The 230,686-nt window shown below is 58.3% G+C and carries 188 protein-coding genes, 4 tRNA genes, 1 other RNA gene, 3 pseudogenes and 1 CRISPR repeat array (1 of these 197 only partly in view); of the genes and pseudogenes, 139 read left to right on the forward strand and 57 right to left on the reverse strand.

Translation table 11 applies throughout. From position 1 onward, the window contains the following. The 3 genes in view from CLOEV_RS06245 to CLOEV_RS06255 are tightly spaced (at most 47 nt apart) and all read left to right on the forward strand, a layout consistent with a single transcriptional unit that may run on beyond the window. Positions 1-1,298 carry the 3' portion of a chemotaxis protein CheA gene (locus tag CLOEV_RS06245; RefSeq protein WP_008711313.1) on the forward strand. It extends 691 nt beyond the left edge of the window, so the window shows 1,298 of its 1,989 coding nt (coding positions 692-1,989); its start codon lies off the left edge, out of view; it ends in the stop codon at positions 1,296-1,298. Continuing rightward, positions 1,298-1,765, forward strand: a complete 468-nt coding sequence (locus tag CLOEV_RS15900; protein WP_008711316.1) for a chemotaxis protein CheW — start codon at positions 1,298-1,300, stop codon at positions 1,763-1,765. The genes CLOEV_RS06245 and CLOEV_RS15900 overlap by 1 nt, the downstream gene beginning before the upstream one ends. A gap of 47 nt (positions 1,766-1,812) precedes the next feature. Beyond that, the gene (locus tag CLOEV_RS06255; protein WP_008711318.1) at positions 1,813-4,896 is read left to right on the forward strand and encodes a diguanylate cyclase domain-containing protein; all 3,084 of its coding nucleotides are present in this window, start codon (positions 1,813-1,815) and stop codon (positions 4,894-4,896) included. Positions 4,897-4,973: 77 nt separating this feature from the next. On the opposite strand, the gene CLOEV_RS06260 is transcribed toward CLOEV_RS06255, so the two are convergent. After that, positions 4,974-5,441 (reverse strand): hypothetical protein, encoded by a 468-nt coding sequence (locus CLOEV_RS06260; RefSeq protein WP_008711321.1) that lies wholly within the window; start codon positions 5,439-5,441, stop codon positions 4,974-4,976. Between the two features lie 114 nt (positions 5,442-5,555). Here CLOEV_RS06260 and miaB point away from each other — a divergent pair, with 114 nt between their 5' ends. The 13 genes from miaB (at position 5,556) to CLOEV_RS15905 (ending at position 22,306) form a co-directional block, all read left to right on the forward strand. Continuing rightward, a complete protein-coding gene (miaB, locus tag CLOEV_RS06265) occupies positions 5,556-6,869 on the forward strand; it encodes a tRNA (N6-isopentenyl adenosine(37)-C2)-methylthiotransferase MiaB (RefSeq protein WP_034442592.1) in 1,314 nt (437 codons plus the stop codon). Between the two features lie 4 nt (positions 6,870-6,873). Next, positions 6,874-7,566: a ComEA family DNA-binding protein gene (locus CLOEV_RS06270; RefSeq protein WP_008711324.1), complete on the forward strand. Its 693-nt coding sequence runs from the start codon at positions 6,874-6,876 to the stop codon at positions 7,564-7,566. Then, positions 7,556-9,034, forward strand: coding sequence for a ComEC/Rec2 family competence protein (locus tag CLOEV_RS06275; RefSeq protein ID WP_008711325.1), 1,479 nt, complete (start codon positions 7,556-7,558; stop codon positions 9,032-9,034). The genes CLOEV_RS06270 and CLOEV_RS06275 overlap by 11 nt, the downstream gene beginning before the upstream one ends. Before the next feature lie 43 nt (positions 9,035-9,077). Next, positions 9,078-9,848, forward strand: coding sequence for a type III pantothenate kinase (locus CLOEV_RS06280; RefSeq protein ID WP_008711327.1), 771 nt, complete (start codon positions 9,078-9,080; stop codon positions 9,846-9,848). After that, positions 9,838-10,884 (forward strand): tRNA dihydrouridine synthase, encoded by a 1,047-nt coding sequence (locus CLOEV_RS06285; RefSeq protein ID WP_008711328.1) that lies wholly within the window; start codon positions 9,838-9,840, stop codon positions 10,882-10,884. The genes CLOEV_RS06280 and CLOEV_RS06285 overlap by 11 nt, the downstream gene beginning before the upstream one ends. 105 nt (positions 10,885-10,989) lie before the next feature. Next, on the forward strand, positions 10,990-12,465 hold the full coding sequence (lysS, locus tag CLOEV_RS06290; RefSeq protein ID WP_050805963.1) for a lysine--tRNA ligase: 1,476 nt from the start codon (positions 10,990-10,992) through the stop codon (positions 12,463-12,465). A 64-nt stretch (positions 12,466-12,529) separates the two neighbouring features. Beyond that, entirely contained in the window at positions 12,530-14,563 is a 2,034-nt protein-coding gene (gene ligA / locus CLOEV_RS06295; RefSeq protein ID WP_008711333.1) for an NAD-dependent DNA ligase LigA, read from the forward strand. Between the two features lie 70 nt (positions 14,564-14,633). Next, complete coding sequence (locus tag CLOEV_RS06300) at positions 14,634-14,960, forward strand: Asp-tRNA(Asn)/Glu-tRNA(Gln) amidotransferase subunit GatC (RefSeq protein WP_008711334.1); 327 nt, start codon at positions 14,634-14,636, stop codon at positions 14,958-14,960. Then, positions 14,961-16,439 (forward strand): Asp-tRNA(Asn)/Glu-tRNA(Gln) amidotransferase subunit GatA, encoded by a 1,479-nt coding sequence (gatA, locus tag CLOEV_RS06305; RefSeq protein ID WP_008711335.1) that lies wholly within the window; start codon positions 14,961-14,963, stop codon positions 16,437-16,439. A gap of 1 nt (position 16,440) precedes the next feature. Continuing rightward, the gene (gatB, locus tag CLOEV_RS06310) at positions 16,441-17,898 is read left to right on the forward strand and encodes an Asp-tRNA(Asn)/Glu-tRNA(Gln) amidotransferase subunit GatB (RefSeq protein ID WP_008711336.1); all 1,458 of its coding nucleotides are present in this window, start codon (positions 16,441-16,443) and stop codon (positions 17,896-17,898) included. A 338-nt stretch (positions 17,899-18,236) separates the two neighbouring features. Beyond that, on the forward strand, positions 18,237-20,324 hold the full coding sequence (fusA, locus tag CLOEV_RS06315; protein WP_008711337.1) for an elongation factor G: 2,088 nt from the start codon (positions 18,237-18,239) through the stop codon (positions 20,322-20,324). A 72-nt stretch (positions 20,325-20,396) separates the two neighbouring features. Further along, positions 20,397-21,563 (forward strand): MFS transporter, encoded by a 1,167-nt coding sequence (locus CLOEV_RS06320; RefSeq protein WP_008711338.1) that lies wholly within the window; start codon positions 20,397-20,399, stop codon positions 21,561-21,563. A gap of 35 nt (positions 21,564-21,598) precedes the next feature. Beyond that, entirely contained in the window at positions 21,599-22,306 is a 708-nt protein-coding gene (locus CLOEV_RS15905; protein ID WP_008711339.1) for a B3/B4 domain-containing protein, read from the forward strand. A 127-nt stretch (positions 22,307-22,433) separates the two neighbouring features. Here the strand turns inward: CLOEV_RS15905 and htpG are convergent, their stop codons facing one another. Continuing rightward, a complete protein-coding gene (gene htpG / locus CLOEV_RS06330; RefSeq protein WP_008711340.1) occupies positions 22,434-24,308 on the reverse strand; it encodes a molecular chaperone HtpG in 1,875 nt (624 codons plus the stop codon). Positions 24,309-24,400: 92 nt separating this feature from the next. Beyond that, positions 24,401-27,025: an ATP-dependent chaperone ClpB gene (clpB, locus tag CLOEV_RS06335; RefSeq protein ID WP_034442598.1), complete on the reverse strand. Its 2,625-nt coding sequence runs from the start codon at positions 27,023-27,025 to the stop codon at positions 24,401-24,403. Positions 27,026-27,363: 338 nt separating this feature from the next. Here clpB and CLOEV_RS06340 point away from each other — a divergent pair, with 338 nt between their 5' ends. The 9 genes from CLOEV_RS06340 (at position 27,364) to rlmB (ending at position 40,542) form a co-directional block, all read left to right on the forward strand. Next, a complete protein-coding gene (locus tag CLOEV_RS06340) occupies positions 27,364-27,567 on the forward strand; it encodes a cold-shock protein (protein WP_034442600.1) in 204 nt (67 codons plus the stop codon). 283 nt (positions 27,568-27,850) lie between these two features. Then, positions 27,851-30,403: a Lon protease family protein gene (locus CLOEV_RS06345; protein ID WP_008711344.1), complete on the forward strand. Its 2,553-nt coding sequence runs from the start codon at positions 27,851-27,853 to the stop codon at positions 30,401-30,403. Next, the gene (locus CLOEV_RS06350) at positions 30,400-31,098 is read left to right on the forward strand and encodes an endonuclease III domain-containing protein (RefSeq protein WP_147564215.1); all 699 of its coding nucleotides are present in this window, start codon (positions 30,400-30,402) and stop codon (positions 31,096-31,098) included. The genes CLOEV_RS06345 and CLOEV_RS06350 overlap by 4 nt, the downstream gene beginning before the upstream one ends. Next, positions 31,088-32,119, forward strand: coding sequence for a tRNA lysidine(34) synthetase TilS (gene tilS, locus CLOEV_RS15910; protein ID WP_051484928.1), 1,032 nt, complete (start codon positions 31,088-31,090; stop codon positions 32,117-32,119). The genes CLOEV_RS06350 and tilS overlap by 11 nt, the downstream gene beginning before the upstream one ends. A 68-nt stretch (positions 32,120-32,187) precedes the next feature. Next, a complete protein-coding gene (hpt, locus tag CLOEV_RS06360; RefSeq protein ID WP_008711350.1) occupies positions 32,188-32,724 on the forward strand; it encodes a hypoxanthine phosphoribosyltransferase in 537 nt (178 codons plus the stop codon). 88 nt (positions 32,725-32,812) lie between these two features. Next, the gene (ftsH, locus tag CLOEV_RS06365) at positions 32,813-34,798 is read left to right on the forward strand and encodes an ATP-dependent zinc metalloprotease FtsH (protein ID WP_008711352.1); all 1,986 of its coding nucleotides are present in this window, start codon (positions 32,813-32,815) and stop codon (positions 34,796-34,798) included. Between the two features lie 132 nt (positions 34,799-34,930). Further along, positions 34,931-36,988, forward strand: a complete 2,058-nt coding sequence (gene uvrB / locus CLOEV_RS06370) for an excinuclease ABC subunit UvrB (RefSeq protein ID WP_034442604.1) — start codon at positions 34,931-34,933, stop codon at positions 36,986-36,988. Continuing rightward, positions 36,912-39,737 (forward strand): excinuclease ABC subunit UvrA, encoded by a 2,826-nt coding sequence (gene uvrA, locus CLOEV_RS06375; RefSeq protein ID WP_034442606.1) that lies wholly within the window; start codon positions 36,912-36,914, stop codon positions 39,735-39,737. The genes uvrB and uvrA overlap by 77 nt, the downstream gene beginning before the upstream one ends. Beyond that, positions 39,730-40,542: a 23S rRNA (guanosine(2251)-2'-O)-methyltransferase RlmB gene (gene rlmB / locus CLOEV_RS06380; RefSeq protein WP_034442609.1), complete on the forward strand. Its 813-nt coding sequence runs from the start codon at positions 39,730-39,732 to the stop codon at positions 40,540-40,542. Before uvrA ends, rlmB begins: the two co-directional genes overlap by 8 nt. A gap of 63 nt (positions 40,543-40,605) precedes the next feature. On the opposite strand, the gene CLOEV_RS06385 is transcribed toward rlmB, so the two are convergent. After that, positions 40,606-41,307 carry a Crp/Fnr family transcriptional regulator gene (locus CLOEV_RS06385; RefSeq protein WP_198006165.1) on the reverse strand — a complete coding sequence of 234 codons (702 nt, stop codon included), beginning with the start codon at positions 41,305-41,307 and terminating at the stop codon, positions 40,606-40,608. Positions 41,308-41,473: 166 nt separating this feature from the next. On the opposite strand from CLOEV_RS06385, the gene CLOEV_RS06390 reads away from it, so the two are divergent. From CLOEV_RS06390 to CLOEV_RS06495, 22 genes are all read left to right on the forward strand, one after another. Then, positions 41,474-42,355, forward strand: a complete 882-nt coding sequence (locus CLOEV_RS06390) for an FAD binding domain-containing protein (RefSeq protein ID WP_008711363.1) — start codon at positions 41,474-41,476, stop codon at positions 42,353-42,355. Positions 42,356-42,373: 18 nt separating this feature from the next. Further along, positions 42,374-42,856 carry a (2Fe-2S)-binding protein gene (locus tag CLOEV_RS06395; RefSeq protein ID WP_008711365.1) on the forward strand — a complete coding sequence of 161 codons (483 nt, stop codon included), beginning with the start codon at positions 42,374-42,376 and terminating at the stop codon, positions 42,854-42,856. Then, entirely contained in the window at positions 42,856-45,294 is a 2,439-nt protein-coding gene (locus CLOEV_RS06400) for a xanthine dehydrogenase family protein molybdopterin-binding subunit (RefSeq protein ID WP_008711368.1), read from the forward strand. Before CLOEV_RS06395 ends, CLOEV_RS06400 begins: the two co-directional genes overlap by 1 nt. Positions 45,295-45,332: 38 nt before the next feature. Next, positions 45,333-46,946 (forward strand): vWA domain-containing protein, encoded by a 1,614-nt coding sequence (locus tag CLOEV_RS06405; protein ID WP_051484929.1) that lies wholly within the window; start codon positions 45,333-45,335, stop codon positions 46,944-46,946. After that, entirely contained in the window at positions 46,936-48,903 is a 1,968-nt protein-coding gene (locus CLOEV_RS06410; RefSeq protein ID WP_034442613.1) for a leucine-rich repeat domain-containing protein, read from the forward strand. The genes CLOEV_RS06405 and CLOEV_RS06410 overlap by 11 nt, the downstream gene beginning before the upstream one ends. Positions 48,904-48,928: 25 nt before the next feature. Further along, the gene (locus CLOEV_RS06415) at positions 48,929-50,446 is read left to right on the forward strand and encodes an AAA family ATPase (protein WP_008711375.1); all 1,518 of its coding nucleotides are present in this window, start codon (positions 48,929-48,931) and stop codon (positions 50,444-50,446) included. Between the two features lie 10 nt (positions 50,447-50,456). After that, positions 50,457-50,930, forward strand: coding sequence for a hypothetical protein (locus CLOEV_RS06420; protein WP_008711377.1), 474 nt, complete (start codon positions 50,457-50,459; stop codon positions 50,928-50,930). Continuing rightward, positions 50,917-52,029: a trigger factor family protein gene (locus CLOEV_RS06425; protein ID WP_034442616.1), complete on the forward strand. Its 1,113-nt coding sequence runs from the start codon at positions 50,917-50,919 to the stop codon at positions 52,027-52,029. Before CLOEV_RS06420 ends, CLOEV_RS06425 begins: the two co-directional genes overlap by 14 nt. Next, on the forward strand, positions 52,029-53,411 hold the full coding sequence (locus CLOEV_RS06430; RefSeq protein WP_008711380.1) for an MATE family efflux transporter: 1,383 nt from the start codon (positions 52,029-52,031) through the stop codon (positions 53,409-53,411). The genes CLOEV_RS06425 and CLOEV_RS06430 overlap by 1 nt, the downstream gene beginning before the upstream one ends. 425 nt (positions 53,412-53,836) lie before the next feature. Continuing rightward, a complete protein-coding gene (locus CLOEV_RS06435) occupies positions 53,837-54,244 on the forward strand; it encodes a hypothetical protein (protein ID WP_008711382.1) in 408 nt (135 codons plus the stop codon). 128 nt (positions 54,245-54,372) lie between these two features. Next, positions 54,373-55,575, forward strand: coding sequence for a methionine adenosyltransferase (gene metK / locus CLOEV_RS06440; protein WP_008711384.1), 1,203 nt, complete (start codon positions 54,373-54,375; stop codon positions 55,573-55,575). Positions 55,576-55,636: 61 nt separating this feature from the next. After that, positions 55,637-56,338 carry a ComF family protein gene (locus CLOEV_RS15915; protein WP_008711386.1) on the forward strand — a complete coding sequence of 234 codons (702 nt, stop codon included), beginning with the start codon at positions 55,637-55,639 and terminating at the stop codon, positions 56,336-56,338. Between the two features lie 80 nt (positions 56,339-56,418). Next, positions 56,419-57,381, forward strand: a complete 963-nt coding sequence (gene pfkA, locus CLOEV_RS06450) for a 6-phosphofructokinase (protein ID WP_008711388.1) — start codon at positions 56,419-56,421, stop codon at positions 57,379-57,381. Positions 57,382-57,444: 63 nt separating this feature from the next. Next, entirely contained in the window at positions 57,445-58,332 is an 888-nt protein-coding gene (locus CLOEV_RS06455; protein ID WP_008711390.1) for a DUF4392 domain-containing protein, read from the forward strand. A 107-nt stretch (positions 58,333-58,439) separates the two neighbouring features. Further along, positions 58,440-58,895, forward strand: a complete 456-nt coding sequence (locus CLOEV_RS06460) for a hypothetical protein (RefSeq protein WP_008711392.1) — start codon at positions 58,440-58,442, stop codon at positions 58,893-58,895. A gap of 621 nt (positions 58,896-59,516) precedes the next feature. Next, positions 59,517-60,905, forward strand: coding sequence for a transcription termination factor Rho (rho, locus tag CLOEV_RS06465; RefSeq protein ID WP_425393615.1), 1,389 nt, complete (start codon positions 59,517-59,519; stop codon positions 60,903-60,905). Between the two features lie 45 nt (positions 60,906-60,950). Continuing rightward, on the forward strand, positions 60,951-62,363 hold the full coding sequence (locus CLOEV_RS06470) for a LysM peptidoglycan-binding domain-containing M23 family metallopeptidase (RefSeq protein WP_008711395.1): 1,413 nt from the start codon (positions 60,951-60,953) through the stop codon (positions 62,361-62,363). A gap of 45 nt (positions 62,364-62,408) precedes the next feature. Then, a complete protein-coding gene (locus CLOEV_RS06475; RefSeq protein ID WP_008711397.1) occupies positions 62,409-64,028 on the forward strand; it encodes a CTP synthase in 1,620 nt (539 codons plus the stop codon). Between the two features lie 2 nt (positions 64,029-64,030). Next, on the forward strand, positions 64,031-65,185 hold the full coding sequence (locus CLOEV_RS06480) for a hypothetical protein (protein WP_008711400.1): 1,155 nt from the start codon (positions 64,031-64,033) through the stop codon (positions 65,183-65,185). A 14-nt stretch (positions 65,186-65,199) separates the two neighbouring features. Continuing rightward, complete coding sequence (gene lptC / locus CLOEV_RS06485; RefSeq protein ID WP_008711402.1) at positions 65,200-65,745, forward strand: LPS export ABC transporter periplasmic protein LptC; 546 nt, start codon at positions 65,200-65,202, stop codon at positions 65,743-65,745. Continuing rightward, positions 65,745-67,466 (forward strand): LPS-assembly protein LptD, encoded by a 1,722-nt coding sequence (locus tag CLOEV_RS06490; protein WP_156938373.1) that lies wholly within the window; start codon positions 65,745-65,747, stop codon positions 67,464-67,466. Before lptC ends, CLOEV_RS06490 begins: the two co-directional genes overlap by 1 nt. 28 nt (positions 67,467-67,494) lie before the next feature. After that, positions 67,495-68,439: a D-alanine--D-alanine ligase gene (locus CLOEV_RS06495; protein ID WP_008711406.1), complete on the forward strand. Its 945-nt coding sequence runs from the start codon at positions 67,495-67,497 to the stop codon at positions 68,437-68,439. Between the two features lie 79 nt (positions 68,440-68,518). Here CLOEV_RS06495 and greA read toward each other — a convergent pair whose 3' ends face one another. After that, the gene (greA, locus tag CLOEV_RS06500; protein WP_008711408.1) at positions 68,519-69,007 is read right to left on the reverse strand and encodes a transcription elongation factor GreA; all 489 of its coding nucleotides are present in this window, start codon (positions 69,005-69,007) and stop codon (positions 68,519-68,521) included. 427 nt (positions 69,008-69,434) lie between these two features. Here greA and thrC point away from each other — a divergent pair, with 427 nt between their 5' ends. From thrC to CLOEV_RS06590, 17 genes are all read left to right on the forward strand, one after another. Then, the gene (thrC, locus tag CLOEV_RS06505; RefSeq protein ID WP_008711410.1) at positions 69,435-70,475 is read left to right on the forward strand and encodes a threonine synthase; all 1,041 of its coding nucleotides are present in this window, start codon (positions 69,435-69,437) and stop codon (positions 70,473-70,475) included. Continuing rightward, entirely contained in the window at positions 70,472-71,506 is a 1,035-nt protein-coding gene (gene thrB / locus CLOEV_RS06510) for a homoserine kinase (RefSeq protein ID WP_008711412.1), read from the forward strand. Before thrC ends, thrB begins: the two co-directional genes overlap by 4 nt. Then, a complete protein-coding gene (locus CLOEV_RS06515) occupies positions 71,507-72,739 on the forward strand; it encodes an aspartate kinase (RefSeq protein WP_051484930.1) in 1,233 nt (410 codons plus the stop codon). Further along, positions 72,739-73,743, forward strand: a complete 1,005-nt coding sequence (locus tag CLOEV_RS06520; RefSeq protein ID WP_008711415.1) for an aspartate-semialdehyde dehydrogenase — start codon at positions 72,739-72,741, stop codon at positions 73,741-73,743. Before CLOEV_RS06515 ends, CLOEV_RS06520 begins: the two co-directional genes overlap by 1 nt. A gap of 275 nt (positions 73,744-74,018) precedes the next feature. Then, positions 74,019-75,371 carry a type III-A CRISPR-associated CARF protein Csm6 gene (gene csm6, locus CLOEV_RS06525; protein ID WP_169732203.1) on the forward strand — a complete coding sequence of 451 codons (1,353 nt, stop codon included), beginning with the start codon at positions 74,019-74,021 and terminating at the stop codon, positions 75,369-75,371. Positions 75,372-75,416: 45 nt separating this feature from the next. Beyond that, a complete protein-coding gene (cas10, locus tag CLOEV_RS06530) occupies positions 75,417-77,807 on the forward strand; it encodes a type III-A CRISPR-associated protein Cas10/Csm1 (RefSeq protein WP_008711417.1) in 2,391 nt (796 codons plus the stop codon). Between the two features lie 4 nt (positions 77,808-77,811). Continuing rightward, positions 77,812-78,306 (forward strand): type III-A CRISPR-associated protein Csm2, encoded by a 495-nt coding sequence (csm2, locus tag CLOEV_RS06535; RefSeq protein WP_008711418.1) that lies wholly within the window; start codon positions 77,812-77,814, stop codon positions 78,304-78,306. A 13-nt stretch (positions 78,307-78,319) separates the two neighbouring features. Continuing rightward, complete coding sequence (csm3, locus tag CLOEV_RS06540; protein WP_008711419.1) at positions 78,320-78,994, forward strand: type III-A CRISPR-associated RAMP protein Csm3; 675 nt, start codon at positions 78,320-78,322, stop codon at positions 78,992-78,994. Then, positions 78,975-79,961 (forward strand): type III-A CRISPR-associated RAMP protein Csm4, encoded by a 987-nt coding sequence (gene csm4 / locus CLOEV_RS06545; protein WP_034442625.1) that lies wholly within the window; start codon positions 78,975-78,977, stop codon positions 79,959-79,961. Before csm3 ends, csm4 begins: the two co-directional genes overlap by 20 nt. Next, on the forward strand, positions 79,958-81,046 hold the full coding sequence (csm5, locus tag CLOEV_RS06550; protein ID WP_034442628.1) for a type III-A CRISPR-associated RAMP protein Csm5: 1,089 nt from the start codon (positions 79,958-79,960) through the stop codon (positions 81,044-81,046). The genes csm4 and csm5 overlap by 4 nt, the downstream gene beginning before the upstream one ends. A 1-nt stretch (position 81,047) precedes the next feature. After that, positions 81,048-81,803, forward strand: coding sequence for a CRISPR system precrRNA processing endoribonuclease RAMP protein Cas6 (cas6, locus tag CLOEV_RS06555; protein WP_008711427.1), 756 nt, complete (start codon positions 81,048-81,050; stop codon positions 81,801-81,803). Positions 81,804-81,967: 164 nt separating this feature from the next. Then, a CRISPR array of direct repeats spans positions 81,968-84,811; the repeat unit is 32 nt; unit sequence ATTTCAACTCACCCCCGCGAGGGGACGAAAAC. 79 nt (positions 84,812-84,890) lie between these two features. After that, positions 84,891-85,418: a hypothetical protein gene (locus CLOEV_RS06560; RefSeq protein ID WP_034442632.1), complete on the forward strand. Its 528-nt coding sequence runs from the start codon at positions 84,891-84,893 to the stop codon at positions 85,416-85,418. Positions 85,419-86,210: 792 nt separating this feature from the next. After that, positions 86,211-86,993, forward strand: a complete 783-nt coding sequence (locus CLOEV_RS06570; RefSeq protein ID WP_051484931.1) for a Nif3-like dinuclear metal center hexameric protein — start codon at positions 86,211-86,213, stop codon at positions 86,991-86,993. Between the two features lie 33 nt (positions 86,994-87,026). Further along, positions 87,027-88,022, forward strand: coding sequence for a tryptophan--tRNA ligase (gene trpS / locus CLOEV_RS06575; protein ID WP_008711440.1), 996 nt, complete (start codon positions 87,027-87,029; stop codon positions 88,020-88,022). A 10-nt stretch (positions 88,023-88,032) separates the two neighbouring features. Then, entirely contained in the window at positions 88,033-88,821 is a 789-nt protein-coding gene (locus CLOEV_RS06580; RefSeq protein ID WP_051484932.1) for a segregation and condensation protein A, read from the forward strand. Further along, positions 88,799-89,434, forward strand: coding sequence for an SMC-Scp complex subunit ScpB (gene scpB / locus CLOEV_RS06585; protein ID WP_372493880.1), 636 nt, complete (start codon positions 88,799-88,801; stop codon positions 89,432-89,434). Before CLOEV_RS06580 ends, scpB begins: the two co-directional genes overlap by 23 nt. Next, positions 89,427-90,158, forward strand: a complete 732-nt coding sequence (locus CLOEV_RS06590; protein ID WP_034442638.1) for a pseudouridine synthase — start codon at positions 89,427-89,429, stop codon at positions 90,156-90,158. Before scpB ends, CLOEV_RS06590 begins: the two co-directional genes overlap by 8 nt. Before the next feature lie 102 nt (positions 90,159-90,260). On the opposite strand, the gene CLOEV_RS06595 is transcribed toward CLOEV_RS06590, so the two are convergent. Beyond that, the gene (locus CLOEV_RS06595; protein WP_051484933.1) at positions 90,261-90,938 is read right to left on the reverse strand and encodes a tRNA 2-thiocytidine biosynthesis TtcA family protein; all 678 of its coding nucleotides are present in this window, start codon (positions 90,936-90,938) and stop codon (positions 90,261-90,263) included. Positions 90,939-91,107: 169 nt separating this feature from the next. Between CLOEV_RS06595 and CLOEV_RS06600 the strand changes: the two genes are divergently transcribed. From CLOEV_RS06600 to CLOEV_RS06630, 7 genes are all read left to right on the forward strand, one after another. Beyond that, a complete protein-coding gene (locus CLOEV_RS06600) occupies positions 91,108-91,794 on the forward strand; it encodes a response regulator transcription factor (protein ID WP_008711449.1) in 687 nt (228 codons plus the stop codon). 47 nt (positions 91,795-91,841) lie between these two features. Further along, positions 91,842-92,915: a lysylphosphatidylglycerol synthase transmembrane domain-containing protein gene (locus CLOEV_RS06605; RefSeq protein ID WP_008711451.1), complete on the forward strand. Its 1,074-nt coding sequence runs from the start codon at positions 91,842-91,844 to the stop codon at positions 92,913-92,915. After that, the gene (locus CLOEV_RS06610; protein ID WP_008711452.1) at positions 92,902-93,486 is read left to right on the forward strand and encodes a methyltransferase family protein; all 585 of its coding nucleotides are present in this window, start codon (positions 92,902-92,904) and stop codon (positions 93,484-93,486) included. Before CLOEV_RS06605 ends, CLOEV_RS06610 begins: the two co-directional genes overlap by 14 nt. Positions 93,487-93,698: 212 nt before the next feature. Then, positions 93,699-93,773, forward strand: a tRNA-Val gene (locus CLOEV_RS06615). Between the two features lie 15 nt (positions 93,774-93,788). Then, positions 93,789-93,866: transfer RNA gene (locus CLOEV_RS06620), tRNA-Asp, on the forward strand. A gap of 25 nt (positions 93,867-93,891) precedes the next feature. Beyond that, positions 93,892-93,967 (forward strand) — tRNA-Phe (locus CLOEV_RS06625). 26 nt (positions 93,968-93,993) lie between these two features. Beyond that, positions 93,994-94,068, forward strand: a tRNA-Gly gene (locus CLOEV_RS06630). Positions 94,069-94,203: 135 nt separating this feature from the next. Here CLOEV_RS06630 and CLOEV_RS06635 read toward each other — a convergent pair. Beyond that, complete coding sequence (locus tag CLOEV_RS06635; protein WP_051484934.1) at positions 94,204-96,081, reverse strand: YgiQ family radical SAM protein; 1,878 nt, start codon at positions 96,079-96,081, stop codon at positions 94,204-94,206. Between the two features lie 93 nt (positions 96,082-96,174). Here CLOEV_RS06635 and CLOEV_RS06640 point away from each other — a divergent pair, with 93 nt between their 5' ends. From CLOEV_RS06640 to trpB, 3 genes are all read left to right on the forward strand, one after another. Then, entirely contained in the window at positions 96,175-96,879 is a 705-nt protein-coding gene (locus CLOEV_RS06640; RefSeq protein WP_034442644.1) for a M48 family metallopeptidase, read from the forward strand. 10 nt (positions 96,880-96,889) lie between these two features. Beyond that, positions 96,890-97,747: an MBL fold metallo-hydrolase gene (locus CLOEV_RS06645; RefSeq protein WP_050805899.1), complete on the forward strand. Its 858-nt coding sequence runs from the start codon at positions 96,890-96,892 to the stop codon at positions 97,745-97,747. Between the two features lie 301 nt (positions 97,748-98,048). Then, positions 98,049-99,248 carry a tryptophan synthase subunit beta gene (gene trpB, locus CLOEV_RS06650; RefSeq protein WP_008711460.1) on the forward strand — a complete coding sequence of 400 codons (1,200 nt, stop codon included), beginning with the start codon at positions 98,049-98,051 and terminating at the stop codon, positions 99,246-99,248. 90 nt (positions 99,249-99,338) lie between these two features. Here trpB and CLOEV_RS06655 read toward each other — a convergent pair whose 3' ends face one another. Further along, positions 99,339-99,899, reverse strand: a complete 561-nt coding sequence (locus CLOEV_RS06655; RefSeq protein WP_008711461.1) for an HdeD family acid-resistance protein — start codon at positions 99,897-99,899, stop codon at positions 99,339-99,341. A 164-nt stretch (positions 99,900-100,063) separates the two neighbouring features. On the opposite strand from CLOEV_RS06655, the gene CLOEV_RS06660 reads away from it, so the two are divergent. The 3 genes from CLOEV_RS06660 to CLOEV_RS06670 are packed head-to-tail and all read left to right on the forward strand — an operon-like array spanning position 100,064 to position 101,773. Then, a complete protein-coding gene (locus CLOEV_RS06660; protein ID WP_034442646.1) occupies positions 100,064-100,528 on the forward strand; it encodes a 2-thiouracil desulfurase family protein in 465 nt (154 codons plus the stop codon). Then, positions 100,516-101,136: a HutD/Ves family protein gene (locus CLOEV_RS15920; protein ID WP_051484935.1), complete on the forward strand. Its 621-nt coding sequence runs from the start codon at positions 100,516-100,518 to the stop codon at positions 101,134-101,136. Before CLOEV_RS06660 ends, CLOEV_RS15920 begins: the two co-directional genes overlap by 13 nt. A 1-nt stretch (position 101,137) precedes the next feature. Continuing rightward, a complete protein-coding gene (locus CLOEV_RS06670) occupies positions 101,138-101,773 on the forward strand; it encodes a hypothetical protein (protein WP_034442649.1) in 636 nt (211 codons plus the stop codon). Between the two features lie 10 nt (positions 101,774-101,783). On the opposite strand, the gene CLOEV_RS06675 is transcribed toward CLOEV_RS06670, so the two are convergent. Next, positions 101,784-102,755, reverse strand: coding sequence for a formimidoylglutamase (locus tag CLOEV_RS06675; RefSeq protein WP_034442652.1), 972 nt, complete (start codon positions 102,753-102,755; stop codon positions 101,784-101,786). A 174-nt stretch (positions 102,756-102,929) separates the two neighbouring features. Between CLOEV_RS06675 and CLOEV_RS06680 the strand changes: the two genes are divergently transcribed. From CLOEV_RS06680 to CLOEV_RS06695, 3 genes are all read left to right on the forward strand, one after another. Continuing rightward, positions 102,930-103,193 (forward strand): glutaredoxin family protein, encoded by a 264-nt coding sequence (locus tag CLOEV_RS06680; protein WP_034442655.1) that lies wholly within the window; start codon positions 102,930-102,932, stop codon positions 103,191-103,193. Positions 103,194-103,205: 12 nt separating this feature from the next. Further along, entirely contained in the window at positions 103,206-104,132 is a 927-nt protein-coding gene (gene cysK, locus CLOEV_RS06685; RefSeq protein WP_008711473.1) for a cysteine synthase A, read from the forward strand. A 307-nt stretch (positions 104,133-104,439) separates the two neighbouring features. After that, positions 104,440-105,018: a class I SAM-dependent methyltransferase gene (locus CLOEV_RS06695; RefSeq protein WP_008711475.1), complete on the forward strand. Its 579-nt coding sequence runs from the start codon at positions 104,440-104,442 to the stop codon at positions 105,016-105,018. Positions 105,019-105,121: 103 nt separating this feature from the next. Here CLOEV_RS06695 and purE read toward each other — a convergent pair whose 3' ends face one another. The 11 genes from purE to purS are packed head-to-tail and all read right to left on the reverse strand — an operon-like array spanning position 105,122 to position 116,692. After that, positions 105,122-105,634 (reverse strand): 5-(carboxyamino)imidazole ribonucleotide mutase, encoded by a 513-nt coding sequence (gene purE / locus CLOEV_RS06700; RefSeq protein WP_008711476.1) that lies wholly within the window; start codon positions 105,632-105,634, stop codon positions 105,122-105,124. Between the two features lies 1 nt (position 105,635). Next, a complete protein-coding gene (gene purD / locus CLOEV_RS06705) occupies positions 105,636-106,913 on the reverse strand; it encodes a phosphoribosylamine--glycine ligase (protein WP_034442664.1) in 1,278 nt (425 codons plus the stop codon). An 11-nt stretch (positions 106,914-106,924) separates the two neighbouring features. Continuing rightward, positions 106,925-108,460, reverse strand: a complete 1,536-nt coding sequence (gene purH / locus CLOEV_RS06710) for a bifunctional phosphoribosylaminoimidazolecarboxamide formyltransferase/IMP cyclohydrolase (protein WP_008711480.1) — start codon at positions 108,458-108,460, stop codon at positions 106,925-106,927. After that, on the reverse strand, positions 108,441-109,064 hold the full coding sequence (purN, locus tag CLOEV_RS06715) for a phosphoribosylglycinamide formyltransferase (protein ID WP_008711482.1): 624 nt from the start codon (positions 109,062-109,064) through the stop codon (positions 108,441-108,443). Before purN ends, purH begins: the two co-directional genes overlap by 20 nt. Further along, positions 109,046-110,059, reverse strand: a complete 1,014-nt coding sequence (gene purM / locus CLOEV_RS06720) for a phosphoribosylformylglycinamidine cyclo-ligase (protein ID WP_034442667.1) — start codon at positions 110,057-110,059, stop codon at positions 109,046-109,048. Before purM ends, purN begins: the two co-directional genes overlap by 19 nt. Before the next feature lie 13 nt (positions 110,060-110,072). Beyond that, complete coding sequence (gene purF / locus CLOEV_RS06725) at positions 110,073-111,422, reverse strand: amidophosphoribosyltransferase (RefSeq protein ID WP_008711485.1); 1,350 nt, start codon at positions 111,420-111,422, stop codon at positions 110,073-110,075. Between the two features lie 6 nt (positions 111,423-111,428). Beyond that, positions 111,429-112,142, reverse strand: a complete 714-nt coding sequence (gene purC, locus CLOEV_RS06730; RefSeq protein WP_008711488.1) for a phosphoribosylaminoimidazolesuccinocarboxamide synthase — start codon at positions 112,140-112,142, stop codon at positions 111,429-111,431. 55 nt (positions 112,143-112,197) lie between these two features. After that, positions 112,198-113,571 (reverse strand): amidophosphoribosyltransferase, encoded by a 1,374-nt coding sequence (gene purF, locus CLOEV_RS06735; protein WP_008711490.1) that lies wholly within the window; start codon positions 113,569-113,571, stop codon positions 112,198-112,200. 3 nt (positions 113,572-113,574) lie between these two features. Beyond that, positions 113,575-115,725 carry a phosphoribosylformylglycinamidine synthase subunit PurL gene (purL, locus tag CLOEV_RS06740; RefSeq protein WP_034442670.1) on the reverse strand — a complete coding sequence of 717 codons (2,151 nt, stop codon included), beginning with the start codon at positions 115,723-115,725 and terminating at the stop codon, positions 113,575-113,577. Continuing rightward, entirely contained in the window at positions 115,725-116,438 is a 714-nt protein-coding gene (purQ, locus tag CLOEV_RS06745) for a phosphoribosylformylglycinamidine synthase subunit PurQ (protein WP_034442672.1), read from the reverse strand. The genes purL and purQ overlap by 1 nt, the downstream gene beginning before the upstream one ends. Before the next feature lie 2 nt (positions 116,439-116,440). After that, positions 116,441-116,692 carry a phosphoribosylformylglycinamidine synthase subunit PurS gene (purS, locus tag CLOEV_RS06750; protein WP_008711496.1) on the reverse strand — a complete coding sequence of 84 codons (252 nt, stop codon included), beginning with the start codon at positions 116,690-116,692 and terminating at the stop codon, positions 116,441-116,443. Positions 116,693-116,902: 210 nt separating this feature from the next. Here purS and CLOEV_RS06755 point away from each other — a divergent pair, with 210 nt between their 5' ends. The 5 genes from CLOEV_RS06755 (at position 116,903) to CLOEV_RS06775 (ending at position 121,723) form a co-directional block, all read left to right on the forward strand. Then, entirely contained in the window at positions 116,903-118,168 is a 1,266-nt protein-coding gene (locus CLOEV_RS06755; protein WP_008711499.1) for an ABC transporter substrate-binding protein, read from the forward strand. Positions 118,169-118,241: 73 nt separating this feature from the next. Beyond that, positions 118,242-119,102 carry a branched-chain amino acid ABC transporter permease gene (locus tag CLOEV_RS06760; protein ID WP_034442675.1) on the forward strand — a complete coding sequence of 287 codons (861 nt, stop codon included), beginning with the start codon at positions 118,242-118,244 and terminating at the stop codon, positions 119,100-119,102. A gap of 5 nt (positions 119,103-119,107) precedes the next feature. Then, positions 119,108-120,106: a branched-chain amino acid ABC transporter permease gene (locus tag CLOEV_RS06765; protein ID WP_008711503.1), complete on the forward strand. Its 999-nt coding sequence runs from the start codon at positions 119,108-119,110 to the stop codon at positions 120,104-120,106. Then, the gene (locus tag CLOEV_RS06770; protein ID WP_034442678.1) at positions 120,106-121,026 is read left to right on the forward strand and encodes an ABC transporter ATP-binding protein; all 921 of its coding nucleotides are present in this window, start codon (positions 120,106-120,108) and stop codon (positions 121,024-121,026) included. Before CLOEV_RS06765 ends, CLOEV_RS06770 begins: the two co-directional genes overlap by 1 nt. Continuing rightward, complete coding sequence (locus tag CLOEV_RS06775) at positions 121,010-121,723, forward strand: ABC transporter ATP-binding protein (protein WP_008711507.1); 714 nt, start codon at positions 121,010-121,012, stop codon at positions 121,721-121,723. Before CLOEV_RS06770 ends, CLOEV_RS06775 begins: the two co-directional genes overlap by 17 nt. A 116-nt stretch (positions 121,724-121,839) precedes the next feature. Here CLOEV_RS06775 and CLOEV_RS06780 read toward each other — a convergent pair whose 3' ends face one another. Beyond that, entirely contained in the window at positions 121,840-122,367 is a 528-nt protein-coding gene (locus tag CLOEV_RS06780) for an FmdE family protein (RefSeq protein ID WP_034442681.1), read from the reverse strand. Between the two features lie 282 nt (positions 122,368-122,649). Here CLOEV_RS06780 and lysA point away from each other — a divergent pair, with 282 nt between their 5' ends. After that, positions 122,650-123,873, forward strand: coding sequence for a diaminopimelate decarboxylase (lysA, locus tag CLOEV_RS06785; protein ID WP_034442685.1), 1,224 nt, complete (start codon positions 122,650-122,652; stop codon positions 123,871-123,873). 169 nt (positions 123,874-124,042) lie between these two features. On the opposite strand, the gene CLOEV_RS06790 is transcribed toward lysA, so the two are convergent. Further along, complete coding sequence (locus tag CLOEV_RS06790) at positions 124,043-125,146, reverse strand: beta-alanine-activating enzyme beta-propeller domain-containing protein (protein WP_051484936.1); 1,104 nt, start codon at positions 125,144-125,146, stop codon at positions 124,043-124,045. Between the two features lie 138 nt (positions 125,147-125,284). Further along, positions 125,285-126,328, reverse strand: a complete 1,044-nt coding sequence (gene hydE, locus CLOEV_RS06795; protein WP_008711519.1) for a [FeFe] hydrogenase H-cluster radical SAM maturase HydE — start codon at positions 126,326-126,328, stop codon at positions 125,285-125,287. A 140-nt stretch (positions 126,329-126,468) separates the two neighbouring features. Between hydE and CLOEV_RS06800 the strand changes: the two genes are divergently transcribed. The 13 genes from CLOEV_RS06800 to CLOEV_RS06860 all read left to right on the forward strand — a co-directional run bounded on the left by CLOEV_RS06800 (position 126,469) and on the right by CLOEV_RS06860 (position 144,727). After that, the gene (locus CLOEV_RS06800; protein WP_051484937.1) at positions 126,469-127,764 is read left to right on the forward strand and encodes an HD domain-containing phosphohydrolase; all 1,296 of its coding nucleotides are present in this window, start codon (positions 126,469-126,471) and stop codon (positions 127,762-127,764) included. Positions 127,765-127,954: 190 nt separating this feature from the next. Then, positions 127,955-130,828 (forward strand): PD-(D/E)XK nuclease family protein, encoded by a 2,874-nt coding sequence (locus CLOEV_RS06805; protein ID WP_034442686.1) that lies wholly within the window; start codon positions 127,955-127,957, stop codon positions 130,826-130,828. Continuing rightward, on the forward strand, positions 130,821-134,390 hold the full coding sequence (locus CLOEV_RS06810) for a UvrD-helicase domain-containing protein (protein ID WP_034442688.1): 3,570 nt from the start codon (positions 130,821-130,823) through the stop codon (positions 134,388-134,390). Before CLOEV_RS06805 ends, CLOEV_RS06810 begins: the two co-directional genes overlap by 8 nt. A gap of 427 nt (positions 134,391-134,817) precedes the next feature. Continuing rightward, positions 134,818-135,153 carry a hypothetical protein gene (locus CLOEV_RS06815; protein ID WP_008711530.1) on the forward strand — a complete coding sequence of 112 codons (336 nt, stop codon included), beginning with the start codon at positions 134,818-134,820 and terminating at the stop codon, positions 135,151-135,153. Continuing rightward, entirely contained in the window at positions 135,131-137,146 is a 2,016-nt protein-coding gene (locus CLOEV_RS06820; RefSeq protein WP_034442691.1) for a V-type ATP synthase subunit I, read from the forward strand. Before CLOEV_RS06815 ends, CLOEV_RS06820 begins: the two co-directional genes overlap by 23 nt. 44 nt (positions 137,147-137,190) lie before the next feature. Continuing rightward, entirely contained in the window at positions 137,191-137,691 is a 501-nt protein-coding gene (locus CLOEV_RS06825; RefSeq protein WP_008711534.1) for a V-type ATP synthase subunit K, read from the forward strand. 18 nt (positions 137,692-137,709) lie between these two features. After that, complete coding sequence (locus CLOEV_RS06830) at positions 137,710-138,294, forward strand: V-type ATP synthase subunit E (RefSeq protein ID WP_008711535.1); 585 nt, start codon at positions 137,710-137,712, stop codon at positions 138,292-138,294. Between the two features lie 16 nt (positions 138,295-138,310). After that, positions 138,311-139,327 (forward strand): V-type ATPase subunit, encoded by a 1,017-nt coding sequence (locus tag CLOEV_RS06835; protein WP_034442694.1) that lies wholly within the window; start codon positions 138,311-138,313, stop codon positions 139,325-139,327. Next, positions 139,314-139,655 (forward strand): V-type ATP synthase subunit F, encoded by a 342-nt coding sequence (locus CLOEV_RS06840; RefSeq protein WP_008711539.1) that lies wholly within the window; start codon positions 139,314-139,316, stop codon positions 139,653-139,655. Before CLOEV_RS06835 ends, CLOEV_RS06840 begins: the two co-directional genes overlap by 14 nt. Positions 139,656-139,678: 23 nt before the next feature. Then, positions 139,679-141,478: a V-type ATP synthase subunit A gene (locus tag CLOEV_RS06845; RefSeq protein WP_034442697.1), complete on the forward strand. Its 1,800-nt coding sequence runs from the start codon at positions 139,679-139,681 to the stop codon at positions 141,476-141,478. After that, entirely contained in the window at positions 141,465-142,883 is a 1,419-nt protein-coding gene (locus CLOEV_RS06850) for a V-type ATP synthase subunit B (protein WP_008711544.1), read from the forward strand. Before CLOEV_RS06845 ends, CLOEV_RS06850 begins: the two co-directional genes overlap by 14 nt. A 16-nt stretch (positions 142,884-142,899) precedes the next feature. After that, positions 142,900-143,526: a V-type ATP synthase subunit D gene (locus tag CLOEV_RS06855; RefSeq protein WP_008711546.1), complete on the forward strand. Its 627-nt coding sequence runs from the start codon at positions 142,900-142,902 to the stop codon at positions 143,524-143,526. A gap of 106 nt (positions 143,527-143,632) precedes the next feature. Further along, positions 143,633-144,727, forward strand: coding sequence for an aldo/keto reductase (locus CLOEV_RS06860; protein ID WP_034442700.1), 1,095 nt, complete (start codon positions 143,633-143,635; stop codon positions 144,725-144,727). A 90-nt stretch (positions 144,728-144,817) separates the two neighbouring features. On the opposite strand, the gene CLOEV_RS06865 is transcribed toward CLOEV_RS06860, so the two are convergent. Then, on the reverse strand, positions 144,818-145,621 hold the full coding sequence (locus CLOEV_RS06865; protein WP_051484939.1) for an ATP-binding protein: 804 nt from the start codon (positions 145,619-145,621) through the stop codon (positions 144,818-144,820). Positions 145,622-145,706: 85 nt separating this feature from the next. On the opposite strand from CLOEV_RS06865, the gene rnpB reads away from it, so the two are divergent. The 25 genes and pseudogenes from rnpB (at position 145,707) to CLOEV_RS15925 (ending at position 172,693) form a co-directional block, all read left to right on the forward strand. Further along, an RNA gene (gene rnpB, locus CLOEV_RS16320) (RNase P RNA component class A) lies at positions 145,707-146,059 on the forward strand. Positions 146,060-146,355: 296 nt separating this feature from the next. Beyond that, positions 146,356-146,781, forward strand: coding sequence for a division/cell wall cluster transcriptional repressor MraZ (mraZ, locus tag CLOEV_RS06870; RefSeq protein ID WP_008711551.1), 426 nt, complete (start codon positions 146,356-146,358; stop codon positions 146,779-146,781). After that, the gene (rsmH, locus tag CLOEV_RS06875; protein WP_008711553.1) at positions 146,778-147,716 is read left to right on the forward strand and encodes a 16S rRNA (cytosine(1402)-N(4))-methyltransferase RsmH; all 939 of its coding nucleotides are present in this window, start codon (positions 146,778-146,780) and stop codon (positions 147,714-147,716) included. The genes mraZ and rsmH overlap by 4 nt, the downstream gene beginning before the upstream one ends. Beyond that, a complete protein-coding gene (locus tag CLOEV_RS06880; RefSeq protein WP_008711555.1) occupies positions 147,716-148,114 on the forward strand; it encodes a hypothetical protein in 399 nt (132 codons plus the stop codon). The genes rsmH and CLOEV_RS06880 overlap by 1 nt, the downstream gene beginning before the upstream one ends. Then, positions 148,101-149,792, forward strand: coding sequence for a peptidoglycan D,D-transpeptidase FtsI family protein (locus CLOEV_RS06885; protein ID WP_034442704.1), 1,692 nt, complete (start codon positions 148,101-148,103; stop codon positions 149,790-149,792). Before CLOEV_RS06880 ends, CLOEV_RS06885 begins: the two co-directional genes overlap by 14 nt. A 62-nt stretch (positions 149,793-149,854) precedes the next feature. Further along, entirely contained in the window at positions 149,855-151,357 is a 1,503-nt protein-coding gene (locus tag CLOEV_RS06890) for a UDP-N-acetylmuramoyl-L-alanyl-D-glutamate--2,6-diaminopimelate ligase (protein ID WP_034442707.1), read from the forward strand. Positions 151,358-151,420: 63 nt separating this feature from the next. Then, positions 151,421-152,929 carry a UDP-N-acetylmuramoyl-L-alanyl-D-glutamate--2,6-diaminopimelate ligase gene (locus tag CLOEV_RS06895; RefSeq protein WP_051484940.1) on the forward strand — a complete coding sequence of 503 codons (1,509 nt, stop codon included), beginning with the start codon at positions 151,421-151,423 and terminating at the stop codon, positions 152,927-152,929. Next, entirely contained in the window at positions 152,926-154,320 is a 1,395-nt protein-coding gene (locus CLOEV_RS06900; protein ID WP_084482215.1) for a UDP-N-acetylmuramoyl-tripeptide--D-alanyl-D-alanine ligase, read from the forward strand. Before CLOEV_RS06895 ends, CLOEV_RS06900 begins: the two co-directional genes overlap by 4 nt. A 1-nt stretch (position 154,321) precedes the next feature. Further along, a complete protein-coding gene (gene mraY, locus CLOEV_RS06905; protein ID WP_008711562.1) occupies positions 154,322-155,290 on the forward strand; it encodes a phospho-N-acetylmuramoyl-pentapeptide-transferase in 969 nt (322 codons plus the stop codon). 46 nt (positions 155,291-155,336) lie between these two features. Next, positions 155,337-156,719 carry a UDP-N-acetylmuramoyl-L-alanine--D-glutamate ligase gene (gene murD, locus CLOEV_RS06910; protein WP_245591115.1) on the forward strand — a complete coding sequence of 461 codons (1,383 nt, stop codon included), beginning with the start codon at positions 155,337-155,339 and terminating at the stop codon, positions 156,717-156,719. A gap of 4 nt (positions 156,720-156,723) precedes the next feature. Continuing rightward, a complete protein-coding gene (locus CLOEV_RS06915; protein WP_034442713.1) occupies positions 156,724-157,869 on the forward strand; it encodes an FtsW/RodA/SpoVE family cell cycle protein in 1,146 nt (381 codons plus the stop codon). Continuing rightward, the gene (locus CLOEV_RS06920) at positions 157,856-159,004 is read left to right on the forward strand and encodes a UDP-N-acetylglucosamine--N-acetylmuramyl-(pentapeptide) pyrophosphoryl-undecaprenol N-acetylglucosamine transferase (protein WP_008711565.1); all 1,149 of its coding nucleotides are present in this window, start codon (positions 157,856-157,858) and stop codon (positions 159,002-159,004) included. Before CLOEV_RS06915 ends, CLOEV_RS06920 begins: the two co-directional genes overlap by 14 nt. A gap of 34 nt (positions 159,005-159,038) precedes the next feature. Then, entirely contained in the window at positions 159,039-160,460 is a 1,422-nt protein-coding gene (gene murC / locus CLOEV_RS06925) for a UDP-N-acetylmuramate--L-alanine ligase (protein WP_034442716.1), read from the forward strand. After that, positions 160,461-161,342 (forward strand): UDP-N-acetylmuramate dehydrogenase, encoded by an 882-nt coding sequence (gene murB, locus CLOEV_RS06930; RefSeq protein WP_008711570.1) that lies wholly within the window; start codon positions 160,461-160,463, stop codon positions 161,340-161,342. Positions 161,343-161,385: 43 nt separating this feature from the next. Then, a complete protein-coding gene (locus tag CLOEV_RS06935; protein WP_034442719.1) occupies positions 161,386-162,201 on the forward strand; it encodes a hypothetical protein in 816 nt (271 codons plus the stop codon). A 106-nt stretch (positions 162,202-162,307) separates the two neighbouring features. Continuing rightward, a complete protein-coding gene (gene ftsA / locus CLOEV_RS06940) occupies positions 162,308-163,651 on the forward strand; it encodes a cell division protein FtsA (RefSeq protein WP_008711575.1) in 1,344 nt (447 codons plus the stop codon). Between the two features lie 24 nt (positions 163,652-163,675). Next, positions 163,676-165,007, forward strand: a complete 1,332-nt coding sequence (gene ftsZ, locus CLOEV_RS06945; protein ID WP_008711577.1) for a cell division protein FtsZ — start codon at positions 163,676-163,678, stop codon at positions 165,005-165,007. Between the two features lie 113 nt (positions 165,008-165,120). Continuing rightward, positions 165,121-166,542 (forward strand): B12-binding domain-containing radical SAM protein, encoded by a 1,422-nt coding sequence (locus CLOEV_RS06950; RefSeq protein ID WP_051484941.1) that lies wholly within the window; start codon positions 165,121-165,123, stop codon positions 166,540-166,542. A gap of 19 nt (positions 166,543-166,561) precedes the next feature. Next, positions 166,562-167,236, forward strand: coding sequence for an SPOR domain-containing protein (locus CLOEV_RS06955; protein WP_034442728.1), 675 nt, complete (start codon positions 166,562-166,564; stop codon positions 167,234-167,236). A gap of 21 nt (positions 167,237-167,257) precedes the next feature. Further along, a complete protein-coding gene (locus tag CLOEV_RS06960; RefSeq protein ID WP_008711583.1) occupies positions 167,258-168,496 on the forward strand; it encodes a molybdopterin molybdotransferase MoeA in 1,239 nt (412 codons plus the stop codon). Beyond that, positions 168,487-169,416: pseudogene (locus CLOEV_RS17520) on the forward strand (molybdopterin molybdotransferase MoeA); the annotation flags it as partial. The gene CLOEV_RS06960 and the pseudogene CLOEV_RS17520, both read left to right, overlap by 10 nt. 390 nt (positions 169,417-169,806) lie before the next feature. After that, a pseudogene (locus tag CLOEV_RS17525) lies at positions 169,807-170,403 on the forward strand (substrate-binding domain-containing protein); the annotation flags it as partial. Next, positions 170,391-171,374 carry a GTP 3',8-cyclase MoaA gene (gene moaA, locus CLOEV_RS06970; RefSeq protein WP_008711586.1) on the forward strand — a complete coding sequence of 328 codons (984 nt, stop codon included), beginning with the start codon at positions 170,391-170,393 and terminating at the stop codon, positions 171,372-171,374. The pseudogene CLOEV_RS17525 and the gene moaA, both read left to right, overlap by 13 nt. A 3-nt stretch (positions 171,375-171,377) precedes the next feature. Continuing rightward, positions 171,378-171,872 carry a cyclic pyranopterin monophosphate synthase MoaC gene (gene moaC, locus CLOEV_RS06975; RefSeq protein WP_034442734.1) on the forward strand — a complete coding sequence of 165 codons (495 nt, stop codon included), beginning with the start codon at positions 171,378-171,380 and terminating at the stop codon, positions 171,870-171,872. Next, a complete protein-coding gene (locus CLOEV_RS15925; RefSeq protein WP_051484942.1) occupies positions 171,869-172,693 on the forward strand; it encodes a MogA/MoaB family molybdenum cofactor biosynthesis protein in 825 nt (274 codons plus the stop codon). The genes moaC and CLOEV_RS15925 overlap by 4 nt, the downstream gene beginning before the upstream one ends. A 145-nt stretch (positions 172,694-172,838) precedes the next feature. Here CLOEV_RS15925 and CLOEV_RS06985 read toward each other — a convergent pair whose 3' ends face one another. The 4 genes from CLOEV_RS06985 to CLOEV_RS07000 form a co-directional block, all read right to left on the reverse strand. After that, the gene (locus CLOEV_RS06985; RefSeq protein WP_034442736.1) at positions 172,839-173,462 is read right to left on the reverse strand and encodes a DUF47 domain-containing protein; all 624 of its coding nucleotides are present in this window, start codon (positions 173,460-173,462) and stop codon (positions 172,839-172,841) included. Positions 173,463-173,544: 82 nt separating this feature from the next. Next, complete coding sequence (locus CLOEV_RS06990) at positions 173,545-174,597, reverse strand: inorganic phosphate transporter (RefSeq protein ID WP_034445526.1); 1,053 nt, start codon at positions 174,595-174,597, stop codon at positions 173,545-173,547. 278 nt (positions 174,598-174,875) lie between these two features. Continuing rightward, positions 174,876-175,634 (reverse strand): acyl-CoA dehydratase activase, encoded by a 759-nt coding sequence (locus CLOEV_RS06995; RefSeq protein ID WP_034442739.1) that lies wholly within the window; start codon positions 175,632-175,634, stop codon positions 174,876-174,878. A gap of 1 nt (position 175,635) precedes the next feature. Beyond that, entirely contained in the window at positions 175,636-176,790 is a 1,155-nt protein-coding gene (locus CLOEV_RS07000; RefSeq protein ID WP_034442743.1) for a double-cubane-cluster-containing anaerobic reductase, read from the reverse strand. Between the two features lie 396 nt (positions 176,791-177,186). Between CLOEV_RS07000 and rapZ the strand changes: the two genes are divergently transcribed. The 7 genes from rapZ (at position 177,187) to tpiA (ending at position 185,391) form a co-directional block, all read left to right on the forward strand. Next, positions 177,187-178,080 (forward strand): RNase adapter RapZ, encoded by an 894-nt coding sequence (rapZ, locus tag CLOEV_RS07005; protein ID WP_147564221.1) that lies wholly within the window; start codon positions 177,187-177,189, stop codon positions 178,078-178,080. Next, on the forward strand, positions 178,077-179,195 hold the full coding sequence (locus tag CLOEV_RS07010; protein ID WP_034442748.1) for a gluconeogenesis factor YvcK family protein: 1,119 nt from the start codon (positions 178,077-178,079) through the stop codon (positions 179,193-179,195). The genes rapZ and CLOEV_RS07010 overlap by 4 nt, the downstream gene beginning before the upstream one ends. Positions 179,196-179,206: 11 nt before the next feature. Continuing rightward, entirely contained in the window at positions 179,207-180,118 is a 912-nt protein-coding gene (gene whiA, locus CLOEV_RS07015) for a DNA-binding protein WhiA (RefSeq protein WP_008711603.1), read from the forward strand. After that, a complete protein-coding gene (locus CLOEV_RS07020; RefSeq protein WP_034442752.1) occupies positions 180,093-182,072 on the forward strand; it encodes an amylo-alpha-1,6-glucosidase in 1,980 nt (659 codons plus the stop codon). Before whiA ends, CLOEV_RS07020 begins: the two co-directional genes overlap by 26 nt. A gap of 156 nt (positions 182,073-182,228) precedes the next feature. Then, positions 182,229-183,248: a type I glyceraldehyde-3-phosphate dehydrogenase gene (gene gap / locus CLOEV_RS07025; RefSeq protein ID WP_008711607.1), complete on the forward strand. Its 1,020-nt coding sequence runs from the start codon at positions 182,229-182,231 to the stop codon at positions 183,246-183,248. A 3-nt stretch (positions 183,249-183,251) separates the two neighbouring features. Beyond that, complete coding sequence (locus CLOEV_RS07030; protein ID WP_034442755.1) at positions 183,252-184,442, forward strand: phosphoglycerate kinase; 1,191 nt, start codon at positions 183,252-183,254, stop codon at positions 184,440-184,442. A 163-nt stretch (positions 184,443-184,605) separates the two neighbouring features. Further along, complete coding sequence (gene tpiA / locus CLOEV_RS07035; protein WP_008711611.1) at positions 184,606-185,391, forward strand: triose-phosphate isomerase; 786 nt, start codon at positions 184,606-184,608, stop codon at positions 185,389-185,391. A gap of 296 nt (positions 185,392-185,687) precedes the next feature. On the opposite strand, the gene CLOEV_RS07040 is transcribed toward tpiA, so the two are convergent. From CLOEV_RS07040 to xseB, 22 genes and pseudogenes are all read right to left on the reverse strand, one after another. Then, positions 185,688-186,059 carry an HIT family protein gene (locus CLOEV_RS07040; RefSeq protein ID WP_034442758.1) on the reverse strand — a complete coding sequence of 124 codons (372 nt, stop codon included), beginning with the start codon at positions 186,057-186,059 and terminating at the stop codon, positions 185,688-185,690. A 5-nt stretch (positions 186,060-186,064) separates the two neighbouring features. Beyond that, positions 186,065-186,430, reverse strand: a complete 366-nt coding sequence (rsfS, locus tag CLOEV_RS07045) for a ribosome silencing factor (protein WP_051484943.1) — start codon at positions 186,428-186,430, stop codon at positions 186,065-186,067. 21 nt (positions 186,431-186,451) lie between these two features. Next, positions 186,452-187,879 carry an LCP family protein gene (locus CLOEV_RS07050; protein ID WP_051484944.1) on the reverse strand — a complete coding sequence of 476 codons (1,428 nt, stop codon included), beginning with the start codon at positions 187,877-187,879 and terminating at the stop codon, positions 186,452-186,454. 15 nt (positions 187,880-187,894) lie between these two features. Then, positions 187,895-188,506 (reverse strand): nicotinate-nucleotide adenylyltransferase, encoded by a 612-nt coding sequence (gene nadD, locus CLOEV_RS07055; RefSeq protein WP_008711619.1) that lies wholly within the window; start codon positions 188,504-188,506, stop codon positions 187,895-187,897. A gap of 17 nt (positions 188,507-188,523) precedes the next feature. Continuing rightward, positions 188,524-189,978: a GTPase ObgE gene (obgE, locus tag CLOEV_RS07060; protein ID WP_034442764.1), complete on the reverse strand. Its 1,455-nt coding sequence runs from the start codon at positions 189,976-189,978 to the stop codon at positions 188,524-188,526. Positions 189,979-190,101: 123 nt separating this feature from the next. Next, positions 190,102-190,359 (reverse strand): 50S ribosomal protein L27, encoded by a 258-nt coding sequence (gene rpmA / locus CLOEV_RS07065; RefSeq protein WP_008711622.1) that lies wholly within the window; start codon positions 190,357-190,359, stop codon positions 190,102-190,104. Between the two features lie 25 nt (positions 190,360-190,384). Next, positions 190,385-190,696: a 50S ribosomal protein L21 gene (rplU, locus tag CLOEV_RS07070; RefSeq protein WP_008711623.1), complete on the reverse strand. Its 312-nt coding sequence runs from the start codon at positions 190,694-190,696 to the stop codon at positions 190,385-190,387. A gap of 128 nt (positions 190,697-190,824) precedes the next feature. Beyond that, positions 190,825-192,276 carry a sensor domain-containing diguanylate cyclase gene (locus tag CLOEV_RS15930; protein WP_051484945.1) on the reverse strand — a complete coding sequence of 484 codons (1,452 nt, stop codon included), beginning with the start codon at positions 192,274-192,276 and terminating at the stop codon, positions 190,825-190,827. Positions 192,277-192,293: 17 nt separating this feature from the next. Continuing rightward, the gene (locus tag CLOEV_RS07080; protein ID WP_034442768.1) at positions 192,294-195,095 is read right to left on the reverse strand and encodes an ATP-binding protein; all 2,802 of its coding nucleotides are present in this window, start codon (positions 195,093-195,095) and stop codon (positions 192,294-192,296) included. Next, the gene (locus CLOEV_RS15935) at positions 195,092-199,795 is read right to left on the reverse strand and encodes a PAS domain-containing protein (protein WP_342667591.1); all 4,704 of its coding nucleotides are present in this window, start codon (positions 199,793-199,795) and stop codon (positions 195,092-195,094) included. The genes CLOEV_RS07080 and CLOEV_RS15935 overlap by 4 nt, the downstream gene beginning before the upstream one ends. Continuing rightward, a pseudogene (locus tag CLOEV_RS07085) lies at positions 199,781-201,415 on the reverse strand (putative bifunctional diguanylate cyclase/phosphodiesterase); the annotation flags it as partial. The pseudogene CLOEV_RS07085 and the gene CLOEV_RS15935, both read right to left, overlap by 15 nt. A gap of 2 nt (positions 201,416-201,417) precedes the next feature. Beyond that, positions 201,418-201,780: an Hpt domain-containing protein gene (locus CLOEV_RS07090; RefSeq protein ID WP_051484948.1), complete on the reverse strand. Its 363-nt coding sequence runs from the start codon at positions 201,778-201,780 to the stop codon at positions 201,418-201,420. Further along, positions 201,767-205,000 carry a response regulator gene (locus tag CLOEV_RS15940; protein ID WP_051484949.1) on the reverse strand — a complete coding sequence of 1,078 codons (3,234 nt, stop codon included), beginning with the start codon at positions 204,998-205,000 and terminating at the stop codon, positions 201,767-201,769. The genes CLOEV_RS07090 and CLOEV_RS15940 overlap by 14 nt, the downstream gene beginning before the upstream one ends. 661 nt (positions 205,001-205,661) lie before the next feature. Continuing rightward, complete coding sequence (locus tag CLOEV_RS07100) at positions 205,662-205,928, reverse strand: hypothetical protein (RefSeq protein WP_156938376.1); 267 nt, start codon at positions 205,926-205,928, stop codon at positions 205,662-205,664. Positions 205,929-205,932: 4 nt separating this feature from the next. Continuing rightward, complete coding sequence (locus CLOEV_RS07105) at positions 205,933-206,769, reverse strand: ImmA/IrrE family metallo-endopeptidase (protein WP_034442774.1); 837 nt, start codon at positions 206,767-206,769, stop codon at positions 205,933-205,935. Next, complete coding sequence (locus CLOEV_RS07110; protein WP_008711635.1) at positions 206,762-207,106, reverse strand: helix-turn-helix domain-containing protein; 345 nt, start codon at positions 207,104-207,106, stop codon at positions 206,762-206,764. The genes CLOEV_RS07105 and CLOEV_RS07110 overlap by 8 nt, the downstream gene beginning before the upstream one ends. A 375-nt stretch (positions 207,107-207,481) precedes the next feature. Then, the gene (locus tag CLOEV_RS07115) at positions 207,482-209,134 is read right to left on the reverse strand and encodes an AAA family ATPase (RefSeq protein WP_008711638.1); all 1,653 of its coding nucleotides are present in this window, start codon (positions 209,132-209,134) and stop codon (positions 207,482-207,484) included. A 2-nt stretch (positions 209,135-209,136) separates the two neighbouring features. Continuing rightward, positions 209,137-210,024, reverse strand: coding sequence for an NAD(+)/NADH kinase (locus CLOEV_RS07120; protein WP_034442777.1), 888 nt, complete (start codon positions 210,022-210,024; stop codon positions 209,137-209,139). Positions 210,025-210,035: 11 nt separating this feature from the next. Continuing rightward, positions 210,036-210,860 (reverse strand): TlyA family RNA methyltransferase, encoded by an 825-nt coding sequence (locus CLOEV_RS07125; RefSeq protein ID WP_034442780.1) that lies wholly within the window; start codon positions 210,858-210,860, stop codon positions 210,036-210,038. Continuing rightward, a complete protein-coding gene (gene dxs / locus CLOEV_RS07130) occupies positions 210,857-212,725 on the reverse strand; it encodes a 1-deoxy-D-xylulose-5-phosphate synthase (protein WP_034442783.1) in 1,869 nt (622 codons plus the stop codon). The genes CLOEV_RS07125 and dxs overlap by 4 nt, the downstream gene beginning before the upstream one ends. 84 nt (positions 212,726-212,809) lie before the next feature. Then, complete coding sequence (locus CLOEV_RS07135; protein WP_034442786.1) at positions 212,810-213,715, reverse strand: polyprenyl synthetase family protein; 906 nt, start codon at positions 213,713-213,715, stop codon at positions 212,810-212,812. Next, a complete protein-coding gene (gene xseB, locus CLOEV_RS07140) occupies positions 213,708-213,938 on the reverse strand; it encodes an exodeoxyribonuclease VII small subunit (protein WP_008711649.1) in 231 nt (76 codons plus the stop codon). Before xseB ends, CLOEV_RS07135 begins: the two co-directional genes overlap by 8 nt. A 109-nt stretch (positions 213,939-214,047) precedes the next feature. Here xseB and rpmB point away from each other — a divergent pair, with 109 nt between their 5' ends. Then, positions 214,048-214,242 carry a 50S ribosomal protein L28 gene (gene rpmB / locus CLOEV_RS07145; RefSeq protein ID WP_008711651.1) on the forward strand — a complete coding sequence of 65 codons (195 nt, stop codon included), beginning with the start codon at positions 214,048-214,050 and terminating at the stop codon, positions 214,240-214,242. Positions 214,243-214,272: 30 nt separating this feature from the next. Here rpmB and CLOEV_RS07150 read toward each other — a convergent pair whose 3' ends face one another. The 4 genes from CLOEV_RS07150 to mltG are packed head-to-tail and all read right to left on the reverse strand — an operon-like array spanning position 214,273 to position 219,225. After that, positions 214,273-216,609 carry a DNA translocase FtsK gene (locus CLOEV_RS07150; RefSeq protein WP_051484950.1) on the reverse strand — a complete coding sequence of 779 codons (2,337 nt, stop codon included), beginning with the start codon at positions 216,607-216,609 and terminating at the stop codon, positions 214,273-214,275. Next, positions 216,606-217,970 (reverse strand): TldD/PmbA family protein, encoded by a 1,365-nt coding sequence (locus CLOEV_RS07155; protein WP_008711654.1) that lies wholly within the window; start codon positions 217,968-217,970, stop codon positions 216,606-216,608. Before CLOEV_RS07155 ends, CLOEV_RS07150 begins: the two co-directional genes overlap by 4 nt. Continuing rightward, positions 217,967-218,218 carry a DUF4911 domain-containing protein gene (locus tag CLOEV_RS07160; RefSeq protein ID WP_008711655.1) on the reverse strand — a complete coding sequence of 84 codons (252 nt, stop codon included), beginning with the start codon at positions 218,216-218,218 and terminating at the stop codon, positions 217,967-217,969. The genes CLOEV_RS07155 and CLOEV_RS07160 overlap by 4 nt, the downstream gene beginning before the upstream one ends. Further along, positions 218,215-219,225: an endolytic transglycosylase MltG gene (gene mltG, locus CLOEV_RS15945; protein ID WP_051484951.1), complete on the reverse strand. Its 1,011-nt coding sequence runs from the start codon at positions 219,223-219,225 to the stop codon at positions 218,215-218,217. Before mltG ends, CLOEV_RS07160 begins: the two co-directional genes overlap by 4 nt. Positions 219,226-219,606: 381 nt before the next feature. Here mltG and CLOEV_RS07170 point away from each other — a divergent pair, with 381 nt between their 5' ends. From CLOEV_RS07170 to rbr, 7 genes are all read left to right on the forward strand, one after another. Further along, complete coding sequence (locus tag CLOEV_RS07170; RefSeq protein WP_051484952.1) at positions 219,607-220,749, forward strand: pyridoxal-phosphate-dependent aminotransferase family protein; 1,143 nt, start codon at positions 219,607-219,609, stop codon at positions 220,747-220,749. Between the two features lie 18 nt (positions 220,750-220,767). Further along, positions 220,768-222,414, forward strand: coding sequence for a phosphoglycerate dehydrogenase (gene serA, locus CLOEV_RS07175; protein WP_034442788.1), 1,647 nt, complete (start codon positions 220,768-220,770; stop codon positions 222,412-222,414). 4 nt (positions 222,415-222,418) lie between these two features. Then, a complete protein-coding gene (locus CLOEV_RS07180; protein WP_034442790.1) occupies positions 222,419-223,063 on the forward strand; it encodes a histidine phosphatase family protein in 645 nt (214 codons plus the stop codon). Between the two features lie 49 nt (positions 223,064-223,112). Then, the gene (locus CLOEV_RS07185) at positions 223,113-224,273 is read left to right on the forward strand and encodes an ADP-ribosylglycohydrolase family protein (RefSeq protein WP_084482221.1); all 1,161 of its coding nucleotides are present in this window, start codon (positions 223,113-223,115) and stop codon (positions 224,271-224,273) included. A gap of 58 nt (positions 224,274-224,331) precedes the next feature. After that, positions 224,332-225,204, forward strand: coding sequence for an SPL family radical SAM protein (locus tag CLOEV_RS07190; protein WP_034442792.1), 873 nt, complete (start codon positions 224,332-224,334; stop codon positions 225,202-225,204). Positions 225,205-225,438: 234 nt separating this feature from the next. Beyond that, on the forward strand, positions 225,439-225,858 hold the full coding sequence (locus tag CLOEV_RS07195; RefSeq protein ID WP_008711666.1) for a rhodanese-like domain-containing protein: 420 nt from the start codon (positions 225,439-225,441) through the stop codon (positions 225,856-225,858). Between the two features lie 176 nt (positions 225,859-226,034). Further along, a complete protein-coding gene (gene rbr / locus CLOEV_RS07200; RefSeq protein WP_008711668.1) occupies positions 226,035-226,568 on the forward strand; it encodes a rubrerythrin in 534 nt (177 codons plus the stop codon). A gap of 107 nt (positions 226,569-226,675) precedes the next feature. On the opposite strand, the gene CLOEV_RS07205 is transcribed toward rbr, so the two are convergent. The 3 genes from CLOEV_RS07205 to CLOEV_RS07215 form a co-directional block, all read right to left on the reverse strand. Further along, positions 226,676-227,611 (reverse strand): nucleoside phosphorylase-I family protein, encoded by a 936-nt coding sequence (locus tag CLOEV_RS07205; RefSeq protein WP_169732204.1) that lies wholly within the window; start codon positions 227,609-227,611, stop codon positions 226,676-226,678. Between the two features lie 253 nt (positions 227,612-227,864). Next, positions 227,865-228,494: a cyclodeaminase/cyclohydrolase family protein gene (locus CLOEV_RS07210; RefSeq protein ID WP_008711672.1), complete on the reverse strand. Its 630-nt coding sequence runs from the start codon at positions 228,492-228,494 to the stop codon at positions 227,865-227,867. 87 nt (positions 228,495-228,581) lie between these two features. Next, positions 228,582-230,600 (reverse strand): urocanate hydratase, encoded by a 2,019-nt coding sequence (locus CLOEV_RS07215; protein ID WP_034442798.1) that lies wholly within the window; start codon positions 230,598-230,600, stop codon positions 228,582-228,584. Between the last annotated feature and the right edge of the window lie 86 nt (positions 230,601-230,686).

Here is a 230,686-nt window from a genome sequence, read left to right on the forward strand (position 1 = left end):
AGAGGGCGGAGGCATGCCCCTGCGAAAAAGAGGCGGAGGCCGCCGTCAGCGCGCCGCGGCGGGAAAGGGAGCGGCCGCGTGCGGAAAACTCCGCCGTCAGCGGCAAGCCGGCCGCGAATGTGATCAACGTTTACCTCTCTAAGCTGGACAAGCTTCAGGATATCATGGGCGAACTCGTCATCGCGGAATCGATCGCCGAAAGCGCCCTGTTCTCCTGCGACGGCGTTTCCGACCAGGCCGCCGCCGCGATGTCGCGGCTGAAAAAACTTACCGACGCCATGCGTTCCGTGATCATGTCGATCCGCATGACCTCCATCTCCGACCTGTTCCATAAGATGCGCCGCGTCGCCCGCGATACGGCGCGGAAACTCGGCAAAGAGGTAGAATTCCTCGCCGAGGGAAGCGACATCGTTGCCGACAAGGGGATTCTTGACGTTTTGAGCGACGTCCTCTCACATGTCGTGCGCAACGCGATAACGCACGGCATAGAGGGCGCGGACGAGCGCCTCGCGCAGGGAAAACCGGCCGCCGGCAGGGTCACGATGACCGCTCGCAGCACCGGAAACGGAATCATCATCACCATTTCCGACGACGGGCGCGGCGTCTCCCTGAAGCGCGTGCTCGAAGCGGCGCGGGAAAAGGGAGTCGCGGTGAAGGAGGGCGTCAGCTATACCAGCGGCGAGATACTGCAGCTGCTGATGACTGCGGGCGTGACGACCAGCGAGTTCGTGGACGAATATTCCGGGCGCGGCGTCGGGCTTGACGCGCTCAACGCCGCCGTAAAAAAGATGCGCGGCACGGTGTCGATGGAGAGCGAAGAGGGCCGCGGCACAAGCTTCATCATCAGCATTCCGCAGACTCTGGCCATTATGGACTGCATAAAACTCGAGGCGACCAGGACCCTTTACATGCTGCCGGTCCCTGACGTCTACAAGATCGTGGTGCCGGAGAGAAAAAACCTTCTCGAATTGCCGGGCGGCGCGCAGAAGCTGCTCTTTCAGGGACATACGATACCGCTGCTGCGCCTCGACGGCGTCTTTGGCCTGGAAAAGAGCGGAAAAGAATTTGAGCGGGGAATAATCGTCGTCATCGAAGGCGAACACAGCGCCGCGGCGATCTACGCTGATAAACTGATGGGGCAGCAGAGGGCCGTCATAAAGCCGGTACCGGGCTTCCTGCAGTATTTTGGCGTCGAAAAGATCGGCATCTCGGGCTGCACCATACTGGGCGACGGCGGCATCAGCCTCGTTATCGACGCGGACGCGATGCTGGCCAAAGGCGAGGAGGCGCTGCTGTAATGAATGAACATTACGGAAATGAAGTCCTGATATTCTCCATAGATTCAAAGCGCTACGCTTTGGAGCTGAGGTATGTCGTCGAGACCGTCCAATCGCTGCCGGTGACGCGCGTGCCGCGGCTTCCCTCATTTATCCGCGGCATCGCCAATCTGCGCGGAAATATCATACCGGTCGTCAGGCTGGATCTGTTTTTCGACGGCGGCGGCGCGGAAAATGAGCGCGGGGAATATAAATGCCTGATCGTGCTGCGCTGCGAGGGACACCTCTTCTCGATCCTGGCGGACGACGTGCTCTGCATCGGCGACATGGGGAAAAACCTCCTTGACGACGGGATCGATCACGCGAACAGCAGCGGCTTCGAGAAATATGTCCGGGCCGAACTGACTGACGGCGACGGCGTCGTGACCGTGCTTGACGGGGAGAGGTTATTTCACGGCATGACGCGGGAAAGTGCGGGACTGCCGTAAACGCGGCCGCGTATGTTTTTGAGTAAAATTTTGAAAGGGTATCATGGATGAAAATATATAAAGGCACCGCCGCAGTCACCGCCGTCGCTATAGCGCTGATGGCGGCAGCCATCGCCAGCGTGCTGTGGTATCAGCATGATATCGTCAGGCGCGCGGAGCGGGACGCGTACCGCACGCTGCAGGGTTCCGCCGCGGAGCAGGCCCTTCTCTTCAAGACGCTGATCGACGGACAGTTCCAGATACTGAGCGTGATCGCGCAAAGCGTTTCGCCGGCGGACGATAAGAACAGCGGGCGTCTCACCGCGGACATGGAGAGGCTCGCCGGGGGGACCGGTTTTAAGCGTTTGGTGGCGATCGGCGCGGACGGCCGGGCCTGCACCAGCGACGGGCACCGGCTGGACGCCTCGTGGAGCGTCTCTCTGAAGAGCTGCCTGCGGGGAGAGCATTCGCTGGTAAAAGTCGAATCCGGCACCATCGACAATATCCCGATCTTCGTCTTCAGCGTCCCGCTGAAAGATAAAGGACGCAATGTGGGCGCGCTGCTCGGCGTATACGACGAAAGCAATTTTATAGATACGATCATTTCAAAGGCCTACGGTGAGGCGGCTTATTCTTTCATATGCGACAGCGCCGGAAAGATCATCGTCCGCAGCAGGCACGGGGCCTTTATCGGGCAAAGCCGCAGCATCTTCACTACTCTGGACAAGACAGACCTTGCCGGCACGGAGAAGATCAGGACGGTCGAGGACGACCTGAAAAACAGCCGCGCGGGCGGCCTCGCCTATGAATTTAGCGGCAGCAGGCGCTACGCCGTCTATCAGCCGCTGCACATCAACGGCTGGACTATCTTCAACGTCGTCCCGGAAGCGGCCGCCAGAGGGGCCATCGCGAACATCAGCTCGCAGGGCGTTTTTCTGGTCGTCGTGATCACGCTTATCGCCATTGCCTTTGCCGCCATCGTAGTCGTCATTGAACGGCGCGGCTACAGCCAGCTGCTGAAGAAGAACGCGCAGCTTACCGAGAGCGAAGAACGCTTCCGCGTCGTCATGGAAAACACTACCCTCTCCGTATGGGACTACGACCTTAAGACCAAAGAGATCATCCAGACGGGGCAGTCGATCGCCCTTCACGGCTTTGCCGCGGTCGTGCCCGGCGTTCCCGAGAGCCTTATCGAAAGCGGCTTTGTCCACCCTGACAGCGCCGCGGCTTTCCTCGCGCTGTATGACCGCCTTTTCAGAGGCGAAAAAAACCCTGAGGGCGTCTTTCTCGTCCGGAATGCGGCGAGGGACGGCTGGTGGTATGAGCATATACAGTACAGGACGCTCTTTGACCAGAAAGGACGGCCATACCGCGCCATCGGCATGAGCATGGACGTTACGGAAAAGCGGGAGCTTGAGCGCAGCTACCAGTTGGAGCTGCAATATCAGCAGTCGCTGGCGGACGACGTTTACCTCATGGCGGTCTTTGACGTCAGCGCCGAAAAACAGGAAAGGCTGGAGTGCAAAGACGCTATGGAATGTGAACGGCTCGCCTCGAAGCCGTTGTGCGACTTCTTTGCCGCGGAATCCAGGCGCGTGGTATCCAACCGTAAGGCCCAGGAGTTTTTTGATTCCCTCGATTACGAAAATCTTAAATTAAAGGCCGTCGCCGCTGAAAATGATTTTGAACGCGAATATCCGCGGCGGCTGCCCGACGGCAGGATCATCTGGGTAAGGTCCACGCTGCACCTTTTGGTCGATCCCGCCACGAATCATCTGATGTTATTCATCTATATGAAGGATATCGACGAACAGAGGCAGAAGGAAGAAACGCTGCTGCGCGCTGCGGAGACCGACACGCTGACGGGGCTCCTGAATCACGCGGCGACGATGAAGCATATTACCGAATCCCTTGAGAATGAGAGCCGCGACGCGATACAGGCGTTGTTCGCCATCGACCTTGACCGTTTTAAGCAGATCAACGACACCATCGGCCACCAGGCGGGAGACGAGGCGCTGCACGCCGCCGGCCGCACCATCAGAAAAACCTTCCGCGCGGGAGACGTATGCGGGCGCACCGGCGGCGATGAATTCCTGGCGCTCATGAAAAACGTCCCCTCGCTCGAGGTCGTGCGCCGGAAAGCCGAAGAGCTGCAGTTGGCGCTGCAGATACATTGTTCGGGAGGGCAGGCCGCGGTCTCTTTATCCGGCAGCACCGGCGTGGCCATCCGCCGCCCGGGCGAGAGCGTGGTATCCCTCTATGCGCGCGCCGATAAGGCTCTTTATAAGGCAAAGGCGCAGGGGCGCAACGGTTACTATATCGACGCCGAAGGCGCCGACATCAAACCGGAGAAGAGCGGCGGCCGCGCGGCTGGCGCTGACAGTTATTATTCGATACAGCTGCAGACGCTGCTGCAGTATATGGAGGGCGGGGTGCTGATCGTCGAGATAGGGGAAAGGATGCGCGCCCTCTATATCAGCCCGAGTTTCTATTCCGCTTCGGGGCTGAAGCCGGAGGACACGACTGACGGAGGGCGGGAGCTGCTGTCGATGATTCATCCCGATGATCGGGACGAATTTGAGCGCCGCCTCCGCCATGGCGCTCAGACGTATGAACATGTCGATTTTTCCTACCGCATCACCGACGCGAGGGGGACTCCCGCGTGGCGGCGTCTGCGCGCGCAGCGTATAGATTATGCGGGAAGCCCCTTCCCGGTGATGCTCATTGTGACGACCGATATCACGGAGATCAAAAAGACGGCGGCGCTCTTTGACGCCGTAATGAGATCGTCGCCGGATGGCATCGGCGTGTTCGAGCTTACGCCGGTTTTGAAGCCGGTGCTCGCCAACGCCGCCTTACTGCGGTTGGCGGGGCTCACGCGGGAGGAGTTTTTTGAAAAATCAGGGGACGAACTCCTTGAGATCGCGGCCCCGGAAGACCGCGCGCGCCTGCTGTCGGAGCTGGACGCGGCGCTGAAAAGCGGCAGGCTCGCGAAAGCGGCGTTCCATGCCGCCGCGGAGGGAGAGGACGGCCCGCGCCGAGTCAGTGCCAGCGGCGTGCGCATAGACGGCGTGGGAGAGAGCCCGCTCCTGCTCGTGATGTTCGCCGAAGCGAGCGGCGGGGAGAAAGGGCCGGAGCCTACGACGAAATAGGAAAGAGCGGTCCCAGCCCGCCAAAATCGCCCGGAGCCGCGGCCCCGGGCGATGAAATGTCTTCTATCGCATCCGCGCTACTTCATGTTTTTTATAAGCGTCTCCGCGGCCTCTGTGAGCGCCTCTTTTGTCGCCACCTGTGATTCGAGCGTCAGCACGCCCTCTTTGCCTACCTTGACGATCAGGCTGTAGCCGACGACAGGCCGGTATTCGAGCATCGCCTTATGCCCCGCGACGGTCACTTTTTCCGAAGTCTCGCCGCCCCATATCTCTCCGTTATTGCCGGAGATCTCGTTTACGTCCCAGTCTTTGGCTCCCGCACCGTCGACCCAGATCGCACGCAGGGGGGCTCCGCCGCCGGTCCGGTAGGTCCGTTCCAGCCATGTTCCTTTAAATCCCGAGAGCGCGCCGAGCTCCGTCGTGCGCAGCCTGCCGTTTTCCCACCCCGGTATCTCCGGCAGCTTTGAAGCTTCCGCCGCGAACGCCGCGGCCGCCGACAGAATTAAGAGTGACGCCATTGCAAATAAGATGGATTTTTTTAACAAAATCCGCACCTCCGTTTGAGATATCTCTGTTATTATTAAGTATATCGTTTAATGGAAAGTTTAGCGATAATGACATATAATTCCAGAGTAAAAACGCTTGAAGGGGATAGGTATTTGCATAAATTTTCGATCAGGGTATTTGGCTGCCAGATGAATTCATATGACGGAGACCGCCTTCGCACCGCGCTGCTGCACCAAAAATGGGAGGAGGTCCCCGACGGCGAGGCCGACGTCGTCATCCTCGTCACCTGCAGCATCCGTGAAAAGGCGGAGCAAAAGGTCGCCAGCGAGATCGGGCGTTATGACGCCGTTTATAAGAGAAAGAAAAGCCCGGCGGTGGCGCTCGTCGGCTGTATGGCTCAAAGGATCGGGCGCGAGATGGCGAAGAAGTTTTCCTGTGTGCGCCTTGTGTCGGGGCCGCGCCACCTGGGGCTTGTGCCGCAGGCGGTGACTGAGATCTCTTCCGGCACGCAGCCGAGGTTCTTCATGGACGACGACCCCAGGGCGCTGCTGGACCTTGAAGTGGCGCCGACGGCGCGTACCAATCCGTTTAAGGCCTATGTTACGATCACCTACGGTTGCGACCGTTTTTGTTCGTACTGCATCGTTCCCTATGTGAGGGGGCGGCTTCAGTCGCGCGCCGCGGATGATATCCTGAAGGAGACGCGGACGCTTATAGATGGCGGCGTAAAAGAGATAACGCTTCTCGGACAGAATGTCGACGCCTACGGCAAGGACCTGAACGACGGCTACGGCTTCGCCTCCCTGCTGCGGGACGCCGCGAATCAGCCCGGGTTGACGCGTCTGCGTTTCGCCACTTCGCATCCCAAAGATTTTGACGGGGATATCCTGGAGGTGATGCGGGAGCGCCCCGACATCTGCCGCGCGATCAACCTTCCCGTACAGTCCGGCAGCGACCGGATACTGCGTGAAATGAACAGGGGCTATACCTCCGGACAGTACCTTGCGCTTGTCGATAAGATCCGCGGGGCCCTGCCTGACGTAAGCCTGACGACGGATCTGATCGTCGGTTTTCCCGGAGAGACGGACGAGGATTTCCGCGCCTCCTACGATCTGCTCAGGGAGGTCAAATTTGACATCGTCCACACCGCGGCCTATTCGCCACGCGAAGGTACGAGGGCGGCGATGATGGACGGCCAGATAGACAACCGCGTCAAGGCGGCGCGGCTCAACGAGATAAACGCGCTGCAGTCGCAGATAGCCCGCACCGCCAATGAGGAATATGTCGGCGCGGAATTTGAGATCCTGGCAGACGGCCTCGCGCCGCGCGGCGAGGGGAAGATCCAGGGAAGAACGATGACCGATAAGGTAGTGATCATCCCCGGCTGCGAAGAGGACTTCGGCAAGATCATTCCCGTCAGGATTACCCGCGCCAGCCACTGGTCTCTCGAAGGAGAGAGGATCTAAGGCGATGGGCCCGCGCGGTTCGGGAAAGCTTCTCGCGATAGCCGGGGTCCTCTGTTTCATCCTCGCGTTCGTCCTCCTGGGGACTTTTAAGGGAGAGTTCGGCAAGGATACGGCCGGCAAACCTTCGGTGATGCCGGTGATGGAGGATACTATCGACGTGACTCCGGCCCCTTCGGCGGAGCGCGGCGAGCCGCGGCAGGTAAAGGCCGTTTCCGGCGGGGAAGAGGTCTCCGCCAAATGGATAGTCTATGTCACGGGCGCGGTGAAGAAGCCGGGCGTATATGAGGTGACGCCGGGAGCGCGCGTCTACGAAGCGCTGAACGCCGCCGGAGGTTTTGCCGCGAATGCCGATCAGGAGGCCGTCAATCTTGCGGCGAAGCTTGAGGACGGCGCGCAGATAAAGTTCCTGCGTAAGGGCGAACGGGCGGACCCGGAACGGAGCGCGTCGCCGCCGCCCGCCGGTTCCGCGCAGAGCGGCGTTTCCTCCTCACGGCAGTCGGAAAAGATAAACATCAACAGCGCCTCGCAGGCGGAGCTTGAGTCGATAAACGGCGTCGGCCCCAAAACCGCGCAGGCGATAATCGAGTACCGCCGCCAGAATGGCAGTTTTGCCCGTGTCGAGGATATCATGAACGTTAAGGGCATCGGCCCTAAAAAATTTGAGTCGATGAAGGGACGGATCACGGTTGGCGGCTGAAGAGCCGTTGAAGGTCGAAACCAATGCCGTTGACCGCGCCGCCGCCATAGAGGGGCCGCTCTCTGAGGCCCCTGCCTTTTTAATCCTCTTTTCCGTTTGCGCCTCGATTTTTCTTGGTACCTTTGTTCCGCCGCCGGTCGCGCTCGCGGTATCCCTGCTGCTTGCGGCGGCGCTTGTCTTTGCCTGCACTAAGAGGCCGGCGGAGGGCTGGCTTGCAGTCTTTGCCATCGTTTTTATCCTCGCGGCCCTTTTTTCGCTCTATTCCCTCTATGTCATAAATAGAAAAACCGCTTTGCCCGACACGGTCGAGACGAGCGGGCGGGTCTTGTATTCCCGGCGCTGGGGACACGGCAAGGCGCTGCTTATCGCGACGCCGTACGGAAAACTTGCGGGATATGTGCCGCAAAAAGACGCGCCGGCGGAGGGAAGCGGTGTGGCGCTGCGGGGGGCGCTTTTTGACTTTAAGCGGGCGGAGAGGCGGGGAGGCTTCGACGAGACGCTCTATTGGCGCTCCCGCGGCGCGGTGAAGAAGATCGTCTTTTTTGAAATAGGGGAGACGAGTCCCCCCGCCGGCCTCGCAAAATGGCGCGCGAAGCTCGAAGCGCTGATATATGAAAGGCTCAGGCCGCTCTCGGCCTCGTACATGGCGGCCTTTACCGTAGGCAGGAGAGATTCTCCGATAGAGGCGCTGCACAAAAGAGCCGGCACTTCGCATCTTCTCGCCGTCTCCGGCCTGCACGTATGGATGATCGCCGGGATCTTCATTCTGCTGCTGCGCGGAAACCTGACGCGCTTCTTCGTTATATCGCTCTTCGTATGGGGATACCTGCTCCTCTCCGGCCTGCCGGTCGGGGGCGTGAGGGCGGCCGTCATGATCGAACTGCTGCTTGCGGCGCTGGTGATCGGGCGTCCGCCCGCCGCCTTTAATAATGTCAGCGTGGCGGCCGTGCTTCTGCTGCTGGCTAATCCCTGGTATTTTTTTGACCTTGGCTGGCGTCTCTCCGTCGTTTGCGCCCTCTTCATCTCCGCCGTTTCTTCTCTGGAAATGGGCCCCGGCCGCGCGGTGTCTTTGCCGGTCCTCCTCTGGTTCGTGACGGCGCCGCTGGTGACGCGGGCCTTCGGCGAGGCGCCTCTTGCCGGTCTCGCGCTGAATATTATAGCGGTACCGGCCTTCGGCGTCATATTTCCGCTGGTGCTCCTGCTCTCGCTGCCGCCGCTCCTCGGGCTGCCCTTTTCCTGGGTCGCCGCGGAATCATCCGAGGCGATACTCTCCTTTTTTCAGAGAGCTCTTGAGTGGGGAACCGATCTCTTGCCGGGTGCCGTGGGGTGGGGCGTTCCGCAGTTTGCCCTTTCGGTGGCGCTTTTTGCCGCCTGCGCCGCTCTTCGCTGCGGCGCGGGGCTGAAAAGGGCCTCGATCATATCGGTTATTTTTGTACTTTTCCTATTCTATTGCCCTTCGATGTTGTAAAATATAAAAATTGACCGTATAACAGGCTGGGAGGAATGAGGATATGCTCCTCGTGTTCGACATTGGAAACACAAATACAGTTATGGGTATCTACAAAGGTGAAGAACTCATCAATAAGTGGCGTCTCACATCAAAGAAGCAGACCTCGGACGAGGTCGGTTTTATGGTCCTCGGGCTGCTGGCGGCCTCCGGGATATCCAAAGGCGATATCGACGGCGCGATATTCGGCAGCGTCGTTCCCTCCCTTGACGAGATGTTCCGCGAGGGAGTGCGCAAATACCTCGGCCTGGAATGTATAAGGGTCTCCACTAAACTTGACACCGGCCTCGAAATAAAGATGAAAAACCCGACCGGGCTCGGCGCCGACCGCTTGCTCAACGCCGTTGCCGGCATCGAAAAGTACGGAAAGCCGCTTATCGTCGTCGACCTCGGAACGACGATCACCCTTGACGTCGTCTCCCGCGAGGGGGCCTATCTCGGCGGCGTCATCGCGCCCGGAATGGAGATCGGCATGGAATCGCTCTTTTCACGGGCGGCGAAGCTGCCGCAGATAGAACTTGTCGCCCCGGAAAACTATATCGGCGGCAACACCGTCGAGGCGATACAGTCCGGCATTATTTACGGCACCGCCGGTATGGTCGACAGGATGATAAAGGGCATCTTCAAGGAGCTTGGCGGCCCCTGCCGCGTCGTCGTCACCGGCGGGCACGCGCCGATCATCGCGAAATACTCAAACCGCGTGGATACCGTGGACCAGTGGCTGACGCTTGACGGGCTGCGCATACTGTACGAGAGGAACCGCCTTGGAAAATAGCGAAGGCCGCCTTTTCTGCCCGCGGATACCGGGCTGGCCGCGCCGCGTCGGCGGCGTGGAGGCGGAAAACCCTCTCTGGCTCGCGCCGCTCGCGGGCATTACTTTCGGCTCTTTTCGCCGTTTTCACCGCGCCCTGGGAGCCGGGCTCGTCCATACGGAGATGGTGAGCGCGCTTGGGCTGAAATACAACGGGCGCAAGACGAAAGAGCTGCTTCACGGCAGCGCGGACGAAAGTCCGTGCGTGCTGCAGATCTTCGGCTCTAACGCGGATGATATACTTCGCGGCGCGGAGATCGCGCTTGAGATAAGGAGTTTTGAGGCGCTGGAGGTCAACATGGCCTGCCCGATGCCGAAGGTCACCAAGAAGGGCGGCGGTTCAAGGCTGATGGAGAACCCCAAAGAGGCGACGGCGATAATGCGCCGCCTCAAGCAGCTGAGTCTGCCCGTGTGGGCGAAGGTGCGCATAATGCCGAAGAACGCGGAAGAACCGACTTCGGATTTCTGTGAGAGGCTTTTTGACGGCGGCGCCGACTTTGTCTTCGTGCACGGGCGCACCCCCGCGCAGAGGTATGAGGGCGCGGCCTCGCGGGATTCCGTGGAGGAGGTCGCGCGTCTTTACCCGGGCAGGATCGGCGGAAGCGGCGATTGTTACCGCCCGGAGGATTTTATCGATTATATGGACAGAGGCTGCGCCGCGGTGCTGGCCGCGCGCGGGGTGCTGCGCGACGCCTTTCTGATCCCCAGGAGCCTTAAAGCGATGGGAGGGACGGTGCCGGAAGAGTTCTGCGATCCCGCTCCCGAGGCGCAGACAAAGATCCTTCTCGAACTCGGCGGCAGCATCTATAATACCGAAGGCGGGCCGCTTGCGCTGACGATAGCGCGGAGGATGCTCGGCGCCCTTTTCAAGGGGTTTGCGGGGGCCTCGCAGCTGCGGCGCGCGGGAGCGACGGCCAAAAGCTGGCCGGAGATGGAAGAACTGCTGAAAAATTGGCGGAACGCCGGCCCGGAAGAGCCGGGACTGAAGAGTGACGTGTAAGCGCCGCGGCGGCGCTTTTCCGATAAATTTAAAAATACCATACAGGAAGTGATCCAATTGGCAGAGGAACTTAAGAACAACCCCAAAGAACAGCAGAATACCACCATGCCCGAAGAGGAGATTTTTCGCCAGCGCAAGGACAAGCTTATGCGCCTGCGCGCCGAAGAGGGGTACGACCCCTTCCAGCAGGACCATTACGAGGTAAAGCAGACCCTCGGCTATGTGAGGGAGCATTACGAACACCTCAAGCCCGAGGAGTGGTCTGAGGACGAGATACAGACGGCGGGGCGCATCATCGTGCTGCGCCGCCACGGCAAGACGGCCTTCGCGACCTTTGAGGACGAGCGCGACCGCCTTCAGCTCTGCTTCCAGTTTGACGTGCTCGGCGAAAAAGACTACACATTTTTCAAGAAGTGGGTCGACGCGGGAGACTTCATCGGCCTTGTCGGCGTGCCCTTCCGTACCCAGCGCGGCGAACTGACGCTCTCGGTCAAGAAGTTCACGCTGCTCTCAAAGGCGCTGCGTCCGATGCCGGAGAAGTATCACGGACTGAAGGATATGGAGGTCCGCTACCGCCAGCGCTACGCCGACCTCATCGCCAACCCCGAGGTGCGCGAGACCTTCCGCAAACGCACGAAGATAATCCAGACCTTCCGCCGGGTGCTTGACGCGCACGGTACGCTTGAGGTGCAGACGCCGATCCTCTCGACGATCGCCGGCGGCGCGAACGCCCGCCCCTTCGTCACGCACCACAACACGCTCGACATCGACATGTACATGCGCATCGCCACGGAGCTTCATCTGAAGCGCCTCGTCGTCGGTATGCTCGGACGCGTTTACGAGATCGGCCAGCAGTTCCGCAACGAGGGCATGGACCAGCGCCACAATCCTGAATTCACCTCGATGGAGGTCTACTGGCCCTACGGAAATTACGTCGATATGATGAACCTCGCGGAAGAGCTGATCGTCGCCTGCGCTGACGAGCTTGGCGGCCGCGTGATCAACTACCAGGGAACGGAGATCGACCTCAACCCGCCCTTCCGCCGCGCGACGATGGCGGAACTCGTCAACGAACATGTCGGCATCGACTTCATGAACATCACCGACGAAGAGGCGCGCCGTCAGGCCGCGCTGCGCGGGCTGGAGATAACACCCTCCTACACGCGTTTCGACATCCTGCCGATTTTCTTTGAGGAATATGTCGAGGAAAACCTCATCCAGCCGACATTCGTCATCGGCCACCCGACCGTCATCTCGCCGCTCTCGAAGCGCAACAAAGAGAACCCCGATGTGACTGACCGCTTCGAACTTTTCATCTACGGATGGGAATTCGCCAACGCCTTCAGCGAGCTCAACGATCCTCTCGACCAGCGCGAGCGCTTCACGGATCAGGCCCGTAAAAAGGATGAGGGCGACGAGGAATCGCACCCATTCGACGAAGACTTTATCAACGCGCTGGAATACGGCCTGCCGCCGACGGGCGGCATGGGCGTGGGGATCGACCGTACCGTCATGCTGCTCACGGACTCCAAGAGCATCCGCGACGTCATCCTCTTCCCCACGATGAAGCCCAAGGATTAGAACGCCGGCGTTAGTTTTATTAAGAAAGAATTTAAACGGTAAGAACAAAAGAGGAAAAGACGGAATGAGCGATTTCGAAAATCTGAAAAAGAGAGCGGAGGAGCTGCGCGGCGAGCTTGAACGCCACGCGCGGCTCTATTACGAGCAGGACGCGCCGGAGATTTCGGATTTTCAGTATGACGGGCTCATGCGCGAACTGCAGGACATAGAAAAAGAACATCCCGAGCTGATAACGCCGGATTCCCCGACGCACAGGGTCGGCGGCGCGCCGCGCGAGGGATTTGTGAAGGTCGCCCATGCCGTCCCGATGATGAGCCTCGACAACGCCCTTGACCGCGCGGAGCTCGCCTCCTTTTACGCAAAACTCTGCGAGGCGCTCGGCGACGAAAAGGCCGAAGTCGTATGCGAGCCGAAGATCGACGGTCTCGCCGTCTCGCTCGTCTACGAGGACGGCCTCTTCGTCAGCGGTTCCACGCGAGGCGACGGGCAGATAGGCGAAGAGGTCACGGCGAACCTCCGCACGATCAGGAGCCTCCCGCTGAGGCTCGCGAAGCCTTTGCCGGGGCGTTTTGAGGTGCGCGGGGAGGTCTGCATCGACAAAAAGGGCTTCGCCGCCTTAAACGCCGCGCGCGAGGAAAAGGGCGAGAGCCTCTTCGCGAACCCGCGCAACGCGGCGGCCGGCAGCCTCCGCACGCTTGACCCGCGGGAGACGGCGCGGCGGAACCTGAAAATCTATCTCTACCAGATCATCGAACCGGAGAAATTCGGCATCTCGACACAGCGGCAGATGCTCGACGAGATCGCCGCGCTGGGGCTGCCGATGCAGGGCTCGGACCTGCTCTGTTCCTCGATGGCGGAGATATCTTCGTACCTTGACTTGTGGGAGACGAAACGCTTCGAGCACCCGATCGATACCGACGGAGTCGTCGTCAAGCTCAACAACATCGCGCTGCGCGCGGTGCTTGGCGTCACCGCGAAAGCCCCGAAATGGGCGATCGCCTTCAAGTTCCCGCCCGAAGAAAAGCTGACGCAGGTGCGCGAGATCGAGGTCGGCGTCGGGCGCACCGGCGTCCTCACGCCGACCGCGATATTCGACCCCGTGCATCTGGCGGGCACCGTGGTGCGCCGCGCTAACCTTCACAACCAGGATGAAATAGACGCGATGGACCTCCGCGTGCTGGACTATGTCTGGGTCCGCAAGGCCGGCGAGATCATCCCCGAGGTGGTGCGCGTCGAGCATGACAGACGCCCCGAGGGGACCCTGCCCTTCAAGATCCCCGACGAATGCCCCGTCTGCGGCTCGCACGCCGTGCGGCTGCCGGGCGAGTCGGCCGTCAAATGCACGAACAGCGCCTGCCCCGCGCAGGTGAAGGAGCGCATAATATACTTCGCCTCGCGTTCGGCGATGGATATTTCCGGCCTCGGAGAGAAGATAGTCGATCAGCTTGTGGAAAACGGCCTCATCCGCGATTACGCCGACATTTATGACCTTAAGGCGGAGCGGCTCGCCGCTCTGGACCGTCTCGGCGAGAAATCGGCGCAGAACCTTGTCGCCGCGATAGAAAAATCAAAGAGCCGTCCGCTCGGCGCGGTGATAAACGCGCTCGGCATCGGCAGCATCGGCGAAAAAACGGCGAACGACCTTGCCGAACGCTACCGTTCGCTGAGAAAACTTGAAAAGACGGCGCGCGAAAGCGAGCCGGAGCTTGAACTCACCGACGGCATCGGCCCGGTGATCGCCCAGTCCCTCCACGCCTGGTTTACCGAGCCGCATAACGAGCTGCTGCTCGCGCGCCTCGAGGCGGCGGGAATACGCTTTGAATCAAACGAACCGGCACGCGACCGAACGGCGTTGCCGTGGAACGGCCTTAAATTCGTGCTCACGGGCGAGCTGTCGCGGATGACGCGGGCCGAGGCCGGCGAAAAGATTAAGGCGCTCGGCGGCGCGACCGTCGAAAGCGTCAGTAAAAAGACGAGCTACGTGATCGTCGGCGAGTCGCCGGGAAGCAAATACCTCAAGGCCCAGGCGCTCGGCGTGCCGATCCTTGACGAAACGGCCTTTTTGGAGAAACTTGAAGAGGCGGAGCGGGCGATCTGAATCTTATAGAGCCGGCGCTCATGACCGGCGGCACAGATAAAAAATCCTCACTACATCAGGAGGTAACGATATGATAAAAAAGATGGAAATGGATAAGGAACGGCTGAGCGAGGTGCTGACCCTCTCGCGCATCGGCCTTCCCGAAGAACAGTATCAGGAGGTCCTTGACCGCGTCAACGACATCCTCCGCCTCTGCGACAAGATGCAGGAGCTGGCTCACGAGGACGCGGCTCCCTTTGAGTGGGACGTCAGGAAGGCCCCGGCGCGCCGCGCCGACGAGCCCGTGCGCTGGACGGGGCGCGACGTTTTTCTCGAAGAGGCCCCCGTGCGCGACGGGGACTTCTTCCGCGTGCCGCGCATCATCGCGCTTGAAGACGATGCGGAGGGGGAGGAATAAATGATGGAATTTCACAAACTTTCCGCGCGTGAGATAGCCGCCGGCGTCAGAGAAAAAAAATTCACCGCCGAAGAGGTTGCGCGCGGCGTCATCGAACGGATCAAAAAATACGATAAAAAGTACAATTCGATAGTCACGCTCTGCGAGGAACGGGCTGTCGCCGAGGCGAAAAAGATCGACGGGATGGTCGCGCGCGGGGAAGATCCCGGCGCGCTCGCCGGCGTTCCCTTCGCCGTCAAAGACAACTTCTGCACAGACGGCATCGAAACCACCTGCTGCAGCAAAATGCTCAAAGGCTGGGTGCCGCACTACGACGCCGCCGCCGTCAAAAATATGAAAGAGGCGGGAGCCGTGCTGATCGGCAAGGCCAACATGGACGAGTTCGCGATGGGCAGCACCACCGAGAGCTCCATCTTCGGCCCGACACTCAACCCGCGCGACGTCACGCGCGTGCCCGGCGGCAGCTCCGGCGGCAGCGCGGCGGCGGTCGCGGCGGGATTCGTCCCCGTGGCCCTCGGCAGCGATACCGGCGGTTCCGTGCGCCAGCCCGCCGCCTTCTGCGGCGTGCAGGGAATGAAGCCCTCCTACGGGCAGATCAGCCGCTTCGGCATCGTCGCCTACGCCTCCTCGCTCGATCAGGTCGGCCCGCTGACGAGAAACATCGGCGACATGGCCCTTCTTATGGATGTGCTCGCGAAAGAGGACCCCAACGACACCACCTGCGACGCCTATGAGCGCCCCTCCTTCACGGAAGCAGTCGCCAGCGCCTCGCTCGCCGGTAAAAAGGTAGCAGTGCTGACGGGCTTCGACAAAGATAGTATGGACAGGCCGCTTGTTGAAGCCATTGACCGTGCCGTCGCGATATGCCGCGAGGCGGGGGCTGAAATAACCGAGGCGAAACTGCCCATAACGATGGAACACACCGTCGCCTGCTACTACATGGTGGCGCTCGGCGACGCGAGCTCCAAGCTCGCCTGCTACGACGGCATGCGCTACGGCCACCACGCCGACGGCAAAAACCTCTCCGAAATGTATAAAAAGAGCCGCATGGAGGGCTTCGGAGAAGAGGTGCGCAAGCGCATCCTCGTCGGCACCTGCATACTTACCCGCGGTTACTACGAAAACTATTTCGTGCCCGCGACGAAGGTGCGCCAGCTCATTTCCAACGAATTCAAGGAGCTTTTCAAAGAGGCCGACCTCCTCATCTGCCCGATCTCCCCTGCCCTCGCCTACAAGCGCGGCCTGGGGGAAGAAGATCCCGTAAGGATGTACCTGGGCGACGTCTTTACGACCATCGCCAACCTTGCCGGACTGCCGAGCGTCAGCCTTAACCTCGGGTTCACGCCGGAGGGACTCCCGACCAACGTCCAGCTGCTTGCACCGCGTTTTGGAGACGCGGAACTTCTATCCTACGCCTCCGTCATCGAAAACAGGGCCGGCGCTCCGGCGGCGGCCGAGATCACGGAAGGGGAGTGCTAAAATGAAAAGACAGGTCGTTATCGGACTTGAAATACACCTCCAGTTAAAGACGAAGACGAAACTCTTCTGCGGCTGTTCTTCGGACTATATCGGCGCGACGCCTAACACCAACGTCTGCCCCATCTGCCTCGCGGTGCCGGGCACTCTGCCGGTCATCAACGACCACGCCGTGGACCTCGCCGTAAAAATGGGGCTGGGGCTTCACTGCGACATTCAGGATAACACGCGCTTCCACCGGAAACACTACTTTTACGCGGACCTGCCGAAGGCCTATCAGATAACGCAGTACGAGCACGCCATCGCCCAGGGCGGATACCTTGACGTCATCGTGGACGGCAAACCGAAGCGGGTGCATCTTGACCATCTGCACCTTGAAGAGGACGCCGGCAAGCTCGTGCATCCGACCGCGGACGGCCGCCTTTCGGGCGCGGCCTACTCGTTCGTCGACTACAACCGCGGCGGCATGCCGCTCTCCGAGATCGTCTCCATGCCGGACATGAACTCGCCGGCGGAGGCCATCGCCTACGTGACGCAGATACGCCAGCTCGCGCGCTACCTTGGCGCCTCAGACGGCGAAATGGAATCCGGCTCGCTGCGCGTCGACGTCAACGTCTCGCTCTCGAACCCAGACGGCTCGCTCGGCACTCGCGTCGAACTGAAAAACATCAACTCGCTCAAATCGATCGAACGCGCTCTCGAATATGAGATCGCGCGCCAGAACCGCGTCCTCGACGAAGGCGGCAGCCTCGCGCAGGAGACGCGCCTCTGGGACGACGCGGCGGGAGTCACCCGCTCCATGCGCAGCAAAGAGGGCGCGCGCGACTACCGTTACTACGTCGAAATGGACCTCGCACCGATCGACGCGAAGCCCGAATACGTCGAAAAGATCCGCGCCAGCCTGCCCGAGATGCCGTGGGACAAGCGCGACCGCTTCGTAAAGCAGTACGGCCTTTCGCTCGAAGAGAGCCAGCAGATCACCGAACAGCGTGAAATGGCCGACTACTATGAAGAGATGGTCGCCGCCGGCGCCCCGGCCATTAAAGCGGCGAACTGGGCGCGCATGGAGGTGCAGCGCCTGCTGCGCGAAGATGCTATCGACATTGCCGCCTTCCCCGTCACGGCGAAGGATCTCGGCACGCTGATCGCGAAGGTGGAGAAAAAAGAGCTCTCCAACACGCAGGCCAAAGATGTCCTCGCCGCGATGTACGGCGAAAAACTCAGCCTCGAGGCCGCGATGAAAAAATGCGGCGCGGCGGGCGGCCGCCTCACGGGCGACGCGCTCAAAGCCGTGATCGAAAAAGTATTCGCCGCCGAACCCGGGGCCGTCGAAACGATCAAGAGCGGAGCAGACAAAAAGGGAGCCAAGACAAAATTCCTCCAGGGACTCGTAATGCGCGAAACGCGCGGCAGCGCCGACCCGGCGGAAGTGGCGAAGACGCTCGCGGAGATGCTGAAATAACGCGCCAGCCAATCGTTGATGCGCTCCCCCGAAATAGATGAAAGAAAGCGGGCTGATAATTTCTGCATCGCTTTCCATATACGCGGGAAAAATAAAAAAAGCCGACGCGAATCCTATGTGGAAATACAGGTTCGATCGTTCTCTGGGATAGGGATGTTGTTACTGTAAAGTCGATTTTTCAGAAGCGGAATCTTTCGCAGGCGTAATGGCCGGGAGCCGTCCTTTTAAGGGGCTTCCGGTCGTTTTTTCTTGACGTAACCTAACATTACAAGTATCATCAGTAGGTCAAATGCGATAACCTTATATGGAGCTTCAACAGCAAAGAAGGAGTGAAAGTAATGGGGACACGTAAACCGGAAGACATTCGCAGTATCGCACTCATTTCACACGGAGGCGCGGGAAAGACCACACTGAACGAGGCATTCCTCTTCGATGCAGGATTGATTTCGCGCATGGGCAGGGTTGAGGACAAGAACACAGTTTCCGACTTTGACTCGGAGGAACAGAAACGCGGCATTTCTATCAGTACGTCTCTTTCCACGATTCCGTATAAGAATAAGACCTTATATATACTGGATACACCGGGCTTTGCCGACTTCGTAGGCGAGCAGCGCTGCGCGATGCGCGTGGCGGACGGCGCCCTGGTCCTTGTGAACGCCACAGCCGGCGTTGAAGTGCAGACACAGAGCGTATGGGACTTCGCTGAGACATTTGAGACCCCCGCAATATTTTTCGTCAGCAAACTTGACCGTGAAAATACCGACTTTGACAATGTCGTGGCAGATATACAGGAAAATATTTCCGACCGCGCGGTGCCTCTTTACCTGCCGATCGGCAGCCAGCTTAATTTCAAGGGCGTGGTGAACGTCCTTACAGGCAAGTCATATATGTATAATGGCGACGGAAGCAAGGATTATACGGAGGGCGAGGTCCCCGCCGATATGGCCGACGCCGTGGCCGCCGCGCGCGAGACGCTCATCGAGCGCGCCGTCGAGGCCGACGACGAACTGATGATGCGCTACCTCGACGGCGAGGAGCTTTCCACAGATGAACTTCTCGGAGTCCTGCGCAAGGCCGTCTGCGCCCGCTCGGTGTTCCCGATCATTCCCGGCTCGGGTACGGCCAATATAGCGGTGCCGCAGTTGATGGATATGATCGTGGAGTATATGCCGTCGCCGAAGGATATGCTGAACCGCGCGGCGCTCAAGGGCGAAGAGGTCGTCAACATTCCGCCCGACGAGAACGGCAAGTTCCTGGCTTTCGTCTTCAAGGTCATGGTCGACCCCTACGTCGGCAAGCTTTCATTCGTGAAGGTCTTCTCCGGCAAGCTGACCGCCGACCAGAGCCTCTATAACGTCACCGAGGACCAGGAGGAGAGGATCAGCTCCTTCCGCTTCATGAAGGGCAAGGAGAGCACGGAGGGCAAAGAGATCATCCTCGGAGATATCGTCGCCATCCCCAAACTTGAGAGCACGATCGCCGGCGATACGCTCGGCGTCAAGGGAGAGGTGCTCCAGTTCCGTCCGATAAAGTTCCCGAAGCCCGTCTACAGCGTGGCGGTCATGCCGAAGAGCCGCGCCGACGAGGACAAGCTCGGCAACGCGATCACGAAGACGCTCAAAGAGGACCGTACGCTTTCATTCGTCAAAAACCCGGAGACGAACGACGCGGTGCTCTCCGGCATGGGAGACATGCACCTCGACATAATGCTCTCCAAGATCAAGGAGCGCTATAAGGTTGACCTGGAGACACGCACGCCGAAGGTCCCCTACCGCGAAACGATAAAGAAAAAGGCCAGCGCCCAGGGCAAGCATAAGAAGCAGTCCGGCGGCCGCGGGCAGTACGGCGACGTCTGGTTCGAACTCGCGCCGCTCGATAAGAACGCCGGCATCGAGTTCATCGACAGGGTCGTCGGCGGCGTCGTGCCGAAGAACTACATCCCGGCGGCGGAGAAGGGCCTCCGCGAGGCGGCGGCGCGCGGATTCCTCGCGGGATTCCCCGCGACGGACTTCTCATGCGCGATCTTCGACGGCTCATACCATGATGTGGACTCTTCGGAAATGGCCTTCAAGATCGCGGCCTCCATCGCCTTCAAGAAATGCATGGAGCAGGCGAACCCGATCCTCATGGAGCCGGTGATGAACGTCGAAGTCACCGTCCCAGAGGACTGCCTCGGAGACGTCATGGGCGACTTCAACAGCCGCCGCGGACGCATCATGGGCATCGACAGCGAGGGCAAACTCCAGATAGTCAAGGCCCAGTGCCCGCTTTCCGAGATGTTCCGCTACGCGATAATCCTCCGCTCCATGACCTCGGGACGCGGCACCTTCTCGATGGAGTACAGCCATTACGAAGAGGTCCCCGGCGATATCGCGAAGAAGGTCATCGAACAGGCGGCCCAGGAGCGCAAAGACGAAGAAGAGTAGTTTTCTAGCAGAAAACAAGTCGAGGCGCCCCCTTCGCGGAGGGCGCCTTTTTTAAAGGCAGGAGGAAGTTCGATGAAGGACAGCCGCCAGATAATCCTGATATTCCTGGCATACTACGGCATCACCTGTGTCTCCAATATTTATTTTCTCTTCGGTCCGTTTTACGAAAAAATGGGGGCTTCCCCGCAGGCCGTAGGGCTTTTTCTCAGTATCTTTTACCTGGTGATGCTGCTCTGCCGTCCGCTCGGCAGCATCGTGATGGAAAAATTCGACATCAGGCGCTCGCTGATCGGCAGTTCGCTTCTCTGCGTCGCGATGACGGCCGGGATCGCCCTTTCGCTTGACCGCCCGCTGCTGCTGCTGTTTTTCCGAGCGATGACGGGAGTGTGCGTCAGCGTCTTCGTCGTATCCACCGTTGCGGCGCAGTCGATATTGCTTGACGAAAAGTCGCGCGGCATCGGCTTCGCCCTCTTTACGACCGGTTCGATGCTGCCGCTGGCGACTGTTGTTCCCCTGAGCGAATGGCTTTTGCTGCATGGCTGCCGCGACCTGTATATATGGTCCCCGGCGCTTGCCTCTCTGGCCTGCGCCGCCGTGAGCTGCCTTGTGAAGGATCTCAGCTATTCCGGCGGCCATGAGAAGAGGTGGGGCAGCTATGGAGACCTCTTCAAGGCAAGGGGCGTCAAGGTGCTGCTCTTTACCGCCGCCGCGATGGGGCTCGCCGACGCGATGACCATCTCGATGGCCTCTTTGGCGAATGCCCGCGCCGTTCCCGTCTCCTATTTCATGGTCGCCAACGCCTTTGCCGCGGTACTCATCCGCACGGCGGCCTTCCGCCTTATCTCCGGCGTCCCGCGCGTAAGGCTGGCCGCGCCCGCGGCGGCTCTGATGGGCTCCGCACTGCTGGGGCTCTCTTTCAGTTCCACTTCGTCTATGTTTATCTTTTTTGGACTGCTCTTCGGCATCGGCATCGGGATCGGCTTCCCGACCGACCTCGCTCTTGTCGGAGATATGCTGCCCGCCGCCTATCATCCCAAGGCTACGGGGCTGGTTCTGCTTGTCATCGACTCCGGGTGGATGATAAGCCCGCTGGTATACGGCTGTTTTTCCCCCTATCTGGGGGTGAGCAATACATTCCGCGTCATCGGCCTGGCGGTCTTCGCGGCGGCCTCCATGCTTTACCTCCGGTATTGGCTGCCGCTGACGCAGGGTAAGCTGAAAATCGACGGAGATTGTTGACGGGCACGTTGCTGCCGGAAAGGAGAATGGTGTCGGTGGATTTTTTTGTAGAAGCGGATGTTTTTGAGTATTTTCCCGGAATGAGGCTGGTCGTGGCGGCAGCCGAGGGGATGTCGCTCCCTGCCGGCACGGAGCCGGTGGCGGCCTTTCTCCGGGATAGCTGGCGCATTGCCGCCGAGGCTTCGACGGCCTATGGAAATCCGCAGTCGCACCCGAATATCAAGCCGTGGGGCGAGCGGATGAAAATGGCCGGAGCGCCGAGAAAAAATTTCCCCAGCTCGATCGAAGCTCTGGTCCGGCGTGCCGGAAAAAGTGAACGGCCATTCGCCATCCACCCCTTTGTAGATTTTTACAACGCGGTCTCCCTTCGTTATTTGGTCCCCGCCGGCGGCTTTGACATTGACGTTCTGCGCGACGGGCTCGCGCTACGTTTTTCGCGGCACGGCGATTCCTTTACGGCGCTTGACGAAGAGGACAGCGTCGATATTCCGCCCGGCGAGGTGAGCTATGCCGACGGCGATATAGTCGTCACCAGACATTTTGTCTGGAAGCAGTCGCGCCACGCCATTATCGCGCCGGAGAGTAAAAATATTTTCTTTATTTCGGAGATACTGGGGGAATTGCCGCCGGAGACCGCCGGCATCGTACATGAGGCTCTCGTTGAGGGGCTGAGGAACTTTTTTAACGCCAAGGTGCGCAGCGACATCCTGGATGCCGGCCGCCGGTCGATTCGGATAAAATAGGGCAGGCTAAGAAAAATCCCCCTCGTCCTTATCGGCGAGGGGGATATCTTTATCGGTTTTCCGTATCGATGTTTCTGTCCTTATGCGTTTGCCTGCCCCTTTGAGCGGCCGGTTTTTCCCCGGTTGTTTATCTCTCCAGCAGTTTGCTGACCAGGTTCGTAAACTTCTGGCCGTCCGCCACGGGCTCGCCGTCGGCGATCGAGGCGAGGCCCATAAGGAGGTTCGACCAGTCTTCGGCGTTGAAGTCCGGTTTCTCGGATTCGTCCGCTATCTTCTTGATCAGCGCGTTGTCGGGGTTTATCTCCATCACGCGCTTTTCCTCCGGCACCTCCTGTCCCATCGAGCGGAAGAGGTTTCTCATCTGCGGCGATATTTCCTCGCCCTTCTGGACGAAGCAGACAGGTGAATCGACGAGGCGGTCTGAAACCTTTACGTCCTCGACGAGCGAGCCGAGAGCCTCTTTGAGCTTTTTGACAAGGCCGACCTTCTCGATCTCTGAATCTTTCTTCTCTTCCTTCCCGCCCTCGGGCAGCATAAGGTCCTCGGCGGCGGCGGAGATGAAGTCATACTTGTCGAACTTGCGGGCGTGGTTCACCCATATCTCGTCCACGGGGTCGCCCAGAAGCAGCACTTTGATGCCCTTTTTCCTGAACGCTTCGAGTTTCGGCGAGTTCTTGAGGTTCTTGAGCGACGAGCCGGCAAGGTAATATATTTTGTCCTGTCCAGCCGGCATGTTGACAAGGTAGTCCTCGATCGTCGTCTTGTCGCCCTCCGAGAGGTCGAAGAGGCATAGCTTCATGATCTCCTCCCTGTGGCGGAGGTCGGAGATGATGCCCTCTTTAAGGACGACGCCGAAGGTCTGCCAGAATTTATTGTAGCTGTCGGGCTGCTCCTTCTGCATCTTGCGCAGCGTGTCCAGGATCTTCTTTACGAGGCTGCTTTTGATCTGCGCCGTCTGGCGGTCCTGCTGGAGCATCTCGCGCGAGACGTTGAGCGAGAGGTCCTCTGAATCGACGACGCCTTTGATGAAGCGCATGTACTCGGGGATGAGGTCCTTGCAATCGTTCATGATGAAGACGCGGCGGATGTAGAGCTGCACGCCGTGCTTGCCGTCCTGATAGAAGAGGTCCATCGGGGGACGCGACGGTATGAACAGCAGTGCGCGGAATTCGCTCGTGCCCTCGGCCTTGTAGTAGATGTGCTCGAGCGGATTTTCCCAGTCGTGCGAGATGTGGCGGTAGAAGTCGTTGAACTCCTCGTCGCTGATCTCTTTCTGCGGGCGCGTCCAGAGGGCCTTCATGGAGTTGACGGGCTCCTCCTTCTCGTCATCCTTTTTCTCCTTTTCCGTGTCGTTCAGGTAGATCGGATAGGTCACGAAGTCGGAATATTCCTTGATGATGCCGCGCAGCGTCCACTCCGAAAGGTAGTCCTTTGCGATATCGTGCTCGTCGTCTTTTTTCTCCTCTTTTTTCATGTGGAGCGTGATCGCGCTTCCCTGCGTCGTCCGGCTGCCCCTGTCTATCGTGTAGGTCCCGTCGCCGGTGGATTCCCACTTCCAGCTCTCGGAGCCGCCGGCCTTGAGCGTTTCCACCGTAACCTTGTCGGCGGCGATAAAACTTGAGTAGAAGCCCACTCCAAACTGCCCGATCAGGTCGCTGTTGATACCGTTTTTCGCTTCCTGCATCGCGCGTATGAATTCGCCGGTGCCGCTGCGCGCGATCGTGCCGAGGTATGAGACGAGCTCGTCGCGGTCCATGCCGATGCCGTTGTCGGAGAAGGTGAGCGTCCCCGCCTTTTTATCTATCGTGATGTCGATGCGCCCGTTCTTCGCGTATTCCGCGAGCTCGGTACGGCTCAAGCTCTCTATGCGCAGCTTGTCGATCGCGTCAGAGGCGTTCGATATCAGCTCGCGCACGAAGATGTCGGGGTTTGAGTAGACGGAGTTGATCATCAGCTCCAGAACCTGTTTTGCCTCGCTTTGAAATTCCATTTTTTCAGCCATAAAATTTCCTCCCTGTAGGTAATTCGTCAATATTATAAATAAAAACCGGGTTTTTTACACCCGGTCCGTTTTTTTTTCGATTCCGGTCTTTTTTAATCTGCCTTGCGGTTTTCGAACTCCATATCGAGCGCTCCGTCCCTGGCCACTACGCGGATCGTGCCTCCGTCGCCGATGTCGCCCGCGATGATGGCCCGCGCGATGCGCGTTTCCAGCGCTTTCTGGACGTAGCGTTTGAGCGGGCGCGCCCCGTAGACGGGGTCGTAGCCGTTCCTGGCGCAGACGTCGAGGGCTTCGTCGGTGAGCTCGAGGTCGATGTTGCGGTCGTGCAGCCTCAATTCGAGCTGCCTGAGGATGAGGCGCACTATCTGCCGGATGTCCTTCAGCGTCAGCGGTTTGAAGCAGATCATTTCGTCGACGCGGTTAAGGAACTCGGGGCGGAATTTTGTGCGCATGAGCCCCATCACCTCTTCGACCGCGCCCTCGGAGAGGGCCCCCTCGCCGTCCATGCCGTCGATCAGTACCTGGGCGCCGATATTGCTCGTCATTATGATGACGCAGTTTTTAAAGTTTACCGTGCGCCCGTGGCTGTCCGTCACACGCCCGTCGTCCAGTATCTGCAGCATGATGTTGAATACGTCAGGGTGAGCTTTTTCTATCTCGTCGAACAGCACGACCGAGTAGGGATGGCGGCGCACGGCTTCGGTGAGCTGCCCGCCCTCCTCATAGCCGACATATCCCGGAGGCGCTCCCACGAGGCGCGATACGGAGTGCTTCTCCATATATTCTGACATATCGATGCGCACGATGTTGTCCTCGGAATCAAAGAGCGATTCGGCGAGGGCCCTCGCGAGCTCCGTTTTGCCGACGCCGGTGGGGCCGAGGAAGATGAAGGAGCCTATCGGGCGTTTCGGGTCCTTTATGCCGGAACGCGCGCGCAGTACGGCGTCCGCCACGAGGCTGACGGCCTCGTCCTGCCCGACGACGCGTTCGTGCAGCACCGCGTCGAGGTGGAGCAGCTTCTCGCGCTCGCCCTCCATGAGCCGGGTGACGGGGATGCCGGTCCATTTCGCCACGATCTCGGCGATCTCCTCCTCCGTGACCTCTTCACGCAGCAGCTTCGTTCCGCCTTTTTCGATCCCGCTGAGGTTTTCTTCCTCTATCTTCAGGTCGCCCTCCAACTTATTGAGCGTCCCGTAGCGAAGCTGGGCGGCGAGGTTGAGGTCGTAGCTGCGCTCCGCCTCGTCTATCTGATGGCGCACCTTTTCGATCTCTTCGCGCATCGAGCGTATCTTGACGATATTTTCTTTTTCGACCTCGTACTGGGCCCGCAGTGTGTTGGCGTGCTCTTTCACGTCGGCGAGCTCCTTTTGCAGGGCTTCGAGGCGGTCCTTGCTGGCCTTGTCTTTTTCGAGCTTCAGCGCCGCCTCCTCGATCTCCAACTGCATCACGCGGCGGTTGACGGAGTCGAGGTCAGTCGGCAGGGAATCTATATCGGTGCGTATCATCGCGCAGGCCTCGTCGATAAGGTCGATGGCCTTGTCGGGGAGGAAGCGGTCGGAGATGTAACGGTTGGAGAGCGTCGCCGCCGCGACAAGCGCGCTGTCCTGTATCCTCACGCCGTGATGCACCTGGAAGCGCTCTTTGAGGCCGCGCAGGATCGAGATCGTGTCCTCGACGCTGGGCGGGTCCACCAGGACGGGCTGGAAGCGCCTTTCAAGAGCGGCGTCCTTTTCGATATACTGGCGGTATTCCTCGAGCGTCGTCGCGCCGATGCAATGCAGTTCGCCGCGTGCGAGCAGCGGTTTGAGCATGTTGCCGGCGTCGAGCGCGCCGTCCGTTTTTCCCGCGCCGACGATGGTGTGGAGCTCGTCGATGAAGAGAATGATGCGCCCCTCGCTCTTCTTGACCTCGTCGAGGACGGCCTTCAGACGTTCCTCAAATTCGCCGCGGAACTTAGCCCCCGCGATGAGAGAACCCATGTCAAGCGCGAAGATGATCCGGTCTTTGAGGTTCTCCGGTACGTCGCCGCGCATGATGCGGATCGCGAGCCCCTCGGCGATCGCCGTCTTGCCGACGCCCGGTTCGCCGATGAGGACGGGGTTGTTCTTCGTCTTGCGGCTGAGGATGCGGATGGTGCGGCGGATCTCTTCGTCGCGTCCGATGACGGGGTCAAGCTTGTTCTCGCGCGCGGCCTTCACAAGGTCGCGCCCGTATTTCTCAAGGGCGTCGTAGGTGTCCTCCGGATTGTCGCTGGTGACGCGCTGGTTGCCGCGGACCTCGGATAGGGTCTTGAGGAATTTGTCGGGAGTTATTCCGAAGGTATCAAAGATCCTGCCGAGCGGGCTTCCCTTGGTCTCGTAAAGTATCGCGAGGAAGAGATGCTCGACGGAGATATATTCGTCCTTCAGGCTGTCGGCCTCATCTTCGGCTCTGACGAGGATCTTTGAAAGCCGCTGCGAGACATATATCTTGCCCGTCTCCTGCCCGGCGCCAGAGACGCGCGGCTTCTTGCTTAGCTCGTTTTCGACGGCGTTGGCCAGGCTCTCCACCGGAACGTTCATCTTATCGAAAAGGCGGGGGATCAGGCCGTTTTCCTGCCTCAGCAGGGCCAGCGCCAGGTTCTCGGCGTCCACCTCCTGATGTCCGTGGCGCACCGCGATATTTTGGGCTTCGTAGAAAGCCTCCTGTGATTTCTGTGTGAGTTTGTTCATATCCATATCTATATCCACTCCCGAAAACATATTTTAACCAATCCTGATGTTACTGAAATATTATAATACATCAATTAACATCAAACAATAGTTTTGACAGTGTTTTTATGAGAAAAACTCTAAGCATTTTCCACAAAAGAATAACATGGCTGAAGTCTGATCACATTTATTAAATATTATTATTTTTATGATTCGCCGGTTCTGGAATATTACTTCGTTTCATGAAAAATAGCTAAATAAGCTGAAAATTGAGTAAATGACCTTGACAATCGGTGCATTAAAGTATAAGGTATGGAAGTCGGCACAAGCTGATGTATAAATATTTCCTGTTGGGAGGCAACACCTTGAAAAGCAACGGCACAGTAAAATGGTTTAACGCAACGAAGGGTTATGGATTCATCACAACTGACGAAGGCAACGATGTATTTGTCCACTTCAGCGCTATCCAGGGCGACGGTTTCAAAACACTTGACGAGGGTCAGAAAGTGAGCTTCGAGATTACCCAGGGCAGCAAGGGCCCCCAGGCTTCCGACGTAGAGAAAATCTAACTTCAGCAGTATTTCTTTATATTATATCAATATTTTATAAAAGAAATCGAGATCGCAAAGGAGGACAGCATTTGTTGTTCTCCTTTATTTTGTCCGTGCGTCCGCGCGGGATGGCGATAATTTTTGCCGTTAAGGCATAATATTAAAATTTCCCTTTGACTAATATTAACATTTGTTATAGATTAGGCATGTTGCGGTGCCTGTGCCGTGCGTTCCGACCCGCGGCCGGACGAGGTCAGGCATTTTTTTAAACTTAAATTTGAAAACGATCAGGAGGAGCTTAATGTCTCTCATAAAGGATAAACAACTTTCCGCCGATAAACTTCGCCGCGCGGCCGACCTCGCGGCCCTCGGCTTTAAAACTACAAAGGGACTGGATAAGCTCGCCGGGCTGATCGGCCAGGAACGCGCCGTGCGCTCCGTCGGCTTCGGCCTCTCTGTGCAGAGCAAGGGATATAACATATTTATGGTCGGCGAGCCGGGGTGCGGGCGCACCTCCTACGCGCTGGAGGAGCTGAGGCGCGCCGCCTCGGACATGCCGGCTCCGGACGACTGGGTCTATGTCTATAACTTCGACGATCCGAGCCTGCCGCTGGCGATCAGCTTGCCGGCCGGCAAGGGGCGCGAGCTTGCGAAGGACGCCGAGGACGCGATAGAGGACCTCAAAACGGCGCTTTCAAAGGCTTTTGACAATAATGAATTCGAGGACAACAAGGCGCAGCTCGTGAAGTCGTTCCAGGACGAGGTCAACACCATCATGGAGGAGCTGCGGAAGTGGGCCGAATCGAAGGATTTCGCCATCAAGCGCACGCCTCAGGGTTTCGTCAATCTGCCGCTGATAATGGCGCCGCCGCTGCCCCAGCATGACGAGGGGCAGGACGAGGCCGACGACAAGGACAATAAGACGGAAGAGGGCGAAAAACAGCTCGTTCGCCGCGAGATGCAGCAGGATGAGTTTGAAAAGCTTTCGGACGAGGAGCAGGAGGTCCTGCAGAAAGTTTCCGAGGAGATATCCCAGAAGACGCTGGAGAAGCTGCGCCTCATCCGCGAGCGCGAGAAGGAGCTCAAGGAAAAGATAAAGGAGCTTGAGAGCCAGATCTGCCGCGTGGCGATCACGCCGATCCTCGCGGAGCTGCGCGGCAAGCATATGCCGAACGAGAAGCTTGCGAAATGGCTCGACGCGCTGACGGAGGACCTCATCGCGAACTTCAGCGTTTTCCTCGCCGCCGTCCGCGACGACGCGGCGGAGGTCGATTTTTCCCGTTACGAGGTGAACGCCTTCGTCTCCAACAACCCGAACGACGGCGCGCCCGTCATCTGCGAAACAAACCCGATCTACTACAACCTTGTCGGCAAGGTCGATTATGAGAACCGGCAGGGCAATCTCTATACCGATTTCCGCCGCATAACCCCCGGCGCGATGCACCGCGCGAACGGCGGCTTCCTGCTGCTCGACGCCGACGAGCTTCTGCGCCAGTTCATGTCGTGGGACGTGCTGAAACGCGTCCTGCGCTACCGCGAACTCTCGATCGAAAACCTTGGCGAACAGCTCGGCTACATCCCGGTCTCCTCGCTGCGTCCGGAGCCGATACCGATAGAGATGAAGGTCGTGATCGTAGGTACTCCCTACCTTTATTACCTGCTCAACATATATGACCCCGAGTTTCAGAAGGTATTCAAGATCAAGGCCGAGTTTGACTCAGAAATGCCGCGGACCGGCGAAAGCGAATATCAGATCGCCCAATTTGTCGCGGGCTTCGTTGCGCGGGAGGGCAAGCTCAATTTCACCGTGACCGCCGTCGGCGAGGTGATCGAATGGGCCTCGCGCCTCGCGGAGGACCGGAACAAGCTTTCGACGCAGCTCAATAAGATCGCCGACGTGCTTGTCGAGTCGACCGCCTACGCGAAGGCGGAGGGCAAGAAGCTTGTCGGCGTCGACCATGTCCGCAGGGCTCTTGAAGAAAAGATCCACCGCGCCGATATGTGGGAGGACAAGGTGCTGGAGGAGTACCGCAAGGGCGTCATCCGCATCGACACGGAGGGCTCCGTCGTCGGGCAGATAAACGGCCTCACGGTCTCGCAGCTGATCGACCACTCCTTCGGCTCGCCGGTGCGCATTACCGCCAACGTCTTTATGGGCGCCGAGGGCGTCGTCAACATCGAGCGCGAGGTGAGCATGACGGGCCCGATCCACAACAAGGGGCTGATGATACTCACAAGCTACCTCGGGCGGATGTACGCGCGGGACTTCCCGCTTTCGGTCAGCGCCCGCATCGCCTTTGAGCAGACCTACGGCGGCATCGAGGGCGACAGCGCCTCGTCGACCGAGCTCTACTGCCTGATGTCGGCGATCGCCGGCATCCCGCTCGAACAGGGGATCGCCGTCACCGGCTCCGTCGACCAGATGGGCTTCATACAGCCGATCGGCGGCGTCAATGAGAAGATAGAGGGCTTCTTCCGCTACTGCAAGGCCAACGGTTTCACGGGGAAACAGGGCGTCATCATTCCCGTGCAGAACGAACAGCATCTGATGCTGAACCATGAGGTGACGGAAGCTGTCAGGAAGAACAAGTTCCACATCTGGAGCGTTTCGACTATAGACGAGGGGATCGAGATCCTTACGGGCGTCCCCGCGGGAACGAAGGACGAAAAGGGCGGCTATCCGAAGAACAGCGTCCACGGACGCGTGCAGGCGGCCCTCGAAGGCTGGATCGAGCGTTCCTTCCGCTACAAGAAGGTAATGACGGACCGCGTAGACCCGCCGAAGAAGCGGAGCCGCAGGAAGACGGCCCCAGCCATGAACGAAGAGCCCACCGTGGTGAAAGAGGCGGAATGATGGCCGAGCTGCACCATGTGCGGGAGATCCTCGACGGACTGGAGGCGCTCTACGGGAACGAAGCGCGCCCCGCTGGCGACTTCTGGTATGAGGAGCCGCTTGACGACCTCATACTGACGATACTGTCGCAGAATACCAACGATAAACTGCGCGACAAGGCCTTCGCGAAGATGAAAGCCGCCTATTCCTCGTGGGAGGAGGTGGCTCATGCCGACCTGGAGGAGCTCAAAGAGGTGCTGCGCATCGCGGGGATGAGCAGCACGAAGCCGCCGCGCATCCAGCAGATACTGGCCGCGGTCAAAGAAAAATTTGGCGGCTACACTTTGAAGGAGCTTCGGGGCTGGAAGCAGCCGGAGGTGCGCGAATACCTCACCTCTCTGCCGGGAGTGGGCCCCAAGACCTCGGCGATCGTGGAATGTTTCGACCTGGGAATGCCCGGCTTCCCCGTAGATACGCATATCACGCGGCTCAGCAAGCGTTTTGGCTGGGCCGACGAAAAGAGTCCTCCCGACAAGATACAGGCAAGGCTGGAGGCGGCGCTGCCGCCGGAACGCTTTCGCGGCGGCCACCTGAACTTCCTTGACCACGGGCGGAGCATATGCAGCGCCCGCAAGCCAGACTGCGCCCGCTGCGCTCTGGCGAAATGGTGCGGCTACGGAAAGAGGGCGGCGGAAGAGGCCGCCGATGGATTATAGGAAGAAGTTTCTCGCCGCGGCGTCCCGCCAGGGATGGCTCAACGCTCATGGCATCGTCTGCGCCCTCTCGGGCGGCGGCGATTCCGTCGCCGCTCTCTGGCTGCTGAAGAGTTTTTTTAACGGCCGCGTCGTGGCGGCTCACCTCGACCACTGCACGAGGGAGGGCGGTTCGCATGACGACGCCGCCTTTGTGCGCGAGTTATGCGCGGAGTGGCGGATAGAGTGCGCCGTCAAGGTGGTTGACGTCCATCACTGCCGCGAGACGGGCGAATCGTTCGAGATGGCGGGGCGGCGCGCGCGTTACGAACATTTTTATGAGACGGCCGCGCGTTTCGGGCTGCCCTATATCGCGGTCGGACACAATTCCGACGACGTGGTCGAGACCCAGCTGATGAATCTCGCGCGCGGCAGCGGCCTCGCCGGACTGCGCGGCATTCCCGAGGTGCGCGGCGATATCGTGCGTCCGGTGATCGATTTCAGCCGCGAAGAACTCCGTAATATACTGAGAGAAAACGGCGTCCCCTGGCGCGACGATTTTACAAACGACGAGTCGGACTACCGGCGCAACAAGGTCCGGAACATACTTATACCATGGATAAAAGAAAACCTGAACCCGGGGTTTGAGAACGTGATGCTCGGCCTTGCGAAACAGGTCGGCGCCGAGGTCGAGGCCCGTGAGCGGACGGCGCGCCGCGAAATAGCGAAGATCGCCCTCCGCCTGCCGCCGGCGCTGGCCGCCTGGCGGACCGACGGGCTCGGCGAGCTGCCTGAACTTACTCTCGCCGAGATGCTCCGCCTGCAGGGGGCCGAGCTCTCGCTGCCGGCGCTCTCCCGCGCGCGCACGAACGGGCTTGTCGGCCTGGTGCGCCGCGGCGGCTGCTGGCGCTTCCAGTGGGCGCGCGACGTGGAGGTCTGCTATTCTGCGCGCGGCATCGGCTGGCTTCATCGGGCCGATATAAAGGCGGGGAAAAATTTTAGCAAAAATACCTGCGAAAATAGGCTTCCATGGTGGGCGAGATAATACGAAATATGATATTATTCTTAATTGTTTGCAAGCTGCAATTATCGCCCTAAAGGGAGTGCTTTAATTTGGAATACAGAATAGGCAGAATAATGCTTTCGGAAGAGGAGCTTCATAGCAAAGTAAGGGAGCTGGGGGCAAGGATACGCGAGGATTACCGCGGGAAAAAGGTGGTTTTCGTCTGTGTGCTCAAGGGGGCTGTGATATTCTTCTCCGACCTTGTCCGCGAGATAGGGCCGGACGTCGACGCCCAGCTTGACTTTCTCGCCATCTCCTCCTACGGCGCCTCTACCAGAAGCAGCGGCGTCGTGAAGATCCAAAAAGATCTGAGCACGGATATACACGGCAAACATGTGATAATAGTTGAGGATATACTCGACACGGGACTCTCGCTTTCGTATATGAGCAAGCTCCTGCGCGAGCGCGCTCCCGAGTCGCTTGAAATATGCGTACTGCTTGACAAGGCCGAGCGCCGCACGCAGCACGTCGATGTTAAATATACCGGTTTCACGATACCTGACGAGTTTGTCATAGGCTACGGCCTGGACTACGCGGGGCAGTTCCGCCATCTCCCCGCCGTGCATATCGCCGAGCCTCTTGATTGACGGTATTTGAACGGTCTTTGCCTGGGCCGGCGGCGGACGGTTTTATATTTGAAAAGAAGTGAAGCATAGAAAGCGAGGATAAGGGATATTGAAGAAAATTTCTAAAAACGTGGGGATGTATATAGTCCTCATCGTACTGGTGGTCAGCCTGGTCAATGTGTTCCTGGGCCCTGACAGCGCTACTAAAAAGACGACGCAGAGCGAAGTGATGCCCTACAGCACATTCCTCAGCGAGGTGAACAGCGGCAACGTCACCAAGGTCAGGATCGATCATGAACAGCTGACCGGCACGCTGAAATCGGGCAAGCAATTTACTACGTATATACTCGACGCGGCGACGCTCCCCTCGACGGTAGCGGAAAAGGGCGTCGAAGTGGAGATCGTTCCGCCGCCGAAGAACTCGTGGCTCACGGCTCTTCTGACGTCGCTCCTGCCGACGCTGCTTCTGATCGGCGTCTGGATATACTTCATCTACAACATGCAGGGCGGCGGCAGCAAGGTGATGGGCTTTGCGAAGAGCAAGGCCAAACTATTCCTTGACAATCGCCCGAAGGTGACCTTCGGCGACGTCGCGGGATGCGACGAATCGAAGGAGGAGCTTGAAGAGGTCGTGCAGTTCCTCAAAGACCCAGCGAGGTTCACGAAGCTCGGCGCGAAGGTGCCGCGGGGCGTGCTTCTGCTCGGCGCTCCGGGGACGGGCAAGACACTCCTCTCCCGCGCGGTGGCGGGCGAGGCCGACGTGCCCTTTTTCAGCATCAGCGGCTCCGACTTTGTGGAGATGTTTGTCGGCGTCGGCGCGGCGCGCGTGCGCGACCTCTTTGAACAGGCCCGCAAATACCAGCCCTGCATAATATTCATCGACGAGATAGACGCCGTAGGACGCCATCGCGGCGCGGGGCTCGGCGGCGGACACGACGAACGTGAACAGACATTGAACCAGCTGCTTGTGGAGATGGACGGTTTTGAGGCCGGTTCGGGGATAATCCTCATCGCCGCGACCAACAGGCCCGACATCCTGGACCCGGCGCTGCTGCGCCCGGGACGCTTCGACCGCCAGGTGGTCGTCGACCGTCCCGACGTCAACGGACGCCGCGACATCCTCAAGGTACACCTGCGTGACATGAAGATAGAACATGACGTCGACCTCGACGTCATCGCGCGCCGCACTCCCGGCTTTGTCGGCGCCGACCTGGCCAACCTCGTCAACGAAGCGGCGCTGCTTGCCGCGCGCAGAGACAAGGAGATGCTTGGGATGCCCGAATTTGAAGAGGCGATCGACCGCGTTATGGCCGGGCCGGAGCGCAAAAGCCGCATAATCAGCAAGAAGGAGCGCGAGATAATCGCCTACCACGAGGCGGGACACGCCCTTGTCGCGGCTAAAATAAAGGGTTCCGACCCCGTGCATAAGATTTCGATCATCCCGCGCGGCCACATGGCGCTCGGCTACACTCTGCAGCTCCCCGAGGAGGACAGGTTCCTCATCTCCCGCCAGGAGCTCGCGGACAAGATCTGCGTGCTGCTCGGAGGCCGCGTGGCCGAAGCCATCTGCTTCGGAGACGTGACCACGGGAGCTTCCAACGATCTTGAGCGGGCGACGCAGATCGCGCGCCAGATGGTGACGCAGTTCGGCATGAGCGACAAGCTGGGCCTCGTGACGCTCGGACGCAAGCAGCACGAGGTATTCCTCGGCCATGACATCGTTGACGACCGCAATTACAGCGAAGAGGTCGCCCATACGATAGACCTTGAGATACGTGCGATAGTCGACGGCAGCATGAACAAGGCGCGGGAGATCCTCACCGAGAACCGCGAGCGGCTGGAGGAGATAACGAGGCTGCTGCTTGAGAAGGAGATACTCGAAGGCGACGAGCTTGACGAGCTTCTCGGCTATCCGAAGAAGGAACACAACGGCGATAACGCCGCGAAGGATAAACCGGAAGAGGACAAGGATCAAAAAGAGGACAAGAAGAAAGACGACGACGGCCCGGACGCCGAGGCGGTCATTCATCAGGTACCGGATATAGAAGAGGCCGATTCGGGAAACTTCAACACTCCGATGGACGAAGAGAAATAAGATCACCGGTCGAGCCGCCCATCGGGCGGCTCGTTTTTCTCGTGTCTCCGCCGATGGCGCCGCGGGCGGGTCTGTGTTAGAATATAACGGTTTTAAATAAAATACCTGATATGAGAACAAGAAAGGTCGAAGATGGAAGAGGATAAATTCAAACTGGTCGCGCCGTTCGGACTGTCGGGAGACCAGCCGCAGGCGGTGGAGAAGCTTGTACGCGGTTTCCGCGAAAAGGACGGGACGCGCCAGACGCTCTTGGGAGTTACGGGCAGCGGCAAGACCTTCACGATGGCGAACGTCATCGCCGAGCTCAACCGCCCGACGCTCGTCATGGCGCACAACAAGACACTCGCGGCGCAGCTTTACAGCGAGTTCAAGGAATTTTTTCCCGAAAACTCAGTAAACTATTTCGTCAGTTACTATGATTACTACCAGCCGGAGGCCTATATCCCCGCCTCCGACGTCTATATAGAAAAGGATTCCTCCGTCAACGAGCGTATCGAAAAACTGCGCCTCGCGACGACTAAGTCGTTGCTTGAGCGGCGCGACGTCATCGTCGTCGCGAGCGTCTCCTGCATCTACGGACTCGGAAAGAGGAAGAACTACGAGGACGCGATCTTCCGCTTCGCGCAGGGGGAGCGCTGGGAACGCCGCGCCTTCATGCTGCGCCTCATCGAGAACTACTACGAACGCAACGACGCCTCGCTCGTCCCTGGGACCTTCCGAAGCAGGGGAGAGACGATGGAGATATATCCCGCCTACAGCGACACCGCGCTGCGCGTCTCCTTCTTTGACGACGAGATAGAGCGGATCGACGAGATCGATCCCGTTTCGGGCAAGAGCCTGCTGCGGAAGGAGAAGGTCGGAATCTTCCCTTCGCAGCACTACGTTACGAGCACCGACGCCATCCAGAAGGCGGCCGGAGTGATCGAGCGGGAGATGGAGGAGTGCTGCGCGCGCTTTACGAGCGAGGGCAAGTATCTTGAGGCCGAACGGCTCAGGATGCGCACCAAATACGATCTTGAGATGCTGCTCGAGGTCGGTTACTGCTCCGGCATCGAGAACTATTCGCGCTATCTCGACGGACGCGAAGAGGGCGACCCGCCCGGGACGCTGCTCGACTTTTTCCCGCAGGACGCGCTCTTCTTTATCGACGAATCGCACATGACGCTGCCGCAGGTGCGCGGCATGTACAACGGCGACCGCGCGCGCAAGGAGGTCCTTGTGGAGCACGGTTTCCGCCTGCCCTCCTGCCTCGACAACCGGCCCCTGCGCTGGGACGAGTATGAGCCGGTGCTGAAAAACGCCCTCTTCATATCGGCGACGCCGGGAGATTACGAGTTCGCGCATTCGGACCACGTCGTCGAACAGCTCATCCGCCCGACCGGCATCCCCGACCCCGAGGTCGAGGTGCATAAGGCGACGGGGCAGGTCGACGACCTGCTCGCGGAGATCCGCCCGATCGTGGAGCGCGGCGAGCGCGTGCTCGTCTCGACGCTGACGAAGCGTTCCGCCGAGGACTTGGCCGAATATATGGCCGAACTCGGCATCAAGGTGCGCTATATACATTCCGAGCTTGACACCTTTGAGAGAGCGGAGCTGCTGCGCGACCTGCGTCTGGGCGTCTTCGCCGTCCTCGTCGGCGTCAACCTGCTGCGCGAGGGCATAGACCTGCCCGAAGTCTCGCTGGTGGCGATACTCGACGCCGACCGCGAGGGCTACCTGCGCGCGCACCGCTCGCTGGTGCAGATGATCGGGCGCGCCGCTCGCAACAGCGCGGGAAAAGTGATATTATATGCCGATAGGATAACAGACAGTATGGATTTGGCGATGAAGGAGACAACACGCCGCCGCGAGGCGCAGACGGCCTTCAACGAGGAGCACCACATCGAGCCGAAGACGATCGTCAAATCCGTGAAGAACCTGCTGCCTGACGAGCTGCTGAGCGATGGCGGGACGAGTTACGCCGGCATGCGCGCCGCCTCTCCCAACGAAGAGGCCAGGGAGCAGAACATCCACGAGCTTGAAAAAAAGATGTGGGAGGCCGTCGAGAAGCTCGATTTTGAGACGGCGGCCCAGTTAAGGGACGATATACAGAGACTGAAAGGCGGCAATCCGATTGGAACAGCAAATAAGAATTACCGGGGCAAGGCAGCACAACCTCAAAAACATAAACGCAGATATCCCAAAAAATAAATTGGTCGTGGTCACGGGTCCCTCGGGCTCCGGCAAGTCGTCGCTCGCCTTCGACACGGTCTACGCCGAGGGGCAGCGGCGCTATGTGGAGTCTCTCTCCTCCTACGCGCGGCAGTTCCTTGGAATGTCGGACAAACCCGACGTGGACGACATCTCCGGGCTCTCTCCCGCGATATCGATCGAGCAGAAGGGCTCCAACCACAACCCGCGCTCGACGGTGGGGACGGTCACGGAAATATACGACTATCTGCGCCTGCTCTACGGGCGCGCCGGCACGCCGCACTGTCCGAAGTGCGGCCGCGAGGTGCACCGCTACAGCGTCGACGAGATAATCGACCTCATCTACAAAGAGTACGACGGCAAGCCTCTGGAGATATATTCGCCGGTGGTAAAGGCGAAAAAGGGCGAGTATAAAAACCTGCTGCTCAAGCTGCACCAGCAGGGGTACATGCGCGCGCGCATCGACGGCACCCTCTATTGGCTCGAGGAGGCGGTGGAGCTTGACAAGAAGAGACGCCATACCATCGAATGCCTGATCGACCGTATGCGCGTTAAAGAAGAGAACCGCTCTCGCCTCAGCGAGGCGATAGAGATGGCGCTCAAGCTCTCGGACGGCTTCATCATGCTCGCCTCGGAGGGGACGGCTGATATGGAGCTGACGGAGAAATATATCTGCCCCGAATGCCAGATCAGTCTGCCCGATATCGAACCGCGCCTCTTTTCCTTCAACGCCCCCTTCGGAGCCTGCCCGGACTGCGGCGGCCTCGGCTTCCATTCGCACTTCTCTCCGGAACTCGCGGTCAATCCCGAGCTGCCGCTCGGCGAAGGCGGCTTCATCCCCTGGAAGAGCATGAAGTATATGGTGCACAAGGCGGAAAAACTTGCCGAGAAAAAGGGCTGGGATATAGGAAAGCCGTTTAAAGAACTGCCAGAAACAGTCCAACAGGAGCTGTTGTACGGCTCCGACGAGGTCCTGGAGCTGACCTTTACCGATAAAAAAAACGGCGACTGGGAATACAACGGAAAATATATCGGCCTCATACCGTGGATAGAGAAGCGCTATAACGAGACAGAGTCGGAAAATTATAAGGACGAACTTGGGCGCTGCCTTGTGGAGGACGTCTGTCTCACCTGCAAGGGGCGAAGGCTGAAACCGGAGGCGCGCGCCGTCACCCTCGGCGGCCGCAACATCGGCGAGCTGACGGAGATGCCGATCGACGAGCTGATCGCGGTGCTCGACGGGCTCAAACTCGGCGAGCGCGAGCAGAAGATCGTCGGCATCGCGCTGACCGAGGTGCGCAAGCGGCTCTCCTTCCTCAACGACGTCGGCGCGGGATACCTGAGCCTTTCGCGCCGCGCCGACACCCTCTCCGGCGGAGAGAGCCAGCGCATAAGGCTCGCTTCGCAGATCGGTTCGCAGCTGACGGGGGTGCTCTACGTGCTCGACGAGCCGACGATCGGCCTTCATCCGCGCGACACGAACCGGCTGCTCGATACGCTGAGGGCTATCCGCGACATCGGCAACACCGTGCTCGTCGTAGAACACGACCGCGACACGATGGCCGCCGCCGACCACATCCTCGAACTCGGACCCGGCGCGGGCGAGCACGGCGGCGAGCTGATTGCGGGCGGCAGCGCCGAAGAGGTGATGCGCGGCGATTCCAGCACGGCGCTCTACCTGCGCGGCGAGGCAGACGGCACCTGGCGTCCGCAGTCCGAACGCCGCAGGCCCTCGGGGATGATAAAGGTGCGCGGCGCGAGGGAGAACAACCTCAAAAAACTCAACATAGACATCCCGCTCAACGTCTTCGCCGCGCTCTCCGGCGTTTCGGGGTCGGGCAAGAGCACATTTCTTTATGAGGTGCTCTATAAGGGGCTGCGCGGAAAGTTTGACAAAGACTACCGCGAGCGTCCCGGCAAATTCGATTCGATCGGCGGCTACGAGTCGCTGCGCAACATCGTGCTCGTCGGCCAGAGCCCGATCGGACGCACGCCGCGCTCCAATCCCGCGACATACACGGGGGTATTCACCCCGATACGCGAATTTTACGCCGGGCTGCAGGAATCCAAGCTGCGCGGCTATCAGCCCGGGCGCTTCAGCTTCAACGTCAAGGGCGGCCGCTGCGAGGCCTGCAACGGCGACGGCGTGATAAAGGTCTCGATGCTCTTCCTCCCCGACGTCTACGTGAAGTGCGACGTCTGCAAGGGACAGCGCTACAACCGCGAGACGCTCGAGGTGCGCTACAAGGGGCTTTCGATCGCCGACGTCCTTGAACTGACCGTCGACGAGGCGATCGAACATTTTGCCGGCATTCCGCGCATCGCGAACAAATTAAAGGTGATACAGGAGGCCGGGCTCGGCTATATCAGGCTCGGGCAGCCCGCGCCGACGCTCTCCGGCGGCGAGGCCCAGCGCGTGAAACTCGCGACGGAGCTTAGCAAAAAATTCCGCGGCAACACCCTCTACCTGCTCGACGAGCCGACGACGGGGCTTCACTACACGGACGTCAGGAAGCTGCTCAAGCTGCTCCACAAGCTTGTCGATCAGGGAAATTCAGTCCTCGTGATCGAGCACAACCTCGACGTTCTCGCCTCCTCCGACTATATAATGGACCTGGGGCCAGAGGGGGGGCGCGGCGGCGGCAGCCTGATCGCCAAAGGCACGCCGGAAGAGGTGGCGCGCGCAAAGGGGCCGACCTCAAAATATCTGGCGCAGTTTTTTAAGGAGATGAAGCGGGACCATGACTAACGACAGAAGAGAACGCGAGAGGCGCGGCGGCGCGGATAGGAGAAACGAGCGCGCGCCGTCTGAGGATATCTGCTGGGGGCGCAATCCCGTGATCGCGCTGCTCGAGGGGGACCCGGAGCGTTGTATGAAGGTGCTTGTCTCCAAAGGCGCGCAGCCCCATATAAAAGCTAAAATCACGGAGCTATGCCGCGCGAACGGCATAATATTCCAGAATGTCGAGGGCGCGGCGCTCGACCGGCTGACGAACGGCGAGAACCACCAGGGCGTCGCGGCCTACACCGCGCAGATGAAGCTCTGGGAGGCGGAAGATCTGCTGGCCTCGCTGCCGGCGGCGCCAGCGCCCGTGCTGCTGCTGCTCTGCGACCACCTGCAGGACCCGCACAACCTCGGCGCGGTGATCAGAAGCGCGGAGGCCGCGGGCGCGGCGGCGGTGATGATACCGAAACGCGGCGGCTGCCTGCCGACGGGGACCGTCGTCAAGACGAGCGCCGGCGCGGCGCTGCGGCTGCCCGTCGTCAAAGTCGGAAATATTTCGCAGACGATAAAACTGCTTCAGGAGGCGGACTTCTGGGTGACGGGACTCGCGATGGAGGGGCGTGAAACGCTCTTCAAAGAGGACCTGCCGCCGCGCAGCGTCATCGTCGTCGGCGCGGAGGGCGAAGGTCTCGGCACGGCGGTGACCAAGGCCTGCGACGATATCCGTTTCATCCCGATGCTGGGGGCGACGGGTTCGCTCAACGCCTCCGTCGCCGCGAGCCTCGCGATGTTCGAGTGGTCGCGGTCGCGGCGGCCGTCGGCGCAATAAAAAAACAGGAGTTTTAAAGATGTGCCGCCGCGGCTATGAAAGACAGTCCGCGGCGGCGGTTTTTTATTTCATCAGTTCCATGTGCTTTTGCAGGGCTTCGGCGCTTCTGACGCAGAGGTAGCAGTTTATCTGTTCGAGCAGGGATATGTCGCGCAGCTCTTTGAATTTCTTCGAGACCGTCACGCGGTTCATGCCGAGCATGTCGGCGATCGTCTGTTGGCTGAGCTTCTCGGCGATGAGGATCTTCCCGTCGTAGCCGGTGCCGTAATGCTCCATAAAGATCTGCAGCAGGCGGCATATCTTCCATTCCGCGGATTTTTGCTGCCCGCAGCGTATTTGCCCCATCGCGGAGAGAAATTTCCCCGCCATCGATTTGCAAATGTCCATCACGATATCGATATCATGTTTGAAGGCGTGCTTCAGCGCGCATTTATGAATGCGCACGAGCGTCGAGGGCACCATCGTCTTGAAGAGGACGGGACTCGGCTTGTCGACCAGCATACATTCCTCGAGAAAGACGGAATTCGGCTCCATGAAGCTGTAGATGCGCTGTTCGCCGCCAAAGGTCAGCTCGTAGCAGATGACGCGCCCCTCCTTCACGAGGTAGCAGTATTCCGGCACCTCGTCCACCCTGTTGAGTTCGTAATCCCTGCCGACCCGGATCACCTCGCCGAGCTCCTCGAGCCGCGCGATCCCCTGCGGCAGATAGTATAGATGGCGTATCTGGTCGTCGCACGTCCGGTCGATCTTCTTGTCATCCTCCACCGTCATCCCCGCCTTTCCGCGTAACCAAGATAACATTGTCTTTTTAACTACACAAGTAGCCAAGGCTACTTACTCCTCCTTTTTCAAACGTCTAAGATAAAAAACGAAGAGCCCATGGGAGAGCTTTGGAAAAATCGCCATACGATCATAAAAGGGAGGAACAAGAATGACTTTGCCGAATTTTAACTATATCGCCGCCAAAAGTCTCGTGGAGGCCTCGGAGCTCGCGGCCGCCCAGGCCGGCAGATGCGTGCTGATGGCTGGCGGGACTGACGTGATCCTGCTGCTCAAGGAGAACGTTTTGAAGGGCGTGGAGAGCGTCATTGACCTGAAAAACATCCCGGGGATAGACGGGCTGGAGTTTATCGAGGGCGAGGGACTGCGCGTCGGCGCGCTCACGAAGCTCTACGCGATCCAGAACTCGCCGCTGGTGCGCGAAAAGATGCCGGCCGTCGCCGACGCCGCGCACTATGTCGCCTCAAGCCAGATACGCCGCAAGGGGACGATGGCCGGCAACATCTGCAACGCCTCGCCCTCGGCCGATACCGCGCCGATATTGGTGGCGATGAACGCGACAGTCGCAGCCTACGGCAAAAACGGCGGGCGCGAGATACCGGCCGGGGAGTTTTTCACCGGCGTAAAGCGGACCTGCCTCGACAAGGCTGCGGGGGAGATCGTTACGGAGATAAAGATACCTGAGCTCAAGCCGCAGGAGGGCTCGGCCTACTTCAAGCACTCCGTGCGCAAGGCGATGGATCTCGCGATCATCGGAGTCGCCGCCTGGGTGCGGATGGAGGGCTCACGGGTCGCCGACTGCCGCATCGCCATGGGCGGCGTCGGCGTGACGCCGCTGCGCGCGAAAGAGGCGGAGCGGATGCTGATCGGCGGCGAGGCGGGCGACGACCTGTTCGAGAGGGCCGGAGCCGCCGCCTCGCAGGAATGCCGTCCGATCTCCGACGTGCGCGCCTCGGCGGAATACAGGGTGGATATGGTGCGCGTCTACACGAAGCGCGCCCTTAAAAAGGCGCTCGAGACGCTGAAGGCTTAAGAGGGGAGGCCCGCGAAGATGAAAAGGATCATAAAATTCAAGCTCAACGGCGAGGATATCGAAGAGCTGGTACAGGACAACATTACGATGGTCGATTTTCTGCGCCAGCAGATGCACATGACGGGGACGAAACGCGGCTGCGAAGAGGGCGAATGCGGCGCCTGCACCATCCTGCTGGACGGCGCGGCGGTCGACTCCTGCCTGATGCTCGCCGTCGAGGCGGCGGGGCGCGAGGTCGTCACCATCGAGGGCGTCATGAAGGACGGCGTCCTCCACCCGCTGCAGAGGGAGTTCATGGACAAGTGGGCCCTGCAGTGCGGCTTCTGCACGCCGGGCATGATCATGTCCGCCCTCTCGCTGCTGCATGAAAACCCACACCCGATGGAGCACGAGATCCGCGACGCGATCGCCGGCAACCTTTGCCGCTGTACGGGCTATACGAAGATCGTCGAGGCGATCGACTCCGCGGCGAAGATACTCGAAAGGCAGGCGAATGCATAATGGCGATAAAGTCAAAGGAATATTACGCCGAGATCGAAAGCGTCTATAAAAAGCCCGAGGACTACGAGCTGGCGGGCAAGGGCAACGCCTACGTGCGCATCGACGCCGAGGCGAAGGTGACGGGGCGCGCCGTCTACACCGACGACGTCGACCTGCCCGGCATGTATTACTGCAAACTCGTCCACAGCCCCTACGCGCACGCGCTCATCAAAAGCATCGACTTTACCGAGGCGCTCCGGCTGCCGGGTGTCAAGGGCGTGCTCACGGGACGCGACTTTCCCGAAGGGCACAACCTCGGCAACCCCGAAGCCTTCAAGGAGCTGGCCGACAAGGAGCCGCTCTGCCGTAAAAAGGTGCGCATGATCGGCGACGAGGTCGCCGCCGTCTGCGCCGTAACTGAGGATATCGCCGCGGAGGCCGCCGCGCTCGTTAAGGTCGAATACGAGCCGCTGCCGGTCGTCCTCGACCCCTTCGACTCGATGCAGCCGGAGGCGGAGCCGATCCACTATCCGGGCACTAACAATCTTTCGATCTTCACGACGATGAGGGCGGGCGAACCGGACAAAGCCTTCGCCGAGGCCTATTACACCGACCGGCATTACTATAAGACGCAGGAGATGGTCCACGCCGCCATCGAGCCGCACGGCGCGGCGGCGAAATACGAGAACGGCGAGTGGACCGTCTGGACGACGACGCAGGGGGCCTATGTGAGCCGTTTCTGGATCGCCTGGGGGCTCGGCGTGCCCGAGAGCCAGGTGCGCGTCATCAAGCCGATGGTCGGCGGCGGCTTCGGCGGCAAGCTCGACGTATTCGCGCACGAGCTCTGCCCCTGCAAATTCGCGCAGATGACGGGCCATCCCGTGAAATGCGTGCTCAAGCGCGACGAAGTCTTCACCTGCACGCGCACGCGCCATCCGATATCCTTTGAGATCGAAAGCGCCTTCACCAAGGAGGGCAAGATGCTCGCCAAACGCTGCAAGCACATTCTCGACGGCGGCGCCTACGGCGGCTCGGGCATCGCGGCGAACACACTCTCGCTTATCTGCGCCACCTTCCCCTATAAGGTGGAAAACATCGACATGACGGCGAGACGCCCTTACACGAACCATCCCGCCTCGGGCGCGATGCGCGGCTACTCCGCCTGTCAGGTGCACTTCGCCCACGAGATACATATGGACGAGGTGGCCAACGCGCTCGGCATCGACCCGCTCGAATTGCGCCGCAAGAATGAGATCACTCCCTACTATACGGGGCCGACGGGGCTGGAGTTCACCTCCTGCAAGTTCGACGAGTGCCTTGTGGCCTGCGCAGACGCCATCGGCTGGGCCGAGAGGGACAAATATCCCATCGGCAGCGGCGAGGCTGTCGGCCTCTCCGGCTCTGGCTTTATGTCGGGAACGGGCTTCCCCGTCCTCGTCACGCCGCATTACTGCTCGGCATCGACGATCGTGCGCCTCAACCGCGAGGGCTACGCCGTCGTCTTCTGCGGCGCGAACGACATCGGACAGGGCTGCGACACCGTAATGACGATGATCGTCGCCGAAGAGCTCGGCCTGCGCATGGACGAGGTCAAGCTCGTGCAGTCCGACACCACGACGACGCCGTGGGACGCCGGCTCCTTCGGCTCACGCGTCACCTTCCTCGGCGGCAACGCCTGCCGCCGCGCCGTCGGCGACGCGAAACTCAAACTGCTCTCGCACTGGGCCGAGGAGTGGGGCTGCAAGCCCTCGGACATCAAGATGAAGGACCACCGAGTCTTCATCGAGGGCGACGCGGAGAAGAACATCTCCTACAACGAGGCCTGCTTCGGCTACGAGGAGAGGAACTTTGGCCGCTGCGTCGCCGGCGTCGGTTCCTTCGCGCACGAGGGCGACAAGGATATCTATGTGAAAAACGTCGGCAACTACGCGCCGGCCTATTCCTTCTCCGCCTCGGCGGCGAAGGTCAAGGTCGATATGGAGACCGGCGGCGTCGAGCTCGAGGACTTCGTCTTCGGCCATGACTGCGGGCGCGCGCTGAACATCCGCGCCGTCGAGGGGCAGATAGAAGGTTCGGTCCTGCTCGGTCTAGGCTTCAGCTGTTTTGAGGAGTGCGTCTACAGCAAAGAGGGAAAACATCTGAACCCGAGCTTCCGCGACTACCGTTTCCCGACGGCGCTCGACATGCCGCCGATCAAGACGATCATCTGCAGCGAGGCCGACCCCGAGGGGCCGATGGGCGCGAAGGAGGCGGGCGAAGGCAGCACCGCGCCGGTCGGTTCGGCCATCGGCAACGCCGTCAACTACGCGACCGGGCTCACGCTGCGCGAGCTGCCGATCACGCCGGAGCGCATCTGGCGCGCGCTGAAGGAGCGCGAGCGCACGGGAAAGACGGCTTTCGGCGCGGAGGATCTGCGCGATAAGTTTAACAACATGCCGCCGCTCCCCGAGCGTAAATAGGCCGGCGCGGCCCTGTTCCGGGAGAAGCGTGAAGAGTGATGGACGACAAAGAGTGGGAGGTCAGCGCCGCTCAGATAAAAAAGGCGCACGGCTATTCGGCGCCCGAGAGCCAGCTCCGCCTTGCCGAGACGGCGCGCGAGGCGGGGGAGCTGGCGCGTGAGATACTGCGCCTCTCCCGCGACACGTTGCTCATCAACCTGCGCTTCCTGGAATCGGCGCTCATAAGGTTTGTGCCGGAGAACGACACCGTCACCGCCGAAATGGCCACGGACGGACGCTTTCTCTATTACAATTCCGCGCACGTCTGCCGCCGCTTCCTGAAGGGGCGGCAGACGCCGGCGCGGGATTATCTGCATATCGTGCTGCACTGTCTCTTCCGCCATCTTTTCGTCGGCGCGAAGGTCAATCCCGACCTCTGGGATCTCGCATGCGACATCGCGGTGGAGAACGTCATCTGCGGCCTCGGCCTCCGGTCCCTTTATTGTGAAAGAGAGGAACGCCAGGCGCGGCTGCTCCGCAAGCTGCGCGGCGAGCTGCCGCACCTTTCGGCGGAGCGGATTTATCGCTGGCTGCGGGAGCAGAGCTTTCCCATTATCGAATGCGAGCGGCTGCGCGCCGACTTCTATGCCGACGATCACAAGATATGGCACAAACCGCCGGAGCTGACAGGCGGTTCGGGAAAAGGCGATACGCGCGACAGCGCCGAACCGCAGGCCGGCGAAGAGCGGGAGATCAGCGGGCTTGACGACCAGGGGGACGAGGCCGCCGCGCCGCCTGAACCCGGCGAAGAGGGGGAGCCGGCGGGGGCCGGCGGCGTGGCTGCGGACGAAAACCGCGCCGGGGAAAGCGGCGACAGCGCCGCCGGCTTGGGAGATGACGAGAAGAGCCGCGAGCCGGCGCTGACGCCCAAGGAGACGGAAGAGATGTGGCGGGAGGTATCGCGGCGCATCGAAGTCGACCTCGAGACCTTTTCCGGCAGCTGGGGTGAAAACGCTGGCGGCATCACGCAGGCCCTCTCGGAGATAAACCGCGAGAAGTGCGACTACGCGGCCTTTCTGCGCCGTTTCGCGGCGCTCGGAGAGAATATTGAGGTCAACGACGAGGAGTTCGACTATATCTTTTATACCTACGGGCTCTCGTTATATAAAAGAATGCCGCTCATTGAGGCGCTCGAGTATAAGGAGGTGCGGCGCGTGCGTGAATTCGTCGTCGCGCTCGACACCTCGGAATCGGTCGCGGGCGCTCTCGTGCAGAAGTTCGTTGAGAAGACGTGGAACATCCTCAAGCAGACGGAAAACTTTTTCACGCGGGTCAACGTGCACATCATCCAGTGCGGCGCGCGCGTCGAAGAGGACGCGAAGATCACGAGCCAGGAGGAGTTCGACGCCTATATGCGCCGCATGTCGCTCAGGGGTTTCGGCGGCACGGACTTCCGTCCGCTCTTTGAATATGTGGACGGACTTATAAAGAGAAATGAATTTACCAACTTTAAGGGGCTGATCTACTTCACCGACGGCTACGGCGATTTTCCCGCCATGCCGCCGGAGTACGAGACGGCCTTCGTCTTTATCGACCAGGGGCGCAAAGCTCCCGCGGTCCCCGTCTGGGCGATACGGCTGCTGCTCTCCGAGGACGAGATAGATGAACTGTGAACGGAAATCATCGGCGATGAAAAACGGCGATTTTGAGATAAAAGACGGCGTACTGGTAAGGTATCACGGCGAAGAGCGCTTCGTCGGGCTGCCGCCCGGGCTCTTGGCCGTCGGCGAGGGGGCTTTCCGCGACTGCCGCTCGCTCGAGGAGGTCTATATCCCCGATGGCGTGGCGGAGATAGGGCGCGAAGCCTTTCAATGGTGCGCGAACCTGAAGCGCGTGGCGGCCCCGGCGAGCGTGACGGAGGTGGGGCGCGGCGCCTTCGCCGGCACGCCCTACTATAAATTTTACTGCGAAAACGAGACGGAGTGGCGCGAGGACTTCCTCTTCATCGGCAGATGCCTCGTCAAGGCACGCCGCAACCTGCGCCGCGCCGCGATCCCCGAAGGGACGGCGGCGATCGCGGCGGACGCCTTCGCTGAGCGCGTGCTGCTTAACGAGCTCTCGATCCCGCGAAGCGTCTCCCGTATCGGCTGGCGCGCCTTCGCCGACTGTACGGGGCTCACGCGCGCGCACATCCCCGACGGCGTCAGGCTGCTGGGCTGGCACTGCTTCAAGGGCTGCTCGCGCTTGCTGGAGGCCTCCTTTGAAGAGGGGACGGAAGAGATAGAGAACGGCATCTTCTCCGGCTGCCGCAGCCTGCGGCGCGTCGAATTCCCCGCGAGCCTCAAGAGACTTGGCGGCTGGGCCTTCTTCGGCTGCGGCAATCTTGAGGAGGTCTGCTTCAAGGGAGAGCTGGCGGCGGTCGGCGAGCGCGCCTTTTCCGGCTGCGCGGGCCTGCGCCGCGCGGAGCTGCCTGAGAGCGTCGAAGTCATCGGCGTCGACGCCTTCTATGACTGTACGAACGTAGAACTGCGGCTGCCGCGCGGGCTGCGGCGGCTGGAACGCCGCGCCTTCGCGGGCGCGCGCAGCCTCGCGGAGCCCGCGCTGCCGCCGTCGCTCGAATACCTCGGCGAAGGCGTCTTCAGCGGCTGCGGGAGCATAGAAAAAGTGACGGTCCCCGCGAAGGTGAAAAAAATTCCCGGCCACGCGTTCGGCGGCTGCGAAAAGCTGGCGAAACTCACGCTGGAAGAGGGCGTCGCGGAGGTCGGCCCATACGCCTTTGCCGGCTGCCGCGCTCTGCGTGGGCTCGCAGTGCCCGAGGGCGTGACGGAGATAGGAGAAGGGGCTTTCGCAAACTGCCGGGCCTTAGAAAAGATAAAACTGCCTAAATCCCTGTCACGGCTGGGCGAGAAGGCCTTCGCCTCCTGTCCCTCCCTGCGCGAAGCGGAGATGCCGGAGGAAATCGCGGAGATCGGCGGCGGCCTCTTTGACGGCTGCCGCGCCCTCGCGGACGAAGAGGGCTTTGTGATCATCGACGGCGTCTGTTACGGCTGTCAGAGAACGGCCTTTGAGCTCGTCCTTCCCGCCGGCGTCCGCGCCGTGGCGAGCGGAGCTTTCAGGGACGGCGCGGGATACCGGGGCGTCACGCTGCCGGAGAGCGTCGAACGTGCGGGCGTCCGCGCCTTCGCCGGCTGCGCGGAGCTGCGCCGTCTCGTCCTCCCGGAAAAGGTGAAGGCGTTGGGACCGGAGCCCTTTGCGGGGTGTTCTTCGCTGCTCGTCGTGGAGGCTCCGGGGATCGCGCCGCGCGGCTTTGACGAAGAACGGGCGCGCCTTGCGGCGGCGCTCGGCTTCTGCGGCGCGGAGGAGAGGTATCGCGGCGGCGTTGCGCGCTCCTATTCCGTCTACGCGGAGGAGGAAAAAGAAAACCTCCTCAATGCCGCCATCGACAACGGCCTCGCGGATGCCGCCGCCTATTTCACGCGCCGCGCGCTGCTTTCGGCGGCGGAGTTCCGCGCGGCGCTGGAGCGCGCACAGCGGAAAAAAGAGGCGGAGATCGTGGCGCTGCTGCTCGCGTACGGCAACGACAAACTGCGCGGAGAAGACATCTTCGCCAAATATTCTTTAGACGATTGACAGTATTTGTCAGGGAGGGATCTTTTTGAACATAGCGGAGGCCAAAGAGCAGATAAAGGACGCGATGACCGCCTACTTTACAAAGGACGAATTCGGCGCTTACCGCATCCCGGTGGAAAAACAGCGCCCCATATTCATGATCGGGCCGCCCGGCGTCGGCAAGACCGCCGTCATGGAGCAGGTAGCCGCGGAGCTCGGCGTTGGCCTCGTCTCCTATTCCATGACCCACCATACGCGCCAGAGCGCGCTGGGCTTGCCCTACATCACGACGCGGGAGTTCGGCGGCGAAAAGTACCAGGTCTCCGAATATACGATGAGCGAGATAATCGGCTCCGTCTACCGCCTGATGGAGGAGACGGGGGTGAGGGAGGGCATCCTTTTCCTCGACGAGATCAACTGCGTCTCCGAAACGCTCGCCCCCTGTATGCTCCAGTTCCTTCAATATAAGGTATTCGGCCAGCACCGCGTCCCCGCGGGCTGGATCGTCGTCACCGCCGGCAACCCGCCGGAATACAACAAATCGGTGCGCGATTTCGACATCGTCACCTGGGACCGCCTGAAACGCATCGACGTCGAGCCCGATTACGAGGTCTGGAAGGCCTACGCGGAGAAAAAGGGCGTCCACCCCGCCGTCACCACCTACCTCGCGGCGCGCCGGAAGGATTTTTACAAGGTCGAAAGCGCGGCGGACGGCAAACGCTTCGTCACCGCGCGCGGCTGGGACGACCTCTCGGAGATGATGCGCCTCTGTGAGGAAAACGGCCTTGCCGTCAATGAAAAACTCATCGGCCAGTATCTGCAGGAGCCGAAGATCGCGAAGGACTTTGCCATCTATTACGACCTCTTCAATAAATACCGCGGCGACTATCAGGTAGGAGCGATCCTCGCCGGCGCGGCGGATGAGGCGGTGCTCTTTCGCGCGCGTCAGGCTCGGCTCGACGAGCGGCTGTCGCTGATCGGACTGCTCTTCGACGCGCTGACGGCGGAGCTGCGCGGCGTCTGTGACAGCGAGGATGCGCTTGATTCGCTGACCGCCGAACTGAAAAAACTGTGCGGGCTGCTGGCGGAGGAAGAGGGCGCGCCGGCTGATACGCTTGACAGGCAGATCGCCGGACTGCGCGCGGAGCTTGAAAAGGGCCGCCGCGCCTCTTCGCTGCCGGCGGCGAAACAGCGGACGCTGCTGCGCGTCATCGCCGCGCTGGAGGAATACCGCGCTTCGGTCATCAAAAGCGGCGCGGCGGACGGCAGGGCGGCCTTCGCCCTCGTCAGTGAGAGCTTCGCGAAATCCGTCGCGCGGCTCAAAGAAAGCGCGTCGGCGGCGGGCGCGGCGCTTGACAACGTATTTGACTTTTGCGGGAAAGCCTTCGGCGAGGGGGACGAGATGCTGATCTTCGTCACCGAGCTGACGGCGGGCTACTACAGCGCGCGCTTCATCGGCCACTACGGCTGTGAGAAATATTATCTGCATAACAGAGAACTCCGTTTTCAGGAGCGGGACCGGGAGCTGCGCGACCGCGCCGGCAAACTGGACTGGACGATATAGGAGGTCAATAATGAACGACGACAATCGGAGACTGGCGGAAAAATTCCTGCCGCTGATAGAGGAGGAGCGCCGGGCCTTTATCAGGGCGGAGCATGGACGGCTGCTGCGGCTCATCGGGGCGGAGTATTGGCGGCCGCGCGGAGAGAAGGCATACTTTTTCCATCGCGGCGCGGAGGAGGAGGCCCTTCCCGCCGACCCATACGAACTGAGCCTTGGCGAACTCGCGATGCTTCCCGGCCTTGAAAAGCGTGTGGAGCGGCTGGGGACCTACAGTTACCTCGCTTTCTTTCAGATGTTCCCCCGTGACAGGGAGCGCCTAGCCTTTCTCTCCGGCCTCTGGCTCAGGCTGACCAAGGGGCTCGGCTGCACGGAGGCGGAGGCGGAGAGACTCACCGGCGGACACGACGGTTATCTGGCGTGGAAACGCGGCGATACGGTGAGGGTGATCGTGCCGGAGGGCTGGGGCGCCCATGCGTGTAATTGATAAAAAAACGGACGGAGAAACGCTTGCCGTCACGCTGCTGATAGAGCCGGAAGAATTCGCCGAGGCGCTGCGCGAGGCCTATCTCGACGACAGTGAGCGCTATGTCGTTCCCGGCTATGCTCCCGGCCTCGCGCCCCGCGCGGCGATCGAAGCCGTGTACGGACCGGAGGCCCTGTTCGACGAAGCGATCGCCGCCGCCCTCCCGGCGGCCTACGGAAAATTTCTTGCGGAAGAAAAGCCGCGTACCGTGGGCAAGCCCGAAGCGTCGGATATAACCCTCCTCGCGGGCGGCGGCCTGCGCTTTCGGGTAAGGGCCGACCTCTGCCCGCGGGTACGCCTCGGAGCCTATAAGGGGCTGCGGATAACTCTTCCGGAGGGCGCGGACGAGGAAAATTTCAGGATGGCGGCGCTAAGGGCGGCCTGCAAAGAGATGGAGGGACGTCCCTCGGAGGCGATGGTCGAGGAGAGACTCGACGCGACGGCGGCGCGGGAACAGCTCAACGTCTCCCGTGACGCCGTCTATCACCTGCTTGCCGATTCTGCCTGGCTCCTGCGCGAGACATACCTCGCGGCGGGGCTTTCGCGCCCTCCGGCGCAGGTGCGCGCCGAGGCGCTTGACGTGATGCTTGAGGCCGCCTCGGGCGGCAACGCCGACCCCTCTTGGGAATTTATCGCGCGGCGGCTGCGCGGGCTTGCCGCGCGCTACCGTGCGCTGCCCGATGATTTTGACGAGACTCTCGCGGGGTTATTCAAACGCCGCGCCGCCGTCAAAGAGGGAATGACGCCGGAAGAGCTTGCGGCGGATGCCTTCGGCGCCTACCTTGGCTCCATCGGCCTCGACGAGAAGAGGTGGCGCGCTGAGCGCCGCGCCGAGGCGGAGGAGTCGGCGCGCTGCGACCTGCTGCTTGAGGCCGTGGCGGAGGCGGAGGGGATCACGGCCTCCGGGGACGAACTGCTGGCGCTGACCGCGGAGATCGCCGCGCGCTGCGGCATGGAGACTGCGGAGGCCGCGGCGCGTATCGACGCTGAACCGCTGCGCCGCAAGATAGCGCGCGACAAAGCCTGTCGCCTCATTGTCGCGAGCGCCGTGCGGGCGTGATGAAGCCCGGAGCGGAGGATCTGGAGCGCGGAGACCTGCACCGGCTGCTGCGCGGTTACTGCGTCCCCGCGCTTGCCGCGGGCCTCGTCACATCTTTCTATAATATCGTTGACCAGATCTTCATCGGGCGCGCCCTCGGAGTCGTGGGGAACGCCGCCGCCGGCGTGGTCTTTCCCGCCGTCACCGTCATCACCGCGCTCTCGCTGATGTGCGGCGTCGGCGCCGCCGCCGTCATGAGCCTCTCCCTTGGGCGCGGGGATGTGGAGGGCGCGCGCCGCGGCGCCGGCTGCGGCTTCGTCCTCATGGCGCTCTGCGGCGGGGCCGCCTCGCTCGCGATGCTTTGCCTGACGGCGCCGCTGCTTCGCCTCTTCGGCTGCACGGAGACGGTACTGCCGTACGCCGCGCCCTACGCGCGGATAACGGCCCTCGCCTTCGTCTGCGCGATGACCGGCGCCGCGGGGCCTTTTCTCCTGCGCGCCGACGGCAGCCCCAAATACGCCCTCTGCTGCACGGCGGCGGGGGCGCTGCTCAACGTCGCGCTCGACGCGCTCTTCATCAGCGCCTGCGGGTGGGGGATAGCTGGCGCGGCCTGGGCCACGGCGCTGGCACAGAGCGTCAGCGCCGCCATGGTGCTTGCCTACCTGCCGCGCTTTAAGACCATGCGGCTGAGGGCGGCGGACTTTATCCCCGACCTCCGGCTCTGCGCGCGCATCGCCGCGCTTGGCGCGGGGCCGATGTGCAACTTCCTCACGCAGGCCGTCGTACAGATATTTTTAAACGCCGCGCTGAGAAAATACGGCGCGGCCTCAGCCTGCGGCAGCGAAGCCGCGCTGGCCGCGGCCGGCGTCGCCAACAAGGCCAACACGCTGGCCGCCGCCGTCGTTACGGGCCTCACGAACGGCATGCAGCCAATCGTCGGCTACAACTTCGGGCGCGGAAATTACACGCGCGTGAGGGAGGCCGGCCTCCTCGTCGTTAAAACGGTGATCGCCGTATCCTTCTGTATCTTCCTCTGCTATCAGTTGATCCCGCGGCAGATCGCCGCGCTCTTCGGCGCGGGGACGGAGGCCTACTTCGACTTCGCCGCCCGTTTTTTTCGCATCTTCCTGATGATGACCTTCCTCAACGGCCTGCAAAGCTCCGTCGGCGGCTTCTTCTCCGCGCAGGGGAAGCCTCTTTTCAGCATCCTCATCTCCGTCGCGCGCCAGATCATATTCCTGCCGCCCCTTTTGCTGCTCCTGCCGGCGCGCTTCGGCCTTGACGGCGTCCTCTGGTCCGGCCCCATAGCCGACCTTGCGACTGCCGCGATCGCCATCTTTCTTATGGCGCGCCGCTGCCGTCTGCTGGAGGAAATGCGGCGAGCGGGAGAATTGCGCCGGTAAAGGCAGGATAAATATAGCGAACGGGGCTCCGGTCGGTACAAATACCGACATGAACGGGGCCGGTTGACTGAACTCAAACGTTAAATCAGAAATAAATGTTAAATAACTCCTTTTAGTGATTATCGCAGTTTGATAATTACTGATTTATGACTTTTGGCGGACGACCGCCACTTAAAAATGTGAAAAAACTCAAAATGGCAGTCGACTGCCATCAGAATGGCGGAATCCCGACGTATGCAAAACCGGGAAAAAATGCTAACGTAATGGCGTTCAGCCACCTCAAAAAGAATTTCCGGCGCTGGTTCACGATAGAAAAATGAAATCACGAAAGGGCAGCGGATGAATAGTACCCATTTGTTCATCAGCCGCGTGCGCCGGGCCGGAGGCGCGCGCCGTGAAAAACTTTTTGAAGGGAGCTGCTGCAAATGAGAGAAGGGCCAAAGGCAAGAGTCCTCACAGAGGGCTGGCGAAACATAAGTATCGGAAAAGGGGGGGGGGCGCACAATAGCGGAAGGGCAAGTTTTTTTGAGAAACGAAACCCTGGCGATTCCTCCAAACGCCAGCAAATCATCCGTATAACGGCCCCGATAGACCTCTCGGCGCATCTGTGGGAGCCGATAGGCAATGGTATCGACAGCAGCCTAACTTTTTGTGGAATCTTCGACGGAGGCGGCTTTCCGATAACCGGAATGAAGGTCGTCAGCAGCGCGCAATACGCGGGGTTTTTCGGCGTTGTAGGCGCCAGTGGCATTGGCCCCACCCTGCTCAGCATCAACCTCAGCGGAAACGTCAGCAACTCCAACAGTGGTGACACTTCACGGCGCCGCCTCTGACCTGGTGGCTGTAGGACGGCGGCACGGGGCCGCGGGAACGCCTGCCGAAGCCCCGCGCCTATTATGCAAAAAATAAAATTGATGTTACAATAGCGCGAGTGACATAAATATTATGGAGGTGTTTGAACATGAGCAAAGAAAGGTTTCTTATTTCGTCGGAATCGGTGACGGAGGGACACCCGGACAAACTCGCGGATCAAATATCCGACGCGGTGCTTGACGCTATTCTCGAAGCCGACCCGATGGGACGCGTGGCCTGCGAAACGCTGGTCTCCACGGGGCTGATAGTGGTCGCGGGAGAGATAAGCACGACCTGCTACGTAGATATTCCGAAGATCGCGCGCAAGACGGTCAAGGATGTGGGCTATACGCGCGCGAAGTACGGCTTCGACGGCGATACCTGCTCCGTGCTGACGACGATAGACGAACAGTCTCCCGATATCGCGCTCGGCGTGGATAAAGCGAAGGAGGCCAAGGAGCTCTCCGACGACGAGATAGACGCCATCGGCGCGGGCGACCAGGGATTGATGGTCGGTTACGCCTGCAATGAGACGGAGGAGCTTATGCCTCTGCCGATCTCGCTCGCGCAGAAGCTGACGCGCCGCCTGTCGGAGGTCCGCAAGAATAAGACGCTGCCCTACCTGCGTCCGGACGGCAAAAGCCAGGTGTCGGTCGAGTACGCGGACGGTAAGCCGCTGCGCGTAGATACGGTGGTCATCAGCACGCAGCACCATCCCGCGATCGACCAGAAGCAGATAGAGGCCGATATTATCGAGCACGTCATCAAGCCGGTCATTCCCGCGGCTCTCATCACAGCGAAGCCGCGCATTCTCGTGAATCCGACGGGGCGTTTCGTGATGGGCGGCCCTCAGGCCGATACCGGACTCACGGGACGCAAGATAATCGTCGACACTTACGGCGGCGCGGTGCCGCACGGCGGCGGAGCTTTTTCCGGCAAGGACCCGACGAAGGTCGACCGCTCGGGGGCCTATATGGCGCGCTACGCGGCGAAGAACGTCGTCGCGGCCGGGCTCGCCGACGCCTGCCAGGTGCAGGTAGCCTACGCGATCGGCGTCGCCAAGCCGGTATCGATCATGGTCGAGACCTTCGGCACCGGCAGGATAAAGGACGGGGAGATCACGAAGCTGCTGCGCGAGAATTTTGATTTCCGCCCCGCGGCGATAATCCGCGACCTCGACCTGCGCAAGCCGCAGTACAGACGCCTTGCCGCCTATGGGCACATGGGGCGCGTCGATCTTAACCCGATGCCGGCCTGGGAGCGCACCGATAAGGCCGAGACTTTGAAACGGGCTGCGGAGCGTTTCGCGTAAGTATCAGGATGGATAGGATCCGGGCGGCTTCATGCCGCCCGTTTTTTGATTTTTGAACGTCATGCGGCGGTTTTTTTCTTATCTTTCGCACATAGTCTTTCCCCAGCATTGTCCGGTCTGCGGCCGGCTGTCGGCAGCCTACTGTCCCGGCTGTCTGCGCGGGGCGGCGGAAAAACCGCTTCCTCCTTTCTGCGCCGACTGCGGCGGGGCGTACGGCGCGGACTGCTGTTATGAGAGCGTGCCCTGTTACGCGGCGGCTCTGCACGACGGCGACGCGCGCCGGTTCATACTTGCCTTAAAGTACAGGAATATGAGGCCGCTCGGAGAGGCGATCGGGAGGGAGATGGCGCGCCTGATACCCAGGCAGGAGGCGGAGCTGCTTGTCCCCCTGCCGCTTCATTCCGGCAGCCGCCGCGCTTTCAATCAGACGGAGCTGATGGCGCGCGGGATCTCTTCGCGCTGGGAGATCCCGGTCGGCGAAGGGCTACTCAAATGGCGTGTCAGCAGCGGAGCGCAGACGGAAAAACGGGGGAAGGCGCGACGGGCGCTGACCTTTGATTCATTCGAGGGCTCGCCGGCGCTGGCGGGCAGGAGCGTCGTTCTTGTGGACGACGTTTACACCACGGGCGGCACCGTGCGGGCGGCGAAGTTTGCTCTGCAGAGGGCCGGAGCCATTGTAAAGGCGGTGCTCGTATGGACGCGGCGGGTCTCCGCGCCGGAGCGCCCGGGAGCCTGGCCGGAGGATGGGGAATATTGGTTATAGGCAAAGTTTGTTATAATAGAACGCGCATAAAAATAAAAGATGAGAAATATGCCGGGACGGCATGATAAGGGGGACGAAAGATGCTTCGCAGAATCGGGGTTTTGACGAGCGGCGGCGACGCGCCGGGGATGAACGCTTCCATACGCGCCGTCACGCGCACGGCTTTATATCATGGTTTGCAGGTGGTCGGCATACGCCGCGGATACGAGGGGCTGCTGGAGGGAGACTTTGTCCCTCTGACGCGCAGTTCCGTCGGCGGGATACTGCTCCACGGCGGGACGATGCTCCGTACCGCGCGCTGTCCCGCCTTTATGAGGCCGGAGGGGATAAACGCCGGCGTATCGAAATTGAGGGAAAGCGATATCGACGCGCTGGTGGTGATCGGCGGCGACGGTTCTTTCCGCGGGGCGAAGGAGCTTCACGACCGCGGCATTCACGTAGTCGGCGTTCCCGGCACGATCGACAACGACATGGCGGGCACGGACTGCACGATCGGCTTTGATACGGCCTGCAATACCGCGCTTGAGTGCATCAGCAAGCTGCGCGATACGGCCTCGAGCCACGACCGGATGTTCATCGTCGAGGTGATGGGCCGCCACGCCGGTTTTCTCGCGCTTGAAACGGGCGTCGCCTGCGGCGCGGAGTTTGTGCTGATACCGGAACTTCCGGTCGACCTGGAGGCGATAGCGAACAAGATCCACTACGCGAAGCAGCGCGGCAAGACGCATTCGCTGATCGTCCTCGCCGAAGGGGTGATGTCCGCTTCAGAACTCGCCGAAAAATTGAAGGGGCATTGCGATTATGACCCGAGGATCGTAGTCCTCGGCCACTTGCAGCGCGGCGGCGCGCCCTCCTGCTTCGACACCGTCCTCGCCTCGCGCCTGGGGGCGGCGGCTGTGGAGGCGCTGCTTGACGGCAAACGCGGCATGATGGTGGGGAGGACGAAGGGCGAGATCGTGACCGTGCCGCTGGAAACGGCGTGGACGCAGCGCCATCCGCTTGACGCGGATATGCTGCGGCTGGTGGAGACGCTGAGCATTTAGATATCTGTCCGGATCTGTTTGCCGGCAGATATCCGTACCCGTTATCGACAAGGAGGAGATATCGTGACCGCTGAAAAGAGCCTACCGGAGGCCTATGCCAGAAAGTTGATCTCGATCGTTTCGCGAGATAGGGGCGGACGGGGCGTTTCCAAGCTCAGCCGTCCCGACGATTGGCAGGCGGCGGCCGCGGCGTTTGCTCCGTTGAGGAAGGTCGCCGTCGTCTCCGGGTTTTATATTCCCGGGGCCGGAGCCCCAGAGACGGACGGCCCCGGCGGCGCGGTGATGCTGGCGCGCGCTTTTTTGCGCGAGGGGCGCGGATCGGAGGTATGGACCGACGAGCTGTGTCTCGATGTGATGAAGGGGGCCGCCGCCGCCGCCGGATATCCCGAACGGCTGGTGAAGGTCGCGCCGGAGCGGCTCGACGACGATCCGCCCGAAGGCGTTATCTTTACGGAACGTCTAGGCCGCGCGGAGGACGGGGGCTATTACAACTTCCGCAAGGCGGATATCACAAAGTGGACGCCGCCCCTGGACGAGCTGGCCATCGCCGCCGGAGAACGCGGGATACCGACGCTCGGCATCGGCGACGGAGGCAATGAGGTCGGTATGGGAAACTTTTATGAGGAGCTGAAAAAACTGCTCCCCGCCTATGCCTCCTGCCTTTGTACGGTGCGGACGGACTACGCGCTCGCCGTGGACGTCAGTAACTGGGGGGCCTACGCGATGACCGCGGCGCTTTCCTTTATGTGGGGAAGCTGGCGCGGGCCGGAGGCCGGAGAGGAGCTGGCGATGCTTGAGGCCATGAAGGAGCTGGGCGCGGTCGACGGCATCAGCCGTCTGCCCGATATCACCGTCGACGGTTTTGATATAATATTGCAGGATAGGATAATATCCTCGCTCAATGAGCTCTGGCGCCTTTACAGTTTTGACCGGGGCCCGAGCTCTTCGTAGGATGCGCTATATAATATTTTCAAATTTTCGTGGGCTTTACGTAGAAAAGTATATATATTTTCCGGCAAACTCATGATAGAATAATAAGTTAGAGACTGGTGGAACATATGGATCAGAATTACCAAAAGCGTTCCGGTAAGGGACCGTTGATACTGCTGGGCGTTGCGGTCATAGTGCTGGTAGTGTTGGTTGCAGCAAGTCTCAAGACGGGTCTCTTGGGAAGTTCTTTCCGCATAGATAAGGCCGTTGTCTGTGTGGAGCTTGACCGCGACAGGCTTCCCCATAAAGTGATGAACACCATTCAATACGGAACACGTCAGGTCTGCTTGTGGTTCCAATATTCTTCCGCACCGGAAGGAAACCATCTGGAAGTTTCATGGTATTACGGAAAAGACATCGTCTTGTCCGAGCCTCTGAAATTGATGACCAAGGACGGTGTCAGGGCGTTCTATCTGCTGCGGGAAGAGGGTACGCCGCTTCCCGTCGGAAAGTACCGCGTAACAATCTCATCACCCACAAAACGGCTGAGCGAACTGGAATTTGAGATCATACGAAAGAATTGATATTTTATTCTTCATATTAAAACGGAGGCTAATGATTTGCCAAGGAAAAAGACAGAACCCACAGAGGAACCGAAGGCTGCTGTGAGCCGGCGCGCCGCCTCAAAGAAGAGCGAAGCCGCGGAAACGGCCGAGAGCGCCGAGGAGACGAAGGAGAGCGCCGTAGCGGCTCCCGAGGAGGCGGAAAAGGCCGTCCGTAAAAAAAGGACTTACGTCAGAAGGAAGAGCGCCGAAGAGACGACCGAGACCGAGGCCCCGGAACAGCCTGCCGCCGACGCCACCAAGGGACGCCGCGGCAGGAAGAAGGCCGTAGAAGAGGCCTCCGGAACGTTGTTCCCCGAAGAGGATAGGATTGCCGCCGCTGAAGAGGAAAAAAAGACGGTAAGAAGGTCTCGCCGCCCATCCGTGAAGGAGGAGCCCCCCGTCAAAGAGGCGGCCGCCGATGATTCCGCGCCGGCGACGCAGGCGGAAGCTCTCCCCGTGGAAACGCCCGCCGCTCCCGAGGCCGCTGCGGAAGCCGATGAGATCACACCTGAAGCGGCTCTGCTTGCTCAGGCCTCCGACGGCGCCGCCGCCGCCGAAGAAGGCGGCAAAGGTAAAGAAGAAAAAGACGAAGAGCTTGCAATAGCAAAAGAGATAGAGGCCGCCGCGGAGACGCAGGACGGCGCGGAGGCGGAAGCAGAAAACGCCCCGGAGGACAACAGAAACCTTCCCGTAGTCGATTCTCAGAAAAATGACAGAGGACAGATACGACATCAGCATCCGAAGCTCGGCTTTAATCAGCTGGCCGGCCAGACGCTCGCCGAACTGCGCAAGATAGCGAAGGAGATCGGCGTGAGCTCGATAACGACACGCCGCAAGGATGACCTGATAAACGATATATTGAAGACGCAGGCGGAGGCGCTCGGTTATCGTTTCAACGGCGGCACGCTCGAGTGTATGAGCGAGGGATACGGTTTCCTGCGTCCGTCGGGACTCCTCCCGAGCAGCAACGATATATATGTCTCCGCTTCACAGATAAGGCGTTTCGGCCTGCGCAACGGCGACGTCGTGTGGGGCATCATCCGTCCTCCGAAGGATCAGGAGCATTACGAAGCCCTGCTCCGCGTGGAGAACGTCAACTTCACCGACCCCGAGGCGGCGCGACGCCGTCCGCATTTTGAGGCGCTGACGCCGATATTCCCGACAGAAAAACTTGAACTTGAGACTGACCGCAAGCAGATAGCGACGCGCATCGTCGACATATTCGCGCCGATCGGCAAGGGGCAGCGCGCTCTGATCGTATCTCCGCCGAAGGCCGGAAAGACGACGCTCCTCAAGAACCTCGCGCACTCCATAACCACAAACCACCCGGAGGTCATCCTCATGGTGCTGCTCATAGACGAGCGCCCAGAAGAGGTGACCGATATGGCGCGCTCCGTCGACGGGGAGATCATCGCCTCCACCTTCGACAGACCGGCGGAGGAGCACCTTCGTGTCGCGGGGCTTGCCCTCGAAAAGGCAAAACGGCTGGTCGAGGTTTCCAAGGACGTCGTGCTGCTGCTCGATTCGATAACAAGGCTTGCGCGCGCCTCGAACCTCATCGTTCCCCCCTCCGGACGCACGCTCTCCGGCGGTATGGACCCCGCCGCGCTTTACTTCCCGAAGAAATTCTTCGGCGCCGCGCGAAATATTGAAAACGGCGGCAGCCTGACGATAATCGGCACTTCGCTCGTGGAGACGGGGAGCCGCATGGACGACGTGATATATGAGGAATTTAAGGGGACGGGCAACATGGAGGTCCATCTTTCGAGAAAGATATCCGAACAGCGTATCTTCCCGGCTCTCGACATCACGCGTTCAGGGACGCGCAAAGAGGAACTGATGGTGCCGGAGGCCGATCTGCAGCGCATCTGGGGCCTTCGCAGGAAGATCGCCAACATGGACGAGGCCGAAGTCTTAAATCTCATCCTCGACAAGCTGAGAAATACGCCCACGAATCGCGATTTTCTTGCTACAATAAAGGCTGGTTAAAAACGGACTTTTTATAGTTAAAGAGAATTGCTGAGAGGTGGCGCTATGAAGGCCGGAGATGGTATGCATAAAACAAATCAACGGAAGACCGTTTGCCTCATCATCTTTTTGATGGCCGCGGTAGGAGGCGCCGTCGTCTTCGCCGCTAAGGCGGCAGAGCATACAGGCATGTACTGGATCGGACTTGACAGTGAATTTGTAACGGAACGCCCCGAAGACAACCGGGGCTTCTTTACTGTGGACGTCTCTGATTTTCTGAACAGCGCGGGGACCGCGCCGGCGGACGCCGCCGCGGCGGAGGGTACCGAGGTAGTGCCGCTGGCGATCGGGCCGCTGCCCAGCATCCCCACACTTACCGAAGAGGAGCTTAAACTTTATGGGATACTCTCGAAGAACGACGGACGCATATCCAGCTCCGATCAGAGCGTTCTGGACGAGGACATACACTGGACGGAGGTCGTGCTTGAGCCCGGGGATACCGTTGAGTCGATAGCCGGAGAATTCGGCGTCAGCGAAGAGGATATCCGCCAGGCCAACGGCCTCCGGAAAAATGAGAAGGCCAATCCCTCCGAAGTGCTCTATGTGCCGGACAGCCACAACGACGTCGTCGCCACGCTCCTTTTTGTCAGAAAGCTTCAAAAAGAAGAGCTGCTCCTCGCGAAGAAGGGCAAACTGCTGGAGATCTCGGAGTATGTGGTGAAAGAGGGCGACACTCTCTGGGGGATATCCGATAAATTCAACCTTGACGTCGACACTCTGGTGGGGTCCAACCAAAAGATCCTCGGCGGCAACATAAATCACCTTAAGCTGGGGATGAAGCTGCGCATACCGAACCAGGACGGCGTATTCGTAAAGGTGGCGAAGAAAGACACTCTCGCCAAGCTTGCCGATAAGTATGGCTCGACGAAGGAATCGGTCCTGCTCGCCAACGCGATGAAGAGCGATTCTTTGGTTGCCGGCAGCGAGATATTCCTGCCCGGCGGCAAGCTGGTGGCAGTTACCGAGGTACGCATAGCGACCAATAAAAACGGACGCGTCCGCACCGCGACGGTAAAAATATCAAGCGGCGCGGTCAGGGGCTTCCGCTGGCCGGTCCTCGGCCAGATATCAAGCCCGTTCGGATGGCGCAAGAGCCCCTTCGGAAGGCGCAGGGTCTTTCATTCGGGCCTTGACATACGCGCTCCGCGCGGTACGGTTATCAAAGCCGCCTCTTCCGGCGTGGTCGTCCACTCCGGCTGGATGGGCGGCTACGGCAAGACGATCGCCATCTCACATTCAAAGGGGCTGACGACGCTCTACGGCCATTGCAGCAAGCTTATAGCGGCAAAAGGCACTAAAGTATCTCAGGGACAGACGATCGCCCTCGTGGGCAGCACGGGACGTTCAACGGGAAACCACCTGCATTTTGAGGTGCGCGTAAACGGCTCGCCTCAGAATCCGTTAAGGCATCTCAGATAAAGATCGACAAATTTAGAAATGCGAAAAAGGGGCGTTCTTAATTCAATGACTAAGTACATTTTTGTCACCGGAGGGGTAGTTTCTTCACTTGGAAAGGGAATCACCGCCGCGTCGCTCGGCGTATTGCTGAAACGCCGCGGCTACAGGGTGAGCATCATAAAGATGGACCCATATATCAACGTTGACGCGGGAGCCATGAGCCCATTCCAGCATGGAGAGGTATTTGTCACCTGCGACGGGGCGGAGACGGATCTGGACCTGGGGCACTACGAGCGCTTCATCGACGAGGCGATCATGGGCGAGAACAGCTGCACTACCGGCAAAGTCTATTCCTCCGTCATCCAGCGCGAACGGGCTGGCGGCTACAACGGCGCTACCGTGCAGGTCATTCCGCACATCACGAACGAGATCCAGGACAGGATAGAACATGTCGGCGCCACTAAAGACGTCGTCATCGCCGAGATAGGCGGCACGGTCGGAGACATAGAGGGGCTTCCCTATCTGGAGGCGATACGCCAGTTTGCTGGGCGCGTCGGCCGTGAAAATATCCTCTACTGTCACGTAACGCTCGTTCCCTATATCGCCGCCTCCGGCGAACTGAAGACCAAACCTACGCAGCACAGCGTCAACGAGCTGCGCCGCATCGGCATACAGCCCGACGTCATCGTCTGCCGTTCGCAGTATCCGGTGGGACCGGATCTCAGAGAGAAGATCGGTCTTTTTTGCAGCGTCCCCGCCGGCGCGGTATTCGAGGCGATTGATTCGGACTCGATCTACCGGATCCCGATAGTGCTCCACTCACAGAAGTTTGACAATCTCGTACTCAAAAAACTCGGAATGCCGACGCATAAGGCTCCGGATATGAAAGATTGGAAGGAATTCCTGCATCGCTACGACACCCGTAAGGGCGAGCTCGTCGTCGCGCTGGTAGGGAAGTACACGGAGACTAAAGACGCCTATCTCAGCGTCAACGAAGCGGTCTCGCACGCTGGTATCGTCAACGGCGTAAAGGTCAGGATGTTCCCCGTCGAATCAGGAGATCTCGAGAACGGCAATGTCGAGGAGATTTTGGGCGGCGCCGATGCGATACTCGTCCCCGGCGGCTTTGGCCAGCGCGGGGTCGAGGGCATGATCGCCGCGGCTAAATACGCCCGCGAAAAGGGTATTCCCTATTTCGGGCTCTGCCTCGGCATGCAGGTCGCCGTGATCGAATTCGCGCGCAACGTGCTTGGACTCAAGAGGGCGAACAGCCTGGAGATGGACGAGAAGACGCCCGATCCCGTCATCTACCTGATGGAAGAGCAGAAAAACGTCAAGGACATCGGCGGCACTTCCAGGCTCGGAGCGTATCCCTGCAATATCAGCGCCGGCTCAAAAGCCGAAAGGATATACGGCGCCAATAAGATCGAGGAGCGCCACCGTCACCGCTTTGAGTTCAACAACAAGTACATCAAAGAGTTTGAGGCCGCCGGAATGAAGGTCGCCGGGATCTGCCCGGCCGGCGGACAGGTGGAGATAATGGAGAACGTCAACCATCCCTGGATGATCGGGGTACAGTTCCACCCGGAGTTCCTTTCGCGTCCCGTCAAGCCGCATCCGCTCTTTAAAGATTTCATCGCGGCGGCGCTTGAGAGGCAGAAAAAACTTAAAAAGGAGGCAAAATAAAGATGAAAAAACGCATACTGGCCATATCACTGACCGTAAGCCTTATTCTGTCCGCCGCGGCGGCGTTCGCGGCGACGAGTACGACCCCGGTAACGGCACCCGCCGCCAACACCGCGCCGGCTAATACAGCCGCGTCCACCGCGCCGTCCGCCGTCCCGGCGGCGGCCCCGGAGCCGGCCGCACAGGTCCCGGCTACCGTATCGACCGGCACGCAAAATACGATAATCAAGCCGATGAATACGGCGCCCGCCTTTCAGATGCTTGAGAGGATAGAGACTATAGTATACGGGAGGCCCCGTGACGGCGGCCTTATGAACAGGCTCAACGACGTGGAAAAGTCGGTATTCGGCAGAGAGCTTCCGGGAAGCCTGACCGAGCGCCAGACGGCCCTGATCGATTTTCTTGAAAAAGGCACCGGCACCCAGCCCTCGCTGCTCTTCAAGCTTTCCGTCGCCGAATGGGGGATCGAGCAGCAGATACATCCGACCTGGTCGCTCTCGAAGCGTGTCGATTCTATGGAGGGCATCCTTGAAGGGGCTATCCAGTCCGGCCCGCTGGTCTCCCGCGTGGAGCGCCTGCTGACGAAACTGCTCCCAGACGGCATCACCGCAGTGCGCTTCGACCTGCCGAAGGAGACCATCGTAAAAGCCGAGCTGCTTGATACCCTTACGGTGCGGAATGTCAAAGTCGACGATATTATAATCCTCGGCCTCAACGAGCAGATCGTTGTTGGAGACGTGCTCGTCGCGCCGAAGGGCAGCCGCGTATTCGGCCATATAACGAAGGTCAAGCCGCCGCGCAGCTTCGGACGCTCTTCCGAGATAGAGATGCGGATAGACAGCGTCGAAGTGCTGGGACCCTCCGTCGTCCCCGTCAATCTCGGAGAGGCGGCCAAGAAGGCGATGGAGGTGGACAGCGGCATTATCGGAGCCGCGGGAGCCAGCTTTGGGGGCGCGCTGCTGCTTGGCCCTGTAGGCCTGGCGGGCGGCTTCCTCATTCGCGGCAATGACAAGCAGCTCAAGGCTGGTACGGCCTTCTATGTCCAGACGGTGGATAGCGCCTCCATCTCCGGCTATAAGATACCGCAGCAGATAACGCCGATCACACAGACGGAGGATTCCGCGCCGCAGGGGACTCAATCCGCGCCTTTGAATTAGAGAAAGGCCAGATTGTGTTTAAAGGGAAAATATCCGGAAAGAAACTTATCGTCCTGACGGTGATCCTCGTGATCGCCGTCGGGGCATTTTATCTTTGGCGCGACCTCAACCTCAGCGCCATGAACAAGATACCGATCCCCGATCTGGTCGTCGAAAATATTGAGATAGAACGGATGATCAACGGTAAAAAGTGGAAATTGATCTCTCCGCGCGTGGAACACAAAGACGGCATCGTCTACGGAGATTCTATGGATGTGACGATCACCGACCCGGCCGGCAGGGTGACGCACATATACGCCGACAAGGGAACATTTACCCGCGAGAACAACGATGTATCGCTTACAAGCGCCGACGGCGTCATGAAAGAAAACGCCAAGGAATATAATCTCAAATCGGGCAATGTAAAATACGAGGCGGCGGCGGAGAAGTGGAACTTCGACGACGGAGTCGCGCTCAGCGACGGCCGCATGCTGATAGAGGGCAAAAAGGGATACTATGACACAAAGAGCGGCGAATGCCGGCTTACAGACGGAGGGACTATAACATGGAGCGATCGCTGATGAAAGGCGGAAGGGGATTGCTGGCGGTCCTTTTCTGCGCGATGATATTTTTTGCGCAGGCCGCGCCATCCCGCGCGGAAGACAAAGGCGAGCCCGCTCCGATGGCGGCTCCCGCGGAAGAGGATGCAGGGACGGCAAAACAGCCGCCGAACGAGGTATTCCTTGATGCCGATGAGGTCAGTTATGACGAACATACCGGCGTTGCCGTGGCCGAAGGCAATGTGAAGGTACGCAATAAGCAGGTGCGCCTTTTCGCCCCCTACGCCGAATATAACGCCGATACGAATATAGTGGACGCTTACTCCGACCACCGTGAAAACGTCGTTATTTTCTCCGGCGGCGATAAATTTACCGGTAAGCATCTTAAATATAATATGGAGACGCGCCGCGGCGTACTGACGCAGGTCTCCGGCAAATCGGAAGCGATGTACATGCAGGGCGGCACCGTGAGGCTTATGCCCATAGAAGAGGCCGTTAAGCTCGGCATAGTGCGTGCGCCGAAGAAAAAGAAGAAGCAGAGCGGCTCTGAAGACGTCGCCGAATGGCTCGGCGTCACCTCTACGACCTGCGACTTCACCAACCCTCACTACCGGCTCGTCTCGAAAAAAGTGGTCGTCTATCCCGGCAAGAAAACAGTCATCAAAAAACCGAAATTTTACATCGGCAAGACTCTGATAATGGCCTACCCGTTCGATTACATCGCCAACAGCAAGAAAAACCGGGACGCTCTGATGCCGATCATCCGTTACAGTTCGAACAAGGGGATGGGGTTTGGAATAAAAGGCCCCATCGACATGGGCGATCTGGGCGAACTTGACGTCGCGGGTCTTTACTGGAGCAAGGGGATCTGGGAGGCCCGATTCAACTATAACTATGAAATAATGGACTCCCTATCTCTCTTTGCGACCGTGAAACACCTTTACAACGAAGATACGGACGATACTATGTGGCGTCCGGCCTGGGGGCTGTTATATGAGAAAAACGGCTGGCTCGCCAGGCTCTGGTGGGCTGAGCGCGACCTCGTCGGCAACGAGATAGAGCCCGACGTCTCCGTCGACTACGACGTCTGGCGCAAACCGGAATTTTACCTGCACACGCCATGGTTCAGCGACGGCGTTTCCGGCGGCCAGTTTCGCCTCTTTGGCATTTTGGGAAAATACAGCGACAACTTCTCCAAAGACGGCGAGTGGACGGAACGTCTTGCCTACGGAGCGGAATATCGCGGACAGCCGAAATGGTCCCTGTGGATATTCAAACCATTTTATGGCGCTAGATACACGCGCTATGATTATTATGACAAGGACAGGACCCAGGACGTGACCAACGCCTGGTTCGGCTTCAGCTACAAGATCGGCGATATCAGTTTTTCAAGCTCATACTACCGGCGCTGGGCCGACGGCGGCAGCCCTATGAGTTGGGATTACTACTCTGACAGCGAATCATTCAGCCAGAGCGTATCCATCCCGCTGCCGATAGGCGCTTCGTGGGAAAAGTGGTATCTGGCGGTCAGCGGCAACTATGACCTTCAGGCCGATAAGATATCATCCATGCGTTACGCGCTCACCTACGATAAACACTGCATGACCTGGCAGGTATGGTACCGTGACAACAAGTCGGACAACGAGACCCAGTTCGGACTGACATTCTATATCAACGCCTATCCGGAATACAAGCTTGAGTTTGGCTCCGACAGCAACGAAAGCGTAAAAGAAGATTTCTAAATTTTACAGTGAGAGGAACACCACGATCATGAAAGTTGTTATATTATGCGGCGGAGTAAGCCCGGAGCGCGAGGTCTCGCTGAATTCAGGGGCCGCGGTCGCGAAGGCTATGGCCGATTTCGGCTACGAGGCAGAGCTGTGCGATATCACCTCCATAAGCGAGTTTGTCAAAAACTGGCCGGGTTATAAGGCGGACGGCGTCTTTATCGCCCTCCACGGAGGCTGGGGCGAAGACGGCAGGATACAGGCCGTCCTTGAAGCCTTTGGGATCCCCTACACCGGTTCGGGCCCCGAAGCCTGTATGCTCTCGATGGATAAGGCCGCCGCGAAGCTTCTCTTCGCCAACGCCGGAGTGCCGGTGCCGCGCGGTTTTATCGCCACAAGAGATGACGACAAGAGAAAACTTGCCGGGGAATACATCCAAAACCACGGGAAGATAATCGTGAAGCCCAACGGCGGCGGAAGCACAGTCGGCGTTACCATCGTCTCTGAGATCGCTGAATACGGCGCGGCGCTGGAGCTTGCCTGGCAGTCGGAGGCAAAGGCGCTCGTCGAAGAGTTCATTGACGGTGAAGAGGTCACTGTGCCCGTGATGGAGACCGCGGACGGAAAGGCGCTGGCGCTGCCGGCGATACATATAAAACCGAAGAGCGGTTTTTATGACTATAAAAATAAGTATACCTCCGGCTGTACCGAGTATATCTGCCCTTCCGACCTTTCTGAGGAGATAAATTCACGGCTGGCCGATGCCGCAGTCATCGCCTACAGGGCGCTGGGCTGCCGCTCCTACAGCCGCGTCGACTTCCGCGTCACGCCGGAGGGCGCGCTTTATGCGCTGGAGGTCAACACCGCCCCCGGAATGACCGCGACGAGCCTTGTGCCGAAGTCGGCGAAGAGCAGCGGGTTTTCTTTTGGAGAGTTTTTAGACGAGGTGGTCAGATTCTCATTCGCGATCGACAGGGAAGAGAGATAGCCGGACTAATATTTTCCTAAACGACAAAAGAGCCCGCGTGATATTCCGCGCGGGCTCTTTTTCTTCTGAGTATGCTCCGCTACTTGAGCTGGATCTTGACGACCTTGAGATGGCGGATGCCGCGCGGGGTCCTCACCATGACCTCGTCGTCAGCGTGCTTGCCCATTACCGCCTTGCCTACCGGGCTGGCCGCAGAGATGCGGTTATCTTTGATGTCGGCCTCTTCCGTGCCGACCAGCGTATAGACGAATGACTTTTTAAGGTCAAGGTCCTCGAACGTTACCGTCGTGCCGAGGCTGACGACGCTGGTGTCGATATCCTCTGTCTCCACTATCTGGGCCTTGCTCAGCTGATATTCGAGCTGCAACACGCGGTTCTCAAGCTTTTCCTGCTCTTCTTTTGCCGCGTGGTATTCCGCGTTTTCACTGAGGTCTCCGAAAGCGCGCGCCTCTTCGAGCTTAGCGGCTATCTCCGCACGTCCGTCGCCGCGTAGGGAAACAAGTTCCGCCTTCAGCTTCTCATAGCCGTCCCGAGTCATTATCACTTTATCGTCTGCCGCTTTGGCCATTGATATCCCACCTAACAAGAAGTCTCTCTAAATTCTTGTGAATTCTAACAGAAAGAGAGAAAAATATCAAACATAAAATTTAGCTTGACAATTTCGGTGGGGAGTAGTATAAATTCCACCAACGAACTTAATAATCACGATGCGATGACGGGGATAGTAAAGTTCACAACCTTCACAGAGAGAAGATCGAATTGCTGAAAGATCTTTGTCGGAATGGATTTGAAGACCACCCCTGAGCGGATGCCGAAGCGGAGACAGTGCCGATAAGGCGTCAGGGTGCGCCCTGTACAGCGCGGATGAGGGCCGTCCTTGTGCGGCTGAATGGAGTGGAACCGCGACGCTGTTTGTTATGCCGCCTCCTGTACCGCCGGTACGGGGGCGGCAATTTTTATATTTGCGCGAAGTGCATAAAAGGAGGAAATTTATTATGGGAGTAATCGAAAGATATTCGGAACTGTTGCCGGTAACGGAAAAGACGCCGAAGCTGACGCTGGGCGAAGGCTCGACGCCGCTCGTCCATCTCGACAATATAAGCGAGATGCTTGGCATTGAGCTTTGGGCAAAACTTGAGGGCTGCAATCCCTCCGGCTCGTTTAAAGACAGGGGCATGGTCATGGCCGTAGCGAAGGCGCTGGAGAGCGGCGCCAAGGCTCTCGTATGCGCCTCCACGGGTAACACCTCCGCCTCCGCCGCGGCCTACGCCGCCGCCGCCAACGTGCCCTGCTTCGTCCTGCTGCCGGCGGGAAAGGTGGCGCTGGGAAAGCTGGCCCAGGCTCTTATGTACGGAGCTACGGTCATTGCCGTCAACGGCAACTTTGACCGCGCGCTCGAAATGGCGCGCGAAGCCGCTGAAAAAGAGGGATATGCGATCGTCAACTCTGTCAACCCCTATCGTCTCTGGGGACAGAGGAGCGGCGCCTGGGAGATCTGCGAAGCGCTTGGCAAGGCTCCCGACTGGCACGCGATACCCGTCGGCAACGCCGGCAACATCAGCGCCTACTGGGCCGGTTATAAACAGTATCAGGAACTTGGAAAGATAGACAAGCTGCCGCGCATGATGGGCTTCCAGGCGGCGGGCGCCGCGCCGCTCGTGACGGGCGAACCCTGCCCCAATCCGGAGACGGTGGCGACGGCGATCCGCATCGGAAACCCGGTGAGCGCCCACCTCGCTAAAGAGGCGGTAGCCATGTCAAGCGGAGAATTTAACTCCGTTACTGACGAAGAGATACTGGCAGCTCAGCTGCTGCTCTCTTCAAAGGGCGGTATCTTTGCCGAGCCCGCCTCCTGCGCCCCGCTGGCCGGACTTATAAAGTTCAAGAAAGAGGGGCGCCTGCCGCGGGGGATCACCGCGGTCATGATCTTGACCGGGAACGGTTTGAAGGACCCCGACACCGCGATGTCCCAGGTCGGACGTCCGCTGGAGATCGGCGACAGCCTTGAAGAGCTCCTGGCGGTGATGAAAAAATGAACCCGCTGATAACACTGCGGGTGCCCGCCACCAGCGCGAACCTCGGCTCCGGCTTCGACGCGATCGGGATGGCGGTCTCCCTCTACAACATATTCAAGGTCATGGAACTTCGCCCCGAAGGCGAATACGAGGTAGAGGCGCACGGCGAAGGCTGCCGTGAACTCTCCTCGCCAAAGGCGAACCTCGTCATCGTAGCCTATGAGGAGACCTGCAAACGCTGGAATGTGAAAGGGCCGGGATTCTCCCTCTGGTGCCACAACATAATCCCGCTCTGCCGCGGCCTCGGCAGCTCCGCCGGCGCCGTCGTCGCCGGAGTCCTCATAGCCAAATATCTCACCGGCTATGAGGCCGGCGAGGACGAACTGCTGCGCGCGATGACCGTCATCGAGGGCCATCCTGACAACGTCGCTCCCTGCTACCTCGGCGGCATGGTCGTGAGCTGCTGGGACGGGCAGGACCTTCGCTACGTCAACCTGCCGGCGCTGCCGCCAGAGGTGCTCTGCGTCGTCGCCGTACCCGACGAGAGGGTCAAGACCTCCGACGCGCGCAAGGCGCTTCCCAAAGAGGTCCCCTTCGGGGACGCCGTTTTCAACGTAGGGCGCGCGGCGCTGCTCACCGCCGCCTGGGCCACCGGCAAATGGGATTACCTCAAATGGGGAATGGACGACAAGCTCCATCAGCCCTACCGCAGCAAGCTTTTCTCCGGCGGCGAAGTCATCTTCTCGCGCGTGGAGGCGCTGCCGGAGTGCCTCAGCGTCGCGATCAGCGGTTCGGGGCCCAGCGTCATCGCGCTCGTCAAGGGAACGACCCACCGTGTCGCGGAGGCGATGTGCCGCACATTCACCGAACATGGGGTGCGCTCGCAGTTCTTCGTTCTCGACGGAAGTGCCCAGGGCGCGCGCGTCGACATAAGCATGGAGCTTAAGGAAGCGCTGGAAGCGGTAAATTCACCGGCAGGCCCGTCCTCGGAAATTTCCGCCGCTCGCGCAGGCGAACAGGGGACTGCGAACAAAGCCGGGGGGTGCAGATAAATGGAATGGGAAAAATTGCCGCTTACGGTCCTTAAATTCGGCGGCTCCTCGGTCGCCGATTCCGAGAGGATGAAGCATGTGGCGCAGATAGTCAAAAAGATACGCGACAAGGGCTTCCGCGTCGCCGTCGTCGTCTCCGCGATGGGCAACATGACGGACGAGCTGCTCGCACTCGCGAGCGACGTCGCCACGGAGAAGGACGGACGCGAGATGGACCAGCTGCTCGCCACAGGAGAGCAGCAGAGCGTGGCGCTGCTTTCGCTTGCGATAAAGCAGTACGGCATCCCGGCGCAGTCCTTCACGGCGCTGCAGGCCGGCATAAAGGCCGCGGGTTTCCCGATGGAGGGCCGTATCTACAGAATAGAGCCTGATGCCGTGGAAAGGGCGCTTAACGAAGGCACCGTAGCCGTCATCACCGGATTTCAGGCGATAACGGACAACGGCGACGTCATCACACTCGGACGCGGCGGCTCCGACCTTTCGGCGGTCGCGCTGGCGGCGGCGCTGGGGGCCGACTCATGTCAGCTACTTAAGGACGTAACGGGGATAATGACCGGCGACCCGCGCGTCGTGAAAAAACCTAAAAAGCTGGCGCAACTCGGCTTTGACGAGTGCATGGAGATGGCGGTGCAGGGCGCGAAAGTGCTGCAGGCGCGCAGCGTCGAAATGGCGGCGCGCTACGAAATGCCGCTTTACGTCGGTTCAAGCTTTGTGGAAGAGGAGGGTACTTGGGTAATGAGCAATCCGGTAACAGAGGGACTTATAATAAAAGCGGTCATACAGGACATGAAGGTGGCGAAGGTGGTGCTTCTCGGAGTGCCTGACATCCCCGGCATCGCGGCGCGCCTCTTTGCGAACCTTGCGGAGAAGGGCGTCGGCGCGGAGATGATAATTCAAAACAACATGCGCGGCGGCGTCAACGACATTGGCTTCCTCGTTAAAAAGACGAGTTTGGAGGTGGCGAGCCAGGTCTGCCGCGAACTTTGCCGCGAGATCGACGCGCAGGGCGTCTCCTTCGATACGGAGATCGCACGCGTCTCCATTGTCGGCGCCGGCATCGCGAACCACCCGGAGATACCTTCAAAAATGTTCAACATTCTCGCCGAGGCGGGCATCAACATCGAGATGATCGCCTCCACGGCGCTGTCCATCACCTGCGTCGTCGGCTCGGCGCGCGCGGACGACGCCGTGCGCGAACTCCACGATCATTTTATCGACGAGGTGGCATTCTAATGGGCGCCAAGAGAGTGGCGGTGCTCGGAGCTACCGGGCTGGTCGGACGCGAGATGCTTTACACGCTGGAACAGAGAAAATTCCCCGTTTCAGAACTCATCCCGCTTGCCTCTCCGCGCTCCGCGGGCAAAAAGGTGGTATTCAACGGCGAAGAGATAGAGGTGCGGGCCGTTAACGAAGATTCCTTCAAGGGAGTCGACATCGCCCTCTTCTCGGCGGGCGGCAAGACCTCAAAACAGTGGGCGCCGGTCGCCGCGGCGAGCGGCGCGGTCGTCATCGACAACAGCTCCGCCTGGCGCATGGACCCGGAGGTGCCGCTCATCGTGCCGGAGATCAACGCCGGCGACGTCTCGATGGCGAAGAACAAGGGGATCATCGCGAACCCGAACTGCTCGACGATACAGGCCGTCGTCGTTCTCTATCCTCTTCACAAGGCAGCCGGACTGAAATACATAAACATCAGCACCTATCAGTCGGTCGCCGGTACCGGCAAGGCGGCGATCGAGTCGCTGCGCGACGGCGCGAAGGCGGCGATCAAGGGCGAAGAATACGGCGACGACGTCTATCCGCACAACATCGCCTTCAACCTCCTGCCTCACATCGGCCCCTTCGACGAAGAGGGCATATCTGAAGAGGAATGGAAGATGGTCAACGAATCGCGCAAGATCATGCACATCCCCGGCCTTCGCGTCAGCGGCATCACCGTGCGCGTACCGATCTTCCGCTGCCACGGCGAAAGCGTGACGGCGCAGTTTGAACGCCCGCTCAGCCCCGCCGAAGCGCGCGAAATACTGAAAAACGCCCCCGGCGTCGTCGTGCGCGACGACCCGAAAAACGCCGAATACCCGATGCCCATAGAGACGGCCGGCAAAGACGATGTCTGTGTCGGCCGCATACGCCGCGACACCGGCCTCGACAACGCGCTCGCGATGTGGGTCGTAGGCGACAACCTCAGAAAAGGCGCGGCGCTCAACGCGGTGCAGATCGCGGAGAAGCTGCTTTAGCGCAGGACAACAGAAACCGGAATAAGTATTACGAACGGGCGGGAAGCCGCGGATAAAGTTTGCGGATTCCCGCTCGATTACTGATGCAGGGCGGGATGTATGCTTCCTCCTGTTTGTTGAAGTTCTGTTTATACGTTTTTTCTCGCCTATCCCTTTGCCTTTTTAACCGTATAGTTTCGTCAAGGTAATTCATTTTTTCTGCTATAATCATGTGGGAAAACAAAAACAACTTAATACATTTTACACTTCAGCCTTATAAAAAGGACGGGACGCAGATGCAAAAGGACAAGTCAGTTCTCTTCTCACCCATAGGCTCGACAGACCCCATCTCCAACTGCCGCGACGGAGGAATGCTCCACATTGCCAGAATATACAAACCCTCCAAAGTTATACTTTATTTTTCAGATGAAATGTTGGCTTTTGAAAAAACTGATCACCGTTACACACGCGCGCTCTCTCTGCTTGGCGAAAAACTTTCTCATGGATTCGATGTTGAGGTACAAAAATGTGCCGATATTACAGAGGTACATAAGTTTGACCTTTTTTATGAAGAATTTGAAAAACGCCTGAAAAAAATAAGTGATGAGAACCCGGAAAGCGAGATACTTGTCAACATATCCTCCGGGACGCCGGCGATGAAGAGCGCACTGCAGTTTATAGCGGCGCTTGGCTCTGTAGAAAGACTCACGGCAATACAGGTAGCCACTCCTGAAAAAAAATGCAACAAACACAGAGCACCCGCAGTCAACTATGATCTTGAGACCGAATGGGCCTGCGACGAGGATAATGAAACAGAAACTTTTGAAGACCGCTCGGAAGTATCCGGCAGTCTGAATCTGGCCGCGCGGATAAAGAGGGAAACGCTTATCAAACATGTCGAGGCCTACGACTACCACGCCGCGCTTTCAATCGCCGTCGGACTGGGAGATAAAATCCCGCCTCTCGCCCTGAAACTCCTCGATGCCGCTGCGGCCAGAGCACAGCTTAATCTGAATAGAATCCAGATTTCCTTGAAGGAGACGGGGGTGAAAATCATCCCCGTAGAGAGTTCCGACCTTCGCAACATCGCCGAATACCTGCTTTGGCTCGACGTCAAACTGAAACGCGGCGAACTGGCCGATTTCATCCGCGGCCTCACGCCGTTGATCGCGGATCTGTTTGAATATTACATATCAAAGGTCTTGAAAATCGATATAAGAAAATATTGTGACAGCAGCGGCGAATACAGCCTAAAACTGAAACGTTACAAATTAGAGCGCACTTCAGAGGGAATGAAGATCCTCGAAATGCTTGATGCGCAGTTTAACTGCTATAAAGACGACTATCTGTCATCGAAGAACATGCTCTGCATTTTAAAAGCCTTCTGTGCCGATAAAATGGCGGCGGAACTCTTTGAAAACATCAGGAATGTGGAATCTGCCGTCAGGAATATCGCCGCTCATGAGATCATCGCGATCACGCCGGAATTAATAGAGAAAAAAACCAGAGAAAATGGCTGTGCCTCCGCTCCGGCAGGGATCCTGAACATGCTCTTCAAGGCGGCGGAGCTTTATGGTATTCCGCAGGGAAAAATAAAAAATTCATACGGCGAGATGAACGAGCTTATAAAAGAGGCTCTAAAGGGATAGCAATTCTAAATAGATAGAAGATAACAAGAAACGGAAGGTGATCAAGTGACCAGTCGAAAAGAAACGGTGGCTGTAGGCGGTCTGCTCCATGACATCGGCAAAGTCATCTATCGTGCTGAGATAGAAAGCGGCAGCCACAGCGCCATCGGTTACAAATGGCTGAAGAATATCGCCGCATTCTCAGAGGCTTCCGAGATATTGGACTGTCTGCGATATCATCACGGAACGGCGATAAGAGGGGCCAAACTCCAGTCTTCCTCGCCGGCCTACATCGTATATATCGCTGACAATATCGCGGCCGGAGCCGACCGTCGCGAAGAGATTCCCGAGGAAGGCGAAGCTCACGAGCGTGCGCCGTTTATACGCACAATGCCCCTTGCCTCGGTATTCAATCTGCTGAACGGAGGCTCACGCAATTTGGCCTGCTGCCCGCGGAACCTATCACCGACGGCAAATTATCCGCGGGAAGATGCCGGTCAGCTTACGACCGCGCTCTATCAGCAAAAAACGAGAGAGTTGAAACATGAGCTGGAGAGCATAGAGTTCAATGGCTCATATATTAACTCACTGCTCTGTCAGCTTGAAAGCACCTTATCCTTCATCCCATCAAGCACCTCGACAAAAGAGGTCGCCGACATCTCGCTCTTTGACCACGCCAAAATAACCGCGGCCGCGGCGGCCTCCATATGCGCCTACCTTGAAGACGCCGGCAGGACGAACTACAAAATGGAGCTTCTGGACAAAGAAAAAGAATTCATGAAAGAGGAGGCTTTTCTCTTCTTCTCCTGCGACTTTTCGGGCATTCAAAAATTCATTTATCGAGTGGCCTCCAAAGAGGCGCTGAAATCACTGCGCAGCAGATCCTTCGTACTTGAGATGCTGATGGAATACCTCATGGACGAGATACTTGAGGAGTGCGGCCTGTCGCGCGCGAATCTGATATACACGGGAGGCGGCCACAGCTACATGCTGCTCCCCAACACGCGGCAGTCCCGTACCGCGCTGGAAAAATTTGAGAAAAATACAAACCTATGGCTCCGGCGGCAGTTCGGCGACACGCTCTACCTTGCCTGCGGCTGGCTTCCCGTATCCGCGAACAGTCTTAAAAACACGCCGGCGGAAAAATCACCCTACACCGGCATCTACCGGTCGCTAAGCCGCCTGATCTCCGAGAAAAAGCTTCGCCGGTACGGCGCGGAAGAGCTTCGCGAACTCAACAAGGCGGGGAGTGAGAGCGGAGCGCGCGAGTGCAAAATCTGCGGCACTGCTGCGAAGCTGCGGCCCGATGAGGAACTTTGCGAATGGTGTTCAACATTTGCCGGGATCTCTTCCGAGATACTAAAAAAGGAGATATTCGCCGTAGTTTTGGAAGATGACCAAGAGGGAGAAAAATATTTAAACGTTCCTAACATTTATACTGAAAAGCCAAGACACATACAATTTAAAAACCATGACGAAGCGCTGACAAAGATAAAGAATGGGGAGGCCGTTCGCGTCTACAGCAAAAACAGCCCGCACTCCGGCTACAACTACAGCACCAACCTTTATATGGGTGACTACGTCTACGATAAAGATCTCGAAAATCTGGCGGAAGAGGCAAACGGCGTAAAACGGATCGCCATCCTCCGCGCAGACGTGGACAACCTTGGCAGGACCTTCACTTCCGGCTTTGAACGCACCGGCAAGACGCTGAGCGCGGAAGAGCGTGAGCGTTACAAAACGCTTTCTCGCACGGCGGCGCTCTCAAGACAGCTCTCCATGTTCTTCAAGTATCATTTAAACACATTGCTGAGCGGCAAGGACGGAGAACTCGCCCCCTTCCTGCTTTCGGGCGCCGGCGCCGCTAAAAAAGCGCTTATCGTCTATTCCGGAGGAGACGACATCTTCATGGTGGGGGCATGGGACGATATACTGGAAAGCGCTGTCGACATACGCAATGCATTTAAGAAATTCACCGGCGGCGCTCTCACCATATCGGCTGGCATCGCGATATACCCTTACAAATATCCCATCTATAGAGGCGCGCATCTGGCGGCGGAGCTGGAAGAAAAATCGAAGCGGGTTCCGGGAAAAGATTCCCTTACGCTCTTCACCGCGGATGAGGGCTACACATATAAGTGGGATGACTTCTCATCGAGAGTGGTCCCTAAACTACGGCTGCTGGGCAAGTTTTTGGACGGGGAGGACTCGGAACGGGGCAAGGCCTTCCTATATAAACTTCTTCAACTGCTGCGGCGGGCAGATAAAAAAATAAATATCGCGCGCTGCGCCTACCTGCTGACGCGTCTTGAGCCAAAAGAAGAGGGCGCAAAAAAGAGGGCCTACGGTGAATTCGCGAAACAAACATACCTGTGGATAACAGACGGTAAGGACAGAGGCGAACTCATAACCGCCATCCAAATATATGTATATCTGACAAGAAAGAGGGGCGCGTAATAAGATGGTTGGACCAGGGGGAAACAGGAACAATTACCAACGGCAAGATACAAGGGCAGCATATAACAACAGACAGCCGCAGAGCGCGCAGCCGCAGCCGCAGCCGGTGCCCGCGGAAAAGCTGCCGGCAGAGTATGTCGACCAAGCGGAGGCCGTAATGCTCTCCCTGCGCACGACAGACAAGCATGGCAACCTTAAATTTAATATAACGGCCAGCAAAATCAGAAAGATACTGACGCTGGTGACAGATATCCTGAATGAAGAGAGGTTTAACAAAAACGCGGAGCTGAATCAGGCAAACATACAAAGGCTGAGTATGGCTCGTGTCCGTATCGCTTACGACGCGGGGCGCGACAATGGTGTAAAAGAGTTTGCGGAAAAGGCAAAACTGCTGAACTACATCAAGGGTATCGGCAAAAGCAGGGCGGAATTTATCCGTTTTGCGGAATATATGGAAGCACTGGTAGCGTGGCACCGGTATCTGGGCGGGGAAAACTAGAGGAGGCAGAGCAATGAGAGGCAAAATAAAAATAACCACCACACTGAGAGTACTGACGGGAATGCACATCGGAGGAAGCGATGCCTTCTCGCCGATAGGAGCTGTTGACAAGCCCGTAATCGACGACCCGCGCACAGGAAGGCCGATAATTCCCGGAAGCAGCCTCAAAGGAAAGCTGCGTTCGCTGCTTGCCGCACACTTGCAGGGTGACAAAAGGGCCGCCGAACCAAACCAGGACTGCGAAGCGATAAAGAGACTCTTCGGCGCCAGCGAACCGATAATGAGATCAAGGCTTCAGTTCTCGGACGCCTTCGTTTCCAACGCGGAGGAACTCGAAGCCGTCGGCCTGCGCGAGGTGAAATTTGAAAACGCGCTTGACCGGATCTCATGCCAGGCAAACCCGCGTCAGATAGAACGCGTGATAAGCGGCGCGGAGTTTTTAGCCGTCATCACCTACAACATCCCCGAGAATGAAGAAGAGATAAAAGAGGACATGGCAAACCTAGCGGCGGCCATGCGCCTGCTTCAGATGGACTATCTAGGCGGCCACGGCAGCCGCGGCAGCGGGCGCGTCAGCTTTAAAAACATCAGGCTGACACAGTCTGGCGGCAGCCTTAAAGAGGAGGATGTGCGGCTTCTGAATGAGACCTTCAGGGAAATAGAGGAATATGAACTACTATCTATATAAAATTTCCTTTATAACGCCGCTTCACTGCGGAAGCGGGGAGAGCGCGAAATCACTTGAAAGTTCGCGCGCCTCGATTTGCGCCGACACGCTCTTCTCCGCCCTCTGCTGTGAAGCCGCGGCGGACGGCGGCGCGCAGGCCGTTTCCGACCTTTGCGAAGGGGCGAAAAGAGGTGACGTCCTATTCAGCGACCTCTTTCCATATCACGGAGACGATATCTACATTCCCAAGCCGGCCCTGCTGCCGAAGACCTTTGGCGAGGCGCTTGAGGCAGACCGAAAAAAAGCGATGAAAAGTCTGGAATACATCCCGCTGCTGCGGCTGGAAGAATATATAGACTCAATGGAGGGGCGGTCCCTTTTTGAGCCGGAGGGAATATTCAAAAACTTTGCGGAAACCGAAATTGTTGAAAAAGTATCCCTGAAAGGTCTGGAAAAGAGCAATCCATACTTTGTGACGACCTCTGTCTTCAACAGAGGATGCGGCCTCCACGGCCTCATCGCCTGCGGGGACGAAAAAAAATTGAAGACCGTAAAACGTCTGCTGAGGCTCCTCGGCATGGGAGGGATAGGCGGAAAAGTCAGCGCGGGGTACGGCAAATTTAAAATAGCCGACGAATATGACCTTACGTATGAGGAAGATGCCTACGACGAACAGACGAAGAGGCTGTGGCGTATGCTGACGACGGAAAAGGCTCAGGCATATCTCAGCCTTACCACCTCGCTTCCGTCGGACGAAGAGCTTGGGGAGGCTATGGAAGGTTCCCTGACCACGCTGCGGCGGCGCGGTGGATTTGTCGCCTCCGAAAGCTATGGCGCGTCGCGCAAAAAAGACACGCAGTACTTCTTGGGCGCCGGTTCGCTCTTCCGAAAAAAATATACCGGAACGCTCTATAATGTCGCGCGCGGCGGCGCGCACCCCGTTTACAGATATTCAAAGCCGATATTTCTGGGGGTGGACTACCAGTGAACCAGCTCAAAAACTACAGGATAAAAATAACCGTAGCCACACCAGTCTTCATCGGGTCGGGGCTGAGCTACCAAAAAAATGAATACTTTTATGACAGAGATACACGGAAGATCCACATCATAAACCCAGAAATCCTGATGCGGTGGATCGTTGAAAAAGGGCGAATACAGAATTTTGAAAGCTTCTCGCTCTCCGGCGCGTCCCTTTCAAAATTCTTTGAAGATCTTCGCGTCCGTCCCGAAAGCATCCCCGGGCTTATCGAATACAGCGCCGACGCCGGCGCCGCCGTCGAACAGGGGAGGCTGATCGAGATCAAAGCCTTTATAAAAGACACCGCCAACCGCCCGTACATTCCCGGCAGCTCCCTGAAGGGCGCGCTGCGCACCGTCATCCTGACAAAGATGCTGCGGGACGCCGGACGGGAAGAATTCCTGGATAATGAAAGAATAGCGAAGAAAAATCCCGCCGCTCAAATAGAAATAAAGCATCTCCACACGCTTGACAGAGCGGGGGAAAAGGCAAACGCTCTCAACAGCGTGATGTCGGCCCTCTCCATCTCCGACAGCGCGCCGCTTGCCCAGCCCTCGCTCACGCTGTGCCGGAAGATCGACGTATCCAAAGGCGGATATGAGGGGCGGCTGAACATTGCCCGCGAGTGCCTGTGTCCGGGGACGGAAGCCGAGTTCATCCTCACACTCAAGCCGGAGAGCGGAAAAATAGACGCCGGATATATCAAAAAGGCGGTTGAAGAATTCGGCGGATACTATAGCCGGACATACGCCGATAAATTCAGCCTTCCGCAGGGGGCTGTAAAAGAAGATTTCAGCAACTGCATCCTTCTCGGCGGAGGCTGCGGCTATTTCGGGAAAAACATCCTCTATCCCGGCAGGGATTATGAAAGCGCTCTGCGGCTTGCCGCCGCGCTGATGGCCAAAAAATACGCAAAACACAAACACGAAGGGGATGTGGAAACCGGCGTATCTCCGCATACCTTGAAATACACGGAATATATAGAGCCGAACGGACGCGGCTCCGTCAAATGTCAGATGGGGATATGCCGTGTGGACATAGAGGAGCGCGCCTGAAATGATAAAAGAATATACTCTGAGGCTGAAGCGGCGCGGCGGGGAGGCGCCGCTTGAATATGCGGACGCCTACCCCCTCTACGCGGCGCTGCTGGAGCTGGCGGGAACACGGACCGCTCAGAACCTTCATGAGGAGGGACGCCCCTCCCTTTCGCAATACCTTATGCCCATGGAGGGCGGCGCCGGCGCTCTCTGGAGAATCACGCTGTGGAAAAAAGAAGAACAGGAAGAGATCGCCCCGCTGCTCACGAAAAACCGGGAATTTACCCTCAGATCGAAAAAAACAACGTTGACAGTGGAAGAAAAAAGCGTGATAGAAATAAGCAGCCTCTCCGAGCTGCTTGAGATCCCCGGCGCGAACCGTGACGCATCGAGGTTCTTCCTCCGTTTTCTCTCTCCCGCGTCCTACCGCAGCGGCGGCGAATACCAGATATTTCCGTCGGTGAGACATATTGTGCGCAGCGCCGCGCAGACATGGAATGATGTCTTTCCTGAAAATTCAATGGACGACGAAGAGGCGATGTCCATGCTGGAGGCCGGCGTAAAAATAACGGGCTATAATCTTAAAAGCGTTTACTATGCCTTGAAGGGAAACAAAATACCGGCTTTTTGCGGAACGGCCACGCTGAACGCGCGCCTTTCCGCGCCGATGCTGCAATTGCTGCGGGCGCTTCTCTCTCTGGGGACATTATGCGGCACGGGGATAAAGACGACGCTTGGGATGGGCGGCATGAAAGCGACAGAATCTCCGCGATGATATGAGGTAAAAGCTCTAAAGGAGACGGACTGTTCGCGATGCTGATCATTCCTGTAAAAAAATAGATTTTCATGAAAAATACCGACCGTGTTTTGTATTAAAAATTGAAGTTCGCGGAAAACGATGGAAAAAATATTGCTGAAGCTGTATATTTTACCGGTACCATTTCAACTCACCCCCGCGAGGGGACGAAAACATCCCGATTTTACAGACGGTCGGCGATGCCGCGAATTTCAACTCACCCCCGCGAGGGGACGAAAACCTATCTGAACTGCTCCCGGTATTTTCCCCTGCCGATTTCAACTCACCCCCGCGAGGGGACGAAAACTTTATGCTCTCGAAAGGGGGAGAAAAAGCAATGATTTCAACTCACCCCCGCGAGGGGACGAAAACACCTCCCTAATCGCGCCTTCACAGCCGTAGCCGAATTTCAACTCACCCCCGCGAGGGGACGAAAACTGTTTCGCGGCTTCTTCTGTATTGCCGTCATTCTCATTTCAACTCACCCCCGCGAGGGGACGAAAACAGGCATCGAGAATACGAAGCGGTAGCGCTTCGGATTTCAACTCACCCCCGCGAGGGGACGAAAACCCTCAAGGATTTGCCTTATATAGCGGTCAGGATTATTTCAACTCACCCCCGCGAGGGGACGAAAACCAGTCAGGCCCGTAAAATCATTATGGAGTACTGCATTTCAACTCACCCCCGCGAGGGGACGAAAACATGTAGCCAAAGTAACAGCCGAGTTCTTCTTCTGATTTCAACTCACCCCCGCGAGGGGACGAAAACCCCTTTCCAAAATCAAAAGTATTGCCTATCCAATTTCAACTCACCCCCGCGAGGGGACGAAAACTTTATCCACACCCTATATATATAGTAGAGTATGGATTTCAACTCACCCCCGCGAGGGGACGAAAACGCGGTCGCGCAGGGATACAACGATTTCAAGGAATTTCAACTCACCCCCGCGAGGGGACGAAAACGCTCTCATTCTTGCGGCAGTAGACGCGGTACTTCATTTCAACTCACCCCCGCGAGGGGACGAAAACGCGCCCCATCGCTGATAAGGCAAATGGTGCGCCGATTTCAACTCACCCCCGCGAGGGGACGAAAACACCCAAAACGGAAAGAGAGCTTAATTAAGTTGATTTCAACTCACCCCCGCGAGGGGACGAAAACCATTTTTCTTAATTTCCGTTACCATATCATTTCATTTCAACTCACCCCCGCGAGGGGACGAAAACATCGGTGTAACAACTTTCTTCATCTCTGCCATTATTTCAACTCACCCCCGCGAGGGGACGAAAACCTCTGGCTCGGGCACCACTATCATCGCCGCCCAATTTCAACTCACCCCCGCGAGGGGACGAAAACATCGTCAACATGACCGAAACTACCACACTTCGAATTTCAACTCACCCCCGCGAGGGGACGAAAACTTTGGCCACTTACAAATTTCGTCAGGTCCGTAATTTCAACTCACCCCCGCGAGGGGACGAAAACAATAACGCCGCGCAAAAAGATAGCGTAGCTCCTAATTTCAACTCACCCCCGCGAGGGGACGAAAACCTCATCGCCAGTTTCTGCGCTACGCGGTCGTAGATTTCAACTCACCCCCGCGAGGGGACGAAAACGCGGTACGCGTGACGGTCAGCTCAAGCATCTATATTTCAACTCACCCCCGCGAGGGGACGAAAACGGCGTCACGCCGTCGGCCGCAAAACCATCCATATTTCAACTCACCCCCGCGAGGGGACGAAAACAAAACTCCCACACTTCGAGCAGTAGTCCATTTCGATTTCAACTCACCCCCGCGAGGGGACGAAAACGCAAGCGGGTAAATACCATGTACTATGAGGCCATTTCAACTCACCCCCGCGAGGGGACGAAAACACAACGCCGAATCTCTTGATCGAAGGCGTGCTTCATTTCAACTCACCCCCGCGAGGGGACGAAAACATCATTGTTACGATTTTAACCCCGATTAGTTGATTTCAACTCACCCCCGCGAGGGGACGAAAACGAAAGGAGGTGAGGCGATGTGATAGATAAAGAAGATTTCAACTCACCCCCGCGAGGGGACGAAAACTAAACATCGCAAACATCACGAGCATGTAATTAATTTCAACTCACCCCCGCGAGGGGACGAAAACTTTCAAACTTAATACGGCGGCCATTTACTTTTACAATTTCAACTCACCCCCGCGAGGGGACGAAAACTGTAAGGTGAGATAATCAATTCTAACTTAATCATTTCAACTCACCCCCGCGAGGGGACGAAAACCTATCCTATTTCTACAGTGGATACACGGCAAGATTTCAACTCACCCCCGCGAGGGGACGAAAACGCCTATAGGCGGCATGGTATAAGCCCCTTAGTTAGATTTCAACTCACCCCCGCGAGGGGACGAAAACGTGAAAAGCTGTTATCTCAGCTTGGATACGTTGAATTTCAACTCACCCCCGCGAGGGGACGAAAACTCAACGTCGCGTGCGCCATCCCCAAAAACATCAAATTTCAACTCACCCCCGCGAGGGGACGAAAACCAAGCTTGGGCAGGAAGAAACGGATATGAAATCGTAATTTCAACTCACCCCCGCGAGGGGACGAAAACACTCCAACCAGAGCGGCGGCGCTGAATACAATTATTTCAACTCACCCCCGCGAGGGGACGAAAACGTCTGTGCAGTTTTTATCAACATCTAGCAGCTCGATTTCAACTCACCCCCGCGAGGGGACGAAAACATCGATGTGCGACAGGGGAGAGCTACCATACAATTTCAACTCACCCCCGCGAGGGGACGAAAACAAACGGTATTGATCGATACCTTAGTTTTATCGCATTTCAACTCACCCCCGCGAGGGGGCGAAAACGTCGGTAGTTTTTTCGGGATCGGGCCCCTCTGCAATTTCAACTCACCCCCGCGAGGGGACGAAAACATCTCCGCGTCCGTTTCTCCGCTGATGAACAGATGATTTCAACTCACCCCCGCGAGGGGACGCAGGCGTGTCGTATGGCGTATTGAAGTGATTGGATAGTTGTTTCAATACGCCTCGCCCGCGACACCGGCGTCGAAGATCCCTACATGAAAGAGGCCTCCGACTTCCTCGACCGCCTCAAAGCCAGGACCCCGGGACTCTCCGCCGATCTGCCGACCCAATACTCATGGCTCACGGGAGAGGCCAGGACCTTCGGAGACTACAGCCTTGTCAACTTCGTACCTTACAAAGAGAGCACAGACGACCAGATACACGCCGAACTCCTCTCCTACGGCGCGAAACTCGGAGGGCCGTCCAGGACCCAAAACGGCGTCCGTCTATCCGACGAACAATACAGCCGCCTCTGCGAACTCCACGGCACGTTGAAAATCGGAGGCCTCACGCTCATGCAGGCCCTCGAACGCGAGGCCTGCTCCGCAACATACCAGAAAGTGCCCGAAGGCGACGCACGCATGAAAGAACTCAACTCCGTCATCGGCAAATACCGCATAGAAGCCAGAAACCGGCTCAAACGCGAATTTCCAGAACTTGCGCCTAAATCTGCCTGGCGGTATAATCAGTCAAATACAGCCGAGACAGACCTGCAAAAACTGATACGTTACGGGCAGTCGTAAAGAAAGGTAAGTGATGTCGATGTCAAAAGTGATAATAGCGTGCGGACCTGGTGGATGCAAAATGTATGAAGCCCCAGAAGGATACACTCTCGAAGAGGCACAAAGACAAGGCATCCTTCGCGAAGTCAAAGAGCATAAGCCCAAAAGAAAACATATCAAACAATACTGGCAGAACAAAGAAGAACATATAGACTAGCCAGTCTTGACATTCCATAACCAACCAAACGCCCTCCCCTGACAAACCCAGTCACGGAGGGTGTTTTTCATTATGGTGCATTATAAGAAGAAGAAACAATTATAACTGACTAAAAGAGGTGATAACAATCTCCATAATAACAAAAACCATCTACACAGCGGACGCCGCAGCCCCTGTCTTTATCGTCTCTTTTCGTATACCTTTCGAGATTTCACACCAACATCTTTTCTGCCGGAGCGCCATGATAAACGCACCAGCAAATTGACAGAGTATAAATTTATGCTTGTAAGCGATTGCGAGAGAATGGTAAATTGCGATTTAGCGCTCTGCCCTTCCGTCGCTCCGGCCTCCGAGCTGGAGCCGAGTGGCGTTGGTTTTTGTTTTACAATCGATGTTGGAACAAACCTGAAGCCACTGGATGCCGGGGCAAGCCCGGCATGACAAGATAAACCCCAATTTGTCGTTCTCTCATAATCACTTATAAAAGCCAATTTATCCTCTGTGACCTGTCGATGCGTCCGCCAGGCGCATATGTCTTTGACGTTCCCACGCCGCTGTTATACAATTATCTGATGTAATAGAGCGGGGGTGCGGAGATGAAGCTTTCTGAGGTTATTTCAAGGATAGAAAAAAGAATACCGAAGAGCTGGGCGGAGCCGTGGGATAATCCCGGCCTTGCCGCGGGCGCTCCTGGTGCGGAGGTATCGCGGATCGCCCTCTCGCTTGACGCGACGCCGGAGACGGTCGCCGCCGCGGCTTCGCTTAGCTGCGGGTTGCTCGTTACTCACCATCCGCTGATCTTTCACCCGCTGAAGTCTGTGGTGAACGATGACTATGTGGGGCGCACGCTCTTTTCCGCGATCCGGCAGGAGGTCGCGGTATACGCGGCGCATACCAACTGGGACTCGTCGCCGGAGGGCGTGAATTTTGAGCTGGCTTCGTTGCTGGGGGTGGAGAAGGCCAAACCGCTGGTCCCCGCGGACAGCGGCGCGTGGGGGATGGGGGCGGCGGGGGAGCTTCCCTCTGCCGTCAGGCTTGCCGAACTTTCGGATCTGCTGCATGAGCGATGGCGTCTCTCTAATTTTACCATCTACGGCGGCGATCGGATGATAAGGAGCGTCGCGCTCGGCGGCGGGGCCTGTCAGGAATTCTGGCGCGAGGCACTGGCGTCTGGCGCGGATTGTTTCATTACCGCAGACCTATCCTATCACTACCGGCAGGAGGCGCTCGACGCCGGGCTCGCGCTCGTGAGCGCCGACCACGGCGAGATGGAGCGGGCTTCGCTGCCGGCATTGAGAGCTGTGATCGAGGCCGAGACGGGCCTTCCCGTCACGCTTATCGAAGAAAAAACCGCGCCTTTTGAACATGGGCGCATATAATTTACAAATGTAATTGAAAGGATGTTTTGTGTGATGGATGAGAGAAAGAGGATTTTCAGCGGTATGAGGCCCACGGGGCGCCTCCATTACGGCCACATGGCGGGAGCGCTCATCAACTGGGTGAAGCTGCAGAATGAATATAATTGCTTCTGGGGCATCGTCGACTGGCACGCGATGATGTCGGATTACGCGGACCCGAGCAAGGTGAAGGAGAATTGCTACGAGATATTGCTCGACTGGCTCGCGGTTGGCGTCGATCCCGAGAAGTCCTCGATCTTCATCCAGTCGCACGTTAAGCAGCACGCGGAGATCCACCTCGCTCTTTCGATGATCACGCCGCTCGGCTGGCTCCAGCGCTGCCCGACTTATAAAGAGCAGATACTCAATCTGCAGAATAAGGACCTTTCGACCTATGCCTTCCTCGGTTATCCCGTGCTGATGGCGGGGGACATCCTGCTCTATAAATCATGGGGGGTGCCGGTAGGCGAGGACCAGAGCGCGCATCTTGAGCTGACGCGCGAGGTGGCGCGCCGCTTCAACGGCTTCTACGGCGAGGTCTTCCCGGAACCGGAGACGCTGCTGACGCCAGCCGCGAAGATGCCGGGGACAGACGGCCGCAAGATGAGCAAATCTTACGGAAATTCGCTGCAGATCGCCGAGGATATGGAGACGATCTGGGGCAAGGTGCGCACGATGATGACCGACCCGGCGCGCGAACGCCGGACGGATAAGGGAACGCCCGAAAAGTGTCCCGTTTGGGATGTACACAAGTTCTTCAATAAGGACGCGCAGGAGCTTGCCGAGATACACGAGGGCTGTCTGAACGCCGGCATCGGCTGTGTCGACTGTAAGAAGAAGCTGATGGCGCATCTCACGGAGATGATGGACCCCATCCAGAAGCGCCGCGCGGAGCTTGCGAAGCGCCCCGACGATCTCAAGCAGATACTTGAGACGGGCGCGGCGCGCGCGCGCAAGGTCGCGGAGGGCACGATGGAAAACGTCTATTCGGCGATGAACCTCATACATTAGGGAAGTCTTGGTGGAAGAGGAAAAGACTGTAGAAAACAGCGGAGAAAATAAGGCGGCTGGATTTGAGGTCCGACTGGGCAGCTTTTCCGGACCGCTTGATTTGCTCTGCCATTTGGTGGAATCCCGCGAGATGGACGCGCTGAAGCTGAATCTCACGGAGCTTGTCACGCAGTACATAAACTTTCTCGTGCAGGCGAAGGGGGCTACCCTCAACGAAATGGCTGAGTTTTTCTCCTTCGCGAGCCGCTTGCTGCTGCGCAAGGTGCATTCACTGTTTCCGGGGCAGGAGCCGGAGGAGCCCGACGACTCCCTCGCCGGTGATTATATCGAGACGGAGGAAGAACTCGAAGCGATCATCAGGAGGTATCGCCCTTTTCGCGCCGCGGCGCGCCGGCTGGCCGCCGCTAAGGAACGGCGCGAGCGATGTTTCCTGCGCGTGACGGACGAAGAGGACAATTATTATTACGATATCGGTGATCTTGAGACGCTCGCCGCGAAGTGGTGGGAGATACTGGCCCTCTATGAGGAGCGGACGCGCGCCGCGGAATACGAGGAGGACACGGTGCTTTGGGACGAGATCCCCGACGCGGTCCCCGAGGAGCGGCAGATCGAGGAGCGCATGGACGAACTGCTCCGCATCGTACGCGGGCGGCGGCTCTCTCTGAGAGAGCTGCTCTCCGACAGGAACCCGAAGACGCTGATCGTCACCCTGCTGGCGCTGCTTGAAATGTCGCGCCTCGGTATGGTGCATATCATACAGACGGAGACACTTGGAGGTGTTGAGATTGCCGCAGATTGAAGAAAATGAAAATATGGGGCTTCTCGAACGGCAGATAGAGGCGCTGCTTTTTGTTTCGCCGCAGCCGGTCTCATCGGTGACGATGGCCGACCATCTGGGGGTCTCGCCCGAACGCGTGGATCGCGCCGTTGCCGCGATAAAGAGCCTCTATGCGAAGGGCAGAGGGCTGACGCTGCTGAACCTGGCCGGCGGCTGGCAGATGGCGACGGCCCCCGACCTTGCCGACACTGTGGAGAGCTTTTCCGCCTACCTTTCGATGCAGCGTATCAGGCTGTCGCGCGCGGCTCTTGAGACGCTCTCCGTGATCGCCTACAATCAGCCGATCACGATGGCGGAGATCGAGGAGATCCGTTCCGTGCGATGCGACCGTGTCGTCGAAACGCTGCTGAAAAACGGCCTTATCGACAGGCCTCGCCGCGAGAACAGGAGAAAATCATTGCGGCGCTACCGTACCACCAACAAATTTCTTGAAATATTCGGGCTCTCCAGCATCAGCGCGCTGCCGACGCTGGAAGAGCTGCGCGAGGAGTGCGAAGCGGACGAGGAGCTTTCCGCCATTGGCGACGGAGAGGCTTCGTGCGGGGAAGGGGAGAGTGAGCTGGGCGATGAGTGAGGAAAACGTCCGCCTTAACAGATATCTGGCTATGTGCGGCGCGGGAGCGCGCCGTAAGGTCGAAGAATATATAACCGCGGGACGGGTAAAGATAAACGGCGAGACCGTATGCGAGCCGGGCCGTCAGGTGGTCCCGGGCGACAGCGTGGAGCTCGACGGCCGTGCCGTCGCACCCGTGGAACAGCGCTATCTTATCTTTCATAAGCCGAAGGGCGTTCTCTGCGCCGTCGAAGATTCGCGCGAACGTACGGTGATCGACATTTTGCCGCCGGAGCTGGACCGTTTCCGTCTCTTCCCCGTAGGGAGGCTCGACCGCGACAGCGAGGGGCTCATCATCCTTACTAACGACGGGATATTCTCCCAGGAACTGATCCACCCGAGGAACGGCTTTACGAAGACCTACGAGGTCGAGCTGCGCAAGCCGCTGGACGAGGAGCGCCTCATACGCTGGAGCGGGGGCGTGCGGGCGGAGGAACATTTTCTCAAACCGATATCCGTGCGCCGCATGGGGCGTACGCCGCTTCAATGCTGGTTCGAGGTGGTGTTGGGCGAGGGTGTCAAACGCGAAATACGCCTGATGGCGAGAGCGCTCGATAACGACGTCCGCCGCCTCTTCCGCAGGAAGATAGGCAAGCTCACATTAAAGGATCTTCCGTCCGGGGAATTCCTCTCCGTGGAGCGTGACGCCCTCTGGGACTATATCAAAAACGGCAGGACCGTATAACTGGAGCGGGGATAATAGTATCAACGCTCCCTGCTTTTATATTGCGGCGTCCCTAAGAGGGCGGCACCTGACCGCCGGTCGCTCCTGGCAGATACTTCGCGCCTATTCATTCAGCATTCCCTCAGGCCAGCTTTCATTTTCCCTGAGGTGTCTCAGCGCGTGCGCGATGTTGCTCTTGAGCTCGGGGATCTCCTTTTCGAGCGAGGCGACTATCTCCTTCGTGCTTTTGCGCTTCGACTTGTCGCCGTAGGGACAGCAGGAGCTTATCACCGGCAGCGCGAGCCGTTCCGCCTCTAATCTTATCCGGCGCTCCTCAACGTAGACAAAAGGGCGGATGACGCGTATCCCTGTGCGGCTCATGTAAAGGTGGGGGTGGAAGCATTTGAAGCGCCCGCCGTAAAAGAGGTTCATCAAGACCGTCTCCGCCGCGTCGTCCTTATGATGGCCGAGGGCGATCACGCCGCAGCCAAGCTCCTTCGAGCTGTTGGCGAGGATGCCGCGCCTCATGTTCGCGCAGAGGCTGCAGGGGGAGCGTTCGTCGCGTTCCTTCATGATCTGGTACGTCGGATGTTTTATGATCGTCAGCGGAATGCCGAGCGTCTCCAGATATTCAGCCAGAAGCTCCGGCTCCATCGCGCCGTTGGATTGGTCTATGAGGCAGGCCCGCAGCGAAAAGCGCACTGGGCTGCGTTTTTTCAGCGCCGCCAGCGCCAGCGCCAGCAAAAGGCTGTCTTTTCCGCCCGAAAGTCCGATCAGTATGCTGTCATTGGGGCGTATCATGCTATAATCCCTTATGGCTTCTCCTGTGAAGCGCGATATTTTTTTTGATAAGGGATAAAGTTCCTCAAAGTTCTGTTTCAGAAAAAATGCCTCCTTTAGGCTGGTGTAACTGATATAATTTTATAATCCTATCACAGAATGTCTCATAATGAGCGGAAGGGATGGCGGCATGAAAAAAAATAGGATAATTCTCGCGGATACAAACTCACTATTTACAGACGCGCTTCGCTTTGTGCTTGCGCAGGAAGCTGATTTTGAGATAGAGACGCGAAACGAGACCGATGCCGACGCCATCCGCGGAATCCTTGCCGCCAGGCCGGATGTGATGGTCATACACCAACTGCGGCCGGACTCAGGCGTGGTCCAGATACTGCGCGAAGTTAAGCGCCGCCTGAAAGACATGCACATCCTCTTTATTGTAAGGGAGACCACCGCCGAGCTTTTCTCGCTTGCTAGCGAGAGCTCCAGCGTGGGCATCATGTCTGAAAGCACCGACCTGCGGGAATTCATGAACGCCCTTAGCGCCGTCTCCCGCGGCGAGCGTTATATCAGCAAGTACATCCTTTCCGCGGTCGGCGCGCAGGACGAGGACGAATTTTACGACGACCCGCTGAACGAGATAACGCCGCGCGAGCGCGAGGTGCTCTACTGGCTGTCCCACGGCCTGACAAACAAGGAAATAGCGCAGCGGATGATACTTTCGGAAAAGACCGTGAAAAACCACGTCAGCCATCTGCTGAAAAAACTCGACCTGACCGATCGTACGAAGGCGGCCGCGCTCGCCTGGAAAGAAGGGCTTCCGCAGATAGCCGAGGAATTTTTCTCGCTTCCCGCCGTACAGCCTATGTTAAAATAGTCTGCATATGATAAGATAAACGCCGTGTTTACCGGGGAGGGCAGATTTTGACCGTCCAAAAAAGCTTTACCATATTTGTAGCGATAGTCATACTATCTATAATTGGAGTATTGTTATGGAGTATAGACGCCTCGACATTCGTGATGCTGAAAAACGCGGACCCCGGGCTTCTGTTCTGCGCCGCTGGCCTCGTCATACTTGGCTGGATACTTGACGCGTTCAAATTCATGACGCTTTCCCGCGCCGCCGGCGAAAAACTTTCCTTCAGATCCACACTTGCCGTCGTCTGGATAAATTACTTCGGCTGCGCCATCACCCCGATGCAGAGCGGCGGTGGCCCCTTTCAGATATATCTGCTCTATAAAGACGGCGTATCTATCGGGAAATCGGTGGCGATCACGCTTGTGCGCACGCTGCAGATACTTTTTTTGCTTGCCCTCGTGGTGCCCTTCTCCCTTCTCGCTGATCCTGAGATCATCAAAAAATATGTCTATATGCGCTGGTATGTCTGTTACGTCGTGATATTCATCATACTCTGCGCCTTCCTGCTCATAGTCAGCGTCATCCGTCCGCAATGGATGAAACATTGGGTCAACGCCGTCCTCGTATGGATAAAGCGCATGGGGATATTGAAGTCGAGATATCTGCTGAACGCGGTACGTTGGGTAAGCCGGGAAATCGACGCCTACAACACGAATATCAAGCTCTTCTCATCTACAGGCAAATGGTGGCTTCTGCTCTCCGCGGTTCTCGCCATCATCCATCTGATAGTCTACATGTCGATAATGCCCTGCCTTATCAAGGCGGCGGGGTTCAACGTAAATTACATACAATGCCTGCTCGCCGAATCCCTGCTCCTCTTTATGCTCTACTTCGTGCCCACTCCCGGCGCGAGCGGGGCGGCCGAGGGCGGGGCCGTTGCCGTCTTCGGACTGTTCGTACCGTGGAGCGTGGCGGGCGTCATGGCCGTAACCTGGAGGCTGCTCTCGGAATACACAGGCATCGCGCTCGGGACATTTATCGTCGTCCGTATGCTGGGCTGGTGCGGGGCGAATAAGGTCATGATCGCTGAACAAGAAGCTATAAAAAAAACAAAGGAGTCGGAGAATGAAGGTAAATAAGAAGATAAGCTCGCTTGCGTTTAAGGGAAGGGGCCTTTTCTGGGGACTATTTGCCGCAGGTATACTCATTTTCCCCGGAGAATTTGACGTTTCCAGATTCATGGTGGGGCTGCTGCTCGTACTGGCGGGACAGATGCTGCGCTTCTGGGCCGCCGGCTTTATTCCCAAATACCGCACCGAGGTGATAGGCGCCCCGGTGTTGATCACCTGGGGGCCCTACAGTTGGGTCAGGAATCCGCTCTATGCGGGGAACGCTCTGATGGGTCTCGGATGGTCCCTCATGGTCAGCTGGGGCTGGGTCGGAGCCTTTGTGATCGCCTTTTTGCTGCTTTATTCGCTGATCGTGATACCGGCGGAAGAAGATTTTCTTGCGGAGAAGTTTGGCGCCGAATACGCCGACTACAAAAGAGTCGTTCCTGCGCTGTTCCCGTGGCCCAGAAGGGGCTTCCCCCCGGCGTCCGCCAATGAAAAGCCGTTTGACGCGAAAAGGGCGCGTGAAGAGGAGATATATTCGATACGCGTCAATATTGTGGTCACACTGGTGATAGTCGCGAGGCTCTTTTTTCTGTAGATCCGCGGCAGGAAGACTGACATGCCGGGAACGCTGATTTTCTCCCGCCTTTAATGGCGCGAACATCATAAATACCTGGCGGCGGCGGGGGTCCGGCTTTACCGCGAGCCGCAGCGCCCTTAAAAAAAGTGCCTCATACCGGTTGACATCTCGGGAAAAATCCGTATAATATTCAACGTTGTCGCTGATGCGGTACGACACCGGGAAATGTTGGGCGGGTAGCTCAGCGGGAGAGCATCTGCCTTACACGCAGAGGGTCGTAGGTTCGAAACCTATCCCGCCCACCATAGGACAACAAGAGTGGAGCTGTAGCTCAATTCGGTTAGAGCGCCGGCCTGTCACGCCGGAGGTCGCGGGTTCAAGTCCCGTCAGCTCCGCCACTTTAAAAAGTTTCGCCTTCGGGATGGCGGGATAGCTCAGTAGGTAGAGCAACGGACTGAAAATCCGTGTGTCCCCAGTTCAATTCTGGGTCCCGCCACCACTAAAAATTGAATAGTTCGTAACAATGCGGAAGTAGCTCAGGGGTAGAGCACAACCTTGCCAAGGTTGGGGTCGCGGGTCCGAATCCCGTCTTCCGCTCCATTTTTTTATAGTCATCCCCTAAGTGAAAATATAACTTTTCTTGCCCTGTGATAGAGCCGCCATACGTCGTTGCATTGTTCCGAGTCGTATATTTTTACCGCACGGCTTTGTTTAGGCGGCTCTCGCCGCCTAAAGTCAATATACCAGCGCCTTCGGGCCGCGGCCGATCAGGTCCTTTCTTCCCGCCTTTATCAGCGCTTTGCGCACGTACTCCCTGTTTTCCGGCATCCAATACTGCAGGAGCGCGCGCTGCATCTTGCGCTCCTCATGGTCCTTCGGTACATAGACTGGCTGCATCGTGAGCGGATCGATGGCCGTATGATATATGCAGGTCGAGAGCGAGCCGGGGGTCGGCGTGAAATCCTGCACCTGCTCGGGGCGCAGGCCGCTGTCGCGGATAAATTCCGCCAGCTCGACCGCCTCCTTCAGCGTCGAACCGGGGTGCGCGGACATGAAGTAGGGGACGAGAAATTGTTTCATTCCAAGTTTGGCGTTCATCTCCGCGTACCTCTTCAGGAATTCTTCCGTCACAGCGCGCGGCGGTTTGCGCATATACCGGAGCACGCCCTCGCTTACATGTTCGGGGGCGATCTTAAGCTGGCCGCTGATGTGATAACGGCAGAGCTCCTCGAGAAAATCCCCCTTTTTGTCCGCGAGGATGTAGTCGTAGCGAAGGCCGGAGCGGATGAACACCTTTTTTATCCGCGGCAGCGCGCGCACCTTGCGCAGCAGCGTGATGTAATCCTCGTGGCCGGCGCGCAGTTTCTTGCAGGGCTGCGGATAGAGGCAGGATTTTCCTTTGCAGGAGCCGCGTTTGACGGACTCCTGACAGGAGGGGACGGTGAAATTAGCCGTAGGGCCGCCGATATCATGGATGTAGCCTTTGAAATCGGGCATCTTCGTCAGCAGCCCGGCCTCTTTTATGATGGACTCGTCGCTCCTTCTCTGGATGATGCGCCCCTGATGGGAGGATATCGCGCAGAAGCCGCATTCGCCGAAGCAGCCGCGGTGGCTCGTGATGCTGAACTTTACCTCGTCAAAGGCCGGCACGCCGCCCGCAGCGTCATAGTCCGGGTGCCAGGCGCGCGTATAGGGCAGCGCGTATATCCTGTCCATCTCGGGCGTCGTAAGCGGCCTTGCCGGCCTGTTTTGGACGACATGCCAGGCGCCCTGGTCCTGAATGAGCCGCTTGCCGCGTATGCCGTCGTTTTCGTCATAGAAGAGCTTGAAAGAGGCGGCGAACTTTGTCTTGTCGGCGCTCACCTCGGCGAACGGGTCCAGTGTCACCGCGTCGTTGGCCGCCGCCGGGTCGTGTGTCTTCCAGCAGGTTCCGGCGACGTCACTTATCGAGGAGATCTCTTCTCCCTCCGCCAGTCTGCGCGCGATCTCCAGCGAGGCGAGCTCGCCCATGCCAAAGACGAGAAGGTCGGCGCGGCTGTCCGTCAGTATGGAACGCCTGACGCTGTCGCTCCAGTAGTCATAGTGCGCGAAGCGGCGCAGGCTGGCCTCGATGCCGCCGATAACCAGGGGGATGTCGCCCCAAAGCTCGCGGACCCTATTTGCGTAGACGATCGTGGCCCTGTCCGGTCTGCGTCCAGCCGCCCCTCCGGGGGTGTAATCGTCGCGGCGGCGTTTTTTGCCGGAGGCGGTGTAGTGGTTGAGCATCGAGTCGAGGTTGCCCGCCGAAAGCATCACGCAGAGGCGCGGGCGGCCTAGCTTCGCGAACTCCTCCGTGCCGCGCCAGTCCGGCTGGGAGACGACGCCGACACGAAAGCCGTGCGCCTCGAGCCAGCGCGCGATTATCGCATGGCCGAAGCTCGGGTGGTCCACATAGGCGTCGCCCGTGACGATGAGGATGTCGAGCTCTTCCCAGCCGCGCGATGCCATGTCGGCCAAGCTCACGGGGAGGAATGCCTTTCTCGGCGGGGAGGAGGGCGCTTTCTGCGGCTGCTTCGTGCGAATTTTATTTTTATTTTCAGGATGGCGTATTGCGCCGGTCTTTTCAGCGGGCATCTCTTTTAATCTCCATTTTTTTCATTTTTGCGCATAAAAATAAAGGGGCGCAATGCCTTATAATTTTACCATCATTGATATATTATATGTCTCATGATAAATGATTATATCGCCGTAGATGGGATAAGATATGAGTTAAGGAGAAACGCGAGGAGGAAGCGGGTCGCGATCGGGGTAGACGGTGATAGTAATTTTTTCATCGCCGCGCCGGTATACACCCCGCGGAAAGAGCTTGAACGCATATTGCGGGAAAATGCCGCCTCGTTTATAGATAAGGTCGCGAAGACAAGGTCATGTCTGCCGGCGGCTGAGCGGAGGTATGAGGAAGGCGGCCTGTTTTATTTTCGCGGCCGGCAATATCCGTTGAGAATTGACCGCGGCCTTGCCGCCGGCAGCCTGAGCTTTGAGGCGGGAGAATTTTTGTCCGCCCCGTTCGACGACGACGACGAAGCGATTCGCCGCCGCTTTGAGCTCTGGTACTTTCACAGGCTGCGGGAGTTGATACAGGCGGAGTTTCCCGCGTGGTGCAAGCGTATCGGCGTCGGCCCTAAGAGGGTGGCGCTGAAAAACGTAAAAACTCTGTGGGGCAGCTGCTCAAGCTCGCAGAGCATCACCTTCAGCGTCCGTCTCGCCCTGGTACCGCCGGCGCTGATGGAATATGTGATGGTACATGAGCTATGCCACATGCTTGAGATGAACCATTCCGCAAAATTTTGGACCTTGGTCGGACGCTTCTGCGGCGACTATGAGGCAAGGCGGGCCGAGTTGAAGCGGGATGGAGGCAAATACAAATGGTGAGGCGCTTGGTTTGGCAGAGACAGACGGATTTTCCTATCCTGAAAATTTCATAAAATATATCGGCACAAGCGGAGGGCGCTTTTCCATGATAAAGCAGGCGCGCAGCACGGGCGGGCTCTGGTTCCGCTACGGCGGCCTCCAGGGAGTGATCGACCCCGGCCCGGGGAGCCTGGCGCACATCTGCGCCGCCGTCCCGCCGCTTGCCGCCGACGCGATAGACCTTGTGATGCTGACGCACAAGCATTTGGATCACAGCACCGACGTTAACGTGCTCATTGAATGTATGACGCACGGCGGGTTTGACGACAGGGGGCTCCTTGTCGCGCCCGGGGACGCGCTTGCCGGCGAGGACCCGGTCGTCCTGAAGTATTCGCAGAAGCGGGTCTCCCGCGTCGCGATTCCGGACGACGGCAAACGAATAGAGCTGGGCCGCGGCGTGACGGCGGAGGCGGTGGCGCATATCCACCACGGCGTCGAATGCTTCGGCTACATATTTCGCCGCGCGGGCCTGAACGACTGGGGGCTCATCAGCGACAGCAGGCTGATGCCCTGCTTTGCCGAAAGGTACGCCGGATGCCGCTTTCTCTCGCTGAATGCCACCTTTCCCAACGCTAAAAGCCGCCTCGACCACATGTCGATCGAAGAGGCGCGCTCCCTGCTCGCGGTGCTGCATCCGCGAATCGCGGCCCTGACGCACCTTGGCGCGATGCTGACCTCTCCTGAGGGAGGACATTTCCTGACGGAGCTCGATACGGAGGAGACGCACGCCGTCGCGGCTACCGACGGTATGGTCGTTGACCTCGATTCCTTGGAGATATACAGGAAGATGGACGAAGCGCCGGCCGCCGCAGTCTATGAGGCATGCTGAATCCGCCAGCGTTTTTGCGGTTCACGCTTGCGTCTCTGATATTTCTGTGATAATATCGCCCGGAGACAGTTTAAGGAGAAGATTCATGAACGTTTGCCGTTTTTACAACGCAAAATCAAATATAAACGGATGGTGGCGCGGTTTTTGATCGCTCCACGGTTTCTTCGCGCAAGTTCGGGAGACCTGGAGAAAAGACCGGGTCTCTTTTGTTTTTTAGAAAAGAAACGAAAGAGGAGAAAAGGACCTCTTTCGTTTTTTTATAGAGAGGAATCAGACAAGACAAGATCAGGAGGAGTTTATTATGAGAGACGAGATAAGAGCGGGATTTCCCGACGGGGCGATGTATGGCGGGTTTGGAGGGTCGTACATTCCCGAGAATCTGGAACCGGTCATGGATGAGATCGCGCGCGAGTATGAAAAATGCCGCGCGGACGCCTCTTTCAAAGAGGAGTATCTGCGCCTGCTGAAGGAATATGTCGGACGGCCGTCGGCGCTTACGGAGTGCCTCAATCTTTCAAAAGAGGCGCGCGGCGTGCGCATTTTCCTCAAACGCGAAGACCTCAACCACACGGGTGCGCATAAAATAAACAACTGCATCGGGCAGGCGCTGCTGGCCAGACGCATGGGGAAAAAGAAGCTCATCGCGGAGACGGGAGCGGGGATGCACGGCGTCGCCACGGCGACCGTAGCCGCGCTGATGGGCATGGAATGCGACATATACATGGGAGCTGTGGACATCGGCCGCCAGGCGCCGAACGTGCTGCGCATGAGGGCGCTGGGCGCGAATGTGGTTTCGGTGGAAGAGGGGCAGAGGACGCTCAAAGAGGCGGTCGACGCCGCTTTGGCCGCGCTCTGCGCCGACACGTCGCTCTTTTACCTCATCGGTTCGGCGGTCGGGCCGCATCCATACCCGACGATGGTACAGGATTTTCAGCGTATAATCGGCGACGAGGCGCGCGCGCAGATACTCGAGCGCGAAGGGCGTCTGCCGAACGCCGTCGTCGCCTGCGTAGGTGGCGGAAGCAACGCGATCGGCGCCTTCACGGCCTTCATCGCGGACACGGAGGTCCGCCTCATTGGAGTGGAACCGGCGGGGCGCGGCCTCACATACGGCAATCATGCGGCGACGCTTACGATGGGAGCGCCCGGCGTCCTGCACGGATTCAGAAGCTATCTGCTCACCGACGGGGCGGGAAATCCCGCGGAAGTCTATTCGATCGCGGCGGGGCTGGATTACCCTTCGGTCGGCCCGGCGCACGCAGACCTCAAAGCCAGCGGGCGCGGGGAATACATCTGTGCCGGGGACAAAGAGGCGCTGGACGCCTTCAAATTGCTCTGCCGCACGGAGGGTATAATCCCGGCGCTTGAAAGCTCGCACGCCCTTGCCGGCGCGCTGGCCGCAGCCAAAGAGATGAATCCCGGCGACATTGTGATAGTGAACCTTTCAGGCCGCGGGGACAAGGACATGGAGACGATCGCGAAGCTCGGCATCATCGGGTAAGGTAAGGCAGGGACAAACATTAAGGCCGTACGCGAAGTACGGCCTTAACTGAAAAACGTTCGGTCGAATATCGTGAAGAGGTCGTTCCTGTCACATTTTCTTGGACATATCGGAGCAGCCGCGTCCCAGCAGGATGAGCCCCATGCCGCTGAAGATGAGGTCTATCCCGAGGATTATTCCGATCACCGCCGCGCCGGTGAAGAAGTTCTTCCACATCATGAAGGCCAGCACCACGCCGAGCACGCCCGACAGCAGTATCCACAGCGAACCGCCGATGGCTTTTACCCGGAAGTATTCGATTATCTTTGTGATCCCGTCGACAAGGAAGTAGGCGGCGAGCAGGATGCTGAGCGTCATTACTCCCGCGAGCGGGTGCGCGAGGAAAACGATGCCCGCGGCGATGGATATTACCGCCATGAAGGCCTGCTGCCAGGGGCTGTCTCCCGAGCGGATCGCCGAATAGGCGCCGAAGGCGTTGCCGAAGCCTATCGCGAGCAGAAAGAAGCCAAGCAGCGTCTCTATCGCGAAGGAGGCCAGCATCGGCATCGACAGTGAGAGGAAGCCTATTACGAGCATAATGCCGCCGACCCAGTAGAATCTCTTCTTACTCTTTGCGAGGTCGTCCTTTGAGAAATTTCCCGTAAATAACATTATCTACATCCTCCCTATTCATATAGCGGACTTTTACGGTTTAAAACCGATCTCATATTGCGCTTTACAGTATAACATAATGGCTGAAAGGGCAACGTAAAAGCGCTGAAAAGAAAGTTTTGTGATATTCTTAGGAAAATATGCTGAGAAAGCGTGGATGAGAAATGGGAGTCGATTGCGAGCGAATACTTGTCAGCGCCTGTCTGTTGGGGATGAATTGCCGTTACTGCGGCGGAGGTTGTGAGGACGAGCGCGCCGCGGAGCTTCTGGCGCAGTATTGCCTGCTGCCCGTCTGCCCCGAACAGCTCGGCGGACTGCCGACTCCGCGCGAGCCTGACGAGATATTGAACGGCCGCGTGATAGGCAGGAGCGGCCAGGACAACACGGAGGCCTTTGAACTCGGCGCGAGAGAGGCGCTGCGGGCGGCTAAACTTTTCAACTGCCGTTTCGCGCTTCTCAAGGAGCGCAGCCCCTCCTGCGGTTCAAATGTGATATATGACGGCAGCTTTACCGGCAGGCGGATCGCAGGCGCCGGAGTCACGGCGCGCCTGCTCGCCGCGGAGGGAATAAAGGTTTTCAGCGAGGAACATATAGACGAATTGAAGGAGGCGCTAAAATGCCGCGCGTAGATATCAATGTGGTGCGCAAGGATGAACTCGAACATAAAAGGTGGAGCGGAGGCGTTACGACGCAGCTCGCGATATGGCCGGAGGATGCGGACTATGCCGCGAGAAAATTTGACTGGCGCATAAGTTCGGCGGTCGTCGAGGATGAAGAATCCACCTTTACGCCGCTTCCGGGGATACACCGGCACCTGATGCTGCTGGAGGGCGGCATCGAGCTCGCCCATGAAGGGGTCGGAAGCCGGCTGATGATACCGCTCGCTGATGTCGCCGAATTTGAAGGCGGATGGGAGACGAGATCTTCCGGCAGATGCGTTGACTTTAACCTCATGACAGCCAAAGATTATGAGGGCAAAATGGAACCAGTAGCCGCAAATAAAAAAATAAAACTGCCCATGCCCCCGGCGTCACGCTGCTGGTACGGATTTTATTCCATCGCTGACGGCGTTGCGGCGGATATTGAGAAGGATGGCCGTTTCGCAAGGGTGACGCTGGATAGAGGGGATTTTCTTCTCATATCGTATCTGCCGGCGCCCGGCGATGAGCTGTCCGTCACGCTCGGCTCACAGGCGGAGATCCCGGCCGTGAGCGCCGCAGTCTGGCGGAAGAGCTGATTTGCTGCCGCCCGAGACGGTTGGCTGCAGGATAGAGGCGCTCCAATTCGCGCCGGAATCACGCTGGGAGGAGGCTCTTGCCGTCAGGGCGGACGGCGATCCTGAATCGACGAAGGCGTGGCTGGCTCGCTTTTGCGACAGGCGGCTCGGCGTGGAGCTGTTTTTCAAACAGCCGCATACCGGCGGCCTGCGGGCCTTTATCGGCGTGCGGCTGGATTTTTCGGAAGATGCCGGCGCCGCCGCCGTCGAGATCTCTGAAATGTTCGTTTCCCGGCGTTTATGCACGGTCGGAGATTTTTTGTCCTTTACGGAACGCAGGCTGGGCTTGCCGCTCTTCGCCGGCTCTCCCTCTTTTATGGAGCTCGGCCTCGTCAACCTTTGGAAATCTTTCGGGGCCGTGACCTTCTGGCGCGCGGGCGGAGCGGCTCCCTTTGAAAAATTTAAGGACGCGCTTTCCGCCGAGCCGCGTTATCTTCAAAAACTGCCCGCGCCGCCGGCGATAGAGACGGCATATTCCGAGCCTGTTCCTCACTGGCTCGGAATATATGTCGGCTCCACACTTGCGGACGGGAGCTGTATCTTGGATATGGACGCCGCGGCCCGCTGTTTGAAGGCGGATGGGAGCCATCCGGCGTGACGTACCGCCTTTACCTCTCGCAGAGCCCCCGGAAGAAGGAGAACAGCGCCGAGGCGGCGAGCGCCGCGGTGCGGTGGTCTTCGTCGAGGATCGGCGAGACCTCCATTATATCGAGATACTTTACTTTTATGCTGCGTCCCGCGAGGTAGGCTATCTTGTCCAGCTCCGGGGCCTTGAGCCCGCTCGGATTGCTGGCGGAGGCTCCCGGCGCCTCCGTGCTGCGGACGGCGTCGATGTCCAGAGAGACGGCGATCGACCGGCTGTTTTTTCCGGCGGCGTTGAGCGCCTGCAGGAAGAATTCCATCACCCTCTCCGAGACTTCGCGCAGCGTGATGACGTGTCCGCCCTGTTCGAGCACCCAGTTATAATAATAGGGAGAATTGTACTGTTCCTGAATGCCGAATTCGACGAAAGCCTCTCCGCGAAGTGCTTTGTCCGGCAGCTGCGTCAGCGCGCGATAGAAAGAGGTCCCGCTGTTGATGCCGTTTTCGTCGCTGCGCACGTCTAGGTGAGCGTCGACGTTTATCAGCCCCATGCCGTCATGTCCGATATTGGCTCCTTTCACCAACCCCGCGACCCCGGGATAGGTGAGGTCATGGCCGCCGCCGAGGACTATCGGCAGTCCGCCGCGGGCCGTTATTTCGGCGACCGCCTCGGTCTCCGCCTGATGGACCTCTTCAAGTGTGAGGTCCTTTGTCCTTATGTTGCCGACGTCGGCGATCCGCAGACGGTGAAAATCCGCGCTGAATCCGGGCGTCAGCCGATAGAGCCGGCGTCTGATATCGTCGGGGCCGTCCGCGGCTCCCGCGCGTCCCTTGTTAGCCGTTATCCCGCGGTCCTCGGGGACGCCGATGATCGCGACGGTCCCCTCTTCCACTTCCTTGACGTTTATGCGCGACACCAGTTCGCCGAGCCTGCGGTCCTTGGGGTCGTTCCGGCTGTAAAAAAGATCTCTGGCCGCCGGATCTATTTTGTATCTCATAGCGTTTTCCTCCTCAAATGGGTGGTGCAATCATTAGATTTTATCCCCGGCGGCTTAGGAACACAAGGCGCGGCATAATAATAACGTCAAAAGGCGGCTCTGGTATACTCTCGCCAGGCGGCGTAAAAGTTATATAATATTAGCCAATATGAAAAACCAAGGATGGTGGCAGCTATGAAAGAACTGAAGATGTTTATGTTTGAGGGATGCCCGCACTGCAAACGGGCCAAGGAGATGATATCGGAGCTGCTTGCCGGGCATCCGGAGTATAAAGATGTTCCGTTCGTGATGATCGACGAGAAGAAGGAGCCCGCCGTCGCGGATAAGTACGATTATTATTATGTCCCGACCTTCTTTGCCGGCGACGAGAAGATAGCAGAGGGCGTTCCCACCAAAGAGGGTGTGGAAAAGGCTTTCCGCGCGGCCTATAACGGATAGGCGGCCGGACCGTTGAAGAACGTTGACGATCTGGAAATAATGGAGCTGGTGGGCGGTACTCCGCTCTATCGGCTCAAAGGGGACAGCGGCGGCGCCGAGGTCTGGGTAAAGCTCGAAGGGGCGAATCCCGGCGGCTCGATAAAGGACCGCGCCGCGTGGGGGATGCTAAAAGATGCTCAGCGCCGGGGACTGCTCACGGAAAAGACGGTGATCGTTGAGCCGACCAGCGGGAACACTGGCATCGGTCTCGCGATGCTGGGGCGCGCGCTGGGCCTCCCCGTGATCCTGACGATGCCCGAATCGATGTCCAAAGAACGCCGTGCGGTGCTTGCCGCCTTTGGCGCGCGGCTGGTGCTTACACCGGCCTCCGCGGGAATGGCCGGCGCGGTGGACGAGGCGAAGCGGATATTGAGCGAGGATAAAAACGCGCTGCTGCTTGACCAGTTTTCGAATCCGGGCAATCCGCGCGCTCATGAAGAGACTACGGGGCCGGAGATATTGGCTCAGCTGCCGGAGGGCAAAAGGCTCGCGGCCTTTGTCGCCTCCTTCGGTACGGGGGCCACTGTGACGGGCGTCGGGCGCGCTTTGCGCAAGGATTTTCCCGATGTGAGGATCGTCGCCGTCGAGCCGGCCTCCAGCCCGCTGATCACGAAGGGGAAGGCGGGGCCGCATAAGATACAGGGCATCGGCGCGAACTTCGTTCCCGCCAATCTCGCCGTATCGGAGATAGACGAGTTTATGACGGTCACCGACGGCGACGCTCTGGAGACCGCACGCAGGCTGGCCGCCGAGGAGGGGTTGTTCAGCGGCATCTCCACCGGGGCGAACGTCTGGGCGGCGCTGAAGATCGCGAAAGAGCTGCCGCGTGACAGCCTCGTCGTTACCGTCCAGCCTGACCGCGGCGATAAATACCTGAGCGTTTTTTCCGAGGGCGCTTAGCGGCTTGCCGCCGGCGTGTTTTGAAAAGCGCCGTTTATTGATATGTAAACGCGGCGTGCCCGCGTTCCCCTGAACGCCGCGGCCGCATTTGGCACCGGCCGTCTTAGAGAGAGTTTTTTCGGGACGGCCGGTTGCTGTTGCCGGGCAATCGGCGCGGGATATTTTTTTCTTGGACGTATTTTCTTTTCTTTTTCGTAATATATGTATGGCAGATCCATAAAATTCTGTATAATAGTCAATCAGGAGCTGTACAAAACAACTCGTTGCTGATATTTTATTAGTGTAAATAAAGTCGCGGAGGAATTCTATGCCTTTGGTACAGGTCGATAAAAACTTGAAGGAAAAGATGCTTTTCATAAAAAAATTTGTCTCAGAACCGCGTATTATCGGCAGCATAACCCCGAGCTCGCCGCAGCTTGTCGCCTCTATGCTCTGTAATGTGGACTGGGAGCGCGTGGGCGCGATCGCGGAGTTCGGCGCCGGTACCGGCGTGGTGACGAAGGCGATAATAAAGAATAAACGGCCGCAGAGCAGGCTCTTTGTATTTGAGATAGAGAGCGACCTCCGGCAAAAGCTGAGCCGCGACACGGGGCTTGACATCTATGACGATGCCGCTAAGCTGCCGCGTGTGCTCGAGGATGAGAGGTTAAAGAAGGTGGACCTGATAGTTTCCGGCCTGCCCTACGCTGTTTTGCCGCAATGCGTCACCGCCTCCGTGCTTGACGGGATATCACGGACGCTGGACGACGACGGGATGTTCGTCGCCTTCCAGTATTCCCTTCACATGAAGGGAGCATTCGAGCGGATCTTCAAAGAAGTAAGGACGAGGTTTGTGATGATGAACATTCCCCCCGCTTTTGTCTATGAGTGCCGGGGGCTGAAATAGGGGATATCGCGGTTTTATTCTAAAATCTGACCGCTTCCGCAGGGAGTTTACGCCGACAAGGGCCTCGCGTATGTGCGGGCCCTTGTCGATTTGTTATTATGAGTTAATAGGCCTCCGCCGGAGCCGCTGGCAGGTTTTCGAGCTTTTTGCGGCTTTCGCGCACCTTGCGTGCCTCTTTCGCGGCGTAGGCTTCGAGCTTTGCCGTCAGTTCGTCGTCGCTCGCGGCGACGATGCGCGCCGCCAGCAGGCAGGCGTTTTTCGCGCCGTTGAGTCCCACTGAGGCCGCGGGAACGCCGGGAGGCATCTGCGTGATCGAGAGCAGCGCGTCGAGGCCGTCAAGAGCGCCGCCCTTGACGGGAACGCCGATCACGGGCAGAGTGGTGGCGGCTGCGACAACGCCGGGCAGTGCCGCCGAGAGGCCGGCGACGGCGATGATCGCCCTTATGCCGCGCCTGCGCGCGCCCTTTGCGTAGTTTTCAACGTCCGCCGGCGTGCGGTGCGCCGAGGCGATCGCAACTTCAAATTCTATGCCGAGCTCCTCAAGGATGGGCGTCCCCTTTTCCACGACGGGAATGTCGGAGGCGGAGCCCATGATTATACCGATTTTTGCCGTCATCTTATTTCCCCCTCTTCAGCGATTTGTCGCCGATGTCGTTTCTGTAGTGGGCCTTTGCGAAATGTATCTTTTTTACCCGCCCGTAGGCGCGTTCACGCGCCGTTGGCAGGTCGTCCGCGAGGCCGACTACGGTGAGGACGCGGCCGCCGTTGGTGACGAGTTCGCCCTTATCGTTGAGTTTCGTGCCGGCGTGGTAGACGAAGGTGTTTTCTATCTCTTCGTCCGCGCCGCTGATCGTACAGCCTTTCTCGAAGGCGTCGGGATATCCGCCGGAGGCCATGACGACCCCCAGCGCGACGCATTTGGCGCCGGGCCATTCCGTATCCGCCAGCTCGCCCTTGGCGCAGGCAAGGATGACTTCGCCGAAGTCGCCGCCGAAGGCGGGCAGCACGACCTGCGTCTCCGGGTCTCCGAGGCGCACGTTATATTCGAGGACTGACAGCGAACCGTCCGGCTTTATCATGATGCCGGCGTAGATGACGCCGCAGAAGGGGATATCTTCGGCTTTGAGCCCGTCGACCGTCGGGGTGAGGACCTCGTCGGTGACCTTCTTCATGAAGGCCTCGTCTACCCACGGAACGGGCGAGTAGGCTCCCATGCCGCCTGTGTTGTTGCCCTTGTCGCCGTCGAGCGCCCGCTTGTGGTCCTGGCTGGAGGGGAGGATGCGCACCGTCTTGCCGTCTGTGAGGGCGAGCACGGTCATCTCCATTCCCTGGACGTAGTCTTCGACGACTATCAGGTTGCCCGCACTGCCGAGTTTCTGCTCCTCAAGCATCATGCGGCAGGTGGCGACGGCCTCATCGTAACTTTCGGGGAGAAAGGCCCCTTTGCCGGCCGCGAGGCCGTCCGCCTTGACTACGAACGGCGCGCTGCGCTTCGCAAGGGCGGCCTTGCATTCGTCGAGGTCGGTGCAGAGGTCGAAGTCGGAGGTTGGAATGCCGTGCCTTTTCATGAACTGCTTGGAGAAAGCTTTGCTGCCCTCAAGGCGGGCGCCTGAAGCTCCCGGCCCCATGACGAGGATGCCCGCCGCGCGCAGCGCGTCCGCCGTGCCGGCCACGAGAGGTGCTTCCGGTCCGATGAAGACGAGTTCAATGCCGAGTTCGCGGCAGAGCCCGACCATGGCCTGCGGATCGCAGGGATCTCCGGCGTGGCAGCGCGCGAGCTTCGCGATTCCAGGGTTGCCGGGGCAGCAGTGCAGTCCGCCCGTTATCTTTGATTGGGAAAATGCATGGACGACCGCGTGTTCTCTGCCGCCGCCGCCTAATACCATTACCTTCATTTTGGGAGCCCCTAATGCCTGAAGGTGCGGCTTCCGCCGGCAAAGAGGCTCAGTCCGAGCTCTTCCGCTTTCTTGAAGACCTCGTTGTCGCGTATCGAGCCGCCGGGTTCGATGACTGCGACGACTCCGGCCTTATGGGCCAGCTCGACGGAATCGGCGAAGGGGAAGAAAGCGTCCGAGGCCATGACCGAGCCTTTCGCCTTGTCTCCCGCTAGCTTGATCGCGTACTCCGCGGCGTCGACGCGGTTCGTGAAGCCGCCGCCGATGCCGACCGCGGCGCCGTCCTTGACAAGCACGATGGCGTTGCTCTTGGTGATCGCGGCTGTCTTCCAGGCAAAGATGATGTCGTCCCAGAGGTCCGGCCGCGGCGTGCCGTGCCATTCTCCCTCGGCCTCCAGCGGCAGGGCCGGTAGCCTGTCCTCCTGAACGAGGAAGCCGCAGCGGTTGCCGATTATCTGGAGCTTAGGCGCGTAGCCGGGGAGTATTTTGAGGACGCGGAGGTTGGGCTTTTTTTCTTTCAGATATTCGACGGCGCCATCCTCAAAATCGGGGGCGGCGAGTATCTCGAAGAAGGTCTCGGAGACAGTCTTGGCGGTTTCAAGGTCGACCTTGCGCGTCATGCCGATGATGCCGCCGAAGGCCGAAACGGGGTCGCAGGCAAGCGCTTTTTTGAAGGCCTCTATCGGCGTGTCCGCGCAGGCGGTGCCGCAGGGCGTCGTATGTTTGACTATCGTGCAGGCGCAGCTGTCCTGAAAGACGGAGCAGCCGCGAAGCAGCGTGTCGAGATCCAGCAGGTTGTTATATGAGAGCTCTTTGCCCGAAAGCTGCTCGAAGGGACGCTCTTCAAGCGGCGGCATAAAGAGCGCCGCCTGCTGGTGCGGGTTTTCCCCGTAACGAAGCTTCTGCTCCATGCGCAGCGGCAGCACCTTGTCGCCCTCGACGCCGTCGGCGACGCCAAGTTCGCGGCAGAGGCCGCGATAGATTATGGAATCGTATGACGCCGTGCTGCGGAAGGCTTTGAGTGCCAGCTCCTGCTTAAATTCGAGAGTAAATTCCTGCTTCTTTTCAAGTTCGTCGATGACGCGCGCGTAGTCGCCGATCTCGGTGACTACCGCGACGTGGTAATAGTTTTTCGCGGCGGCGCGAATGAGCGATACTCCGCCGATGTCTATCTTCTCTATTAGCTGGTCGAGCTCCGCGCCGCTCTTCGCCGTCTCCTCAAATGGATATAGCGTGCAGACGACGACGTCGATGAGCGGGATGTTGAACTTCTCCCGGTCCTCGTTGTCCTGTGCGAGTCCGCGTCTGGCAAGGATGCCGCCCATTATTGTCGGGTGCAGGGTTTTGACCCTGCCTCCGAGGATCGCTGGAAGTCCCGTAAGGTCCACGACTTCGGTGACTTTGACTCCGCCCTCTTCGAGGTGCTTGGCGGTGCCGGAGCTTGATACGATTTCATAACCGTGGGCGGCGAGCCCCTTCGCGAGTTCAAGTATGCCCGTCTTGTCCCAGACGGAGATGAGCGCCTTTCTAGTTTCCATCTTTTCCATCCTGTTCTCCCTCCAATTGATCGATATCCACCGGATTCTTTTCCAGAAATTCCTTTAGAGCGCGTTTATAAAGCTGATGTTCCGCCGCGTGTATCTTGGCCTCAAGGCTTTCAAGCGTATCCTCGGGGGTGCGCCGGACCCTCTCCTGTGCCAGGATCGGCCCGTGGTCGACCTCTTCGTCGACGATGTGGACGGTGACTCCCGTCTCCGGCACGCCGGCGTTCCAGGCGTCGAGTATCCCGTGCGCGCCGGGAAAGGCCGGAAGCAGCGCCGGGTGGATGTTTATGATCCGCCCCTTGAAGCGGCGGACGAATTCCGGCGAGAGTATGCGCATAAAGCCGGCGAGCACGATCCAGTCGCTGGCTGTCTCATCGACGGCCTTCGCGATGGCCTCTTCGGCCGCCGTTTTGCCGTCGCGCCGGTAAAAAAAGACCCGTGTGGGCGCTCCCAGCGCGGCAGCCGTCGAAAGCCCCTTGGCCTCCAGCCGGTCGCTGCCGACGAAGGAGACCTGCGCGGGCAGCTCGCCGGTAATGGAGGCCTTTAAAATGGCCTCCATGTTCGTTCCCGTTCCCGATATGAGTATCGCTATTCGCGGGAGGTACATTTGATGACCTCGCCGATGACGGCCGGCTTTTCGCCTAACGGGGCCAGCGCCGCCTCGAGAGTTTTAAGGTCTTCGGCCGCGATGACGAATACGTAGCCGATGCCGAGGTTGAATACCCGCCGCATCTCTTCTTCGTCGATGCCCGCGCTCTGGATCAGGCCGAATATCGCGGGCCGCTCCCATGATTTGAAGTCCACCGCGATGTCGAGGTGCTTGGGGATTATGCGGATGACGTTGCCGTACATCCCGCCGCCCGTGACGTGGGCCATGCCGCGGACGATACCCGTTTTGACGGCCGCGAGCGCCGCCTTTACGTAAAGCCTGGTCGGGCGCATCGCCGCCGCGGCGACGTTTTCTTTCCAGCCGGCGGGGACGCTGTCGAGGGGGATGTCGAGGCCGTCCTTGCCGAGCGCGCTGCGTACGAGGCTGTAGCCGTTGCTGTGGACCCCGGAACTGGGCAGGCCGACGAGGAGGTCTCCTTCGTGAATATCGCCGCCGTCTATGATCTTATCCTCGTCTACGATGCCGACCGAGAAGCCGGCTAGGTCGAAGCCGTCTGTTCCGTAGACGCCGGGCATTTCGGCGGTCTCGCCGCCGAGCAGGGCGCAGAGGCTTTCGCCGCAGGCGTCGATGACTCCTTCGACTATCTCTCCCAGTATCTTTTCGTCAAGTTTACCGCAGGCCGCGTAATCGAGGAAGAATAGAGGGCGCGCGCCGACCGTAACAAGATCGTTGACATTCATCGCCACCAGGTCCTGTCCGAGCCCCTTATAGAGGCCCGTGGCCTTGGCCAGTTCGAGCTTGGTCCCCACGCCGTCGCAGCAGGCCGCAAGGCATTGCCCCCCGCCTATCCGGTAGAGGCCGGCGAAACCGCCGACGCCGCCGACGCAGTTTTTATCCTTGGGGTGTCTGGCAAGCAACCCCTTTATAGTTTCGACCCAGGCGTCTCCGCCGCTTATGCTGACTCCGGATTTTTCATAACTTAGCTTACTCATCGGCTCTTTTCTCCTATCCTTCAAGATATTTGCCGGTGAAGCAGGCGGTGCAAAGCTTATCCTCCGGCAACCCTATCGCCGCGACGAGGTCCTCTTCCGTCAGGTAGTCGAGCGAATCGGCCCCAACCTTTTTGCAGAGTTCGTCGAGCGTCATGCGCACCGCGGCTAGAGTCTCCTCTTTACGCGTGTCGATGCCGTAACGGCAGGGATGGAGCACAGGCGGCGAGGCTATGCGGAGGTGTACCTCCGCCGCGCCGCAGTTGCGTATCATCGAGACGATGCGTTCGGCGGTGGTGCCGCGCACGATCGAGTCATCGACGATGACGGCCTTTTTATCTTTGAATATCCCGGCGATGGGATTCAGCTTGATTTTCACGCCGAGTTCGCGTACCTTCTGTGTCGGCTGGATGAAGGTGCGGCCGACATAACGGTTGCGGACGACCCCCATCTCAAAGGGTGTGCCTGCCGCCTGCGCGTAGCCTATCGCCGATATCGTGCCGCTGTCGGGCATACCCGCCGCGAGATCCGCCTCTCCGCAGGGCGACTTGCGGGCCAGGCGGCGCCCCATCTCTTTTCTCGCCTCGTAGACCGAACGGCCGTCGATGATGCTGTCCGGGCGTGCGGTGTAGACATATTCAAAGGCACAGTGCATGCAGCGTCCGCACCTCTCCTGGCGGACGCGGAGGCTCTTGACGCCCTTCGCGCCGATGACGACGATCTCTCCGGGCTCGACGTCGCGCAGCAGCTTCGCGCCGACGATGTCGAGCGCGCATGATTCGGAGGCGGCGTAATAAGTGCCGCCGCGCTCTCCGATCACGAGAGGCTTGAAGCCGTAGGGGTCGCGGGCGGCGACGAGCGAGTCCTCAAGCAGCACCGCGATGGCGTAGGAGCCCTCGAGTTTCTTGAGAGCATCTACTAGCGCGTCGATCGGCTGCATATGTGATTTCTGGGCCATCATATGGAGGATGGCCTCGGAGTTGGTCGAGGATTGGAATATCGCGCCGCGCTGTTCAAGCTGGCGCGTCAGCTCCGCGAGGTTCGTCACCAGCCCGTCATGGGCGATAGCCACGGGGCCTCGCGCGTAGTTCGCGCATATCGGCAGCACGTTCTGCAGCTGCGAACTTTCGAGCGGCACGTAACGCACGTGGCCGATCGCGCAGTTCGCGCTCTCGCCGGCCAGGCGCTGCTGGTCTATAGCGTTGTGGAGAAGTCCCATCCCGCGCAAAGAGGCTACATGCCCATCCTCGGCCCAGGCGATGCCCGCGGATTCCTGCCCGCGGTGCTGAAGCGCGTAAAGGCCCAGGTAGACCTCTTCGAGGACGGGCTTATTGGTGGTGCTGTAAGCGCCAAAAATTCCGCTCATGGCGTCTTATGCGGATATTCTCTTCCAGATTTCCTCGTATGCTCCGAGAACGTCGCCGAGGTCCTTGCGGAAGCGGTCCTTGTCGAGGTGGTCGCCTGTGGAGCTGTCCCAGAAGCGGCAGGTGTCCGGCGATATCTCGTCGGCGAGGATGAGGCTGCCCTGCATGTCCTTGCCGAATTCAAGCTTGAAGTCGACGAGCACGACGCCCTTCTTCGCGAAGTAATCCTTAAGGATCGCGTTGACGCGCAGCGAGATATCCTTGATCTTGTCGAGCTCTTCCTTCGTGGCCCAGCCGAAGAGCAGCGCGTGATCCTCGATGATGAAGGGATCTCCGAGCGCGTCGTCCTTGTAGCACATCTCAAAAAGCGGGCGGGGAAGGACCTTGCCCTCTTCGACGCCGAGGCGCTTGCAGAGCGAGCCGGTGGTGATGTTGCGCACGATGACCTCAAGCGGCACGATCTTGACGCGTTTGACGATCTGGTTCGTTTCGTCTATCTGTTCGACGAAATGCGACTCCACGCCGTTATCGGCGAGGACTTTGAAGAGTTTTGACGATATCTTGTTGTTGAGCACGCCCTTGCCGCTCATCGTCGCCTTTTTGAGGCCGTTGAAGGCCGTGAAGCTGTCCTTGTATTCGACGATCACATAGTTCGGGTCCTCTGTGGTGTAAAGCCTCTTTGCCTTGCCTTCGTAGATGAAATCTTTCTTTGTCAGGTTCATTTTCGATGCGCCTCCGCATATTTTAATTTTTATCGGGCAGTTTTTTATTCTGTTTTTAGACTTCCAGTAATGTTTGGTCGTCTTCTTCCTCTAAATAGTTCCCGTCGAAGCAGGCGGTGCAGAGCTCTGTGCGCGGCAGTCCGATCGCCTCGCAGAGGGCTTCGCAGCTGATGTACCGCAGCGTGTCCGCGCCGATTTTTTCGCATAGCTCCGGGATATCCATCTGCGCGGCGACAAGCTCCTCGGAGCTCGGGGTGTCGATGCCGTAGTAACAGGGATAGCAGACCGGCGGCGAGGCGATGCGCATATGCACCTTCTCGGCGCCGCTCTCGCGTATCATCGAGACGATGCGTCCGGCGGTCGTGCCGCGGACCAGCGAATCGTCGACGATGACCGCCTCCTTGCCGTCGAATATCCCCGGCTGGGGATTGAGTTTGATCTTTACGCCGGCGTCGCGCACGCGCTGGGTCGGCTGGATGAAGGTGCGGCCGACGTAGCGGTTGCGGACGACGCCTGATTCAAAATCGACTCCCGCCGCTTCCGCGAGGCCGAGCGCCGCCAGCGTACCGCTGTCAGGCATCCCAGCGACGACCGCGTTTGCCGGGCAGCCGCCGCATTCAGCCAGGCAGGCGCCGAGCTTTTTTCTCGCGCCGTAAACAGAGCGGCCGTCTATCACGCTGTCCGGCCGCGCGAAGTAGACATATTCAAAGGCGCAGCGGTGGTGGCGCTGCGCCTGCTTGGGCAGTTTGCGCGAGATGATGCCGCGTCTGTCGATGACAAGTATCTCGCCCGGTTCCACGTCACGGATGAGCTCGGCGCCGATGATGTCCAGCGCGCATGATTCCGAGGCCACAAAGTAGGTGTCGTCACGGCGTCCAAGCACCAGAGGTCTGAACCCCCAGGGGTCGCGCGCCGCGATCAGGCAGTCGTTGAGCAGTACGGTAAGGCTGTAGGCTCCCTTTATCTTCGCCAGCGCCGTCTCCAGCGCCTCAAGCTGCACCGTTCCCGGCTGGTGGGCCATCAGCTGTATGATGGTCTCCGTGTCGCATGAGGTCTGAAATATCGCCCCGCGGTTCGCGAGGTAGCTTGAGAGCGCCACGGCGTTTGTAAGGTTGCCGTTATGCGCGATCGCGATCGGTCCCTGCGCATAGTTCGCGCCGAGCGGCTGGCTGTTTTCGGGGCGGGTGCCTCCGGCGGTGGCGTAGCGCACGTGGCCGATGGCCGTGTGCGTCCCGATCTTCGCGAGTTCGCTCTGGGAAAGGGCCTCATGGACGAGGCCCAGTCCCTTCTTTATGTGTACGGAACCGCCGTCGATCCAGGCTACGCCCGCCGACAGCTGCCCCCTGTGCTGGAGGGCGCAAAGTCCGAGGTATATATCCTCAAGTACGGCCGTGCCGCTCTGACTGTACGCTCCGAATACTCCGCACATATATTATTTTTCCTCCGTGAAGGCCTTTTCAAGCTCTTCAATGGGCAGAGAGAAGATGCCCTGCCAGTCGAATCTGTCTCCTCCGGCCTCTCCCGCTTTGACGCAGGGGAAGCCGCTCCAGGCATCCTCGAAGGCGGCCGCCTTTTCCGGTGATACCGAGTAGACGGCGCGCGCGCCGCCCTCGGAGAACAGGAGCGCCTCGACGTTGCCGCGCGGGGCGAGCTCTATCTTCATCCCGACCCCGGAGGCGATCGCCTCGTTCGCGAGTGCCGCCGCCAGGCCGCCGCCGGCGACGACGCGTCCGGAACGGGCGAGCTGCCGCTGCGCGGTCTTTATCGCGCCGTCACGGAATGCTTTTTCCGCTTCGGGGGCGGGGTCTACCGTTTTGCCGAGCGGCCTGCCGTCTTTAGCCTGCTGGTAGCGCGTCGCGCCGAGCGATCCCTCGGGGCCGCCTACCAGATAGATGAAGTCTCTCTCTTTTGTGCGTCCGGCGCGGATGGTCTTGTCGCGGTCGGTCACGAGTCCCGCCGTAACGACGAGCGGCGTCGGGTAAATACGGTCTGTCGCCGTCTCGTTGTAGAGGCTGACGTTGCCGGATACCACCGGGCAGTCAAGGGCGCGGCAGGTGTCGGCAAGCCCGCGCAGGCATTCTTTCAGTTCGTAAAATTTTTCGGGCATCTCAGGCGAGGCGAAGTTGAGGCAGTTCGTCATGCCGAGGGCGTCGGCCCCCGTGAGCCAGAGGCCGCGCAGCGAGAGCGCCATCGCCTCGGAGGCTCCCGTGTAGGGATCTGTCCAGCATTTATAGGGTTCGGCCTCCATCGTGAGGACGCAGGCGCGTCGCGTATCGGGGACTTCTACGATCGCCGCCGGTTCGCCGGGGCCGGCGATCGTATGGAGCTGCACCATAGAGTCGTACTGCTCCCAGATCGCGTTCTTGCGGCGGCCGTTGGGGCAGGAGAGCATCTCAAGAAGGTCTTTTGCCGGATCGGCGCTTTTGAGCGCTGAAAGTTCGATAGCCTGACGCGCTGGTAAGTCTTTAGGTTCTTCGGCGGGCCAGAATATTTCAGGCGTGTCTCCGAGGATAGAGGTCGGCAGCTCCGCCTCGAGCGCGCCGTTTTTATAAACGCGGTAGCGCTTGCTGTCCGTCATCTCGCCGACGATCGCGCAGTCAAGGCCGTAATGCTTCGCCATCGCGAAGACCGGTTCCAGCTTCTCTTCCTCGACTATGAGCAGCATGCGCTCCTGTGATTCGGAGAGGAATATCTCCCAGGGAAGCATGTCCGCCTCGCGCAGGGGGATCTTCTCGACCTGGATGTCGATGCCGCAGCCGCTCTTGTGGGCGATCTCGCTTGAAGAGGAGAGAATGCCGGCGGCGCCCATGTCCTGCATCGAGGCGATGAGCTTCTTGTCAAGCAGGTCCATGCAGCACTCGATGAGCAGCTTTTCCTCAAAGGGGTCTCCGATCTGGATCTGCGGTTTGCTGGCCTTTGAATCCTCGTCAAGTTCGCGAGAGGCGAACGAGGCTCCGGCTATGCCGTCGCGTCCCGTCTTGGAGCCGAGCAACACCGCGTAATCTCCCGGCTTCGCCGTCTGCGAGCTCGCCATCTTATCCAGCCGCACGAAACCGGCGCTGAAGGCGTTGACGAGCGGGTTGTCATTATAGCAGGGCGAGTAAAATGTCTTGCCGCCGACGATCGGCACGCCGACAGCGTTCCCGTAGGCGCCTATGCCTTCGACGATGCCTTTGGCGAGGTTCTTCGTCTTGCGCTGCGAGGCGTCGCCGAAGAAGAGTCCGTCCATCGAAACGGAGGGGCGCGCGCCCATCGCGATTATGTCGCGGATGATGCCGCCGACTCCCGTAGCCGCCCCCTGAAAGGGAGCCACCGCGGAGGGGTGGTTGTGGCTCTCTACCTTAAAGGCGAAGCCCCAGCCCTCGCCCATATCGACGACGCCCGCGTTTTCCCCCTGTCCCTGAAGGACGTATTTCCCTTTTGAGGGGAAGGTGCGCAGCAGCGGGCGCGTTGATTTATAACTGCAGTGTTCCGACCACATAACGCCGATGAGCTCGAGCTCGAGCTCGTTAGGTTCGCGGCCGAGCAGTTCTATTATCCTCTTATATTCCGACTCGGAGAGTCCTACTTCGCGAAAGCCCATTAGAGTGCCTCCCTCTTTGCAAAATCTTGTGCGATCGAACGCCAGAAGTCTCCTCCGTCCGTGCCGCCGTTGAGGTGCGCGACCGTCGAACGCTCCGGGTGCGGCATGAGCCCAAGGATGTTTCCTCCCTTATTGCAGATGCCGGCGATGCCGTTAAGCGCGCCGTTGGGCGCATATTCGGCGCCGGCGGAACCGGTCTTCGGATCGGCGTAGCGGAATACGACCTGTCCGGCCTCTTCGAGCTCCTGAAGTTCACGCGGGGGCAGGAAATAGAGGCCCTCGTGGTGCGCGATCGGATACTGGACGATGTCGCCTTTTTTGAAGCCGGAGGTGAAGCGGTTGTCGGTCCGCTCCACGCGCATCCAGCATTTTTTGCAGATAAAAGTGGTGCTGGTGTTTGCCAGCAGCGCTCCGGGAAGGAGCTTCGTCTCCGTCAGCACCTGGAAGCCGTTGCATATGCCGAGCAGGAGCTTTCCGGCCTCCGCGTGCCGTCTCACCGCTTCGATGATCGGCGAGCGCGCGGCCATCGCGCCGGAGCGCAGATAGTCCCCATAGGAGAATCCTCCGGGGAGAATGACAAGGTCCGGCTCCGAGGCGAATCCGCGCTCCTCATGCCAGACCATCTCCACTGATGTCTTTAACGTTTCGGCGACCGCGCGCTGAACGTCGCGGTCGCAGTTGCTTCCGGGGAAAACGACAACGGCGGTTCTCATCGTTACGCTTCCCGGACCGATATCTTATAAGTCTCTATCAGGTCGTTGGCCAGAAGGTCCTGACACATATTTTTCACAGCTTCCGCCGCCGCGTCGCCGTCCTTCGCCTCGAGCCGCATCGTTACGATGCGTCCGACGCGCACTTCGCCAAGGCCCTCGTAGCCAAGATGAGTCAGCGTTTTCTCTACAGCCTTGCCCTGTGTGTCAAGAACTCCCTCGCGTGGGGTGATTACGGCCTCTGCATGGAAAATCATTGAATAACATCCTCCTTGAGATGTTTATTTGGTTTAATTGTGTGGAATTGTCCACGGTGATGCTAAGAATATACCGCTCATGTTAGTAAATGTCAATGATGTGTCAGTTCAGAAAAATAGGAACAAAAAATTGACTCTATATCAAAAAACAGTATAATATTGAGCAGGGCACAAATATTTTGCCCTAAAAAAAGGGAGGTAGATGTAAACATGAAACTAAGTAAGCGTACCACCGTTGTCGTTATGTTGGTTCTTTGCACCGCCCTCTTTGCGTCGACGGCGGCCTTTGCCGCCGAAGAGATCAGGATCGGCGCCCTCTTCCCGCTGACGGGGCCCGCGGCCGTATCCGGACAGAACTGCGTGAACTCCGTCCTCGCGGCGGCGGATGTCATCAATAAGAAGAATCCCGATATCAAGGCGCCTCTCGCGGCCGGCGAGGGACTTCTCGGCGGCAAGTACGTCATCAAGGTCGTTCCCGCGGACCATCAGGGCAAACCCGACGTCGCCAAATCGGAGGCCGAACGTCTTTACAATCAGGAGAAGGTCTTCGCGATAATCGGATGCTATAACAGCGCCGCCACCAAGCCGGCAAGCGCCGTCGCGGAACGCGCGAAAAAAATATTCATGTGCGGCTGTTCAAGCTCGGCTGCGCTCACTGAGCGCGGCTATAAGTATTTCTTCCGCCACGCTCCGACGGACGCCATCGAATCGGTCGAATTTGTTGATTATATCGGATACCTTAATAAGGAAAAGAAGGCCGGCATAAAGACACTCGGACTTATTTACGAAAACACGGAATTCGGCAAGCACGCCGCAGACGAGGCTCGCAAGGCCGCGAAGAAGATCGACCTTAAGGTCGTAGCCGACGTCCCCTTCAACAACGGCGCGACGAACCTCAACAGCGAAGTCCAGAAGCTTAAGTCGGCCAACCCCGACGCGGTGTTCGGCGCGGCGCTCGGCGGAGACTATTCGCTGTGGGTGCGCACGATGAAGCAGGTCAACTGGCTTCCGAAGATCTCCCTCAACTACTGCACCGGCTATCAGAACCCGGCGGTGCAGAAGGAGCTCGGTTCGGACGGAAACTACTTCATGGGCGGCATGGGCTATTCTCCTGAGCTCGCGAAGAAATTCATGCCCGAAGCGATAAAGATCCAGGACAAGTATTACACGCCGAGAAGCAACCAGCCTTTCGACAGCGACTCGATCCAGGAAGCGGTCATGCTCATGGTCCTCGCGCAGGCGATAGAGAAGGCCGGAGGCCCGGACACGGAAAAGGTCCTCAAGATAATCCAGACGGAGGATTTCCCTTCTGTCATGTCGCTGAGCGGCTCTGTGAAGTTCGGCCCGGACGGTCAGAACGTCAAGGCTCTTTCCGTCATCACGCAGCTCGACGAGCAGAAGTACAACACGGTATTCCCGCTTAAATACAAAGATTCCGAACCCGTCGTCCCGATGGTTCCCTGGAACAAAAGGTAGTCTGCGACCCTAAATCAACACTCGGCGGGGCATTTGTCATAATGCCTCGCCTTTTTTTCAAGGAGGTCATTGCATGAGCAATTTTCTGCAGGTCCTGATCGACGGCATACTCAGCGGTCTGCTGTACGCCCTGGTCGCCGCCGGCCTCAGCATGATATGGGGCGTGATGGACGTTATAAACTTTGCCCACGGGGAGTTCCTTATGGTGGCGATGTACATCTGCTACTGGATGGGCTTTATACTCGGGGTCGATCCGTTATTTACCTGGGCCGCGGCCGGCATTTTCCTGTTTATTCTGGGAGGGCTCACCTATAAATGGATCATCAAGAGAAGTCTCGGCAAGGCGGCGATGGCTCCGCTGCTTGCCACCTTCGGCCTCTCTATGCTCCTGAAAAATTTTTGCATGAACCGCTTCTCGCCGAACTTCCGCCTTCTCTCCGGCACCATTCTTGACGGGAAGACATTCGAGGTCGGCGGGGCCATCGTCTCCGTTCCCCAGCTTGTGACCGGCATCTTCGCCCTTGCGGTGCTCGCCGCCGTCTATTGGCTCGTAAAGAGGACCCGCCTCGGCTGGGCGATACAGGCTACGGCGATGGATAAAGAGGCGGCGGAGCTCATGGGCATCGACACGGAAAAGATCTATCTGCTCGTCTTTGGCATCGGCGGGGCCTGCGTCGGCATCGCCGGCGGACTTATGACCACGTACCTCGCCGTCCATCCTGAGGTAGGCGGCCTGTCCAGCCTCATCGCCTTCGTCGTCGTCGCGCTCGGAGGCTTCGGCAGCATACCGGGAGCGCTCTTCGCGGCGCTTCTCATCGGCCTGGTCGAATCATTTACCGGTTTCTATGTCGCGGCGGTCCTGAAATATGTCGCTGTCTTTGCGATATATCTTATCGTTATACTTGTGCGCCCCAAGGGCCTCTTCGGGTGGTGACGGCGATGCGGCTGAACAAAAGGGACAAACTCTGGTATGGTTTCATCGCGGCGGCGCTGATACTGCCCTGCATTCCCGGCGTCATCGGCGGGGCCTCCTTCTTCGGCCACGTGGCGACGATGGTCCTGCTCTACGCCTCCATGGCGCAGTCCTGGAACATCATCAGCGGCTATGGCGGGCAGGTCTCCTTCGGCCACTCTGTATTCTTCGGGATCGGAGCCTACGGCGCCGGCCTCGCGGTCGTCACATTCGGATCGCTGCCGTGGTACGGCGCTCCGCTCGGAATGTTGGCTGCGGCGGCGGTATCCATCCTGATAAGCTATCCCTGCTTCCGGCTCAAAGGACATTACTTCGCCATCGCCACCTTCGCCATCGTTGAGATATTCAACCGCCTCTTCATGATCTGGGACGCGGTCGGAGGCGCGCTCGGACTGGACTATCCGATACTGCCGGACGGCTGGAAAAACTTCTCCTGGTCTGAGACAAAGACAGGTTATTACCTCGGGGCGCTGGCAATATTCATCCTGGTCTACGGCATCGTGCGCTGGATAGAGAAAAACCGCATGGGCTACTATCTGCTCGCCGTGCGCGAAGGGCAGGAGACGGCGGAATCCCTCGGTGTCAACAGTACCTTCGTCAAGCTCGGCGCGATGGCCCTCTCCGCGGCGCTGGCGGCCCTCTGCGGCGCCTTCTTCGCCCAGTATAACTACCGCGTCGATCCCCCGATGGTAATGTCGCTCGATATGTCGATGAAATTTGTCCTGATAACGATACTCGGCGGCATCGGCACCTTCTGGGGGCCGTTCCTCGGAGCCCTGGTCCTCATACCCTTGCAGGAGTACACGCGGGCCTATCTCTCGCACCTCGGCGCGGGCATCGACCTGATCATCTTCGGCGTCATAATCATCATCGTTATGATAAAAGAGCCGCGCGGCATCATGGGGCTGCTCTCATATTTCACGAAGAATCACGCCGGCGGCAAGAGAGAGGAGGCAAAGTTCTGATGGCCCTGCTTGAAGTTAGAGAGATCACCATGAAATTCGGCTCGCTGCTTGCGAACAGCGACGTCTCCTTTGATGTTGAGAAGGGGACCATCGTCGGCCTTATCGGTCCCAACGGCGCCGGCAAAACGACGCTCTTCAACTGTGTGGCCGGCCTCTACACGCCCACCGCGGGAAAGGTGTTCTTCAAAGGAGAGGACGTGACGGAGCTGCCGGCTTACAAAATGGCGCGCCGCGGCGTCGCCCGCACCTTCCAGGTGGTGCGCCCGCTCAAAGAGATGACCGTATTCGAGAATATCCTCGTCGGGGCCTACATGCGTACAGGAGACAGCGCGAAGGCTAAAGATATCGCCGAACGCTGCATGGATCTATGTTTCCTCAAAGAACACGGAGGCCGCCTCGCGGGCGGTTTGACTATCGGCAATAAGAAACGGCTCGAAGTAGCGCGCGCCCTCGCCACCGAACCTGAGCTGCTGCTGCTTGACGAGGCGGTGGCGGGACTCACCTCCACGGAGGTCAGAGAGATGGTGGACGTCATAGTCCGTCTTCGCGAAGAGGGCGTCACCATCCTTATGGTCGAACACATCATGGAGGCGATAATGCCGATCGCCGACAAGATCGTCGTCCTTGCGAGCGGCAAGAAAATCGCGGAGGGCGCTCCGGCGGAGATCGTCAAAGACCCGGTGGTCATTACCGCCTATTTCGGTGAAAAATTCAGCAAAAGACTAAATGCGCAAGCGGCAGACGCATCCGCATGCTTGTCCCCGAAGGAAGTTTCTGGTGTTCGCGCGGAGCGCGAACAGGGGACTGCGCAAGCGGCAGACGCATCCGCATGCTTGCCCCCAGAGGAAATTTCTGATGTTCGCGCAAAGCGCGAACAGGGGACTGCGCAAGGGAGGGAAAATAATGGCGGCGATGCTTGAGGTAAAAGATATACGCTGCGCCTATGATCAGGTCCCCGTCATCCACGGCATCTCGCTGCATGTGAACGAGGGAGAGGTCGTGGCTATTCTTGGCGCCAACGGCGCGGGAAAATCCACGATGATGCGCACGATAGCAGGGCTCATGCACCCGACCGCCGGTTCGATTTCATTCGGCGGCAGCGATATCACGAAGATGCCCGCCTCGAAGAGCATAAAACTGGGACTGAGCTATGTCCCGGAGGGACGCAGACTCTTCTCGAAGCTCACCGTGCGTGAGAACCTGGAGCTGGGCGCTTTTTCCAGCGGCGATAAAGGCAGCGTTAAGGACCGCCTTGAGGAGATGTACGAACTGTTCCCGATATTGAAGAGCCGCTCCAATCAGACGGCGGAGACGATGAGCGGCGGCGAGCAGCAGATGTGCGCCATCGCGCGCGGCCTGATGTCCCGCCCGAAGCTGATAATGCTCGACGAACTTTCGCTGGGCCTGCAGCCCAGCCTTGTGGAGAGGGTCTTTGAGGCGGTCACGGAGATAAGGAGGCGCGGCGTTACGATCCTGCTTGTCGAACAGATGGTCCAGGAGGCTCTGGAGATCGCCGACCGCGGCTATGTCTTGCAAACCGGGCGCGTCGTACAAGAGGGTACGGCACAGGAGCTGCTTGATTCGGACGAGGTGCGCAAAGCATATATGGGCATATGATTTTGCCGCTTGGGCGCAAAGCGGCCTGACTGTCTGTTTTGAATAAAGGCGGGAGCTGCTCCGATCAGGCGGCTCCCGTCATATATTGCGGCTGCGTTTTTGTAATTTTACGGCGCTCAGCCGCGGAGGTCGGCCCCTTCGCAGCAGTCGAGGCATAAGAACTTTCCGTCTTTAACGCGGAGCCACGGCTCGGCGGTGCGCTCTCCGCAGCGCGCGCACCGGCGGGAGATATAGATGGCCGCCTCGCGCGGCGCGGCGCAGCGTACCTCTCCTATGCTGAAGATATCAGAAGATGGGGCCTCGTTCATAAATGCCAGTTTTTCTTCTTTTGAAGAGAATTCCCGCTCATTTAAAACTATCCTGAACGATTTTCCGCTCCTGCGGTCGAAAAATGTGAACGCCTGCTTGCCGCGCAGCCGCAGGATCAGGTTGCCCTTTCCGGCGGTGCAGCCCAGCAGGGCCTGTATCGCGTCGATGCCGCAGGCGTCGTTTTCTGCGATACAGACAAGCTCCTCGTCCGGTGACGGCTCTGATATCCCAAACTGTTCCATAGCGCAGAGCGCCGCGCGGAAGCCTATAAGCAGGCCGCCGCAGCTGTGGCCGTGAAAATCAACACACTTCTTGTAGAGGCTTTCTTTATCCATTTATTATCTGCTCCTCCGTAAATTGCAGCTTGTTTCATTAGAGTTATTATATCGAATAAAGATAAAAAAGATAATTTGCAATTCAACTTATATGGGGTTAAACTTTTTTCATTGGAATTATGCGGAGGTATGGAAAATGAGAAAATACAAAATTATGGTAACGCCTGACATGTTCCCTGAGTCCAGGCGCGAAAAGGGTTGCGGGCGCCTGTTGGCTCCAGCGGCAAAAATGTCTTGGACTGCGCTGAAAAGTGCCTGTGAAAGTATGTAAAGGTTACGGCGATGTTCCTGAAAAACGAAGAGGCTTTTGAAATAGTCAGGGAATTCGGTTCGCCGGTCTATGTCTACAGTGAGGATATCCTGAGGCAGAGGTGCCGCGAGCTTATCGACGCCTTTGACGGACGCCTCTCTCCAAGCTTTTCCATCAAGGCGAATTCCAATATCTCTCTGCTGAACATAATCCGCGAAGAGGGGATAGGCGCCGACGCGATGTCTCATGGCGAGATATTTGTCCTTGAGCACGCCGGATTCAGCAGCGACGAGATATTTTATATCGGGAACAACGTCTCCGCCGACGAACTGCGTTACTGCATCGACAGGGGGATACTCGTCAGCGCCGACTCGCTCTCCCAGCTGGAGAGTCTCGGACGCATCAACCGCGGCGGACGCGTCGCCCTCCGCTTCAACCCAGGGATCGGCGCCGGCCACTGTGAAAAGGTGGTGACCGCGGGGCACAAGACCAAGTTCGGCATCGATCCGCGGTTTTGCGCGCAGGCGAAGGAACTGCTCTCGAAATATGATATGAAGCTTGTCGGTATCAACCAGCATATCGGTTCTCTCTTTCTTGAACCCGCCCCCTACGTCGAAGCGGCGGAAAATTTGCTGGAAATGGTGCTAGATAATTTCCCCGGCCTTGATTTTGTCGATTTTGGCGGCGGTTTCGGCGTTCCCTACCGTCCGGACGAATCGCGGCTGGACTTCGGGAAGCTGCGTGAGATGCTCTTCCCCGTTCTTGATTCGTTTATGGAACGGTACGACAACAAGTATGTTCACTTCAAATGCGAGCCCGGACGTTATCTTGTGGCCGAGTGCGGCCTTCTTCTTGGAACGGTTCACGCCGTAAAGGAAAATTACGGAGAGGCCTACGTGGGGACTGATATCGGCTTCAACGTGCTGATGCGCCCCGTCCTCTACGATTCATACCACGAGGTCAAGCTGCTCAGAAACAGCGACGAAACGCGAAAAGGTGCGGACGATAAAGCTTCGCCGGCAACGATCGTCGGCAATATCTGTGAAAGCGGAGATATTCTGGCGGCGAAACGGCTGCTGGGGGACGCGCGTGAAAATGACATTATCGCGGTCGAGAACGCCGGCGCGTACGGTTACTCAATGGCCTCGAACTATAACTGCCGCCTGCGCCCCGCCGAGGTGCTGAAGACGGCACAGGGTGAAGTAAAGCTCATCCGCGCCGCGGATACCCTGGAAAGCCTGATCGAGAATTTTTAGGCTGAAATGGCCTTAGCGGATACCGGCCGTCGTGCGGGCGCACATCGAGGAAGCACGCAATGCCTTCATGTAATCGGCCTATAATTCTATTGGAACGGTTAAAAAATAAAAAATCCCGCGGCGTTATCATTGCCGCGGGATTTTAGGTTTTTGAATGCCGGCGTCCCGTTTACTTTATCGAGCAGACATTGCCGGCCGCCGTCGGTACGATGAGGCGTTCGCCCGTGATCGCCGGAGTGGCGATGATATCGCCCTCGAGGGTAAGCTGCCAGGCCGGGTTTCCCGTGTTTATATCAAGCGCGTAGAGTTTGTCGCTGTTTGAACCGACATAGACCCTGTCGCCAAACGCCGCCGCCGAGGAAAAGACGGAGCCGCCGGTGTTATAGCTCCATGCCTTCGAGCCGTTCTGTGCGTTGAGGGCCGTCACGTTTCCTGAGATGTCGCCGAATACCACCTTGCCGTTATGTACGAGCGGCGAGGTCTCGATCTGCGCCTTCGCGTCGTAGCGCCAGATCACAGCCTGATGTTTGATGCGCGCACAATAGATCTTTCCGTCCTGGCTTGTGAAATAGAGGAGACCGTCGGCTGCGGCGGGCCCCGCCGTTATCGGTCCGCCGACGATGGCGCGCCATTTCAGCTTTCCCGTAGAGGCGTCGATCGCGTACATCTTTCCGTTGCGGTTCCCGATATAGACCACGCCGTCAGCAACCACCGGCGAACCGGTGACGGCGGCGTCTGTTTTGTATTTCCACTTCTGCCAGCCCGTCTTGATCGAAACCGCGTAGACATTTCCGTCGTTCGAGCCGAAGTATACCGCGTCATCGGCGACGGCGGGAGAGGTCTGTATGCTGTTGGAGGTGGTGAACTTCCATATCATCTCCCCCGTATCGGCGTTAAGGCAATAGAGCCTGCTGTCAAAGCTGCCGACATAGAGCCGGCCATTGACTACGGCGGGGGAAGATGTGACCCAATTGTCGGTGGAAAACTTCCATAACTGCTCTCCGGTGTAAAGGTTGAGCGCGTAGACCACGCCGTCATTCGAACCGAAATATACTTTTTCCTTGTAGACGGCGGGCGAAGAGGCGATATTCTGCCACAGCTGCGTCGTCCACTCGCGCTGCCCCGCGAAACGTACGGACGAAGCCATCTCCGTCGACATCGTGCCGTTGCGAAGGCCGTTGTTTTTGAAGAGCGGCCAATTCTCCGCGCAGGCGGACGTCGCCGCGCAGGCTATCGCCGCTATGGCGATAATGAGTTGTATGCGTCTTTTCATAATCATGCTACCTCCATTAATCATTTATTTTGGCGTGATTATACACTTTTCCCCGGAAAATTGCCCACTGCCGCCTGCGGTTATCTTTAATGGTAACGGCAGATTTTTTTAAGGTGCGATGTGGTATAATCGCCGGCCTCAGTCTCTGTAGTCGCCGCGCTCCGTCACCACTTCGTAGCCGATGGCGCGCATCCTTCTCTCAAGCGATGCCCGCGCTTCGGCGGCCTCGTCGCCTGTGCTTATTTTATTGTCATAAAGCATGTACTTCCTGCGCACGTTGAGCGGAGACAGATTCGGCATTACGACATTGCAGCCCGCGAGCACGCCAAGTTCCCTTCCGTTGTCCTCTATCGTGCCGAGCGCCGTAGTCGCCGGCAGCAGCACCTTGGGGTTCATCAGACGGACGATGGCGAGAAGGAAGAGCGTGAGTTCGGCGGTTCCCGCGCGCTTATCGGCAAACGGAGTTTCGTGGTGGGGGATGAAGGGCCCCATGCCCACCATCTGCGGCGCGAAGCCCTTTATGAACAGCAAGTCCTCCACGACATTATCCAGCGTCTGATAGGGAGAGCCGACCATCGAGCCGCAGCCCACCTGATATCCGATCTCCTTCAGGCTGCGCAGGCATTCGATCCTGTTTGCGAGCGAAAGTTCCGCCGGGTGCAGCTTCGCGTAGTGTTCGGGAGTCGCCGTCTCGTGGCGCAGCAGGTAGCGGTCGGCTCCGGCGTCATAAAGGCGCTGATAGCTCTCCCGCGTTTTTTCGCCGAGAGAGAGCGTTATCGCGCAGTCCGGATACGCGGAGCGAATGGCGCCGATGATGTCCGCCATTATATCGTCTGTGTAGTACATATCCTCTCCGCCCTGAAGCACGAAGGTGCGGAAGCCGAGGCCGTAGCCCGACTCACAGCAGCGCATGATATCCTCCTTCGTCAGGCGGTAGCGCTGAGCCGCGGCGTTGCCGCGGCGAATGCCGCAGTAATAGCAATCGTTCCGGCAATAATTTGTCATTTCGATGAGTCCGCGTACATATATCTTGTTCCCGAAATGCGCGCGCGCGGCGGCGCTTGCCAGCTCGAAGAGCCTTTGGGAAACATCCTCATTGCGGTTCTCTATGAGCCAGCGCAGCTCCTCGCGCGAGGCGTCGTGATTCCGGTAAAGGGATTCTATTATCTCTGCCGCTTTCATAGTATTCACTCCCGTATTGAAAAACATTCTAAATGCTCGCGGCAATTATAGCTTATTTGCGGTAAAAATATGCTAAAATAATCTGTCTGCATTACCTATTTAAATATTAAGGCCGTCTTTCGGGGAAAGAAAGGGTCGCCATGTTTGTAAATGATTCAGCTTTCAGCATAACAAAAGATGTATTGTCGCTGATCAATGATAAACTCATCGACCACGGCATCCGCACCGCCTACATACTTAAATCCATGCTGACCCTGCACGGCGGCCTCGACAGGGAGGAGATGAAAAATATACTCTTCCTCGGCATCTTTCATGACGTCGGCGCGAACAAGACAGAGGAGATCGCCAACCTGCAGAAGTTTGAAACCACAGAGACGCTTCCGCATTCGATATATGGGTATCTGTTTCTCAAATACCTCTCCTGCCTTGGAGAGAACGCCGAGGCGGTCCTCTACCACCATATTGCCTACGCCGAACGGGGAAGCTGCCGCTCCAAATACCTGAACCTCGCCCTCAAACTGCACCTCGCGGACAGAGTCGATATCTGCGCGCTCTGTGACGCCTCCGATCGGAGTGTGGCTGAAAGTGTGGCAAATCTGGCCGGGGAGCAGTTCGACCCGGCGGACATCGAACTGTTCAAAGAGGCCGACGAAAGATTCCACATTATGGATAATATTCGCGGCGGAGGTTATGAGGAGGATATAAAAGGGTGTTACCGCGCGCTTGCCTTCCTTGAGGACGAGCTTATGGACCTTGTACAGACGCTGGTCTTCTCGATAGATTTCCGCAGCGAACAGACTGTGCTGCACACGATACAGACGGCGAACTACGCCGCGATGCTGGGCGAGGTACTGGGGCTCCGCGGGGACGACTGCAAAAAACTTTACTACGCGGGGCTGCTGCACGACATCGGCAAGATAAAGGTACCGGTGGCGATACTCGAGAAACCCGGCGGACTGACGCGCGAGGAGATGACGGAGATGCGCAGGCACGCCATCTACACCAGGCAGATCATCGAGAGTCACGTAGACGGCGAAGTGTTGGAGATCGCCGCGCGTCACCACGAAAAGCTGAACGGCTCCGGCTACCCAGACAAACTTACCGCCGCGGAGCTGACTCTGCCGCAGCGCATCATGGCGGGCGCCGATATTGCCAGTGCTCTCTACAGCCGCCGTTCCTACCGCGAAAAGATGCCGAAATCTGACGTCCTGAAAATCGTGGGCGAAATGGCGGGCAACGGCCAGTTGGACAGTATGGTCGTGTCCGTGATGACGGAAAAATACGACGAAATGATCGAAGCCGGCGCCGCCAGATCGTCAGATATCATCTGCCGCTACGAGGCGCTGAAAGCCGAATACGCGCGGCGTATAGGAACACATGAGGCCGGTTCCGCAAATACCCGCGTCAGTTCAGGATTCTCCTTCAATCGCTCCTGAGCTGGGCCGTCCCTCCGCGATGCTCCGCGGAATTGCATAATTACGCCATAAGATATATGAAAAATTTGCCGGCTGATACTAAACTGGGGCAAACGCGTCAATTTCAATATAAAGCGAGCGCGAAGAGCCTCCATTGCGATATTATATTATGAAGCGCGCGAAAATTTTCTTGCGGGGAGATGTCAGTTATATGCCTCTAACAGTCGAAACCTACTACAACATCGCCGAGAAACGTGACCGTTTGCGGGGCATTTACGACGAATACGGCGAAAATGCCGTTTTTATCGTTCCCGCCGGGCTTGATAAGGACGCGCTGCTGGATCTGATCTGCGGCGGCACGCCATATTTTGGCGAGAGGCCGCTGGTGTGGACCGTGGGCGATCTGTATAAGGAGCTTACGCGCTCTTCCGCTTCACGGCTGCGCGTCATCGACCCGCCAGACCATAATCTGATCCTGCGCTGGCTGCTCGACGGTTTCCTCGCGGAAATGGGGGAACTTGGCGTGAAGCTTGCACCGGGCGTTTACCATAAGGGCTTTGTTTCGGTGCTTGGCGATAATATCAAGGACCTGCTCGCGGAGGAGGTCTCAAGCGGCAAGCTTTCGGCGGCGCTGTTTGAAGAGGGGGAAGCTGACCCGGCGCTGCCGGAGTCTATCCTCATCTCTCTCTACGAAAGATATACGGATTACCTCGAAGAGTACGGCCTCGCCGACGCGGCGCAGCTGCCTACGCTGGCGCGGAAGGCGATTGATTCGGCGCGCGCGCTCGATTTCATTAAAGATAAGAAGATCGTCCTCGCCGGTTTTCTCTCCTTTACCGGCGCGCAGCTGAAGCTCGCGCGCGCGCTGTCCGACGCGGCGGAGGTGCTGATGCTTCAGCCGGAGACGGGGCTTGACGATTTTCACGACGGCATCAAACAGCTGGAAACGGAGTATAAGGAACGCCCCGAATGGGACATTCCCGTCGTCAGGCTGGAGGCGAGCAACGCGCACCTGGAGCTTGAGATGCTGGCGCGCGACGTCGCGCTGTGGATAAACGGAGAGGGCGGCTTGACCGCCCTCGGAGCTTTGGACGATTACGGCGACGTGGGGCTTCTGACGCTCCCCGATAGGCTGCCGGTGATGGAATACGCGCTTTCGCGCTACAAGATACCTTATAACGTCCGGGTGCGTGGCACGGTGCGCGAAACGCCGGCCGGCGAGCTGCCGGCGATGATCTGGCGCGCGTGGAGCTCGAACTGGGACTATTACAATACTTCGATCCTGCTTGCCGATCCGCTGCTCTTTGACTGCGGGGAGGAAGGCGCGGAGCTCTATAAGGCCGATTCTTTCCCCGAAGGGTATGAGGCGTGGCGCAGAGCCCTCGCGCCGCGCGCGAGGGGGCGGTTTGCCGACCTTCGGGAGCTGTGCCGCTCCTTTGAAAGGGGCGGAACTCCGGTTGAGATCCTCGCGTTCTGGCGCGATTTTCTGAAAAAGGCCGGCGTCGTGGAACGGGCGGCGCGCACCGCCGGCGGGGAAGCCTCGCTTGACGAGATGGTGAGGAATATTTCGCACGCGCTCTTTGAGCTGGAAAAGAAGATCAAAATCCTCAGCGACGACGCCAAGCACATCGGCCCAGCCTCGGGGGCGGCTCTGCGAGGCGCGGAGGCCGTGGCTTTCGTCAGCGACTGGGGGGAGACGGCCACGCTGCCGATACAGCTCCCTCAGAGCCATTCTTTGACTCTCTACGCGGGGATGCCGCCGATCCTCACCTCGCACCGTTTCTGGCTGATGACCGACATAGACTACAACAGCTGGCCCGGTATGCTGCGCGAGTCGCTGCTGCTGCGCAACGAGAATAAGGTCAAGTTCAACGCCGGTTCCGGCGAGGGCGGGGAACGTCCCCACCTGCCGGAGCTGCGCGAGGAGCGCGAGCAGAAGGAGGCGGTGTTCCGCCGTCTGCTCGCGACGGGCAGGGACGGAGTGGTGATCGCGCGTTCCCTGACTGACAGCAGTAAAGACCCGGTGGGGGAGTCGCAGTTCGTTACCTCCATCTTTGCCGAAAAAGAGGCGAGAAGGTGTTGGCGCAGCGTGGGAGAGCTCCGCTATCCGCTGGAGGAAAGCCTTCCTGACGGCGGCGAGCCTTGGTTCCCCAGCGCGGAAGTCATCTGTACCCCGGTCAGCTCCGGGAAGCAGCACAAGATACCGGAAGGGCGCGGAGAGGCGGCTGAGAAGCCGGTCGTCCGCATCAGCGATATCGATACGTGGCTTGCCTGCCCCTATCTTTACTGGTGCCGGCGCAGCCTCAGATTTGACAAACCGCGGAGCGAGCTTTACGACCCGAGAACCGCCGGCACGCTCACTCACTATGTATGGGAAGAGTCTCTGCGCGCGAAATCCGCCGAGCCGCAGCTATCGATCCAACGATATGTGATGGAAAACTGGTGGCGTTTCAAAGACGAGCGCTACCCGGCGCTTGACGCCGATCCCCGCCTCGCGCGTCATGAAAAAAGGCTCATGCGGCAGATATTCGAGATGGCGGCCATGCAGGACGACATCGAGGCGCGTATCCCCCCCGAAGCGCGGCTTTCGCTGGTCACGGAAAATTCGCTTGACGTCTTTGAGGTGGACGGCGTCGTTTTCAGCGGGCAGGCGGACAGGATAGACCGCTACCGGGACGGATGCGTCGTTATCGACTATAAGCTCGGCAGGAGCGAGAATCACGATAAGGAACTGCAGGTGCCGGCCTATGGCGCGATCTTGAGAGCCGCGGGAGAGGATGTCGGCGGCGTGGCGTGGTTTGGCCATGCCGACTGCTCAGTGAGCGGTTATTTCTGTGATCCCTATTTTGGCATTTACGGGACGGCGGCGACAAAAAGGAGCAAAACGACTCTCGGCGAAAAGCTGGACGAGGCGCTGGAGGCAATGGCCGCAATGGCGGCCTCTGTCAAAAACGGGATATACAGACCAAAATATGACGTTAAAGACCCAAAGTGTATAAACTGCGCCTTTTACGTGCTCTGCCGTAAGCGCGAGAATCAGGGATACTCTGCCGTCGAGGACGAGGAGGATGGAAGCGATGAATGAAGCCCCGCGGTGGCATTCGCTTGTCAACGGAACGGAGGCGCAGGTCGAGGCGCTCACGAGCGGCAAGCCTCTCACGGTGGTCAGCGCCGGAGCCGGTACGGGAAAGACCCAGACGCTGGCCCAGCGCTTCGCCTGGCTACTGGCCTCGGACCCGGATTGCGGCGTCGACCAGATACTGGTGCTTACTTTTACGAAAAAGGCGGCGCGCGAGATGCGCGAACGGATCAGGGACACGCTCGCCGCTTGGTATAAACAATGCCCGCAGGAATTGGCGCACCTGAAGGGCAGGATCGATAATATCGAAGAGGCTTATATTTCAACGATACACTCATTCTCCATGAAGCTGATACGCGAGTCGGGGCTTGTGCTTGACATCGACCCCACAGCTTCGATCATGCCCGCGCCCAAGGCCGACATCTGGTGGCGCGAATTCGAGTCGATGCTCTCTTCCGCTTCCAGAGGGCGCATCATGGCGGCGCTGCCCCCCCTCTGGCGGCGGCGCGCGGAGGAACTCATGCTTGAGCCCCTGTTTATGGATACGCTCAATAATTTCGGCCCGAAGGAGCTCGCGGAAGCGGTGAGGAGCTGCGCCGAGAAGCTATACTGCGCGGGCCAGAGCGCCGATACGCTCTGGTGTGACAACGGCGCGGCGCTGCTGGCCTCGGTGGACTCGCTGAGGGACCTTAAAAAGGATATCTATACGCTGTGGACGCGCGACGTCATTCCCGCCGTGCTTTCGTCCCCGGACTTTACCGACTTGAAGAAAAAGCCCACAAAGAGCAGGGAACGCCTTGAACCATTTATCGGAAGATGGCGTGAGCGCGGCGCGGAGGACGCGGAGGTGTATGAAGAATTTGTCAGAGACCTCTTTGAAAACGTGCTTTCGCCGATACCGGGCGGAAAAATAAAAGAGGCTATCAACGAGGCGCTGGGCGTGAACGTGACGGAATGGCGGAACGAGAAGATCGAGCTGATGGCGCTTTCGCTCCCGCCGACAGAGGAAGAGGAAAAAATCAATTCGCTGCTGCGCCGTATCTGCGCCGTCGGCTGGGCCTGTTGGGACGAATTCCGGCGCAGGGAAAACACGCTCTCTCTCGCCGACCTCATCTATCACGCCTCGGCGGTGCTGCGCTCCTCGGCGGAATATAAGCGTAAATTCAAACATATCATGGTAGACGAATTCCAGGATACCGACCCGCTGCAAAACACGCTCATAGAATCGCTGTGGGCGCCGCCGGGCGAGGAGGGGGATTTTCACAACACGCTCTTCGTGGTAGGCGACCAGAAACAGTCCATCTACCGTTTCCGCCATGCGGACCTTACCCTCTTCCGCGATTACATAGAGCGCTGCCGCGGCGGCGCGGAGGAATACTGCAAATATATATCACTCGACCGGAACTTCCGCACCGACGGCGGGCTGCTGGAAAGGTTCAACGACGTCTTCGGCGCTCTCTGGGGCGCCGGCGATTCTTCTATTCTATACGAGGCGCTGCTGCCGCCGGACGGCGAAGAGGCGGCGCGGCGCGGCACGGCGGCGCAAAAACCTCAGTTTGAACTGCTGCGCGCCGTCGCCCCGTACGGGGAAAACGGCGGCGGCGCCAAGGAAGCGGAACTGCGCCTGCGTCTTTACGGTAAATTAGGGTGCAAGATAGCGCGCATGGTAGAGGAGAAAACCCCAGTATGGGACAAGGGCAAAAAAGATTACCGCCCAGCCTCCTGGGGAGACTTCGCGGTGCTCGTGCCGGCGCGCGGCGAATACGCGGCCATCGAGAAAGCCTTTGACCGCCTCGGCCTGCCCTATATCCTTTCGACAAATAAAAGCTACTTCGCGCGCGGGGAGACCGGAGACATGATAAATCTCGTCTCGCTGCTGGCGGAGCCGGAAAACGCACTGTACCTCGGCGGCTGGCTCGCCTCGCCCTTCAGCGGTGTTCCCCAGGAAGAGACGGAATGGCTGCTGGCGGCCGCGCTCTCCCGCGGCGGCGGCCAATTGCCTCTGGCACAGGTCGTGCGCGGCGAACGTCCGCAGTTATGGACGCGGCTGGACGCGCTTCGCCGCAGGGCGCTGCTGGCCGGTGCCTCCTCCGTGATACTCGAAGTGCTGAAAGAGCCCTATTTCCTTGAAAATTACAGCGGCCTGCGCCGGCGGCGCGTCAACGCCAATATCATACATCTCGCCCAGCTTGCCGAGGAATATGAAAAATCGCAGGGCAAATCTTTAAAGGGATGCGCCGAATACCTGCTCTCCGAGGCCGCGTCGCAGGGGGCTAAGGAAGAGCCGGATTACGCCGACGAAGACACTGACGCCATTCGCGTAATGACGATCCACGCCTCGAAGGGGCTGGAATTTCCCGTCGTCGCCCTTAAATACGCTGATAAAAACAAGACGGAGGGCGGCAAGATCCTAGTCTCAAAAAAATATGGCATCACGGCGAAGGATATCCCCGCCTTTATCCTCGACGGCGGCACATCAGGCGGAAAAACCGTCGCCGCCGGCTGGGAGCTAAGAGAAGAAAAGGCGGCCGAGGCCGAAGAACGCGAGCGCCTGTGGTACGTTGGATTCACGCGCGCGAAAGACAAGCTCATAGTCTGCTCCACATATAAGGAGCCTAAAGACCCAAAAACGGAAAGAACGACCTTCCTAAGCCGCATAATCAAAGAAGGGACCTTTGAAAACGCCATCAACGTGACGGAGGACGCGGAGCCTGCCGCTAAATACGCAGGGTACCGCGGCAAAAGCCCCGCGCGCGAACTTGAGCTTAAAACCGTCAGCCCCGCAAAGCTGGCCCGTATCTCGGCTTCGGCCTACGCGCTTATCTCGTGGTGTCCGGCCTCCTACCGTACCGTATACCGCCAGGGCAGGACTCTGAGATGGACGGTAAAGGGCGGAGAGGGCGGCGGTTCCGATTTCGGCTCTTTGACGCACTGGCTCCTGGCGCGTTGGGATTTTCGCGCCGAGAGCCTGCCCCGCTGGCTGCCATTCAATCGTGGGGGAGAGCTGTACGAATCGCTGATGAGCCGCGTGCCGGTCGAGCTCAGAGAAGAATTCGCCTCCAACGCCAAACGCCGCGAGATACGCGAACTTCTGCTCGAATATGCGAAAAGCGGGGAATGTTCCCGTTTCGCGGAACTTGCGTCTGATGAGGGCGCGGCCCGGCTCTTTCGTGAGACGCCCTTCCGCGTGCCAGACCGGGGAACCGTCCTTATCGGCGCGACGGACCTTTTCTGGCGCGACGCCTCCGGGCTCCACCTGCGCGACTGGAAAAGCTCGCCCGAGGAATACGCTCCCTCTTACTACTACGAGCGTCAGCTTGAGTTCTATGCCTACGCCCTGCACAAATTCTTTGAACCGCGCGGCGGCGCCGTTCCCATCGACTCCGCCGTCATATACCTGCGCTCACCGGAGGAAGGCAGAGCTGTGCGTATATATCGTCCCGACGATATCGCGGCGGTCGGCGACTCGATAGAGGCGGCGGCTGTCGCCGCGCTCTCCGGAACGTTTAACGGCAGAGAGGATAGGTGCGCGGTCTGCCCATGGCGCGGCGAGTGCGCGGGGCGATAGGTATTTTTATCATCTTTGTGCAGCGACACAAAAATTAAGAAACTCACAGATTGCTGTAAACAAGGAGGCCGGCAAGTTCAGCCCGGCCTCTTTTTTCTGACCTGTTTTCTGCGGAATAGAGATAGCCGTTGACTTGTAAAAAGTATTCGGATAATAAAAGTCGAAATTTCGTCAGCTTTTATAAAAAATGTAAGGCACGTTCCGTTATTAGGCGTATAAAATAGCGTCCTTGTTGAACTTTAACAGTTGTTTATCTTTACATACTCTTTTCAGTAAAAAGGCTCTTAAAAATAATAAAAATCCGGTCTAAGGAAAGTTTAGGGATATTTTATAGTAATGTGTGAAAATTGACGCAATTTAGAGATGCGGTTAAAATCATACGGTGTAATATGGGTGACCCTATGATTATGGAGGGGAGGTGATCTTATTGGCAGAGAATTTGGCACAGGAGATCAGAGATCAGGAGGCTCTTGCGAAGAGTATTGTTTCAAACGCCAAAAGCGAGGCGGCGAAGATGGTCGCCGCGGCTCAAGCGGACGCGGAACAGTCTGTCAAAAGCACAAAACAGCAGTGCCACAGACAATGGCGGGAACGAGTCGCCGCCGCGGAGCAAGAGGCTGAGGCCAAAGCACGGAAAATAACCGCGAACGGCGAGGCCGAAGCCAAAGTATTCTACGAGAAGAAGAAAAACGAAACAGACGAAGTTGCAAATTGGCTGGTTAGAGAGGTGATGTCGGCTTATGGCTCTCGCCGAGATGTGTAAAGCGCGCATAGCTGTTCATAGGGCTGTCGCGGACGAACTGGCGGCAAAGCTGCAGGCGCTCGGCTGCTGCGAATTTGTAAGCAAAGAGGGCGAAGCCGGGCACAGCGAGGCGATGTTCAGGATCCGCGAGAAGCGGCGCCGCGTCGACGAGCTTATCGGCGACGCTAAATTCCTTCAGCGCCTGCTGGAACCCTACGAGGTGAAAAAAGAGAGCTCACTGGCAAAGATGCTCGGGGAGGTCCCGACATTCACCTTTGATCAGCTTGCCGCGCAGGTCAACGAAAAGAAATTTACGGAGTTTACCTCTTCGATGAGGGATATCGAGCGTCGTCTTACCGAGACCAGAGCCGATATATCGCGTCTGAAGGGGCTGCTTTCCCAGATAACGCTGCTTGAAAGCGTCGAATACCCGCTTGAATTCTTCACCACGGGCACCGATTTGGTCGCGGGCGCCATCTATTCGGCTCCGAAGGCTGCGGCGCAGGCCATGGCCGAGCGTATTGTGAAAGAGCTCGGAGATATGGTCGAAATGCAGCGGCTTGCGGGGAGCGAAAAGGACCCGAACGAGACTTTCGCTGTGCTCTGCCGTAAGAGCGAATTGGAACGTCTGCAGGATACGGCCGCCGGATTCGGCGCCGCCCGCATCGATGTGCCCAAGGACTTCGCGCTGACGGCGGCCGCGGAAAAAGAGACTCTCTCTTCGGAGATATCCGGCCTTGAGAAGAAGGAAGAGGAGCTTATCGGGGAGCTTTCAAGCTCCGCCGACGAAGGGCTCCGCATGGCGCGCAACTACGGCGACTACTGGACGATCCTCCACAACCGGCTTGAGGCCATGGAGACCGGAGAACCGACGGAAGAGGTGCTCATATGGGAGTTCTGGACGCCTAAGTCGTTTATGAAAAAGGTCGAGTATACGGTGGACGCATATTCCGCCTATACGGAGCTTGCCGCCGTCGAACCGGATGAGGGCGAGGAGCCGCCGACGCTGCTGAAAAACGCGCCGTGGGCCTCCTGCATCGAGCCGCTTACGATAATGTACGGCACGCCGACCTACGGCAAGGTGGACCCCACCTCGCTGATGGCTCCCTTTTTCTTCGTGTTCCTCGGCATGTGCTTCGGCGACGGCGGCTACGGCCTCGTTGTTGCCGGTATACTCGGTTATTTCCTCGTCAAGCACCGCCTGTCGCCGACGCTTCGCAAGTTCTTCGTGATGATGACGGTCGGCATGGGGATGTCCGTCGTCATGGGAGCGCTCACCGGCTCCTGGTTCGGCGACGCCGTCACGGCGTTTCCCTTCCTCGGCTCGCTCGTTCCGCTGGTGCAGAGCGTGCAGGTGCTCGATCCGATGCGGGACCCGATGACGCTGCTCATGATATCGCTCGCGCTGGGGTTCATTCAGGTACTGTTCGGCCTTGCGATAGCTTTCAGTGAGAACTGGAAGTCCGGAGATAAACTGGCTGCCGTTTCAGACCAGGGCGGCTGGATCATCTTCCTCTGCGGCCTCGTGCTCTACGGCTGTGCCGTTTCCGGCTCGCTTGCTCCCGTATGGCTCCTGCCAGGAAAGATCGCCGCGATCGGCGGCGCGCTTCTGCTCGTGCTCACGCAGGGCCGTGAGAAGAAGGGGCTGGCATCCAAGCTTTTCTCAGGCGTCCTGAGCCTCTACAACGTCACCGGTTTTCTCGGCGACGTGCTGAGCTACAGCCGTCTGCTCGCGCTCGGCCTCGGCTCCGCGGCTGTCGGGATGGTCATCAACCTTCTGGCCGGGCTCGTCGCCGGCGTACCGTACGTGGGAATAGTGCTCGCGGTGCTGATTTTCGTAGTCGGACACACATTCAGCATCGTGGTAAACCTTCTCGGAGCTTTTATACACTCGCTGAGGCTCCAGTACGTTGAGTTCTTTGGCAAGTTCTATAACGCCACGGGAAGAGATTTCACGCCGCTTCGCAACGCGGCTCAATATTCACGGATCCAGGAAGATTCTTCCGTAAACTAAACACAATAAAAAGCTACTAATCTTTCAAGGAGGTAAGGTTCATTATGGAAACAATTCTCGCAACAATGGCTGATCAGCTTGGACAGATGCTCGTTATACTGGGGGCGGCTCTCGCCGTCGGCTTCGCCGGTTCGGGCTCCGCTTGGGGCATCGGCCTCGCAAATGAAGCGGCGGCCGGCATAATGACGGAAGATCCGAAGAAATTCGGATACGCGCTCGTCCTTCTCGCGCTCCCCGGCACGCAGGGCATCTACGGCCTGCTTGTTGCAGTCCTCGCGATGCAGAAATCAGGGCTTCTCGGCGCCGGCGGCGCGGCCATCACCGTATGGCAGGGGCTCGGCATCTGCTTCGCGTGCCTTCCGATCGCGATATCGGGCTTCTATTCCGCCATATGGCAGGGCAAGTCCTCCGCGGCTTCGATCCTCATGATCGCCAAACGTCCCGAGCAGATCGGTAAGGCCGTTATCCTCCCGGCCATGTGCGAAACCTACGCCGTTTTCGGACTCCTTATCAGCATCCTGCTGCTCAACGGGATCAAGCTTTAATAGAGAAGACGTGGACTCATGTCTTTAGCCCAGATTACGGAAAAGATAAAAAACGACGCTCAGAAAGAGGCCGATGAGATCCTCTCAAAGGCTAAGGGACAGGCTGAAGTCATCACCCAAAAGTCAGGACAGGAATGTGATGAAATAAGGGCCGACTTTGACGCCCGTTTTGAAGCTGAGCATCCTGAGATAATAAAGCGCAGGGAGATCGGGGCCAATCTTGACGTTGAAAAGATGAAGCTGCGCGCCAAGAGGGACCTTATCGCGGACGTCTACCGCCAGGCTCTCGTTAAGATGGCCGAGCTCCCGAAGGACGAATATCTCGGATTCTGCGCCCGCCTCCTTGACGAAGCCGTCAGTACGCGCGACGAGAAGGTCCTCGTCGGCCGCGGCGAAAAATACATCGACGGCGAATGGCTGGCCTCCTACAATTGCGAACATGGCTCAACCCTTGAGCTTTCCGAGGAAAAAGCCGATATCGCCGGCGGCTTCATCCTCTTAAGGGGCCGCACCAGCATAGACTGCTCATGGGATATGCTCGTAAAAGTCCTACAGGAAAAACAGGAAGCCGACGTTGTAAAGCGTTTGTTCCCGTCAGAATGATGAAGGAGGTGGTCTGATGTCACGTAAGGAGGCTTATGGTTACGCCGTAGCGCGCATTCGCGCTATGGAGCAGCGCCTTCTTGATGCCGCGGCCTTCGCAAGGCTGCTGGATGCCGAAGACACGGCCTCCGTCCTCAAGATCCTTGGGGAGACATCCTACGCGTCTGTGCTGACATCAGTCTCCGGCGAGAGCGGTTTTGACAAGGTACTTGAAACCGCCCTTCACGATACCTATGAGGAGATCGGCTCCTTTGTTCCAGACAAGGAACTGATAAACCTGCTTCGCCTGCAGTATGACTTCAGCAACGTCAAGGTGATGCTGAAGAGCCTCTTCAACGCCAGGAGCGGCGGCAAAAAGAGATGGGACCTTCTCACCTCTCTGGCCTCCTATCCCGTCGACAGGCTCATTTCAGACGCGGAGGCTGAGGAATATCAGCTTCTGCCCTTCGGCCTCAACACCCTCTATCCAAAATGCATCTCTGTCTGGGAACAGAGCAAAGATGTGCTTGAGACGGAGAGGCTGCTTGACCGCCAGATGTTCGACGTAATGCTGAAAGAGGCTCAGGCGCTGGGTATGCCGGAGATACTTGGCTGGGTACGCACGAGGATCGACGGAGAAAACATCCGCTCGCTGCTGCGGCTCAAAAGGTTCGGCTTCGAGGCCGCGCGCGCGGCTGCCTTCATGCACGAAGGCGGGAAGATCGATCTGAACATCCTTGTTCCGATGATCTCCGAGCCCTTTGAAACATGGGGCAGGATGATCGATTTCACCGATTTTTCGCCGCTGCTTGGCCGGGTCGACAGCGCGGCGGGCTTTGCCGAGATAATAATGGACATCGAGAGGGAGCTCGACGACTTCTACCTCGAGATCGCGGCAAAGAGCAAATACAGCCCCGACGCACCGGGCAATGTGATTGCCTATCTGTGGGCGAAGGAGCTTGAAGTAAAAAATATTCGGATGATCGCTGTCTCAAAGGCCAACAGGCAGGACAAAGATCAGGTAAGGAGGCTCCTGCGCCATGCCTACGTCTAAACAGAGGGCGCCAATGGCCGCCGTCGGCAGCTATGAGAGCATACTGCCCTTCAAGGCTATCGGCCTGGACGTGGTCGTTCTCACGGAGGAGAACAGCGAGGGCATAGCCCCCGTCCTTCATAAATTTTCGCGTTCAGGCTATGCCGTGCTCTTCCTCGAAGAGGAGCTCTTCGTGAAGTACCGGGATACCGTGGATGAGATAAACGAATATACGGACCTTAGCATTATACCCGTGCCAAACCAGAAAGGCTCGCAGGGTATAGGGCTTGAATCGATACGCCGCAACGTCGAACGCGCGGTCGGCATGGATATATTTGGTGAGAAATGATGATAATGATGGAGGCGATGTAATTGACCACACCCAACGCCGTTACCGGGTACATCGAAAAGATATCCGGCCCGCTTGTGATCGCAGGCGGAATGGCCGGCGCCTGCATGTTCGATGTCGTTAAGGTCGGCAAAGCAGGCCTTGTTGGTGAGATAATCGAACTAAAAGACGACAAGGCGTCAGTTCAGGTCTATGAGGAAACATCGGGACTGGCCCCCGGCGAGCCCGTCGTCAGCACCGGCGAGCCGCTCAGCGTCGAGCTGGCCCCCGGACTCATAGAGGAATTCTTCGACGGGATACAGCGTCCCCTCGAAGCGATAGAGGAAAAGGCCGCCAGCCCCTATATTTTACGAGGGATCAGCGTTCCCGCGGTAAGCCGGACCCGCAAGTGGCCCTTTGAGCCCCTGCTTAAAGAGGGCGACGAAGTCGGCCCCGGAGACATTATCGGCTCCGTTAAGGAGACCGTGCTCGTCGATCACCGGATAATGGTCCCGCACCGCGTCAGCGGAAAGATAAAAGAGATCAAAAGCGGCGAGTTCACCGTCGAAGAGACAGTCGCGGTCATCGTGGACGAAAAGGGGAAAGAGCACGAGATCAAGCTGCTCCAGCGCTGGCCCGTCCGCAGCCCGCGTCCCGTCGTCAAGCGCCTGCCGCCTGAGGTCCCGCTCACTACGGGACAGCGCGTCGTCGATACATTCTTCCCGATCGCGCGCGGCGGCACCGCCTGCGTCCCCGGCCCCTTCGGATCGGGGAAGACGGTCATCCAGCACCAGCTCGCGAAGTGGGCCGACGCAGAGATCGTCGTCTACATCGGCTGCGGCGAACGCGGAAACGAGATGACCGACGTCCTTCTCGAATTCCCGGAACTCGAAGACCCGCGCTCGGGACAGCCGCTCATGAAGAGGACGCTGCTCATCGCGAACACCTCGAACATGCCCGTCGCCGCCCGTGAAGCCTCCGTATACACCGGCATCACGATCGCGGAATACTTCCGCGACATGGGCTACTCCGTGGCCCTCATGGCCGACTCCACCTCACGCTGGGCCGAAGCTCTGCGCGAGATGTCGGGACGCCTTGAGGAAATGCCCGGCGAAGAGGGATACCCCGCCTACCTCGGCACGCGCCTCGCCTCCTTCTACGAAAGGGCCGGCCGCGCGATCTGCTTCGGCAAAGACGGCCGCGAGGGCGCGGTCTCAGTCATCGGAGCCGTTTCGCCTCCAGGCGGCGACCTTTCCGAGCCTGTAACGCAGAACACCCTCCGCGTCACGAAGGTCTTCTGGGGCCTCGACGCGCAGCTCGCCTACCAGCGCCACTTCCCGGCGATCAACTGGCTCAACAGCTACTCGCTCTACGCGCAGAAGCTCGGCGAATACTGGGACGGGTTCTACGACGGCGAATGGAGCGTCTACCGCACCGAGGCGATGGCCCTGCTCGAAGACGAAGACAAACTGAAGGAGATCGTCCGCCTCGTCGGCGTCGACGCCCTTTCAAAAGAGGAACGCATGGTGCTTGAGACCTCGAAGTCGATTCGAGAGGACTTCCTTCACCAGAACTCGTTCCATGAGATAGACACCTACGCCTCGATGGACAAACAGTTCAAGATGCTGCGCAACATCCTCACCTTCCATCAGCTGGGAATGCAGGCGCTGAAGCGCGGCGGTTCGCTGCGCTCCGTCATCGACCTTCCGATACGTGACGAGATCGCGCGTATGCGCTACACGGAAGAGGCGGACATCGCGAAACTCGACGAACTTGAGACAAAGATAAAAGCCGAACTCGGCAAACAGCTTGCAATTGGAGGTGAGCACGATGAGGTTGCCTGAGAAGTACAGGACGATATCGAACCTTTCGGGCCCGCTTATGATGGTCAACAAGGTGCATGACGTCAGCTATGACGAGCTTGCGGAGATCACGCTCGGAGACGGCGAACACCGCCGCGGGCGCGTGCTCGAAATAGATCAGGACAGGGCCCTCGTCCAGGTATATGAGGGAAGCAGCGGCATAGACGTCAACTCGACGGAAGTCCGCTTCCTCGGAGACGTCCTCAAGCTCCCGGTCTCCAAAGACATGCTGGGGCGCATCTTCAACGGACGCGGAGACCCCATCGACGGCGGCCCCGGCATAATCCCCGAGACCTACCTTGACGTCAACGGAAACCCGATGAACCCCTTCTCGCGCGACTTCCCCTCGGAGTTCATCCAGACCGGCATATCGACGATAGACGGCATGAACCCGCTGGTACGCGGACAGAAGCTGCCTATCTTCTCCGGAAGCGGCATGCCCCACAACAAGATGGCGGCGCAGATCGCGCGCCAGGCGACGGTCATCAGCGGACACTCGGATTTCGCGGTCGTCTTTGCCGCGATGGGCATCACCTTTGAAGAGGCATCCTTCTTCATGGACGACTTCCGCAAGACCGGCGCTCTCGAACGTACCGTCATGTACGTCAACCTCGCCGACGACCCCGCGATCGAGCGTATCTCCACGCCGCGCCTCGCGCTGACCGCCGCGGAATACCTCGCCTTTGAAAAGGGTATGCACGTCCTCGTCATCCTCACCGACCTTACGAACTACTGCGAAGCTCTGCGAGAGATTTCGGCGGCGCGCAAGGAAGTCCCCGGACGCCGCGGCTATCCCGGATACCTCTACACGGACCTCGCGACCATGTACGAGCGCGCCGGACGTCTGCGCGGCAAAAAGGGCTCCATCACGCAGATACCGATCCTCACGATGCCGGAAGACGACAAGACCCACCCGATCCCCGACCTGACGGGATACATCACGGAGGGACAGATCATCCTCGCGCGTACGCTGCACCGCAAGGGCATCTACCCGCCGGTCGACGTCATGCCATCGCTCTCGCGCCTCAAGGACAAGGGCATCGGCAAGGGCAAGACGCGCGAAGACCACGCCGACCTCATGAACCAGCTCTTCGCCGCCTACTCGCGCGGTAAAGAGGCCAAAGAACTCGCCGTGATCCTCGGCGAAGGCGCGCTCTCCGACGAGGACAAGGCCTTCGCGAAGTTCGCCGACGATTTTGAGGACAAATACGTGCGTCAGGGCGAATATGAGAACCGCACCATCGAAGACACGCTGCTCCTCGGATGGGAGCTGCTGACGATAGTCCCGGTGCGCGAACTCAAGCGCGTAAGAGACGAATACATAGAGAAGTATCTGAAGCCGCTCGTCGCCGCACAAGAGGATCTCGAACAGCTGGCTAAGCCGTAGGAAGGGGTGACCTCTGATGGCAAAGGCGCTTAATGTCAACCCCAATAGAATGGAGCTTTCGCGGCTCAAGAGGCTGCTCGTCGTCGCCAAGAGGGGACACAAACTTCTCAAGGACAAGCAGGACGCCCTTGTAAAGGAATTCCTCGTCCGCGCGCGGGCCGTCTATGAGCTGCGCAAAGAGGTGGAGCGCGAGCTTGGCGACTGCTACGGCGGTTTCCTCATGGCCCGTGCCCAGACGCTGCCGCAGATGCTCGAACAGACGCTGATGGCCGCCGGCGGCGACCTTAGAGTCGAGGTCGAATACAAAAATGTGATGAGCGTGCGCGTCCCCGAATACGAACTTCCCGAGCAGCACGCGGAGCTCAATTACGGCCTCGCGACCTCGCCGGGCAGCCTCGACGTCGCCCTTGAAAAGTTCCTCAAAGTCATGCCGAAACTCGTCCACCTCGCGGCGGAGGAGAAGGCGGTGCGCGCGATGGCCCTCGAGATCGAAAGGACGCGCCGCAGGGTCAACGCCCTGGAGCACGTCATGATCCCCTCCTACACCGAGGCGATCCGTTCCATCTCCATGAAGCTCGAAGAGATGGAGCGTTCGACGCTGAGCAGGCTGATGGTAATCAAGGAGATCGTCAGAAACCACTGACGCTCACACAGTCAAAAGATAAAAGGCGGTGCGTCCTTCGGGCGCACTGTTTTTTATATTGAGGCTATAATTAAGAGACAGTTGAATCGAAAGCGGGGATGGATAAATGGAATATATCGATTTTGGCAGGACCGGCATGAGGGTGTCGCGCTTCGGCCTCGGCTGCATGAGGCTGCCCGCCGACGAGGCGGAGGCCGTAAACATCGTTCGCCGCGCGATCGACGGCGGCGTGAACTACCTTGACACGGCCTACGTCTATCCGGGCAGCGAAGAGCTGGTCGGCAAAGCGCTGGCTGGCGGCTACCGCGACAGGACTTACCTTGTGACGAAATGCCCAGTGATCAATGTGGAGAAATACGAGGACATGGAAAAATTCCTCGACGAGGAGCTGCTGCGTCTCAAGACCGATTATGTTGACGTCTACATGCTGCACAACCTCAGCCCAGGCGTCTGGGGCAAGGTCAAAAAGCTGGAGGGGTTTAAGTTCCTTGAAGAGATGCAGAAAAAGGGCAAAATACTTCACAAAGGTTTTTCCATCCATAATACCTTTGAGGCGTTCAAAGAGGTCATAGACCTGTATAACTGGGACATGGCGCAGATACAGCTCAACATTCTTGACGAAAAACCCCAGGCAGGCGGCGTCGAAGGGTTGAGGTACGCGGCCTCGCGCGGGCTGCCGGTGACGATCATGGAGCCGCTGCGCGGCGGTTCGCTCGTCTCCGACCTCTCGCCGGAGGGCAAACGGCTGATAGAAAACTTTCCGGTAAGGCGCTCACTGGCGGAGTGGGCTTTCCGCTGGCTCTATGACAAGCCGGAGGTCTCCGTCATCCTCAGCGGCGTTTCTTCAATGGAACAGCTCAATGACAACCTGCGTATCTTTGAGAATTCCGCCCTCGGTGTGATGACCGGGGATGAGGAAGAATTGATAGAAAAACTTCGTGCGACGTTTGAAACGCAGAAACATATTGGATGTACGGACTGCAAGTATTGTATGCCCTGCCCGAAGACGGTGCTGATACCGAGCGCTTTTTCCTATTACAACAAGTATATGCTGACTAAAGACGAGTCGCTTAAAAAGGCCTACCGCGAGGGACAGAGAAAGGCCGATAAATGCGTCTCCTGCCATATATGCGAATCACACTGTCCGCAGGGTCTGAAGATAGCGGAGCTGCTAAAGGAGGTTCACCGCGTTCTGATGTAAAAAACACGCTCTAGCCGTACATTCTTGCAGGATCATGCTCCGAAACTTCTTGCTGTTATGTGCGTGTTTGGAGTGATATGTATTAATCGATCAGTCCTTCAGCGCCGTGATCGGTATCACAAACACGCCGTCCGTGCGCCGGTAGGCGGCGTTTGCCATGCCGCAGAGGACGCAAAGAACGGCGGGCGCCATGCCGTTAGTGTCAGCGGCAATCTGTTTTTGAATCCCTATCAGGTTAGCGGCCGCGGCATCGATTTGGTTGGCGCCTAATTTGATCTCAAAGGCGCACCAGCGTCCGTCCGGCAGCTCGATAACTGCGTCGATCTCCTGGTTTCTATAATCCTGATAGTGGTACAAATTAGCTCCGAAGGATTCTGCGTAAATGCGCAGGTCCCGCTCACAATGGGCCTCGAATAAAAATCCAAGCGTTTCCAGGTCGTTCAACAAACTGACGGATGTTGCCTTTAGCAGAGCGCAGGCCAGCGAGGGGTCGGAAAAATGCCGTTTTTCCGCCTGCTTGATGCGAATGGATGAACGGATGCCGGTGGAAAACGGCGGCTGATTGTCCGTGATGAACAGCCGCCTGAAAATATCCAGATAGGCCGAGACAGTGTTTGAGTTAATTTCCTCGTCGTCCACAGACTTGATGTCCTTCTTCAGCGTTTTATTGGTGACAGTGGTGCTCTCATTTCTGGCCAGCGAGCGAAGCAGCAAGCGCATTTTGGACGTGTCGCGCTTGATGCCGTCGATGCGGTACACGTCGTCGTCAATGACGGCATTCAAGTATTCCGTGGGCAGCAGTGCCGCTTGCTTCTGAGACAACCCCAGACTGCCTGGCCAACCGCCGCGGATAATTAACTCAATGAGCTTTTTAAGATCTGCCTCGCCGGTCATGGCCGGTGTCAGTTAGCCGTCGCACAGTTTTGCCAGCGAAACCTTTCCGCTGGATTCACCTGATTCTATGATATAATTACCTATCGGAGTATCTAATCCAGCCGCCGGCGCACAGCGCGGGAGGAAAGTCCGGGCTCTACAGGGCAGGATGCAGGAGAAATTCCTGCGGGTGCGAACCCAGGGAAAGTGCCGCAGAAAAGCAAACCGCCGCTGATATCAGCGGTAAGGGTGAAAAGGCGGGGTAAGAGCCCACCGGCCGTCAGGGGAACCTGCGGGCCTGGCAAACCCCATCCGGAGCAAGGTCGAATAGGGAAGGTTGAGGCGGCCCGCTGACTTCCGGGTACGACCGCTCATTCCCGTATGCAAGTACGGGGTTAGATAAATGGCTGGAGGGAGCGTAAGCTCTTTACAAAACCCGGCTTATTGGGTGCTCTTTATGACGCCGCACAGCTCTTTTGAGCGTGCGGCGTCATTATTTTTTTATCCTGTTAAGTAATATTGCTTAAATAAATAAGGAAACGCCGCATTTCTTGTATGCATACTTTTAGATAGTATTTGTTGAAAACAGACCAAAAAAGTAGTTAAAATCCGCATGGCAACTGACCTTTTTCAACAATAGTTCTATAGACCCTATTTTGGTCATCACTTTGGATTCCTTTGCGTTGCGAAATCAACTTTGAGAGTATAAGGTGTTGCATAGTGGGATAAAGTGGTAGAAAGTGGGTGAATTGTCGATGCTAGTGGGGAGTTATAACCACAAATTGGACAGCAAGGGCAGAACGGTTCTTCCGGCGAAGTTTCGCGGAGAGCTGGGTTCGTCCGTTGTCGCTACTATCGGCATCGACCGCTGTATCGCTCTTTACCCCGTACCGCGCTGGGAAGAGCTGCTTCTTAAACTCAAAGACCTCTCTTCTTTTAAAAAGAAGACGCGTGATTTTCGCCGCGTGCTGCTTTCGATGGCTACGGAGCAGGAGATAGACGGCGCGGGCAGGATACTGATACCGCAGATACTTCGCGATTACGCGGGGGCGGAGACGGAGATCACGCTGATCGGCGCCGAGGATCACATGGAGATATGGGATACGGCGAAGTGGGAAGAGCACCGCAGAGAGGTGCTTTCGGATTTCAGCGAACTGGCTGAGGACTTAGAGGAGATATGAAAGAACATCTGTCGGTAATGCTGGACGAGGTGCTTGCGGCCGTTGAATCGCCGGATTCGGTAGAGACCGTCATTGACGCGACGCTCGGTCTTGCCGGCCACAGTATTGAAATATTGAAGAAATGCCCGCGGGCTTTTCTTTATGGCTTCGACCAGGATGCCGAGGCCCGCGAGATCGCCCTGGAGCGGCTATCTCCTTTCGCGCCGCGTTTTGAGATTGTCGCGGATAATTTTAGAAACATCGGCTTGTTGAAAGAAAAAGAGGGTTTCTCGGGCGCGGATGTCATCCTGTTCGACCTTGGAGTCTCAAACCTGCAGATAACGGAGCCTGAGCGCGGCTTCTCTTTCCAGTATGACGGCCCGCTCGATATGAGGATGGACGCCGGCGACGAGGAATCTTGTCATCCAAAGGCTGAGGAGATACTGCGTACCGCCGACATCAGGGAGCTGACGGAGATCTTCCGCGACTATGGCGAGGAACGCTATGCCTTTCAGATCGCCAAGGGCATCGTACGCCACCGCGAGCATGGCGGCGAGCTTCACAGCACGACGGAGCTTGTGGAGCTTATCAGGAGGATACTTCCGGCGCCGGTCCAGCGCAAGATGGGCGGACATCCGGCGAGAAAGATCTTTCAGGCTTTGCGGATAGCAGTAAACGACGAGATAAACGCTCTCAGCGAGGCGTTGGACGGCGCGGCCGAGCTGCTGAATCCGGGCGGAAAGGCGATCGTCATCTCCTATCATTCGCTGGAGGACCGGATGGTGAAGCACCGCTTCCGTAAATGGAAGGAAGATGAGCTCGGAGAGCCGGTCCCGCGAAAGGCCATTCTGCCGACAGAGGAAGAGATCGAAAGAAATTATAAGTCACGCAGCGCAAAACTGAGGATCTTTCAGAGATACGAAGAAGACGATGAGAAAGAGGGGGATGAAATATAATGCGTTACAAGGAGCACAAGCATGAAAGCGAGACAAAGCATTCGTCGCTTTTAGTGATAAGTTTTCTTTGCGTTTTCCTCTGCGCGGCGGCGCTGGGGACGCTTAGACTTTATGGCCTTTATCTGGAACACCGCATCTCGGAGACTGCAAGCAGAATAGAGCTCAGCAAGGAGGAAAACCTCGTTCTCTCCCGCCGCTACGCGCAGCTTCTTTCTCCCGCCAGGGTCTATAATTACGCTCGCTGCAGCCTCGGCATGAACAACGCCGAGAATATAAAGGTGATCAAGCTTGACGAACGGTCTGTAAGGCTGGCGCAGGTGAAGGAAGAGGCTGTGGAAAAGGGCGGGTTTATCGAAAACCTGAATCCCTTCGTAAAGCAGGCTCATGCCAAGAATTAGAAGAGAGCCGGCCGATGAGCGGCGCAGCTCAAAATCGGTGTGGCTGGCGGCCTATATAGTCCTGGCCGTGCTGGCAATAGGGACGGCCAAGGTACAGCTCTGGCCGGACCGCCGCATTGTGCTGCAATCCCAAAAACAATACTGGGCGAATGTCGCGGTGAGCGCGTCGCGCGGTAAAATAGAGGACCGCAGGGGGGTGCCGCTCGCCATATCGGTACCCTCCACAAGTTTTTTTATCGACCCTAAATACTGGGACCCCGCGAGCGCCGACGTGCTGAAAGGCACATTCGGAGCGGCGGCGGCTAAAAAATTTTCCCGCGAACTGCCCGGACGCTTTCACTGGGTGGGGCGCAGCCTGCCGAAAGAGCGGGCGGATAAGCTTGCGGATATGAAGGTCCCCGGCCTCTATACATTATCCGAAAAAAGACGGATATACCCGCATGAATCACTGGCTTTTCATGTGCTGGGCTTTTGCGATATAGATGAATACGGTCAGGCGGGAGTTGAGCTGGCGTGGAACCATATACTATATTCGCCGCCCAGGACCCGCTTCCTGGCCCGCGATTCAAAGGGCAACGCGATGGATATTATGAGCGGCCGGTCTGGAGTGGTGAAGGATACGGCCGGCTCGATAAAGCTGACGATAGATTCCAGAGTACAGCAGATCATGGAGTGGCGGCTCAGCGAAGGGGCGAAGGCCGTAGACGCGGCCTGGGCCTCGGGCGTATGCGTCGACCCATATACCGGCGAGATAGTCGCGCTTGCCAGCTATCCCACCTTAAATCCCAACAACAGGAAGAATCTCGCAAACACGAATGCCGTGCGCAATAACGCCGTGGGGCGTGTCTTTGAACCGGGATCGATCTTCAAGCCGATCACGATGTCGATCGCGCTGGAAACCGGCAGCGCCGGCAGAAACAGCAGCTACACCTGCCACGGCACGATGAAGCTGTTCGACCGCACGATGAGCGACGTCAACAAAAGGGCTCACGGGAAGCAGGACCTGACGCATGTCCTGATGAATTCGTGTAATATCGGCATGTCTTTAATGTCCATGGGGGTGCCGAAATACCAGGCTTATGGTATGCTGAAACAGTTTGGCTTCGGCGACAAGACCGAGGTGGAAATCGCCGGGGAAGAATCCGGACTGATAAAGCAGCCGGAAGAGTGGCTGGGAACCGTTCCCGCAAACATCTTTATCGGTCAGGGCATCGCCGTAACGCCGCTGCAGATCGTCATGGCTATTTCGAGCCTCGCAAACGGCGGCACTCTGCTTAAACCGTATGTGATCGACGAAGTGCGCGACAGCCTTGGCAAAGTGATACATAAGGGTACGCGCCGCGTCCGCTATCAGGTCGTATCCAGGCAGACCTCGGATTTTATCAGAGAGGCGATGCGGCGAGTCGTCGCCGAGGGCGGCGGGAAGCTTGCCAAGTCTGATAAGGTGTCGATCGCCGGAAAGACCGGCACCGCGCAGATCGCAGCTTCCGGGCAGTATGCTAAGGGACAGTATGTGGCCTCTTTCGTCGGTTTCTGGCCCGCCGAGAAGCCTCAATATGTGATGCTCATCAGCATCGGCGAGCCTAAAGGCGCACGTTATTACGGAGGCCAGATCGCGGCTCCAGTCTTTAAATCGATAGTGGAAGATATAGTTCAGATCGCTCCCGGAAAGATCTAGGGAGAAGGCCGTAAAAACGGCTCTTTGGTATTGAGTGTCTAATTGGAGAAGGGGTGCTGGTTATGAATTTGTGCAAGCTCATTTTGACGTTGGAGAAGGGCCCGATAGAGTATAGGATACATATCCCGGAGGGATGCGCCGCGGACGAGATAGAACTGAAAGGCATGGTCTGTGACAGCCGCAAGGCCGGCCCGGGCGTGATCTTTGCGGCGACGAAGGGCGGCCATAAGGACGCCCATGACTTCATTCCCTCTGCGGTGGAGGCCGGGGCGCCGGTGGTGCTCTGCGAGCGTGAGGCAGACGTTCCTGTACCGCAGATAATCTGCCGCAACGTGCGCTCGGCGATGGGAGAGGTGGCCTCCCTGCTTCATGACGAACCCGCGAGGAAGATGACGATGATCGCCCTTACCGGTACGAACGGCAAGACTACCTCCACCTTTATGACCCAGGCGATCTTGAATCGCGCGGGTATAAAAACGGGATTGATGGGCACCGTCCTCTACGACGACGGAGAAAAAATAGAAGAGGCCGAGCATACGACCCCCGAGGGCTGCGACATTCAGAACATGCTTGCCCGCATGGTTGAAAACGGCTGCAAGGCCTGCGTGATGGAGGCCTCGTCGCACGCGATCGTGCAGGGGCGCATAGACGGCCTTCGTTACGACCGCGCCGGTTTCACAAACCTCACGCTCGATCACCTTGACTTCCATAAAGATATGGAGCATTACTTCCTCGCGAAGAAAACGCTTTTTGACGGTTACATGAGAAACAACTGGCAGGCTTCGGTAAATATCGACGACCCTTACGGACGCCGCCTTTACGAGGCGCTCGGCAAAAGAGCACTTTCATATAGTATGCTTAACGAGGAGGCCGATTTCTTCGCTGCGGTGAAGAACGTAACGGTCGAAGGGTTGGATATAGAGGTAAAAACCCCTGAATCTCCTGAAAAGAAATCTATAAAACTGCCCATATTGGGGGCATACAACGTAATGAACGCATTGCAGGCGCTTTCGCTGGCCTGGTCGATAGGTGTCTCCGCGCAGTCGGCGCTTGATGCGCTGGGGCAGATGCCGCAGGTGCCGGGACGCCTCGAACGCTATCGTCTGGATAACGGGGCCTCGTGTGTGATAGATTTCGCGCACAGCTCCGACGGGCTGGAGAAGGTCCTCGGCGCGGTGCGTCCGATCTGCAAAAGGAAACTCTACGTCGTCTTCGGCGCGGGCGGGGACCGCGACACCTCAAAGCGTCCAGTGATGGGCGAGATCGCCTCGCGTCTGGGGGATTTTGTCGTTATCACCTCGGACAACCCGCGCAGCGAGGACCCCGCCGCGATCATGGCCGCGATAGAGCCGGGAGTCAAGGAACACGACACCCCGTACGCGGCGATCGTCGACCGGCGTCAGGCCATCTATTACGGGCTTGACCAGGCGGGAGCTGACGATGTCGTTGTGATCGCCGGACGCGGTCCCGAGACCCATCAGATATTGAAGGACGGGCCGATACCGCTCGTCGACAAGGAGATCATGGAGGACTGGTGCCGCATCAACCGCAGGGAGATTCTGTAGCGTCATTCTCCGCGCTCCCGCGGGCCGTGCGGACCGGATATGTGGAAAGGTGGGATTACATAGATGGCGATACTTTTAAGCGGGCTGCTTTCGGAGCTCGCGAAAAATTCGATAAAATTTGAGACGTTCCTTCCCGACGGATGTGATCCCGCTTCGATAGAACTCGGCGGCATGGTCTGCGACAGCCGCAAGGCGGGGCCCGGCGTAATGTTTGCCGCGACGAAAGGCGATCACAGCGACGCGCATGAATTTACGGCCCAAGCCGTATCGGCGGGAGCTCCGGCGCTGCTGTGCGAACGCCGGTGCGCTGCCGCCGTTCCGCAGATAATCATCCCCGACGTCAGGTCCGGGATGGGCGAGGTCGCCTCCGTGATACACGGATATCCGTCGAAAAAGATGACGATGTTCGCGGTGACCGGTACCAATGGAAAGACGACCTCGGCCTTTCTGACGCGGGCGATCCTGGCTTCCGCGGGCGTGAAGGCGGGACTTGCCGGGACCGTGATCAATGACGACGGCGAAAAAAAGGAAGAGGCCGAGCATACGACCTCCGAAGGGGCGGATCTGCAGGGCCTGCTGGCGAGAATGGTCGAAAACGTATGCGGCGCCTGCGTGATGGAGGCCTCTTCTCATTCGATCGCCCAGGGGCGTATCAGCGGCATTTCTTTCGACAGGATCGGATTTACAAACCTGACCCCAGAGCACCTTGAGTACCACACGGATATGGAAAATTATTTTTCCGCGAAGAGGGCTTTATTCGGTAAATATATGAAAGACGACGGCATCGCCGCGATAAATATCGATGACGAGTATGGAATGAGGCTCCGGCGTGAGTTGGGCAAAAGGGCCGTCTCGTACAGTATGCGGATGGAAGAGGCCGATTTTTTCGCCAGAGTGCTGAGCGTCTCCGAAGAGGGGCTCGCAATAGAGGTGAAAGCTCCGGGCTTGTCCGGTAATAAAGGCATAAAGCTGCCAGCCCTTGGAGGCTATAACGTTATGAACGCGCTGCAGGCGCTCTCCCTTGCCTGCGCAGCCGGTGTCCCGGCCGCGGCCGCGATCGAGTCCCTTGAGGCGATGCCGCAGGTCCCCGGGAGGCTTGAACGCTATCGGCTCGATAACGGCGTGACCTGCGTCATAGATTTCGCCCACACGTCAGACGGCCTTGAAAAGGCGCTGGGCGCGGTGAGGCAGGTCTGCGGCGGGAGGCTTTACGTCGTTTTCGGCCTTGGCGGAGAGCGCGACATATCCAGACGTCCGATAGTTGGGGAGACGGCGTCGAGGCTCGGCGACTATGTGGTGGTGACTTCGGACAATCCAAGGGGCGAAGATCCGGAAGCGATCATCGCGGGTATAGAGCCCGGGGTGAAGAGGCACGCCACGCCCTATAAGCTTATAACGGACAGGAGAGAGGCCATCTGCCTGGCGCTCGACATGGCGTCGGCCGGCGACATCGTCGTGATCGCGGGACGCGGTCCGGAAACGCGTCAGGTATTCAAAGATTTCTCTATACCGCTTGTCGACAGAGAAATAATGGAGGACTGGTGCCGGATGAGAGGAAGGAGAGTTCTATGATGCCGCTATTCACAGTTTCAGAGGGAGCGCGCCTGTGCGGAGGCAGCTATTACGGGCCGGACGTCAGAATTTCCCGCGGCTGGAAGTGCGACAGCCGCGACGTGGCTCCCGGCGACGCCTTCGTCGCGATAAAGGGCGCCGTTACGGACGGGCACCTCTATCTCCATCAGGCGATAGAGCGCGGCGCCAAGCTTTTGCTTGTCGACGCCGCGGAGCTGGAACGCCTCAATGTCCGCGGCGCCGAATATTCAGGCGTCAGCTTCATCGCCGTGGATGATACGCAGAGGGCGCTTGCCGTGCTGGCGGAGGAGTACCTGCGGCGTGTTTCGCCGAAGGTGGCCGCGATCACCGGCAGCGTGGGCAAGACTACGACGCGGGAGCTGACGGCGGCGGCCCTGAAAAAGAAATCCCGCGTGCACAGCGCGGTAAGGAGCTTCAACACGCTGATCGGATGCAGCCTCACGATACTGGCTATGGCCGAGGATACGGAGGTGCTCGTCCTGGAGCTCGGCACCAGCCATTTTGGCGAGATCGCCGAGATGGTCAGCCATTTCCCGCCTGAGATCGCCGTCATTACGGAGGTCGCCCCCTGTCATTTGGAGGGCTTCGGCAGCCTTGAGGGCGTTCTGCGGGCCAAGCTCGAAATATGTAAAAGCCCCCGGCTTACGGCTGTAGTCTTCAATAATGACAATGAGCTCTTAAATGGTTATATGTCTTATAATTTGGATAACATTAAAAAAATCTCCGTCGGGACCAAAGAGGGCTCCGCTTTCAGGATCAAGGAGGCAAAAGTCAGGCTCGATGAAAACGGTCCCAGGACCACGGCGCTGCTCAGCCGCGAGGGAAGGGATATCGTCCTTTCCTGTTCGCTCTTCGGCATGCAGCACGCCCATAACATGGGCTATGCCGTCGCCGTCGCCTCATATCTCGGTCTTACGGAGCCGGAGGCGGCCGAGGGCATCGCGGAGCTGGCTCCGATTTCGGGACGCGGCCTTTGTAAGCGCAGCTCGCCCCGCGGCTGGGTGATAGACGAAGCCTACAACGCGAACCCGGCATCGATGAGCGCCGCTATCGGCAACACCCGCGCGGCCGCCGAAAGCCTCGGCGTCAGGAAGCTGGCCATCCTCGCGGGGATGCGGGAGCTGGGGGAGGGCGCTCCGGCGTGGCACCGCGGAATAATAGAAGAGGTAAGGGATTTCGACGGCGTCATGCTGCTCGGCGAAGAGTGGCGCGCGTGCGCTCCGCTGCCGGCGGGGATGACGCTGTTTTCCTCGTTGGAAGAGCTGATCTCCAAAATCGATTACGGCGACCTTGATAATAAGATGATCCTCGTCAAGGGCTCGAACTCTTATGGCCTGAAGAAGGTCGTGGGCGCGCTGACGGAGGCCTGAGATGTTCATTGAATTCACAGCCATCCTATTCTTTGCCTTTGCCCTGGAGATATTCCTCCAGGGCAGGTGGATCAGCGTCATGCACAGCCTGAAGATCGAACAGGTGACGAAGTTGTACGGCCCTTCATGGCACGAAAAGACGAAGATGGGGACGCCGACGATGGGCGGCATCGTCTTCATCCCCGTGCTGCTGCTCGCCGTTCCCCTGATAGTGATGATGGACGCCGAATTTTCCCCGCTTTACGCGGCGCAGGTCGTCTCCTATCCGGTGCTTGCGGCGGCGGTCGGCTTCGTAGACGACTGGCTCAAATACAGCCGCCATTCAAGCGACGGCCTCAAGAGCCTGCAGAAGCTTGCGCTGCAGGTCGCCGTCACCCTGCCGTGGGCGCTGTGGGTCTCGCAGCCGCCGTTCTTCATCTTCCCCGGCCTTGAAGTCTCGCATATTTCCTATGTCGCGCTGGTGACCTTTATCGGCGTCGGCCTTCAGAACGCGGTGAACGTAACGGACGGCCTCGACGGCCTGGCCGCTGGCTGCGCCCTGATCTCTTTTATGTGCGCGCTCTCTTTCATCGACGGAGGGCCTACCATGATGCTCGTCATCGCCGCGGCCTGCGGCATCTGCCTCGGCTTTCTCTGGCACAACACAAACCCCGCCTCGGTATTTATGGGCGACGTCGGCGCGCACTTTCTCGCGGGGCTGCTGCTCTCCATCTGCCTCAATTCCGGCGTCGTCATATTCGTGGTCCCGCTGGGCTTCTTCTTTGGGGTGGAGATATTGTCGGTCACGATCCAGATCATCGCGATCAGGTGCTTTCACCGCAAGGTCTTCAAGATGAGCCCGATACATCATCATTTTGAGATGTCCGGCTGGAAAGAGACGCAGATAGTAACGCGTTTCTGGGTGATGCATATTATTGGCATCTGTGTTTTGATGAGCCTCTTATTTTATTTTGCACTTCGGAATTTTTGAGTTATGATAATAGCTTAGATTTTTAATAGTTGGAAGGCTGTTGGTGATGATGACGGAAAACATGCAGTTAGCTGGAAGACGGATATCGGTGGTTGGAGCGGGCGTCAGCGGACGCGCGCTTGCCGAGCTCGCGGCCGGGCTCGGCGCGGAGGTATTCGTCTCTGATGTAAAAGAGCCGGACGCCGCGGTAACCAAGGCATTTGCGAAGAAGTGGATAAAATGGGAGGGCGGAGGCAATACGGAACGCGTGCTTGAGGCGGACGAGATATTGGTCAGCTCGGGCGTATCGCCGAAAGCCCCGATACTTGAGGCGGCCGCCGCTAAGGGCATTACGGTGACGGGCGAACTTGATTTCGTCTCGCCCTATCTTTCCGGGATCGTGATAGGCGTCACCGGGAGCAACGGCAAGACGACCACCACCTCAATGATAGGTTACTACCTTGAGCGGCTCGGCTATTCCGTAATGACTGGCGGCAATATCGGCAACGCCGTCGCCCGCGCGGCGGGAAAAGAGTACGACTTTATCGTTCTTGAACTCTCCAGCTTCCAGCTCTGCTGGGCGAAGAAATTTATCTGCGACCTCGCCGTGGTGACGAACCTCGCCCCCGATCATATCGACTGGCACGGCTCCTATGAAAATTACGTCGCGGCAAAGGCCAATCTCGTCAATTGCCTCGCGCCTGGCGGGGCCGTGATATACCAGGAGCGTGACGAAGAGGCGCTGAATATAGCGGCCAGAGAGGAGATCGTGAGATATCCGCTCCGCTGGGGCGAAGATGATCCGCACAAGAGGGGGCTCTACCTTGACGACGGGGTGCGCGCCTCCTGGATAAACGGCGGCGGCTGCCGCATGAAGCGCCGCCTTTTCTTCTTCGACGACGTGAAGCTGCTGGGCAGGCATAACCTCGAAAATACGGCGATGGCTCTGGGGGTGCTCGCGCTTTTCAATATGCCGGAGCTTTCTCCCGAACTTATCGCATCATACGTGCCGCCTAAGCACCGCTGTGCCTTTGCGGGAAAAACGCGCGGCGTGACATTCGTCGACGACTCCAAAGGAACCAACGTGGCGGCGACCGTTACCGCGATGACATCTTTGCCCGGCGCGAAGGTCATCATCCTTGGCGGCCAGGGCAAGGGAGAGGATTACGCTCCGTTGGCCGAGGCGGTCAGGGAGAATACGCGCGCGGCGGTGCTGCTCGGTTCCGAAAAAGAGAAGATAGCCGCGGCCCTTTCCGCGGCCGGGGTTTCCGGCTGCCGGCTCGTCAACGACATGGAGGAGGCCGTCAAAACGGCATACAGCCTTGCCTCCGAGGGAGACACGGTCCTTTTGTCGCCGGCCTGTACCAGCTGGGATATGTATCCGAGCTACAACGTCCGCGGAGACCATTTCTGCGCGATCGTAAAAGAGATAATAAAGTCAGAGGAATAAGAATATGGAACCGAGGCTCGATGGCTTGCCGGACAACAGATACAAGGCAAATCCATTTATATGGGTGATCCCGCTGATACTCAGCGGGATCGGCATCCTGATGATCACCTCCACCACGAGCCCGACCTCGTTCCTCTATACCGGCACCCCCTTCCAGATGGGGATAAAGCAGCTTCAGTGGCTGGGGATCGCGATGCTGGGGATGTTCTTCGTCTATTCGGTGCCGGTGCGGATATGGTACCGCTTTTCCGGCCCTCTGCTTATCTTTATGTGGCTGCTGGCGTGGCTGCCGCTCGTGCCGGGAGTTGGGGAGGCCATCGGCGGCGCGCGGAGGTGGATACGGCTGCCGGGGCTCGGCGTCTCGCTGCAGCCGGGAGAGCTTCTCTGCCTCGCCGTCGCGCTGCACCTCGCGAAGCTGCTCTCACGCGACGCGGAGCGTGATCCGCTCAAGAGTTTTGTACACACGATCATCCTCGTCGTACTCGCGGTGCTGCCTCTACTCGCGCAGCCCGACCTTGGCACGACGATCTTGATATTCACCGTCTCGATGGGCATGTATGTCGAAAAGATCGGCTGGCGTTATCCGGTGATCGCGGGCGGCGTTCTCGGCGGCGTGATATTCCCGCTGCTTATACTGATCGAGCCATACCGGATGAGGCGCGTCACGGCCTTCCTTGACCCCTGGCAGGACCCGCTGAACAAGGGCTTTCAGGCCATACAGGGGCTGATCGCCTTCGCCAACGGCGGACTGTGGGGCTCCGGGCTTGGTCACGGCTTTCAGAAACTCAACTATCTGCCCGCCGCCTATACCGACTTTATCTACGCGGCGGTGGGCGAGGAGCTCGGCCTTGTCGGCACCCTCTGCATACTCGGGCTGTTTGCGTTTTGGCTCATGCAGACCCGCGCGAGCTACTTCCGCACCGGCGACCCGTTTAAATCGTCGCTGATCTGGGGGATTTCGCTGACGGTGCTCCTGCCCCTCGTGATAAATGTCGCGGGAGTCACGAAGATGATACCGCTGACGGGAATGCCGCTGCCTTTCATCAGCTACGGAGGCACCTCGCTCGTCACCATGTGGTCGCGCGTCGGCCTCATGCTGCGCCTGGAAAAGGACAGTTGGCTGGAGGATGATGAAAATGACGGAATATAAGGAGCGCAGGCTTCTGCTGGCGGCGGGAGGCACCGGCGGCCACATCTGGCCGGCGCTCTCCTTCGGCGCATGGATAAAAGAGCACCACCCAGAGTGCGAGGTCGGATATATATGCGGTTCACGGCCTCTCGAACTGGAAATATACCGCGCCGCCGGCGTCGAGCCGACGGTGCTGCCGATGGAGGGCTCTCCGCTTTCCGGCGGTATCGTGCGGAGCGGCAGGCGTATCGCCTCGCTCTTCTCCGCGTACCGCGCGGCCTCCGACGCCATCGCGCGTTTTCGCCCCGACGCGGCGCTGCTTTTTGGCGGATACCTCTCCTTTCCCGTGATAATGGCCTGCAAGAGAGGCGGGATATACTGCGCGATGCACGAACAGAACGCGCGCGCCGGCAAGGTGACGCGGCTCGCCGCGAAGCTGGGGCTTGACATCTACAGCGGCTGGAAGGAATGTCTGCCGCTCCTCCCGCATAAACATCTGCGGACGGGAGTGCCCGTGAGGGATTTTGTGCCGCTCCCTCAAAAAGAGGCCTGGCGTAAACTGCCGCTTGCGGCAGGCGCATCCGTATGCTTGCCCCCTAAGGAAATTTTAGATGCCCGCGCGGAGCGCGTACAGGGGGCGGCGCTGGCTGAGGACATGCCGGCGGGACCGAAGGTCGTGGTCTTTTCGGGTTCGCTGGGCAGCCAGTCCATAAAGGAAAAAATCTGTGAGATCGCGGCAACGGCTGAGTTTCGCGGGTGGAACTTCATCATTCCGGCGGTCGCCGAAAAGACGGAGCGCTGCGGCGGCAACGTCTGGCTGCTTCCTAAGATATGGGACGCCTCGCTGCTTTACGCGGCGGCGGATATGCTGGTGCTGCGCGGCGGCGGCTCGACCCTGACGGAGGCGGGAGTGCTTGGGATTCCGGCGCTCATCATACCGTGGAAGGGAGCGACCGATAACCACCAGTACCACAACGCGCTCTCATTTGTCAGCGAAAACGCCGGCCTTATATGGACCGGCGACGAGGGAACGGATATCCTCGTCTCGTCCCTGCTGCGTCTGAGGACGATGGGCGGAAAAGGCAGAGGCCGCGGCCTCTACGGACAGGGGAACATAATCTGCGAGAACCTGTGGAGCGCAGTATGGAGCCGTTGACGGCCCATTATTTTCTACCTTTTGAAGGGAGCGTATGATCACGTTGGACAACAGGGACATCAACCTAAAAAATAAAAGCATCCACCTCATGGGGATAGGAGGGGCCGGCATGAGCGGCCTGGCCATCCTTTTGGATCAGATAGGCGCTAAGGTCTCGGGATGCGACACGATAAAGACCGCCTATATGAAACATCTTGAAGAACGTAACATTCCTATTATTATAGGACATGAAGCGAAGCACATCGATGAGTTCATGCCGAACATCCTCGTCTACTCAAGCGCGCTGCCGAACGACCACCCGGAGATCCTCAAGGCGTGGCAGCAGGGAATACAGGTTTCGCGCCGCGCCGAGGTGCTGAGCCAGATATTCAACGTCCGCCGCGGAGTCGGGGTGGCCGGTACACATGGCAAGACCACCACCTCCTCGATGATATCGCTCGTTGCGGAAAAGGCCGGGCTTGACCCGACCGTGGCGATCGGCGGCGAACTGCTCCAGATCGGCACCAACGCGAAGCTCGGCACAAGCGACTATATGGTGGCAGAACTCGACGAGAGCGACCGTTCGTTCGTCTATTTTCATCCCGAGATCGCCATTGTCACAAACGTTGACTGGGACCACCGTGATCATTACATGACGTTCAAAGCCGTAACCGACGCCTTTGCCGAATTTCTCACGCATGCCAAGAGCGAAGGCAGGGTAATCATCTGCATGGAGGACGGCGGCGTGCGCAAACTCTGTGAAGAGTACAATGTCTCTCCCTCCGTCGTCACCTACGGCTGGGGGCGCGGCTGGAACTGGGGCGCGGCGGAGGTAAAGCATTTCGTCGGGGGCGGGGTCTCCTACACCCTCTTCCACGACGGTGAAGAGCTCGGAGCGGTGGAACTCTCAGTCTCCGGGGAGCACAACGTGCTGAACTCGCTCGCGGCGTATGCCGCCTGCCACGAGATGGGCATCGCGCATGACGACATCGTAAAGGGGCTGAAAATATTCAGCGGCGCGAAACGCAGGCTGCAAAAGACGGGCGAAGTGGGGGACATCCTCATCTACGACGATTACGGCCACCATCCCAACGAAATATCGGCGACGCTGAACACCGTGCGCAATATATTCCCCGAGCGGCGCATCGTCGCCATCTTCCAGCCGCACCGTTTCAGCCGCACCGCCGCCCTTTATAAAGAGTTTGCGGATGCGTTGTCTCTTGCGGACAGGGCATTCATACTGCCCATATACGGTTCCGATGAAATGCCGATGGAGGGCGTCTCCTCCAAACTGATCTTTGACGCCGCCTCCGACGACATGCGCTCGCACTATGAGCTCTCGGGCAACTTTGACGACCTCATCACCTCGGTGTGCAAAGCCGCCCGCTCGGGAGACGTCATTCTGACCGTCGGCGCCGGCTCGGTGGGGACTCTTGGCAAGAAGATCGTTGAAAAATTGACAGAGATGCAGGCGTAGATGGAAAAAGGGGCGCTGATCACCAACTGCTCTTTAAAAGAGCTCAACACCTGGCAGTGCGGAGGCCGCTGCCTTTGGCTCGCCGCGCCCGCCTCGGCCTCCGAAGCGGTTTCGTTGATAGAAGAGGCCCGCGGCTCGTCTACCCGGCTATACACGCTGGGCGGAGGGTCTAACATCCTTGTGCAGGACGGCCTGCTGAACGCCGGGGTGATCTCGTCCGCGGCGCTGGATTCGCTGGATATCCGCGAAGACGGCGGGGCCGTGTCTGTCGAAGCCGGCGCCGGAGTCCAGGTGCGAAAGATGCTTGCCCTGGCTTTGGAAAGAGGGCTGGGCGGGCTCGCCTTCCTTACCGGCATACCGGGCACGATCGGCGGCGCTCTATACGGTAACGCGGGGGCGGCGGGCGAGAGCTTCGCCCCTCTTGTCGAGTGGATAGAGACGGTGTCGCACGCCGGGGAGCTGCGCCGCTGGCAGAGAGGGGATTTGTCCTGGCAATACAGGGAATCGCCTTGGAGAGAGCCGCCTCTTCTCATAACGAAGGCGTTGTTCCGTCTATTTTATGAGCAGAAAGATAACATTATAAAAAATATAAGACATTTTGCCGAACTGAAGAAAGGACAGCCCATCGGCGCCAAGACTGCTGGCTGCGTCTTTAAGAACCCGCCGGGCGAAGCAGCCGGGCGTCTGCTGGAGCAATGCGGCTGTAAAGAACTCTCCGTAGGAGGAGCGCGGGTATCTCAGCGTCACGCAAATTTTATTGAAAATCACGGATGCGCGCGCGCGGAAGATATATATAATTTGACCCGTATGTGTCAAAAAAGAGTCTATGAGGAGTTTGGAATAAAACTGGCCTATGAAATTAAATTCTTTGGGGCGTTTTAGGCGTCGAAAAAGATTAAGAAAAATATTGCTGGTCCTGTGCGCGTTGTTTATCGGATTTCTGATCGCGGCCGAGAGCCGTTTTGCCTTTATGCGCATCGGCGACATCCGGCTCGAACCGGCCCACGTCCTGCCGCAGTACGCGGTATGGGGCACTCTCACGCCGGATCAGGAACGTTTCTGGCCCGCTTTATGGCTTGCGAAGGGCGATTACGAGAGGCTCATCGAGGCTTTTTATCCGGTGGCCGTCGACTTGGATCTGCGCGGCTGGGGCCGCTTCGGCCTTACCGTGACGCCGCTGGTCCCGATTTATAAGGTGTATTGGGGAAGCAAATTCTGGTACCTTTCGGGGAGCGGCAAACTATGGCTTTCCTCGCTGCCTGAGAATAAGATACTTGCGGAGCACACGGCGGAAAACATGCCCGTGCTGACCTGGGGCGCGGACAGGGCCACGCCGATAGACATCTCCAAGGTCGAGGGCAATATATACGAGTCGAGCTTTCCCATCCCGCTGATAAAGAGTTGGTACAGGATGGCGGAGGAGCTCGGCTGGATCAAATATGTGAAGTTTCTCCAGGCTGAGGTAAAAGAGGGCACCCCGGTGGTAAGGGTGATATTTTACACGGCGGGAAATGAAAACGGCGCGCAGCTTCTGCTGCCGAACGAGGCCGATAAATGGGCGGAGACCGGACTGGCGGTCAAAAAACTCTATGGCGGCATCTCCAACCTGCCGCCCGACGTGTTTATAGACGGCACTTACAAAGGAAAGATCCTGATCCGCAATCTCAAACATGAGAAAAACGACGATGCGAATAAGGCGGCGGGGGAGGCGAAGGGAAAAGCAAAAAGCGGGAAACCATAAATACGTATTTGTCTGAAATAATCTCTTTATCGTATATATTTGTAGAGAAAGAATTATAATGTAAAATATAGGGAGAGTAAATCCCTAAGAAGAGGGGGCAATTGTTTTGTTTAAAAAGGCATCAAATTACCCGCAGAGCCGCGAGCCTGATCTGCTAGTCGGCCTTGACTTGGGGACAAGCAAGGTGACGGTGGTGGTGGCCGAGCGCGAGGCCGAGGGCGACGAGGCTCAGGTGATCGGGGTGGGGCAGGCCCCGTCCAACGGGATACGCAAAGGTCTTATCGTAAACCTCGACCAGGCGGTAAGATCTGTACGCCAGGCGGTAAGCGACGCCCAGAATATGGTCGGGCAGGACCTCAGCGAAGTGACGGTCGCCTTTGGCGGCGGCGAGGTCACGAGCATCCGTTCAAAGGGAATGGTCTCCCTGGGACGCACGCCGCGCCCCGTTATGCGCCTCGATATAGAACGCGTCATCGACGCCGCCCAGGCCGATGTCGTTGTGCCTACGAACCAGAGTATCCTTCATACGATACCTGTCGAATATTCGCTGGACGGCAATATCGGCATCGACGACCCCCTCGGTATGAATGCCATGCGTCTTGATATTGAGGTACAATCGATAATCGTTCCGACCGCGACCATTCAGAACGTATATAACTGCGTGAATAAGGCCGGGCTCAAAGTGAACAGCCTGGTTATAAAGCCGCTCGTATCGGCCCTCGGCGTGCTCTCGCCAGAGGACGCCCTCGCCGGCGCGGTCGTCGTCGATATTGGCGGCGGCACCACCGGAGTTGCGGTATTCGCCGACGGCAGGCCGAAGCACCTGGCGCTGCTGCCGGTAGGCGGAGACCATATCACGAACGACCTCGGCAGCGTGCTGCGGCTGCCGCTCAACAAGGCGGAAGAGCTCAAGCGCTCCGTCTCGCTGAAGGCGGATTTCGACGCCGAGGAGACCCTCAATTTTACCCACCTCACCCGTGAGTACAGCATCTCGAAGGAGGACCTTTACGATATCGTCCGCTGCCGCTTTGAAGAGCTGACGGACGACCTCGTCAAACCGGAGATAAAGGCGGCGAAGATAACCATGCTTCCCGGCGGCCTGCTTCTCACCGGCGGAGTCTCCAAGACCGAGGGGATAGACGATTTCATCATCGAGAAGATGGACCTTCCGGCGCGCGTGGCGATGCCGGTGGACGCGAACCGTATGCCTCCCGGGCGCAATACCCAGGAATATTCCTCGGCGGCCGGCATCATAAAATATATCCTTGAGCGCGAACGCGATCCTTTCCGCTACCTTGACAACCCGACGGTCGGCAAGACGGAGCAGCTCAAGGGGACGCCGACCTACGCGCCGCTGTCGGAGGGCATACCGATCGGGCAGAAAGATAAGGACGCTCCAGGTTTCAATCCCGTGGACGCCGTGAAGAAACTCTTCGGAGATCTTTTTTGAGAGCGTATGGAGGAATAAAAAGTTATGGGTGCCATGTCAGAAATTTTCCAGCTTGACAAATCGAACTTCCCGGCTAGGGAGGTCATAAAGGTAGTAGGAGTGGGCGGCGCGGGCAACAACGCGCTGAACCACATAATCCGCGGCGGCGTCAGCGGCGTTGAGTTCATCGCGGCGAACACGGACATCGCCCACCTCGAGCTTTCGGAGGCCAGCTGCCGCATAATACTCGGCAAAGAGCTGACGAAGGGCCTCGGAGCCGGTTCCGATCCAGAGATCGGCAACAAGTCGGCGATGGAGTCGCGCGAGGAGCTGCGCGCCGTGGTCGAGGGTGCGGATATGGTATTCGTCGCCGCCGGGATGGGCGGCGGCACAGGCACAGGGGCGGCTCCGGTCATCGCCGGGATCGCCAAAGAGGCGGGAGCGCTCGTGGTGGCGGTCGTTACGCTGCCCTTCACCTTTGAGGGGCGCAGGAGGATAAGGCAGGCGAATTCCGGCATCGTGCAGCTGCGCGACAAGGTCGACGCGCTGATCATCATTCCGAACGACAGGCTGCTCGGCGTCACCGACAAAAAGACCTCCGTAAACGATGCCTTCAGAATGGCAGACGGCGTGCTGCATCAGGCGGTACAGGGCGTGACGGACCTTATCAAGCGCCCCGGCCTCGTCAATGTAGACTTCGCCGACGTTAAAACCATCATGTCGAACGCCGGCACCGCGATAATGGGGATCGGCGAGGGCTACGGAGAAAAGCGCGCGGCGACGGCGGCCTTCAACGCCATCAACAGCCCGCTGATGGACAGCAAGATGAGCGGCGCGAAGGGGATACTGTTTAATATCACCGGCGGCGCAAGCGTCGGCATCCACGAGATCAACGAGGCGATAAGCATTATCACCGAGGCCGCCGACGAGGACGCCTTCATAATATGGGGCCACGTATTCGACCCCGAGATGGAGGACTCCATCCAGATCACGGTCATCGCCACCGGTTTTGACGATAACGATAAACAGGAATCCGGCGTTCCTAAGACCGCCGCCTTCTCCGCGCCCGAACCGGCGCCGGTACGCGCCGCGGCGCAGAGCGTCAGAACGAATTCTACCGGCGTGACGACCAAAGGGCTGGATATCGCCGCCGTAAAAAACCTCAACAGCTATACGGCGGCCAAGAGCGCGCCGGTGCATCAGCCCGAGCCTGTTCAGACAGAACAGCCGGCAGAACAGAAACCTAAACGTCATGAACAGGTGATAAAAACTGCCCCGAATGTAACAGTCACGGACGAGGACCTCTTCAAGCAGAGCGGGGCTCCCGTGGACCAGTACGACATTCCGGCCTATCTCAGAAAGAGGCGGCAATCCTGAAAAAAGAGAGCCGCACCCCTCCTCGTCGGCCCGCGAAGATAACGGCGTGGCAGAGCTGGGAAGACTACAGAAGAGACGAAGAGTGGATCACGGAGCTGCCCAAGGGAGGAGATTTGCCTTGGGCTCTCTTTTATCCCGCGGATTACGCGATCGGCTCCGCCAACCTCGGCTTTCATTATGTGTTTCAGCGGCTGCGCGAGTCGGGTGTGGCGGCGGAGCGCTTCTTCGCCGCTCCGGTGCCCTACCGTTCGGTCGACGCGGACACGATGCTCGAACGTTTTTCCGTCATTACCGCGAGCGTCGCCTATGAGGGCGACATCCCCGCCTTTTACCGCTGGCTCTCGGGAGCCAACATCCCGCTGCTGGCGGAAGACAGGATCGCGGGCTCTTTCCCTGTGATCGGGATGGGCGGCGCGCTCTCCTATATCAACCCTCTCACCGTCTCCGGCGTGTGCGACTTTATAATCCTCGGCGACGGCATGGAGGTCATGGATCATGTCATTGAATCGCTGCGGGCCTACGAGGGCGGCTGCGGACGGAACGAACTCTGGCGCCGGCTTTCGGAAAACCCATGCATCCTGGTGCCGCCTGTCGACATCAAAGAGGGCAAATTGGTCCGAGACCTAAAGATCGGCCGGTTGCTCGACCTCAACGGCCCCTATCCCGTGCACAGCGCCTGGATGACCGAAAGGGGGGCTTTCGGCCGGACGCTGCTGCTGGAGCTGCAGCGCGGCTGCGCGCGCTCCTGCAGCTATTGCACCCTGCCGCAGTGTTTTGGCAAGATGCGCTGGCGGAAGTTCGAGGTGATCGAGGAGGCGCTCGAAAAGATCACCGCTCGTTTCGACGTGCCGCAGGCCGGGCTTGTGACGCCGGAGGCGGGGGACTATCCCTTTCTTCCGCAGCTGGTAGACAGGCTGATAGAAAAAAAAATAGGGGTGTCATTTGCCTCCCTGCGCCTTGACCGTCTCAGCGAACAGATGATCACGGCGCTTGCGGGCAGCGGCAGACACAGCATAACGGTCGCCCCCGAGACGGGCGGCGAGGCGCTGCGCTTTGGCTGCGGCAAAAAATTCACCGACGACCTGATACTGGAAAAGCTTGCGATGGCTAAAAATTTGGGAATAGACCGCGTCAAGCTGTACTTCATGATCGGGCTGCCGGGCGAGAGCGACGAGGACGTCGCGGCGATGACCGGCCTATGCCGCCGCATAATCGCGGAGACGGGACAGTCCCTGACGCTTTCGATCAATCCATTTATCCCCAAGCCGGGGACTCCCTGGAAGGATGAAATTTTCTGCGGAAAGCACACAATCAGGCAAAAGTATGAGAAAATAAAAAAAGATATGAGAACTATTGTAAAAAAGACGCCCCAACTGAGGCTTACGGGAATAAAAGAGGCCGAGACGGAGTTCAATCTTGCGTGGTACGGCTATAATGAAAGCCGTAAACTCGCGGAATATATTGAATCCGGCATAACTAAACTGCCCGAATCGGACAGAGAAAGGACTCGGACGGAACTCGGACGTTTTATGTAGCATGGGAGGAGGAGGCTGAATGGTGATTTCCCGCAAGACGCGCGCGCGCGACTACAAAGAGAAAAAACCGATCACGGCATTCGGGCAGGTGATACTGCCCCTGACGCTGATCATGGCGCTCGCGCTGCTCTATTTCAGCGTAAAACTGCTTTTCTTTGCCCCCGACAAGTTTGCGATGGAACAGTTCACGCACGGCGTTTCCAAGGATGAATTCCTGACCCTGCCGGGCGACAGGCAGCCGCCCGCTGACGAAGGCCTTATCGACGACGGCGGCCTGGAGGACGAAGCAACGATCACTCCCAAAAAGAAGGAACAGCCCAGGAAAACGGCCCCTCCCGCGGCGGCGGTAAAGAAGCCGGCGCAGCCGGTAAAGCCCAAGAGAGAGGACCCTACTAAGAGGAACGATCCGAAACCGGTCCAAATCAAACCGGCGACAAAGGCGATAAAACAGGAGAATGAGGCGAGATGGGACATCCAGATCGGCGGCTTCTCCGCGAAAGAGGGGGCCGAACTCACCGTCAAACAGGCGAAGGCGGCCGGCTGCTCCGCATATATCGTGGATTCCGTACTCAACGGCAAGCCCTTCTATAAGGTGAGGGTGAGAGGTGAAAAAGATAAAAAATCTTCAGCGGAGCTCTCAAAACGCCTTGAAAAGGCAGGGTTCCCCGTCTATCTGGTGGAAGTAAAACGTTAAACATGGAAGGTCGCTGATCATATGGCGGGTTTTGTAAAAGAGGTGACGTCGAGGAGGAGCGCGCTGGAAGATATATCGAAGCGCCTTCTTTTTCCGTGGGAATATCCCGTCCGGGAGCTTCAGCTTGGAGAGGCGGTCGGGAAAAGAAGCGCCTGCGAAATAATAAACGACATGCCCTATCCTCCCTTCTGCCGAAGCCTGCGCGACGGCTACGCCGTCAGGCATGGCGACGCCGCGGGCGCGACGCCGGGGACGCCGCTCTTTCTGACGAAGAGGGGCGAGGTGCTTATGGGGCAGGATCCCGACTTCGGGATATCCTCCTCGGAGGCCGCTTTGATACCGACGGGCGGCATCCTGCCCGAGGGCGCGGACGCCGTCGTGATGCTTGAGGATACCGAGCTTGCAGGCGGATGGATAGAGGTGCGGCGCGGCGTGCAGGCCGGCGAGAACATCATATTTAAAGGCGAGGAGATCCCGCAGGGGGAGAGGTTGCTCGCGGCCGGCGGAATGGTGGATTTTCAGACCATCGGCATGCTGGCGACCGCCGGCGTCTCGCGCCTCCCCGTGATCGGCCTGAAAATATCGATCCTTTCCACCGGCGACGAGATCGTCCCTGTGGAGATGAAGGAACTGCCGCCGGGCTGTCTTCGTGACGTCAACGGCTGGAATCTCAAGGCGCTGCTTTCCCGTTACGGTTTTGAGGCTGAATACCGCGGCATCGCCAACGACGACGGAGCCGAATTTGAGCGGCGCTTTCATGAGGAGCTGGCGGGCTGCGACCTGCTCATCCTCAGCGGCGGCTCCTCGGTCGGCGTGCGCGACCATTGCTCGGAGATGCTGGCTTCGCTGCCGGAGCCGGGGCTGCTCGTGCGCGGTTTGAACATCGTCCCGGGAAAGCCGACTCTGATCGCGGCGGACGCGGCGGCGAAAAAACTGGTCGTCAGCCTTCCGGGCCACCCGCTCTCCTGCCTGACCGTCGCTTTTACCGTGCTGCTGCCGCTGCTGCTGCGCCGCATCGGCTCGGAGAACGCCGTGTGCGGCACGCGGACGCGGCTGCCGCTTTCGCGCGACCTTGCGGCCCGCACGGGACCGGAAGAATTCGTCCCCTGCGTTCTTGGCGCGGACGGGAGCGTCGCGCCGGTCGCCGCCAAATCCGGCTACATTTCAGTATTGGCAAAAGCCTCCGGCCTCATCTGCGTGCCGGAGGACCGTGAAACTATCAGAGCGGGCGAAGATGCGGAGGTCTGGCTATGGCAGTAAAATTCCCTGAACATATAACGCTCGGCGAGGCTTGGGAGATACTATCCTCGGCTTTTGAGGGCTATTCGGAAAGGTTCGGCACAAGGCTTGAAATATCGGCGGCGCTCGGACATGTGCTGACGGAGGACATCACCGCCGCCCGCAACGTCCCGCACTACGCCGCCTCTGCTGTGGACGGCTACGCGCTGCGCGCGTCCGCGACGGCGGGGGCCACCGCAGCCACCCCGGCGCGGCTGCCGGAGGGCGGCTGGCAGTGGATGAACACCGGCGCGGCGCTGCCTGACTGGGCCGACGCGGTGCTGATGGTGGAGGATTCGTCGCTAGAGGAGGGCGAACTTATCGTCTATAAAGCCCTCACGCCCTCCGCGAACGTGCGCCCCCTTGGCGAAGACGTCATGGCGGGACAGATAATCGCGCGGGAGGGAGAGCCTGTCACGCCGGCGCTGATCTCTCTCTTCCTCTGCGCCGGCATCGACGAGGTGCCGGTAAAGAGAAGGGCGAAGAGCCTCTTCATCCCTACGGGAGACGAGATAATCTCACGCGAGGAATGGCTCGCGCAGGAAAGCCAGCGTTCCGGCACGGTGGCGGAGAGCAATTCGCTCTTCATCGCCGCCTCATTTCGGAGGTGGGGCTTTGAAGTAGACGTCGCGCCGATACTTCCCGACGTGCCGCAGATACTTAAAGAATATGTTGAAAAAGGCGCGGCGGAATACGATCTCGTGCTTGTCGGCGCGGGTTCGGCGAAGGGAAGGCGCGACCACACGATAGAGGTATTCAAGGAGCTCGGCGAGGTCCTCTTCCGCGGCGTGCGCATGAAACCGGGGCGTCCGGCGATGGCCGCGAAGATATCGGGCAAGCCGGTGATCTGCCTGCCCGGCTTCCCGATGTCGACGGCTGTGGCCCTCTGGTCGCTCGTTTATCCTCTGCTCAGGCAGTTTGCCGGAGAGCGCGGCCCTCTGTTGGAGCTGGCGCGCGAAGCCATCGGCGTGAAAAAGATCATAGAGACGCGGCTGCTCGTGCAGCATTCATCACCCGCCGGCATCGAGGAGTGGCTGCGCATGAAGACGGCGCTCGTCGGCGGCAGGCTATATTCGTGGGCGCTGACCTCCGGCGCGAGCGTCCTCTGGGCCCTCGCGGAATCGGACGGCATCGCGCTGCTTCCCGCCTCCGCGCTTGAATGCGAACGGGAAACGCCCGTAGAGGTCTGGATGACGCGTGAAGTAGACCTCGCGAAAAGGGTACTCTTCCAGGGGTCGGACGATCCCGCCATACAACTGCTCGTAACGCCGATACGCCGCCGCGGCGCCGACTTCGCCGCGCGCGCCGTCGGCAGCATGGGCGGACTGGCCGCGCTCTCGCGCGGAGAATGCCACCTCGCCGCCGCGCACCTGCTGGACGAAAACACCGGCGGCTACAACGACGTCTTTATCGAACGCTTCTCAAAAGGACAGAAATGGAGGCGCATCCTCGTCTTTTACAGGACGCAGGGCATCATCGTCCAACGGGGAAACCCGCTGGGCATAAAAAATTTCCATGACCTGTGCGCGCAAGACATCGTCTTCTCCAACAGACAGCCGGGAGCGGGAACGAGGGTGCTCTTCGACCATCTGCTCAGGGAGGAGGGCGTCTCTCCTGATAAGATCAAAGGCTATTCCCAGATCTGCACAACTCACATGGAGGCGGCCAACCGCGTCTATACGGGGCTGGCAGGCGCCACGCTCGGCATAAAGTCCGCGGCGGACGCCCTCGGCCTCGACTTCATACCGATCACGGAGGAGCCGTACGAACTCGTCATCCCCGAGGAATACATGGAACATCCCGGAATCAGGGCCCTGTGCGACAGCCTTGAAGACGCGGAGTGGCGCGGAAAAGTCGACGAGATGGGTGGATACAGATGGCCGGATTGAGAGAGCTTAGAGACGACTACGGGCGAAAGCTGAACTACGTCCGTATATCGGTGACCGATAGGTGCAACTATCGCTGCGCCTACTGTATGCCGCCGGAGGGTGTCAAATGCCTGAGCCACGCGGACATCCTGCGTTATGAGGATATAAAATTCCTCTGCCGCGTATTCGCCGGCATGGGTGTCGGCAAATTCCGCTTTACGGGCGGAGAGCCGCTTGTGCGCAAAGGACTTGTGCCATTCCTCAAAGAGCTGCACGGGGAACTGCCGGGAATAAAGACGGCGCTTACGACGAACGCCTCGCTGCTGGACGAATACTCCGCGCAGCTCGCGGAGGCGGGGATACACTCGCTCAACATCAGCCTCGACACGCTGGACCCCGAAAAATTCGCGCGCATCACGAGGATCGGCACGATAGACAAGGTATTCGCGGGCATACGCGCCGCCAAGAGCGCCGGCATCGGCAACATCAAGCTCAACGCCGTCCTCATCAGGGACTTCAACGACCATGAAATTGCGGAGATGCTTGCCTTTGCGCGGCGCGAGGGGCTCCTCCTGCGGCTCATCGAATTCATGCCGCTTCAGGACAGCGTATGGAACAAAGATTCCTTTATCGGCGGGGAGGAGATCCTTGCGATGCTCCCGGGAGGCGACGCCTGGAAAAAGTCCGCGGGAGGCGGGAACGACGACGGCCCGGCCCAATACTACTTCAATGAAAAGACGGGGGACACGATCGGGATAATCACGGCGGTCTCAAACCATTTCTGCAAAAACTGCAACCGGCTTCGTGTCTCCGCGGAGGGGAATTTAAGGACCTGCCTCTTCAACCCCGATGAGACCGCCCTGAAAGAGCTGATCCAGAAAAGGGACGCGGCGGCTCTGCGGGAGACGATCCTGCGAAGCGTCCATGAGAAGCCGCGCTGCTGGAGCGACATAAACACCGGCAATCTTCAGATGTCGGGAATTGGAGGATAAACGATGGGAGAATATACGCACTTCGACGCCGACGGCCGTCCGACGCTGGTGGACGTCAGCGGCAAGGCGGTCACGAAACGCACCGCCTGGGCCGAGGGATGGCTCTATCTGCCCGAGGGGATATACAGGACCGTCTCGCAGGGGGCGGTCAAAAAGGGAGACCCCTTTTCGATCGCGGAGCTCGGCGGCATCATGGGGGCGAAGAGGACGCCAGACCTCATACCGCTCTGCCACACCATCAGGCTTGACAACGTCAAAGTCAAATGTGACCTGGACCATGAAAAAAAAGCCCTCAGAATAACCTGCGAGGCCACGGCCTCAGAGGTGACCGGCGTGGAGATGGAGGCGCTCACGGGAGTCTCCGTCGCGGCGCTCACCTTCTATGACATGTGCAAGGGGATAGACAAGGGCATGATAATCAAGGACATCCGCCTGCTGAAAAAGACCGGCGGCAAAAGCGGAGAGTGGAATGCCGCCGAAGGAGGCTATGCGAAATGAGAATATTGAGATTATGGGCCCCGTCGCTGATAGGCGACCATACCCTCTGCTACATCCACACCAACCGCGGGGGCAATACCTGCATAAACGACGTGGAGATCCCGGTCAAATACGCCCGAGCGGGCGAATCGCTTGACGGTGAAGAACACGCCGGCGCGATGACGATAGTCCTGCCGCCGGAGGCGGAGATAGACGGCGGCGGTTTTCTCGCCGTGGGGGATAACAACGAAACACTGCTGCGCTGGCATAGCGACAGCTCCTCGTTCAAAGTCTGCACGGCGGGATTCCTCGGCGTCTCCGAGCGCGCGGAAATATGGAGCCCGATCAGGACGGCGGTGCTCACCGTCAGCGACAAGGGCAGCCAGGGCCAGCGCGTCGATACGGCGGGGCCCGAGCTTGAGCGGTTCGCCTTCGCGCAGGGCTGCGTCACGGAAGAGAGGAAGATAGTCCCAGACGACAAAGAACAGATATGCGAGACCGTCCGCGAGTGGGCGGGGAAGGGAATAAACCTCATCCTCACGACGGGAGGGACCGGCCTTTCGCCGCGCGACAACACGCCCGAGGCGCTGCTCTCCGTCGCGGACAAGACCGTCCCCGGATTCGGCGAGATGATGCGCATCGAAACGCTCAAATACACGCCGCGCTCCTTCCTCACGCGCTCGGTGGCTGTGGTGAAAGACCGTTCGCTCGTCATCGCCTTCCCTGGCAGCAAACGCGGGGCGGGACAGTGCTTCGAGGCGATCACCGGCGGCCTGCGCCATGCCGTGGAGACGCTGACCGGCAGCGCGTCTGAATGCGGAAACAACCATCACGGGAAATAAAGGGGCATCGGTTTTTTCTCTGCCTTTATGACGGCCTCTTCACGCCGCTCCGGCCTGTTGAGCAGAAGCGAGCCGAAGACGCCGTCATGTTATATGTTTTTAAATCCCCGTCTCTGAAGCATTCCTTTGTGGCCGCCGCGCCCGGTCATGAGTTTTTCATGACGACTCCTTCCACGGCGTCGGCCACGTGTTCGCAGGCGTCCACACATTTTTCCAGGTAGATGTAGATCTCTCTCCAGGTGATGACCGCGATCGGGTCGCCGCAGGTCACGTGCAGCGTGTGCATGCTGGAGATAAAGAGCCGGTCGGCCTCCTCTTCCATCGTGTTGATATGCACTATATGGTCGTGAAGGCTTTTTGAATGTTTGAAATTCGCGAATTCCGTGATCATCTTCTTGGTCTCTTCGCAGCAGTTGATCGTCAGCCCCACCAGCGTCAGCGCGTCAGGCCTGATCTCACGGATATTGTTGCAGTAGATGCGAAGCATGACGTCCTCTATCTTGTCGGTCATCTCGTCGATGTTCTGGCTCAACTGGATGATGTCCTCGCGCTCGATCGGGGTTATGAAGGCCTTTGCCAGCACGTTGAGGAGCTCGTGCTTTTTTTCGTCGGCGGCGTGTTCGACCTTGTGGATATCCGCCAGCTTCTCTTCCATGAGGTCGGGGTTGAAATCGACCAGCGCTTTTTGCAGAAGGTGCGCGGCCTGACAGGCGAAATCGGTGCAGGTGATAAAGTTCTCGAAGTAAAAGGCGTCATTTTTCCGGGCCATCTCGTGCTTGTCTCCTTATTTATGATACTGTGTTCATATAACCGCTTGTTAAATCATTTTATCCGGCAGCGCCTGCGTCTGATCAGAGAACGGCCATGAACAGTTTTGCCATGGCGAAGCTGATGAGTCCGCAGCCGGGGAAGGTGAATATCCAAGTGAGCATCATGTCCGAAACCACGCCGAAGTTGATGGCTGAAAGGCGCTTGACCGACCCGACGCCCATGATCGCGCTGGTCTTGGTATGCGTCGTGGAGACGGGGATGCCGAAGAGGCTCGAGAGCAAAAGGCAGCCCGCCGCCGCGAGGTCCGCGGAAAAGCCCTGGTATTTTTCGAGCCGCACCATATCCATGCCGACCGCTCTGATGATATTCTCCCCGCCGACGCTCGTCCCCAGGGCCATCGTCGTGCTGCAGAGGACCATCAGCCATACTGGGATCGCCAGCCCGGATACGCTCGTTTGACCGTCGCAGAAGGCCATTCCGAGAAAGAGCACGCCGATGAATTTCTGCCCGTCCTGAGCGCCGTGCATGAAGCTCATCGCCGCCGCGCCGAAGATCTGCGCGTATTTAAAGAAGACGTTCGTCTTTCTTCTGTCCATATCGGCGCAGACGACGGTCAGCAGTTTGCAGACGAGCCAGCCGCTCACGAAACCGAGAAACAGGCTCAAGCCAAGGCCGTAGAGGACCTTGACCCACTCGCTCATATTGATGCCGCCGATGCCGTCCTGAATGGCGATCGCCGCCCCCGAGAGGCCGGCGATCAGGCTGTGGCTTTCGCTGGTCGGTATCCCGAAGCGGGCGGCCCCGACACTGTATACGACGATGGAAAAAAGCGCCGCGCATAACGCGATCAGCGCCGCGCTTGTATTGCCTCCGAAATCGACCATGTTGCTGATAGTGGCCGCCACAGAGCTGTTGATCTGCGTCATCACCAGCACTCCGAGAAAATTGAATACGGCGCTGGTCAATATCGCGGAGCGGACGTTCATGCAGCGGGTCGTGACGCAGGTGGCGATCGCGTTGGGGGCGTCGGTCCAGCCGTTGACGAAGATGACGCCCAGCGTCAGCAGAACGGTGATCGTGAGAATGGGACTGGCGGCCATCTCACGAAAAAAGTAGAAAAGAGATACGTCCATAAACAAAACACGCCCGCTTCCTTATACATTTTCATTGTCATTGCCAAACAAAAGAGCGGGACCTCTTTCGACAGAAGTCCCGCCCCACAATCATCAAAGACAGGGTATAAGATACCCTTCCAACGATCATCGCGCCGCGGATAAATAGAGACACATTCGTGCTCTATGACAGACTCCACCGTTTATCCCAGCGGTTGTTTACGATAGCACCAATTTAAAGCCCAGTCAATAGCGGCGGTCGGGACAGACGCGTAAAAATCTGCCCCGGCCGCCGTATCCTACATCCCCGCTCCGATCAGCGCCGCGCCGAGGGCGCCCGCGTACTGCGCGCGTTCGGGGATTATCACCCTCCGTTTAGTCTTTTTCTCTATCAGCCTGCCGAGCAGACTGTTCTGCGCGCAGCCGCCGGTGAAGCAGATGTCCCCATAGTCGGATATCCTTGATATCAGGTTCGCCGCGCGCTGGGCGACGGCGTCCAGCAGGCCGAGGCAGATGGATTCTTTCGCCACGCCTCGCGCGAGCAGGCTGACTACTTCCGACTCCGCGAAGACCGTGCACATGTTGTTTATCGGCTGAAAGGCGGTATCTTCCGAAACCGCGCAGAAGTCGGAGAGCGAGCAGCCGAGGTGCACCGCCATGTTCTGCAGGAAACGTCCCGTACCGGCGGCGCATTTGTCGTTCATAAGGAAGTCGGTCACCTTTCCGTCCGGCCCGAGCGTTATCACCTTGGAATCCTGTCCTCCTATGTCAAGTACGGTGGAGGCCTGCGGCGTCAGGTAGTGCGCGCCGGCGGCGTGGCAGGTTATCTCTGTGACCCGCTTGTCGGCCTCGAAGACGTTCCGTCCGTAGCCTGTGGCCGTTACGTGGAGGTCCTCGTCTTTTAAGATATGCCCGCGCCGCTTCACGTGAGCCAGCGCCTTTGCCGCGCTTTCGCCCGGCGTCCAGCCGGTGGGCGTGAGGTAGAATTCAAAGCCGCCGCCGTTCCAGAGGACGCCTTTGGTCGCCGTAGAGCCGATGTCTATCCCGATGCTGGCCATTTTAGAGCATCTCCGTAAAGGCGCCGAATCTTGTGGCGAGCTGCCCAAGGTCGCCCTGCGAGTAATCTGTCTCCACGGCGATGTATGGAACACCGTCGTCAGCCAGGAACTGCCGTATGGAATAAGATTCTACGTTGTATGTGTGGCAGGCCTGGAGGATGACGTCGACGACGCCGTCCGCGCGGTATTTTTCCGCGTAGTGGCGCAGCAGCTCCAAACGGCCCGTGTTGGGGGACATTACGGAGCAGGGGATCGAGAGGTACTTTTCGGCCAGCGCGTCGAGCGGGGCGATCTCCTCGCTGACCCTGAAGTGCGAGCATTTGAGGTTGCCGCAGTTTTCAAAGCCGACGACGATCGAGGCGCAGTCGGGGGATTCAAGGACGTCGACGATCTTTTCGAGCGATTTGCCCATCGGGCAGCCGGTGATGAGGATGCGGTGGGCGGCGATGTCCTGGCGGCGCTGTCCGTTGATGTAGTTTTCCAGTATTTTATCGACAAGCTCGTTTACCTTCGCAATGCTCTTTTCGTAGTCGAAGGTGAACTTGAGGTAGTCCGACACGAGCATGATCTCTTTACCCGTTATGACGGCGTCCGGCAGCTTTGAGAGGTCATAGAAGCGCATCGCCGCGGCGTGCATCGCGTTTCTGAGCGATATGGAGGCCGCCAGCTTTTCGTCCGTTATCCTGGTCCCGCAGAGCTTTTCCAGCTCTTCTTTGAGCGCCGTTATCTCGTGTTTCCACAACTCCAGGCTTTTGGGGTGGCCGGCGCGCTGGGGCAGCTGCATCACATGGGTCGGGCGCAGCTTTCCGAGCAGCTCGTACATCTTCTTTTTGCCGTCGCAGGTGGTCTCCCCGACGACCATGTCGCAGAAGTGAAAGTACGGGCAGGTGTCGGTCAGGGCAAAGCCGTAGCTTGATTTTATCAGCGGGCAGAGGTTGCGCGGCAGATGTTTTTCCGCCGCCGCGATCGGCTTGTCGCTGGTGCTGCAAAGTGAGACGGAGATGCCGCCGGCGGCGTTTATCAGCTCCCACGGCGTGAAGGTGCAATAGGTGCCGATCACCGGACGTCCCGCCTCTTTCAGTTCTTTTATCGCGACGGGGCCGTTGTGGACGGCCTCACGCATCTCTTCAAATATTTTGTCTATGTCGTTATACATATGGTTCTCCCCTTTGGTTTGGTCGGTGGTTATTTCAGGCCGCGGCGGAACAGAGACTAGTCGGCGGCATATAGTATAGGGGGAGGCGGTTGGAAGGGTCCCCGGCTTTATCAGCCGTTTATATGCCGTGATCCAGGTATGAAAGAAAATGCAGTCCCTGCATTAGCACCGGCTCAAGTAAAGAATATCGCTGCATACGGCATATGGATTCACCTCCAATAATAACTGCGATGTATTTTACTATATAATATTCGTTCTGATAAACATTCGCGGGGAAGATTTGTTATAATGCACATAAACGAAGATGTGCATTATTCCCGTTGTTTGTTATCCGCAGTATCCTGATATACTGGTCTCAAACGTGGATATGCCAAAAACCGCTTCCGGCAAAGAGAGATGATCTACTTGGAAAGAAAGAGAGAAATCAAACGCTGTATCATAATCACCGGCATGTCGGGCGCGGGGAAGTCTTCCGCCCTCAATGTCTTTGAAGATCAGGGTTTCTACGCGATAGACAACCTGCCGCCCACGCTTCTGCCGCAGCTCCTTGAGGTGCTTGAGAGCCATCAGTCGGCGGTGCGCAGCGGGGTGGCGGCGGTGGTGGACGTCCGCGGGCAGGACCTGCTGAACGACCTTGTAAACGTCGCCGCCAGACTCAGGGAAAAGGGTGTGCGGACGGATATACTTTTCGTTGATTCATCGGACGAGACCCTTGTGCGCCGTTTTGAAACGACGCGCCGCCGTCACCCGCTGGCCGAGGGGATGACGATATTCCAGGGGATTCAGAACGAGCGGGAACTTTTGAGCAGTATTATAAAAAATGCCGATATCATCATAGATACAAGCGGACTCAAACTGCCCGATTTTAAAACGCGGCTTCTGGAGGCGACGGGGATGTCGATCGAGGAGCCGGCGGTGATCGTCAGCTCTTTCGGTTTTAAGTACGGGGCGCCGCAGGACGCGGACTACATCCTTGATGTTCGGTTCCTGCCGAATCCCAACTATGTCGACGAGCTTCACCACCTTTCTGGCAGGGACGAGCCTGTGAGAAACTATCTGAAGGGTTTTCCCGCGCTGGGGGAATTTTTGTCCCGCGCGGAATCACTGCTAGATTATGTGGCTTCGGTCTATTGTGATACGGGGAAAAAACAGCTCCATATCTGTATAGGCTGCACGGGCGGCCGCCATCGCTCTGTCGCCGTTACGGAGATGCTCGGCGCTTACCTCAAGGCGGCGGGACGGCGCGTCAAGGTGCAGCACCGGGACATAGATAAAGGAAACCTCTGGTGAGCTTCATCCTCTGGATACTTACCTTCATAACCGCTTTCCTTCTCGGCGGAGCGCTGGTATATTTCGCCGCGCCCAGACGGCGCAGGCTATGGAAAAGGCCCGCCGAGCGCCACCGCATAATGTCGAACGCCCTCGAATACCGGCTCTCGCTGGGGCCGCGCGTCGTCGCCATCGGCGGCGGCACGGGACTGTCCACATTGCTCGGCGGCCTGAAGGGATTCACGCGGAATATCACCGCGGTGGTCGCCGTCACGGACGAAGGCGGCAGCTCCGGCAGGCTGCGTCAGGAATGGGGCATGCTGCCTCCGGGAGACATCCGCAACTGTATCGTCGCGCTTGCGGAGAACGACAGCTCTCTCAACAGTCTGCTCAATTTCCGTTTCGACCGCGGCGAGCTCAAAGGGCACAGCCTGGGAAACCTTATCCTCCTCGCGACGACGGAGATGATGGGCGACTTCCAGCGCGCGGTGGAAGAATTAAACAAACTTCTCGCCATACGCGGGCAGGTGCTGCCGGTAACGACGGATAACGTTACGCTCAAGGGGGAGACGGCGGATGGCAGGCTGGTATCGGGCGAGCTTGAGATATCTGACAACGGCAGCCGGCTGGCGAAGCTGTGGATAGAGCCCGCGGACGCCGAGGCGCTGACGGGTGTGAAGAGGGCCTTTTCGGAGGCGGAGATCATCGTGCTCGGCCCGGGAAGCCTGTTCACCAGCGTGCTCCCAAACCTTCTGCTAAGCGACATGGCGAAGCTGCTCCGGGAATCGAAGGTGCCGATCGTCTATATCGCGAACCTGATGACGCAGCCGAGGGAGACGGAGGGAATGAACATCGTCGCCCATGTCGACTGGATAACCGGCATTTTGGGGACCGTCCCCGATTACGTGCTGGCGAACCAGTCCGCGATACCGGCCGAGTTTTTATCACGCTACAGCAAGATCGGCGCGGAGCCGCTCTATCTCTCCGCGAAAGAGGAAAACTATCTGGAATCGCTCGGGACGACGGTGGTCTACGGCGATTACTGTGAGATAAAGAACGGGAAGTATCTGCGGCACAACGCGCAGAACCTCTCGGAGACGATCATGGAACTTGTGCGCGAGAACAGGAAGAGCTGAGGGCGTATGCAATGGAAGGTCTGAATCACACGATCTGGGACGAATGGAGCGCGCTTCCCGCGGCTCAGCCGGTAAAGGACGAGATCGCCGGAATTATCGACGGCATGAGTTACAGCGCGGAGGGCGAGGCGTACCTTTTCACCTCGCCGCGCCTTTTCGTCGTTAGGCGGCTGATGCGTCTCTGGGGCGAGTGCGAATGGAGCGGCTCCGGCGGCGAGGGCATCCGCCTTATCCACACGCAGCAGAAGGGGCGGATCGTATTCTCGATCGGCAGGCGCGCGGCCGCGGAGGTCTTTTCCGTCACGAACGCGATGGCGAAACGCACGAGGAACTGGAATTGGGTGCGCGGCCTCTTCGGCGGCTGCGGAGCCCTTTATATACCGAAAGCGGGGTATTACCTCGTCATCCGTCCGCCCGCGGGGAAGGGGTCCGCGGAGCGCGTCCAGGCGATCCTCAAGTCCTGCGGCTTTGCGGTCGGCGTAAGAAAGAAGATGGAATGCCGCGAATTGATGCTGAGAGATCAGCAGCAGATCGTCACCTTCCTTTCGCGCATCGGACTTGTCAAGACGGCCCTCGATCTGGAAGAGACGGCCATCTACCGTTCGATGAGAAGCCACGCGAACAAGCTGGTGAACTGCGACGCCGCCAACATCAACAAGAGCCTCGAGGCCGCGCGCGGCCAGATGGAGCTCATTCGCCGGATGGAAGAACTTGGGATAGTCGAAGAGCTGCCCGCGCCGCTTTTTGAGCTGGTAATGGCGCGGAAAAAAAATCCGAGCATAACTTTAAAGGAACTTGGGCAAACTTTACCGAGACCAATTAGCAAAAGTACGGTAGAATATAGATGGCGGAAATTAGAAACCATGCTTAGAAAGCAATCAAAGGGGGATGATGCCAATGTACTTAGGAAAGGCAGACGTTAACACCTATGACAAAGGCGCCGGGAGGGAGTTCCTTGTCTCCAACGGGCGCGGAAGCTACGGGTTTTCCACAGTCATAGGGGCAAACACAAGGAGAGAGCACGGTCTTCTCGTCGTGAGGCCTGAAAGCGAAAGGCAGCACTCGGTCCTGGTCAGCAAAATCGAAGAGACCATATTTGACCGCAACAAGAAATACCAGCTCTCCACAAACCGTTATAAAGATTTGGTTTACCCAGACGGCTACAGGTATCTGCAGGAATATCAGGGAAATCCGTTCCCCAGCATGCTCTTTGTAATCCATAGTATCCTCCTCAAAAAATCGATTTTTATGCCGCACGGAAAAGAATGCACGGTAATAAAATATGAGCTTTTGGCAGCTCCTGATAAGGTCCGCCTTGATCTGCGCCCGCTCTTCGCCCACAGGCTGAGCGACTCGGTATGTCCCGAATCTGGTAAAACCGAATTCGGCGTATCCTCCGAAGACGCGCGCGGCATCAGCGTCAAAGGCAGGGGATATGCAAGTTGCTGCACGGCCACAGCCGGCACCTGGTCGCTGAAGCCGCTCTGGTTTGAAAATCTCATCTACGAACAGGATGACCGCCCCGAGTCCGCCTGTGTCGATCATCTCTGGTCGCCCGGATTCATCTCCAACGAGCTGTCCGAGGGAGACGTCGTATACGTGGTGCTTTCAGAAAAACCGCAGAGCTTCACCCTCAAAGAGCTCGCCGCGATGGAAAAAGAGACAGCGGAGCGTTTTGAAAATATCCTGGAACAGGCGAACATCCCGGCGCTCAACAGCGCGGAGCAGGATATGATCGCGTCCTCGTACCATCTCGTCGATGACCGCCCCGAGAGCATCGCGCCCATCTACACCGGATACCCCTCCGTCGATACGAAGGCGCGCGACACCTTTATCTCTCTTCCCGGACTGCTCCTTGCCACCGGCAGAGAAGCGGTGGCGTTAAAGACTCTCAAATACTGGCTTGAAATAGCCGAGAAGAACGGCTGGGTCATGCCGGAAAAATTCGTCGGCGACGGCTCCTGCGAATACGGCTGCATCGACAACGGACTCTGGTTCATATACGCCGCGGACAAATACCTCGCGCACCATAAAGAGGCCGACGCTCAGGACAGAGCCGAGCTTGCTCACGCGATAAAGGAGATCGTTGAAAAATACCTTTCCGGAGCCGCCGAGCTTGACGTTGTGTGCGACGCGAACATGCTCCTGAAGATGACTTCGGCGAACCCCGCTAGGTACTGGATGAGCGCCCTGGCCGGCGGCGAAGTCGTCGTTCCGCGCAAGGGATACCTCGTGGAGGTCAACGCGCTCTGGTACAACGCGCTGAAATGCGCTGAAAAATACGCGCTGGAATACGGCTGCGCCGATTTGGCGAAGAAGTTTGAGGCGGCGGCGGAGAAGTGCGCCAAATCCTTCAACGACACATTCTGGAGCTTCGATATTAAAGGGCTCTACGACAGCGTCGACCCAGAGACCTTTAAGAGCGACGGCACGATCCGCCCGAACCAGATATTGGCGGCCTCGCTGCCCTTCAGCCCGCTTTCTTCCGAGGCTGCGCAGAATGTGGTGCGCCTCTGCTGGAACGAGCTGTACACGACCTACGGCCTCCGTACCCTCGACCCGCGCCATGACAAGTTCAAGGGCCGCTCGGAGGGACGCCTGGACCAGCGCCTCAAGGCCCGCTACCGCGGCATGGCCTGGACGTGGCTGCTTGGACAGTTCATCACCGCCTACCTTAAATACAACCCCTCGCGCAAGGATCTCGGATGGGTGTTCATCCGTCCCTTCAATTCACACCTGCGCCACGGGTGCCTCGGCGGGGTGGCAGAACTCTTTGACGGTATGATGCCGTACCGCCCGCACGGCGACGTCCTTAGCGCCGTATCGCTCGGAGAGCTTCTGCGCGTGCTGCATGAGAATCTTGAGACCGGGGAATAAGGCAGTCGAATAAAGAAAGAGTGTTAATATAAAGAAAATAGACTTTTCTGTTTGACATAAACGCAATATGGTAGCACAATCATCAAAGAGGGATAAATAATAGGTTTATCCCTCTTTTCACAAAGTATTGGCAAAAATTTTAAGGAGGCACTTACAATGGCTAAGTACAAGGTTGCAATCAACGGGTTTGGACGCATCGGACGTCTTTCCCTCCGCGCGTTTTTCACGAACGGGAAAGACAATGAATTTGAAATCGTGGCAATAAACGACCTCACGCCGCCAGCATCTCTTGCATATCTGCTTAAGTATGATTCAGTTTTCCGCCGTTTCCCCGGAACGGTCGAAGTCGACGGAGACTATCTCGTCGTAAACGGACAGAGGATCAAGGCCCTTGCGGAACCCGATCCCGCGAAGCTGCCATGGAAAGAGATGGGCGTCGACCTCGTCATCGAGTCGACCGGCCGCTATACCGACGCCAATCAGGCGAAGGCGCATATCGAAGCCGGCGCGAAAAAGGTCATCATCTCCGCTCCCGCCAAGAACCATGACGCCACGATAGTCATGGGCGTAAACGAGGGAGTATACGATCCCAAAAAAGACAACATCATCTCCAACGCCTCCTGCACCACAAACTGCCTCGCCCCCGTCTGCAAGGTCCTTCAGGACAAGTTCGGCATCAAAGAGGGGCTTATGAACACGATACACGCCTACACGAACGATCAGAAGACGCTCGACTTCCCGCATAAGAACTATTCACGCGGCAGGGCGGCGGCCCTCTCGATCATTCCGACAAGCACCGGCGCCGCGAAAGCGATCTCCGAGGTAATGCCCGAACTTAAGGGCAAACTCAACGGTTTCGCGCTCCGCGTCCCCACCCCCGACGTCTCGGTCGTAGACCTCACGGTCGTCCTTGAGAAGCCGGCCACGGTGGATGAAGTCAACGCCGCGATGAAAGAGGCGGCCGCAGGTTCGCTGAAGGGAATCCTTGAATACGAGCCGGAAGACCTTGTCTCGATGGATTTCGTCGGCGACACCCATTCGTCGATTTTCGCGCCGATGCACACCATGGCTATGGGAGACAGAATGATAAAGCTCCTTTCATGGTACGACAACGAGTGCGGATACAGCAACAGAGTCATCGACCTCGCGAACTACATCTTTAAAAAGGGACTTTAAGCCATGCGCCTGAAGACCTTTTCACCATCGGACGTTTCGGGTAAAAAGGTTCTGGTGAGGGTGGACTTCAACGTGCCCCTCGCCGACGGACGGGTCAGCGACGACACTCGCATCAAGGCCCATATCCCCACGCTTACGGCTCTGCGTGACGCCGGAGCGAAGGTCGCCCTGATCTCACATCTCGGCAGGCCGAAGGGGACGGTCAACCTTAAATATACCCTTGAACCCGTATGCGAAGAGCTTGCGAAGCTCACGGGATGGCCCGTGCGGTTTGTCCCAGACTGCGTGGGTGAAAAGGTTGACGAGGCCGTAGCTTCATGGAAAGAGGGCGAGGTGCTGCTGCTGGAGAACGTGCGCTTCTATCCTGAAGAGGAGAAGAACGACATGGAATTCGCCGGGCGGCTCACGAAGGATTTTGATGTATTCGTGATGGACGCCTTCAGCGCCTCCCATCGCGCGCACGCCTCAACGAGAGCGGCGGCGGAGATATTGCCCTCCTATTCCGGCAAGCTCATTGACCGCGAAATAACGATGCTCTCGGCGGCGCGCGACGAGCCGAAGAAGCCCTTCGTCCTCATCCTCGGCGGCGCAAAGGTATCCGACAAGATAGCGGTGGTGGAGAACATGCTCCAAAAGGTCGATACGATCCTCATCGGCGGCGGTATGGCCTTCACCTTCCTCAAGGCGCAGGGCAAAGAGATCGGCAAGTCGCTTTGCGAGGCGGAGAAGCTCGACTTCGCGGCCAAGATGCTTGACGAAGCAGCCAAGCTCGGCGTGAGGATAATTCTCCCCGAGGATGTCGTCGTTGCGCCGGAGTTTAAGGCTGATTCGCCTGCTTCGACGGTCGCCGCCGACGCCATGCCAGCCGGTCAGATGGGACTCGATATCGGCCCAGCGACCGCCGGACTCTTTGCGAAAGAGATCAAGGCGGCCAAGACCGTGCTATGGAACGGACCGATGGGCGTATTCGAGATGCCAGCCTTCGCGAAAGGCACGGAGGCCGTTGCCAAAGCGCTTGCCGAGGCCACCGCGAACGGCGCGCTGACCGTTGTCGGCGGCGGAGACTCTGCCGCCGCGATAGCGCTCTTTAAGATGGAGGACAAAGTCTCGCATGTCTCGACCGGCGGGGGAGCCAGCCTAGAATTCTTTGAGGGAAAAAGCCTGCCCGGCATAGAGCCATACGTCTTAAACTAAAAAATAAAGCTGATGATCTGAAGGGCGGAGAATATCCGCCCTTTAACATATAAGCTGTGAGAACGATATCCGGTAATATTGACAACAAAACTGCCCTGAGCATTTAAAATCTTGAAATAAGACAGAAACTCGATCATTGATTATAGAAGGGAATGTATCTGGTATGCGCAGAAAATTTATCGCGGGCAACTGGAAGATGTTCAACGGACCGAAAGCTACAAGTGAATTTCTTAACAAGTTTGAGGCGGAGATAAAGAGTGCTCCCGAGGTACAGAAGGCCGCGGCGGACGGCACGGAAGAGATCGCCTTCTTCGTTCCCGCCGTATCGCTTCTCACGGCGGTATGCGGCGCCAAAGAGATGCCGGTGATAATAGGCGCGCAGAACACCCATTGGGAAAAGAGCGGCGCCTTCACAGGCGAGATCTCCGTGCCGATGATCACGGAGATCGGCGCGACGCACGTCCTGATCGGCCACAGCGAGAGGCGTCACATATTCCGCGAGATCGACGAAGAGCTCAATAAAAAGGTGCACGCCGCCGTGGAAGGCGGACTGATCGCCGTCCTTTGCGTTGGCGAGACGCTTGAGGAGCGCGAGGCCGGAAAGGCCTTTGAGGTCATCAAGAGGCAGTTCGTTGAGGGCCTTAAGGGCATGGAGGGTAAAACCGTCGCCGAAAAGGTGATCATCGCCTATGAACCGGTCTGGGCGATCGGCACGGGCAAGACCGCGAGCGACGCCGACGCGGAAGAGATCTGCAAATTTATCCGCGGGCTGGCCGCGGAAAGTTATTGTCACAAGACGGCCGAAGAGCTTATCGTCCTGTACGGCGGCAGCGTAAAACCTGAAAATACCAAATGCATCATCGCGCAGCCTGATATCGACGGCGTGCTTGTCGGCGGAGCCTCGCTGAAGCCGGAAAGCTTCATCCAAATAGTAAAGAACGCGCTGTAAAACGATCACGCCGATAGCGGAGGCAGCGTAACATAAACGCAAAGATATAAGACAAAAACCTCCAGCGAGCGCTCTCGAAAAAACGGCATATAATCAGGATTAAGCCCCTCTCATATGATTTGAGAGGGGCTTAATGTAACATAAGATAAATTATAGGACATTATTATAAAAGCGCTTCCCCATCCTGCGTATGGTGCGTGAATATGCGCTTCCTTATGTGCGGCGCCAGCCGAAAGTATAAAAAATCTGGCGGGAGGGCCCGCCAGACGAGGTAACTGTTTTGTGTCTTTGCGATATTATTTCTTAACGTAGGCCATCTTTTCGGGGATGACTCCGCGGACGCCGCCGAGCGGCGATTCCGTATCGCCCTTATAGCGCGGTATCAGGTGCATGTGGACGTGCATCACCGACTGTCCGGCGCATTCGTTGCAGTTCACGCCGAAGTTGTATCCGTCCGGATGGTATTTTTCATCGAGTAGTTTTTTACCTCTGTGAAGCAGCTCGTGCATCGCCGACTCTTCTTCGGGGGTGATGTCAAAGTAGCTTTGCACGTGCCTTTTGGGGATTATCAGCATATGCCCCTCGTTTACCGGCATAACGTCGAATACCGCGTAAGCGAGCTCGTTTTCAAGGACGTAATCCTTTAATTTACAGAAGATACACGGCATGGCTGTCAGTCGTCCTTGTCGGCAAATTTCTTTGTCGGCGCGTCGCCCCAGAGCGAATCGAGCCTGTAAAAGTCGCGTCCTTCGCGGCTAAGTATGTTCACGATAAGATCTCCCGCGTCCACCAGCGTCCACCGGGAGCTGTTTTCGCCCTCGACGCGGTATTTTATGCCCATGTCGTCGAGCACGTCGCCGACTGTGTCTTTCAGCGTTCTGGCGTTGAGCTCCGAGCGGGCGATCGCGACGATAAATACGTCGGCGAAACCGGAAATCTCGCTCAGGTCGTGTACGCTGACCTCGGACGCGTGCTTGTCAAGCAGCGCCTCTACCAGGGGCATGTACGGCGCGCAGAAGTCTTCGTTTTTTTCCGTCATCGACAAATCACTCCTTTTCATTTACTGATTGCTGATCTTCAGCATATTATCCAATAATGTTATTAGTTTCTTATAGTCATGTCCCGCAATTATTGAGGCGTAAAAGGCCTGCTGGCTGGGACGCACGAGGTTTTTGGGGATATTGAGCAGCGTCCCCAGCCGCTGCGCCGTCGTCTTGACCTTTTCGCTCGCGTTGGTCGGATAGACGATGTTGCAGTGCTGATAGTCGAAATGCTTTGCGTTGCCCGAATGGATCACGTCGACGCCCAACTGCTGCAGGCGCGTCGATATCTCGGAGCTTACGCCGGCCTTGCCTGTTCCGTTAAGGACGGCGACCGATTCCGGCATCGACTTTATCAAGGTCAAGAGCTCTTCTTTGGTCATCTCGTCCTTTTTTGCGGCGGGGGCTCCGTTCTGCGCGGCTTCCGCCGGCTGGCCGCCGCCGTCTTTAGAGGCCGCGATGTCGTCGCCGGCGGTCGAGAAAGGAACCTGCTTCGCGTTTCTGCCGTTGCCCTCCGTGACGTCGCCTGAGACCAGCGCCTCGACGGGAGCGTTGAGGAAGGCGTTCGCCGCCTTGACGTCTCCCATCCAGTAGCTCAGGCGGTCGATCATAGCCGGCTCTCCCGGCAGCATGGAAAAGAACATCCTCTCACGGCCGAGTTCGTTCTGTACAAAGCCGGCAAGCTGTACGGCAAGGGTCGGCGACATGTCCGTTTTGAATATTTTCATCGCCTGTGCCGCGAGCTCGGGGAACTTGATCAGGACGCGCGGGTCGTAGGCTTTTTTGACGAGCGATTTGATGAACTGCTGCTGGCGCTGTATGCGCCCGATGTCGCCAAGGGCGTCTTTCCTGAAACGGACATATTTCAGGGCAGTTTCTCCGTTGAGCAGCTGCCGACCGGGCTGGATATTGATGTCAAGTCCGCCGGCCCTGTCAACGTAGCGCATCCTCTTTTGCACGTCTATCTCTACCCCGCCGACCATGTCGACAAACTCCGGGAAACTGTCATAGTCGATCACGACATAGTAAAGTATCGGCTGTCCAAGGTAGTTTTCGACCGTCGCCTTCAGCAGGTCTGGGCCGCCGTAAGCAAAGGCGTGGTTCAGTTTCTGCGTGCCGTGGTGCGGGATCTGGACGCGCGTGTCGCGCGGCAGCGATATCACGCGCATGTTTTTGTCGTCGATGTCGATGGTGATGAAGAGTACAGTATCGGAGCGGCGCGATCCCTCGACGTCATCCTCCCCCATCAGGAGGATATTGAATCTGCCCTGCTCCTTCAGGAGCGCCGAATAGCTCTCGTTTTCTTTTTTCTGGCTCTCATTCTCGAACGCCTTGCGGATATCGTCCTGGGAGGTGTGCCACGCAAAGTAAAGCCGCAGGCCGGCGCCGCCTAAAATGGCGATCAATCCGCAGATTATTATCAGAATGATAGTTCTTGAACGTTTCAAAAGTGTTTCCTCCGTCTAGTCTTTATACAGGGATTTTTTTCTTATGAATTGTTCCACCGCGGATGGAACCATAAAGCGGATGCTGCGGTTGTTTCTGATGCGTTCGCGCAGTTCGGTGCTCGATATTGCCAGAAGCGGTATCTCAAGGGGAATGATCCTGCTGCGCAGCTCGATCGGCAGCTCTTCCATCCTTTTGTGTGTGTAACCGTAGCGGCTGACCGCGACGAATTTGCACATTTCCATTATCTCTTCGGGATTCTTCCAGGATACTATATCCAGGACGGCGTCCAGTCCAGTTATAAAGTAGAACTGTACTCCCTCGTATTCCGGTATCGCGCGCAGCCTTCTCAGCGTGTCTATCGTGTAGCTGCTTCCCTCTCTGTCGATCTCCACGCGCGAAACCTTAAAATATGGGCAGCCCACAGTGGCAAACTCTGTCATCATGTAGCGGTCCTCCGCCGAGGTGACCCGCTGGTTTGTCTTGTGCGGCGGCTGCCCCGTGGGAACGAATATGACCTCGGAAAGGCCAAAGGCCGCGTGAGCCTCGTCCGCGGCCAGAAGGTGGCCATTGTGAATCGGGTCAAAGGTTCCCCCCATGATGCCTATTCTGCGGTTTTCCTCGGTCATATCAATGCTCCTATTTGTTATTGATCTTTGTCTTCGTCGAAGGCTTCTTCTTCGCCGGCGGTTTCGCCGTCAGCTTCCGCGGAATGCTCTTCCTCTTCCATGAGCTCCGCGTCGCCGCTCTCCAAGAGCTCTTCGGGTTCGTCCTCTTCAGGAAGGTCTTCCGGGTAATAGTCGGGATAGAAGTCGAAATCCTTATACCCGATGCTTACCGAGTCGCCCGGCTGAGCGCCCGCCGCTTCGAGAAGCTCCTCTACCTTAAACTTCCGCAGCAGCCTCGTGAAGCGTGCCACGTTCTCTTCCTGGCTGAAATCATAACGCTCGACGGCTGTTTCCAACTGGCGGTGCATCACCCGGTAGCCCCCGCCATGCAGCGTGATGATCTGGATCCTGTTGCGCTTGCGGAGCGGCGTTTTTTCCTGCACCCTTTCCTCCAGCGCGTACAGCCTCACGTTGCTCTCGGGACGCGGGTGGTCCTTCACGAACTTGATTATCTCTTTGACGAGTTCGGGGATGCCCTCCTCCGTCAAAGCGCTTGCCGCGATCATACGGATATTTTTCCCGCCAAAATAGACGGTCAGCCTCTCCGCCAGCTCCTTTGCCGTTTCCTCGTCCACTTCGTCAAGCTTATTAGCCACGACAAAATATGGACGCTTTTCCAGCTCGGGATCGTATTTCTCCATCTCCTGGCGAACGACCTCAAAATCCTGGATTATTGTATCATAATCACCGCTTTCGAGGCTCAAAACATGAACGAGAAGTCTAGTTCTGTCCACATGGCGCAGGAACTCGAGCCCCAGCCCTTTGTTAAGATGGGCTCCTTCGATGAGTCCCGGAATGTCGGCGATGACGATCCGCTCGTCGCCGGTGTTCAGCACGCCGAGATTGGGAGAGAGCGTCGTGAAGGGATAGTTGGCGATCTTTGGCTGCGCGTTGGAGATGGCGGCCAGGATGCTCGACTTGCCGACATTCGGCAGTCCCACGAGCCCTACGTCGGCGATGAGCCGCAGTTCGAGGCGCAGCATCACCTCTTCTCCAGGGCTGCCCTGCTCGCAGAAACGCGGCGCTTTGCGCGCCGAGCTGGCGAAATAGCGGTTGCCGCGTCCTCCGCGTCCGCCGCGCGCCGCGACGAAACGATCGTGCGGCTCGACGAGGTCGGCATATCCCTCCCCCGTCTCCGTGTCGTAAATCACCGTTCCGCAGGGCACGTAGATAACTTTATCCTCGCCGGCGGGGCCGTTTCTGGCGGCGCCTTTGCCGTGTCCGCCGTTTTCGCCTCTTACATGGTGCATATATTCAAGGTCCGCGAGTGTCTGCAGGTTGTTGGTCGCCTCGAAAATGACGCTGCCTCCGCGCCCGCCGTTGCCGCCGTCGGGGCCGCCGTTGGGCTTGAAGCGCTCGCGCAGGAAGCTCATGCAGCCGTTCCCGCCGCGTCCGGCTTTGATGGACATTCGCAGTGAATCGACAAATTTCATAGTTTCACCTCATTCCTAAAAGATTACAAAAGGGGGCCTGCTCTATGAGGGCCCCCGAAAAATTCTGATGCCGCTGATTATATCTGTTGAAACTGCCGTATAATCAGTGATTTCTGGATTCAGCTAAAGTGTTTCCGGCTCGATCGTGACGTACTTGCGGTTTGCCTTCGTCTGGAAGCGGACCTTGCCGGGTACCAGCGCAAAGATCGTGAAATCGCGGCCAAGGCCGGTGTGCTGTCCGGGATGGAACTTGGTGCCCCTCTGACGGACGATGATCGTTCCCGCGTTTACAAATGAACCGTCTCCGCGCTTGATGCCAAGGTATTTAGGCTGACTGTCGCGGCCGTTGGTTGAGCTTCCTTGTCCTTTTTTATGTGCCATAACTCAATATCCCCCTTGCGTAAAACTAACCGTTGATCGCTTCTATCTGAACGAGCGTGTACTGCTGGCGGTGTCCGCGGAATTTGCGATAGTTCTTCTTTCTGCGGTACTTGAAAACGATGACTTTGTCATCCTTGCCGCTTTCGAGAATCTTCGCCGTTACCGTAGCCCCTTCAACATAAGGAGCGCCGATCACCGCGCCCTCGTCTTTGCCGAGGATGATGACCTTGTCAAATTCTACCTGCGTACCGTCTTCGGCGTGGATCTTCTCCAACCTGAATTTGTCGCCCGCGGCAACTCTGTACTGCTTTCCACCCTGTTCGATCACTGCGTACATACTATAAATTCCCTCCTCCGCTGCGTGTCAGGCAGTCAAACGACATTTTTAAGCCCACACCAAGCGTATTCTAAAACCTGACAAGTATAGAGATAAAAGGCGGCCGTGTCAAGGGCGCGGATGCGCCGCTAATCTTCCATTCTTGACGAATAGAAGACGGCGTTGTTTTTGCCGCCGCGTTTGGCGCGGTAGAGCGCTTTGTCCGCTTGGCGGTAGAGTTCGTCGAATGTGCTTGTCCCGGTCCTGCCCACGGCGATACCGATGCTTACGGAAAGCGGAGTGTCGTTGTCTTTGCCGATCCTGACTGCCGCCAGCCTGCTGAAGAGCGACTCCATCATCGTGCCGAGCTGGGCTTTCGTCCCCACCCCGTCGAGAAAGACCATGAATTCGTCGCCTCCGATGCGGCCAGCGATGTCCGTCCGCCGGAACTGGGCTTTCAGTTTTTCCGCCATCTGCATGATCGCCCTGTCGCCCTCGGGGTGCCCCAGCGTGTCGTTTATCCGCTTGAGCCCGTCAAGGTCGGCGACCAGCAGCGCGCAGGGGATTCCCTGTGTTTCCGAAAGCCGCCCGGTTATCAGCGCTTCGGTCGTTATTTTATTGTAAAGGCCGGTTTTGCCGTCTCTTTCGGCCTTCCGCAGCAAAGCCTGTTCGTTCTCAACGGCGCAGGCCTCTTTCATCCGCTGATCTGTGATGTCGGTGAAGGATATCACGGCGTGCGCGGGAGCTCCCGTCTCGGAAAATACGGTGGTAAAACAGGCACTAAGCCAGCGCCAGCCCTTCGCGGTCATCACCTGAAAGGAGGCGGCCCCGTTTTCGTGTCCGCACACGATGTCCTCATGAAAGCCGGTGAAGGCCGCCACGCTTTCCCGGGAGACCAGCCCCCGCCGCACCGGCGAACATGGCACGTCCGTCACCTTCTCCGATCCGGCGGCGAACATGGCCGCGATCTCCGGCGTCATGTTCAGCGACCTGTCGGCTATGTCGTAGCGCATGATGACGCAGCCCGCGTGTTCAAGCGCCAGGCGGTACAGTTCCTCGCTGAGCCGCAGCTTCTCCTCCGCCTCCTTTTGCTCGGTGACGTCCAGAATGACGGCGTTGAAGATGACCCTGTCGGCGTATCGATCTGATACTGACCCTCTCAGGTTGACCCATTTAAAGCCGCCGCTTTTGGTGTGGATGCGGTACGAGCAGTTTATCGGTTCGCCGTCACGCGCCATCGCGGCCACCCGCTCCCGCAGGATGTGTCTGTCTTCCTCAAAGACGAGGGTGCGCGGGCCGTCCGCGCCGCAGACCTCCATGCGTTCCTCCTCCGCGTATCCGGTAAGCGCCTGGACGCCGCCGCTGATATAAAGATCGCGTATCCCTTCGGGCGAACTCTCATATATCCCGATCCCCCCGGGAATGTTGTCCATCAGCGTCTTGAGCTGTTCCAATGCCGCCTGGTACAGCGTATTTGACGATTCTTCGCCGGTCCCGCTGTCCGGCGCGCCGCATTTGGCGTTAGGCGCCGGCCGGAACAGGCGCCGTCCCTTTTGAAAATCGTCACATATCCGCATCTTCCTCCGCATGGTCTGCCGCATCCATCCTGCCTCTTATGTCACCGGCCCAGCAGCGAGCTCAGCGTTTCGAATAATTTCTCGAAGTCGATCGGTTTGGCGACGTGCGCGTTCATGCCGGCCTCAAAGCATTCCCGCTTATCGTCTTCAAAGGCGTTGGCGGTTAGGGCGACGATGGGGATGGTCTTCGCGTCGGGCCTCTCCATGGCGCGGATCGCCTTTGCCGCCTCGATCCCGTCCATCACCGGCATTCTGATGTCCATGAAGATCGCGCCGTAATATCCGGGGGCGGAGGCCATAAATTTTTCAACGCCCTCTTTGCCGTTCTCCGCGCAGTCCACGACGCAGTTCATCTTTTGCAGGAAGCCCCTGGCGACGATGGTGTTCATATGGTTGTCCTCGCAGAGGAGGAGCCGCGTGCCTGCGGGGATCTCCCTTTGTGCCTGGCGCGCCGCCTCTCTCGCCGGCTCTCCGGCGCATCTCTCAAAGGCCAGGCAGACGGTGACCGTCGTTCCCGCGCCTTTGACGCTCCGCACCTCTATCGTGCCGCCCATGAGCTCCACAAGTCTTTTGGTGATGGCCATGCCTACCCCGCTGCCGCCGAAGTCCATCGTGGTGAGGTCCTTCTCCTGCTCGAACGGCTCAAATATTTGGGGCAGAAATTCCCTGCTCATCCCCACGCCGTGGTCGGTTATGACAAATTTATCACAGGCCCTGCCGCCGCTAAGTTCGCGGCATTCTATATCCAACTCCACGGTGCCGCCCTCATGGGAGAATTTGACGGCGTTGGACATGATGTTCATGAGGATCTGCTGGACCCGCAGCTTGTCCATCCTGACGAAGCCGTGATCCATGTTTTTGGTCCTGACGAGGCAGGCGACGTTTCTTTCTCTCGCGTAGGCCCGTATGAGCGCGAGCGTCTCTTCCGTCGCCGCGCGCGAATCGACGGGCCGTTCGTTGAGCGTGAGCTTGCCGGCCTCTATCCGGCTCATGTCCAGCGTGTCGTTGATGAGCCCCAGGAGGAATTCTCCCGCGCCCGTTATTTTAGCCATCGTCTCTCTGGCGGCGGCCGACATCTCCATCTCCTTCGCGAGCTCGACGAGCCCCAGTATGGCGTTCATCGGCGTGCGCATATCGTGGCTCATGCGCGAGAGGAATTCGGATTTTGCGGCGTTCGCGTGCCGCGCCTCTTCGGCGGCACGCCTGGCTTCCTCCTCTTTGAGCGCTATCCGCGTGATCGCCAGCTTTTGCAGCCTTAAATACCAGAGCCAGCCGCTCAGAAGGATGATGAAAAAGGCCGTGACGGCGGCCAGCAGCCAACGGTTTTCATAGAGCCGGTCTGGCAGGGTGGCGTCGTATTGCAGAAATGAGCCGTAGACGCGCACGATGCGGTCGGTCTCCGCGCGCGATATCAGGGCCATGCCGTTATTGAGCACGTTGTACAGTTCGTCCGGGGCGTCGGGCCGCATGGCGATGCCGTGCTCGATCGGACAGCTTAAGGAATAGGATACGTGCAGCCCCTCGTTTCGCGGGCTTTTCAGCCAATATTCCAGCTCGTACATGGTGGCGGCGTAGGCGTCGGCCTTACCGGCCTTCAGAGCGCCGATACATTCTTCGGACGTATCGCAGAGCTTGAATTTCATGCCTTTGAAATAAGAGGGCATCACCTTTCTGATCCCGTAGTTGGCTTTGGTCACGGCGGCGGTAAAGTCCTTGTCGTCGATCCTCCTGCCGCTATCTGTGACCGCCATCGCCGCCGTTACCGTGTAGAGCGGGTCGGTGACGCGTATCGGGACGTCGTAATATTTCTCCCCTACCGCCGGTACCGACAGGTCAGCGCCGCCGTCTTCAAGCATTGCCCGGGGAGATTCTCCGGCCCGCGCCGGCACGTATTCAAAACGCAGGCCGGTGACTTCGGAGAGCCGGTCCATCATCTTGATCGCCACTCCGTTGAAGCTGCCCGTCTTTTCGTCATACCATGAGAGCGGCTTGCGGTTGGTGAAGACGGCGACGCGCAGCCTGGGGGCTTTTCTGATGTATTCGGCCTCCCTGCGGGTGAGCAGCATGTTGCCGTAGAGCTGTCTGTTGGCGAGATAGCCGTATTGCTCGGCGATCATCTCCGGGTCGCGGGAGAACATCTCTTCAATGGCGAAGTCCAGCCTCTTCATGACCTCCGAGCCTTTTTTCGCCATGATGTAATTCGGGTCGGTGTTGTAGATGGATATGACTTTGAGGTCGCCGGTATATAGGTGCGTGTCGCCGCCGAAGGCGTCGATCTCGCCCCTTTTCAGCGCCGCGCGCAGGTCGGAGGCCGAAGGATATTCCCTCGTATCCGCCTTAAAGCCGTGTTTGGCCGCGTATTGTTCGTAAAGCAGCCTGTTCTGCGAGTCGTATTCAAAGCCGACGCGCAGTTTTTTCATAACGCCGTAATCGTCGAAATAGATATCTTTCATCTCCTGGGGCACGAAGACCGCCGCCTGTATCTGGCCGATGTTCTGCACGGAGAAATCATATAGTTTTTCCCTCTCCGCCGAGCGGCGCGCGTCCGTAACGATGTCGATGCGCCCCGAGAGCAGTCCCTCCATGCACTCGCCCCATGAGAGGCGGACATATTCATACCTGACGTTAGCGTACTTAGCGAGCCGTTCCATGAACCTCGCCCCGTAGCCCGTCATCTCACCGCCGTCGCTGAGGGCGATAAAGCCGTTGCTCTCAAAGACGCCGATGCGGACAGTCAGCGGAGCCTCGGTCTTAGGAGCCGCCGCGCAGCAGATCAGGGGAAGGAGAAGGATGACGGCGGCGGCAAGCATCGCTTCCGCCGCGCGCCGCAGGTTTTTTTTCATCTTTGCCCCTCCTCCGGCGCAGGCCCGGCGGAGCCGTTTTTCCTCTCTGACAAAGAGCCTCTCTCCGCCCGCTTGATGTCGCTGATATCGTCGAGGCGTCCGACGACGCGGTAGACCGCTCCCTCGTCGTCGGCGAGGCTCACGTATTTCGCGCGGTACCAGCGCATGCCGTTCCCGTAATAATCCCACTGGAAGTCAAATGTGCCGCGCGTCGGCGCCGAAGAGGCCAGCTTCAGCGTATCAAGGAAGCTGTCTCTTGTGTCCTCCTGAATGTGGTCGTTGGTGAGGACCTTTTTCATGTAACGTTCGACGACCTCTTCCGAGCTTCCGCCGGCGGGGTTTATCATAACTATGCGCATCACGTCCTCCTGCGGCGCGTAGTCGAAGGTTATCATGTCGGCCGATTCGCTGAGTATCTTGTACATTTCCGCCTGCAGCATGTATTTCTGTTCGTTCTCGACCTCGGCGCTGACGTCCGCGAGTATGGCGTAGCATAGGGTCGTGCCGTCCTCCTTTTTGTTCATGCTGTATGTGGCGCGAAGCCAGAACTCGCCGCCGTCTTTTCTGTGGGCGCGTTCCCTCCTGATGACTAGCGGCTGTCCGGAGAGCATTTTTTCGACGCTGCCCCGGGGCAGGGCGTCCAAGTCGGGCATGAACCCGATCGGCTCGCTGTTGGCGATGCGGAGGTTGCATTCATTTCTCGTGAAGCCGAACATTTCGCAAGTCCTGTCGCTGGTGTAGATCGGGTATACGTTTTTCTCCCTTATCTCATAGATCGCGACGCCGGCGGGTATGTTGGCGATTATCTGCCGCAGCCGGTCGGAAATTTCGTTGAGGGCCGCTTTCGCGCGCACCTCGTCGTCAACGTCCGTAAAGGTGCCGATGACGCGCAGCGGCCTTCCGCTTTCGTCTTTGATGAACGTGCCGGCCATCTTCGTCCAGCGGAAACTTCCGTCCGTCATCCGGACGCGCAGGACGCTCTCCGCGTAGGGCGCGCCGCTCTCGGTGTCGGCGAAGAATTTTTCCAGCAGCTTCTGGTCTTCTTCATGAACGAGCTGACGGTCGCCGGTGTTGGAGAGCATCTCCCGATAGCTGTAGAGGCTGCCCGCGTACTTGTGATAGGCCTCCGAACAGGAGAAGTCGCCGGTCTTGTAGTTCATTTCAAAGACGGCCGTTCCGGTCTGTTCGACGACGATACGGTAACGGTCCTGCGCTTCGGCCTGGGACTGGAGCATCAGCATCTCGTCTTTCAGCCGCTCCGCCCTTTTCTGCTCCGTGACGTTTTTCGTACAGCAGAGGTAGCGCCCCGCGTCGAGTTGCAGCAGCGTGCACTGGAGATAATAGAGCGAGCCGTCCGGCAGTGTGAGGCGGTATGTGAGCGTAGGCGCGCGTCCCTCAGAGAACGTCCTGCGGATGTATTTTATATCCGTAAATTTGGCAAGAGCCTCGCGGTCGTCTTTATGCACATAGCGTTCCGCCCACTTGTCTATGGTATCCCGCAGCTCGGAGGCCCCGCCGTCCGAGATCGAACGCGGGAACTTTGTCTGGAGCAGCGTGAACAGATCGTCGGTAAAGTCGAATTCGAGTATCTCGTCGTAGACGCAGGCCAATGTGTCGGCATAGCGCCGCAGGCTGCGCCTGTATTCGGAACGGCGGCTTTCGTTCGGGTCGACGGCGAAGCAGTCCGCGTCCGTACCGGTAATGATCACGGCTTTACGTCCGTGCCAGGCGAAGGGAGAGGCCTGCATTATATAGTGCTTGCCGTACCTGGATGTCATGGTCGGCATCGGCATGCCGGTTTTGCCGAGTTCCAGGAGGGGGCAGGCCTCGCACAGGGTCTCCCTGTTGGAGAAAGCCTTGTAGCAGATGTCCCCGGCTTTCGCGGCTCCGGTCTCGGCTTTGACGGCGTCGTTGCAGTAGAGCACACAGCAGGTATCCGGGTCTATGATGTAAATATAGGCCGGACTGTCGTTCATGGCGCGCAGTATATTTCCGGGCAGTTCCATCACGTATTTGCCGCGGCTTGAAAGGATGAATGAGCTGATAATGTGAGATATGACCCGCAGCGTGTTCTTTTGCGCTTCCGTCCAGTTCCTCGTCCCGCCGCACTCATCGAAACCCACGAAACCGTGAAATACGCCGGCCTCGATGACGGCGCACTGGAGGAGGGCTTTAACTCCCCGCGGCGCGAAGATTCCGCGCGCGCGGCCTGCGAGCTCGGAGGTGTCGGGGCATGAGAATATGTCGCCGCCGTTGAAATATTCGAGATATTTTTCCCGCATTCCGTCAGGATAGCGGCAATTCTGCCGGTTGTCTTTTTCCGGCGTCACGCCCTCGCCGCACCATTCAAAGGTGTTGGAACAGTGCTCGCAGTCGCCGTCTTCCTCAAAGACGTAGGCGCGGCTGACGTTGAACTGCCTGCCCGCCGCGGCAAGCACGGCCCGCACGGCGGCGCCCGTATCGGGAGCGCCGTCCAGCGTCCGCATTATGCCGTCGACGAGCGGGCGGTGATATGAGAGCTTTTCATAATCAAAGCCCGTAAGGGCTATGAGTTTCTCCGAGAGAGCCCCTTTGTTGTCTTCATGGACCTCGCTGACCTGTCCGATAATGCGGTAGATCTTGCCTGATTCATCGGCGATCGAGGCGGCCTGCGCGCGGCAGGTGACGAAGCCGTTCCCAAACCTGTCTCCGGCGTATTCTATCGCGTGACGCACCGGCGCCGCCAGCGCCTCGTTGAAGAAAGCGCGCAGCCGCGGGCGGTCCGCCGCGCTGACGGTTGGATTGTCCATCATCGTGGCGAGGTAGTTCTCGCAGGTCTCCTCCACGACGCCGGCATCTGCGTCTCCGCGCTGTATCTTCATTCTGTCTGCGGCCGGGTCGTAGTCGTAGACATGGACGCCGGTGCTGTTGATGAAGAGGCGGTTGCGTTCGTCCTCCTTGCGCCGCTCGTTGACGAGCATCTGCAGCATTTCATTCTCGCCAGCCAGACGCCGGGCGTTTTTTATCTCCGTAATGTCGCGTCTGCAGACCAGATAGGTGGGACCGTCGGCGCGCAGCAGCGTCGACGATATCCAGCGCGTCTCCCCGCCGGGCCCGGCGACGCGGTACTCCAGCGCCGAAGGCTCGCCGGAGCCGCCACCGAGCGCCGAGTAGAAGGCGCGGACCTTAGCGCCGTCCTCTTTATTCGCGAGCCGGCCGCAAAGCTCGGCGAGGTAACGGTCGAAAGTGAATACCTTGCCCTCGCCGCCGCTTTCGCCGTATTTTGAATAGCGCAGGAAGCTTGTCTTCTGTTCGGTGTTGAGCTCAAAAATTTCGTCATAAACGCTGAAGAGCGCGCTGTTCACCCGCAGCAGGCTTTCATGCTTGTGCTCTGTGATGTCCGAAAAGACCACCTGTACGCGGTCTTCCCCGTCCGCTCCCCGTACCCTCTGAAAAAGCGCCTGCAGCCAGCGGACGCTGCCGTCGGTGCGGATGATGCGGTGATCGCAGTCGGCTCGCCCGTCGCCGCCCGCCGCGCATACCTTCGCGATGCAGGAGCTGACAGAGGCTATGTCGTCGGGATGGACGTCTTTCAGCTTGTTGTTCCCGCGCACAGCCTCGACATAGGCCTCCCTGTCGGGGTAGCCGAATATCTTCCAGGCCGTGTCGTTGAAGCTGATCAGGCCCAAGGAGCCTTTTGTGATGTCGCCCGCCTTGAACTGCATGATGCCGCACGGAATGGTGTCATAGAGCGTCTGCAGCGTGGTCCGTTGGTTTTCCAGCTCGGACGCCTGCCTCGCGGCCACCTGCTCGCTTTTGACCTGGGCGTCGATATCCATGAGGATGCCGCTGGCATAGATCACGTTATGGCTCTCGTTGACGATGCGCGCCGTCAGCCGCACCCAGCGCCAGCTCCCGTCGGCGCAGATGTGCCGGAAAGCGGCCTCCAGCGTCGGCAGCCTGCCGTCCAGCAGTCTGTAGGCCTTGGCGATCACTTTGCCATAATCGTCCGGGTGGATCACGGACAGCGGCTCTTCCGCGAAGAGACGCTGATACTCTTCCCTGCCGTAGCCGAACATGGCGGCGGCGGTGTCGTTGAAATAAACGGTGCGGATCTCGTGTCCGTGCGCCTGATAGTCGAAGATGCCGCCGGGAACGCTGTCGATGATGGCGGACAACTGTTCTTTCAACCGCGTGTTGCGCGAGAGCAGCGTCATATTTTCCGTAATATTTTCGACCGAACAGTAGAGTATGTACCGGCTGATGTTTCTCGCGAGCAGCCTCATGCGCGTCCTGGTCCAGTATCTCGCGCCATTTTTTGAGAGGGGCAGCGAACACAGCTCACAGTTGCTCTCTTCGCCCGTCTCGATAGCCTTTCTGATCGCGGACATAAAGCGTCTTCTGCTCTCCGGTTCGAAGCGGTCCTGCAGCCGCAGTTGTTTGCCCTGGTATTCCTCGCGCGTGGTGCCGATGACCTCGAAATATTTTTCGTTGAGGCGCAGCGCTTCAACGTTTTCCCCGTCGTATTCGACGATGGCCGCTCCGCCGACGAAGCTGTTGAAGAGCAGCGTCGCCTGCGTGGAGGACGAGAGGAAGTTTTCCGCGCCCTGCACGTCGTCGAAATTCCGCTCCTTAGCTGGAACGGGGGCTGTTTCCTCCTCGCGCAGGATGGATTCAAAAGCCTCCGCCGGCATCGGCTTCGCATAGAAGTAACCCTGCATATAAATACAGCCTACGCTTCCCAGGTAGTCGGCCTGAGCTTTCGTCTCCACTCCTTCGGCGATCACCGGCAGCTTTATCCAGTGCGCCATGCGGATGACGGAGGTGAGGATGCTGCCGCCGCGCGAATCTTCCATGCCGCTTTCGAGAAACTTCATATCCAGCTTGAGCATGTCGACCGGCACTTACCGGAGCGTGTTCAGCGATGAATAGCCGCTTCCGAAATCGTCCATCTCCACGGCGAAGCCCTCGGAACGCAGCTTCTCTACCGTCTTGATGAGCTGTTCCGGGTTTTCCATATAGGACGATTCGGTTATTTCCAGCCGCAGCAGAGAGTGCGGCAGCCGGTATTTCCGGACCAGCCCGCTTATCGTTTTGCAGAGGTGCGGGTTGTAAATGTCGCGCCGCGAGACGTTGACCGATATGGGGACGACGGGCAGCCCCGCGTCGAGCCAGCCGCGCTGAAGGCGGCAGACCTCTTCCCAGACATATTCGTCCACCTTGCTGACAAAGCCGTTTCTCTCAAAGACAGGAATGAATTTTCCGGGGGCGATCAGCCCCTTCATCGGGTGCAGCCAGCGAACGAGTGCTTCGGCTCCGTGCAGGGTCTTTGACGCGTAGTTGTACTGCGGCTGCAGGTAGACGACGAACTGCCTTTTTTCCAGCGCGCGGTCCATTTCTCCCACGATCTCCTGCTCCTCGATCAGCGAGGCGCGCATCGATTCGTTGTAGAAGGCCGTGCGGCGCGAATAATCGTCTTTTGTCGACTTCAGCGCCAGCAGCGCCCGGTCGCACATCAGCGAAACGTCGAGCTCCGGGTCGTCCACCGCATAGACGCCGATACGCGAGACAAATTTGAAGTCCGTATGCAGCCCGGAGATGAATTTAGCAAGTTTATCCTCCACACCCGCGCAGTCGTAGTCCTCTGCTTTCATACAGGCTACGAAGTGGTCGGCCTCCCAATGTCCGTAGAGCGTTTTCTCGTCCGCGGCGCGGTAAGCCTCGCCGACCTTTGCGAGATACTCGTCGCCCGCGGCGACGCCGAAAATATCGTTGAAGACCTTGAAGCGGTCGATGTCCCAGCGCAGGATGAGATATTTTTCTTCAGGATGGGCCCGGATCATCTCCGACGCCTTGCGGCAGAAAGCCTGTTTGTTGTAGATGCCTGTTTTTTCGTCTATCTCCGATTGGCGCAGCAGCTGTTCCAGCATCACGCTGCGCGCCGCCGCGCGGTCGGCCTCGCGCCGGAGGACGATGTTGCGGACACGGTGCAGCGCTACCTGCGGGTTGAGCGGCTTGATCAGCACGTCGAGCGCGCCGCGGTCCAACGCCTTGAGCTGGCTCTCTTCCTCGTCGTTGGCGGTGGCGACCACGACGGGGATGTTTCTTAAAGATTCATCGGCGCGCATGGCCTCCAGCACGCCGAAACCGTCAAGCACCGGCATTTGGATATCGAGGACCACCGCGGCCATGTCCGGACGCCGCCGCAGTATCTCGAGGGCACGCGCGCCGTTCTCCGCCTGTTCGACGTAAAATTCGCCCGAGAATATCTTTGTGAGCAGCGCCCTGTTCGTAAACGAATCGTCTGCTACCAATATCGTATATTTCTCGTCCCTCGCCATCGCTATGCCTCCGACGCTTCCTTAATGCCCTCCCGCGCGGCGGTGTACGCTTTTTCGAAGCGTGCAAATCCGGCGGCTGTTTCCGCGCCGCCGATATCAGCGCCGCCGCGCAGCAGCGAGACAAGCTCGCAGGAGGCGGCGTAGAGGCCGGTCATATTCGAATTGCCGCTCGACCCCTTGAGCTCGTGGGCGCAGGAGAAGAGCGCCTCGCGGTCTCCGCGGCCGAGCGCCAGCCGCGCCTTTTCCAGATTGTCGTCGGTAAGGAACGCCATAAGCACCATCTCATACAGTTCCTGATCACCGAGAAAGCGGGCGAGGCCGCCTTTATAATCAATCCCGGCCTGTTGCAGTCTATTTATATTCATAAATTTTTCCTTCCTTCTTTGTAAATGCCCTTTCAAGGGCGGAGAGAAGAACGTCGAGTTCGATAGGTTTCGCTATATGGTCGTCCATGCCGCATTGCAGCGCCGCGGCGACGTCTTCAGTAAAGGCGTCCGCCGTCATTGCGAGGATGGGGATGGTTTGTGCCTCGGGGTGCGCCGACGCGCGGATGGCTCTTGTCGCTTCGTAGCCGTCCATCACCGGCATCTGGATGTCCATCAGTATCGCGTCGTAGAAGCCCGGCGCCGAAGCGGTGAACATCTCAAAGGCCTCGTGGCCGTTGACGGCTGTCTCGCAGAGGATGTTCGCCTTTTTCAGCAGCCCTTCGCCGACGATGCGGTTCATCCCGTTGTCCTCCGCCATCAGCACGCGGCGTCCCGTGAAGTCGAAGGCGGCCGCGGCGGGATCACTCTTTGCGAATTCGCCGCCGGAGAGCGTCATCAGCAGGTCGAAGAGCGTGGACTGGAAGAGCGGTTTGGTGACGAAACGGTCAGTCCCGGCCTCTCGCGCCGGCTCGTCCACCTCGGAATGGTCGTAGGCGGAGGCGATTATCACCACGGTCTTCCGGTCGTAGCGCGCGCGTATGCGCTTAGTTACCTCTATGCCGTTCATGCCCGGCATCTTCCAATCCACGATGCAGACGTTGTAGGGATCGTTTTCGGAGTCCGCCGCCGCCATCGCTTCCATCGCCTCCTCGCCGGTGGAGACGCTCGTGTGGCGCGCGCCGATGCGTTCCAGCACGGCCGAGACGTAGCAGAGGGCGTCTTTTTCATCATCCACCGCGAGGACGCGCAGCTTTTTAAAATCCATATAGGGCAGTTTTTCGTTTTTATTGCAGCTATCGAACGGCAGGCTGACCGTAAATGTCGTGCCTTCGCCCTTTACGCTTTTGACGTCGAGAGCGCCCCCCGTCATGCCGACAAGGTTTTTTACGATCGAAATGCCCAATCCGCTGCCGCCGTGCCGCCGCGCGGTATCGGCGCTCTCCTGTTCAAACGGCCTCCCCAGCCGCTCGATCATTCCCCGGTCCATGCCGCAGCCGCTGTCGGAGACCGTGAAGCAGAGGAATGTCTTGCCCTGCCGCCGCTCGCCCCACTGTTCGACCGAAAGCCGCACTTCCCCGCTGTCGGTGAACTTCACTGCGTTGGAGAGCAGATTCATCAAAATCTGGTTGACGCGCAGCTGGTCGCCGACGAGCCATTCGTCCACGGAGCCGGAGAGCTTCGTCTGAAAGCCGATGCCCTTCGCCTTGCACTGGGCGTAATATACGGTGGTGAGCGAAGATATAAGCTGCTTGAAGTCAAAGGGGGCGTGGGCGATCTTGAGCTTCCCCGATTCGATCGCCGACATGTCGAGGATGTCGTTGATGATCGAGAGCAGCACGCGCGAGGAGATCGCCACCTTATTCAGATCCTCCCTGACCTCCCGCGGGTCGTCGGCGTGATCCGCCGCCAGCGTGGTGAGGCCGATGATGGCGTTCATCGGCGTGCGTATCTCGTGCGACATGCGCGCGAGGAAGTCGCTTTTGGCGTTAGAGGCCACTCTTGCCTGCTCGTAGGCTTCGGCGAGCTGAACGTTCTTGGCCTGCAGCCGTTTCATATTTTTGTGGCGGATGACGAGGATGAAAATAAAAAGGCCGAAGGCGATAAGCAGCAGCGCGCCGATTAGCATGATCGGCGCGCGGAATTTGTAATATGTGTCGAGCCAGGTTATCCGGTATGGCTTAGAGATGGTGTTTGCCACGATCACTTTGTTGAGTTCGTCGGCGGTGAGCGAGGCGATCGTTTTGTTGAGCACCGACAGCAGCAGCGTCTCTTTGTCTCCCGGCGTTATAAACCTCATCTCTTCGTTTATCTGGAAGACGGGGAATATTTGCAGCCGGTCGAACCGCGGGCTTTGCAGCGCCTCTCCGGCGATATAGACATTTTGCAGTATGATGTCCGCCCGCCCCGACCGGATGGCCTCGAGACAGGTCTCGTTTGTGCCGTAAGTCATGATTTTCGCGTTGGGGTACAGATACTGCAAGGCGACGTTGCCGCTTACGTTCCCAAAGGGGACCGCGATCCTCTGTACCTGCCCGGTATTGAAACTCCAGTTTTTACGGCCCACTGTCGCGAGCGAGGTTATCAAGGCGGCGTCGCTCCGCGCCAACCCCGGCGACAGATTGTTTGCGCGTGAATACATCACGCCTGCGATCGCCTGGCCTCCCGTTTTGTCGAACCAGTCCGCCTCGCGCATACCAGCGGGCAGAAAATCGTATTTAAATCTGAGCCCGCTCTTTTTTGCGATCAGCTCACAGAGGTCGATGAAAATGCCGGAGGTCTTGCCGGTCGCCTCGTCGCGGTACGCGAAAGTCTTTCTGCCCGGGAGCTGGCCGATAGTTATCGTCCCCGAATTAAGTACAAATTCGGCCTCTTCGCGCGTGAACGGCGTCACCGTGCGCTCCGGATAGTATTTCTGATAGAGCAGCGGCAGAAACGAGGGGTCGTCCATCTTGATCTCGTTGAGCGCCGCGTCCAGTTTCTTAAGATTAGGGTCCCCGGCCCTCATGGAAATGTGGTTGGAGACGGAGTTAAAGCGCGCGAGCACCTTCATGTCGCCGTCCATATCCATGATGTTGGAGATGAGCGCGTCCGCCTCCCCGCTGTCAAGCGCCTCGCGGCAGCGCAGGTATTCGTCGTAAAATACGAGATTTTTTCCCGTGACGCCGATGCCGTCCAAATACTTATGTATGGCCGTATTGTTGTAAAGGCTGCCCGATATCGCTATCTTGAGCGCGGAAAAGTGTCCGTAGTCTTTATAATAGAGGTCGCCGCGCGATTTCAGCGACATCAGCGCGTGATAAGTGTTGAGAACGCTTTCGCCGGTGTAGCCGAGCCTGCTGTTCGGAGAGGTCGGCAGCGTACCGGGCATACGGATGTCGGCTTCGCCGGAGAGCAGCATCTCTTTCGTCCGCTCCCAGCTGGAGGCCGGCACGTACTCGAAGCGTATCCCGCTGTACTCGCTGATCCTTTCCAAAAGTTCAACGCCGTATCCGCTCTCCGCGCCTTCGTGGCCGCGTTCAAAGAACCCATCCAACTCGTAGAAAGCTACTTTCAGCGTGGCGGCGTCGCCTGTGCCCGGGGCCGCGAACGCTAAAAACAACAGGCAGGCGATTCGCAATACAATGTTTTTAAGCGGCGCCTTCGTCGGTTCTATCTTCAAATTACCCTCTCCTCCACGTGGGGAATGCCTGGGCAAACCGCCGGCGCGAGAGAATTTTTTAAGGAAGCGTTGACTGTGCAATGATCGTTAAGCTGTCGCCGGGCATCGCGCAAAGCACGAAGCTCCACCAAAAAGGCAAACAAAAACAACGACCGGCCTTCATCTGTTTTATACGCAGCCGGCGATATCTTTTTTAGTGGGGCGCATCCAGCTTATGAGCTACATTATAATACATTTATTCTGCTTCGGAATCACAATTTTACATTTTATATATAAATTATCTATGTATTATAAATAATTTGTGAGCTACCAACGTTATAAGGGGCGTTGCGGGAGGTTTTGCCGTCCTGATTTTTGTGAGTTACACGCACATTTATTTTTGGCGCAACCCTAAGGTTTTGAATACGTACAGTTGATCTGTCGCCTACAGAATACACCGTACTTTTTGTACAGTACATCAAATTTTATGCATGTCATTGTTTTTCTTATTCTAAAGGCCAGACAGATTTATCAAAATCTTCTTTCTTTTTTCCGGCGATTATCCATAGAGCCTTTGCTGTCTTTCGTTGAATGTCGATGTCACCATTATATGCCATCCCGATTATGTCAATAATTCTCAGACAGTGGATATCGTTTATCCCTATATTCAACCTGGAACTAATTATTGGCTGTAAGTTTCTCTCGTCGGTAGCAAATATCGTAATGCCGGTTGCTTTTGCATACGCCAGGGAACAACTTTAACCTTGCCGTTTTCAACCAACCACAGTAACTGTTCCACGGCGCAATGCGGCATCTTGACCTCGTCATAGGCACACGCGTGTATGCAAATATCCTTGGCCAGAAGCGGCAGTACTTCCCGTAGAAACGGGTATTTTTCACTGTTGCCCAGCTTAATGCATAGATCTGCGTCAATGATGATCCTATCCAATGGCTCACTCATCCATAATGCTGTCCAGTTCTTCGTCAGAAGGGAACTTATGAACAGGCGGCTCCTTAACCCCGACATCCTCCGGTTTCAAGCTGCTGACGCTGAGCAGATATTCAAGTTTCTCATAAGTTATGAGTTCAGCCTCATAGGCACTGACAGCCAATTCAACCATATTATCCATAGCAATGCGTCCATCTGTTTCCGGTATCGGCACAGAGTAACGTTTCCTGTACTTTGCTATATTTTCATCACTTTCAGCAAGAAAACGTTCTTTATTTTTTTGGTCTATCACGTCTATTTCCTGCAAGCGTTTTACCATTGTACGGTAGGGGACGATGAACAGTGATGCTAGAATTAAAATATCTTTAATCGTTATCTTGTTCGGAGAGATGCCATAAAGCTCTATTTCCTGCCGCAGTAACGCCGCATCGACAAGAAATTCGGCCGCAAACCGGTTTGCTTTCAGCTCATTGCGCCCTTCGTGTGATTCATCCAAAAGCGTGGCCGGGACGATATCCGCTTTGTCGCCATACCAGATGTGGTACAACTCATGCGCGGCGGCAAACACCTGGCAGTCGACAGGTATAGAAGTATTTATAGCCACAAATGGCTTATCGCCAACCTCTTCTCCTTTAGAGCCGATCATACGAGTGAATCCCCAAGGCGCGTCTCTGCCTAACGGATAATAAATGATCCTGGCGCACAGGCCTAGCATAGAGAAAACCTGTATGCCTATGATATCATACGTTTTTTTGTATTCGCCAAGTTTTGACCTAGCATTTTTTTGAAGTTCCGCTATTTCAAAACCAGTCAGTTTTCCGGCTTTGTTCTCTTTAACCATTAACAAGTTCCTCCAGCAAATGAATTTCGTCTATCGCGGAACGAATAAGATCAACCTTTTCTCTGGTCTTGCTGTCATGTATATTTCCCATGAAGCTAAGACTCTCCGGCAAAATCGTTTCCTTCCTGACGGCGAGAAGCGCGTCTGTCGTGGTGCCAAGCACGGAAGCGATTTGTGCCAATTCATTTACGTTGATCGCCTTATACCCTTTGATAATCTTATTCATCACCTGCTTGGATATAGAAAGAGCGTCAGCCAGCTCCTGCTGTTTGATTCCCTTCAAGCTTAGCTGTTCCTGGATATTGGCGCCGACCTGAGCATAGTCCATCGCATACATAAAATCACCTCCCTGTTTTTCATATTTGTATTATATAGTATGAAATTACAATGGGTCAATGTTTTGTTGACGATATTGAAGACAAAAACTACGTATTCGTGGACTTTAATATTTTAGCCTTGGGTTACTTGTTCTAGTATATAACATATGGAATATGGACTGTCACTTTGGTATTCCCAACCAACCCTTAACTTTTTAATTGGTATTTACAACTATTGTCTGCCGAGCAAGCTGCCCAGCCGCGCTTTGAACGGATTGCAATTCAAATTTCGAGCTCGGCGTCAAGCTGTCGTTCGGTAAGCGTACTCAAATCGACGGGACGGCTCGGCGGCAGTTTCATATCAAACGGAAGGCCGCGATGCAGTGCCGGACAGGCTATTCCCCGCCGCTGTTTTCCAGCAGCGCTTTGGCGTGTTCGAGGGCCTCGTAGGAGCTTTCGTCGCCGGAGAGCATCCTCGCGATCTCGCGTTCGCGGGCTTCGCCGGAGACTTCCGTTATTTCGGTATTTTCTCCCTCTCTTTTGACGACGAAGTGCTGGTCGGCCATCGCCGCGATCGTCGCCTGGTGGGTGATGAGCACGGTGCGGCAGCGTTTGGCAAGCTGGCGCAGTTTGCAGCCGGCCAGAAGCGCTGTTTTGCCGCCGAGCCCCGCCTCCACTTCGTCGAAAACTAGTGTCCCGGGCAGTTTGTCGTCGCCTACAGAGAGCTGTAATGCGATAAGGATGCGCGACAGCTCGCCGCCGGAGGCGTTTTTGCCTACGGGCAGCGGTTTCTGGTCGGGCAGCGCGAGGGTGAAGATGGCGTTTTCCGCGCCTGTCGAGCGCACGCGGTCCAGCGGTTCGATCTCGATGTTGAATGCCGCGTATTCCATGCCGAGCCCGTTAAGGTGCCCGTTGACTTTCGCGGCGAGTTCTTTGGCCGACTCTTTTCTGAGCGCGCGCACTTCGATGGCGAGGCGCGAGGTCTCGCGGCGCAGGGCCTGTGCTCTTTTTTCGAGCTCTTCGAGTTTTTTATGGCTATCGCTTAGCCATTCGAGCTCTTGCCCGGCTTCCTTCGCGTACGCGATCAGCGCCGCGGCGCTCTGTATGTTGAGGGTGCGCTTCATCTTGCGGAGCATGCCGAGTTTTTTCTCAATGCGATCTTTCGCCTCTTCCGTCTCTTCCGCGGAGATCCCGCCGCGGCAGGCTTCGGCGATGAGGTTCGAGAGCTCCTGCGCGCCGCTGAGGGTCTTTTCTATGGCGTTGTGCCAGCGTTTGTCCTCTCCCGCGGCGTAGCCGGAGAGGTTTTTGGCGATTTTTTCAAACTGATCCAGCAGGCCGCCCTCGGCGTTGTTCATTTTTTCCGCGATGAGGCGCAGCGAGCGTTGAGAAGCCTCGTTTCTTTCTATTTCGCGCAGCTCTTTTTCCCATTCGGCCTCGCTTTCCTCAGTCAGCTCAAGCGTCTTTATCTGCCTGATGACGGAGGGAGCATCGTCAAAGCGGCTCTCGCTCTCTTTGCGTCTTTTTTTGAGGGCGAATATCTCTTTTTCCGTCGAGAGCGCCGAGGTGAAGGCGCTTTCAAGCTCCGCGAGCGCCCTTTTCAGCTCTTCGCCGCCGCAGGAGTCGACGAGTTCCAACTGTTTCAGCGGGTCCAGCAGGCCAAGCTGGGCAAACTGGCTCTGGATGACGATGTTCGTCTCCATCGCGTGGGCCAGTATCGTAAGGGGCACGGTCTGTTCCTGCAGGGTGGCCTTTCCTTTGCCGCTTCTCGCGAATGTGCGCCGCGCGATAAGCATTTTTTCCTGCGGCTGGCATTTCTCCGATATTCCCGGTATCGGTTCGGAGGTCATGACCGCCCGTACCTCGCAGCTCTCTTCAAGCGTGTGGATATGGTTCAGCTGCGCGCGGCGGCCGGCGATGAATTCCAGCGCGCGGACGAGGCTGCTTTTGCCGGCTCCGCTTTCGCCGGTGATGACGATGAAGTCGCCCCCGAAGTTGAGGGAGGCCTCCCTGATGCCGCCTATTCCGTGGATCTCAAGCTCTTCTATCAAGTTCAGTCGCCTCCGTCTCTGATACCGTTGAACCCCCAGCGCAGCTTTTCCCTCAGCAGGTCGTAGTAGCTGCGCCCGATGAGCTGGATGGTCTGGACGTATATTTCGTTGTCGAGCATCACGTGCAGTTCGTCGCCTGGCAGCAGCTCGTAGCCGAGCTGTCCGTCCTGCGTGAGCATGAGGCTGCGCGCGTCTCCTTTGGGGATGACGATGATGTTGTCGGTGTCGCTGAGGATCACCGGCCTCGCGTAGAGGGTGTGGGCGCATATCGGCGCCATTATCATGCAGGGGACGTGCGGCGGCACGATCGGGCCGCCGGCGGAGAGCGCGTAGGCCGTGGAGCCGGTCGGCGTTGAGAGTATGAGGCCGTCGGCGAGGAAGAGCGAGAGTATCTCTTTGCCGACCTTGACTTCAAGGTCGATGACGCGCGCGAGGCTGCCCTTGGAGATGACGAGGTCGTTGAGGGCGTGGAGCTCATGCACGAGCCGTCCTCCGCGCCATACCTGCCCTTTGAGGAGGCGGCGGCACTGGAGGGTGTAGTGCCCGTCGAGGATCGACTTGATGTCTTCTTCCGCCGAGCCGGGATTTCCGATCGCGAGGAAGCCGAGGCGTCCGAGGTTTATTCCGTAGAGGGGGACGTCGGAACCGAAGATGTAGCGCGCTGCGCGCAGGAAGGTGCCGTCTCCGCCGAGGATGACGGCGAAGGAGACCTCTTTGCGCCACGTCTCGTCCGTAACTTCGGGAAGGGCGATCGCGGAGGCCTCGTGCGGCGGCAGCAGAAAATGCACGCCATTTTCTTTGCCCCAGCGCCAGAGCCGCCAGGCCATTTCTATCGCTTCGGGCTTCTGCGTGTTGAATAGCAAACCGACTTTTTTATCGTTTTTTTCCATATATGACACCTCTATCTGGGGTGGGCGCAGGTATTTTTGTGCGCCTCCTCCACGATTTTATCAAGATCCGGCCTATTGGCGGCATTTTCCATGCCTTTGTGCCGCAAAAGGAAGAGGAACTCGATGTTTCCCTCCGGGCCGCGTATCGGCGAGTAGTCGGCCGCTTCCAGCGACAGGCCGGTATCCTTTTCGATGAAGTCCGCCACTTCGCCGAGTATTTCGCGGTGCAGCGCGGGATCGGTGATGACGCCCTTCCCCACCCTCTCGCGCCCAGCCTCGAACTGCGGCTTGACGAGGACCGCCATCAGGCCGTCCTCCTTGAGCAGCTCCTCCATTTTGGGGAGCAGCAGCGTGATCGAGATGAAGGAGGCGTCGGAGACGACGATGTCGGCCTTTTCTCCGTCTATCATCTCCAGCGTGAGGTTTCTCGCGTTTGTTCGTTCGAGCACGGCGACGCGGGGATCGCCGCGCAGCTTCCAGGCGAGCTGTCCGTATCCGACGTCTACCGCGTAGACTTTTGCCGCGCCGTTCGCTAACAGCACTTCCGTAAAACCGCCGGTCGAGGCTCCGATGTCTACGCAGCGCCTGCCGTCCGCCTTTATGGCGAAGCTTTCGATAGCTTTGAGCAGTTTGTAGGCGCCCCGGCTCACCCACTCCCTTTCGGGAGCGTCTATTTTTACGCTCGCGTCCTGCGGTACCATGGAGGCCGCTTTGGTGATCGTGACTCCGCCCACCGTCACGCGTCCCTCTTCGATATAGTTCTGCGCCGCCGTGCGGGAGGCGGCCAACTTTCTGTCCGTTATAAATTTATCAAGCCGTATAAGTTTCTGTTTCATTGCGAGACGCAGAGCCGCAGGATGTTTTCGACGGAGAGGCCGCACTCTTCCCACTGTTCGGCCCTGGCGGCGTGCGAGATGAAGTGATCCGGGACTCCGGCCGAGGCGATCTTCACTCCGTACCCTTTCTCGTTGATGTATGATGAGATGGCCTCTCCGACGCCGCCGGCGAGGGTGTTTTCCTCCGCGGTGACGACGACGGCGTGCGTTGTCAGGAGCTTGTCGAGCCCTTCGCGGTCAAGGGGCTTTATGAAGCGCAGGTCCGCCACCGTGGGTCGCCTGCCGGTCATTTTTTCTATCTCGTCGGCGCTCTTCATCATCAGTTCCACGGTGCTGCCGACGCCGATAAGGCAGATCTCCGCTCCCTGGCTGATCACTTCGAGCTTTCCCCACGGGGCCGGAACACGCTCTGCCCCGGCGGCGGGGATGGATTTGGCGGACTTGCCGCGCGGATATCGTACCGCCATGGGGATCGCGAGCTTTTTCCATTCGCGGACGAAGAATTCAAGGTCGGCGGCGTCGCGCGGCGCGGCGATCGTCATCTCCGGTATGGAGCGGAGCCAGGCGACGTCAAGTATCCCGTGATGCGTTTCTCCGTCTTCACCGACCAGTCCGGCGCGGTCGATGCCCAGCAGTACGGGCAGTTTGGGTAAGCATATATCATGCATTACCTGGTCGGCCGCGCGCTGCAGGAAGGTCGAATAGATGCATACGACAGGGCGCATCCCGGCCGCCGCGAGTCCGGCGGCGTAGATGAGCATGTGTTCTTCGGCGATGCCGGTGTCAAAAAATCGCTGCGGGTGCGCCTTGGCAAAGTTTTCAAGTTTGGTGCCGTCTTTCATCGCCGCGGTGCAGACGGCCAGCCTCGGGTCTTCGCGGGCCATGTCGCAGAGCACCCTCGCCATCTCCCCGCTCCAGCTCGCAGCCGTGCCGGCGGTCGCCTGTGTGGCGGCGTCTATCTTTGTTTTGGGGCCTATTCCATGGAAGAATGACGGGAACGCCTCGGCCTGCGGGCAGCCTTTCCCCTTTTGGGTCATAACGTGGATCAGCAGGGATTCGTCGTAATGGCGCGCGAGCCGGAAGACCTCCTCCATCTCGGCTATGTTGTGGCCGTTGAATGGGCCCCAGTAGCTTATGTTGAGCTCTTCAAAGACGTTGGTCGGCAGGAGCAGCGATTTGAGCTTCATCTTTATTTTGGAGAGCGAAGAGTTGATGTTTTCTCCGTTCTTCATGTTTGTGCACTGGGTCTTTATATAGTCCTTGAGTTTTTTGTAGGTCGGATTGACGGCCAGCTTCGCCAGGTGCGAGGCCATGCCGCCGACGCGCGGGTTTATCGACATTTTATTGTCGTTGAGGATGATGATGACTTTGGACTTGATGCTCGCGAGGGAGTTCAGCGCCTCGAATGAGACCCCGTTGAGCAGCGCGCCGTCCCCGATGACCGCGACGACCTCGTGTCCCTCGCCCATGAGGTCGCGGGCTTTCGCGTAGCCCATCGCCGCCGATATCGAGGTGCTGCTGTGGCCGGTGGTGAAAAAGTCGTAGGGGCTCTCGTCCATGCGCGGGAATCCCGCGAGCCCGCCCTTGCGGCGCAGCGTCGCGAAACGGTCCAGGCGCTTGGTGAGCAGTTTGTAGGCGTAGCTCTGGTGTCCGACGTCGAAGATTATCTTGTCCGCGTCGGGATTGAATACGCGCAGCAGCGCCACCGTCAGTTCGACGGTGCCGAGCGATGAACTGAGGTGGCCGCCGTTTTCGAGGGTCACGTCGATTATATTTTTTCTGAGCTCCGCGCACAGCTTTTGCAGTTCGGCTTCGCTAAGCCCGTACAGGCCTCTGAAGTCTCCTACGGATTCTAAAAGGCTCATTTCGATTCCACCTTGACGTAAGTTATTTTTATCCCCCGGTGGATGCCGGAGCCGTCATGCGCCTTGATAGTTCTCAATGCGCCGTCAGCAGGTACGATGAACCAGGTAATCAGGCAGGAGCATGAGGAAGTCGTCCTCCTCAAGCAGCCCCGCGAGCGCCTCTTTGGCCGCCGCCGATTCTTTTTCCGCCATCTCTCCGGCGGCTTTCACGCCGTAAACGGTGACATGGGTCAGCTTGCCCTGTTCTTCATCCTTGCCGGGGGTCTTGCCCAGCTCTTCAGCCGTGCTCGTCACGTCTAGTATATCATCGACTATCTGAAATGCGGAACCGAGATGGCGCGCGTAATCGCCGTATCTTTCCAGGACCGCCTCGTCCGCGCAGCCGAGCGACGCCCCGGTGAGCACGGCCGCCTCGATGAGAGCGCCGGTTTTGAGCGCCGCGACGCGGCGCACGTAATGCGGATCGCCCTCCGTCCCCTCGGCGAACATGTCCAGCACTTGCCCGCCGCAGACCCCGGCAGGGCCGATGGCTCCGGCGAATATCCGCATCGCGCGGAGGACGTTCTGCGCGGGGATGTTTTTGAGCTGCGCCATGGGGAATTCGAGCGACTGCGCGAGCAGCGCGTCCCCCGCCAGCACTGCCAGCGTCTCTCCGAAGAGCGCGTGGTTCGATGGCTTTCCGCGGCGCATGTCGTCGTCGTCCATGCAGGGGAGGTCGTCGTGTATCAGCGTCGCCGTGTGGAGCATCTCGATGCCGAGGGCCATCGGCAGGGCATTTTCCGCCGCCACGCCGCATCTTTCCGCCGCCGCGAGGCAGAGTATCGGGCGCAGCCGTTTGCCGCCGGCGCGGAGGGAGTATTCCATAGATTCAAAGAGTTTCGGCGGCGCCTTCTCAGCCCGCAGCCCGGCGGTGTCGGCGATGTAGCCGTCAATGAGCGCGCAGCCCGCCGCGAATTTTTCTTTTACGGCCTTCAGCCGCGCCTCATTCATCACTTTTTGCCCCCTCCGCCTTAGCGGCGGCCAGCGGCAGTTCTTCGCCCTCCTGTGAGAGCATGGATATCTTTTGCTGCGCCTCGGCCAGGTAGGCGCGGCATTCGCGCACGAGGGCGATCCCACGCTCATATTCCGTGAGCGCAAGATCCAGAGAGAGAGAATCACCCTCGAGATCCTTCAATATTTTTTCAAGTTCCGTCATCTTTTCGACGAAATTCATCTGAAAAACTCCTTTCTGATTTTTTTGCATCCTTACAGTTGCAACTTTGAGCGATGCTATGATACAATGTCTAGGTTGATTGTTTCAAGGTAAACAAGGGGGGAAACAAATGTCAAAATTCTGTGATTGCTGCGGCCGCGGGCCGGCAACGGGAAATGCCGTAAGCCACTCGAACCGCCATACGAGACGCCGTTGGCTTATCAACATTCAGAGCGTAAAGGTGAACGTAGGCGGCGGAGAAACTCGTAAACTTCATATCTGCACGAAGTGCCTCCGTTCCGGAAAAGTACAAAGGGCCGTTTAATACGGCTCTTTTTTTTATTCCCTTCATAACTTATTCCCCGCCGTTTCTCGCGTTTTCCAAAAGTTCATCGGCCCCGTCCTCATCGACGAGTATCTCGCGCGGCCTGGCCCCGTCCGCCGGTCCGACGATGCCCAACTGCTCCATCATGTCTATCAGTCTTGAGGCGCGCGAAAAGCCGACGCGCAGGCGGCGCTGCAGGCCGCTGGCCGAGGCGATGCCCGTCGTCATCACCGTCTCGACGGCCTCTTCCAGAAGTTCGTCGTCGAAGGTGCCGCCGTTACCGCCCGCGGGACCGTTTCCCTGTGCCTCTATCTCAATAAAGTCAGGCTCGCCGAAGGTGTTGGTCATGTATTTGAGCCACGCGGCGAGGATGCTTTCGTCTATCCACGGCGACTGTATGCGTATCGGCTTCGGGTGCTTCGTCGATGAAAAGAGCATGTCCCCCTTGCCGAGCAGCTTCTCCGCTCCCGCGCAGTCGATGATCGTGCGCGAGTCGGCGTTGCTGGGTAGCGTGAAGGCCACGCGCGCCGGGATGTTGGCCTTGATGAGGCCGGTGATGATGTTCACCGACGGCCTCTGTGTCGCGAGCATCAGGTGGATGCCGGTCGCGCGCGCCATCTGCGCGAGGCGGCAGATGTACTCCTCCACCTCTTTCGCCGCCGTCATCATCAGGTCCGCGAGTTCGTCGACGACGATCACGATATGCGGCAGCCGGTCCTTTGGCAGCACCTTCTCGTTGTATCCTTCCAGGTTCCTCACGCGCATCTTCGCGAAGGTCGTATAGCGGCTCTCCATCTCGCGTATCAGCCAGGCCAGCGCCTGCACCGCCTTTTTGGGATCGGTCACCGGCGGCGTCAGCAGATGCGGCAGCTTGTCGTAGACGGCCATTTCGACGCGCTTGGGGTCGACGAGTATCATGCGCAGCTCCTCGGGGGAGCGCTTTGAGCAGAGCCCGACGATGCAGGAATTGACGAAGACGCTCTTGCCGGAGCCTGTCGTGCCAGCCACCAGCAGATGCGGCAGCTCCTCAAGGCCGACGACCATGGGGTCGCCGTTGACCGCGACGCCGAACGGCAGCGGCAGCGAGAGCTTCGCCTTTTTGAAGGCGTCGTCTTCGATCACGGTGCGCAGAGGGATGCCGCGGCGTTTGGGGTTCGGTATCTCGATGCCGACGTACGGTTTGCCGGGGATCGGAGCTTCGATGCGCAGGCTCGGGACGGCCATCGCGAGCGCGATGTCGTTCGAGAGCGCGGCGACTTTGCTGACCTTTATGCCCGGAGCGAGCTGGATGCGGAACTGAATGACCGTCGGCCCGACGAGTATCTCCGCGAGGCGCGACTCGATGCTGAACTGTTCGAGCGTATCGACTATCTTTTCGCCGAGCGGTTCGGCGCGCTCCTCGTCCATCTCACCGTCGCGGGACTCCTCCGGTCCGAAGAGTTCGATCGGCGGCGGGAATATCCCCTGTTTGATACGTCCGCCGGAGGAATCCCCCAGGCTGAAGTTGGGGTCCTGGATCGTGGCGGGAGCCGTTCCCGCCGCCGCGATCCTGACGCTGTCAGGATCGTTATAATCAATGTTTTCCTCGTCGTTGTCCGAGCCGTCTTCGCTGATATCGCCGTCTTCCTCGTCCCCGTACGCGTCCTCTTCTTCGGGGTCTTCGGAACGGTCGTCTTCGCAGGCGAAATAGTCGCCCTCGCCGCACTCCATGATGTTGGGAGCGCCCCTGTTTTTGCGGCGGCTCTCATAGCCGTATTCATTAAGCTCTTCTTTAAGCGTCTCCATTTTTTTCCTGCGACTGAAAGACGGCAATGCTATTTTGGGCAGTTTAATATATGAGAATATATGAATATTGTAAAAAAGAAGAGTGAAATAGATCAGGAGAAGGCCGATGATCAAGGTCCCCAGGACTCCGGTCGTCTTATATACGGCGAGGCTCAGAAGATGGCCGAAAGCTCCCGCGGAAAGGCAGGGGAAGCGCAGCAGGTCCTCGCCGCCCGTCAGCCGGTTGAGCCCCAGCAGCAGCGAGGCGAGCAGAAAGACAAGCGCCGTTCCTAAGAATTGCCTGAAAAAGCACCTTACCTCCCGCGAGAAGAGGTAAGATAACGAAAGGTAAAGCACGAACAGGAGGGGAACGACGACGGAGCCGCCCACCGACGCCAGCAGCGAGGCGGCGATGCCCGCGCCGCCGTCGCCCGTCCACGGAGTGTAAAGCGAAGCGATGATGTAGAGGGTGAAGAGCATGACGATGATATTCGCGATCTTCACCGCTGATCCAATATTCGCGAAGGGCTCCGCCAGCCTCTCTCTGATGCTTTTAGAGGGAGCCTTGGCCGCCCTTCTCCTCATTGGCGCCTTTTCTCTCATGCCTCGCTGCCTCCCACCGTGAGCCCCTCGATGAGCATGGAGGGCTGTCCGTCCGTTACCGGCACGCCCTGTCCTGATTTCCCGCATATCCCAGGGTCCATGACGAGATTTTCGCCGAGCGCCGATATCCGGGAGAGCGCCTCCGGGCCGTTTCCGGTCAGGATAGCCCCGCGCACGGGGACGCCGATCTTTCCCTTTTCAACGAGATATCCCTCGGTGACGTAAAAAACGAAGTCGCCCGAGGTAGGGTCTACTTCGCCTCCGCCCATCTTTTTGACATAGAGGCCGTTTCCCGTCCGCGCGAGCATTGAATCGAAATCGTCTTTGCCGGGCGTCAGGTAGGTGTTGCTCATACGCGGCACGGGGATGTTCCGGTAGGACTCGCGGCGGCCGTTGCCGGTCAGCGGCAGGCCGTACATCTGCGATGAGAGGATGTCGGTGAGGTATCCCTTTAAGACGCCGTTCTCTATGAGGACGGTCCGCTGTGCCGGGGTCCCCTCGTCGTCAAATCTGTACGCGCCGTAGAGCCCGGGCATCGCCGCGTCGTCTATCATCGTCACGCTCTCGTGCGCCACTTTTTCGCCGATGCGGCCGCGGTAAACGGAATAATCCTTTTCCACGATATCGGCTTCGAGGCCGTGTCCGCAGGCCTCGTGGATGATCGTGCCTCCGGCCTCGCCGTCCATGAGGACGTTCATCGAACCGGCGGGACAGGGGCTCGCCTCAAGCATCAGCAGCGCGCGGCGCAGCGCCGTGCGCGCCACGGTCAGCGGCGCGGAGCCGCGCCAGAAATCATCCTCTCCGAGCGCCATGCAGCGGCGTTCCGATCCGGTTTGCAGCACTCCGTCCCGTTCGGCTACCACCTGCGCCGCGAAGGAGGAGTAGAGGCGTCGGTCAAAAGCCGCCGTTCCGTCCGGTTTGATGACCAGTACACGCCGGTGCGAGACGGAGTAACGGTATGAACTTTGCCTTATGTGTTTGGATTCCTTCTTGATAATGTCGTCTATTTCGCGGAGAAAGTCCACCGCGGGGGGCGCGATTGGCTCTCCCCTCTCCATCAGCATGGCGGAGGAAGAACTCTCCCTCAGCCCGTCCATGCCGGCGGAGGCGGCGCACTCCGCGAACGAGGCGGACACGGCGGCCTCGTCGTTTCCCGGGGCGTGCGCGTAAAAGGTCCTGTCGTCGACGATGACGCGGCTTCCCGCGCCGTCGGATGTAGACGACGAGATGCCGTCTATCTTTCCGTCCTCAAAATGTACCGAGTGCCCCTCGCCGCTCTGGATAAAGATGTCGGCGTACCGGGCGCCTCTTTTAAGCGCCTCTTTTATGCTTTCGTGCAAAAAATCAAGTTTGTCTGTCATGCGGTAGTCTCTCCCGTATCATTCGTTTCTTCGTCCGGCTTTATCTCGATGCCCTCCGCGCGCAGCGATGACATCAACTCCATTATATACGGCAGCTGCTCTCTCGGACTGAATACAGTTATCCTGCCCGCCTTCGCGTCGTCCGTCTGAAGAAAGCCGATGCCCTCCGCGGCGTCTATTATCCAACTGATATAGTATATATCTTTTTGCGGCACAATGAAGCGCGCCGCCGTTATCTCCGGCCTCACAGCCCCAGCCTCCTTTGCTTCGCCAGGTGTTCCTCGTAACTCTTGCTGAATACGTGCCGTCCCTCCCTGTCCGCGAAAAAGAAGAGATAATCGCTCTCCTCCGGCTCGAGCGCGCTTTTCCACGAACTCTCCGAGGGGGCGCAGATCGGCCCCGGCGGCAGACCGCCGACCAGATAGGTATTGTAGGGCGAATTTATCTCAAGGTCGCGGTAAGAGAGGCGGCTTTTCCTGATGTTCAGCTCGTCCCACGCGTATATAACGGTGGCGCATGACTGCAGCCGCATGTTTTTCTCAAGGCGTTTGAGGAAGATCCCCGCGAGGATCGGCCGTTCGTCGGCGGCCTTCGCCTCTCCCTCGACCAGAGAGGCGAGAATGCCGCTCTTCATCACCGATTCCGGCGCGGCGTCCGCCGCTATCTTAGAGCCTATCCGGTCATACCACAGAGAGGAGGCGCTTTTGACAAATTCCGCCGCCGCCTGCGGCCCGGGCGCGATGAAATATGTTTCGGGAAGCAGGAAGACGATCCGCTCCTCTTTTCGGGAAGGAAGCCAAGCCCTGACCTCTGCCGGGAAGTTATCAGCGTTCTCCATCGCGGCGTCGAAATGCGGCTTTGCTCCGGCGGCGCCGCCGAAGAGCGCGGCTACCCGCCTGTAGCGGAAGCCGGGGATCAGCGTCATCCTGTCGGCTATGGGTTTCGCCTTCGCCAGCTGCCGCGCGACGCCGGCGGGAGTAGATTTATACAGGCTGTACAGCCCCGGCTTCAGCCGGCGGTCTATCCCGATATCGGCCATCGCGCGCGCAAGCGCCTTCGCGTCGTCCACCGCCCCCGCTTTTCTGATGATCTCCGCCGCCTCCCGCGCGGAAACGCCGCCGGGAATGACGGCCTCGAATGAGGCAGAGAGGCTCTTAGGCAGGTCAGGATATTTATAAGGGAGATAAAAACAGACAAAACAGTATACAAAAACTGTAAACAAAAATAATAGAAGCTCTTCGCCTTTTTTCCTCATAAACGCCTCTCCTCCGCTTTTTGCGCATCTTTATTATTATATATTAAAAATGTCTGACTGTAAGCAAAGCGAAAAATTATTTCGGCGGATAATCCAGTTCAGTATTGACATTAAGAGAAGTTGGGGGTATAAATGTTAGCTAATTAAACTTTGAGTCAAAGGAGAGGGCAAATGAACTGTAAAACTATTTCAAAATCAGTGTCGTCATCCTCTCTCTCCTCCGGCCTTTCGTCGTGTGGATGGTCATCGCCGCGCCGCCGGTCTCAAAGCGAATAACACTGATGTTGTAAGCATATCCGCGCAAATAACAGAGGTAACGTTTTGAGATCGAAGGGCGTCTTTCGGTCTCTTTTTATTTTTTATATACTGGAGGTCTTATTGTTGAAGAAAAAGTACCTGCTTACTCCCGGGCCCGTCGAGGCGCCGCAGAGCGTTCTTGAGGCGGCTTCCCGCCAGCTTATGAGCCACAGGTGCGCCGAGTTCTCCGAACTTTTTAAGGGGATCGCCGGCAAACTGCATGCGCTTTTGGAGAGCGATTCCCCCGTCGTCATACTCCCCTCGTCGGGTACCGGCGCGCTTGAATGTGCCGCCGTGAACTTCCTCCGCCGCGGAGATAAATTTATATCACTGTCCTGCGGCGTCTTCGGCGACCGTTTCCGCGAGATCGCCGCGCGCACGGGGGCCCGCGGCGTATATGTCGACGCGGAGGCTGGGAGCGCGCCGTCGCCGGCGGCAGCGGCTGCGGCCCTGCGCGAAAATCCCGACGCGCGCGCCATACTCGTCACCCACAACGAGACCTCGACCGGCGTCACCGTTCCGGTAAGGGAGATCATAGACGCGCTTCCCGCGGCGGGCCGTCCGCTGATCTTAGTCGACGGCGTGAGCTCCGTCGGGGCGATCGAGTGCCTGCCGGAAAAATGGGGCGCGGATGTGCTCTGCACCGCCTCGCAGAAGGGGCTGATGACGCCGCCCGGGCTTGGTTTCGTCTGGCTGTCCGAACGGGCGCTCGCCGCGCTGCCGGAGCGGGAATGCCCCAGCTATTACTTTGACCTGAAGCTGCATTTGAAGAACATGGGGCCGGGATCATACGCCAACCCCTACACGCCGCCGGTATCGCTCTACTACGCGCTCAACGCCGCTCTGGACGTCATCCTCGCCGACGGCGCGCGGGCGTGGTTCGCGAAGCGCAGGCTGTACGCCGACGCTTTCGCGGCCGCTCTGGAAGAGCTCGGCTATGAGCTGCTCGTGACGGATAAGAAGCTGCGCTCGGCCGGCGTCACCGCCTTTTCCGCGCCGAACGGCGCGAGCGAGGCCGTGAGAAAGAGCCTCTCCGCCGAAGGTTTTGAGACGGCCGGCGGCCAGGGGGCCTTGAAGGGAAAGCTGATCCGCGCTTCGCACTACAGCGACTGGGAGATCGGCGAGATGGAGGATATTCTTAGAGCCTTTGCCGGAGCGATCGGCAAAGATAGCGATGAAAATTACCTTAGAACTGCCCGAAAAATTTTTAAGACAGATAAAAGATAGATGATTGGAGAGAGCGTGATGGACAGGAAATGGAAGATACTTGTCACGGAAAAGGTCGGCGAGGCGGGGCTTGATATATTCAGGAACGCGCCGGACGTCGAGCTTGACGTGGAAATAGGGCTTGCCGAAGAGGAACTGATCGCGAAACTGCCGGCTTATGACGGCATACTGACGCGCAGCGGCACGACGATGGACGAAAGGAAGATCGAGGCCGGCAAAAACCTTAAAGTTATCGGCCGCGCCGGCGTCGGAGTCGACAACATCGACCTTCCCGCCGCGAGCAGGCAGGGCATCATCGTAATAAACGCGCCTAGCGGCAACACGCTCGCGGCGACGGAGCTGACGATGGCCAATATGCTTGCCGTCGTGCGCCATGTGCCTCAGGCCTGCAGTTCGCTTCACAGGGGCAAATGGGACCGCAACCGTTTCACGGGCTGCCAGCTCAGCGGGCGGAAGCTTCTCATTATCGGCCTCGGACGCATCGGCAGCGAGGTCGCGAAGCGCGCGCGGGCCTTCGGCATGGAGGTCATCGCCTACGATCCCTACATACCGCAGAAAAAGGCCGAGTCGCTGCATGTGGAGCTTGTGAGCGACCTTGAAGGAGCGGTTTCGCTCGCCGACGTCGTGACGATACACACGCCGCTGACTCAGGAGACCTCGGACATGATCGACGCGGACATGCTGCGCGCCTTCAAACATGGCGCCTATCTCGTCAACTGCGCGCGCGGCGGCATCGTCGACGAGGCGGCGGTGGCGGAGGCTGTGCGCGACGGACGGCTCTCCGGCTTTGCCACCGACGTTTTCAGCGCCGAGCCGCTGGCGGCGGGCCATCCCTTCCTCGCCGAGGACATCGCGGAGCGGATCGTGATCACGCCTCACATCGGTGCGAACACAGTCGAGGCCCAGTCCGAGGTCTCGCGCATCGCGGCGCAGAACATGCTGATGGTGCTTCGCGGCGAACCCTATTCGCACGCGGTGAACCTTCCGTTTATAGAGCAGGCGCTGAACGGCGACCAGCGGATGTATCTCGCCCTTTCGCGCAAGATAGGCGTTCTCGCGGCCAAGCTGGCTCAAGTGCGCGGGGCGGCCGCCCACAACTGCCATGTGACGCTGCGCGGCGCGCTCTTTGAGGATGAGGAAAAACGCGTCGCAAACCAACTGCGCCCCTACACGATAGCCGTCCTCAAGGGGATGCTCGAGGTGAGCGTCGGCTCTTCCGTCACCTATATGATCGCCCCGCTGCTCGCGAAAGACCGTCATATATCGATAGACGAGAGCTGCGGCGAGTCAAAGACCTACAAGAACACTATCGAGGTCGAGCTTGAAACGGAAAAGGGTTCCGTCTCGCTGCTGGCGACGATCACCGAAGAGGGACGCCAGCGCATCGTCCGCGTCAATGATTATTGGGTGGACTTTGTGCCGAGCGGCAAACTGCTCATCTTCCAGAACCACGACCGCCCCGGGGTCATCGGCAAGATCGGCAGCGTCCTTGGCGCGGCTGACGTCAATATCGCGAACTTTGCCCTCGGACGCAAGGAGGGCAGCGGCCTCGCGCTCGGCGCGCTTGAAATAGACGGCGAGACTGACGACAGGCTGCGCGGCGAACTTGTGAAGAGCGGCGATATGGTCTGGGTGACGACGGTCGATTTTACAAAGGCCGGGTAGACAGATGAGATTTTTTGTGATCAGGCACGGGGAGACGGCGTGGAACGTCGCGGGACGTTTTCAGGGGCAGCAGGACACTGAACTCAACGAAAAGGGGCTGGCGCAGGCGGAGCTGCTGGGTGAGCGGCTTGCCGGCCATAGGTTTGAGGCGGTGCTGACGAGCCCGCTGGCGCGCGCGAAGGTTACCGCCGAGCGCGCCTCGGCGCGGTGCGAGTGCGGAGAGTTTTTAACGGTGGGGGCGCTGACCGAGATAAACCACGGCGACTGGGAGGGACGCCTCGCCGACGAGATCGCGGCTGAATGGCCCGAAGAGCTCCGCAAATGGCACGTCGCCCCTGAAACGGTGACGATGCCGGGAGCGGGCGGCGAGAATCTCGCCGATATCATGCGCCGCGCCGCGCCAGCCGTGGACGGGGCCGCGAAAAGATACAAGGGGGACGTGCTGCTCGCCTCGCACGACGCGGTGATCAAAGTGCTGCTCTGCTACTGGCTCGGCGCGCCTCTTTCAAGTTTCTTCCGTTTCCAGGTGCCTAACTGCAGCATCACGGTCGTCGAAATCCAAGAAGGTTCCGCGCCGAGGATGCTTTTGATGGGAGACGCCGCGCACCTCGGCGATCCCTTCGAGCGCCCGGAACAGAAGGGGCTGTAGTATAATATACATCATTGTCGAAATTATAAGTAAGCGAGTGATGATATAGATGTTAGGCGCGCTGATTGGCGATATCGTGGGCTCCGTATTCGAGAGGGCCCCGCACAAATCCAAAGAATTTGATTTTGTCTCCGAGAGGAGCCGCTTCACGGATGATTCCGTGCTTACCGTCGCGACGGCGGACGCGCTCCTCCACGGATACGACTATATGCAGGTCTTCAAATACTGGGGACGCTCCTACCCGAACGCGGGGTATGGACAGAAGTTTTTCCGCTGGTGCCTCTCCGACAGCGACGAGAGGGGCGAAAGCTACGGCAACGGCTCCGCGATGCGGGTCTCGCCCATTGGCTGGGCCTTCGACAGCCTCGAAGAGGTCCTTGAAGAGGCAAAGAGAAGCGCGGAGCCTAGCCACAGCCACCCCGAGGGGGTAAAGGGGGCCTGCGCCGTCGCAGCCTCCGTCTTTCTCGCGCGGAGCGGCAAAAGCAAAGATGAGATAAAAGATTACGTAGCGCGGGAATTCGGCTATGACCTCGACCGTTCCCTCGAATCGGTCCGCCCCGGATATACCTTTGACTCGTCATGTCAGGGCAGCGTTCCCGAGGCGCTCATCGCTTTCCTTGAATCCGAGTCCTTTGAAGACGCGCTCAGCAACGCCGTGTCTCTCGGCGGCGACTCCGACACGCAGGCCTGCATCGCGGGCGCGGTCGCCGAAGCCTTCTACGGCCCCGTCTCAAAACGCTGGGTGACGCTGCTCAACATCCTCATGCCGCAGGAGGCGGTGAAGGTCGCCGACGAGTTCAACAAGAAATATCTTGATTCACGCTATAACTTCTTCTGCTGCGGCCGCGAGAGCGCGGACGGACGTCCGGCGGAAAATGGCATGCCCTACGACCTGCAGAAGCTTGACCCCGGAAACTGCCGCTGGTGGGTAAAGGATCTTGGAATGCAGGACGAAGTTTGGGCCTTTGTGACGGAGTCCGAGACGCCGCACGAGGCGAGCGCCTACTTCTCCACCGACACGCCGGTGATCTTCGATCAGCTCTGCTTCAAATCGTTTGAGGACGCTTTCATCGCGCTCAACCGGAACGGTTTCGACCTCTTCCTTGAGAACTACTACGAGGGCGGCTTCGGAGGCTACGCCTCTTCGCCGCGCGGCCGCTTCCGCATCGAGCCGCACCCGATATTCTCCTCCGGCAAACACTGGATCTGATGGGGGCCGGCGGTACCCGGCCCAGAGCTTCCGCGGCGGACGGCATGGGGGCCCATAGATGCATCGTGTGACGGTAAAGGGGATATTATCGGCGAAAAACGGGATGAACCTCTATCGCGGCTGCTCCCACGGCTGTATATACTGCGATTCGAGAAGCAAATGCTATCGGATGGCGCATGACTTCGAGGACATCGAGGTCAAAGAAAACGCCGTAGAGCTGTTGGAAAAGTCCCTGCGGCGCAAGGTGAAAAAATGCATGATCGGCACCGGTTCCATGACGGACCCCTATATCCCGCTTGAACTGGAAACAGGAAATCTCAGAAGGGCGATTTTGTTGATCTATAAGTATGGCTTCGGCTTCACACTCATCACGAAGTCCGCTCATGTGCTGCGCGACCTGGAACTGCTGAAAAAGATAAACAAGAGAACCAAATGCGTGGTGCAGATGACATTGACCACCCATGACGAAGAGCTCTGCCGGAAACTTGAGCCGAATGCCAGCACCACCTTGGAACGTTTCGAGGCCCTGAAGCGGCTGCGCGACGCGGGCATACCGACGGTCGTCTGGCTCTGCCCCATCCTTCCCTTCATCAACGATACGGAGGATAATATCTCCGGAATATTGGATTACTGCATTGAAGCAAAGGTCCGCAGCGTCATCTGCTTCGGCATGGGGCTGACGCTGCGCGAGGGGAACCGGGAATACTTCTACAGCCGCCTGGACGAGCTCTTCCCAAAAATGAAAGAGAGATATATTGAAAACTACGGCGACCGCTATGTGATAACCAGCCCCCGCAACGGCAGGCTGATGAGGCTCTTTCACGAGAAATGCGCCGCTCACGGCATCGCGCATGACAACGGGTCGATCTTTGAATACCTGAGCGCTTTTGAAGAGAAAACGACCGGCCGCCAACGGAGCCTATTTGACTGAAACCGGTAAATGTCGTACGCCGCTGGGCATCCTTCGTTAAAGGGCAAAAATACGTAGGATATAAAGATATCAGTATTTATAGTGGTGTTTTTTATAGTATTTAACGCAGATAACATAAAAAACAAAGTTTTTACTGAGCCGCATGTTAGATAAAACTACCTGTGTCTGCCAATCCTCCTGATGTATAAATATAAGCGATGCAATAAACATTAAACAAACGGAGGATTTACACCAATGAAGAAGTTTGCAGCGCTATTTACGGTTATATTGACAGCAGTTGTAATAATGGGAACTGCCCAGGTGATGAAAGCGGAGGCGGCGGCATATCCTTTGAAGAAGATCTCGCCGCAGGAGGTGGCTGTACTTATTGAGACGCAGCGTCCGATCGCGATCATCGACGTCCGCAGCCTGCCTGACTTTAAGGCCGGCCACATCCCTATGGCGGAGTCGCTTCCCTTCGAGCTGATGATGGACGCCGTGACGCATTCAATGATCCCCGACGTCAACAAGGTCATCGTCGTCTACGGTGCGAACGACAAGATGAGTAAAGAGGCAGGGCAGAAGCTCTGTGATTTCGGCTACAAAAATGTCTACTACATGCCCACCTTCACCGAATGGGTCGGCGAGGTAGTGATCATCAGACCGGCAAAGTAACTTTTTTCTGAATATGAGCGAACGGGCCTCCCGCGCCGGAGGTCCGTTTTTTTTGCTCTGTTGAAATGGCTAAAATGTGCGCCGCGATTCATTTCTGTTCATTTGTCGTTATTGATTATTTACGGCGTGGTTATAAAATAATATCCGTGTAATTTCATATTGTGGGAGGAATCGTTTTGGAACTTAAAGGAAGCAAGACGGAGAAGAACCTTTGGGAAGCCTTTGCCGGAGAATCGATGGCGCGCAACAAGTATACCTATTTCGCCTCGGCCGCCAAGAAGGCCGGTTATGAGCAGATAGCGGCGATATTCCTGGAAACTGCCGAGAATGAGAAGGAGCACGCCAAGCTGCACTTCAAGGCTCTTTCGGGGATCGGCGACACGCTTGCCAACCTCCTCGCCGCCGCGGGCGGAGAGAACGATGAGTGGACTGAGATGTATCCGCGCATGGCGAAAGAGGCGCGTGAAGAGGGCTTTGAGGAGCTCGCCGTGATGTTCGAGAACATCGGCAAGGTCGAAGCCGAGCATGAGAAACGTTACCGCGAGCTCGCGAAGAACGTTGAGGATGGCACGGTCTTCGCCAAGGGCGGCAAGCTCTTCTGGAAGTGCCGCAACTGCGGCGCGGTCTTTGAGCTCGACAAGGCTCCGGAGAAGTGCCCCGTCTGCCAGCACCCGCAGGCCTACTTCGAGATCCAGGCGAAAAACTGGTAGGATTGTCTGCTATTTGCCGTTAAAAAGCGCCGCTTTAAGGTCAAGGCCTGACTTTAAAGCGGCGCTTTTTCTTTTTCATTGACGTCGGCGCGTTGGTGAAGCGCGCCTCATATCTTTGGCACGCCCCTTCTCCACTCGTCCCAGTTTCCGAGTATCTCTTTTACGAGCGGGGCCGCCGCCCTGTAGTTATTGACGACGCCTATCGCAAAGGCTCTGCCGGATTCGTTGGCGGCTCTGCCGTGGGGTTTTTGGTCGAAGTCCGTCCCAGACCTTATTATCAGCAGTCTTTCGAGATACCGGCTCTGCTTCAGTACATAGGCGATGGCGTTGTCCTCCTCTTGCAGGATGCCGTATCGCCCGGCCCTGTGTTCGCGGCAGAGACGCTCGGCATGTTTTGAAATGTCGCTGCCGCTCCTTTTCGGGCTGACCGTGACAGAGGTGGCCTGATATATGAAAGGCTCCTCCCGCGCGGTTTTTAATGGATAAAATTTTCTATACTTTGCCGCTTTTGCATTATCCGCCAGTTTGGTGTCCCTGTTCAGCAAGAGCGACCATTTTATGAGGTTTTCGTTGAGCCTGAAGAGGCTGCCGCTCCTTACCGCCGGAACCTTTTTCTTCCCCTTTTTAACGGCAAAGGTTTTGTATTCGTGGTCGAGCACCCATTCCGCGATACATACGGACCCCGTGGAGGCGGTCTGCGGCGGCACGCTGGCTTCGCCTGTGACCACAAAGTAGGCTTTGCTAAAATCGAAACGCTGATCCTTGAGCAGCGCGGAGAGCGAACTTACCGCGCCCTTTTTGCCCCTGGCGATCGTGATGAAGGCAAGCCCGTCTTTGATATAGATATAGGAACTCGTTCCCTTGACGCGGTAGTATTCCGCGTCGGAAAAGTTTTTGTCGTACCAGTGTTTTATCTCCAGCGAGTACTTCAGGGGAACGCGCGCTATGTCTTCCACGGTGTATGTGGTAAGGATCACTACTTTCAGGGGAATCCCCCCCGCCTCGGCCGCCGGCGCGAGGGAAAGGATTAAGAACAACAGCAAAGACATTATCATTTTTTCTGATCGTTTAATCATCAGCATCACCATTTAAAACCATCACCTGGCAGATTAGTGCAGAATTATATCAGAAAGAGGCGGGGTTTTGGCGGAAACGAAAGAACAACCAGTAAAAATAACTATTTTTATGAGACAGTTTTTATTTTTTGCCGCTATATAAAGCAGTCCGTGCCGTGAAATACTTTCAATACCACGGCACGGACTGTTTTGTTTTTATGGCAGGTATATCTCGGCTATCTTATCCGAGCGCCTCTTCCATCTTTGCCGCCGTCTTTTTCGAATAAACGGCGATCTCCTCGAGAGCCTTTGTCATCCTTGTGCGGCATTCCGCGGCGAATACTTCGTCCTTTACGCCGGGAAGGTTGATGCGCACGTTATATGAGGCGGCCTTGCCGGCGGCGTCGGCGAGCAGCGCCGCGCTTCCCGCGTCGCTTGCCGCGTTCGGGTTTCCGAAGGAGGCCGCTTCGCAGGCGAGTTTCGCCGCCGCGGCGCAGGCTTCGAGCGTACGCAGCGGCACGTCAGTGGTCGTCTTCGCCGCTTCGGCCATCGCAGCTTTGCGCGCCGCCTTCTGCTCGTCGGTATCTTTGGGCATCTTCATCGCGGCCATAAAAATATTGAAGGAGTCTGTGTCGTCGTTCATCAATTTGACAAATGACGCGCGCAGAGTTTCGCTCTCCTTGAAGACCTTTTCCATCGTCTCCCAGTTGTCTCTGTACTTTTCCTTGCCGATCGTGAGGTTCCCCACCATCGCGGTGAGGCCCGAGGCCAAAGAACCGCAGAGCGCAGCGACGCTGCCGCCGCCGGGGGCCGGTGAATTTGAGGCGAGTTCGTCTATGAATGCGCCGACTGTCATTTCTTCAAATTTCATAGTATTTCACTCCTGTCTTGATTTTAAAGCCGCCCTGAATGGATGCCAGCCAGGGCGGCGAAGTAGTGTCTTATAATTTAAATAATATTACTTATTGTTTTTGACAAGCTCGGTGAGATACTCTTCGTCGGCGATATATGGCAGCGTGATGTGTCCGTCGCTGCGCTTCGCGTTGAAGGTCTCTATCGTCTCGATGGCGTGTTCGTTGCGGGCCCAGGCGCGGCGCGCGACGCCGTTGATGACGTCCCAGCTCATCGACTCGAGGATGATGCGGTCCACTCTCTCGCTGCCGTCGAGCACGAGGCCGAAGCCGCCGTTGATCGATTTGCCGGTGCCGACGCCGCCTCCGTTGTGGAGCGCGACGAGGCTCATACCGCGTGCGCAGTTGCCCGCGAAGCAGTGGATCGCCATTTCGCCCATGACGTTGCTGCCGTCTTTGATGTTCGAGGTCTCGCGGTAGGGCGAGTCCGTGCCCGATACGTCGTGGTGGTCGCGTCCGAGCATCACGGGGCCGATCTCTCCGTTTCTCACCATCTCGTTGAACTTGAGGGCGATGCGCATCCTTCCCTCTTCATCCTGATAGAGGATGCGGCACTGGGTGCCGACGACGAGCTGGTTCTTCTCCGCGTCTCGGATCCATACCCAGTTGTCGTGGTCCTGGAAGCGGCGGTTCGGGTCGATGCAGTCCATCGCAGCCTGGTCGGTCTTTTTGAGGTCTTCGTGGTCGCGCGAGAGGCAGCACCAGCGGAAGGGGCCGTAACCGTAATCGAAGAGGAGCGGTCCCATGATGTCCTCGACATATGAGGGGAAGACGAAGCCCTCGAAGGTGTTCTCGCCGTTCTTCGCGATCTCTTTGACGCCAGCGTCAAAGACCGCGCGCATGAAGGCGTTGCCGTAGTCGAAGAAGTAGGTCCCCTTCTCCGAGAGGGCTTTGATAAGCTCAAAGTGCTTCCTGAGCGTCTTGTCTACGAGGCGCTTGAATTCTTCCTTGTCCTCGGCAAGCAGGCGCGTCCTCTCTTCAAAGGTGATCCCCTGCGGGCAGTAGCCGCCGTCGTAGACGGCGTGGCAGGAGGTCTGGTCGGAGAGGAGTTCCACCTTCTTGTCGTTATCCAAAGCGTACTGGAGAAGGTCGACGATGTTGCCCTCATAGGCGATCGAGAGCGCCTTGCCCTCGGCCATTGCCTCTTCGGCCCACTTGAAAGCCTCGGCGAGATCCGCTGTCTTCCTGCCTACCCAGCCCTGGCTGTGGCGCGTCTCGATGCGCGAGGGGTCCACCTCGGCGATGATCGCCGCCGCTCCCGCGATCTCCGCGGCCTTCGGCTGCGCGCCGCTCATGCCGCCAAGTCCGGAGGAGATGAAGAGGTGTCCCGCAAGGCCCTTGCCCTCGGGAAGATGGAACATCTTGCGTCCGGCGTTGAGCAGCGTGTTATATGTGCCGTGAACTATGCCCTGCGGCCCGATATACATCCAGCCGCCGGCCGTCATCTGCCCGTAGTTGGCGACGCCGAGCGCCGTCGCGCGGCGGAAATTCTCGGGGTCGTCAAAGAGGCCGACCATCAGGCCGTTCGTGAGGATCACGCGCGGCGCGGAGGGATGCGAACGGAAAAGTCCGAGCGGATGTCCCGACTGCACGACGAGCGTCTGGTCCTGCGTCACGACCTCGAGATACTTTTTGATCAGCTGGTACTGCATCCAGTTCTGGCAGACCTGTCCCGTCTCGCCGTAGGTGACGAGTTCGTATGGATAGAGCGCCACCTCAAAGTCAAGGTTGTTGTCGATCATCACCTGGAAGGCCCTGCCCTCGACGCACTTGCCCTTGTACTCGCCGATCGGCTTTCCGTAGAGCTTTCCCTGCGGACGGAAGCGGTAGCCGTAGATGCGTCCGTGCTCCTTATACTCCTCAAGGAACTCGGGGGCGATCTCTTTATGGTACTCCTCGGGGATATAGCGGAGCGCGTTCTTAAGGGCAAGTACCATCTCTTTTTCGTTAAGTACCTGTCCGCGGTTCGGCGCTCTTCTTATTCCCGGCTCGAACTCCGGCTTCGGAGGAAGCCCGTTCGGAAATTCCAGTCTCAGTTCCAATGTCTTTCCTGATGCGTCATACATTTCTGTCAGCTCCATTCTTTTTGATATTTCACAAAATTCTTTCTTGACGTAAATGATTTTCAGACTATACTAATTGTAGCGCAAAG

Source organism: Cloacibacillus evryensis DSM 19522 (genome assembly GCF_000585335.1).
GTDB lineage: Bacteria > Synergistota > Synergistia > Synergistales > Synergistaceae > Cloacibacillus > Cloacibacillus evryensis.

Coding starts and splice junctions, on each gene's coding strand:
- CLOEV_RS06885 (WP_034442704.1), top strand. CDS start 148,101: ATGCCAAGAATTAGAAGAGAGCCGGCCGATGAGCGGCGCAGCTCAAAA.
- CLOEV_RS07180 (WP_034442790.1), top strand. CDS start 222,419: ATGAGATTTTTTGTGATCAGGCACGGGGAGACGGCGTGGAACGTCGCG.
- CLOEV_RS06985 (WP_034442736.1), bottom strand. CDS start 173,462: ATGGCCCGGAAAAATGACGCCTTTTACTTCGAGAACTTTATCACCTGC.
- CLOEV_RS07155 (WP_008711654.1), bottom strand. CDS start 217,970: ATGACAGACAAACTTGATTTTTTGCACGAAAGCATAAAAGAGGCGCTT.
- CLOEV_RS06820 (WP_034442691.1), top strand. CDS start 135,131: ATGGCTCTCGCCGAGATGTGTAAAGCGCGCATAGCTGTTCATAGGGCT.
- pfkA (WP_008711388.1), top strand. CDS start 56,419: ATGCTTCGCAGAATCGGGGTTTTGACGAGCGGCGGCGACGCGCCGGGG.
- CLOEV_RS06435 (WP_008711382.1), top strand. CDS start 53,837: ATGAGAGAAGGGCCAAAGGCAAGAGTCCTCACAGAGGGCTGGCGAAAC.
- purC (WP_008711488.1), bottom strand. CDS start 112,142: ATGAACCTGACAAAGAAAGATTTCATCTACGAAGGCAAGGCAAAGAGG.
- CLOEV_RS07185 (WP_084482221.1), top strand. CDS start 223,113: ATGTTAGGCGCGCTGATTGGCGATATCGTGGGCTCCGTATTCGAGAGG.
- CLOEV_RS06395 (WP_008711365.1), top strand. CDS start 42,374: ATGAAAAGGATCATAAAATTCAAGCTCAACGGCGAGGATATCGAAGAG.
- gap (WP_008711607.1), top strand. CDS start 182,229: ATGGCTAAGTACAAGGTTGCAATCAACGGGTTTGGACGCATCGGACGT.
- gatB (WP_008711336.1), top strand. CDS start 16,441: ATGAAAAGACAGGTCGTTATCGGACTTGAAATACACCTCCAGTTAAAG.
- purM (WP_034442667.1), bottom strand. CDS start 110,059: ATGAGTAAGCTAAGTTATGAAAAATCCGGAGTCAGCATAAGCGGCGGA.
- rplU (WP_008711623.1), bottom strand. CDS start 190,696: ATGTACGCAGTGATCGAACAGGGTGGAAAGCAGTACAGAGTTGCCGCG.
- CLOEV_RS06600 (WP_008711449.1), top strand. CDS start 91,108: ATGAAAAAAAATAGGATAATTCTCGCGGATACAAACTCACTATTTACA.
- CLOEV_RS06990 (WP_034445526.1), bottom strand. CDS start 174,597: ATGGACGTATCTCTTTTCTACTTTTTTCGTGAGATGGCCGCCAGTCCC.
- CLOEV_RS06755 (WP_008711499.1), top strand. CDS start 116,903: ATGAAACTAAGTAAGCGTACCACCGTTGTCGTTATGTTGGTTCTTTGC.
- CLOEV_RS06320 (WP_008711338.1), top strand. CDS start 20,397: ATGAAGGACAGCCGCCAGATAATCCTGATATTCCTGGCATACTACGGC.
- CLOEV_RS06520 (WP_008711415.1), top strand. CDS start 72,739: ATGGGCGCCAAGAGAGTGGCGGTGCTCGGAGCTACCGGGCTGGTCGGA.
- CLOEV_RS07190 (WP_034442792.1), top strand. CDS start 224,332: ATGCATCGTGTGACGGTAAAGGGGATATTATCGGCGAAAAACGGGATG.
- CLOEV_RS06640 (WP_034442644.1), top strand. CDS start 96,175: ATGATAAATGATTATATCGCCGTAGATGGGATAAGATATGAGTTAAGG.
- CLOEV_RS06255 (WP_008711318.1), top strand. CDS start 1,813: ATGAAAATATATAAAGGCACCGCCGCAGTCACCGCCGTCGCTATAGCG.
- CLOEV_RS06405 (WP_051484929.1), top strand. CDS start 45,333: ATGGACGACAAAGAGTGGGAGGTCAGCGCCGCTCAGATAAAAAAGGCG.
- CLOEV_RS06515 (WP_051484930.1), top strand. CDS start 71,507: ATGGAATGGGAAAAATTGCCGCTTACGGTCCTTAAATTCGGCGGCTCC.
- lysS (WP_050805963.1), top strand. CDS start 10,990: ATGCCCGAAGAGGAGATTTTTCGCCAGCGCAAGGACAAGCTTATGCGC.
- uvrB (WP_034442604.1), top strand. CDS start 34,931: ATGGAAGAGGATAAATTCAAACTGGTCGCGCCGTTCGGACTGTCGGGA.
- ligA (WP_008711333.1), top strand. CDS start 12,530: ATGAGCGATTTCGAAAATCTGAAAAAGAGAGCGGAGGAGCTGCGCGGC.
- CLOEV_RS06775 (WP_008711507.1), top strand. CDS start 121,010: ATGGCGGCGATGCTTGAGGTAAAAGATATACGCTGCGCCTATGATCAG.
- murD (WP_245591115.1), top strand. CDS start 155,337: ATGATGACGGAAAACATGCAGTTAGCTGGAAGACGGATATCGGTGGTT.
- CLOEV_RS06800 (WP_051484937.1), top strand. CDS start 126,469: ATGTTTGTAAATGATTCAGCTTTCAGCATAACAAAAGATGTATTGTCG.
- CLOEV_RS06430 (WP_008711380.1), top strand. CDS start 52,029: ATGAAGCCCGGAGCGGAGGATCTGGAGCGCGGAGACCTGCACCGGCTG.
- CLOEV_RS06475 (WP_008711397.1), top strand. CDS start 62,409: ATGACTAAGTACATTTTTGTCACCGGAGGGGTAGTTTCTTCACTTGGA.
- CLOEV_RS06880 (WP_008711555.1), top strand. CDS start 147,716: ATGCGTTACAAGGAGCACAAGCATGAAAGCGAGACAAAGCATTCGTCG.
- trpB (WP_008711460.1), top strand. CDS start 98,049: ATGAGAGACGAGATAAGAGCGGGATTTCCCGACGGGGCGATGTATGGC.
- CLOEV_RS06780 (WP_034442681.1), bottom strand. CDS start 122,367: ATGGATAAAGAAAGCCTCTACAAGAAGTGTGTTGATTTTCACGGCCAC.
- rpmB (WP_008711651.1), top strand. CDS start 214,048: ATGTCAAAATTCTGTGATTGCTGCGGCCGCGGGCCGGCAACGGGAAAT.
- CLOEV_RS06420 (WP_008711377.1), top strand. CDS start 50,457: ATGAACGACGACAATCGGAGACTGGCGGAAAAATTCCTGCCGCTGATA.
- CLOEV_RS06695 (WP_008711475.1), top strand. CDS start 104,440: ATGCCTTTGGTACAGGTCGATAAAAACTTGAAGGAAAAGATGCTTTTC.
- CLOEV_RS06270 (WP_008711324.1), top strand. CDS start 6,874: ATGGGCCCGCGCGGTTCGGGAAAGCTTCTCGCGATAGCCGGGGTCCTC.
- CLOEV_RS06770 (WP_034442678.1), top strand. CDS start 120,106: ATGGCCCTGCTTGAAGTTAGAGAGATCACCATGAAATTCGGCTCGCTG.
- rpmA (WP_008711622.1), bottom strand. CDS start 190,359: ATGGCACATAAAAAAGGACAAGGAAGCTCAACCAACGGCCGCGACAGT.
- CLOEV_RS07090 (WP_051484948.1), bottom strand. CDS start 201,780: ATGAATATAAATAGACTGCAACAGGCCGGGATTGATTATAAAGGCGGC.
- purF (WP_008711490.1), bottom strand. CDS start 113,571: ATGTGCGGAGTATTCGGAGCGTACAGTCAGAGCGGCACGGCCGTACTT.
- CLOEV_RS07135 (WP_034442786.1), bottom strand. CDS start 213,715: ATGAATGAGGCGCGGCTGAAGGCCGTAAAAGAAAAATTCGCGGCGGGC.
- CLOEV_RS06570 (WP_051484931.1), top strand. CDS start 86,211: ATGAAGCTTTCTGAGGTTATTTCAAGGATAGAAAAAAGAATACCGAAG.
- CLOEV_RS15930 (WP_051484945.1), bottom strand. CDS start 192,276: ATGCGGCAGACCATGCGGAGGAAGATGCGGATATGTGACGATTTTCAA.
- CLOEV_RS07110 (WP_008711635.1), bottom strand. CDS start 207,106: ATGTATGCGATGGACTATGCTCAGGTCGGCGCCAATATCCAGGAACAG.
- CLOEV_RS06590 (WP_034442638.1), top strand. CDS start 89,427: ATGAGTGAGGAAAACGTCCGCCTTAACAGATATCTGGCTATGTGCGGC.
- clpB (WP_034442598.1), bottom strand. CDS start 27,025: ATGGATATGAACAAACTCACACAGAAATCACAGGAGGCTTTCTACGAA.
- obgE (WP_034442764.1), bottom strand. CDS start 189,978: ATGAAATTTGTCGATTCACTGCGAATGTCCATCAAAGCCGGACGCGGC.
- CLOEV_RS06790 (WP_051484936.1), bottom strand. CDS start 125,146: ATGAAAAGACGCATACAACTCATTATCGCCATAGCGGCGATAGCCTGC.
- CLOEV_RS06920 (WP_008711565.1), top strand. CDS start 157,856: ATGACGGAATATAAGGAGCGCAGGCTTCTGCTGGCGGCGGGAGGCACC.
- purN (WP_008711482.1), bottom strand. CDS start 109,064: ATGTACCTCCCGCGAATAGCGATACTCATATCGGGAACGGGAACGAAC.
- CLOEV_RS07150 (WP_051484950.1), bottom strand. CDS start 216,609: ATGAGAGAAAAGGCGCCAATGAGGAGAAGGGCGGCCAAGGCTCCCTCT.
- rapZ (WP_147564221.1), top strand. CDS start 177,187: ATGATCTACTTGGAAAGAAAGAGAGAAATCAAACGCTGTATCATAATC.
- CLOEV_RS06460 (WP_008711392.1), top strand. CDS start 58,440: ATGGATCAGAATTACCAAAAGCGTTCCGGTAAGGGACCGTTGATACTG.
- CLOEV_RS06400 (WP_008711368.1), top strand. CDS start 42,856: ATGGCGATAAAGTCAAAGGAATATTACGCCGAGATCGAAAGCGTCTAT.
- whiA (WP_008711603.1), top strand. CDS start 179,207: ATGGAAGGTCTGAATCACACGATCTGGGACGAATGGAGCGCGCTTCCC.
- purE (WP_008711476.1), bottom strand. CDS start 105,634: ATGACGGCAAAAATCGGTATAATCATGGGCTCCGCCTCCGACATTCCC.
- rsmH (WP_008711553.1), top strand. CDS start 146,778: ATGAAAGAACATCTGTCGGTAATGCTGGACGAGGTGCTTGCGGCCGTT.
- rlmB (WP_034442609.1), top strand. CDS start 39,730: ATGACTAACGACAGAAGAGAACGCGAGAGGCGCGGCGGCGCGGATAGG.
- csm3 (WP_008711419.1), top strand. CDS start 78,320: ATGAGAGGCAAAATAAAAATAACCACCACACTGAGAGTACTGACGGGA.
- CLOEV_RS06995 (WP_034442739.1), bottom strand. CDS start 175,634: ATGGCCAGCATCGGGATAGACATCGGCTCTACGGCGACCAAAGGCGTC.
- CLOEV_RS15920 (WP_051484935.1), top strand. CDS start 100,516: ATGCCGCGCGTAGATATCAATGTGGTGCGCAAGGATGAACTCGAACAT.
- tilS (WP_051484928.1), top strand. CDS start 31,088: ATGGATTATAGGAAGAAGTTTCTCGCCGCGGCGTCCCGCCAGGGATGG.
- thrB (WP_008711412.1), top strand. CDS start 70,472: ATGAACCCGCTGATAACACTGCGGGTGCCCGCCACCAGCGCGAACCTC.
- csm4 (WP_034442625.1), top strand. CDS start 78,975: ATGAACTACTATCTATATAAAATTTCCTTTATAACGCCGCTTCACTGC.
- CLOEV_RS07080 (WP_034442768.1), bottom strand. CDS start 195,095: ATGAAAAAAAACCTGCGGCGCGCGGCGGAAGCGATGCTTGCCGCCGCC.
- serA (WP_034442788.1), top strand. CDS start 220,768: ATGGACAGGAAATGGAAGATACTTGTCACGGAAAAGGTCGGCGAGGCG.
- CLOEV_RS06680 (WP_034442655.1), top strand. CDS start 102,930: ATGAAAGAACTGAAGATGTTTATGTTTGAGGGATGCCCGCACTGCAAA.
- CLOEV_RS06900 (WP_084482215.1), top strand. CDS start 152,926: ATGATGCCGCTATTCACAGTTTCAGAGGGAGCGCGCCTGTGCGGAGGC.
- hydE (WP_008711519.1), bottom strand. CDS start 126,328: ATGAAAGCGGCAGAGATAATAGAATCCCTTTACCGGAATCACGACGCC.
- CLOEV_RS07210 (WP_008711672.1), bottom strand. CDS start 228,494: ATGAAATTTGAAGAAATGACAGTCGGCGCATTCATAGACGAACTCGCC.
- lysA (WP_034442685.1), top strand. CDS start 122,650: ATGTTCCTGAAAAACGAAGAGGCTTTTGAAATAGTCAGGGAATTCGGT.
- moaA (WP_008711586.1), top strand. CDS start 170,391: ATGGCCGGATTGAGAGAGCTTAGAGACGACTACGGGCGAAAGCTGAAC.
- nadD (WP_008711619.1), bottom strand. CDS start 188,506: ATGACCGAGGAAAACCGCAGAATAGGCATCATGGGGGGAACCTTTGAC.
- CLOEV_RS06345 (WP_008711344.1), top strand. CDS start 27,851: ATGTCTCTCATAAAGGATAAACAACTTTCCGCCGATAAACTTCGCCGC.
- CLOEV_RS06480 (WP_008711400.1), top strand. CDS start 64,031: ATGAAAAAACGCATACTGGCCATATCACTGACCGTAAGCCTTATTCTG.
- CLOEV_RS15915 (WP_008711386.1), top strand. CDS start 55,637: ATGCGGCGGTTTTTTTCTTATCTTTCGCACATAGTCTTTCCCCAGCAT.
- moaC (WP_034442734.1), top strand. CDS start 171,378: ATGGGAGAATATACGCACTTCGACGCCGACGGCCGTCCGACGCTGGTG.
- gatA (WP_008711335.1), top strand. CDS start 14,961: ATGATGGAATTTCACAAACTTTCCGCGCGTGAGATAGCCGCCGGCGTC.
- CLOEV_RS06470 (WP_008711395.1), top strand. CDS start 60,951: ATGAAGGCCGGAGATGGTATGCATAAAACAAATCAACGGAAGACCGTT.
- CLOEV_RS07020 (WP_034442752.1), top strand. CDS start 180,093: ATGTACTTAGGAAAGGCAGACGTTAACACCTATGACAAAGGCGCCGGG.
- ftsZ (WP_008711577.1), top strand. CDS start 163,676: ATGGGTGCCATGTCAGAAATTTTCCAGCTTGACAAATCGAACTTCCCG.
- trpS (WP_008711440.1), top strand. CDS start 87,027: ATGGATGAGAGAAAGAGGATTTTCAGCGGTATGAGGCCCACGGGGCGC.
- CLOEV_RS06635 (WP_051484934.1), bottom strand. CDS start 96,081: ATGCCCGCTGAAAAGACCGGCGCAATACGCCATCCTGAAAATAAAAAT.
- CLOEV_RS06895 (WP_051484940.1), top strand. CDS start 151,421: ATGGCGATACTTTTAAGCGGGCTGCTTTCGGAGCTCGCGAAAAATTCG.
- CLOEV_RS06915 (WP_034442713.1), top strand. CDS start 156,724: ATGGAACCGAGGCTCGATGGCTTGCCGGACAACAGATACAAGGCAAAT.
- CLOEV_RS06805 (WP_034442686.1), top strand. CDS start 127,955: ATGCCTCTAACAGTCGAAACCTACTACAACATCGCCGAGAAACGTGAC.
- CLOEV_RS06675 (WP_034442652.1), bottom strand. CDS start 102,755: ATGAGATACAAAATAGATCCGGCGGCCAGAGATCTTTTTTACAGCCGG.
- CLOEV_RS07215 (WP_034442798.1), bottom strand. CDS start 230,600: ATGTATGACGCATCAGGAAAGACATTGGAACTGAGACTGGAATTTCCG.
- CLOEV_RS06350 (WP_147564215.1), top strand. CDS start 30,400: ATGATGGCCGAGCTGCACCATGTGCGGGAGATCCTCGACGGACTGGAG.
- CLOEV_RS06760 (WP_034442675.1), top strand. CDS start 118,242: ATGAGCAATTTTCTGCAGGTCCTGATCGACGGCATACTCAGCGGTCTG.
- CLOEV_RS06865 (WP_051484939.1), bottom strand. CDS start 145,621: ATGACCGGCGAGGCAGATCTTAAAAAGCTCATTGAGTTAATTATCCGC.
- CLOEV_RS07105 (WP_034442774.1), bottom strand. CDS start 206,769: ATGGTTAAAGAGAACAAAGCCGGAAAACTGACTGGTTTTGAAATAGCG.
- CLOEV_RS06835 (WP_034442694.1), top strand. CDS start 138,311: ATGTCACGTAAGGAGGCTTATGGTTACGCCGTAGCGCGCATTCGCGCT.
- metK (WP_008711384.1), top strand. CDS start 54,373: ATGAGCAAAGAAAGGTTTCTTATTTCGTCGGAATCGGTGACGGAGGGA.
- CLOEV_RS15935 (WP_342667591.1), bottom strand. CDS start 199,795: ATGCAGGGTTACTTCTATGCGAAGCCGATGCCGGCGGAGGCTTTTGAA.
- CLOEV_RS06595 (WP_051484933.1), bottom strand. CDS start 90,938: ATGATACGCCCCAATGACAGCATACTGATCGGACTTTCGGGCGGAAAA.
- CLOEV_RS06390 (WP_008711363.1), top strand. CDS start 41,474: ATGACTTTGCCGAATTTTAACTATATCGCCGCCAAAAGTCTCGTGGAG.
- CLOEV_RS06765 (WP_008711503.1), top strand. CDS start 119,108: ATGCGGCTGAACAAAAGGGACAAACTCTGGTATGGTTTCATCGCGGCG.
- CLOEV_RS06840 (WP_008711539.1), top strand. CDS start 139,314: ATGCCTACGTCTAAACAGAGGGCGCCAATGGCCGCCGTCGGCAGCTAT.
- CLOEV_RS06960 (WP_008711583.1), top strand. CDS start 167,258: ATGGCGGGTTTTGTAAAAGAGGTGACGTCGAGGAGGAGCGCGCTGGAA.
- CLOEV_RS06560 (WP_034442632.1), top strand. CDS start 84,891: ATGAAAGAGGCCTCCGACTTCCTCGACCGCCTCAAAGCCAGGACCCCG.
- CLOEV_RS06850 (WP_008711544.1), top strand. CDS start 141,465: ATGAGGTTGCCTGAGAAGTACAGGACGATATCGAACCTTTCGGGCCCG.
- purS (WP_008711496.1), bottom strand. CDS start 116,692: ATGATTTTCCATGCAGAGGCCGTAATCACCCCACGCGAGGGAGTTCTT.
- CLOEV_RS06890 (WP_034442707.1), top strand. CDS start 149,855: ATGAATTTGTGCAAGCTCATTTTGACGTTGGAGAAGGGCCCGATAGAG.
- CLOEV_RS07030 (WP_034442755.1), top strand. CDS start 183,252: ATGCGCCTGAAGACCTTTTCACCATCGGACGTTTCGGGTAAAAAGGTT.
- purH (WP_008711480.1), bottom strand. CDS start 108,460: ATGGAAAAGATGGAAACTAGAAAGGCGCTCATCTCCGTCTGGGACAAG.
- CLOEV_RS06655 (WP_008711461.1), bottom strand. CDS start 99,899: ATGTTATTTACGGGAAATTTCTCAAAGGACGACCTCGCAAAGAGTAAG.
- CLOEV_RS06610 (WP_008711452.1), top strand. CDS start 92,902: ATGAAGGTAAATAAGAAGATAAGCTCGCTTGCGTTTAAGGGAAGGGGC.
- CLOEV_RS06490 (WP_156938373.1), top strand. CDS start 65,745: ATGAAAGGCGGAAGGGGATTGCTGGCGGTCCTTTTCTGCGCGATGATA.
- rsfS (WP_051484943.1), bottom strand. CDS start 186,430: ATGACGGAAAAAAACGAAGACTTCTGCGCGCCGTACATGCCCCTGGTA.
- tpiA (WP_008711611.1), top strand. CDS start 184,606: ATGCGCAGAAAATTTATCGCGGGCAACTGGAAGATGTTCAACGGACCG.
- csm2 (WP_008711418.1), top strand. CDS start 77,812: ATGGTTGGACCAGGGGGAAACAGGAACAATTACCAACGGCAAGATACA.
- purL (WP_034442670.1), bottom strand. CDS start 115,725: ATGGGCTTTCGCGAAGTAGGACTCTCCGAGTCGGAATATAAGAGGATA.
- CLOEV_RS07195 (WP_008711666.1), top strand. CDS start 225,439: ATGAAGAAGTTTGCAGCGCTATTTACGGTTATATTGACAGCAGTTGTA.
- CLOEV_RS06495 (WP_008711406.1), top strand. CDS start 67,495: ATGAAAGTTGTTATATTATGCGGCGGAGTAAGCCCGGAGCGCGAGGTC.
- fusA (WP_008711337.1), top strand. CDS start 18,237: ATGGGGACACGTAAACCGGAAGACATTCGCAGTATCGCACTCATTTCA.
- CLOEV_RS06855 (WP_008711546.1), top strand. CDS start 142,900: ATGGCAAAGGCGCTTAATGTCAACCCCAATAGAATGGAGCTTTCGCGG.
- mraZ (WP_008711551.1), top strand. CDS start 146,356: ATGCTAGTGGGGAGTTATAACCACAAATTGGACAGCAAGGGCAGAACG.
- CLOEV_RS06660 (WP_034442646.1), top strand. CDS start 100,064: ATGGGAGTCGATTGCGAGCGAATACTTGTCAGCGCCTGTCTGTTGGGG.
- CLOEV_RS07125 (WP_034442780.1), bottom strand. CDS start 210,860: ATGAAACAGAAACTTATACGGCTTGATAAATTTATAACGGACAGAAAG.
- CLOEV_RS06300 (WP_008711334.1), top strand. CDS start 14,634: ATGATAAAAAAGATGGAAATGGATAAGGAACGGCTGAGCGAGGTGCTG.
- CLOEV_RS07040 (WP_034442758.1), bottom strand. CDS start 186,059: ATGCCGTGTATCTTCTGTAAATTAAAGGATTACGTCCTTGAAAACGAG.
- CLOEV_RS06955 (WP_034442728.1), top strand. CDS start 166,562: ATGGTGATTTCCCGCAAGACGCGCGCGCGCGACTACAAAGAGAAAAAA.
- csm6 (WP_169732203.1), top strand. CDS start 74,019: ATGCAAAAGGACAAGTCAGTTCTCTTCTCACCCATAGGCTCGACAGAC.
- greA (WP_008711408.1), bottom strand. CDS start 69,007: ATGGCCAAAGCGGCAGACGATAAAGTGATAATGACTCGGGACGGCTAT.
- purD (WP_034442664.1), bottom strand. CDS start 106,913: ATGAAGGTAATGGTATTAGGCGGCGGCGGCAGAGAACACGCGGTCGTC.
- murC (WP_034442716.1), top strand. CDS start 159,039: ATGATCACGTTGGACAACAGGGACATCAACCTAAAAAATAAAAGCATC.
- CLOEV_RS06280 (WP_008711327.1), top strand. CDS start 9,078: ATGCTCCTCGTGTTCGACATTGGAAACACAAATACAGTTATGGGTATC.
- thrC (WP_008711410.1), top strand. CDS start 69,435: ATGGGAGTAATCGAAAGATATTCGGAACTGTTGCCGGTAACGGAAAAG.
- CLOEV_RS06410 (WP_034442613.1), top strand. CDS start 46,936: ATGAACTGTGAACGGAAATCATCGGCGATGAAAAACGGCGATTTTGAG.
- CLOEV_RS06425 (WP_034442616.1), top strand. CDS start 50,917: ATGCGTGTAATTGATAAAAAAACGGACGGAGAAACGCTTGCCGTCACG.
- murB (WP_008711570.1), top strand. CDS start 160,461: ATGGAAAAAGGGGCGCTGATCACCAACTGCTCTTTAAAAGAGCTCAAC.
- CLOEV_RS15925 (WP_051484942.1), top strand. CDS start 171,869: ATGAGAATATTGAGATTATGGGCCCCGTCGCTGATAGGCGACCATACC.
- CLOEV_RS06860 (WP_034442700.1), top strand. CDS start 143,633: ATGGAATATATCGATTTTGGCAGGACCGGCATGAGGGTGTCGCGCTTC.
- CLOEV_RS06810 (WP_034442688.1), top strand. CDS start 130,821: ATGAATGAAGCCCCGCGGTGGCATTCGCTTGTCAACGGAACGGAGGCG.
- mraY (WP_008711562.1), top strand. CDS start 154,322: ATGTTCATTGAATTCACAGCCATCCTATTCTTTGCCTTTGCCCTGGAG.
- purQ (WP_034442672.1), bottom strand. CDS start 116,438: ATGAGAACCGCCGTTGTCGTTTTCCCCGGAAGCAACTGCGACCGCGAC.
- mltG (WP_051484951.1), bottom strand. CDS start 219,225: ATGAGGAAAAAAGGCGAAGAGCTTCTATTATTTTTGTTTACAGTTTTT.
- dxs (WP_034442783.1), bottom strand. CDS start 212,725: ATGAGCCTTTTAGAATCCGTAGGAGACTTCAGAGGCCTGTACGGGCTT.
- CLOEV_RS06830 (WP_008711535.1), top strand. CDS start 137,710: ATGTCTTTAGCCCAGATTACGGAAAAGATAAAAAACGACGCTCAGAAA.
- cas6 (WP_008711427.1), top strand. CDS start 81,048: ATGATAAAAGAATATACTCTGAGGCTGAAGCGGCGCGGCGGGGAGGCG.
- purF (WP_008711485.1), bottom strand. CDS start 111,422: ATGAGCGGAATTTTTGGCGCTTACAGCACCACCAATAAGCCCGTCCTC.
- xseB (WP_008711649.1), bottom strand. CDS start 213,938: ATGAATTTCGTCGAAAAGATGACGGAACTTGAAAAAATATTGAAGGAT.
- CLOEV_RS15900 (WP_008711316.1), top strand. CDS start 1,298: ATGAATGAACATTACGGAAATGAAGTCCTGATATTCTCCATAGATTCA.
- CLOEV_RS07120 (WP_034442777.1), bottom strand. CDS start 210,024: ATGGAAAAAAACGATAAAAAAGTCGGTTTGCTATTCAACACGCAGAAG.
- CLOEV_RS07000 (WP_034442743.1), bottom strand. CDS start 176,790: ATGTATAACGACATAGACAAAATATTTGAAGAGATGCGTGAGGCCGTC.
- htpG (WP_008711340.1), bottom strand. CDS start 24,308: ATGGCTGAAAAAATGGAATTTCAAAGCGAGGCAAAACAGGTTCTGGAG.
- CLOEV_RS06825 (WP_008711534.1), top strand. CDS start 137,191: ATGGAAACAATTCTCGCAACAATGGCTGATCAGCTTGGACAGATGCTC.